Origin of the sequence: Neorhizobium galegae (assembly GCF_017877055.1) — a bacterium.
Lineage (GTDB): Bacteria > Pseudomonadota > Alphaproteobacteria > Rhizobiales > Rhizobiaceae > Neorhizobium > Neorhizobium galegae_D.
The window spans coordinates 627,530-852,037 of the sequence record NZ_JAGIPG010000001.1 but is presented as its reverse complement, the minus strand read 5'-3'; the positions used below and the strand labels follow the sequence as shown (position 1 = coordinate 852,037).

At 62.5% G+C, this 224,508-nt stretch carries 226 protein-coding genes, 1 tRNA gene, 1 other RNA gene and 2 pseudogenes (2 of these 230 only partly in view); 105 read left to right on the top strand and 125 right to left on the bottom strand.

What is annotated here, in order from left to right:
- The 11 genes from J2857_RS03855 to urtA form a co-directional block, all read right to left on the bottom strand.
- Window positions 1–385, bottom strand: partial view of a lysozyme inhibitor LprI family protein gene (locus tag J2857_RS03855; RefSeq protein ID WP_210008711.1) — the 5' portion only. The gene continues 29 nt to the left of window position 1, outside the view; the window shows 385 of its 414 coding nt (coding positions 1–385); the start codon lies at window positions 383–385; its stop codon lies beyond the left edge, outside the window.
- Window positions 382–687 (bottom strand): urease subunit beta, encoded by a 306-nt coding sequence (locus J2857_RS03850; protein ID WP_037076732.1) that lies wholly within the window; start codon window positions 685–687, stop codon window positions 382–384. Before J2857_RS03850 ends, J2857_RS03855 begins: the two co-directional genes overlap by 4 nt.
- Window positions 688–698: 11 nt before the next feature.
- Window positions 699–950 (bottom strand): DUF1272 domain-containing protein, encoded by a 252-nt coding sequence (locus J2857_RS03845; protein ID WP_210008710.1) that lies wholly within the window; start codon window positions 948–950, stop codon window positions 699–701.
- Between the two features lie 11 nt (window positions 951–961).
- Window positions 962–1,264, bottom strand: a complete 303-nt coding sequence (locus J2857_RS03840; protein WP_007773806.1) for an urease subunit gamma — start codon at window positions 1,262–1,264, stop codon at window positions 962–964.
- 18 nt (window positions 1,265–1,282) lie between these two features.
- The gene (locus J2857_RS03835) at window positions 1,283–2,128 is read right to left on the bottom strand and encodes an urease accessory protein UreD (RefSeq protein ID WP_210008709.1); all 846 of its coding nucleotides are present in this window, start codon (window positions 2,126–2,128) and stop codon (window positions 1,283–1,285) included.
- Window positions 2,065–3,195: an alpha/beta hydrolase family esterase gene (locus J2857_RS03830; RefSeq protein ID WP_210008708.1), complete on the bottom strand. Its 1,131-nt coding sequence runs from the start codon at window positions 3,193–3,195 to the stop codon at window positions 2,065–2,067. Before J2857_RS03830 ends, J2857_RS03835 begins: the two co-directional genes overlap by 64 nt.
- Window positions 3,196–3,444: 249 nt before the next feature.
- Window positions 3,445–4,140: an urea ABC transporter ATP-binding subunit UrtE gene (gene urtE, locus J2857_RS03825; protein ID WP_007762131.1), complete on the bottom strand. Its 696-nt coding sequence runs from the start codon at window positions 4,138–4,140 to the stop codon at window positions 3,445–3,447.
- A 1-nt stretch (window position 4,141) separates the two neighbouring features.
- Window positions 4,142–4,903 carry an urea ABC transporter ATP-binding protein UrtD gene (gene urtD, locus J2857_RS03820; RefSeq protein ID WP_432420140.1) on the bottom strand — a complete coding sequence of 254 codons (762 nt, stop codon included), beginning with the start codon at window positions 4,901–4,903 and terminating at the stop codon, window positions 4,142–4,144.
- A gap of 12 nt (window positions 4,904–4,915) precedes the next feature.
- Complete coding sequence (urtC, locus tag J2857_RS03815) at window positions 4,916–6,085, bottom strand: urea ABC transporter permease subunit UrtC (protein WP_210008707.1); 1,170 nt, start codon at window positions 6,083–6,085, stop codon at window positions 4,916–4,918.
- On the bottom strand, window positions 6,082–7,707 hold the full coding sequence (gene urtB / locus J2857_RS03810) for an urea ABC transporter permease subunit UrtB (protein WP_210008706.1): 1,626 nt from the start codon (window positions 7,705–7,707) through the stop codon (window positions 6,082–6,084). The genes urtC and urtB overlap by 4 nt, the downstream gene beginning before the upstream one ends.
- Window positions 7,708–7,899: 192 nt before the next feature.
- Window positions 7,900–9,189: an urea ABC transporter substrate-binding protein gene (gene urtA, locus J2857_RS03805; RefSeq protein ID WP_210008705.1), complete on the bottom strand. Its 1,290-nt coding sequence runs from the start codon at window positions 9,187–9,189 to the stop codon at window positions 7,900–7,902.
- A 279-nt stretch (window positions 9,190–9,468) separates the two neighbouring features.
- Between urtA and J2857_RS03800 the strand changes: the two genes are divergently transcribed.
- Window positions 9,469–10,776: a flagellin gene (locus J2857_RS03800; RefSeq protein WP_281068598.1), complete on the top strand. Its 1,308-nt coding sequence runs from the start codon at window positions 9,469–9,471 to the stop codon at window positions 10,774–10,776.
- A 115-nt stretch (window positions 10,777–10,891) separates the two neighbouring features.
- Here J2857_RS03800 and J2857_RS03795 read toward each other — a convergent pair whose 3' ends face one another.
- Window positions 10,892–11,911 carry a sensor histidine kinase gene (locus J2857_RS03795; RefSeq protein WP_245363003.1) on the bottom strand — a complete coding sequence of 340 codons (1,020 nt, stop codon included), beginning with the start codon at window positions 11,909–11,911 and terminating at the stop codon, window positions 10,892–10,894.
- A 362-nt stretch (window positions 11,912–12,273) separates the two neighbouring features.
- Here J2857_RS03795 and J2857_RS03790 point away from each other — a divergent pair, with 362 nt between their 5' ends.
- From J2857_RS03790 to J2857_RS03780, 3 genes are all read left to right on the top strand, one after another.
- A complete protein-coding gene (locus J2857_RS03790) occupies window positions 12,274–12,594 on the top strand; it encodes a putative quinol monooxygenase (RefSeq protein ID WP_210008700.1) in 321 nt (106 codons plus the stop codon).
- 90 nt (window positions 12,595–12,684) lie between these two features.
- A complete protein-coding gene (locus J2857_RS03785; protein ID WP_210008698.1) occupies window positions 12,685–13,341 on the top strand; it encodes a phytochelatin synthase family protein in 657 nt (218 codons plus the stop codon).
- A 141-nt stretch (window positions 13,342–13,482) separates the two neighbouring features.
- Window positions 13,483–15,144, top strand: a complete 1,662-nt coding sequence (locus J2857_RS03780) for an alpha-amylase family protein (RefSeq protein ID WP_210008696.1) — start codon at window positions 13,483–13,485, stop codon at window positions 15,142–15,144.
- 1 nt (window position 15,145) lies between these two features.
- On the opposite strand, the gene J2857_RS03775 is transcribed toward J2857_RS03780, so the two are convergent.
- Complete coding sequence (locus J2857_RS03775) at window positions 15,146–16,108, bottom strand: GlxA family transcriptional regulator (protein ID WP_210008694.1); 963 nt, start codon at window positions 16,106–16,108, stop codon at window positions 15,146–15,148.
- 115 nt (window positions 16,109–16,223) lie between these two features.
- Between J2857_RS03775 and J2857_RS03770 the strand changes: the two genes are divergently transcribed.
- The 5 genes from J2857_RS03770 to J2857_RS03750 all read left to right on the top strand — a co-directional run bounded on the left by J2857_RS03770 (window position 16,224) and on the right by J2857_RS03750 (window position 22,364).
- Window positions 16,224–16,667 (top strand): DUF488 domain-containing protein, encoded by a 444-nt coding sequence (locus tag J2857_RS03770; RefSeq protein ID WP_432420139.1) that lies wholly within the window; start codon window positions 16,224–16,226, stop codon window positions 16,665–16,667.
- A 68-nt stretch (window positions 16,668–16,735) separates the two neighbouring features.
- The gene (locus tag J2857_RS03765; RefSeq protein ID WP_046632293.1) at window positions 16,736–17,332 is read left to right on the top strand and encodes a LysE family translocator; all 597 of its coding nucleotides are present in this window, start codon (window positions 16,736–16,738) and stop codon (window positions 17,330–17,332) included.
- Between the two features lie 155 nt (window positions 17,333–17,487).
- Window positions 17,488–20,874, top strand: coding sequence for a hybrid sensor histidine kinase/response regulator (locus J2857_RS03760; RefSeq protein ID WP_210008692.1), 3,387 nt, complete (start codon window positions 17,488–17,490; stop codon window positions 20,872–20,874).
- Window positions 20,867–21,790, top strand: coding sequence for a response regulator transcription factor (locus J2857_RS03755; protein WP_210008690.1), 924 nt, complete (start codon window positions 20,867–20,869; stop codon window positions 21,788–21,790). The genes J2857_RS03760 and J2857_RS03755 overlap by 8 nt, the downstream gene beginning before the upstream one ends.
- A 40-nt stretch (window positions 21,791–21,830) precedes the next feature.
- A complete protein-coding gene (locus tag J2857_RS03750) occupies window positions 21,831–22,364 on the top strand; it encodes a hypothetical protein (protein ID WP_210008689.1) in 534 nt (177 codons plus the stop codon).
- 92 nt (window positions 22,365–22,456) lie between these two features.
- On the opposite strand, the gene J2857_RS03745 is transcribed toward J2857_RS03750, so the two are convergent.
- From J2857_RS03745 to J2857_RS03700, 10 genes are all read right to left on the bottom strand, one after another.
- Window positions 22,457–23,581, bottom strand: coding sequence for a branched-chain amino acid ABC transporter substrate-binding protein (locus J2857_RS03745; protein ID WP_210008687.1), 1,125 nt, complete (start codon window positions 23,579–23,581; stop codon window positions 22,457–22,459).
- Between the two features lie 139 nt (window positions 23,582–23,720).
- Window positions 23,721–24,074, bottom strand: a complete 354-nt coding sequence (locus J2857_RS03740; RefSeq protein WP_210008685.1) for a DUF6867 family protein — start codon at window positions 24,072–24,074, stop codon at window positions 23,721–23,723.
- 39 nt (window positions 24,075–24,113) lie between these two features.
- The gene (locus J2857_RS03735; protein WP_210008683.1) at window positions 24,114–24,842 is read right to left on the bottom strand and encodes an ABC transporter ATP-binding protein; all 729 of its coding nucleotides are present in this window, start codon (window positions 24,840–24,842) and stop codon (window positions 24,114–24,116) included.
- Complete coding sequence (locus J2857_RS03730; protein ID WP_210008681.1) at window positions 24,842–25,708, bottom strand: ABC transporter ATP-binding protein; 867 nt, start codon at window positions 25,706–25,708, stop codon at window positions 24,842–24,844. The genes J2857_RS03735 and J2857_RS03730 overlap by 1 nt, the downstream gene beginning before the upstream one ends.
- Entirely contained in the window at window positions 25,708–27,096 is a 1,389-nt protein-coding gene (gene livM, locus J2857_RS03725; protein ID WP_210008680.1) for a high-affinity branched-chain amino acid ABC transporter permease LivM, read from the bottom strand. Before livM ends, J2857_RS03730 begins: the two co-directional genes overlap by 1 nt.
- Before the next feature lies 1 nt (window position 27,097).
- Window positions 27,098–28,000, bottom strand: coding sequence for a branched-chain amino acid ABC transporter permease (locus J2857_RS03720; RefSeq protein WP_210008678.1), 903 nt, complete (start codon window positions 27,998–28,000; stop codon window positions 27,098–27,100).
- Between the two features lie 296 nt (window positions 28,001–28,296).
- Window positions 28,297–28,845 carry a sarcosine oxidase subunit gamma gene (locus tag J2857_RS03715; protein ID WP_210008676.1) on the bottom strand — a complete coding sequence of 183 codons (549 nt, stop codon included), beginning with the start codon at window positions 28,843–28,845 and terminating at the stop codon, window positions 28,297–28,299.
- Between the two features lie 10 nt (window positions 28,846–28,855).
- Window positions 28,856–31,813 (bottom strand): sarcosine oxidase subunit alpha family protein, encoded by a 2,958-nt coding sequence (locus J2857_RS03710; protein ID WP_210008674.1) that lies wholly within the window; start codon window positions 31,811–31,813, stop codon window positions 28,856–28,858.
- Window positions 31,810–32,091: a sarcosine oxidase subunit delta gene (locus tag J2857_RS03705; protein ID WP_210008672.1), complete on the bottom strand. Its 282-nt coding sequence runs from the start codon at window positions 32,089–32,091 to the stop codon at window positions 31,810–31,812. Before J2857_RS03705 ends, J2857_RS03710 begins: the two co-directional genes overlap by 4 nt.
- A gap of 12 nt (window positions 32,092–32,103) precedes the next feature.
- Complete coding sequence (locus tag J2857_RS03700; protein WP_210008670.1) at window positions 32,104–33,354, bottom strand: sarcosine oxidase subunit beta family protein; 1,251 nt, start codon at window positions 33,352–33,354, stop codon at window positions 32,104–32,106.
- 238 nt (window positions 33,355–33,592) lie between these two features.
- On the opposite strand from J2857_RS03700, the gene J2857_RS03695 reads away from it, so the two are divergent.
- The 3 genes from J2857_RS03695 (at window position 33,593) to J2857_RS03685 (ending at window position 35,949) form a co-directional block, all read left to right on the top strand.
- The gene (locus J2857_RS03695) at window positions 33,593–34,624 is read left to right on the top strand and encodes a DUF2793 domain-containing protein (RefSeq protein WP_210008668.1); all 1,032 of its coding nucleotides are present in this window, start codon (window positions 33,593–33,595) and stop codon (window positions 34,622–34,624) included.
- 128 nt (window positions 34,625–34,752) lie between these two features.
- Window positions 34,753–35,478, top strand: a complete 726-nt coding sequence (locus J2857_RS03690; RefSeq protein WP_210008666.1) for a sugar transferase — start codon at window positions 34,753–34,755, stop codon at window positions 35,476–35,478.
- A 195-nt stretch (window positions 35,479–35,673) separates the two neighbouring features.
- Window positions 35,674–35,949, top strand: a complete 276-nt coding sequence (locus tag J2857_RS03685; protein WP_007769470.1) for a DUF1153 domain-containing protein — start codon at window positions 35,674–35,676, stop codon at window positions 35,947–35,949.
- 90 nt (window positions 35,950–36,039) lie between these two features.
- Here J2857_RS03685 and J2857_RS03680 read toward each other — a convergent pair whose 3' ends face one another.
- Entirely contained in the window at window positions 36,040–36,492 is a 453-nt protein-coding gene (locus tag J2857_RS03680) for a paraquat-inducible protein A (protein ID WP_210008664.1), read from the bottom strand.
- A gap of 107 nt (window positions 36,493–36,599) precedes the next feature.
- On the opposite strand from J2857_RS03680, the gene J2857_RS03675 reads away from it, so the two are divergent.
- Complete coding sequence (locus tag J2857_RS03675) at window positions 36,600–36,878, top strand: GNAT family N-acetyltransferase (protein ID WP_210008662.1); 279 nt, start codon at window positions 36,600–36,602, stop codon at window positions 36,876–36,878.
- A 121-nt stretch (window positions 36,879–36,999) separates the two neighbouring features.
- On the opposite strand, the gene J2857_RS03670 is transcribed toward J2857_RS03675, so the two are convergent.
- The gene (locus J2857_RS03670; RefSeq protein WP_046603647.1) at window positions 37,000–37,350 is read right to left on the bottom strand and encodes a hypothetical protein; all 351 of its coding nucleotides are present in this window, start codon (window positions 37,348–37,350) and stop codon (window positions 37,000–37,002) included.
- Between the two features lie 423 nt (window positions 37,351–37,773).
- Here J2857_RS03670 and ctrA point away from each other — a divergent pair, with 423 nt between their 5' ends.
- On the top strand, window positions 37,774–38,472 hold the full coding sequence (gene ctrA, locus J2857_RS03665) for a response regulator transcription factor CtrA (protein ID WP_007769464.1): 699 nt from the start codon (window positions 37,774–37,776) through the stop codon (window positions 38,470–38,472).
- Window positions 38,473–38,617: 145 nt separating this feature from the next.
- On the opposite strand, the gene J2857_RS03660 is transcribed toward ctrA, so the two are convergent.
- The gene (locus J2857_RS03660) at window positions 38,618–38,980 is read right to left on the bottom strand and encodes a response regulator (protein WP_210008660.1); all 363 of its coding nucleotides are present in this window, start codon (window positions 38,978–38,980) and stop codon (window positions 38,618–38,620) included.
- A 104-nt stretch (window positions 38,981–39,084) separates the two neighbouring features.
- The gene (chpT, locus tag J2857_RS03655; RefSeq protein WP_210008658.1) at window positions 39,085–39,732 is read right to left on the bottom strand and encodes a histidine phosphotransferase ChpT; all 648 of its coding nucleotides are present in this window, start codon (window positions 39,730–39,732) and stop codon (window positions 39,085–39,087) included.
- Window positions 39,733–39,916: 184 nt separating this feature from the next.
- On the opposite strand from chpT, the gene J2857_RS03650 reads away from it, so the two are divergent.
- Window positions 39,917–40,519: a DUF1134 domain-containing protein gene (locus J2857_RS03650; RefSeq protein WP_370649327.1), complete on the top strand. Its 603-nt coding sequence runs from the start codon at window positions 39,917–39,919 to the stop codon at window positions 40,517–40,519.
- A 158-nt stretch (window positions 40,520–40,677) separates the two neighbouring features.
- Window positions 40,678–41,883 carry a hypothetical protein gene (locus tag J2857_RS03645; protein ID WP_210008656.1) on the top strand — a complete coding sequence of 402 codons (1,206 nt, stop codon included), beginning with the start codon at window positions 40,678–40,680 and terminating at the stop codon, window positions 41,881–41,883.
- 5 nt (window positions 41,884–41,888) lie between these two features.
- Here the strand turns inward: J2857_RS03645 and J2857_RS03640 are convergent, their stop codons facing one another.
- Together J2857_RS03640 and J2857_RS03635 are read right to left on the bottom strand one after the other, a co-directional pair.
- The gene (locus J2857_RS03640; RefSeq protein ID WP_210008654.1) at window positions 41,889–42,725 is read right to left on the bottom strand and encodes a TrmH family RNA methyltransferase; all 837 of its coding nucleotides are present in this window, start codon (window positions 42,723–42,725) and stop codon (window positions 41,889–41,891) included.
- The gene (locus J2857_RS03635; RefSeq protein ID WP_210008652.1) at window positions 42,725–43,111 is read right to left on the bottom strand and encodes a hypothetical protein; all 387 of its coding nucleotides are present in this window, start codon (window positions 43,109–43,111) and stop codon (window positions 42,725–42,727) included. The genes J2857_RS03640 and J2857_RS03635 overlap by 1 nt, the downstream gene beginning before the upstream one ends.
- A gap of 45 nt (window positions 43,112–43,156) precedes the next feature.
- On the opposite strand from J2857_RS03635, the gene J2857_RS03630 reads away from it, so the two are divergent.
- The 6 genes from J2857_RS03630 to J2857_RS03605 all read left to right on the top strand — a co-directional run bounded on the left by J2857_RS03630 (window position 43,157) and on the right by J2857_RS03605 (window position 48,208).
- Window positions 43,157–44,179, top strand: a complete 1,023-nt coding sequence (locus J2857_RS03630) for an RluA family pseudouridine synthase (RefSeq protein WP_210008649.1) — start codon at window positions 43,157–43,159, stop codon at window positions 44,177–44,179.
- 70 nt (window positions 44,180–44,249) lie between these two features.
- Window positions 44,250–45,083, top strand: a complete 834-nt coding sequence (locus tag J2857_RS03625; RefSeq protein ID WP_210008647.1) for a helix-turn-helix domain-containing protein — start codon at window positions 44,250–44,252, stop codon at window positions 45,081–45,083.
- Between the two features lie 92 nt (window positions 45,084–45,175).
- A complete protein-coding gene (locus J2857_RS03620; protein ID WP_210008644.1) occupies window positions 45,176–45,337 on the top strand; it encodes a hypothetical protein in 162 nt (53 codons plus the stop codon).
- Between the two features lie 102 nt (window positions 45,338–45,439).
- The gene (locus J2857_RS03615; protein ID WP_210008642.1) at window positions 45,440–45,748 is read left to right on the top strand and encodes a DUF1127 domain-containing protein; all 309 of its coding nucleotides are present in this window, start codon (window positions 45,440–45,442) and stop codon (window positions 45,746–45,748) included.
- A 268-nt stretch (window positions 45,749–46,016) separates the two neighbouring features.
- Window positions 46,017–46,919 (top strand): RNA polymerase sigma factor RpoH, encoded by a 903-nt coding sequence (rpoH, locus tag J2857_RS03610; RefSeq protein WP_037076844.1) that lies wholly within the window; start codon window positions 46,017–46,019, stop codon window positions 46,917–46,919.
- 212 nt (window positions 46,920–47,131) lie between these two features.
- On the top strand, window positions 47,132–48,208 hold the full coding sequence (locus J2857_RS03605; RefSeq protein WP_210008640.1) for a D-alanine--D-alanine ligase family protein: 1,077 nt from the start codon (window positions 47,132–47,134) through the stop codon (window positions 48,206–48,208).
- A 56-nt stretch (window positions 48,209–48,264) separates the two neighbouring features.
- Here the strand turns inward: J2857_RS03605 and J2857_RS03600 are convergent, their stop codons facing one another.
- Window positions 48,265–50,913, bottom strand: coding sequence for a hypothetical protein (locus J2857_RS03600; RefSeq protein ID WP_210008638.1), 2,649 nt, complete (start codon window positions 50,911–50,913; stop codon window positions 48,265–48,267).
- 59 nt (window positions 50,914–50,972) lie between these two features.
- Window positions 50,973–52,271 (bottom strand): adenylosuccinate synthase, encoded by a 1,299-nt coding sequence (locus J2857_RS03595; RefSeq protein ID WP_210008636.1) that lies wholly within the window; start codon window positions 52,269–52,271, stop codon window positions 50,973–50,975.
- 289 nt (window positions 52,272–52,560) lie between these two features.
- On the opposite strand from J2857_RS03595, the gene J2857_RS03590 reads away from it, so the two are divergent.
- Window positions 52,561–53,451, top strand: coding sequence for a DMT family transporter (locus J2857_RS03590; protein ID WP_210008634.1), 891 nt, complete (start codon window positions 52,561–52,563; stop codon window positions 53,449–53,451).
- Between the two features lie 115 nt (window positions 53,452–53,566).
- Here J2857_RS03590 and J2857_RS03585 read toward each other — a convergent pair whose 3' ends face one another.
- On the bottom strand, window positions 53,567–55,825 hold the full coding sequence (locus J2857_RS03585; protein WP_245363002.1) for a methyl-accepting chemotaxis protein: 2,259 nt from the start codon (window positions 55,823–55,825) through the stop codon (window positions 53,567–53,569).
- 251 nt (window positions 55,826–56,076) lie between these two features.
- On the bottom strand, window positions 56,077–56,595 hold the full coding sequence (locus J2857_RS03580) for a transglutaminase-like cysteine peptidase (RefSeq protein WP_210008632.1): 519 nt from the start codon (window positions 56,593–56,595) through the stop codon (window positions 56,077–56,079).
- A 246-nt stretch (window positions 56,596–56,841) separates the two neighbouring features.
- Here J2857_RS03580 and J2857_RS03575 point away from each other — a divergent pair, with 246 nt between their 5' ends.
- Entirely contained in the window at window positions 56,842–57,630 is a 789-nt protein-coding gene (locus tag J2857_RS03575; protein ID WP_210008631.1) for a creatininase family protein, read from the top strand.
- Here J2857_RS03575 and J2857_RS03570 read toward each other — a convergent pair.
- Entirely contained in the window at window positions 57,627–58,598 is a 972-nt protein-coding gene (locus J2857_RS03570; protein ID WP_210008629.1) for a LysR family transcriptional regulator, read from the bottom strand. The two genes, J2857_RS03575 and J2857_RS03570, sit on opposite strands and share 4 nt — an antisense overlap.
- Window positions 58,599–58,787: 189 nt before the next feature.
- On the opposite strand from J2857_RS03570, the gene J2857_RS03565 reads away from it, so the two are divergent.
- The 6 genes from J2857_RS03565 (at window position 58,788) to J2857_RS03540 (ending at window position 64,860) form a co-directional block, all read left to right on the top strand.
- The gene (locus J2857_RS03565) at window positions 58,788–59,804 is read left to right on the top strand and encodes an ABC transporter substrate-binding protein (RefSeq protein ID WP_210008628.1); all 1,017 of its coding nucleotides are present in this window, start codon (window positions 58,788–58,790) and stop codon (window positions 59,802–59,804) included.
- 95 nt (window positions 59,805–59,899) lie between these two features.
- Window positions 59,900–60,724 (top strand): ABC transporter ATP-binding protein, encoded by an 825-nt coding sequence (locus J2857_RS03560; protein WP_210008626.1) that lies wholly within the window; start codon window positions 59,900–59,902, stop codon window positions 60,722–60,724.
- Window positions 60,724–61,563: an ABC transporter permease gene (locus J2857_RS03555; RefSeq protein WP_210008624.1), complete on the top strand. Its 840-nt coding sequence runs from the start codon at window positions 60,724–60,726 to the stop codon at window positions 61,561–61,563. The genes J2857_RS03560 and J2857_RS03555 overlap by 1 nt, the downstream gene beginning before the upstream one ends.
- Window positions 61,563–62,873 (top strand): cytosine deaminase, encoded by a 1,311-nt coding sequence (locus tag J2857_RS03550; RefSeq protein ID WP_432420137.1) that lies wholly within the window; start codon window positions 61,563–61,565, stop codon window positions 62,871–62,873. Before J2857_RS03555 ends, J2857_RS03550 begins: the two co-directional genes overlap by 1 nt.
- A 2-nt stretch (window positions 62,874–62,875) precedes the next feature.
- Window positions 62,876–64,282 carry an FAD-binding oxidoreductase gene (locus J2857_RS03545; protein ID WP_210008622.1) on the top strand — a complete coding sequence of 469 codons (1,407 nt, stop codon included), beginning with the start codon at window positions 62,876–62,878 and terminating at the stop codon, window positions 64,280–64,282.
- Window positions 64,282–64,860 carry an NAD(P)H-dependent oxidoreductase gene (locus J2857_RS03540; RefSeq protein ID WP_210008620.1) on the top strand — a complete coding sequence of 193 codons (579 nt, stop codon included), beginning with the start codon at window positions 64,282–64,284 and terminating at the stop codon, window positions 64,858–64,860. The genes J2857_RS03545 and J2857_RS03540 overlap by 1 nt, the downstream gene beginning before the upstream one ends.
- On the opposite strand, the gene J2857_RS03535 is transcribed toward J2857_RS03540, so the two are convergent.
- Entirely contained in the window at window positions 64,857–65,477 is a 621-nt protein-coding gene (locus tag J2857_RS03535) for a GNAT family N-acetyltransferase (protein ID WP_210008618.1), read from the bottom strand. The genes J2857_RS03540 and J2857_RS03535 overlap by 4 nt on opposite strands.
- Before the next feature lie 107 nt (window positions 65,478–65,584).
- On the opposite strand from J2857_RS03535, the gene J2857_RS03530 reads away from it, so the two are divergent.
- Window positions 65,585–66,787 carry a low temperature requirement protein A gene (locus J2857_RS03530; RefSeq protein WP_210008616.1) on the top strand — a complete coding sequence of 401 codons (1,203 nt, stop codon included), beginning with the start codon at window positions 65,585–65,587 and terminating at the stop codon, window positions 66,785–66,787.
- A 54-nt stretch (window positions 66,788–66,841) separates the two neighbouring features.
- On the top strand, window positions 66,842–67,417 hold the full coding sequence (locus tag J2857_RS03525; RefSeq protein ID WP_210008614.1) for a transglycosylase SLT domain-containing protein: 576 nt from the start codon (window positions 66,842–66,844) through the stop codon (window positions 67,415–67,417).
- Window positions 67,418–67,424: 7 nt separating this feature from the next.
- Here the strand turns inward: J2857_RS03525 and J2857_RS03520 are convergent, their stop codons facing one another.
- The 3 genes from J2857_RS03520 to J2857_RS03510 form a co-directional block, all read right to left on the bottom strand.
- The gene (locus J2857_RS03520) at window positions 67,425–67,853 is read right to left on the bottom strand and encodes a L,D-transpeptidase (RefSeq protein WP_210008612.1); all 429 of its coding nucleotides are present in this window, start codon (window positions 67,851–67,853) and stop codon (window positions 67,425–67,427) included.
- A 204-nt stretch (window positions 67,854–68,057) separates the two neighbouring features.
- Entirely contained in the window at window positions 68,058–68,450 is a 393-nt protein-coding gene (locus J2857_RS03515; RefSeq protein ID WP_210008611.1) for a RidA family protein, read from the bottom strand.
- Window positions 68,440–69,867, bottom strand: coding sequence for an aldehyde dehydrogenase family protein (locus tag J2857_RS03510; protein WP_210008609.1), 1,428 nt, complete (start codon window positions 69,865–69,867; stop codon window positions 68,440–68,442). Before J2857_RS03510 ends, J2857_RS03515 begins: the two co-directional genes overlap by 11 nt.
- A 343-nt stretch (window positions 69,868–70,210) precedes the next feature.
- Between J2857_RS03510 and J2857_RS03505 the strand changes: the two genes are divergently transcribed.
- Complete coding sequence (locus tag J2857_RS03505; protein WP_210008607.1) at window positions 70,211–71,128, top strand: DUF4344 domain-containing metallopeptidase; 918 nt, start codon at window positions 70,211–70,213, stop codon at window positions 71,126–71,128.
- Between the two features lie 70 nt (window positions 71,129–71,198).
- Here J2857_RS03505 and J2857_RS03500 read toward each other — a convergent pair whose 3' ends face one another.
- The 4 genes from J2857_RS03500 to galE form a co-directional block, all read right to left on the bottom strand.
- Entirely contained in the window at window positions 71,199–71,813 is a 615-nt protein-coding gene (locus J2857_RS03500) for an alpha/beta hydrolase (protein ID WP_210008606.1), read from the bottom strand.
- A gap of 27 nt (window positions 71,814–71,840) precedes the next feature.
- Window positions 71,841–72,773: a VOC family protein gene (locus J2857_RS03495; protein ID WP_210008603.1), complete on the bottom strand. Its 933-nt coding sequence runs from the start codon at window positions 72,771–72,773 to the stop codon at window positions 71,841–71,843.
- Window positions 72,774–72,913: 140 nt separating this feature from the next.
- The gene (gene ung, locus J2857_RS03490) at window positions 72,914–73,606 is read right to left on the bottom strand and encodes a uracil-DNA glycosylase (RefSeq protein ID WP_210008601.1); all 693 of its coding nucleotides are present in this window, start codon (window positions 73,604–73,606) and stop codon (window positions 72,914–72,916) included.
- Between the two features lie 8 nt (window positions 73,607–73,614).
- Window positions 73,615–74,604: a UDP-glucose 4-epimerase GalE gene (gene galE / locus J2857_RS03485; protein WP_210010015.1), complete on the bottom strand. Its 990-nt coding sequence runs from the start codon at window positions 74,602–74,604 to the stop codon at window positions 73,615–73,617.
- A 142-nt stretch (window positions 74,605–74,746) separates the two neighbouring features.
- On the opposite strand from galE, the gene J2857_RS03480 reads away from it, so the two are divergent.
- Window positions 74,747–75,103, top strand: coding sequence for a YbaN family protein (locus J2857_RS03480; RefSeq protein WP_210008599.1), 357 nt, complete (start codon window positions 74,747–74,749; stop codon window positions 75,101–75,103).
- An 11-nt stretch (window positions 75,104–75,114) separates the two neighbouring features.
- Here J2857_RS03480 and J2857_RS03475 read toward each other — a convergent pair whose 3' ends face one another.
- Genes J2857_RS03475 through J2857_RS03465 form a run of 3 tightly spaced genes read right to left on the bottom strand, consistent with a single transcriptional unit; the run spans window position 75,115 to window position 77,866 of the window.
- Entirely contained in the window at window positions 75,115–75,897 is a 783-nt protein-coding gene (locus tag J2857_RS03475) for a heme ABC transporter ATP-binding protein (protein ID WP_210008598.1), read from the bottom strand.
- Entirely contained in the window at window positions 75,894–76,982 is a 1,089-nt protein-coding gene (locus J2857_RS03470; protein WP_210008596.1) for a FecCD family ABC transporter permease, read from the bottom strand. The genes J2857_RS03475 and J2857_RS03470 overlap by 4 nt, the downstream gene beginning before the upstream one ends.
- Window positions 76,982–77,866 (bottom strand): heme/hemin ABC transporter substrate-binding protein, encoded by an 885-nt coding sequence (locus J2857_RS03465; RefSeq protein WP_210008594.1) that lies wholly within the window; start codon window positions 77,864–77,866, stop codon window positions 76,982–76,984. Before J2857_RS03465 ends, J2857_RS03470 begins: the two co-directional genes overlap by 1 nt.
- A gap of 163 nt (window positions 77,867–78,029) precedes the next feature.
- Between J2857_RS03465 and J2857_RS03460 the strand changes: the two genes are divergently transcribed.
- Window positions 78,030–78,377 carry an antibiotic biosynthesis monooxygenase family protein gene (locus J2857_RS03460; protein WP_037076909.1) on the top strand — a complete coding sequence of 116 codons (348 nt, stop codon included), beginning with the start codon at window positions 78,030–78,032 and terminating at the stop codon, window positions 78,375–78,377.
- An 8-nt stretch (window positions 78,378–78,385) separates the two neighbouring features.
- Window positions 78,386–78,907: a heme utilization cystosolic carrier protein HutX gene (hutX, locus tag J2857_RS03455; protein ID WP_210008592.1), complete on the top strand. Its 522-nt coding sequence runs from the start codon at window positions 78,386–78,388 to the stop codon at window positions 78,905–78,907.
- 293 nt (window positions 78,908–79,200) lie between these two features.
- On the opposite strand, the gene J2857_RS03450 is transcribed toward hutX, so the two are convergent.
- Together J2857_RS03450 and J2857_RS03445 are read right to left on the bottom strand one after the other, a co-directional pair.
- Window positions 79,201–79,431: a hypothetical protein gene (locus J2857_RS03450; RefSeq protein ID WP_210008590.1), complete on the bottom strand. Its 231-nt coding sequence runs from the start codon at window positions 79,429–79,431 to the stop codon at window positions 79,201–79,203.
- Between the two features lie 110 nt (window positions 79,432–79,541).
- Window positions 79,542–79,730, bottom strand: coding sequence for a DUF3008 family protein (locus J2857_RS03445; RefSeq protein ID WP_210008588.1), 189 nt, complete (start codon window positions 79,728–79,730; stop codon window positions 79,542–79,544).
- Window positions 79,731–79,888: 158 nt separating this feature from the next.
- Here J2857_RS03445 and J2857_RS03440 point away from each other — a divergent pair, with 158 nt between their 5' ends.
- The 3 genes from J2857_RS03440 (at window position 79,889) to J2857_RS03430 (ending at window position 81,869) form a co-directional block, all read left to right on the top strand.
- Entirely contained in the window at window positions 79,889–80,128 is a 240-nt protein-coding gene (locus J2857_RS03440) for a hypothetical protein (protein ID WP_210008586.1), read from the top strand.
- 167 nt (window positions 80,129–80,295) lie between these two features.
- Window positions 80,296–81,090 (top strand): nucleotidyltransferase family protein, encoded by a 795-nt coding sequence (locus tag J2857_RS03435; protein ID WP_037087934.1) that lies wholly within the window; start codon window positions 80,296–80,298, stop codon window positions 81,088–81,090.
- Window positions 81,091–81,173: 83 nt separating this feature from the next.
- Window positions 81,174–81,869 (top strand): metallophosphoesterase family protein, encoded by a 696-nt coding sequence (locus tag J2857_RS03430; protein WP_348635671.1) that lies wholly within the window; start codon window positions 81,174–81,176, stop codon window positions 81,867–81,869.
- 52 nt (window positions 81,870–81,921) lie between these two features.
- Here J2857_RS03430 and J2857_RS03425 read toward each other — a convergent pair whose 3' ends face one another.
- The 7 genes from J2857_RS03425 to J2857_RS03395 form a co-directional block, all read right to left on the bottom strand.
- A complete protein-coding gene (locus J2857_RS03425) occupies window positions 81,922–82,275 on the bottom strand; it encodes a DUF4087 domain-containing protein (RefSeq protein ID WP_432420136.1) in 354 nt (117 codons plus the stop codon).
- Window positions 82,276–82,343: 68 nt separating this feature from the next.
- Window positions 82,344–83,750, bottom strand: coding sequence for a dihydrolipoyl dehydrogenase (gene lpdA, locus J2857_RS03420; protein ID WP_210008585.1), 1,407 nt, complete (start codon window positions 83,748–83,750; stop codon window positions 82,344–82,346).
- Window positions 83,751–83,765: 15 nt separating this feature from the next.
- Complete coding sequence (locus J2857_RS03415; protein WP_210008583.1) at window positions 83,766–85,085, bottom strand: dihydrolipoamide acetyltransferase family protein; 1,320 nt, start codon at window positions 85,083–85,085, stop codon at window positions 83,766–83,768.
- A gap of 3 nt (window positions 85,086–85,088) precedes the next feature.
- Window positions 85,089–86,102 carry an alpha-ketoacid dehydrogenase subunit beta gene (locus J2857_RS03410; protein ID WP_210008581.1) on the bottom strand — a complete coding sequence of 338 codons (1,014 nt, stop codon included), beginning with the start codon at window positions 86,100–86,102 and terminating at the stop codon, window positions 85,089–85,091.
- A gap of 193 nt (window positions 86,103–86,295) precedes the next feature.
- Window positions 86,296–87,528, bottom strand: a complete 1,233-nt coding sequence (locus J2857_RS03405; protein ID WP_210008579.1) for a 3-methyl-2-oxobutanoate dehydrogenase (2-methylpropanoyl-transferring) subunit alpha — start codon at window positions 87,526–87,528, stop codon at window positions 86,296–86,298.
- Window positions 87,529–87,566: 38 nt separating this feature from the next.
- Window positions 87,567–88,334, bottom strand: coding sequence for an SDR family NAD(P)-dependent oxidoreductase (locus tag J2857_RS03400; protein ID WP_210008577.1), 768 nt, complete (start codon window positions 88,332–88,334; stop codon window positions 87,567–87,569).
- Window positions 88,335–88,345: 11 nt separating this feature from the next.
- The gene (locus J2857_RS03395; RefSeq protein ID WP_210008575.1) at window positions 88,346–89,476 is read right to left on the bottom strand and encodes an acyl-CoA dehydrogenase family protein; all 1,131 of its coding nucleotides are present in this window, start codon (window positions 89,474–89,476) and stop codon (window positions 88,346–88,348) included.
- A gap of 186 nt (window positions 89,477–89,662) precedes the next feature.
- Here J2857_RS03395 and treZ point away from each other — a divergent pair, with 186 nt between their 5' ends.
- The 4 genes from treZ (at window position 89,663) to J2857_RS03375 (ending at window position 96,069) form a co-directional block, all read left to right on the top strand.
- A complete protein-coding gene (treZ, locus tag J2857_RS03390; RefSeq protein ID WP_245363001.1) occupies window positions 89,663–91,474 on the top strand; it encodes a malto-oligosyltrehalose trehalohydrolase in 1,812 nt (603 codons plus the stop codon).
- Complete coding sequence (treY, locus tag J2857_RS03385) at window positions 91,471–94,014, top strand: malto-oligosyltrehalose synthase (RefSeq protein WP_210008573.1); 2,544 nt, start codon at window positions 91,471–91,473, stop codon at window positions 94,012–94,014. The genes treZ and treY overlap by 4 nt, the downstream gene beginning before the upstream one ends.
- Before the next feature lie 448 nt (window positions 94,015–94,462).
- Complete coding sequence (locus J2857_RS03380; RefSeq protein WP_210008570.1) at window positions 94,463–95,788, top strand: NAD(P)/FAD-dependent oxidoreductase; 1,326 nt, start codon at window positions 94,463–94,465, stop codon at window positions 95,786–95,788.
- The gene (locus J2857_RS03375; RefSeq protein ID WP_046610083.1) at window positions 95,785–96,069 is read left to right on the top strand and encodes a hypothetical protein; all 285 of its coding nucleotides are present in this window, start codon (window positions 95,785–95,787) and stop codon (window positions 96,067–96,069) included. The genes J2857_RS03380 and J2857_RS03375 overlap by 4 nt, the downstream gene beginning before the upstream one ends.
- A 79-nt stretch (window positions 96,070–96,148) precedes the next feature.
- Here J2857_RS03375 and J2857_RS03370 read toward each other — a convergent pair whose 3' ends face one another.
- The gene (locus J2857_RS03370) at window positions 96,149–96,562 is read right to left on the bottom strand and encodes a DUF983 domain-containing protein (RefSeq protein WP_210008569.1); all 414 of its coding nucleotides are present in this window, start codon (window positions 96,560–96,562) and stop codon (window positions 96,149–96,151) included.
- 201 nt (window positions 96,563–96,763) lie between these two features.
- Here J2857_RS03370 and J2857_RS03365 point away from each other — a divergent pair, with 201 nt between their 5' ends.
- Window positions 96,764–97,618 carry a glycerophosphodiester phosphodiesterase gene (locus tag J2857_RS03365; RefSeq protein WP_210008567.1) on the top strand — a complete coding sequence of 285 codons (855 nt, stop codon included), beginning with the start codon at window positions 96,764–96,766 and terminating at the stop codon, window positions 97,616–97,618.
- A 6-nt stretch (window positions 97,619–97,624) separates the two neighbouring features.
- Here J2857_RS03365 and J2857_RS03360 read toward each other — a convergent pair whose 3' ends face one another.
- On the bottom strand, window positions 97,625–97,927 hold the full coding sequence (locus J2857_RS03360; protein ID WP_210008565.1) for a hypothetical protein: 303 nt from the start codon (window positions 97,925–97,927) through the stop codon (window positions 97,625–97,627).
- A gap of 164 nt (window positions 97,928–98,091) precedes the next feature.
- On the opposite strand from J2857_RS03360, the gene J2857_RS03355 reads away from it, so the two are divergent.
- The 3 genes from J2857_RS03355 (at window position 98,092) to J2857_RS03345 (ending at window position 101,611) form a co-directional block, all read left to right on the top strand.
- Window positions 98,092–99,453, top strand: a complete 1,362-nt coding sequence (locus J2857_RS03355; protein WP_210008563.1) for an amidase — start codon at window positions 98,092–98,094, stop codon at window positions 99,451–99,453.
- A 212-nt stretch (window positions 99,454–99,665) separates the two neighbouring features.
- On the top strand, window positions 99,666–100,442 hold the full coding sequence (locus J2857_RS03350) for an SDR family NAD(P)-dependent oxidoreductase (RefSeq protein ID WP_210008562.1): 777 nt from the start codon (window positions 99,666–99,668) through the stop codon (window positions 100,440–100,442).
- A 98-nt stretch (window positions 100,443–100,540) separates the two neighbouring features.
- Entirely contained in the window at window positions 100,541–101,611 is a 1,071-nt protein-coding gene (locus J2857_RS03345) for an LLM class flavin-dependent oxidoreductase (protein WP_210008560.1), read from the top strand.
- Window positions 101,612–101,733: 122 nt separating this feature from the next.
- On the opposite strand, the gene J2857_RS03340 is transcribed toward J2857_RS03345, so the two are convergent.
- The 9 genes from J2857_RS03340 to J2857_RS03300 all read right to left on the bottom strand — a co-directional run bounded on the left by J2857_RS03340 (window position 101,734) and on the right by J2857_RS03300 (window position 110,312).
- Window positions 101,734–102,789: an ABC transporter ATP-binding protein gene (locus tag J2857_RS03340; protein WP_210008558.1), complete on the bottom strand. Its 1,056-nt coding sequence runs from the start codon at window positions 102,787–102,789 to the stop codon at window positions 101,734–101,736.
- A 21-nt stretch (window positions 102,790–102,810) separates the two neighbouring features.
- Window positions 102,811–103,623, bottom strand: a complete 813-nt coding sequence (locus J2857_RS03335; RefSeq protein WP_245362999.1) for an aldo/keto reductase — start codon at window positions 103,621–103,623, stop codon at window positions 102,811–102,813.
- A gap of 2 nt (window positions 103,624–103,625) precedes the next feature.
- On the bottom strand, window positions 103,626–104,474 hold the full coding sequence (locus J2857_RS03330; protein ID WP_210008555.1) for a carbohydrate ABC transporter permease: 849 nt from the start codon (window positions 104,472–104,474) through the stop codon (window positions 103,626–103,628).
- A complete protein-coding gene (locus tag J2857_RS03325; protein ID WP_210008553.1) occupies window positions 104,471–105,331 on the bottom strand; it encodes a carbohydrate ABC transporter permease in 861 nt (286 codons plus the stop codon). Before J2857_RS03325 ends, J2857_RS03330 begins: the two co-directional genes overlap by 4 nt.
- A gap of 79 nt (window positions 105,332–105,410) precedes the next feature.
- On the bottom strand, window positions 105,411–106,631 hold the full coding sequence (locus J2857_RS03320) for an ABC transporter substrate-binding protein (protein WP_245362998.1): 1,221 nt from the start codon (window positions 106,629–106,631) through the stop codon (window positions 105,411–105,413).
- Window positions 106,632–106,689: 58 nt separating this feature from the next.
- Window positions 106,690–107,823, bottom strand: coding sequence for a mannonate dehydratase (locus J2857_RS03315; RefSeq protein WP_210008551.1), 1,134 nt, complete (start codon window positions 107,821–107,823; stop codon window positions 106,690–106,692).
- A 112-nt stretch (window positions 107,824–107,935) separates the two neighbouring features.
- Window positions 107,936–109,114 (bottom strand): mandelate racemase/muconate lactonizing enzyme family protein, encoded by a 1,179-nt coding sequence (locus J2857_RS03310; RefSeq protein ID WP_210008549.1) that lies wholly within the window; start codon window positions 109,112–109,114, stop codon window positions 107,936–107,938.
- 50 nt (window positions 109,115–109,164) lie between these two features.
- On the bottom strand, window positions 109,165–109,602 hold the full coding sequence (locus tag J2857_RS03305; RefSeq protein WP_210008548.1) for a VOC family protein: 438 nt from the start codon (window positions 109,600–109,602) through the stop codon (window positions 109,165–109,167).
- Between the two features lie 14 nt (window positions 109,603–109,616).
- Complete coding sequence (locus tag J2857_RS03300; RefSeq protein ID WP_210008546.1) at window positions 109,617–110,312, bottom strand: RraA family protein; 696 nt, start codon at window positions 110,310–110,312, stop codon at window positions 109,617–109,619.
- Window positions 110,313–110,458: 146 nt separating this feature from the next.
- Here J2857_RS03300 and J2857_RS03295 point away from each other — a divergent pair, with 146 nt between their 5' ends.
- The 3 genes from J2857_RS03295 (at window position 110,459) to J2857_RS03285 (ending at window position 113,267) form a co-directional block, all read left to right on the top strand.
- A complete protein-coding gene (locus J2857_RS03295; RefSeq protein ID WP_245362997.1) occupies window positions 110,459–111,241 on the top strand; it encodes an IclR family transcriptional regulator in 783 nt (260 codons plus the stop codon).
- Window positions 111,242–111,270: 29 nt separating this feature from the next.
- A complete protein-coding gene (locus tag J2857_RS03290; RefSeq protein ID WP_210008544.1) occupies window positions 111,271–112,467 on the top strand; it encodes a mandelate racemase/muconate lactonizing enzyme family protein in 1,197 nt (398 codons plus the stop codon).
- 248 nt (window positions 112,468–112,715) lie between these two features.
- Window positions 112,716–113,267, top strand: coding sequence for a helix-turn-helix domain-containing protein (locus J2857_RS03285; RefSeq protein ID WP_210008542.1), 552 nt, complete (start codon window positions 112,716–112,718; stop codon window positions 113,265–113,267).
- A 55-nt stretch (window positions 113,268–113,322) separates the two neighbouring features.
- Here J2857_RS03285 and J2857_RS03280 read toward each other — a convergent pair whose 3' ends face one another.
- The 3 genes from J2857_RS03280 to mnmA all read right to left on the bottom strand — a co-directional run bounded on the left by J2857_RS03280 (window position 113,323) and on the right by mnmA (window position 115,356).
- Complete coding sequence (locus J2857_RS03280) at window positions 113,323–113,724, bottom strand: nuclear transport factor 2 family protein (RefSeq protein WP_348635654.1); 402 nt, start codon at window positions 113,722–113,724, stop codon at window positions 113,323–113,325.
- A 223-nt stretch (window positions 113,725–113,947) separates the two neighbouring features.
- Window positions 113,948–114,024: transfer RNA gene (locus J2857_RS03275), tRNA-Met, on the bottom strand.
- A gap of 135 nt (window positions 114,025–114,159) precedes the next feature.
- The gene (gene mnmA, locus J2857_RS03270; protein WP_210008540.1) at window positions 114,160–115,356 is read right to left on the bottom strand and encodes a tRNA 2-thiouridine(34) synthase MnmA; all 1,197 of its coding nucleotides are present in this window, start codon (window positions 115,354–115,356) and stop codon (window positions 114,160–114,162) included.
- Window positions 115,357–116,164: 808 nt separating this feature from the next.
- On the opposite strand from mnmA, the gene J2857_RS03265 reads away from it, so the two are divergent.
- Window positions 116,165–116,584 carry a DUF1810 domain-containing protein gene (locus tag J2857_RS03265; protein WP_210008538.1) on the top strand — a complete coding sequence of 140 codons (420 nt, stop codon included), beginning with the start codon at window positions 116,165–116,167 and terminating at the stop codon, window positions 116,582–116,584.
- Here J2857_RS03265 and J2857_RS03260 read toward each other — a convergent pair.
- A complete protein-coding gene (locus J2857_RS03260; RefSeq protein WP_210008537.1) occupies window positions 116,581–117,630 on the bottom strand; it encodes a Tim44 domain-containing protein in 1,050 nt (349 codons plus the stop codon). The genes J2857_RS03265 and J2857_RS03260 overlap by 4 nt on opposite strands.
- Window positions 117,631–117,936: 306 nt before the next feature.
- Between J2857_RS03260 and J2857_RS03255 the strand changes: the two genes are divergently transcribed.
- From J2857_RS03255 to J2857_RS03245, 3 genes are all read left to right on the top strand, one after another.
- Entirely contained in the window at window positions 117,937–118,404 is a 468-nt protein-coding gene (locus J2857_RS03255; protein WP_210008535.1) for a hypothetical protein, read from the top strand.
- 7 nt (window positions 118,405–118,411) lie between these two features.
- Window positions 118,412–119,503: a hypothetical protein gene (locus tag J2857_RS03250; protein WP_210008533.1), complete on the top strand. Its 1,092-nt coding sequence runs from the start codon at window positions 118,412–118,414 to the stop codon at window positions 119,501–119,503.
- A gap of 64 nt (window positions 119,504–119,567) precedes the next feature.
- Window positions 119,568–119,759, top strand: a complete 192-nt coding sequence (locus J2857_RS03245) for a hypothetical protein (RefSeq protein ID WP_210008531.1) — start codon at window positions 119,568–119,570, stop codon at window positions 119,757–119,759.
- Between the two features lie 208 nt (window positions 119,760–119,967).
- Here J2857_RS03245 and serA read toward each other — a convergent pair whose 3' ends face one another.
- The 12 genes from serA to tolQ form a co-directional block, all read right to left on the bottom strand.
- The gene (serA, locus tag J2857_RS03240; protein WP_210008529.1) at window positions 119,968–121,563 is read right to left on the bottom strand and encodes a phosphoglycerate dehydrogenase; all 1,596 of its coding nucleotides are present in this window, start codon (window positions 121,561–121,563) and stop codon (window positions 119,968–119,970) included.
- Window positions 121,564–121,645: 82 nt separating this feature from the next.
- Entirely contained in the window at window positions 121,646–122,824 is a 1,179-nt protein-coding gene (locus J2857_RS03235; RefSeq protein WP_210008527.1) for a phosphoserine transaminase, read from the bottom strand.
- A gap of 183 nt (window positions 122,825–123,007) precedes the next feature.
- The gene (locus tag J2857_RS03230) at window positions 123,008–123,844 is read right to left on the bottom strand and encodes an outer membrane protein (protein WP_210008526.1); all 837 of its coding nucleotides are present in this window, start codon (window positions 123,842–123,844) and stop codon (window positions 123,008–123,010) included.
- 601 nt (window positions 123,845–124,445) lie between these two features.
- Window positions 124,446–125,798, bottom strand: coding sequence for a phosphoglucosamine mutase (gene glmM / locus J2857_RS03225; protein ID WP_210008524.1), 1,353 nt, complete (start codon window positions 125,796–125,798; stop codon window positions 124,446–124,448).
- Between the two features lie 229 nt (window positions 125,799–126,027).
- Entirely contained in the window at window positions 126,028–127,962 is a 1,935-nt protein-coding gene (gene ftsH, locus J2857_RS03220) for an ATP-dependent zinc metalloprotease FtsH (RefSeq protein ID WP_210008523.1), read from the bottom strand.
- Window positions 127,963–128,065: 103 nt separating this feature from the next.
- Window positions 128,066–129,427 carry a tRNA lysidine(34) synthetase TilS gene (gene tilS / locus J2857_RS03215; RefSeq protein WP_348635653.1) on the bottom strand — a complete coding sequence of 454 codons (1,362 nt, stop codon included), beginning with the start codon at window positions 129,425–129,427 and terminating at the stop codon, window positions 128,066–128,068.
- Window positions 129,428–129,446: 19 nt separating this feature from the next.
- Window positions 129,447–130,499, bottom strand: coding sequence for a tol-pal system protein YbgF (gene ybgF / locus J2857_RS03210; protein WP_210008521.1), 1,053 nt, complete (start codon window positions 130,497–130,499; stop codon window positions 129,447–129,449).
- A 175-nt stretch (window positions 130,500–130,674) separates the two neighbouring features.
- The gene (pal, locus tag J2857_RS03205; protein ID WP_210008520.1) at window positions 130,675–131,208 is read right to left on the bottom strand and encodes a peptidoglycan-associated lipoprotein Pal; all 534 of its coding nucleotides are present in this window, start codon (window positions 131,206–131,208) and stop codon (window positions 130,675–130,677) included.
- A gap of 172 nt (window positions 131,209–131,380) precedes the next feature.
- Window positions 131,381–132,694, bottom strand: coding sequence for a Tol-Pal system beta propeller repeat protein TolB (gene tolB, locus J2857_RS03200; RefSeq protein WP_210008518.1), 1,314 nt, complete (start codon window positions 132,692–132,694; stop codon window positions 131,381–131,383).
- Between the two features lie 84 nt (window positions 132,695–132,778).
- On the bottom strand, window positions 132,779–133,999 hold the full coding sequence (locus J2857_RS03195) for a hypothetical protein (RefSeq protein ID WP_210008516.1): 1,221 nt from the start codon (window positions 133,997–133,999) through the stop codon (window positions 132,779–132,781).
- Window positions 134,000–134,009: 10 nt separating this feature from the next.
- The gene (gene tolR, locus J2857_RS03190) at window positions 134,010–134,462 is read right to left on the bottom strand and encodes a protein TolR (RefSeq protein WP_210008515.1); all 453 of its coding nucleotides are present in this window, start codon (window positions 134,460–134,462) and stop codon (window positions 134,010–134,012) included.
- Window positions 134,463–134,491: 29 nt separating this feature from the next.
- Window positions 134,492–135,211, bottom strand: coding sequence for a protein TolQ (tolQ, locus tag J2857_RS03185; protein WP_210008513.1), 720 nt, complete (start codon window positions 135,209–135,211; stop codon window positions 134,492–134,494).
- 363 nt (window positions 135,212–135,574) lie between these two features.
- Between tolQ and J2857_RS03180 the strand changes: the two genes are divergently transcribed.
- The gene (locus J2857_RS03180) at window positions 135,575–136,240 is read left to right on the top strand and encodes a lysozyme inhibitor LprI family protein (protein ID WP_210008512.1); all 666 of its coding nucleotides are present in this window, start codon (window positions 135,575–135,577) and stop codon (window positions 136,238–136,240) included.
- A 7-nt stretch (window positions 136,241–136,247) separates the two neighbouring features.
- Here J2857_RS03180 and ybgC read toward each other — a convergent pair whose 3' ends face one another.
- The gene (gene ybgC, locus J2857_RS03175) at window positions 136,248–136,715 is read right to left on the bottom strand and encodes a tol-pal system-associated acyl-CoA thioesterase (protein WP_210008510.1); all 468 of its coding nucleotides are present in this window, start codon (window positions 136,713–136,715) and stop codon (window positions 136,248–136,250) included.
- A gap of 122 nt (window positions 136,716–136,837) precedes the next feature.
- On the opposite strand from ybgC, the gene J2857_RS03170 reads away from it, so the two are divergent.
- Genes J2857_RS03170 through J2857_RS03160 form a run of 3 tightly spaced genes read left to right on the top strand, consistent with a single transcriptional unit; the run spans window position 136,838 to window position 139,768 of the window.
- A complete protein-coding gene (locus J2857_RS03170; protein ID WP_210008508.1) occupies window positions 136,838–138,058 on the top strand; it encodes an NAD-dependent epimerase/dehydratase family protein in 1,221 nt (406 codons plus the stop codon).
- A 13-nt stretch (window positions 138,059–138,071) separates the two neighbouring features.
- Complete coding sequence (locus J2857_RS03165; protein ID WP_210008507.1) at window positions 138,072–138,884, top strand: glycosyltransferase; 813 nt, start codon at window positions 138,072–138,074, stop codon at window positions 138,882–138,884.
- Complete coding sequence (locus J2857_RS03160) at window positions 138,881–139,768, top strand: NAD-dependent epimerase/dehydratase family protein (protein WP_210008505.1); 888 nt, start codon at window positions 138,881–138,883, stop codon at window positions 139,766–139,768. Before J2857_RS03165 ends, J2857_RS03160 begins: the two co-directional genes overlap by 4 nt.
- Here the strand turns inward: J2857_RS03160 and J2857_RS03155 are convergent.
- The gene (locus tag J2857_RS03155; protein WP_210008504.1) at window positions 139,752–140,117 is read right to left on the bottom strand and encodes a hypothetical protein; all 366 of its coding nucleotides are present in this window, start codon (window positions 140,115–140,117) and stop codon (window positions 139,752–139,754) included. The genes J2857_RS03160 and J2857_RS03155 overlap by 17 nt on opposite strands.
- A gap of 156 nt (window positions 140,118–140,273) precedes the next feature.
- Window positions 140,274–140,735: a VOC family protein gene (locus tag J2857_RS03150; protein ID WP_210008502.1), complete on the bottom strand. Its 462-nt coding sequence runs from the start codon at window positions 140,733–140,735 to the stop codon at window positions 140,274–140,276.
- A gap of 124 nt (window positions 140,736–140,859) precedes the next feature.
- Between J2857_RS03150 and J2857_RS03145 the strand changes: the two genes are divergently transcribed.
- Window positions 140,860–141,744, top strand: a complete 885-nt coding sequence (locus J2857_RS03145) for a LysR family transcriptional regulator (RefSeq protein WP_210008501.1) — start codon at window positions 140,860–140,862, stop codon at window positions 141,742–141,744.
- A gap of 2 nt (window positions 141,745–141,746) precedes the next feature.
- Here J2857_RS03145 and J2857_RS03140 read toward each other — a convergent pair whose 3' ends face one another.
- The 8 genes from J2857_RS03140 to ruvC all read right to left on the bottom strand — a co-directional run bounded on the left by J2857_RS03140 (window position 141,747) and on the right by ruvC (window position 146,081).
- On the bottom strand, window positions 141,747–142,256 hold the full coding sequence (locus J2857_RS03140; protein ID WP_210008499.1) for an NUDIX hydrolase: 510 nt from the start codon (window positions 142,254–142,256) through the stop codon (window positions 141,747–141,749).
- A 174-nt stretch (window positions 142,257–142,430) separates the two neighbouring features.
- Entirely contained in the window at window positions 142,431–143,471 is a 1,041-nt protein-coding gene (gene ruvB / locus J2857_RS03135; protein ID WP_210008498.1) for a Holliday junction branch migration DNA helicase RuvB, read from the bottom strand.
- Window positions 143,468–143,872 carry a PIN domain-containing protein gene (locus J2857_RS03130; RefSeq protein ID WP_046607826.1) on the bottom strand — a complete coding sequence of 135 codons (405 nt, stop codon included), beginning with the start codon at window positions 143,870–143,872 and terminating at the stop codon, window positions 143,468–143,470. Before J2857_RS03130 ends, ruvB begins: the two co-directional genes overlap by 4 nt.
- The gene (locus J2857_RS03125; RefSeq protein ID WP_037077018.1) at window positions 143,869–144,153 is read right to left on the bottom strand and encodes an AbrB/MazE/SpoVT family DNA-binding domain-containing protein; all 285 of its coding nucleotides are present in this window, start codon (window positions 144,151–144,153) and stop codon (window positions 143,869–143,871) included. Before J2857_RS03125 ends, J2857_RS03130 begins: the two co-directional genes overlap by 4 nt.
- A gap of 66 nt (window positions 144,154–144,219) precedes the next feature.
- Complete coding sequence (ruvA, locus tag J2857_RS03120; RefSeq protein ID WP_210008496.1) at window positions 144,220–144,837, bottom strand: Holliday junction branch migration protein RuvA; 618 nt, start codon at window positions 144,835–144,837, stop codon at window positions 144,220–144,222.
- A 12-nt stretch (window positions 144,838–144,849) separates the two neighbouring features.
- The gene (locus J2857_RS03115) at window positions 144,850–145,263 is read right to left on the bottom strand and encodes a type II toxin-antitoxin system VapC family toxin (RefSeq protein WP_210008495.1); all 414 of its coding nucleotides are present in this window, start codon (window positions 145,261–145,263) and stop codon (window positions 144,850–144,852) included.
- 4 nt (window positions 145,264–145,267) lie between these two features.
- Window positions 145,268–145,516 (bottom strand): AbrB/MazE/SpoVT family DNA-binding domain-containing protein, encoded by a 249-nt coding sequence (locus tag J2857_RS03110; protein WP_046610108.1) that lies wholly within the window; start codon window positions 145,514–145,516, stop codon window positions 145,268–145,270.
- A gap of 55 nt (window positions 145,517–145,571) precedes the next feature.
- Complete coding sequence (ruvC, locus tag J2857_RS03105; protein WP_210008493.1) at window positions 145,572–146,081, bottom strand: crossover junction endodeoxyribonuclease RuvC; 510 nt, start codon at window positions 146,079–146,081, stop codon at window positions 145,572–145,574.
- Between the two features lie 191 nt (window positions 146,082–146,272).
- Here ruvC and J2857_RS03100 point away from each other — a divergent pair, with 191 nt between their 5' ends.
- Complete coding sequence (locus tag J2857_RS03100; protein ID WP_210008491.1) at window positions 146,273–147,682, top strand: methyl-accepting chemotaxis protein; 1,410 nt, start codon at window positions 146,273–146,275, stop codon at window positions 147,680–147,682.
- Window positions 147,683–147,813: 131 nt separating this feature from the next.
- Window positions 147,814–148,815 carry an LLM class flavin-dependent oxidoreductase gene (locus tag J2857_RS03095; protein WP_210008490.1) on the top strand — a complete coding sequence of 334 codons (1,002 nt, stop codon included), beginning with the start codon at window positions 147,814–147,816 and terminating at the stop codon, window positions 148,813–148,815.
- Window positions 148,816–148,873: 58 nt separating this feature from the next.
- Here the strand turns inward: J2857_RS03095 and J2857_RS03090 are convergent, their stop codons facing one another.
- Window positions 148,874–149,620, bottom strand: a complete 747-nt coding sequence (locus tag J2857_RS03090) for a YebC/PmpR family DNA-binding transcriptional regulator (RefSeq protein WP_210008489.1) — start codon at window positions 149,618–149,620, stop codon at window positions 148,874–148,876.
- 183 nt (window positions 149,621–149,803) lie between these two features.
- On the opposite strand from J2857_RS03090, the gene J2857_RS03085 reads away from it, so the two are divergent.
- Entirely contained in the window at window positions 149,804–150,316 is a 513-nt protein-coding gene (locus J2857_RS03085; RefSeq protein ID WP_210008488.1) for a pyridoxamine 5'-phosphate oxidase family protein, read from the top strand.
- Window positions 150,317–150,337: 21 nt separating this feature from the next.
- Here J2857_RS03085 and J2857_RS03080 read toward each other — a convergent pair whose 3' ends face one another.
- A complete protein-coding gene (locus J2857_RS03080; RefSeq protein ID WP_210008487.1) occupies window positions 150,338–151,183 on the bottom strand; it encodes an MBL fold metallo-hydrolase in 846 nt (281 codons plus the stop codon).
- 202 nt (window positions 151,184–151,385) lie between these two features.
- Here J2857_RS03080 and J2857_RS03075 point away from each other — a divergent pair, with 202 nt between their 5' ends.
- Entirely contained in the window at window positions 151,386–152,117 is a 732-nt protein-coding gene (locus tag J2857_RS03075; protein ID WP_210008486.1) for a dienelactone hydrolase family protein, read from the top strand.
- 111 nt (window positions 152,118–152,228) lie between these two features.
- Here J2857_RS03075 and J2857_RS03070 read toward each other — a convergent pair whose 3' ends face one another.
- Entirely contained in the window at window positions 152,229–154,166 is a 1,938-nt protein-coding gene (locus tag J2857_RS03070; protein ID WP_210008485.1) for a DEAD/DEAH box helicase, read from the bottom strand.
- Between the two features lie 174 nt (window positions 154,167–154,340).
- Between J2857_RS03070 and J2857_RS03065 the strand changes: the two genes are divergently transcribed.
- On the top strand, window positions 154,341–154,940 hold the full coding sequence (locus J2857_RS03065; RefSeq protein WP_210008484.1) for a hypothetical protein: 600 nt from the start codon (window positions 154,341–154,343) through the stop codon (window positions 154,938–154,940).
- Complete coding sequence (locus tag J2857_RS03060; protein ID WP_210008483.1) at window positions 154,937–155,266, top strand: HNH endonuclease; 330 nt, start codon at window positions 154,937–154,939, stop codon at window positions 155,264–155,266. The genes J2857_RS03065 and J2857_RS03060 overlap by 4 nt, the downstream gene beginning before the upstream one ends.
- A 10-nt stretch (window positions 155,267–155,276) precedes the next feature.
- On the opposite strand, the gene J2857_RS03055 is transcribed toward J2857_RS03060, so the two are convergent.
- From J2857_RS03055 to J2857_RS03025, 7 genes are all read right to left on the bottom strand, one after another.
- A complete protein-coding gene (locus J2857_RS03055) occupies window positions 155,277–156,101 on the bottom strand; it encodes a TIGR00282 family metallophosphoesterase (RefSeq protein WP_210008482.1) in 825 nt (274 codons plus the stop codon).
- Window positions 156,102–156,103: 2 nt separating this feature from the next.
- The gene (locus J2857_RS03050; RefSeq protein WP_210010007.1) at window positions 156,104–156,703 is read right to left on the bottom strand and encodes a 5-formyltetrahydrofolate cyclo-ligase; all 600 of its coding nucleotides are present in this window, start codon (window positions 156,701–156,703) and stop codon (window positions 156,104–156,106) included.
- Window positions 156,703–157,986 carry a hemolysin family protein gene (locus J2857_RS03045; protein ID WP_245362996.1) on the bottom strand — a complete coding sequence of 428 codons (1,284 nt, stop codon included), beginning with the start codon at window positions 157,984–157,986 and terminating at the stop codon, window positions 156,703–156,705. Before J2857_RS03045 ends, J2857_RS03050 begins: the two co-directional genes overlap by 1 nt.
- Before the next feature lie 484 nt (window positions 157,987–158,470).
- Window positions 158,471–160,279, bottom strand: a complete 1,809-nt coding sequence (locus tag J2857_RS03040) for a diguanylate cyclase (RefSeq protein ID WP_210008481.1) — start codon at window positions 160,277–160,279, stop codon at window positions 158,471–158,473.
- Between the two features lie 174 nt (window positions 160,280–160,453).
- Window positions 160,454–160,612: non-coding RNA, 6S RNA (ssrS, locus tag J2857_RS03035), on the bottom strand.
- A gap of 64 nt (window positions 160,613–160,676) precedes the next feature.
- On the bottom strand, window positions 160,677–161,054 hold the full coding sequence (locus J2857_RS03030; protein WP_210008480.1) for a cell division protein ZapA: 378 nt from the start codon (window positions 161,052–161,054) through the stop codon (window positions 160,677–160,679).
- Window positions 161,055–161,079: 25 nt separating this feature from the next.
- A complete protein-coding gene (locus J2857_RS03025) occupies window positions 161,080–161,352 on the bottom strand; it encodes a DUF4164 domain-containing protein (protein WP_038589375.1) in 273 nt (90 codons plus the stop codon).
- A gap of 354 nt (window positions 161,353–161,706) precedes the next feature.
- On the opposite strand from J2857_RS03025, the gene tkt reads away from it, so the two are divergent.
- Both tkt and gap read left to right on the top strand, forming a co-directional pair.
- A complete protein-coding gene (tkt, locus tag J2857_RS03020) occupies window positions 161,707–163,689 on the top strand; it encodes a transketolase (RefSeq protein WP_210008479.1) in 1,983 nt (660 codons plus the stop codon).
- A 74-nt stretch (window positions 163,690–163,763) separates the two neighbouring features.
- A complete protein-coding gene (gene gap / locus J2857_RS03015; protein ID WP_210008478.1) occupies window positions 163,764–164,774 on the top strand; it encodes a type I glyceraldehyde-3-phosphate dehydrogenase in 1,011 nt (336 codons plus the stop codon).
- A 218-nt stretch (window positions 164,775–164,992) separates the two neighbouring features.
- On the opposite strand, the gene J2857_RS03010 is transcribed toward gap, so the two are convergent.
- The gene (locus J2857_RS03010) at window positions 164,993–165,991 is read right to left on the bottom strand and encodes an AraC family transcriptional regulator (RefSeq protein WP_245362995.1); all 999 of its coding nucleotides are present in this window, start codon (window positions 165,989–165,991) and stop codon (window positions 164,993–164,995) included.
- 167 nt (window positions 165,992–166,158) lie between these two features.
- Between J2857_RS03010 and J2857_RS03005 the strand changes: the two genes are divergently transcribed.
- From J2857_RS03005 to J2857_RS02970, 8 genes are all read left to right on the top strand, one after another.
- Complete coding sequence (locus J2857_RS03005) at window positions 166,159–166,929, top strand: alpha/beta hydrolase (RefSeq protein WP_210008477.1); 771 nt, start codon at window positions 166,159–166,161, stop codon at window positions 166,927–166,929.
- Window positions 166,930–168,119: 1,190 nt separating this feature from the next.
- Window positions 168,120–169,967, top strand: coding sequence for a potassium/proton antiporter (locus tag J2857_RS03000; protein ID WP_210008476.1), 1,848 nt, complete (start codon window positions 168,120–168,122; stop codon window positions 169,965–169,967).
- A 219-nt stretch (window positions 169,968–170,186) separates the two neighbouring features.
- Window positions 170,187–171,389, top strand: a complete 1,203-nt coding sequence (locus J2857_RS02995) for a phosphoglycerate kinase (protein WP_210008475.1) — start codon at window positions 170,187–170,189, stop codon at window positions 171,387–171,389.
- Window positions 171,390–171,487: 98 nt separating this feature from the next.
- Entirely contained in the window at window positions 171,488–171,766 is a 279-nt protein-coding gene (locus tag J2857_RS02990) for a CopG family ribbon-helix-helix protein (RefSeq protein WP_210008474.1), read from the top strand.
- On the top strand, window positions 171,754–172,044 hold the full coding sequence (locus J2857_RS02985; RefSeq protein WP_210008473.1) for a type II toxin-antitoxin system RelE/ParE family toxin: 291 nt from the start codon (window positions 171,754–171,756) through the stop codon (window positions 172,042–172,044). Before J2857_RS02990 ends, J2857_RS02985 begins: the two co-directional genes overlap by 13 nt.
- A gap of 225 nt (window positions 172,045–172,269) precedes the next feature.
- Window positions 172,270–173,166, top strand: a complete 897-nt coding sequence (locus J2857_RS02980) for a fructose bisphosphate aldolase (protein WP_210008472.1) — start codon at window positions 172,270–172,272, stop codon at window positions 173,164–173,166.
- A gap of 223 nt (window positions 173,167–173,389) precedes the next feature.
- Window positions 173,390–173,836, top strand: a complete 447-nt coding sequence (locus J2857_RS02975; RefSeq protein ID WP_210008471.1) for a hypothetical protein — start codon at window positions 173,390–173,392, stop codon at window positions 173,834–173,836.
- Window positions 173,837–173,947: 111 nt separating this feature from the next.
- Window positions 173,948–174,865 (top strand): PhzF family phenazine biosynthesis protein, encoded by a 918-nt coding sequence (locus J2857_RS02970; RefSeq protein ID WP_210008470.1) that lies wholly within the window; start codon window positions 173,948–173,950, stop codon window positions 174,863–174,865.
- Between the two features lie 7 nt (window positions 174,866–174,872).
- On the opposite strand, the gene J2857_RS02965 is transcribed toward J2857_RS02970, so the two are convergent.
- A complete protein-coding gene (locus J2857_RS02965; RefSeq protein ID WP_210008469.1) occupies window positions 174,873–175,040 on the bottom strand; it encodes a hypothetical protein in 168 nt (55 codons plus the stop codon).
- Between the two features lie 190 nt (window positions 175,041–175,230).
- Between J2857_RS02965 and J2857_RS02960 the strand changes: the two genes are divergently transcribed.
- The 3 genes from J2857_RS02960 (at window position 175,231) to J2857_RS02950 (ending at window position 177,716) form a co-directional block, all read left to right on the top strand.
- Window positions 175,231–176,550 (top strand): MFS transporter, encoded by a 1,320-nt coding sequence (locus J2857_RS02960; RefSeq protein WP_210008468.1) that lies wholly within the window; start codon window positions 175,231–175,233, stop codon window positions 176,548–176,550.
- Window positions 176,547–176,738, top strand: coding sequence for a DUF1192 domain-containing protein (locus J2857_RS02955; protein WP_210008467.1), 192 nt, complete (start codon window positions 176,547–176,549; stop codon window positions 176,736–176,738). The genes J2857_RS02960 and J2857_RS02955 overlap by 4 nt, the downstream gene beginning before the upstream one ends.
- 465 nt (window positions 176,739–177,203) lie before the next feature.
- A complete protein-coding gene (locus J2857_RS02950) occupies window positions 177,204–177,716 on the top strand; it encodes a DUF1465 family protein (protein ID WP_037077074.1) in 513 nt (170 codons plus the stop codon).
- A gap of 13 nt (window positions 177,717–177,729) precedes the next feature.
- Here the strand turns inward: J2857_RS02950 and J2857_RS02945 are convergent, their stop codons facing one another.
- Window positions 177,730–178,272, bottom strand: coding sequence for an AAA family ATPase (locus J2857_RS02945; RefSeq protein ID WP_210010004.1), 543 nt, complete (start codon window positions 178,270–178,272; stop codon window positions 177,730–177,732).
- 104 nt (window positions 178,273–178,376) lie between these two features.
- Window positions 178,377–178,598 (bottom strand): 50S ribosomal protein L31, encoded by a 222-nt coding sequence (gene rpmE / locus J2857_RS02940; protein ID WP_037077078.1) that lies wholly within the window; start codon window positions 178,596–178,598, stop codon window positions 178,377–178,379.
- Between the two features lie 188 nt (window positions 178,599–178,786).
- Here rpmE and J2857_RS02935 point away from each other — a divergent pair, with 188 nt between their 5' ends.
- Entirely contained in the window at window positions 178,787–180,583 is a 1,797-nt protein-coding gene (locus tag J2857_RS02935) for an ABC transporter transmembrane domain-containing protein (RefSeq protein ID WP_210008466.1), read from the top strand.
- A 120-nt stretch (window positions 180,584–180,703) separates the two neighbouring features.
- Complete coding sequence (locus J2857_RS02930; RefSeq protein WP_210008465.1) at window positions 180,704–181,987, top strand: glucoamylase family protein; 1,284 nt, start codon at window positions 180,704–180,706, stop codon at window positions 181,985–181,987.
- Here the strand turns inward: J2857_RS02930 and J2857_RS02925 are convergent.
- The 7 genes from J2857_RS02925 to J2857_RS02895 form a co-directional block, all read right to left on the bottom strand.
- Window positions 181,971–182,189 carry a hypothetical protein gene (locus J2857_RS02925; RefSeq protein ID WP_210008464.1) on the bottom strand — a complete coding sequence of 73 codons (219 nt, stop codon included), beginning with the start codon at window positions 182,187–182,189 and terminating at the stop codon, window positions 181,971–181,973. The genes J2857_RS02930 and J2857_RS02925 overlap by 17 nt on opposite strands.
- A gap of 62 nt (window positions 182,190–182,251) precedes the next feature.
- Complete coding sequence (locus J2857_RS02920) at window positions 182,252–183,283, bottom strand: peptidoglycan -binding protein (protein ID WP_210008463.1); 1,032 nt, start codon at window positions 183,281–183,283, stop codon at window positions 182,252–182,254.
- 3 nt (window positions 183,284–183,286) lie between these two features.
- Entirely contained in the window at window positions 183,287–184,339 is a 1,053-nt protein-coding gene (locus tag J2857_RS02915; RefSeq protein ID WP_210008462.1) for a flagellar motor protein MotA, read from the bottom strand.
- 135 nt (window positions 184,340–184,474) lie between these two features.
- Complete coding sequence (locus tag J2857_RS02910) at window positions 184,475–185,275, bottom strand: inositol monophosphatase family protein (RefSeq protein ID WP_210008461.1); 801 nt, start codon at window positions 185,273–185,275, stop codon at window positions 184,475–184,477.
- A gap of 156 nt (window positions 185,276–185,431) precedes the next feature.
- Complete coding sequence (locus J2857_RS02905; protein WP_210008460.1) at window positions 185,432–186,694, bottom strand: MgtC/SapB family protein; 1,263 nt, start codon at window positions 186,692–186,694, stop codon at window positions 185,432–185,434.
- 151 nt (window positions 186,695–186,845) lie between these two features.
- Window positions 186,846–187,991: a tetratricopeptide repeat protein gene (locus tag J2857_RS02900; protein ID WP_210008459.1), complete on the bottom strand. Its 1,146-nt coding sequence runs from the start codon at window positions 187,989–187,991 to the stop codon at window positions 186,846–186,848.
- Window positions 187,991–188,644, bottom strand: coding sequence for a thiamine phosphate synthase (locus tag J2857_RS02895; RefSeq protein ID WP_210008458.1), 654 nt, complete (start codon window positions 188,642–188,644; stop codon window positions 187,991–187,993). The genes J2857_RS02900 and J2857_RS02895 overlap by 1 nt, the downstream gene beginning before the upstream one ends.
- A 118-nt stretch (window positions 188,645–188,762) precedes the next feature.
- Here J2857_RS02895 and J2857_RS02890 point away from each other — a divergent pair, with 118 nt between their 5' ends.
- The gene (locus J2857_RS02890) at window positions 188,763–189,533 is read left to right on the top strand and encodes a sulfite exporter TauE/SafE family protein (RefSeq protein ID WP_210008457.1); all 771 of its coding nucleotides are present in this window, start codon (window positions 188,763–188,765) and stop codon (window positions 189,531–189,533) included.
- A 114-nt stretch (window positions 189,534–189,647) separates the two neighbouring features.
- Window positions 189,648–189,908 (top strand): ArsR/SmtB family transcription factor, encoded by a 261-nt coding sequence (locus J2857_RS02885; RefSeq protein ID WP_038544997.1) that lies wholly within the window; start codon window positions 189,648–189,650, stop codon window positions 189,906–189,908.
- Between the two features lie 150 nt (window positions 189,909–190,058).
- On the opposite strand, the gene J2857_RS02880 is transcribed toward J2857_RS02885, so the two are convergent.
- On the bottom strand, window positions 190,059–190,235 hold the full coding sequence (locus tag J2857_RS02880) for a YdcH family protein (protein WP_210008456.1): 177 nt from the start codon (window positions 190,233–190,235) through the stop codon (window positions 190,059–190,061).
- Between the two features lie 231 nt (window positions 190,236–190,466).
- Here J2857_RS02880 and J2857_RS02875 point away from each other — a divergent pair, with 231 nt between their 5' ends.
- The 7 genes from J2857_RS02875 (at window position 190,467) to J2857_RS02845 (ending at window position 195,114) form a co-directional block, all read left to right on the top strand.
- Entirely contained in the window at window positions 190,467–190,670 is a 204-nt protein-coding gene (locus J2857_RS02875) for a YdcH family protein (RefSeq protein ID WP_037077103.1), read from the top strand.
- Window positions 190,671–190,680: 10 nt separating this feature from the next.
- Window positions 190,681–191,178: a 5-(carboxyamino)imidazole ribonucleotide mutase gene (gene purE / locus J2857_RS02870; RefSeq protein WP_007757842.1), complete on the top strand. Its 498-nt coding sequence runs from the start codon at window positions 190,681–190,683 to the stop codon at window positions 191,176–191,178.
- Entirely contained in the window at window positions 191,175–192,254 is a 1,080-nt protein-coding gene (locus J2857_RS02865; protein WP_210008455.1) for a 5-(carboxyamino)imidazole ribonucleotide synthase, read from the top strand. Before purE ends, J2857_RS02865 begins: the two co-directional genes overlap by 4 nt.
- Window positions 192,255–192,377: 123 nt before the next feature.
- Window positions 192,378–192,503, top strand: a complete 126-nt coding sequence (gene ykgO / locus J2857_RS02860; RefSeq protein ID WP_003497670.1) for a type B 50S ribosomal protein L36 — start codon at window positions 192,378–192,380, stop codon at window positions 192,501–192,503.
- Window positions 192,504–192,602: 99 nt separating this feature from the next.
- Window positions 192,603–193,223, top strand: coding sequence for a hypothetical protein (locus tag J2857_RS02855; RefSeq protein WP_210008454.1), 621 nt, complete (start codon window positions 192,603–192,605; stop codon window positions 193,221–193,223).
- Window positions 193,224–193,242: 19 nt separating this feature from the next.
- Window positions 193,243–194,283: an alpha/beta fold hydrolase gene (locus J2857_RS02850; RefSeq protein ID WP_210008453.1), complete on the top strand. Its 1,041-nt coding sequence runs from the start codon at window positions 193,243–193,245 to the stop codon at window positions 194,281–194,283.
- 75 nt (window positions 194,284–194,358) lie between these two features.
- The gene (locus J2857_RS02845) at window positions 194,359–195,114 is read left to right on the top strand and encodes a hypothetical protein (protein ID WP_210008452.1); all 756 of its coding nucleotides are present in this window, start codon (window positions 194,359–194,361) and stop codon (window positions 195,112–195,114) included.
- 85 nt (window positions 195,115–195,199) lie between these two features.
- On the opposite strand, the gene pyk is transcribed toward J2857_RS02845, so the two are convergent.
- Together pyk and J2857_RS02835 are read right to left on the bottom strand one after the other, a co-directional pair.
- Window positions 195,200–196,639 carry a pyruvate kinase gene (pyk, locus tag J2857_RS02840; protein WP_210008451.1) on the bottom strand — a complete coding sequence of 480 codons (1,440 nt, stop codon included), beginning with the start codon at window positions 196,637–196,639 and terminating at the stop codon, window positions 195,200–195,202.
- Window positions 196,639–197,088 (bottom strand): DUF1036 domain-containing protein, encoded by a 450-nt coding sequence (locus J2857_RS02835; protein WP_373426822.1) that lies wholly within the window; start codon window positions 197,086–197,088, stop codon window positions 196,639–196,641. Before J2857_RS02835 ends, pyk begins: the two co-directional genes overlap by 1 nt.
- Before the next feature lie 233 nt (window positions 197,089–197,321).
- Here J2857_RS02835 and J2857_RS02830 point away from each other — a divergent pair, with 233 nt between their 5' ends.
- The 3 genes from J2857_RS02830 to J2857_RS02820 all read left to right on the top strand — a co-directional run bounded on the left by J2857_RS02830 (window position 197,322) and on the right by J2857_RS02820 (window position 198,803).
- Window positions 197,322–198,113, top strand: a complete 792-nt coding sequence (locus J2857_RS02830; RefSeq protein WP_210008450.1) for an N-formylglutamate amidohydrolase — start codon at window positions 197,322–197,324, stop codon at window positions 198,111–198,113.
- Between the two features lie 22 nt (window positions 198,114–198,135).
- Window positions 198,136–198,444: a DUF1244 domain-containing protein gene (locus tag J2857_RS02825; RefSeq protein WP_210008449.1), complete on the top strand. Its 309-nt coding sequence runs from the start codon at window positions 198,136–198,138 to the stop codon at window positions 198,442–198,444.
- An 86-nt stretch (window positions 198,445–198,530) separates the two neighbouring features.
- The gene (locus tag J2857_RS02820; RefSeq protein ID WP_007752220.1) at window positions 198,531–198,803 is read left to right on the top strand and encodes a DUF2312 domain-containing protein; all 273 of its coding nucleotides are present in this window, start codon (window positions 198,531–198,533) and stop codon (window positions 198,801–198,803) included.
- An 86-nt stretch (window positions 198,804–198,889) separates the two neighbouring features.
- On the opposite strand, the gene J2857_RS02815 is transcribed toward J2857_RS02820, so the two are convergent.
- The 3 genes and pseudogenes from J2857_RS02815 to J2857_RS02810 all read right to left on the bottom strand — a co-directional run.
- On the bottom strand, window positions 198,890–200,725 hold the full coding sequence (locus J2857_RS02815) for a DUF882 domain-containing protein (RefSeq protein ID WP_210008448.1): 1,836 nt from the start codon (window positions 200,723–200,725) through the stop codon (window positions 198,890–198,892).
- 290 nt (window positions 200,726–201,015) lie between these two features.
- Window positions 201,016–201,192, bottom strand: a pseudogene (locus J2857_RS31470) (helix-turn-helix domain-containing protein); the annotation flags it as partial.
- A 197-nt stretch (window positions 201,193–201,389) separates the two neighbouring features.
- A pseudogene (locus J2857_RS02810) lies at window positions 201,390–202,578 on the bottom strand (sigma-54-dependent transcriptional regulator); the annotation flags it as partial.
- A gap of 151 nt (window positions 202,579–202,729) precedes the next feature.
- Here J2857_RS02810 and J2857_RS02805 point away from each other — a divergent pair.
- From J2857_RS02805 to hemH, 8 genes are all read left to right on the top strand, one after another.
- Window positions 202,730–204,586, top strand: a complete 1,857-nt coding sequence (locus tag J2857_RS02805; protein ID WP_432420135.1) for a M3 family oligoendopeptidase — start codon at window positions 202,730–202,732, stop codon at window positions 204,584–204,586.
- Window positions 204,587–204,766: 180 nt separating this feature from the next.
- The gene (locus tag J2857_RS02800) at window positions 204,767–205,942 is read left to right on the top strand and encodes an aminodeoxychorismate synthase component I (protein WP_210008446.1); all 1,176 of its coding nucleotides are present in this window, start codon (window positions 204,767–204,769) and stop codon (window positions 205,940–205,942) included.
- On the top strand, window positions 205,927–206,631 hold the full coding sequence (locus J2857_RS02795; protein ID WP_210008445.1) for an aminotransferase class IV family protein: 705 nt from the start codon (window positions 205,927–205,929) through the stop codon (window positions 206,629–206,631). The genes J2857_RS02800 and J2857_RS02795 overlap by 16 nt, the downstream gene beginning before the upstream one ends.
- The gene (locus J2857_RS02790) at window positions 206,632–207,009 is read left to right on the top strand and encodes a DUF4440 domain-containing protein (RefSeq protein ID WP_210008444.1); all 378 of its coding nucleotides are present in this window, start codon (window positions 206,632–206,634) and stop codon (window positions 207,007–207,009) included.
- Window positions 207,010–207,255: 246 nt separating this feature from the next.
- A complete protein-coding gene (locus tag J2857_RS02785; RefSeq protein ID WP_210008443.1) occupies window positions 207,256–208,707 on the top strand; it encodes a homospermidine synthase in 1,452 nt (483 codons plus the stop codon).
- Window positions 208,708–208,903: 196 nt separating this feature from the next.
- Window positions 208,904–209,263: an outer membrane lipoprotein Omp10 gene (gene omp10 / locus J2857_RS02780; protein WP_210008442.1), complete on the top strand. Its 360-nt coding sequence runs from the start codon at window positions 208,904–208,906 to the stop codon at window positions 209,261–209,263.
- Between the two features lie 215 nt (window positions 209,264–209,478).
- A complete protein-coding gene (locus J2857_RS02775) occupies window positions 209,479–211,563 on the top strand; it encodes a 5'-nucleotidase C-terminal domain-containing protein (protein WP_210008441.1) in 2,085 nt (694 codons plus the stop codon).
- Between the two features lie 172 nt (window positions 211,564–211,735).
- Window positions 211,736–212,770, top strand: coding sequence for a ferrochelatase (gene hemH, locus J2857_RS02770; protein ID WP_210008440.1), 1,035 nt, complete (start codon window positions 211,736–211,738; stop codon window positions 212,768–212,770).
- A gap of 42 nt (window positions 212,771–212,812) precedes the next feature.
- Here the strand turns inward: hemH and J2857_RS02765 are convergent, their stop codons facing one another.
- Both J2857_RS02765 and queC read right to left on the bottom strand, forming a co-directional pair.
- Window positions 212,813–213,571 carry an MBL fold metallo-hydrolase gene (locus J2857_RS02765; RefSeq protein ID WP_210008439.1) on the bottom strand — a complete coding sequence of 253 codons (759 nt, stop codon included), beginning with the start codon at window positions 213,569–213,571 and terminating at the stop codon, window positions 212,813–212,815.
- 87 nt (window positions 213,572–213,658) lie between these two features.
- Window positions 213,659–214,369, bottom strand: coding sequence for a 7-cyano-7-deazaguanine synthase QueC (gene queC / locus J2857_RS02760; protein WP_210008438.1), 711 nt, complete (start codon window positions 214,367–214,369; stop codon window positions 213,659–213,661).
- A gap of 192 nt (window positions 214,370–214,561) precedes the next feature.
- Between queC and J2857_RS02755 the strand changes: the two genes are divergently transcribed.
- Window positions 214,562–215,599: an SPFH domain-containing protein gene (locus tag J2857_RS02755; RefSeq protein ID WP_210008437.1), complete on the top strand. Its 1,038-nt coding sequence runs from the start codon at window positions 214,562–214,564 to the stop codon at window positions 215,597–215,599.
- Between the two features lie 3 nt (window positions 215,600–215,602).
- A complete protein-coding gene (locus J2857_RS02750) occupies window positions 215,603–216,061 on the top strand; it encodes an NfeD family protein (protein ID WP_210008436.1) in 459 nt (152 codons plus the stop codon).
- A 38-nt stretch (window positions 216,062–216,099) separates the two neighbouring features.
- Here J2857_RS02750 and J2857_RS02745 read toward each other — a convergent pair whose 3' ends face one another.
- Window positions 216,100–217,095: a KpsF/GutQ family sugar-phosphate isomerase gene (locus J2857_RS02745; RefSeq protein ID WP_210008435.1), complete on the bottom strand. Its 996-nt coding sequence runs from the start codon at window positions 217,093–217,095 to the stop codon at window positions 216,100–216,102.
- 146 nt (window positions 217,096–217,241) lie between these two features.
- Here J2857_RS02745 and J2857_RS02740 point away from each other — a divergent pair, with 146 nt between their 5' ends.
- Entirely contained in the window at window positions 217,242–218,777 is a 1,536-nt protein-coding gene (locus J2857_RS02740) for an outer membrane beta-barrel protein (RefSeq protein WP_210008434.1), read from the top strand.
- Here the strand turns inward: J2857_RS02740 and J2857_RS02735 are convergent.
- Both J2857_RS02735 and galU read right to left on the bottom strand, forming a co-directional pair.
- Complete coding sequence (locus J2857_RS02735; protein WP_210008433.1) at window positions 218,761–219,654, bottom strand: ornithine carbamoyltransferase; 894 nt, start codon at window positions 219,652–219,654, stop codon at window positions 218,761–218,763. The genes J2857_RS02740 and J2857_RS02735 overlap by 17 nt on opposite strands.
- Before the next feature lie 90 nt (window positions 219,655–219,744).
- Window positions 219,745–220,632, bottom strand: coding sequence for a UTP--glucose-1-phosphate uridylyltransferase GalU (gene galU / locus J2857_RS02730; RefSeq protein ID WP_210008432.1), 888 nt, complete (start codon window positions 220,630–220,632; stop codon window positions 219,745–219,747).
- 202 nt (window positions 220,633–220,834) lie between these two features.
- Between galU and J2857_RS02725 the strand changes: the two genes are divergently transcribed.
- Both J2857_RS02725 and J2857_RS02720 read left to right on the top strand, forming a co-directional pair.
- Window positions 220,835–222,049, top strand: coding sequence for a lytic murein transglycosylase (locus tag J2857_RS02725; protein WP_210008431.1), 1,215 nt, complete (start codon window positions 220,835–220,837; stop codon window positions 222,047–222,049).
- Between the two features lie 67 nt (window positions 222,050–222,116).
- Window positions 222,117–223,400 (top strand): GDSL-type esterase/lipase family protein, encoded by a 1,284-nt coding sequence (locus J2857_RS02720; RefSeq protein WP_210008430.1) that lies wholly within the window; start codon window positions 222,117–222,119, stop codon window positions 223,398–223,400.
- Between the two features lie 349 nt (window positions 223,401–223,749).
- Here J2857_RS02720 and J2857_RS02715 read toward each other — a convergent pair whose 3' ends face one another.
- A protein-coding gene (locus tag J2857_RS02715; protein ID WP_210008429.1) for a glutamate synthase subunit beta crosses the window boundary here: on the bottom strand, window positions 223,750–224,508 show its 3' portion. It continues 696 nt past the right edge of the window; the window shows 759 of its 1,455 coding nt (coding positions 697–1,455); its start codon lies off the right edge, out of view; the stop codon is at window positions 223,750–223,752.

Below are 224,508 nucleotides of genomic sequence, written 5' to 3'. Positions count from 1 at the left end.
TCAATTCGGCAGTGCGCTTGCGGGTGAGATCCGCCTGGCATCCGGAAACCAGCATCGGCTCCATCGAGCCGCCATGCGCCTGGAAGCCGGTGGAAATGCACTGCGCATCCCGATAGACGACCCAGGCGCGTTGCGCCTTGACGAGCGCATCCTCGGCACCCTTCAGATCCGGCGTGGCATCGGCATCCCACGCCTTCATGGCCTTGCGCGTTGTCTGGTACTGGGCGTTGAGCGCCTTGTCGGCCGCCTCAAAATCCCGCTGCGAGCAGATGTTCATCTCCATCTGCGTCTGCGGGTTCTTGCAATTGGCCTTCGGCTCCTGGGCAAATGCCGGCAGGGAGCAGAACCCCAGGCAGACGGCAGCAGCCACCAAAACGGATTTCACAGCGCACCCATGATCTTCTGCTGGAAACCATAGACTTCGCGCTTGCCCGAGAGGGGGATCAGCGTCACGGAGCGGGTCTGGCCGGGTTCGAAACGCACCGCGGTTCCGGCCGGGATATCGAGGCGCATGCCGCGCGCTTTGTCGCGGTCGAAGGAAAGACCGTTATTGGTCTCGAAGAAATGGTAATGGCTGCCCACCTGCACCGGACGGTCGCCGGTATTGGAGACCTCGATGGACACGGTCGGGGCACCGGAATTGAGCTCGATTTCGCCTTCTGCGGCAATCACTTCACCGGGAATCATGAATCTCTCCTTCAAGCCGCCTTGGGCGCGCAGCCCTCGGCCTTGAGAACACGTTTGGTGGAGGCAGGATTGCGCGCGAGCGCAGCCGCCGGACGCACCGGCCGGCGCACCAGCTCGCCTGAACAATTCGGGCAGATGCCCTTCAGCACGTCGGTGGTGCAGGTGACGCAGAACGTGCACTCGAAAGTGCAGATCATCGCCTCCCGGCTTTCCGGGGCAAGGTCCTTGTCGCAGCATTCGCAATTGGGGCGCAGTTCCAGCATGGGCCGCCTCCTCAGCGGATCGGTTCGTGCACGGTGACGAGCTTGGTACCGTCCGGGAAGGTCGCCTCCACCTGCACGTCGTGAATCATCTCGGCAATGCCTTCCATCACCTGATCGCGGGTGACGACATGCGCGCCGGCTTCCATCAGGTCGGCGACCGACCGGCCGTCTCGCGCGCCTTCCACCACGTAGTCGGTGATGAGCGCGATCGCTTCCGGATAGTTGAGCTTGACCCCGCGTTCCAGCCGGCGGCGGGCGACGATCGCCGCCATGGAAATCAGCAGTTTGTCTTTTTCTCTGGGCGTCAGGTTCATGGGATTCCCGCAGTAAGATCAGATGTTCCAGACTTTCGGCACTGGCGCGCCGTTACGCAATACGGAAATTGCCGGTGTCAGGATTTTTCTGAGATGAAAGCCGGTTGGCGCGACCAGCCTGGCGATCAGCTTGCCGTTCCAGTGGCTGGCTCCGCCAGTCCACAGGCTCGCTCCGCCGGGTGTGTCCTCGAGAATCTGGCGAAGTTTCGGGAAAAGCGCTTCTGCGAGCGGGCCGGTGTAGAACAGAGTCGAGAAGGCGACCTGGCCGGAGAGCACGGCGGCGGCCTGGCAAAGCTGCTCGATCTCGCCCTCGAACTTCATCTCTTCCGCATGGATCAGCTGGCCTGACCGGCGCACCCGCCAGCGGTCGCGAAAGAAGCCGTGTGCAACCGCCTCGCCCATCGCCTTACGGCCGAGCAGGACCGCTTCGACGGCCAGGAATTCCGAGGTTTCGGAGAGGTCGACGTCGAGCCGGCGGGTGAGCGATGCCTGGTCGAAAAGGATGGTTTCCTGGGGAAGCCAGTGGACCGAAGCGTCGTCACCGACGGTGATGTGGGTGGAGACGGAGGCGGTGCCGGAGGCGGCCTTGTAGATCTTTTCGTTCGCCTGGGTGGTGACCGACAGTCTTGTGGAAGCGGCAGCGGCGACGGACCATTCGATCACGTCGCCGCCCGTCAGCCCCCCCGACGTATTGATGAGTATCGCCTCCATTTCAGGCGAAAAGGTTTCCGGAAGGCGAATTTTTGCGCAGCCCTCCTGGTAGAATTCGGAAAGCCGTGTCCGCCCGCCAAAAGCCTTGGTTACAAGGCGTCCTGCACCCCTTGCCCGCTGCGGCGCATATCGATCGGCTGGTTGCTGTTGCACGTCGTCCCCTGGAGATCGGCTTCGGTTCCGCAGCCCGATGCAACGCCCGTGCCAGACTTGGCCGCAGAACCGATCTTGGCCGGCGCTGCGGTAGCGATCACGTCGGTGCTGTCGGCCCTGCCGAAGAACTCCCACATCCGCGAAGCCGGATCAACATTGGCATCGAAAGCAGGTTTGGCGACGGTGACCGCAGCCACCTTGGTGACGCTCGCAGCACCGTCCTTGGCGGCGGCAATCACGGCTTCGGTGGCGGCAACCGGCTTCGGCCAGTCATGCGTGCCGTTGGCGAAGACGTAGGATGCGACGCGTGCGCCGTTCTGGCAGGTCCCGTAGAGACTGAAGGTGACGCCGTCGACCGTCTTTGTATCGCCATTGCCCTTGCAGCCGTCGAGTTCCGTCCAGCGCTGGATTGCGGTCTTGAAGCCGTACTGCCAATAGGCGCTGCCACCGCCCGCGTAAGGGTTGGCCGCATCCTTGACGCCGGCAAAAGCCATGATCGAGATGGGCCTGGCCGGATTGCAGCCTTGCGCATCCGGACCCCATTTGCCGTCGGTCTCGACCGGGCGTCCGGCGCGCAGCGAATGCACGAAGCCGGCAGCTGCGAAATCGTCATGGCCAGAGCAGAGATAGGCCGACAACATACGCCCGCCACCCGAATAACCCGAGGCATAGATGCGGGCCGGATCGACGCAGAATTGCTGCTTTGCAGTGTTCAGGGCCTGTTTGATATAGGCGATCTCGTCGAGACCGCCCTGTTGCACGGTGACGAAGGGCACGTTCCAGGCATAGGTTCCCGCGGAGCTTCCGGGCAGGCTGCCCTGCAGCGCCAAAACGATGAAGCCGTTTTTCTCCGCAACCTTGTCCCAGGAGCTTCTGTTCAGCTGCCCTTCGGGATTGCTGTGGCTGCCATGGAGATCGAAAACCAGCGGAACCTTGTCCTTGCCGGTATAGGACGAGGGAATGAAATAGACTGCCGAGCGGGCAACACCGTCGGTTTCGATGGTGATCGGGTGGCGACCCGCTTCCATCGGCTGGCCGCAGCCTGCGGCAAGAGCGCTGCCGGTCATTGACCCCAGGAAGGTCGTGGCGCCCAAAAAAACAGCTCGTACGGCAACCATGCGCGTAAGAGCAGAACGAGAGAAGAAACCAGCAACGCGTGCAAAGACCATCAGCGCCTCATCATGGGGTGCGGGGGTTGTCAACAATATTGCGGAATGCCCTGAAAACGTGGGGGTTAGTTAACATATATTAGATGGCATTGAAACGCACGAAGTGCTGCAACGCGATACAAACATTCACCAGTAAAAATACTAGTCTCACACAGTCAGATGCCGCCTTGCTTCTGCCGTATCCAGAGTCTCGGCCGCCCCTTCGTGCACAATCTCGCCACGATCCATGATGTAGACCTGGTCGGCCAGCTCCCGGCAGAAGTCCAGATACTGTTCCACCAGCAGAATGGCCATGCCGGTTGAATCCCGCAGGTAGCGGATCGCCCGGCCGATATCCTTGATGATGGACGGCTGGATGCCCTCGGTCGGCTCGTCGAGCACGAGGATCTTGGGCCTCGTGACCATGGCGCGGCCGATCGCCAATTGCTGCTGCTGGCCACCGGACAGGTCGCCGCCGCGCCGGCCGAGCATCGATTTCAACACCGGAAACAGCGAGAAGATCTCGTCGGGAATGAACTTGTCCTTGCGGGCGAGCGGCGCGTAACCGCTTTCGAGGTTTTCCTGTACGGTGAGCAGCGGGAAGATCTCGCGGCCCTGCGGCACGTAGCCGATGCCGTGCTTGGCGCGGTTATAGGGAGCGAGACCATTCAGCACCTCCCCCTGGAAGCTGATCGTGCCGGCGCTGACCGGATGCTGGCCGGTGACGGCGCGGAGAAGAGAACTCTTCCCCACGCCGTTCCGCCCCAGCACGCAAGTGATCTTGCCCATATCCGCATGAATCGAGACACCTCGCAGCGCCTGCGCCGCGCCATAATGAAGATTGACGTTGTTGACTGTCAGCATGTTAGCGCCCCAGATAATTCTCGATCACCTTCGGATCGTTCGAGACGAAATCGATCGAGCCTTCGGCTAGCACCGACCCTTCCGCAAGGCAGGTCACCTTGACGCCGAGTTCGCGGATGAAGCCCATGTCGTGTTCGACGACGACCACCGAACGGGTCTTGGCGATTTCCTTCAAGAGCACCGCCGTCTCGGCGGTTTCCGCGTCGGTCATTCCGGCGACCGGTTCATCGACCAGCAGAAGTTTCGGTTCCTGGGCGAGCAGCATGCCGATCTCCAGCCACTGTTTCTGGCCGTGGGAGAGATTGGCGGCGTATTCCTGGCTGCGATGCGTCAGGCGGATCGTCTCGAGGATCTCCCCGATGCGCGCCTTGTCCTCCGGCGACAGCGTGTAGAACAGGGTGGCGAACACGCCGCGCGACCGGTTCAGCGCCAGTTCCAGATTGTCCCAGACGGTGTGGCTTTCGAACACGGTCGGTTTCTGGAATTTGCGGCCGATGCCGAGCTGGGCGATATCCGCCTCGTCCTTCTTTGTTAGGTCGATCGTATCCTCGAACAGGACGGTGCCGGTGTCGGGCCGCGTCTTGCCGGTGATGATGTCCATCATCGTCGTCTTGCCGGCGCCGTTCGGGCCGATGATCGCCCTGAGCTCACCGGGCTCGACGACGAATGAGAGCGAGTTCAGCGCCTTGAAACCGTCGAAGGAGACCGAGACGTTTTCGAGATAGAGCAGGCTTTTCTGTCGTGTTTCGGAAATCATGTTCATGGTTGCGTGCCCTTATTCCGCCGCCTGGGCTTGCGCCACCGTGGTGGCGTCACCCCTGCCCTTTTCGGCATCCGCCGCAGCCTTCAATGCCTTGCGGGCCTTGAAGCCATGCTGGATCGTTCCGACGATACCCTTCGGCAGGAAGAGCGTGACGGCGATGAACAGACCACCGAGCGCAAACAGCCAGATTTCCGGGAAGGCGCCGGTGAAGAAGCTCTTGCCACCATTGACCAGGATCGCGCCGATGATCGGGCCGATTAGCGTGCCGCGCCCGCCGACCGCCGTCCAGACGACCACTTCGATCGAGTTGGCCGGCGCAAACTCGCCTGGATTGATGATGCCGACCTGCGGCACGAACAGCGCGCCGGCAATCCCCGCCATCATGGCGGATACGACGAAGGTGAAGAGCTTGATGTTCTCGACCCGGAAACCGAGGAAACGCACGCGGCTTTCCGCATCGCGCACGCCGACCAGCACCTTGCCGAATTTCGAACGGACGATGGCTGACGCAAGGATCAGGCAGAGCGACAGCATCAGCGCCGACATGAAGAACAGGACCGCACGCGTACCGTCCGCCTGGACGGAGAAGCCGAGGATGTCCTTGAAGTCGGTGAGGCCGTTATTGCCGCCGAAACCCATGTCGTTGCGGAAGAAGGCGAGCAGCAGCGCGTAGGTCATCGCCTGGGTGATGATCGACAGGTAGACGCCGTTGACGCGGGAGCGGAAGGCGAACCAGCCGAAGATGAAGGCGAGCAGGCCGGGCACGACGATCACCATCGCCATGGCGAAGATGAACCAGTCGAAGCCATGCCAGAACCACGGCAGTTCCTTGTAGTTGAGGAACACCATGAAATCGGGCAGGATCGGGTTGCCGTAGACGCCGCGCGGGCCGATCTGGCGCATCAGGTACATGCCCATCGCATAGCCGCCGAGCGCGAAGAAGGCGCCGTGGCCGAGCGAGAGGATGCCGCAGTAACCCCAGACGAGATCGAGCGCCAGCGCCAGCAGCGCGTAGCAGAGATATTTGCCGAACAGCGACATCACATAGGTCGGGATATGCAGGGCGCTGTCGGCCGGGGTCAAGAGATTGAGCGCCGGCACCAGGATGCCGATGGCCAGAATGATGCCGACGGCGGTAACGATACGGCCTTCGAGGGCGCGGAAGACAAAGCCGGAAATCATGCTTCCACCGCCCTTCCCTTGAGCGCGAACAGACCGCGCGGACGTTTCTGGATGAAGAGGATGATCAGCACCAGGACCAGGATCTTGCCGAGCACGGCGCCTACCGAAGGTTCGAGAAACTTGTTGAGCACCCCGAGCGACAGCGCGCCGACCAGCGTGCCCCAGAGATTACCGACGCCGCCGAACACCACAACCATGAAACTGTCGATGATGTAGCTCTGGCCGAGGTTCGGCGAGACGTTGTCGATCTGGGACAGCGCCACCCCGGCAATGCCGGCAATGCCGGAGCCGAGCGCGAAGGTGAAGGCGTCGACCCAGGGCGTCTTGATGCCCATCGACGACGCCATGCGGCGGTTCTGGGTGACGGCGCGCATGTTGAGGCCGAAGGAAGACTTCTTCATCACCACCAAGAGCGCCACGAAGATCGACAGCGAGAAGGCGATGATCCACATGCGGTTCCAGGTGATCGTCATGCCGCCGACCGGGAACGAGCCGGACATCCAGGACGGGTTGCCGACTTCCTGGTTGGTCGGGCCGAAGATCGAGCGGATCGTCTGCTGCAGGATCAGCGAGACGCCCCAGGTGGCAAGCAGCGTTTCGAGCGGCCGGCCGTAAAGGAAACGGATGACGCCGCGCTCGATGACCAGGCCGACCGCGCCGGTGACGAGGAAGGCGACGGGGAGCGCGATTGCCAGCGACCAGTCGAACAGGCCCGGAGCGCTATCGCGGATGACCTGCTGCACCACGAAGGTGGAATAGGCGCCGAGCATCACCATCTCGCCATGCGCCATGTTGATGATGCCCATGACGCCGAAGGTGATCGCAAGCCCGATCGCCGCCAAAAGCAGGACCGAGCCGAGCGACACGCCGTACCAGACGTTCTGGCCGATATCCCAGAGCCGCTGTCCGCTTTCGATGCTGGCGATTGCCGCATCGACATCGGCCTTGAGACTCGGGTCGAGGGACGCGGATGCGCCCATCAGGATGCCGATCGCGTTGCGGCCGCCATAGTTCTTGATGGTCGCGATCGCGGCGCGCTTTTCGTCGATGGAGCGGTCGGAGGAGAGCAGCGACACGGCGCGCGCCTCTACCATGCGGGCTTTGACCTCGCCGTCCGTCTCCTTGGAGATCGCAGTTTCGAGGAGCTCGAGGTTTTCGGCGCTCGGCGAGCGGAGCACCGCATCGGCCGCCTGCAGCCGGATGCCCCGATCCGGGCTCATCAGCGTCAGGCCGCCCATGGCTGAGCGGATGACGCGGCGCAGGCTGTTGTTGATCTTGATCTTGGTGACGGCGTTCTTGGCGGCCTGGCCAGCTGAAGCGCCTGTGACCGGGTCAGTCAGCTCATAGCTGGAGCCAGACACCTTGCCGATGAACACCAGGTTGTCGGACTTGCGGAAATAGAGGTCACCTTCGGAGAAGGCATTCAGCGCCGGCACGAGCCGGGCATCGCCGGTCGCGGCGAGCTGGCCGATCAGTTTTTCAGCTTCGCCGAAATCCGCCTTGGAAAGCGCGTCGATCAGCGACCTGGGATCGGCGCCTGCACCGGATTGTGCATAAGACGGCGACGCCAGCGCGGACACAACGCAAAGAAAAAATACGCGAAGAAAAAATTTTATTTTCATGACATCGCCCCTCATCCGCCTGCCGGCACCTTCTCCCCGCAAGCGGGGCGAAGGAGATCCGTGGCGACCTCCTGCCCGTCAGTGGACGGTTCAGGAAATGTTGTGCCGAAAGGCACTCCCCTCTCCCCGCGAGCGGGGAGAGGGTTAGGGTGAGGGGCAATGACTGCCCCATCAAATCAGCAGAGACTGGGATCAGCTGCCCTTGCCGCCGCACTTGCCGGAAGCAACGTTGAAGTTGCCGCAGGACATCGGCTTGCGCCAATCGGAGATCAGGTTCTTGCTGTCCGGCAGGTAATCGGACCACTCGTCGCCGACCACAGGCGCGGTTTCCTGAACGATGTCGAACTGGCCGTCAGCCTGGATTTCACCGATCAGCACCGGCTTGGTGATGTGGTGGTTCGGCATGACGGTGGACGTGCCACCCGACAGGTTCGGAACGGAGACGCCGATGATCGAGTCCAGCACGGCGTCGGTATTGGTGGTGCCGGCAGCTTCGACGGCCTTTACCCAGGCGTTGAAGCCGATATAGGCGGCTTCCATCGGGTCGTTGGTGACGCGCTTGTCGTTCTTGGTGAACGCCTTCCATTCCTTGATGAACTCGGCGTTGACGTCCGCATCGACGGACTGGAAGTAGTTCCAGGCAGCCAGGTGGCCGACGAGCGGCTTGGTGTCGAGACCGGCAAGCTCTTCTTCGCCGACCGAGAAGGCGACGACCGGAATGTCTTCAGCCTTGATGCCCTGGTTGCCGAGTTCCTTGTAGAACGGCACGTTGGCGTCGCCGTTGATGGTCGAGACGACGGCCGTCTTCTTGCCGGCAGAGCCGAACTTCTTGATGTCCGAGACGATCGTCTGCCAGTCGGAATGACCGAACGGCGTGTAGTTGACCATGATGTCGGACTCAGCAACGCCCTTCGACATCAGGTAGGCCTTGAGGATCTTGTTGGTCGTCTGCGGATAGACGTAGTCGGTACCGGCCAGAACCCAGCGCTTGACGCCCTCTTCCTTCGCCAGATAGTCGACGGCCGGGATGGCCTGCTGGTTGGGAGCAGCACCCGTGTAGAAGATGTTGCGCGAGGATTCTTCACCCTCGTACTGGACCGGGTAGAACAGGATCGAGTTCAGCTCTTCGAAGACCGGCAGGACCGACTTGCGCGAAGACGATGTCCAGCAACCGAAAACGGCGGCGACCTTGTCCTTGGAAATCAGCTGGCGGGCCTTTTCGGCAAACAGCGGCCAGTCGGAAGCCGGGTCGACGACGACGGCTTCAAGCTTCTTGCCGAGCACGCCGCCCTTCTTGTTCTGCTCCTCGACGAGCATCAGCATGACATCCTTGAGGGTGGTCTCAGAGATGGCCATGGTGCCGGAAAGCGAGTGCAGAACACCGATCTTGATGGTGTCGTCAGCGGCGAAAGCACCCTGCAGCGCCGTCGTCGACATTACGGCAGCGATAAGAGCGCCACCCAGTTTGGATTTGAATGTCATTGGTTCGAACCCCTCTTCTCGTTCGTCCGCAACGAAGAACTTAACCGTTGCTTAAGCGACTATCGGTTGCTGCATCGCAAAACCGTATACGTCGAATGACGTACCCGTAGGGGAGAAGGGGGAAGAACGATGCCGTGGTGGAAACCCACCTGGCATCTTCAGGCGAAACGGCGCCGGCTAGGACAGTATCAAGCGTCCTCATGATATATTAACTATATTTCGATTGTATAAATCGTGACGCTTACGTAGCGTGAGGAGTTGTTTCCGGTGTAAAGTACTATGAGTAGCATCCTCACAAATGCTGGAGCTACTTCCGCGCTCCAAATGCTTCGCTCCCTCAACAGCCAGATGTTCGGGGTCGAGCAGCAGGTTGCGACCGGCTTACGTATCGAACAGGCCTCCGACAATGCCGCCTACTGGTCGATCGCCACCACCATGCGATCGGACAGTGGTGCTCTTTCGGCCGTGCAGGATACCCTTGGCCTCGGAGCCGCGAAAGTCGACACGGCCTACGAAGGCATGGTCGCGACGGCCGATATCCTGGCCGCATTCATGGCCAAGGTCGTGGCTGCCCAGCAGGACGGGATAGACAGGAAGAAGATCCAGGAAGAACTGGAGCAGTTGAAGCAGCAGATCGTCTCGATATCCAACTCCGCGACCTTCGCCGGTCAGAACTGGCTGCGGTCGGACATGCAGGGCCAGGCGAGCGAACCAGGCACGAAGACTTCTGTCGTGTCGTCGTTCAATCGCAGCGAGGATGGAGCCGTCTCCCTCGAGACCATCGACGTCGATCTGTCGAAACTCGCACTGTTCAAGAATGGCGGCGGCGGAATTCTGCAGAAGGAACCTGATCCGGATCTGGGCTATGGCCTCGGCACGATCGGCGGGCTGATGGGATTTTCGACATCCGGTTATGGCGACGTGCCGGGCCCGGTATTCGACCAGCCCTTCACGATTACGAAATTCGACGTCATCACGGTCCCCTTTTCGGTCGGCACGTTCCAGGACACGTTCGTCATCACCAAGAGCGTCGTCGATCAGGCGCTCGGAGGCCAGATAGGATACGGCTTCGACGGAGATATCGAAAGCACGGCCGACTGGACGAAAGTCCTGCTGCAGGCGACGTTTCTCAACAAGGCGCCCCCCGACATCCTGTTTGCAGCCCAGGGCGGGGCGCCGAATATCTACTTTCGCGCCACCCTTCCTCTCGCCGCAGAGCTGATCACCGTTCAGCCGCCCGTCCACACCCGGACGCTGCCGCCGGAGGGTATCGATATTCTCGATATCGACGTTACCGATCCCGACATCGACTTTCCGACAATCACCCTGGTTCTCGACGAGATGCAGCAGAAGGTCATATCGGCCGGTGCCTATCTCGGCTCGCTCAAGTCGAGGATCGCAATGCAGGAAGCATTTGGAAACAGTCTCGCGGACAGTCTCGACAGAGGCATTGGACGCCTCGTCGATGCGAATATGAGCGAGGCATCGAGCAGGCTCAAAGCGCTGCAAGTCCAGCAGCAACTCGCGACCCAGTCGCTTTCCATCGCCAATTCGGACGCGCGAAACATCTTGTCTCTCTTCCAGTAATGAGACCGTCATCCTCGACGGCAAGGAAGAAACCCCGGGTCGATACCCGGGGATTGAGACGTAACGAGCCGCGGCCTGGAAGACTTCGTATCCGGCAACCGATGGCAAGAGAAACTCAGGCGTGCACGACTTCGGCCCTCGTGCCGGGGCTGAGGCTTTGAAGACTGAATGTCGCATCGAGCTGCTTTGCCATCGCTTCGACAATCCCCGTGCCAAGTCCGGGCTGCGAATGTGCCGGATCGTCTGGAATGCCGACGCCGTCGTCGTCTACCGAAAGCGACCAAAACCCGTTGTCAGAATGGTAATCAACCACGATTTTGCCATTTCGCTGGTCGGGAAACGCATGTTTCAGCGCGTTGATGACAAGTTCCGTGACGATAAGGCCGAGACTGACCGACACATTCGCCGTCGCAACACTGTCGTCCACATTCACTTTGATCGATATTTCCTCAGGATCAAAAATCATCGACGCGGCGAGGCTTTTGCAGAGTTGCGTGAAGTAGGTCCGCAGTTCGACATCGCCGGCATTTGTTGCCGCCAGCTGTCGCTGAACCGCTGCGATCGACATGACGCGTCCATGCGCGAGCGTTAAATGCGAACGGGTTTCTTCCGACTGAACCTTGCGGGCGCTTTGCAACAGGATGCTCGCGATGATCTGGAGACTGTTGGCAACCCGATGCTGGATCTCCCGCAGCAGGATTTCCTTTTCCCGGAGCAGGTCGTCCCTGAGCTTTTCGGCGAGGCGCACGTCGGTGACGTCGGCGATGGAAAGGAGCACGCGGACCCCTTCAACATCGCCGTAATCCAGTTTCTGGGCACTCAATACCAATTGTCGGGGTGGGCGGTCTTTTCGTTTCAGGTCCATTTCATAAGCCTGGATATCTGCGCTTCCCGACGCCGTGGCCTCCAGCAGCGACGAGAGGCTTCGTACATTCCACTCGCCATCACCAAGTTCGGAAAACGGGCGGTTGGAAACTGTTGCGGGATCGATCTCAAATTCGCGGCAGAACGAAGAACTGCCGGCAAGCACCATCAACGTCCCGTCCAGCAGCAAGAGCGGCGCGGCGGAGGTGGAAACGATTGCGAGGCCAAGGCTCATCACACCTGTTGGCGGAAGAGGAGCGGCGATAGTCATGGATAATGTCCCTTTAAGGGACCGGAGGCTCGCGGAGCGAAAGCCTTCCCCGGCATGGAATTCGCTCGAGCGAGCGTCAGCCTTTTTAGATCTGCCGACATTAGCACAGATGGGCGAAATGCGTAGAGAAATCGACCTATGGGAGCATCCTTGAGGCATCAGGCTTTCGCCGGTGCTAACTGCGATACGCATCATGACCGCTTGTGACGCATCGTGTCCACCGCTCTCGATCTCGAATTGGCGTATTGCGACCACGATCCCGAGTAGCATTGCGCGTGCGATATATGACCTCCAAGGTAATCGACCCGGCGGCCGATGGCATCTATCCCAGGATCCAGCTTTGTAGCGCGAAAGGATCAGCCATGCCCGTTACCTATGTCATTCGCTTCCACATCCGTCCCGGCCAGCGCGATCGCTTCATGACGCTGCTCAACGGCGCGCTCGATGCGATGCGCCACGAGTCGATGTTCCACCAGGCCGTGCTGCATGCCGATCCCCAGAATGAGAACCACGTGATGCTCTACGAGACATGGGAGGATCATCAGGACGTCCTGGACACGCAGTTGCAGCGCCCCTATCGGGAGGCATGGCACGCGGCCCTGGCCGATCTCCTCGCCGGACCTCGGGATATTTCGATCTGGCATCCGATCCGCAGCGACCGTGCGGCACAATCCCGCTCCTGACGGACAGCGGTCGCGGGTTGTCTGCCAGATTGATGTCCCCGCCGCTTTGGGTCATTCTTCGGGTTCATCCTTGGCTTCGAGGATCAGACAATGAAGCGCGGTCTATTCTTCGGCATGATCGCCGCCGCCGGCCTGCTCGCCGGAGCGGCATTCGTCGTGGTCGGCCAGACCAAAGTCCCGCCGGAAGCGATCCGGTCTTCCGTCATCCGCTCTCCCCAACTGATGGACCGGGCCTGGACACTGCCCGTGGCGGCAACCTTTGGCCGGAACGTGACCTGGCAATCGAACGGCTCCCGATGCGGTCCCGCAAGCATTGCCAATGCGTTCCGTTCGGTTGGCGAAGACGAAACGACCGAGGCCGAGGTCCTGGACGGGACCGGCATGTGCTGGACCGGGTTCTGCATCATCGGCCTGACGCTGGACGAACTTGCCGACCTCGCCCGCATGAAAACCGAGCGGAAGGTTTCGGTTCTGCGTGATCTGACCGCCGACGAATTCCGCGAGCATATGAAGCACGCTAACGACCCGGCTCGCCGTTACATTGTCAATTTCACGCGTGAAAAGATCTTTGGAGCAGGCGCCGGTCACCATTCTCCGATCGGAGGATATCTGGAAGCCGAGGATCTGGTGCTCGTCCTCGATGTCAACGAGGACTACAAGCCCTGGCTTGTCGAGCGGCAACGGTTGTTCTCGGCAATGGACACGCTCGATGGAGACAAGAAGCGCGGCCTGCTTCTGATCGAATAACAGGATCAGTCCCACCATCCCTGCCGTGCCCGCTTCGGGTCGTGACCGTTCCCGTGTCCTGAATTCGTTCCGCGGAGGGAACATTTCCCCGCCTCGTACGCTTGCCCTCGGATCCGCCAACCGCCCGAGGAGCTCAAGCCCGTGATCAACGACCTCTGGTACAAGAACGCCGTCGTCTATTGCCTCTCCGTCGAGACCTTCATGGATGCCAATGGCGATGGGATCGGGGATTTCCAGGGGCTGCAGCGCAGGCTGGATTATCTCTCCGGCCTCGGGGTCAGCGCCATCTGGCTGATGCCGTTCCAGACATCGCCCGGCCGCGACGACGGGTACGACGTCTCCGACTATTACAATGTCGATCCCCGCTACGGCACGCTCGGCGATTTCGTAGAATTCACCCATGGCGCCAAGCAGCGCGGGATCCGGGTGCTGATCGACCTCGTGGTCAACCACACGTCCAACGAACACCCCTGGTTTCAGGACGCCCGCAGCGACCCGAAATCCCGCTATCGCGACTGGTATGTCTGGTCCGACAAGAAGCCCGCGAATGCCAACGAAGGCATGGTGTTTCCGGGCGTCCAGAAGACCACCTGGACCTATGACGAGAAGGCCAAGCAATATTACTTTCACCGCTTCTACGAATTCCAGCCGGACCTCAACACCTCGAACCCGCATGTACAGGCGGAAATCCTGAAGATCATGGGGTTCTGGGTCCAGCTCGGCGTGTCCGGTTTCCGCATGGATGCGGTACCCTTCGTGATCGCCGAAAAGGGCGCCGAGGTGAAAAAGCCGAAGGAGCAGTTCGAGATGCTCCGGACGTTTCGCGAATTCCTGCAATGGCGGCTCGGAGACTCGATCATCCTTGCCGAAGCCAATGTCGTGCCGAAGGAAAATCTTGCCTATTTCGGCGAAGACGGCGACCGCATGCAGATGATGTTCAACTTCCACGTCAACCAGGCGCTGTTCTATGCGCTCGCCTCGGCCGACAGCCGGCCGCTGGCAAAGGCGATCAACGACACCTACGAGCGTCCCGCCACCGCCCAATGGGGCCTGTTCCTGCGCAATCACGACGAACTCGATCTCGGTCGGCTGACCGAGAAGCAGCGCCAGAAGGTGTTTTCCGAATTCGGCCCCGACAAGCATATGCAGCTCTACGACCGCGGCATCCGTAGGCGTCTGGCGCCGATGCTGCAGGGCGACCGCCGCCGGCTGGAGCTTGCCTACAGCCTGATGTTCTCCCTGCCCGGCACGCCGGTCATCCGCTACGGCGACGAGATCGGCATGGGCGACGACCTGTCGCTGCCGGAGCGCAACTGCGCCCGCACGCCGATGCAATGGTCGACCGAGCCGCATGGAGGCTTTACCAAGCATGACAAGCCGATCCTGCCGGTGATCAGCGGCGGTCCCTTCGGTTTCGAGCACCTGAACGTCGCCCACCAGCGGCGCGATCCGAACTCGATGCTGAACTGGATGGAACGCCTGATCCGCATGCGCAAGGAAGCGCCGGAAATCGGCTGGGGCGAATGCGTGCCGCTGGAGACCAGCGACCATGGCGTGCTGGCACTGCGCTACGACTGGCGCGACAATTCCGTGCTGGTCGTCCACAACCTGCATTCGACGCCGGTCGAGGTGGAGTTTTCGGTGGGTCTCGGCGACCATGGCGAGAAGCTGATCGACATAGCCGATGGCGGCAACAGCAAGGCCGAGGCGAATGGCAGGCACACGCTGCTGCTCGATGCCTATGCCTATCGCTGGTTCCGGGTCGGCGGCCTGGACTATCTCCTGAAGCGCAAGGAAATCTGACCTATCCGCCCGCCCTCACCTCGCGCACGCCCCGCCCGGTCTTCTGCCGCAGCAAGGCCCGCAGCGTGACGCCGTCGGCATAACCGACGAGCGCGGCGATCTCGTCCGGGCTCTTGTCGCTGGTCTTCAAAAGATGCACGGCGCGCTCGACCCTCAGATCCTGGAAATAGGAAAGCGGCGTCTTGCCGAGCACCTGCTGCATGCGCCGCGCGAGCGTCCGCTTGCTGGCGCCGACCACATCGGCCGCGTCGTCGAGCGAAAACCCTTCCGAAAGCCTGCCCCGTGCCCAGCGCTCGAAACGCTGCACCAGCGGGTCCGCATGCGAAAGATGGTCGGTGATCACGTAAGCCGACTGCGACGGCCGGTTGTCGACGATCAGGTAGCGCGCCACGAGGCCGGCAAGCTCCGGGCTCACCTGCCGCACCAGCCAGAGCGCCATGTCCATGTGGCCGAGCGCGGCGCCGGCCGTCACCAGCGAACCGGATTTCACCAGCATGCGGCCGTCTTCGAGCTGCACGGAAGGATATCGCTGGCGAAACAGCGGCGCGAGCCACCAGCTCGTCGTCGATTTCTCCCCGTCGAGAAGGCCGGATTCGGCGAGCACGAATGTGCCGACGCAAGCCGCGGCGATGTTCAGACCGGCCGCCTTCGCCTCGCGCAGCACCGCCCCCGCATCGCGGATTTCGGCACGGTCGAGGGCGGGCACCAGCACGTCCGGCATCTTGCAGGCGATCGCCGGCACGACCAGCCAGCCACCGGCCTTTGGATCGAAGCTTCCCGAGATCGGCACGGCAAGCCCGTGCGCCGTCTTCACCTTTTTGCGCACGCCGATGACCGACACGTCGAAGGCCGGCACCTCGAGCGACAGCATGACCGCCAGTTCGTTCGCCATGGTGAACACGTCGAGCATGGTCGACAGACCGGTGTCGAAGACGGGGTCGAGGGCGAGGATCTGCAACTTCATGGCAAGAACACTATCAACAATGTCAATATTGACAATAGGCAGGCGCACCTGCGTCGGGGAACATCACGCCTGAAAAACGTCGCCCGAGCGACACCGTTGCGATAAGAAGAGACGCATGAACATGGATGTCACCACGATCGGCTTCACCAAGACGACCGCCGAGGATTTCTTCGGCCGCATCAAGGCGGCCGGCGTCAAACGGGTCCTGGACGTGCGCCTCCACAACACCTCGCAGCTTGCCGGTTTTGCCAAATCCGACGACCTCGCCTTCTTCCTGAAGACGATCTGCGGCGCCGGTTATGTGCACGAACCGCTGCTGGCGCCGACCGAGGAAATCATGACCGCCTTCAAGAAGCAGAAGGGTGACTGGACGATTTTCCAGAATGATTTCATGGGCCTGATGGCGGAACGTCAGGTGGAAAGTCACCTGAAGCCGGAAGCCTTCGACGGGTCCTGCCTGCTCTGCTCCGAGGACACGCCGCATCATTGCCACCGCCGGCTTGTCTGCGACTACCTGAACGGCAAATGGGGCGGCCGGCTCAGCGTCCGCCATCTCTGAACCAATCCGATCAACCTGATCCGAAGCAACGCCGGGTGATTGCCTCCCCGTGCGTGGAGTGCCTTGCCATGACCTACGACACCATCCTTGCCATCGTCCTCTTCTCGCTGGTCGGTTCCGTCTCGCCGGGGCCGAGCAATTTCATGCTGCTCGCCTCGGGCACCAATTTCGGCTTCCGGCGCACCGTTCCGCAGATCCTCGGCATCACCATCGGTTTTTCGTCGGTGCTGCTCGCGGTCGGCTTCGGCCTCGGCGCGCTTCTGACGGCCTATCCGCCGCTTGGATTGGCGCTAAAGATCGCCGGCGGCGCCTACCTGCTCTATCTGGCCTGGCGGATTGCCATGTCCCGCTCCGTCTCCAGCGATAGCGCGAGCGCCGCCCGCCCCCTCACATTCCTCGAATCCGCCGCCTTCCAATGGGTGAACCCGAAGGCCTGGGTCGGCGCGCTGACCGCCATGGCGGCCTATGCCAGCGCCGAGAACCCGTTCGTCTCGGTGGTGTTGATCACGCTCGTCGTCGCCGTCGTCAACCTGCCGAGCGTCGCCGTCTGGGCCGGCTTCGGCGTGGCGCTGCGGCAGTTCCTGTCCGATCCGGTGCGGCTCAAATGGTTCAACATCGTCATGGCGTTGCTGCTGGTCGCGACGCTCTGGCCGCTGCTGAAATAGCGATGGTTGGAAAGGCCCGCCCCACACTTCTGTGATCCGCCTCCAGATGCGGTGGGGATTTACCGCACCGCATCATACTATGCTTGCAAAACACCGCGCCACAGCCGAAAGTGCACAATTGACGGTCTTCCTTCAAAAGGTGCTAGAAATTAGGCATGGCAGCGCGGCAACGCATCATTCCCGTCCGACGTGAATACAATCGTTGGGTCGCCAACCAGACGCTGGAGGACTACGCGCTCCGTTTCACCGCCAAGAGCGCCCGCCGGTTTTCCTCCAGCCGCATCTCGCAGACCGCCATCGGCGCCATCTCCTTCCTGGCGCTGGAAGCGATCGGCGGCGCGATCACCCTCTCCTACGGCACCACCAACGCATTTTTCGCGATCGTCACGGCCGCCATCGCCATGCTGGCGATCGGCTGGCCGATCAGCCGCTACGCGATCCGCCACGGTGTCGATATCGACCTTCTCACCCGCGGCGCGAGCTTCGGTTATATCGGCTCGACCATTACCTCGCTGATCTATGCCAGCTTCACCTTCATGCTGTTTGCGATCGAAGCATCGATCATGACCGGCGCACTGGAGCTCGCCTTCGGCATCCCGCCCTGGATCGGCTATATGATCAGCGCCGCGGTGGTCATCCCGCTGGTCATCTACGGCGTGCAGCTCATCTCCCGCTTCCAGCTGATCACCCAGCCGTTCTGGATCGTGCTCAATATCCTCCCCTTCCTGTTCATCGCCTTCATGGATTGGGAGAAGTTCGATCTCTGGCGCGCTTTTGCTGGCATCGGCCATTCCAACGCCGAGGTCGGCGGCCCGGCGCCCTTCAATCTCGTCGAGTTCGGTGCCGCCTCCGCCGTCATCCTCGCCTTGATGCCGCAGATCGGCGAGCAGGTCGACTTCCTGCGCTTCCTGCCGCCGGAGGGCCTGCGCAAGTGGCGGCACCGGTTGGCGGTTTTCCTGGCCGGTCCCGGCTGGGTGGTGGTCGGCGTGCCAAAACTTCTGGCCGGCTCGTTCCTGGCGGTGCTGACGCTCTCGACCGCCGTACCGATCCGCGAGGCGGCCGACCCGGCGCACATGTATTTCGCCGCCTTCGGCTACATGATCCCGAACGACACCGCAGCCCTGCTGCTGATGGCCGCCTTCGTGGTCGTCTCGCAGCTGAAGATCAACGTGATGAACGCCTATGCGGGCTCGCTCGCCTGGTCGAACTTCTTCTCGCGCCTCACCCACAGCCATCCCGGCCGCGTCGTCTGGCTGGTGTTCAACGTGGTGATCGCGCTGCTCCTGATGGAGCTCGGCATCTACCGACTGCTCGAAGCGACGCTCGGCATTTTCTCGATCATCGCCATGTCCTGGCTCTGCACCATCTCGGCCGATCTCATGATCAACAAGCCGCTCGGCCTGTCGCCTGAGGGCATCGAATTCAAGCGCGCCCATCTCTACGATATCAATCCGGTGGGCTTGGGCTCGATGTTCGGCTCGGCGGCCATAGCGCTCGCTGCCCATTTCGGCCTGTTCGGCCCGCTGATGGCCTCGCTCGCTACCTACCTGACACTGGTCGCCTTCCTGATCTCGCCGGCGCTCGCCTTTGCCACCAAGGGCAAATTCTACCTTGCCCGAAAACCGCGCCAGAGCTGGAAAAGCGTCGGCTCGATCACCTGCTCCATCTGCGAACACCCGTTCGAGCACGAGGACATGGCGTGGTGCCCGGCCTATGCCGCACCGATCTGCTCGCTCTGCTGTTCGCTCGACAGCCGCTGCCACGACATGTGCAAGCCGCATGCTCGGCTGAACACCCAGGTCGGCACCGTCGCCCGCTCCTTCCTGCCGGAGAGCGTCATCACCCGGTTGACGACGCGCCTCGGGCGCTACGCGACGACCGCGGTGCTGTCGATCTCGGTGATCGGCACGATCCTCGGCATGATCGCCTATCAGGTCAGTCGGGCGACGCCGGTCAATGCCGAGGTGATCTACGGCACGGTGCTGATCGTCTTTTTCGTCTTCGCCATCATCGCCGGCATCGTCTCCTGGTTTTACGTGCTCGCCCATGACAGCCGGGTGGTCGCTGAAGAGGAGTCCTCCCGCCAGAACACCCTGCTGCTCAAGGAAATCGCCGCCCACAAGAAGACCGACGCGGCATTGCAGGATGCCAAGGAAACCGCCGAGGCCGCCAACCGCGCCAAGAGCCGCTACGTCGTCGGCCTGTCCCATGAGCTGCGCACGCCGCTCAACGCCGTGCTCGGTTACGCCCAGATCCTCGAGCGTGACGAGACCATTCCCGCGCCGCGCCAATCGGCGATCAAGGTCATCAAGCGCTCTGCCGACCATCTTTCCGGGCTGATCGACGGACTGCTCGACATTTCCAAGATCGAGGCCGGCCGGCTGCAGGTCTATTCCAACGAGATCAACATCCAGGACTTTCTGGACCAGATCGTCGAGATGTTCGGGCTGCAGGCGCAGGCGAAGGGTCTGACATTCGAGCACGAGCGCGCCGGGGCATTGCCGCAATATGTCCGCACCGACGAGAAGCGGCTGCGCCAGATCCTCGTCAACCTGCTGTCGAACGCCATCAAGTTCACCGACGAAGGCAAGGTGCGGTTCGAGGTCGCCTATCGCAGCCAGGTCGCCACCTTCACGATTTCCGATACCGGCCGCGGCATCGCGGAGAAGGATCTCGGTCGTATCTACGAGCCCTTCCAGCGCGGCGAGGCGGAAAGCGTGCGCCCGATGCCCGGCCTCGGCCTCGGCCTCACCATCACCCAGCTTCTGACCAACACACTCGGCGGCGAGATCGCTGTCGCCAGCACCAAGGGCGAAGGCTCGATCTTCAAGGTGCGGCTGATGCTGTCCGCCATTGAGCGGCCGAACACCGCGCCGGCGGCGGAAAAGAAGATCGTTTCCTATACCGGCCCACGCCGCACCATCGTCCTCGTCGACGATAACGAGGACCACCGCGACCTGATGCGCGAAGTGCTGGCGCCGATGGATTTCGTCGTGCTGACCGCCAATAGCGGGCCGGACTGCCTGACGCTGATCGAGGGCGTCACGCCGGATCTGTTCCTCGTCGATATTTCCATGCCCGGCATGAGCGGCTGGCAGCTAGTCGGCAAGCTGCGCGAGATCGGCCAGGTGGCGCCGATCGTCATGCTGTCGGCCAATATCGGCGATGGTGTTGCGACGCATTCCGGTGACGAGGGCCATAACGATGCAATCGCCAAACCGGTCGACATCCGCCGCCTTGCCGACAAGCTCGCCGCCCATCTCGGCCTCGTCTGGGTCTATGAAAACGAAACGGTGCTGCCGGCAGTGGTCGGCCCGAAAAAGCCGATCAAAAGTCCGGGGACGGACCACGTTCAGGACCTTTTGCGGCTCGGCGAAATCGGCTACGTCCGCGGTATCGAAGCGAAACTTGCCGATCTCGCTCGGGAGGAGGAGCACCGCCCCTTCGCGGAAGAACTCGGCACTTACGTGCAGGCCTTCGATCTTGCCGGTTATATGAAATTCCTAAGCCGCCTTGAGGCAGAAAGGACGAGTGATGGCTGAAACTGCTCTGCCGCGCGATATCGTCCTTCTCGTGGACGACAGCCCCGAAACGCTGGGCTTCCTCACCGAAGCGCTCGAGAAATCCGGCTTCTCGGTGCTGATCGCCACGACCGGCCAGTCGGCGCTCAACATCGTCGAACGGATCACGCCCGATCTCATCCTGCTCGACGCGGTCATGCCCGGGATGGATGGGTTCGAGACCTGCCGGAAGCTCAAGACCAATGGCGGCGTGACGCAGGTGCCGGTCATCTTCATGACCGGCCTCACCGAGACCGAGCATGTGGTCAACGCGCTCGATTCCGGCGGCGTCGATTATCTCACCAAGCCGATCAATATCGACGAGCTGCGCGCCCGCATCCGCGTCCATCTCTCCAATGCCCGCTCCGCCCAGAGCGCCCGCGTGGCGCTCGATGCCGCCGGCCGCCACCTGCTGGCAGTCAAGGCGAATGGCGCGATCCACTGGTCGACGCCGCAGGCGACAAGGCTGATCAATGCGGCGACCAACAGCGACGACGGGCTCGACATCGTCTCCCGCCGCATCTCCGCCTGGATGGCCGAGCGCGACAAGCCGGGCTTTGCCCGCGACGCCGCCTTCGCCCTCGTCCAGAACGGCCAGGCGAGCCTGCAATTCGCCTTCCTTGGCGCGATCGGCGCCGACGAACATCTCTTCCGCCTGACGGCCGCCAACAAACGCCCGGACGACGAGGTGCTGCGCCAGCATTTTCCGCTGACCCAGCGTGAGTCCGAAGTGCTGCTGTGGATCGCCAAGGGCAAGTCGAACCGCGACATCGGCGATATTCTCGGACTGTCCGCCCGCACGGTGAACAAGCATCTGGAACAGATCTACGTGAAGCTCGGCGTCGAAAATCGCGCCTCGGCGGCGGTCAAGGCCGCGCATGTGCTGCACGAGATGTGAGTGTGGGATGCTTTAAACCGTCATTGCGGTGATAAAGGGAATGAATGTTTTGCGCTTACCGAATGTGGACGAATTCCGCCAACCATTTATCGAGCCTTTGGGGCATTTGGTGATGCAGGCCGCGTATGCGGATAACGAGCTAATTGAATTATGCTCGAAGATTCCTTCGGAAGGCTCCCCTCACCAGATGCCGCCAGAGGAAGTAGCTCAGAAACTTAGGAACTGGGACCAAAAAGCAAAGGCCTTCGTCCATCTTCGCATCAATATGATCACTGATGACAGGCTAAGGGATCAGGCTTCAGATGCGCTGACCCGATTTGATACTCTCAGAACACAAAGACATCGGGCGATACATGATGCCGTTGAGGTCGGGATATTTGGTAGCGGCGACACGTACGAAGTATCCGCACTCGCACTCGAGTACAGGCGAGAAAAATCATGCACGACCGTAAGCCTGAACACCGTAACGCCCGAAGTGATCGCCAATCTGGCTTGCCAACTTTATGAGCTTCAGCGAGATCTAAATTCGGTGACTTACGCGCTGACGCGAGTGGAGGGATATCCGAGTAATTGACTTCCACCAATGGCGGAAGTTTTTGAATAAAAAGCAAAGAAGCCCGGCTTTTGGCCGGGCTCCCTCTGAAATTCGGCTTGGCCGAGTGCGGCTCAGCCCTGCGGGAAGTAGCTGTACTTGCCGTCCGGGCCCTTCTTCCACTCGTACATGACGTAGCCGGGAAGCTTCGGGTCGCCCTTGGCGTCGAAGGCCATGTCGCCGAGAACGGTCTTGAACGGACCCTTTTCATGCAGCGTCTTGGCAACGGCTTCGGCGTCGTCGGCCTTGCCGGTTGCCTTGATGCCGGCAGCGATGACCTGCACGGCTGCGTAGGAGTAGAGCGTGTAGGCTTCCGGGTTGAAGCCGGCAGCCTTGAACTTGGCAACCAGATCCTTGTTGGCCGGGTTCAGCGTCGGGTCGGGGCCGAAGGTGTTGAGCGTGCCTGCGACGGCGTCGCCGGCGATCGAGGCCAGTTCGTTGGAGACGATGCCGTCACCCGAAACGAGCGTAGCCTTGAGGCCCTGGTCCTTGGCCTGGCGGATGATCAGGCCGGCTTCGGTGTGGAGACCGCCCCAGTAGATGATCGTGACGCCGGCTTCCTTCATCTTGGAGATGAGAGCCGAGAAGTCCTTGTCGCCGACGTTGACGCCTTCGCGGATGACTTCCTTGAGGCCCTTGGCGTTCATCGCCTTCTTGGTCTCTTCGGCAAGGCCCTGACCGTAAGGCGTCTTGTCGTCGATGATGGCGATCTTGGCAGTCTTGAACTTGTCGGCGAGGTAAGCGCCGGCAACGCTGCCCTGCTGGTCGTCACGACCGCAGGTACGGAACACGTTCCACAGGCCACGCTCGGTGAAGACCGGGTTGGTTGCAGCCGGGGTGATTTCCAGCATGCCGTTCTCGGCATAGACTTCCTTCGAAGCCGGGATGGAAACGCCCGAGTTGAAGTGACCAACCACGTATTTCACGCCGTCGGAGGCAAACTTGTTGGCAACCGAGATGCCCTGCTTGGGGTCCGACACGTCGTCGCCGAGGACGATCTTGATCTTTTCGCCGTTGATGCCGCCGGCGGCATTGATATCGGCTGCAGCCTGTTCGGCACCCTTCTGGAGCTGTGCACCGAAGGCGGCGTTCGGACCCGTGAGCGGACCGCCGACGCCAATAACGATGTCGGCCCATGCGCTACCGCTGAAGGCGACCATGGCCGTCAGCGCAACCGCGGAAAGAAGAGACTTCTTCATCGAGTTACTCCCAATTTTTTAGGTGAGCTGATTTTTCGAAACCGGGCGCAATACCCACCATCACTGCGCCGGAAATGTTCCACTCTAGGTTACTTATGATTTCAACCCGGGCCAATCTGAGGACAGAAAAGTGCGGCTGTCAATCTTTCTTCTTGAAGGAGAAAGCCGAAGTCGGCTCGTAGAGCCAATAGTAATTCTGCACCATCTGGCGCGTCCGCCGAATGCGGAATCCGGCGCTCGAAAAGACGAGCAGGATGACCACGTCGAGGATGTAATAGAACGGGCTGATGAACGGCCCCTGGAACAGCGCATAGTGCAGAAAGCGCATCGCCACGCCGAGCAACAGCGTATAGACCACCACCGTCAGATAACCGTTCCACCCCTCGGCGGCGGCCTTGCCGGACCTCCACGCGGTCCAGAAACCGATGATCAGCACGAGGAAACGCAAGAGGTACCGCACGCCGCTGTCGCTTTCGAAAAACAGTCCCTGCATCCTAAATTCCTCCGGCTGCCAAAAGCACAACCAATACGTTCAATGCCGTCCACCTTCAAGGTAGGCGGCGCGCACTTCCGGATTGGCAAGAAGCTCTTTTCCGGAACCGGACATCGTCACCTTGCCGTTGACCATCACATAGCCACGGTCGGAGAGTTTCAATGCCGCGAACGCATTCTGCTCGACCAGGAAGACGGTAAGCCCCTCTTCCTCGTTCAGCTTCTTGATCGCCTCGAAAATGCCCTTGACGATCAGCGGCGCCAAGCCCAGCGAAGGCTCGTCGAGTAAAAGCAGCTTCGGCCGCGCCATCAGCGCGCGCCCGATCGACAACATCTGCTGTTCGCCGCCCGAAAGCGTGCCGCCACGCTGCGCCTGGCGTTCCTTGAGGCGCGGGAAGAGCGTGAAGATCTTTTCGACGTCCTCGCTGAAATATTTGAGGTTGTCGAGGCCGGCACCCATCTGCAGGTTCTCGTAGACGGTCATGCGCGGAAAGATGCGCCGGCCTTCGGGAGATTGGGCGATGCGGCGTCGCGCGATCAGGTGCGTCGGCAGCCTGGTGATGTCCTCGCCGTCGAAAATAATTGAGCCGGCGCGGGCCTGCGGGGCACCGCAGATGGTCATCATCAGCGTCGATTTGCCGGCACCGTTGGCACCGATCAGGCTGACGATCTCGCCCCTGTTGACTTCGACATCGACGCCTGCGAGTGCACGGATATTGCCGTAATAAGTCTCGACAGCCTCGACTTTCAGAAGGTTTTCGGCCGCCATCAGTGATTGCCTCCCTCGAGTTCTACCGCAATCACCTCTTCCACCTCGTCATCCTCGACGCCGAGATACGCGGCGATCACTCGGGGGTCGTTCTTCACATGGTCCGGCGAGCCGTCGGAAATCTTCTGGCCGTATTCGAGCACCACGACATGGTCGGAAATCTGCATGACCACCGACATGTCGTGCTCGATCAAAAGGATCGACACGCCTTCGTCGCGGATCTGATGCAGCAGCGTGTTCAGCGCCGCCGATTCGCGCGGATTGAGGCCGGCCGCCGGTTCGTCGAGGCACAGCAGTTCCGGATTGGTGCACATCGCGCGGGCGATTTCGAGCCGCCGCTGGGCGCCGTAAGGAAGGTCGCCGGCGGGATCGTCGGCGCGATCGGTCAGATCGGCCTTGTCGAGCCAGTATTTCGCCTTCTCGATCGAGGCATCGACCGCCTTGCTATAGGTTGGCAGGCCGAGGAGGCCGAGGATCGTGTAGCCCGACGCCTTCATCAGCGCGTTGTGCTGTGCGACCAGCAGGTTTTCGAGAACCGTCAGGCCCGAGAACAGGCGGATGTTCTGGAAGGTGCGGGCGACGCCCGCCACCTTGGGGATCTCGAAGTCGCGCAGGCGCTCCAGCAGATATTCCTTGCCGTCCCTGCGCTGCAGGGTGAGCATGCCCATGGTCGGCTTGTAGAAACCGGTGATGCAGTTGAACACCGTGGTCTTGCCGGCGCCGTTCGGGCCGATCAGGGCGGTGATCTCGCCGCGCCGTACTTCCAGCGACAGGTCGTTGATGGCCATCAGGCCGCCGAACTTCATCGACAGGTGCTCGACCTTGAGGATCGTATCGTTCGTCATCGTCGTCGTTCCGAGAGCCATCAGCCGTGACCCTCCTTGGTAAAGCTTCCGGAGACCGCCCTGCGCTCCTTGAGGAAGGCCGTCGGTTCCCGCGATCCGACGAAGCCGCGCGGCTTGAACAGCATGACGATGATCATCGCCAGGCCGAAGAGCAGCATGCGGTAGAGTTCAGGCGTGAAGTCCGGTCCGAACACGGACTTGAGGAAGGACATTTCGCGCAGCACTTCGGTGCCGCCCACCATCACCACCGCGGCGAGCGCGATGCCGGTGAGCGACCCCATGCCGCCGAGAACGACCATCGCCAGGATCACGGCCGATTCCAGGAAGACGAAGCTTTCCGGCGACACGAAACCCTGGCGGGTTGCGAAGAACGCCCCGGCGAAACCGCCGAACATCGCGCCGGTCGCAAAGGCCGTCAGCTTGGTGGTGACTGTATTGATGCCGAGCGAACGGCAGGCGATCTCGTCCTCGCGCAGCGCTTCCCAGGCCCGGCCGATCGGCATGCGCCTGAGCCGGATGGTGACATAGGCGGTCAGCATGCAGAGCGCCAGGATGACGTAGAACAGGAAGACCTTGTAATAGACCGAGGAGGCCGACAGGCCCCATGCCTTGACGAAGTTGTTGGTCGTGCCGGTATCGAAAGACCAGATGCCGAAGAACGACGCCTTAGCAATGCCCGAAATCCCGAAGGTTCCCTTGGTCACGTCCGTCCAGTTGATCAGCACGAGGCGAATGATCTCCCCGAAGGCGAGCGTCACGATGGCAAGATAGTCGCCCCTCAGACGCAGGACCGGAAAACCGAGGATGATCCCCCAGAGCGCTGCGAGAATGCCAGACATCGGCAAGAGCAGCCAGAAGGAGAAACCGAAATAGGAGGACAGCAGTGCGTAAGAATAGGCGCCGACCGCATAGAAGGCGACATAGCCAAGGTCGAGAAGACCGGCGAGGCCGACCACGATGTTCAGGCCCCAGGCGAGCATCACGTAGATGAGGATCTGGATGCCGAAATTATCGACATATTTCAGCGATCCCTGCTTGCCGACGATCAGCAGCGACAGGAAGGGATAGACCAGCAGGAAGATCAGCGCGATCTTCAGGAAATGCCGGTGGAAGAAGTTCTTCTGCTCGGAAATTTCGAGGACGCCGCTCTTTGCCTTGGCGAGCTTGCGGCGATCGATATGCGGCTTGATGAAGCCGACCGTGAGGAAGCGGCCGACCGCCGCCACCACCACGAAGATCGCCAGAAGACCCCAGCGGGTGCGCCAGACCAGCGCGTTGTTGATGTCCTGATAGGTCTCGATGCCGACGAACAGCAGGAACATGAAGAAGGAGACGACGCCGGCAAACAGCCCCTCCCGCACCGCCTTGGCAAGCACGTTCGGGTGTCCGGTTTCGGTTGCAGCTGTCATGTTACACCTTCTCCACTTCCGGCCGGCCGAGAATGCCGGTCGGCTTGAAGATCAGCACGAAGGCGAGGATCGCAAACGTGGCGACGTCCTTGTAGGCGATGGAGAAATAGGCCGACCACAGCGACTCGATGAGACCGATCAGCAGCCCTCCGAGAACCGCGCCCGGCAGCGAACCGATACCGCCGAGAACCGCCGCCGTGAACGCCTTGACCCCCGGGATGAAGCCGTCGTTGAACGAGGCGACGCCGTAATACATCAGGTACATGGCACCGGCGACGGCTGCGAGCGCCGCACCCATGATGAAGGTGATCGAGATCGTCCGGTCGACGTCGACGCCAAGCAGCGCCGCCATCTTGCGGTCCTGTTCGGTCGCCCGCTGGGCGCGACCGAGCGGCGTCCTGTTGACGATGTACCAGAAGGCGAACAGCAGCACCGCCGTGATGACGACGATGAGCACCTGCTTCAGCGAGACGGTGATGGCGCCGAGATGGAAGACGTCGGTCACCATAGGCGGGATCGGCTTGTTGCGCGGCCCCTGCGTCACCTGGATGAAGTTGGACAGCACGATCGACATGCCGATCGCGGTGATCAGCGGCGCAAGCCGGAACGAACCGCGCAACGGCCGGTAGGCGACCCGCTCGATCGTCCAGTTCCACAACCCTGTCATCAGCATGCCGACAAGCAGCATCAACAGCAGAAGCAACGCCACCGGAATACCGGCGAAGAAGGAGGTTGCGATCAGGAAGACGATGAGAGCGGCAAAACCGCCGAGCATGAAAATATCGCCATGGGCAAAGTTGATCATGCCGATGATGCCGTAAACCATCGTATAGCCGATTGCCACAAGGCCATAGATGGATCCAAGAGTCAGCCCGTTGATGAGCTGCTGGATAAAATACTCCATATATTTTCCCCTGGATGCGATCCCGGAAGGGTCGCATCTCGTTTATTGCCCCTTGCGGGTTCTTGCGTTCTTTGGCGCATTCCATAACGTTTTCGTAAGGAATGTGAAGACAAAAAGCCGAGAGATCGACAAAATCGCGGCACTTCTCAACAATCTGGCAACACAAAGATCAGAAATTCCACTAAACCGGCAGCTTCTGACGAAAAATTAGCCAAACGACCCCGCTTGCGAAATTTAAGATCGCCCCGAAATTGGCCTCAAATCCCTATCCGGCTCCCCCGTGAGCCCCTGACGGATCAATCGGCGAACCCGCGGGTCAGCGCATGCTCGCGGCCCATTTCCATCAGCTCCTCGAAGACCGAGCCGGCCAGAGAGCGAGGTACGATAATCTCGAACGTGTCGGCGCCCGTGCGGGCGACATTCGCCGTCGCATGGCAGCACAACATCGCGGCGGACTGCCCCTCCTCGAAGACCTCCGGATGCAGGTCGACCGCCACGCACCGGCTAAGAATTTTGCGCACGCTCGGGCCGAAGATTTCCATCAGCACCCGGCCGTCGCTCTGATCGACGACGGAGGCGCCGGCGATGGCGGACAACATGCCGGCGACCGTCTCGGCGCCGACCGTCCGCGATACGGCAAGCCATTCGGACGGGCCGCAGAAGCGCGGCGCGACATCTTCGGCATTCCACAAGGCCTCGGCGACCTCGGCCTCGCGGCCGGCATGGGCGAGAACCGAGAAGATCACGGGCCGGCGAATGACTGAGAGGTGGTTCGGATTCGGATCCGTCTCGAAGCCGGAAATATGATCGTCGAGGACATGCCGGTGGAGAAGATTGATCGACATTCAGCAGCCCTCAGAGATGCAGTTTGCGGTTTTCGGGATCGACGAAGACCGGCGGGCAGACTTCGGCAAGCACTTCCGAGCCGCGCAATCCGTCCCAGACCATGACCCGTTCGCCGATTCGCTCGCGGCCGGATTTCAGCATGCCGAGTGCGATGAAATGCCCGAGCGTCGGCGAGAAACAGGCCGACGAAACGAAACCCTGATCGTTCGCCATCGAGGGCTTTGCGCCGTCCTTCAGGAGGTGCGCGCCGGCCTTGATCTCCTTGTCGGCCTCGATCGGCTTCAGGCCGACGAGCTGCAGCCGGTCGGCGGCCGTCAGCCCGAAGCGGGTGGAGAGCCGCCTGCCGATGAAATCCGGCTTCTGCATCGCCATCATCCGGCCGAGCCCGACGTCGTCGGGGGTGGTGCGGCCGTCGAGCTCGCTGTGGGTGACATGTCCCTTCTCGATGCGCAGCACGTTCAAAGCCTCGACCCCGTAGGCGCAGATGCCCTCCTCGCGGCCCGCATCCATGATGGAGTCGGCAACCGCCTCGGAGTAACCGGCCGGAACCGCAAGCTCGTAGGCGAGCTCGCCCGAGAACGAGATGCGGAAGAGCCGCGCCTTCAGTCCGCCGCGAAGCGTGACGTCCCGGACGGCGAGAAACGGGAAGGCAGTATCGGAAATATCCTCCTGCACGACGCGGCTCATGATGATCCGCGCCTTCGGCCCGGCAAGCGACATCTGCGCCCATTGATCCGTGGCGGAGACGAAGCGCACGTCAAGTTCCCGCCAGAAGGTCTGGGCCGAGAATTCCAGATGCGCCAGCACGTCGGCGGCATAGGCCGTGGTGGTGGTCATGACATAGTGGTTTTCGGAAAGCCTGCTCACTGTTCCGTCGTCGAAGACGATGCCATCCTCGCGCAGCATCAGCCCGTACCGCGCCCTGCCGACCGGCAGTTTCAGAAAACTGTTGGAATAGATGCGATTGAGGAATTCCGCAGCACCCTGTCCGAAAATCTCGATCTTCCCGAGCGTCGAGATATCGCAGAGCCCGGCATTGGCCCGAACATTCAGGACCTCGCGATCGACGCTCTCCCGCCAGGTCTTCTCACCCTCCCTGGGGAACCAGGCGGAGCGGTACCAGAGACCGGATTCGACGAAGGTCGCGCCATTCTTCCTCGCCCAGCCATGCAGCGGGGAGGTGCGTACCGGGGCTGCATGTTCGGCCCGCGCCGTGCCTGCGAGGGCACCGAAGGAGACCGGCGTGTAGAACGGCCGGAAGGTGGTGGTGCCGATCTCGGCTGGCGACACGCCCCGCATGCCGGCGACGATGCCGGCCGCGTTGACATTGCCGAGCTTGCCCTGGTCTGTTGCCATGCCGGCGGTCGTGTAGCGCTTGGTATGCTCGATATGGCGAAAACCTTCGCGCTGGGCGAGGCCGAGATCGCCGACATGCACGTCGTTCTGGAAATCGACGAAGGCCTTGTCCCGGGCGCCCGGTACGTACCAGAGCGGCGCGAAGGACGGGTCGTATTCGCCCTCGACCTCGGGTGTTTCGAGGGACCCGACCAGCCTGCCCAGGGAGTCGAGCGCCGCATGCGCCTTGGCCGAACCGTCCTTCAGGCAGTCACCCAGCGACGCATGGCCGGCGGCCGAACCGGCAGCCACAAAAGCGCCCCCGACATCAGGCGCCAAAAATGCCTGCTTCTCATCCGACCAGACCGGCTTGGTGCCGCGCTGGCACATCAGATGCACGATCGGCGACCAGCCGCCGGACATCGCCAGCGCATCGCAGCCGATCACCTCCTCGAAGCCGGAACGCTCCGCTATCAGCCCCTCGATCCGGTGGCGCCCGTTGGTGGCGATGACCGAGCCGTTACGGATGACACGGAGGCCGTCCGGCACCGGATCGGCCGATTGCGGCCGCGCATCGATGATCGCGGTGACATCAACGCCCTTTGCAAGGAGATCGGCCGCGGTGCGATACCCGGAACCACCATTGGTGAAGACGGCGACCTTGCCGCCGACAGCGACACCATAGCGGTTGAGATAGGTGCGGGCGGCCCCAGCCGTCATCACGCCCGGCTTGTCGTTGCCGCCGAAGACGAGGGGCCTCTCCTCGGCACCGGCGGCAAGGATCGCCCGTTTCGCAACGATGCGCCACAGCCGCTCCATCGGCAGGTCCGGTGATGGCGAGGCCACATGTTTCTGTACCCGCTCGACGCCGCCGAACACCATGTCGTCATACCAGCCGAACACGGTGGTGCGCGGCATCAGCGTCACATTCGGCAGCGACGCAAGTTCCTCGACGACCTCGGCCGCGAATTCCGCAGCCGGCTGGCCGCCGACCGCAGCGCTTTCCGACAGCAGCGAGCCGCCGAGCCTGAACCCCTCGTCGGCCAGAACGACCCGGATCCCAGCCCGGCCGGCAGCGAGCGCCGCCATCAGACCGGTCGGGCCTGCGCCGATCACCAGCAGGTCGCAATGCGCCCAGGATTTTTCGTAACGGTCGGGATCCGCCTGCATCGTCACCTTGCCGAGCCCGGCGGCGCGGCGGATCAGCGGCTCGTAGAGCCTTTCCCACAGGACGCCCGGCCACATGAAGGTCTTGTAGTAGAAGCCGGCGCCGAGGAACGGTGAGAACAGATCGTTCACCGCGCCAAAATCATGCCTCAGCGATGGCCAGCGGTTCTGGCTTGCGGCGGCAAGACCGTCGTAGAGCTCGACCACCGTCGCCCGGGCGTTGGGCTCAGCCCGCGAGCCCAAGCCGATCGTCATCAGCGCATTGGGCTCCGCGGAGCTTGCCGTCACCACCCCGCGCGGGCGGTGATATTTGAAACTGCGGGCCATCAGCATCTGGTCGTTGGCAAGCAGCGCCGAGGAAAGTGTGTCGCCCTCGAACCCCTTGTAGGTCCGGCCATCGAAGGTGAAGTTGAGCGACTGGCCACGATTGACTGCGCCGCCCGATCCGAGACGATAGGAGGTCATTCGGCAGCCCCCGCCCGTTCGAATTCCGCAGCATCCGTCACGCCGAAAACCTCATGGGTAAGGTTGTCGCGCTCGACCACCAGAAATCGGCGGCAGCCGGCGACGTGGTGCCAATACTCCTGGTATCGCCCTTTCGGATTGTCGCGGACATAGACGTAACGATGCCAGGCCTCGTCCTTGGCGGTCGGCGAAGGGCGTTTCGGCGCGGCGGCCCCGCGGATCGAAAACTCTTCCTTGGGTCTGGTGCCGCAATGCGGACAGGTGATCAGGCTTGCCATGGGGAATCTTGCTCAGTGGAGGTTCGGCTGGGGGCCTCGGCCCGCTTCGTCGATCGTGTAACCGCGCTCGAACCGGTCGAGCCGCATGAAGCGCGAGACGTGATGCGTCTCGTTTTTGGCGATCAGGTGGGCGAAGCAGAAGCCGGAGGCCGGCGTCGCCTTGAAGCCGCCGTAACACCAGCCGCAGTTCAGATAGAGATTGTCGATCGGCGTGCGGTCGATGATTGGCGATCCGTCCATCGACATGTCCATCACCCCGCCCCAGCTTCTCAAGACCTTGGCGCGCGACAGGCCGGGGATCAGCGATACCCCCTCCTCCATCGTGTGCTCGACGGTCTGCAGATTGCCGCGCTGCGCATACGAGGAATAAAAGTCGATCTCGGCGCCGAAAACGAGCCCGCCCTTGTCCGACTGCGATATGTAGAAATGGCCGGCGCCATAGGTGATCACGTGGTCGACCACCGGCTTCAGCCCTTCCGAGACGAAGGCCTGCAGTACATGCGTTTCGATCGGCAATTCGAGATCGGCCATCCGCCCGACGGTGGTCGTATTGCCGGCGGCGGCGAGCGCCAGCTTGTTGCAGCCGATGAAACCCCTGGTCGTTTCGACACCGGTGACAAGTCCGTTCTCGCGGCGGATGCCGGTCACCTCGCAATGCTGGATCAGATCGACCCCGCGGGCGTCCGCCCCACGGCCGTAACCCCAGGCGACCGCATCGTGCCGCACGGTACCGGCTCGCTTCTGGTAGAGCGCACCCATGATCGGGAAACGGGCGTGGTCGAAATTGAGATAGGGCGCCTTCCGGCGCACCTGCTCGCGGTCGAGCAGTTCGGCATCGACGCCATGGATGCGCATGCCGTTGCCCTTGCGGGCATAGGCGTCCCGCTGGCCGTCTGAATGGAAGAGATTGAGCATGCCGCGCTGCGACACCATGGCATTGTAGTTGAAATCCCGCTCCAACCCTTCCCAGAGCTTCAACGAAAATTCGTAGAACGGGTTGTTGCCTTCGAGCAGGTAGTTAGAGCGGATGATCGTCGTGTTGCGCCCGACATTGCCCGACCCGAGATAGCCCTTTTCGAGCACCGCGACATTGGTGATGCCGAATTCCTTGGCGAGATAATAGGCCGTTGCCAGCCCGTGCCCGCCGCCGCCGACGATGATCACGTCGTAATGCGGCTTCGGCTGCGGTTCGCGCCAGGCCGGCTTCCACATCCGGTTGCCGGACAGCGCTTCCTTGAAGATCGAATAGGCCGAATAACGCATGCTTTTCCCTGTCTCTCGCCGCGCTCACATTCGCATATGCGAGACAAAGGACAAGCGCAATCAGGACATCGAAAAGCCTGCCTGCGACGAAACGCCCGAGCGTTGCTTCAAAGGCACGGAGCGTCGAAGCGAGCATGTTTCCCAGGGGCCGCTTAAGGTTTTTCAAAGGCTTGACCGCCTCCGCCTCCCCGCCTGCGCCATCGGCCTTAGACTCGTGGTCGACTGAAAGGAGACAACCATGGCCGATACGACCGCAAATCTGAACATGCCCTTCATCCTGCCTTCGCAGGCGCAGAAACACGTGACCCACAACGAGGCGCTGCTGCGGCTCGACGCGCTGGTGCATTTGACGATCGCCGCGGAACTCGCAAACCCGCCCGACGCATCCGAGGAAGGCACCTGTTACCTGGTGGCGACCGGAGCGACCGGCGCCTGGACCGGCAAGACGGGGCGTATCGCTTCCTGGCAGGACGGCTATTGGGCATTTCTGGTCCCGCGTGTCGGCTGGCGCGCCTGGTTCGCCGCTTCCGAAAAGCTCAAAGTGTTCTCGGGCACGCTCTGGCAGGACATCCCCCTGCCCGCCAGCGGCCACGTCGAAGAATTCGGCATCAATGCGACGCCCGACAGCACCAACCGGCTCACGCTCGCCTCGCCGGCAAGCCTGTTCACCCACGTCGGCAACGGCCACCAGATCAAGGTCAACAAGGCAACATCGACCGACACGGCCTCGCTGCTCTTCCAGTCGAACTGGACGGGTTATGCGGAAATGGGCCTCGCCGGCAATACCGAGTTCTCCGTCAAGGTCAGCGACGGGACGACCTGGAAGACCGGGCTGTCGATCTCGCCGGCCGGCCGTGTCTCGCAACCCAACCAGCCGGCCGGCCGCGCTTACCGCACTGGCACGAGTTTCACCCCGACCGCCGGCCAGCAGAGCGGCTTCACCACGCTTGCCCTCGATCGCGGCGGCCTTTCGCTGGGCGCTGCGGTCGGCGGCGGCGGTAACCGGGTCGTGGTGCCGGCAGATGGCCTATACCTTGTCGCCCTCAATCTCGCGGTCCTCTCCTCGTCCGGCCATGCGACCAGCCTGCTGCTCAATGCAACGCAGACACTTATTCTGATGAACGGCGCCGCTGGTGGAGCACAAATACAGTCCGCAACGGGAATTTTTTCCTTTTCCGCCGGGGATTACCTGACGCTCGGGCATTCGGGAACGGCGCAACTGGAACTGGGCGCCGGAAAAACAGAGCTGTCCTTGGCGATGCTGCAATAACAGCAAACTCTAAAATTATATTCATCGTTAACGGACGGTTAACTTGGCTGATGACTCGCGACTGGAGGTATTCTATTAAGAGCCACCGTCGCCCTCAGGGCGTCGGGCGTGGGGTGGGGTGGCTGGTTTTGAGTGTTCCTGATCTGCATAGCGACACCGCCGACGGGTCGAGCGGCGGGCGGTACATCGAGCCGCCGCCAGTCCTCGTCCGGCATTCGGGTTTACCCCGTAAATCCCGCGGCAGCCTTCGAACGCAGCTCGCGGCAAAGCGGGCGATCGACATCGGCGTCTCGCTTTGCGCACTGATCCTGCTCCTGCCTCTGATGCTGCTCGTCGCACTGGCGATCCGCATCGACAGCGACGGGCCGGCCCTTTTCACCCAGATGCGCTGGGGCAAGGGCGGTCGCAGGTTCCGGGTCTACAAGTTCCGCTCGATGCGCACCAATCTCGCTGACGCCAGGGGAATAGCCCAGACGGTCAAGGACGATCCCCGCCTCACCCGCGTCGGCGCCCTCATCCGCAAGGCGAATGTCGACGAACTGCCGCAACTCCTGAACGTTCTGAAAGGCGACATGTCGCTGGTCGGCCCCCGCTGTCACGTGATCGACATGCTGGCCGCCGGCATCCCGTACGAGAGCCTGGTTTCGGATTATCATCGCCGCCATTCGATGCGGCCGGGCATGACCGGCCTGGCACAGATGCGCGGTCTTCGCGGACCGACGGATCGTCCGGGCAAGGCGCGCGCCCGTATCGCATGCGACCTCCATTACATCGACAATTTCTCCATTTTGCTCGATCTGCGTATCATGTTCGGCACGCTGCTCGCGGAATTTCGCGGCGGCAAAGGCTTCTGATCAGCCACTTTCAAACGACCCTCCAATCGCCGAAACACCATCTTTTCCTGGACAGGTGACCCTTTTTCGCCCTGCCCAGGGACACGCAGCGCGATTGTTGCCACAGTTGGAACAAATGCTGCGGCCTGTTTAGTCAAATATTAAAACTGGGCCGCTAGGCTCACCGACGTGGTCTTGCGTTGTGTAGAGAGTTCAATGACCGAATTGATACGTCCCCGAGTTAAATATGTCATCGGTCCCGATGGCAGCCCCTTGACGATCGCCGACCTGCCGCCGGCCAATACGCGCCGCTGGGTTATCCGGCGGAAGGCAGAGGTGGTAGCCGCGGTTCGCGGCGGCCTGTTGAGCTTGGAAGAAGCCTGCGAGCGTTACACGCTTACCGTCGAGGAATTCCTCTCCTGGCAGTCCTCCATCAACGATCACGGCCTGGCCGGCCTGCGCACCACGCGCATCCAGCAATATCGTCACTGACGCCGAATTCGCGGGCGCAGACCCGCACCGGAAAACAAAAGGTGCCGCTGCCACCAACGCAACGGCACCTTTCGGTTTCTGGAAGACGGCTCAATTCTGCCCGGGTCCGATCCGGGGGAGCGACGGCAGCACCCCGGCGATAATGGCCGAGGCGGCGTAGAACCAGAGGCCCGGCTGCGAGACCGCAACAGCCAGGCCGCTGCTCTTCGCCGCAAAGACGACGATCGCCACCAGCATCACGTCCATCATCGACCATTTCGAAAGATGCGGCATCGCGCGGCGGAAAAATCCTGCCTCCGCCGCCAGTCCGGAGAACTGCACGGTCAGCCCTGCCAACTTGACGATCGGAAAAACGATCGAAAACAGGCCGACCACCAGCGACAGCGCCAGGTCTCCCTCCCGGAAAAGCACCGCGACGAGTTCCAGCAGCGACGGCGTCTCGCTGAAGAAATAGAGCCGCTCGAAACGGATGATCGGCAAAAAGAGCCCGAGCGCCAGAAAGATCGCGGCCAGCGCGAGAAGAAGCGGCCGCAGCCAGTTCATCGCTTTCTCCGTTGACGATGTGTCACCCTTGGTAAGGGAGCCTTGGCTATTTCCCTTCGGCCCTCCCCGTATTACACCATCGGCGAACGGACAAAAGCGGGACAATCATGAATATTACTTTGGAAGAGACACGGTCTGGCGGTCGTTATGTGGCCGAGGTCGAAGGTCATTATGCCGAAATGACCTATTCGCGCGCTTCTCCGGAACTTGTCATCGTCGATCATACCGGCGTTCCGGATGCGCTTCGCGGAAAAGGCGTCGGTCAGGCGCTTGCTCAGCATGCGGTCGAAGAAGCCCGCAGAGGCGGCTGGAAAATCATTCCGCTCTGCCCGTTCTTCAAGGCCCAGGCGGAACGCCATCCGGACTGGCAGGATATTCTTCGCTAACGGAAGGGCCCGAGCCCGAATCACAAACGTTAACGAGAGCCGAAAAATACGGAAATGGGGCCTGGCGCCGCGGCACCGCCCCAGATTATGGCATTTTCGTCTTTGATGCCGCCCGACTGTGTTAAGCCCGGGCGCGCATTCCGCCATCGCGCTCTTCGAGCGCCGAAGCCTTGGCAAATTCGGCTTCCGCTTCCTCGAGCGCCAGTTCTGCGCTCTCCTCCTGGACCTTCAGTTCACGAATCGAGACCTGAAGATTGTCCGCGCGCTGGCGGGCGGCCTTCGCGAAGGTCGGATAAGCGAAGTGATTCCGGTCGGTGATCCCGGATTTCTTCTCTTCCAGAGTGATCTGATGCTCGAGTTCTTTAGACATTCTCTCGAATTCAGCCATCATCATCTGCAATTGCTGCAGTTGACGACGTTTTTCAGTGACCTGAAAGCTTTTCAGGCGAACCATGCTGTCACGCGACTTCATACGCAATACTCCGTGGATAGCGAGACCCAGGCCCGTGTATCCGGATTGGTACACTCCGGATCAAAAAATTCTCGCGACGTTAATAAATCAAGCGTCGCGTTAACCTTTCGTTTACGGGCATCATTAATGATAAACCGGATCGTTTAAGGGTCGGTAAATGCCAGGGCCTAAATTGGCCGCGACAATGTATGAGTCGAATGAATCACTTAGCGGAATTTCCTCATCCGCGGATTCAATCCTGGTGATGGCCAAACTTGAAGGGAAAACAGGTTGCTACTAATCTTGCTTAACGAAATCATGAACCTTGCCAGGTTGAATCATAATTTGTTAACCATTTAGTGGCAGCTTCCAAATCAGGCTCAGTCTGGATCCGTATCGAGTAAGGGGGCAACGAGACCTTACGCGGCGGTAAAGGGGAAAAATATGCGGGTTCTACTCATCGAAGATGACAGCGCGACTGCCCAAAGCATCGAGCTAATGCTGAAATCGGAGAGCTTCAACGTTTATACGACCGACCTCGGTGAGGAAGGCGTCGATCTTGGCAAGCTCTACGACTATGATATCATTCTCCTCGACCTCAACCTGCCCGACATGTCGGGCTATGAAGTGCTTCGCACCCTGAGGCTTTCGAAGGTCAAAACACCGATCCTCATCCTGTCCGGCATGGCCGGCATCGAAGACAAGGTCCGTGGCCTCGGTTTCGGCGCCGACGACTACATGACCAAGCCCTTCCACAAGGATGAACTGGTCGCTCGCATCCACGCGATCGTCCGCCGTTCCAAGGGTCACGCGCAGTCGATCATCGTCACCGGCGAACTGATCGTCAATCTCGACGCCAAGACCGTCGAAGTCGGCGGCCAGCGCGTTCACCTGACGGGCAAGGAATACCAGATGCTGGAGCTCCTCTCGCTCCGCAAGGGTACCACGCTCACCAAGGAAATGTTCCTGAACCACCTTTACGGCGGTATGGACGAGCCGGAACTGAAGATCATCGACGTCTTCATCTGCAAGCTGCGCAAGAAGCTCGCCAATGCCGCCGGCGGCGCCAACTACATCGAAACCGTCTGGGGCCGCGGCTACGTGCTGCGCGAACCGGAGGCGGAATACGCCGAAACCGCCTGAGCTGCTTGAAAATCCCCTTATCCAAAACGTCCGCCTGGCTGCCAGGCGGACGTTTTGTTTTGATCTGCCTGCGGATCCGAAACGAAACGCGAGCCGGCAATCATGCAGGCTGCAGCCAGTCGAGTGGATGTATCGGCTTTGAGAATCAGGCGGCCTGCGCCAGGGCCGAGAAGACCGACGTCAGGATCTTGCGATCAAAGGGCTTCAGCAGAAAATCGTCCGCACCGGCGCGCTTGCCGGCCATCATCTTCTTCAGGTCCGCCTCGATGACGCAATAGAAGATGCGGACACTCTTGCCGTTCGGCATCGCCCGGATGGTGCCGATGAGTTCAAGCGCGCCTTCCAGCGCGGCATCGACGATCAGGAAGTTGGGAAGCTCGGCATTGCAGCGCGTGGCCGCCTCGCGCGCGGTGCTGGCCTCGATCACGAGGAAGCCCAGTTCCGACAGGATTCGCTTTCCGACCGTGCGTACGATGTCCGATCCGTCGGCAATCATTAAACGCTGCATCGTATCCCCCTGACGCTGAACCCGCTCTGGTCCCGAGCATCTATCTTTAGGGGGATGGCGCTAATGAATGGTTACCCTCCGGCGCCAAACAACCACAGATCGTTTCAAGCAGCCACGGTTTCGGCGATGAAAACGATCTTGTCTTCAGAAACCACGTGGCTCAGTTCCATGCCGGACTCTTCCGCGAGCAGCACCGTGTAATAGGGCTGGATCGAATGAGCATCGATCGGTTCTTCGAGGGTACCGCTGGCGATCTCGACGAACTTGGCCGGCACGCGCATCATCCGTCCCTTGATGGTGAGGATGAATTTCGCGTCGTATTCCGGGTTTTCCAGCGTTACGTCCACCGAACCGCCGCGGGGAATGCCGGCATAGGCGACCAGGAAGAGGTTGAGGAGCAGCTTGACCCGGTTCTTGGCGATGATCGCCCGCGGGCCGTTCCAGGTGACCTCGGTCTTCTTTTCGGCGATGGCGAAATCCTTGGCGGCCTTCTCGGCCTCGCCCGTATCGATCGAGGCGCCGACCGAGCCGGAAGCACCGAAGGCGAGCCGCGCGAACTTGAGGCGCACCGAGGCATTGAGCGCCGAGGTGCGGATGAGGTCGAGCGCGTCGCTGTCGGCGGCACCTTCGTCGAGAAGCTCGAGGCCGTTGTTGATCGCGCCGACCGGGGAGATCACGTCATGGCAGACGCGGCTGCACAGAAGTGCCGCGAGATCTGGCCCGGCGAGGGTAAGATTCGGATTCTTCGGCATGTAGGTCTCCTGTTTGGGAATGCTCCCCCCATATTCGCCTTGCCATCTGAAGGTTGCGCGAGGGTGTAGCAATGTTCCTGGCCATAATGACACCATATTTGGTAAACCGATTGTTAAGATCATGGCTTCAAAATGGCCGGGCCTTAAGCATGATGCAAAAGGCGTGCCCCTGGATGATACAATCATGGATCTGACAATGCGCATCCACACCCCTTCCGCTCTCGCTCGTTTCGCAGCGACGGTGTTTGCCGTGATCGCAGCCGTGGCGGTCTTCGCAGGCCCGGCATCCGCCCAGCAGGGCTCCAACCAATATTCCGCCCAGGAAATCGTCGATGCCGGCCACGGCTTCTTCGGCTCCACCAGCGGGGGCCTTGCCAAGGTCGTGGAGAACGCCTTTTCGCAATACGGCCTGCCGAACGGCTATATCCTTGGCCAGGAAGGCTCGGGCGCGTTCATCGCCGGCCTGACCTATGGCGAGGGCGAGCTCTATACGAAGAACGCCGGCCAGCACCCGGTCTTCTGGCAGGGTCCCTCGCTCGGCATCGACTACGGCGGCCAAGGCACCCGCGCGATGATGCTGGTCTACGACCTGCCCTCGGTGAACAGCCTTTATGCCCGCTTCGGCGGTGTGTCGGGCTCCGCCTTCGTGGTCGCCGGCGTCGGCATGACGGTGCTGCGCAACAACAATATGATTCTCGTGCCGATTCGCACCGGCCTCGGTGCTCGCCTCGGCATCAATGTCGGTTATCTGAAGCTCACCCAGTCGCCGACCTGGAACCCTTTCTGAAATTCGCCATTGTCCTCCGAGGACAACGGAGGGGAATTCATGTTTTGCACCAGAGCGGCCGGTAATCCGGCCTTCTGCCCGAAGGGCGCTTGCCGGTTGAATGTGACCATGCTTAAACAGCCTGCGCATTCCCATCCAGACCGCGAAACGGCCTCATCGTGATCCAATTTGCTCTTCTGTTCGGCTTGGGTTTCCTGAGCGCTGCACTTGCGGTGATGCTGGTTGCACCGGCGGTCCACAATCGCATCGTCCGCTACACCGAAAACCGCATCAAGGCGACGCTGCCGATCAGCCCGCAGGAAGTCCGCGCCCAGCGGGACATGGCCCGCGCCGTCTATGCGGCCGAGAATGCCCGCACCAAGCAGGAACTCGTCCAGGAAAGGGACCGGGCGGTCGCGCTACAGATCAAGAGCGACAGGCTGGCCGAGGAGGCCACGCAGTTGCTGTCGGAGATCACCGACCTGCGCGCCCAGATCGACACCATGGATGTCGAGGCTGCCGACGCCCGTTCGCGCCTTCGTCAGGAAGACAGCTATATCCAGCAGTTGAAGGCGGCGCTCGAAACCGCCGAGGAAACGGTCGCTGCCAAGGATCTGGAGATCGAGAAGCTGCAGCAGCGCCAGCTTCTGATGATCGCCGAGGCCGACAATTTCCGGATCGATCTTTCCACCCGCGACACCGAGGTCGAAAACCTGAAATCCCGGGTCACCGCCTTGCGCGACGAACGCGATACGCTGCGCAACGACGTCCGGCAGCAGACTGCCCGCGCCAAGGACGCCGAGGCACGGCTTACCCAGGAAGAGCATCGCGTCCAGCGGCTCGAGGACAAGCTTGCCAAGGAAATCGCCGACCGTGCGGACAGGGAGGCGGCGCTGGAACGCAGGCTTGCCGAGATCGCCCGCCTGCGGGACAAGCTGAAAGGCGCCAGCGCCGAAGCGCGGGATTCCAGTCGCGCCCTTCGCGATTCGGCGGCTCTCCGCCCGATGATAAAGGCAACGCCGAAGAAGAAGATCACTCCGGAGGACATCAACCTGCGCGAAATCCCGCATGCCCCGCCTCCGAGACAAGCCCGGATTTCCGGACAGCCGGATGTCGATCCCATCGTGGCAAGGATGGCTGAAGATGCCCGCAACAGGGCAACGGCGCTCTCCGAACGCCTGCAAAAGGGCAGCGGCAGTGACGACGCGATTCGCCAGGAACTCGCCTCGATAGCCGCCAGCATGGTGGCCATGACGGCGGCGTCCGAAGGTTCGGCCTCGCCGATTCACAAGATCCTGTCCGGCAAGTCCGGAAACAGCAACCGGGAAAGCCTCGCCGCGAAGTCGAAGAAGACGCTCGCAGCCCGTCAGGACGCGAACACCTGAGACCTCTATAACCTGCCCTGAGATAGGCGACCCTGCGCCATGGCGATCTCATAGAGTGCGATGCCGGTCGCCGTCGCCGCATTGAGGCTGTCGAGGCCCGGTGCCTGAGCGATCCGCGCCGATCGGATGCGGCTGAGGACCTGTGCGGGCAGTCCCTCGCCTTCCGTCCCGGTGATCAGCACCATACGGTCGGAGGGCGGCACATCGCGGATTTCCACGGAACCCACGGGCGAAAGCCCCCAGACGGCAAAATCCCTCTCCATCAGCACGGCTAGGATATCCGTCATCGTGCTATGCCGCGCATAAGGCACCGACAAAACCGCTCCAACGGAGACCCGCAGCGACTTGCGGTAGAGCGGATCGCAGCAGCCCTGATCGAGCAGCACCGCATCGGCGCCAAAGGCTGCGGCGTTGCGGAATATGGAACCGATATTGTCGTGATTGGAAATCCCGAAAGCCGCGACCACCAGCGCCTTCTCGGGCAACATGGCAACCAGGTCGTCGGCTGTTCTCTCCTGTCGGCGGCGTCCAAGCGCCAGCACGCCCCGATGCAGGTGGAAGCCGGCGATCTGATCCAGCACCGCGGCCGAAGCCACGTAGACCGGAATATCTGCCGGAAAACCTGCAAGGATCTCGGAAAGCCCCGCAACCCGGTTTTCAAGCAGCAGGATCTTCTCGGTCAGAAAATCGCCGCCCGAACCATGCGCGCTGGCGAGCATCCTGAGCACCACTGTTCCTTCCGCTATGAACCTGCCTTCCCGCCCGGTGAGGTCCCGCTCGCGGATCGACCGGAACTCGGCGATCCGCGGATCGTCCGCGTCATCGATGCGGATCGGCGCCATTATTGCGGTATCGCCACCGTCACATCGGCGACGATGCGGCCGGCAGCGATATCGTAGATCAAGACCTTCTGGTCGCCGGTCAGCAGGCCGTAGAACAGGATCTGGCTGCCGGAGAGCGATACGCCCTGCACGACGAAGCCGGCGGGCAGTTCGGCGGTTGCCGCGAGCGGCTGGCCGGCCGGCACCGAGAACCCGCCGGTCGAGGCGATCGTCTCGGGCTTGGCGGGCCGTTGAGCGACCTTGTAGACAATGGCGCCAAGGACCGCCATAAAGCAGACGAACAAGATCCCGCCCGAAACGAGTATCAGAAGCACCATTTTCCGGCGGATTCTCTCCATTGCCGGATCAAGCGGCTCTTCCTGTTCCTCGATTTCGGGTTGGGGCATGAGGGGGACGTCCTTGTTCTTGTCGAATGTTATCGGAATGATTGAATGAACGATCCCTTTAAAGAAGCCGAGCGTCCAAGGAAAGTCCTCACTGCCTCCGACGAGGCCGAAGGGCGGCTGGACGCCTGGCTGACCTCGGTGCTCGAAGGCGAGTTTTCGCGAAACCGCATCAAGGTGCTGATCGAACAGGGCGCCGTCAGCCTCAACGGCAAGCCGGTCACCGAGCCGAAGAAGAAGATCAATGCCGGCGATAAAGTCGAGATCGAGCTTCCGGAACCCGAGGATCCGGAGCCCAAGGGCGAGGATATCCCGCTCGAAGTCCTTTACGAGGACGACGATCTGATCGTCATCGCCAAACCCGCCGGCCTCGTCGTCCATCCGGGCGCCGGCAACTGGACCGGCACGCTGGTCAACGCGCTGATCTACCATTGCGGCGCGAGCCTTTCCGGCATCGGCGGCGTCAAGCGCCCCGGTATCGTCCACCGGCTCGACAAAGATACGAGCGGCGTCATGGTCGCCGCCAAGAACGACATCGCCCACCGCCACCTCGCCGACCAGTTCGCCGACCACGGTCGTTCCGGGCCGCTGGAGCGCGCCTATCAGGCGGTCGTCTGGGGTCGCCCGCGCGGGCTGAAGGGCACGATCGATGCGCCGCTCGGCCGCGCCGGCGACCGCACCAAGCGCGCCGTGCAGAAGGAAGACAGCAGCGATGCCCGCGAGGCCATCACCCATTACCAGGTGATCGAACGGTTCCACGAGAAGCCGGACGCGACAGCGCTTGCCGCGCTGATCGAATGCCGGCTGGAAACCGGGCGTACCCACCAGATCCGCGTGCACATGGCCCATATCGGCCACCCGCTGATCGGCGACCAGGATTATTCCGCCGGCTTCAAGACCAAGGCGAACCTGCTGCCGGATTTCGCCAAGGACGTCGTCAACCGCTTTCCGCGCCAGGCGCTGCACGCCTTCCTGCTCGCCTTCGAACACCCCCGCACCGGCGAGGTGATGGAATTCGAGGCGCCGATGCCGGAGGATATGGCAGAGTTGATCGAAGCGCTGAAGGCATGAAACGGGTGGCCTGAGGTAACGTTGGAGAGTATATAACTCACGATACTTCAGAGGCATCCCAAGGTCCTCCATGAGCCAGCTCGCCGTCACGGAACTCCTCGATACGGACCTGATCAAGGTCCGCGACGTCGTGTGCAGCGGCGAATGCCGGCACAGGAGCGATGAGGAATGCTCGCATGCGACCAGCCTCGTCTTTCCCTATCGCGGCGTCTTCATGCGCCATGTCGGCCGCGACGATACGGTGGCGGAAGCCAACCAGGTCCTGTTCTTCAACTGCGACGAGGCCTATCAGATCAGCCATCCGGTCGAAGGCGGCGATTCATGCCTCAGCATGGACGTGCCCGAAGCGATGCTGGAGGAACTGGTCCCGGCCGAGCACCGCAACCCCAAGGGATCGCGCTTCGTCTTCGACAAGCAGCGGCTGAGGATCGACGAGCGCGCCCAGGCGCTGGTGGCATTGCTACGCCACAGTTTGATGCGCGGCGCCGCCGAGATATTAGAGGCCGAGACGCTGGCCATGACGCTGGTGCGCCGCTCCGTCGGGGTCAGGACCGCCCGCGCCGCGACCGCCAGTGCGGGGCGGCAGAAATTGGTGGACCGCGCCAAGCTCGCCCTCTCCTCCGATCTTGCACGCCGCTGGACCCTCGCCGAGATCGCCCGGGAGGCCGGCGTCTCGCCGGTCTATCTGACCCAGGTCTTCCAGCAAGTGGAGGGCACACCGCTCTACCGCTACCAGCTTCGCCTGCGGCTGGCCAGGGCGCTCGACCTACTCGGCACCTATGACGACCTAACCGAGCTCGGGCTGGAACTTGGCTTTTCGAGCCACAGCCACTTCTCTTCCGCCTTCCGTCAGGCCTATGGCCGCACGCCGGCGGAGTTCCAGCGATTTGCGGGCTTGAGATAGCGCGCCGGCAAAGTCGCTAAAGATTCTGACAGCGAAACATCCCCATAAAATGCTCTTCTCCTCCTGCAACGTACACATCGGGAGAAGCCATCATGAAAGAGAATACCTGCGCCGCCTGCGACTGCGAACTCGATTCGACCCGGATTGCAGTGAAGATCGGCGGCAAGACGGTCGAAGTCTGCTGCGAGGAATGTGCCGAAGCGCTGCGGGAAGCGGAAGTCGCGACCCGCAGCGCCCAGGCAACCAATAAGTAAATGGCATCCAGCAAGTAAACAACGGACAACGAGGCGGGCGGCAGCCGCCCGCCTCCTGAACGCCGGCCGCGGATCGGCCGGCATCCCACCAGGAGAAAGATCATGAAGAACGAGAACCGGGCGGTCTTTGACCGCGCATCGGAACGCTATCACCTTGTCTTGGAACTGCCGCCCATCGCGGAGCATCAGGCCCCCACAACCGACGTTGAAACAGCCGTCGAACCCTCGCCCTTGCACCGCCTGGTCGCCGCCATAGCCAGAAAACTCCGCCAGCACCGGAACCGGCTGGCGCTGCTCGAGCTGACCGACGATCAGTTGAAGGATATCGGCGTCTCCCGTAGCCAGGCCTATGGCGATGTCAGCCGCTACCGCCGCAGCAACGCGCATGGCCTGGAACGCAAATGCCTCTGAGTCAGCAGAGATAGGTGGCAAAGACACACTCACAGACCCGCGTCGATCATAATCGCCCCGCCTTCCAGTGAGTCAAACGAACGCGCTGTATATTACCAAGTTGTAATGATATAACGCATCCGTGATGACTTGAATCACTGTTCTGCCGTACTTATCTGTCACCTGGATCGGTGTGGGGTCGAGAATGATCCGCGCCGCTTGGCTCGCCTTCAGCATGCACAGCTAGATCAAAAAGGGAGCCGATACATAGATCGGAAAGGGGTGCTTTATGGCCCGCAATACTCTGCCTTCCATTACTGCCGGTGAAGCCGGCCTCAACCGTTATCTCGATGAAATCCGCAAGTTTCCCATGCTGGAACCGCAGCAGGAATACATGCTGGCGAAACGGTATGCCGAACATGCCGACCGGGATGCGGCCCACAAACTGGTCACCAGCCACCTGCGTCTCGTGGCAAAGATCGCCATGGGTTATCGCGGTTATGGCCTGCCGATCGGGGAAGTCGTCTCCGAAGGCAATGTCGGCCTGATGCAGGCCGTCAAGAAGTTCGACCCGGAACGTGGCTTCCGTCTGGCAACCTATGCCATGTGGTGGATCAAGGCCTCGATCCAGGAATATATCCTGCGGTCCTGGTCGCTCGTGAAGATGGGCACCACCGCCAACCAGAAACGCCTGTTCTTCAACCTGCGCCGGTTGAAGGGCAAGATCCAGGCGATCGACGAAGGCGATCTGAAGCCCGACCAGGTGGCTGAAATCGCCACAAAGCTGAACGTCTCCGAGGAGGAAGTGGTTTCCATGAACCGCCGCCTTTCGGGCGACGCTTCGCTGAACGCGCCGATCCGCGCCACCGAAGGCGAATCCGGCCAGTGGCAGGATTGGCTGGTCGACGACCATGAAAGCCAGGAAGCCGTGCTGATCGAGCAGGACGAGCTCGATACACGCCGCCGCATGCTGGCCAAGGCCTTGAGCGTGCTGAACGATCGCGAACGCCGCATCTTCGAGGCCCGTCGCCTGTCCGATGATCCGGTAACGTTGGAAGAGCTGTCGGCCGAGTTCGACATCAGCCGCGAACGCGTCCGCCAGATCGAAGTCCGCGCCTTCGAAAAGGTGCAGGAAGCGGTTCAGAAGGAAGCGCTCGCCCAGGCGAACGCTCTGCGCGTCGTCGACGCGTAAATCCGGCTCGACGCCAACAATCAGAAAGGGGCTGCTTTGGCGGCCCCTTTTTTTTCGGGCGCTTTTGCGGAATTCGAGTCTGGCGGGCCGAAGAATATCTCTGCGAAATATATCGCACGTCGCAGAATATCCGGATTCTGTGATGCAGATATCCGGCGCGGAACCGGGGTGAAACCGAGATTCTCCGCAACAGTCCGATGGGAAGGATATTCATGACCGACATTTCGAACAGATTGCGTATTTGTGTGTTGTTTGGCGGGCGCTCGGCGGAGCATGACGTATCGGTGCTTTCAGCCACCAACGTCATGCATGCGCTGGATCCGGAAAAATACGATGCCGTCCCGGTTTTCGTCACGCGTGAAGGGCAATGGCTGCTGAGCGCCTTCGAGGACGGTGCGCTCGCGCGGCCCACCAGCGGCACGGAACTCTGCTTCATCCCTGGAGGACGTGGGCGGGCGATCGCATCTCCCGGGCATGGTTCTCCCTACGAACTCCCGGGCATAGACATCGTCTTCCCCGTCCTGCATGGCATCCATGGCGAAGATGGCGCGGTCCAGGGGCTGGCCGAGGTGGCAGGCGTACCGCTCGCAGGATGCGGCATTCCCGGCTCCGCTAACGCCCTCGACAAAGATATCGCCAAACGCCTGTTCATCGAGGCGGGCGTGCCGGCGGCACGATCCGTCACAATTCATCAGGGGGCGGTGCCGGATTTCGGGGAACTGGAAGAAGCACTCGGTCTCCCCCTCTTCATCAAGCCAGCCCGCCAGGGTTCCTCGGTGGGAGTGAGCAAAGTCTCGGCCAAGGCGGATTATGAAGCGGCGCTTTCGGAAGGCTTCCGCCATGACCACAAGCTTCTGGCCGAGGAATTCATTCGCGGCCGCGAGATCGAATGCGCAATTCTTGAAGATACCCAAGGCGGGCTTTTCGTGTCGCGGACTGGGGAAATCATCCCTGCCGAAACCCACGGCTTCTACACCTATGACGCCAAATATATCGATGGCGACGGCGCGGCGCTGAAAGTGCCGGCGGATTTGCCCCAGGAGATCGAGGATGAAATCCGTGCCATTGCCAAAAGGGCCTTTCGCGCGCTGGGTTGCGACGGCATGGCGCGCGCCGACTTCTTCGTTACACCGGACACGCGGATTCTCGTCAATGAACTCAACACGATCCCTGGTTTCACCAACATCAGCATGTATTCCAAGGTGATGGGGGTGAGCGGCGTCAGCTATCCCGAGATCATCGACCGCCTGGTCGCACACGGACTGGCGCGGGCAGCCCGATCCCTTTAGAGCGTAGGACAGGAGTGTGTCGCGCGCCCTCGCCGGGTTCGCGACACCACCCAATCTTACTGCCCGCTGGCGGTCGCCCCGAGCGTGCCCCATTCGCGGATCGCGTCGTTGAAGGCGCGTTCGCCGTTCGGGCCCTTCTGGAGGGTCAAGAGCGCGCGGCGGCCGTTGCGATAGGCGATCGGGATGTCGATCCAGTTGCGGCTGCGCAGGAGTTCCAGATTGGTCGCCCGTGCATCCGGGAAATCGTTGAGTGCGATCATGTGGAAGTCGTCGGTGATCTTGGCAGGCACCGCGATCAATGCATTGCCGCGGTCCTGCTCGCTCGCCTTCATGGCGATGCGCTGCACGCTTTCGATTGCACCGCCTTCGAAGTCCGGCGGCACGGCGAAGACGATTTCGACCAGGTGGCTGGCCGGCAGCGACGGGTCGGTATTACGCTTGAAGGTCATCAGCGCCGTCAGGCCCCTGCCCGGCACGTTGATACGTCCCTGGACGACCGGTTCCTGCCGGCCGTTGGCGCCTGCCTCGCGCTGCAGCGACCAGGAGACCGAGCCGTCGATGGCCGTCGGCGCGGTCTGGCCGATCCGCTCCTCATAAAGGAACATCTTCTCGCCGGCGACCGCCGGAGCATTCGCCAGGCCTGCCGAGGACGGACTGGCAGGCGGGGTGGCGGCATTCGGAGACGGCACCGCTGGTGGCGTTTGAGCCGGTGCCGCATTGGCATTGCCGTTCGGAGCATGCGGGGCAGCAGCCGGCGCGCTCGGAGTGGGCGCCCTTTGCGCCGGAGGATTGGCGGGCGGAGCGTTGAGCTGCGCTACCGACTGACCCTCGGCATTCTGCGCCAGGCCGGCGGTGACGCCCGGTCCCTCATCGACCTCGCTGCCGTCGGCCATCAGCCGCTGTGTGAATTTGGTCCCGGCTGTCGATCCGTCCGCCGTCCGCGGCGCGGCAGGCGTATTGGCCGCACCGTTCTGTGGTGGCGTCGAAGGGGTGGAGGGCGTCGAAGGGCTACGGTTGGGCTGCGGTGTCGCGGGCGCAGGCGGCGGTGCCTGCTGCGCCGTCTGGCCTCCGGGCAGGCTCGACTGGATCAGGCCGTCGACCATGTCATTCAGCGAGTCGCGGTTCATCCAGATTGCATAACCGCCGCCGCCGACGAGCAAGAGGCCGACGATCGCCAGCACGATGCCGGCATAGTTGCGCTTGCGCACCGGGGTGACCCGATAGGGTCTGGCCGGTGCATGCATCAGATCGTCCGCATCGGCATCGGTGTGGAGCGTGCTGCGCGCGCCGCCACCCGAAGAGGACGGAGCATCCTTGTTGAAGCCGATCAGCTCTTCGAGATCACCCCACGGATCACTGTCAGCCGGTTTCGCCGGCGCGGCAGTAGCCTTCTTGGACTGTGGCTGATCGAGATATTCGGCGAAGGGATCGTTGGCGGCAGCTCCTGCAGCGATCGCTGCGCCGGGCTGCGCGAACTCCGGGAGATCGGCGGCAGAAGGCATGCGGACCGTATCGGCCGCCACGTGGGTCTCCGCATCGAAATGGGCATCGACCGGAGTGGCCGTGCCGCCGTGCCCATGATCGATCGGGACGACAGGACCGGCCGTGACCAGTTCCGGCACATCGTTCCACGCTGCGGCTGCGACCGCCTCCTGGCTCGGCGCCGCAGGCTCGGCCTGCGCTGGCACCTCCCAGCCCCAATCCTCTTCCATCGGCTTGGACGGCTCGGTCGCAGAGGGGGGCTCCGGCGGCTGGTAGGCCTCGACCGGCTGTTCGGCCTCGAACCGTTCCTCGACGGGATGCGTGCCTTCGAAAGGATGCGGTTCGTTGCGCCACTCTTCCACGAATTCGGGAGCGGCCTGCTGGACGGTCTGCTCTCCGCGCGTCGGATATGGGAAATCATCCTCTGCCGGCTCGCTCTCGACGGGTTCGACCGGTTCGGCATTGACCGGTTCCGGCACAACCGGCCCTGAGGCCGGCAGGGGTGCGGCTGTCGGGAATTCGATCGTGCTCTCGTCGAAAGCGTGCGAAGGCTCGGGCGCCTGTTCGGAACGATCATAGGGTGCCGGTTCGAATGGCGTCTCTTCCGACGGCACGTCGTCCCGCCAGTCGCCATATTGCTGGGCGGCGGGTTCCTGCTGACCGGAAACCGCTGCCGCCTCGTGGAGGACGGCCGGCTCGGAGACCGGCGGCTCCACGTGGGCAGGTTCTTGCGCGACCGGCTCCGGCTCGGCCGGTACCGGCTCTTCATAACCGTCTTCGTAAAAGACCGGCCGCTCTGCGCGAACGGCCGGGGCTGATTCGGATACGGCCGGCGTCTCTGCCGGTTCATGGGCTTCCGACGCCTGAGCCAGTCCGGCAGCGGACTGCTGGTCGTCCTGGTATTCGGAGACCGGCTCCGCCCGCTGTTCTGCGACATCGCTCTCGGTCGCAGGAGCTTCCTCGATCGGCTGGCCGTCCGCGGCACCTGCGCCGTCGGCTATGGGTTCCAGTGCTTCGGCATGTTCGCTCTCGACATCGAGAATAGCGACTTCGAGCTTTTCGAGCTGCCGCCGCAGCATGTCTTCAGGCGGACGCGGCTTCATGTTCTCGAGTTGCCGCTGTACGGCGCCACGAGCCTTGTCATACACCTTCGCGCGCATCTCCGGCGTATTGTTCGCCAGACCGTCAACGGCGCGGCGGATCACCGCTACAAAATCAGCCATCAGCACTTTCTCATGTAAGCCGGCCCGAAGGCCGGCCGAATGGTAATCAATTCTTGACTTTAATCTTCAAACGGGTCGGTCACAAGTATGGTGTCGTCCCGCTCCGGGCTGGTGGAAAGTAGGGCAACCGGCGCACCGATCAATTCCTCCACCTGGCGGACATACTTGATCGCCTGGGCCGGCAGATCCGCCCAGGAGCGTGCCCCGACCGTCGATTCCTTCCAGCCTTCGAGGGTGACATAGATCGGCTCGACGCGAGCCTGGGCGCCCTGGCTTGCGGGAAGGTGGTCGATCTGCTGGCCGTCGAGCATGTAGCCGACGCAGATCTTCAGTTCGTCGAGGCCGTCGAGCACGTCGAGCTTGGTGAGCGCGATACCGGTAATGCCGTTGGTGGCGACCGACTGGCGCACCAGCGCTGCGTCGAACCAGCCGCAACGGCGCTTGCGGCCGGTGACCGTGCCGAATTCATGGCCCTTCTCGCCGAGGAACTGGCCGATCTCGTCCTTCAGCTCGGTCGGGAACGGGCCTTCGCCGACGCGGGTCGTATAGGCCTTGGTGATGCCGAGGATATAGCCGAGCGAGCCCGGCCCCATGCCGGAACCGGCAGACGCCTGGCCGGCAACCGTGTTCGACGAGGTGACGAACGGATAGGTGCCGTGGTCGATATCGAGCAGCGAGCCTTGAGCGCCTTCGAACAGGATGCGCGCGCCCTTGCGGCGCTGCTTGTCGAGCAGTTCCCACACCGTTTCGCGGAAGGGCAGCACCCGGTCGGCGATCGAGGTCAGCTCCTGCATGATCGCCTCGTGGGAGACCTCCTTCTCGCCAAGGCCGCGGCGCAGCGCGTTGTGATGGGTGAGGATACGATCGACCTTGCCCGGCAGCGTCTCCAGGTCGGCAAGGTCCATGACGCGGATCGCACGGCGACCGACCTTGTCCTCGTAGGCCGGGCCGATGCCGCGGCGGGTCGTGCCGATCTTGGTGCCGCTGTTGGAGGCGGCGTCTTCGCGCATGCCGTCGAGCTCGCGGTGCAGCGACAGAATCAGCGTGGCGTTATCGGCAACGCGCAGGTTCTCGGGCGTGACCTTGACGCCTTGCGCGCCCAGCTTTTCGATTTCGGCCAGCAGCGCATGCGGATCGAGCACGACGCCATTGCCGATCACCGCGATCTTGCCGGGACGGACGATGCCCGAGGGCAGCAGCGAGAGCTTATAACTGACGCCGTCGATGACGAGCGTATGGCCCGCATTGTGACCGCCCTGGAAACGCACCACGATATCGGCACGTTCGGAAAGCCAATCGACAATCTTGCCCTTGCCTTCGTCACCCCATTGCGAACCAACCACGACTACGTTCGTCATCTGCGTTTCCTGTATTGCGGGCAAAGCCCCACGCGACCACACGCGCACCTTCCGTAGATCAATATTGATATACGGTCGATGCGCCAATTTGATTTTACATGCACTGCCTTTGGCGGAGAGAACTCGTTCAGGGGCATTGCAAACGGCCGCATCTATAAAGCCTCGGCCGATGGAAAGCGACCTGTTTGTCACTTAGGCGTGGTTTTTACGTGACAAAAGCGTGGATCGCACGCTATTTCCCGCCCGCCATCCCTGAAATCGCCGTCATATTCCGGCGCCGGAGACCATTTTGCATAAAAAGGCCTATCTCTCGCTCATCATTGCAACCCTGGCCTGGGGCGGCAATGCGGTAGCGGGCAAGCTCGCCGTCGGCCATGTCAGCCCGATGATACTGACCTTCTGGCGCTGGTTCTTCGCCGTCGCCATCATCTTCGCCATCTCCCTGCCGCAGCTCATCAAGGACTGGCCGGTCGTCAGGAAGAACCTGCCGATTCTCCTTTTCCTCGGCGTCGTCGGTTATGTCGTCTTCAACGCCGCGCTCTATACCGCCGTCAACTACACGACGGCGATCAACGTGACGGTCGAGCAGGCGGTCATCCCGATGCTGATCTTCGTCATCAACTTCGTGCTGTTCCGCATGAAGGTGTCCTGGGCCCAGATCCTCGGCTTCACCCTGACGCTTCTCGGCGGCGTCCTCACCGCCGTCCACGGCGATCTGAGCGCGCTGGTGACGCTGACCGTCAATTTCGGCGATGCGATCATGATGATCGCGATCGTCGCCTATGCGATCTATACGGTGGCGCTGAGATGGCGTCCCAAGGTCAACTGGCGCACACTGATGGCGGTCCCCGCCTTCTTCGCGATGATCTTCTCGCTGCCGCTGGCACTCTGGGAATATTCGAGCGACCGGCTGATCTGGCCGGACACCGAGGGCTGGATCGTGGTGCTCTATACCGCCATTTTCGCCTCTCTGATCGCCCAGGTGCTCTACATCAAGGGCGTCGGGGAGATCGGCGCCAACCGGGCCGGGCTGTTCATCAATCTCGTGCCGGTGTTCGGCACGCTGCTCTCGGTCGCCATCATTGGCGAGAGCCTGCAGCTCTTCCATATCATCGCGCTGGCATTGGCACTCGGCGGCATCGCCATCGCCGAATGGGGAAAACCCCACACGGACCGATAGGTCCTCTTTAAAACGGAAAACGCCGGCCCGTGCAGACGAGCCGGCGTTTCTGAAATCCCCGACCGGTCAAATTCCGCCGCTTTGCATAAGGCGGGATGACCGGTCCAGTGCGTCCTCAGCTGGCCATCGCCATCCTTGCCGGAGCGAACGACCGCTGATCGCGCACGTTATTTCGGCTCGTTTCGAAGCGCGCCAACAGTTCGGAAAGGCGGCTGCTTTCCTGCGCCAGAGAGGCGCCGGCTGCATTCATTTCCTCGACCATGGCCGCATTCTGCTGGGTCATCTGGTCCATGTGGTTCACGGACGTATTGATTTCCGAGAGACCGGAGGCCTGCTCGCTCGCGGCGATGGCGATCGCCTCCATATGCTGGTTGACCGCCGCAACAAGCTTGGCGATCTCTTTGAGGCCGTCGCCGGTATCATTGACGAGAACCACGCCCTGGTTGACCGCGGCTTCGGAATTGCCGATCAGCGTCTTGATCTCCTTGGCGGCCTTGGCCGAGCGCTGCGCCAGTTCGCGGACTTCCTGGGCAACAACCGCAAACCCCTTGCCCGCCTCGCCTGCGCGGGCAGCTTCCACGCCTGCATTGAGGGCAAGCAGGTTGGTCTGGAACGCGATCTCGTCGATGACGCCGATGATCTGGCTGATCTGGTTCGACGCCATCTCGATCTTCTGCATCGCATTGACCGCGTTGGAAACGACGGTGCTGGAGCTTTGCGCGCGGGAGCTCGCATCGCGGACGATTTCCCGTGCCTCGCTCGCCCTTTCGGAGGTCTGCTTTACGTTGGTCGTGACCTCTTCCAGCGCTGCCGCGGTCTCTTCCAGCGATGCAGCCTGCTGTTCCGTCCGCTTCGAAAGCTGGTCGGAAGCGGTCGAGATTTCGTCGCTGCCGCTGCGAACGCTTTGGGCGGTCCGGTTCACGCCTTCGAGCGCAGTCCGCAACTGGCGGACCGAGCTGTTGAAGTCATGGCGCAAGGTTTCGAACTGCTCGGAAAATTCCTTGTCGATCTCGCACAGCAGATCGCCGGCAGCAAGGCGCTTCAGACCGGAGGCGAGTTCCGAGGTGGCCTGGGTCAACCGCTCCTCGGCTTCGGACTCTGCCCTGCGTTGGAATTCGATGCGTTCGGCCTCGGCGGCCTTGCGGGAGTGTTCGGCATCCGCCTCGAGCTGGCGGTTCTGCTGCGCAGCCTCGCGGAAGATTTCGACGGCGCGCGCCATATCGCCGATCTCGTCGGTGCGGGCAGCACCGGGGATTTCGACGGAAAGGTCGCCGCCGGCGAGCGTGCGCATCACACCCGTCAACCGGCTGATCGGATTGGCGATCCGCACGATGACCGTGTAGATGCCGAGAAGCGAAAGCGCAAAGGCGATGACGGTCGCAACACTGTAGACGATGATGGATTGCTTTGCGGACGCAGCCTCTTCCGCCGTCAGCCTCGTCATTTCGTTGAGCGAGGCGGAGGCCATATCGGCAATCGAAGCCTGTGCGGGTGCGGCGGGCTTACGCCAGTCGTCGACCGCCATGTCGAAGGGCTTGCCGGTTTGGAATGACTTGAGGGCAGCATTGCGCTGCTCGGCATACGGTCCGCCGAAATAGGTCGTCTGCGCTGTCCGGTGGAGCGTCTTGATCTTCTCCGGGGTCGTCTCGGCGTTGGAAAGCTGGGTAATGACATCCCATGCCGTTGCCACGCGCGCATCCTGAACAGCAATCTCGGTCAGTTTCTCCGCCGAAAGCGGCTGTTTGGCGATCAGCGCATTGACGAAGGTGGAGTTGGCGGTACCGAGCTGCGTGCGCGCCGTCCAGGCAAGGGAGCGTATCTGGGTGAACATGATCATCCCGGGTCCGCGCGCATTGATGGTGGCCTCGACCTGATTGGCGGCCTTTTCGAGATCGGCCAGCATCGTATCGGCAAGTCCGAGCACGGCTTTGCCGAGCGCCGGATCGCGATCCTTGACCGCCTGCGTGAGCGCCGTGTCCACATTTGCACGATAGCCGGTCCACTGCGTATAGGCGTTGAGGACGGGAGAGATCGCACCGCGCAGGCTTGCCTGCTCGACGTCGGCGGTCAGGGTCTTCACCGCCGAAAAGGCTTTGTCCATCGACTCGCGGCCGGTATCGATGTTCTTGCGGCTGGAGGCGACCTCTGCAGGTTCCAGCTTGATGGCCGACGAAATGCCGCCACGCTCGCCGCGCAGCCCGATCAGCGCATTGAAAAGCGCTTCGTCAAGCTGCGCCAGTTCCGAGAGCCGGGTGGAGTTTCGGTAGCGGTCGATCTCCTGAGACAGCATTTTGCCCATGAGACCCAATATGCCCAGGCTCAGAACAACAAAAGCCAGTATCAAAGTATGCGTGATCGAAATCCGCACCTGCATCACTCCTTATTTCAAACAACCGCCACCGGTTGGCCGGTTCGACGGCTTTCCGGACTGGACGGGAAAGATGGCCAAACCTCGCGCAGAACGTTAAATATTCAATTAAATACAACGCGTTCCCGAAGCCTGCGGAATCGTTTTCGAAGCTTGAAGCTTCGCGGTTGCCGAATCGCGAAAGCCCGCCTCCCCATAGAGAGACGGGCCGGTCCGTCGTGCTGCAACGGACGGGAGCGCAGGAGAGCTGCTCCGGATCAGATGTGGTGATAAGCGGGGATGATGGGACGCCGCTCGCGGATCAGGCTCGGCACCCGATCGACCGGCATGTCGATCATCCCGCTGTCATGCCCGAGGATCATGTTGCCGCCGCCTGCCGAAATCGCCAGCACGCGTTCGATGCGGCCCTCCCCGCCGATCGCGTATTCGATCCGAAGAGCCTCCGGCGACCAGCCGAGCAAGATGAGATGATCGCGCTTCAAGTCGGCGCAATCGAGGCAGGCATTGGCGCGGATCGTCGCAAAAGGCACGCCGGCTACCGTGTCGAAATAGCTGTCGAGTTCGGAGATGGTGCTGTTGACCGCGGAATTGACCCGCAGCAATTCGCGGCGCTTGGAAAATGTCAGCGCTGTATCATCCTTGGCGCCTTGATGGCGCTCGATCGCCGCATGTTCGGGCAATATGCCCGCAAAACCGGTGACGCCGGCTGCTCGCGATTCCTTGCCGACAATGAGCGCCGTCAGGACAATGGCGGAAATGATGAGCTTCTTGATCATGGCTGCACCCTTTTCTTCGGACGGCTTGGATGCCGCTTCTTGGTGCGTTCACCCTAGCGCCAGGGCTTTTCGGGGCGCTTAAACGGATAGCTGCAATTTTAGTGAAATCAGCTTTTTTCCCGATTTGATACAGAAGGGTCGAAACAGCGCGCTCAAAAAGGCAGCGGAGTAGGCGGAAATTGATGCTTTTCGAGATGTGCCCGATCTCCTAACCCTCAAAAACGAGATGCAGAAAGGCAGGACAGCATGGGCAAGCCATTTTACTGGAACGAACTCAACACTCTCGATTTCGCCGGCCTGTCGCCAGACAAGACCATCGCCATCCTGCCGATCGCCTCGACCGAACAGCACGGTCCACACCTGCCGATCGCAACCGATGTGGCGATCGCCAACGGCATGCTGGCCGAGCTGAGGGCCCAGCGCCCTGATGACCTCGATTTCCTGGTCCTCCCGACGCAGGAGATCGGCAAAGCGAACGAGCATGTCTACGGCCCGGGTTCGCTGTCCTTCGGCTCGGAAATCCTTATCCCAGCCTGGACCGCGATCGGCGCCAAGGTGGCGGAAGCCGGCATCCGCAAGCTCGTCTTCGTCAACTCGCATGGCGGCAATGTCGACATCATGAGCATTGTCGGCCGCGAGCTGCGCGTCCGTTACAAGATGGCGGTGATCGGCACGCAATGGGGCCGCTTCGGCCATCCGCCCGGCCTGATCAGCGAGCAAGAGCAGAAATACGGCATCCATGGCGGTGAAGTCGAAACCTCGCTGATGCTGCATTTCCGCCCCGAGCTGGTGCGGATGGAGAACGCGCAGAACTTCGTCTCCAAGGCGGAAAGCCGCTCGAAATACATGCAGCCGGCCCCGCCGCACGTACTGTCCTGGGTGGCGCACGACCTGAACCCCAACGGCGTCGTCGGCGACGCCTCCAAGGGCACTGCCGAAAAGGGCGCGCTCATCTGCCGCTACCAGGTCGCAGGCTTCATCGAGATGCTGCGCGAATTCGAGACATTCCCTCTCGACGAACTCTATTCCCGCTAACCCTCTTCGCGCTGTGCGTCCCGGCCATGCGGCTGGGGCGGCAGGTGGCCCTTGGCCTGCAACTCGGCCACCATCGCGGCCAGCTCCGACAGCAGGAATTCCACGAACAGGCTCGTCGCCGTATCAAGCGTCGTCCGTGCGCGGGCGAAAAGCTTCATCGGCTGGTGGCGCGCATGCGGGTTGACGATCGGCCGGAAGATCAACTCGCCCCGTCGACATTCCGGCAGCACGTCGAGCGGATTGAGCAGCGTCAGCCCCGTGCCGGCCTTCACCAGCTTCTTCAGCATTTCCGAGGCATTGCTTTCCACCAGCGGCTCCACCGCGACCGACAGCGGCGACAGCGCAAGGTTGATGACGTTGCGCAAGCTGGTGCCTGACTGGGCGAGCACCAGCGGCTCCTGCACGACCTCCGCAAGGTCGACCGGCCCCTCTTCCGCCGCCAGCCGATGCCCCGGCGGCATCACCACACCGATCGGTATGTCGAAATTGGCGAGCGTGCGGATGCCGGGCGTCGCCGGGATGTTGAAGCCCAGTCCGAAATCCACCTCCCCCGTGATCACCGGCTGCAGCGTGTTCGACGGCCCGTCGTTGCGCAGGAGAACCCGCACGCGCGGATGCTGCGCGACGAAGCGGGCTATGATCTCCGGAAGCGGCCCTGCGGCAAGCCCGACGGTCGAAACCAGCGTCACCTTGCCGGCCTGCGGCATCTTGAGGCCGCGGATACGTGCCTCCATCCGCTCGTAGGTCTTCAGCACGTCGCGGATGTGCTCGATACAGAGCTCGCCGGCCGCCGTCAGCTTCAGCCCGCGCGGCATCCGCTCGAAGAGTGGCGCCCCGAATTCTTCCTCGATGGCCAGAATCTGCCGGTTGATCGCCGACGACGCCACGTTCAGCCGCGCAGCTGCCTTGCGGATCGATCCGCAGCGGGCGATCTCGTCGATATACTGAAGCTTTCGCGAATGCAGCATTTTATCCCAATCCTCGTTGCATCTTTTTTGATCATGCACCACAATTTGGCAGATTAAAATTCGACCGCTGCCCTAAAGGCATCAATGTGGACGAAATTTGATGCTTTTCAAAGAGCAACGCAACCGTACAAATGCTCATCACAAGCTGCTCTCACGATGCCGCACGGTTTAACAGGGGAACAAAGCGACATGTCCAAATCATTGATGATGAAACGTTTTCTGGCGGCCGTCGGCCTTTCGGCGATGGCACTCGCCGCCCAGCCGGCAGCAGCCCTCGATGAAGTCTCCTACGGCACCAACTGGCTTGCCCAGGCCGAGCATGGCGGCTTCTACCAGGCCGTCGCCGACGGCACCTACGAAAAGCATGGCCTGAAGGTGAAGATCGTCCAGGGCGGCCCGAACGCCGCCAACCGCGCTCTGCTGATCGCCGGCAAGGTGGATTTCTACATGGGCGGCCCGCTTGGCGACATGGATGCCGTCAAGCAGGGTATTCCGCTGGTCAGCGTCGCCTCGATCTTCCAGAAGGACCCGCAGGTTCTGCTCGCCCATCCCGACGCGGGCGTCGAAAAGTTCGAGGACCTCGCCAAGATGAAGACCATCTTCATGGGCAAGGAAGGCTACACCACCTATTTCGAGTGGATGAAGAAGAACTTCAAAGGCTTCAAGGACGAACAGTTCAAGCCCTACACCTTCAACCCGGCCCCCTTCATCGCCGACAAGACCTCCGCTCAACAGGGGTACCTGACCTCCGAACCCTATGAGATCGCCAAGCAGGCCGGCTGGACGCCGAAAGTGTTCCTGATCGCCGATGCGGGCTACGGCCCCTATTCGACGATGATCACCACCACGCAACCGATGATCGACAAGAAGCCGGACGTCGTGCAGCGCTTCGTCGATGCCTCTCTCGAGGGCTGGTACACTTACCTCTATGGTGACAACAAAGCCGGCAACGATCTGATCAAGAAGGACAATCCGGAAATGACGGATGGCCAGATCGCCTATTCCATCGCCAAGATGAAGGAATACGGCATCGTGGTTTCCGGCGACGCCGAGACCAAGGGCATCGGCTGCATCACCGACGAACGCTACAAGAAGTTCTTCGACTCGATGGTCTCGATCGGCGTCGAACCGGCCGACCTCGACTACAAGAAGGCCTACTCGACGAAGTTCGTCTGCAAGGGCGTCGGCATGGCGCTGAAGAAGTAGTCTCGGAAGAGCGCAACGGTTCATTCCCTCTTTGCTGTGCCTGTCACGGTAAAGAGGGAATTGCCGCCCTGTCCCGACTAAGTTCAAGGCCTGTAATGAGCACGTCCCAAGCCCCGCTGATACCTGCGCCCGGAGACGCCCGCAAACGCCCGCTGGTCGTCATGCGCTCCGTGTCGAAAATGTTCTCGAGCGGCACGCTGGCGCTCTCCGACATGTCGCTGACCGTCGAGGGCGGCGAGTTTGTGAGCCTGCTCGGCCCGTCAGGCTGCGGCAAGTCGACGGCGCTGCGCATCATCGCCGGCCTCGGCGACGTCTCGACCGGCACGATCGACTGGCCGAGTTCCCGCATCAATTCGAAAGGCTTGCCGGAAGGCGACATTTCCTTCGTCTTCCAGGAGCCGACGCTGATGCCGTGGCAGACGGTATTCGGCAATGTCTACCTGCCCCTAAAGTTGCGTGGCGTTTCCAAGTCCGCGGCCCGCGAAGAAATCATGAAGACGCTGGCGACCGTCGGCCTTCAGGATTTCGCCGACGCTTATCCGCGCGAACTGTCCGGCGGCATGAAGATGCGCGTCTCGATCGCCCGCGCGCTTGTCACCAAGCCGAAGCTACTGCTGATGGACGAACCCTTCGCAGCGCTCGACGAGATCACTCGCCAAAAACTTAATGACGACGTGCTGCGGCTGTGGCGCGAGACGGGCATAACCGTGATCTTCGTCACCCATTCCGTCTTCGAATCGGCCTATCTTTCCAACCGCATCGTGGTGATGAAGGCGCGTCCCGGCCGGGTGCACGCGGATTTCCCGTTGAAAACGAGCATGAGCCGCGACGCGCACTACCGCACGTCCGAAGACTACCGCCAGGCCTGCGAAAAGGTCTCGAACATGCTTCTCGAGGCAATCGGCGGGGAGGAACACTGATGACCGACAACGCACCCGCCGTCGTCCCGCCGAAATCCGGCTTCCTCGGCCGCAACCGCGAAACCCTGCTGCGCACCCTGATCCCGATCTGCGTGGTGATCTGCCTCGTCTTCCTCTGGCAGTTCATCATCACCGTCAACAGCATCCCGCAGTATATCCTGCCGGGACCGCTCGCGGTCGCGAACTCGCTCTACAACGACTGGGGCACGCTCTCCCCTGCCCTGTGGGTGACGACCCAGATCACCATGCAGGCGCTTGCCCTGGCGCTGATCGGCGGCGTCGGCATCGCCATCTTCCTCGTCCAGTCGAAATGGATCGAGACGGCCTTCTACCCGATCACCGTCATCCTGCAGGTGACCCCGATCGTGGCAATCGCGCCGCTGATCCTGATTTATGCGCCGACGACGCAGGTTGCGCTCCTGATCTGCGCCTTCCTCGTCGCCTTCTTCCCGATCCTGTCGAACATGGTGCAGGGCCTGAAGAGCGTCGATCATAACCTGCTCAACCTCTACGACCTCTACGGCGCCTCCCGCTGGCAGACGCTGCTTTACCTGAAGCTCCCCTCCTCGCTGCCCTATTTCATGACGGGGCTGAGGATCGGCGGCGGCCTGGCGCTGATCGCCGCTGTCGTGGCGGAGTTCGCGGCAGGCTCTGCGGGCGCCGGCTCCGGCCTTGCCTTCCGCCTGCTGGAATCCCAATATCGCCTCAACATTCCGCGCCTGTTTGCGGCGCTGGTCCTGTTGTCGCTGCTCGGCGTGGTGATCTTTGCGATCACCTCGTTCATTTCCTGGTTCTTCCTGCATCGCTGGCATGAAAGCAGCCTGAAGAGAGAAAACTGATGACTGCCTTCATGACGCTCCCCGACGCCCGCCGTTTCGCGCTCACCAATGCGACGCTACCGGCGGTTCTCGTGAAGGGGCTGCCGGTCGCCGCAAAGGACGGCCTTGTGCCTGCCGACCTGGTCATCTCGGACGGGAAGATCGAGGCGATCCTACCGGCGGGTTCGGCATCCGCCGATCTGGTCGCCGCAGATCTGCGCGGCGGCATGGTCTGGCCCTGCTTTGCCGACATGCACACCCATCTCGACAAGGGACATTTCTGGGACCGCCGCCCAAACCCGGACGGCACGTTCGAGGGCGCATTGATGAATGTGCGCGAAGACCGAATGGCCAACTGGTCGGCCGACGACATCCGCGCCCGCTTCGAATTTTCACTGAAAAGCGCCTATGCCCACGGCACGAAACTCATCCGCACCCACCTCGATTCGATCCCGCCGCAGCCGGACATATCCTTCCCGCTGTTCGACGAGATCCGCGCGGAATGGAAGGACAGGATCGCTCTCCAGGCGGTCGCCCTGCTGCCGCTCGAATGCGTGCTCGACGAAAGCGTCTTCGGCGGCATCGTCGCGACGACGAAGCGTTACGGCGGCCTGCTGGGCGGCGCGACCCGCATCCTGCCGGATTTCGAGCGGATCCTCGATACGCTCTTCAAGGCGGCCGCCAACAACGGCCTCGATATCGACCTCCACGTGGACGAGACGGAAGACAAACAGGTCCTGACCCTGGAAGCCATTGCCGAGGCTAAACTCCGCAACCGTTTCGAAGGCTCGGTCACCGTCGGCCATTGCTGCTCGCTCGCAAGACAGGACGATGAGACCGCAGGGCGTGTCATCGACAAGGTGGCTAAGGCCAACATCTCCGTCGTGTCGCTCCCCATGTGCAACATGTACCTGCAGGACCGCCATGCCGGACGCACGCCGCGCTGGCGCGGCGTCACGCTGTTCCACGAACTGACGGCCGCCGGCGTCAAGACCGCCGTTTCCTCCGACAATACCCGCGACCCGTTCTACGCCTATGGCGACATGGATCCGGTCGAGGTGTTCCGCGAGGCGGTCCGCATCCTGCATCTCGACCACCCGCTCGACACCTCCGCCCGCGTCGTCACCTCGACGCCCGCCGCGATCCTCGGCCGGCCGGATATCGGCGTCATTGCCGAGGGCGGCCCCGCCGACCTCGTACTGTTCAGCGCCAGGCGCTGGAGCGAATTCCTTTCCCGTCCGCAGGCCGACCGCATCGTGATGCGGAATGGCATGGGCATCGACCGTCGCCTGCCGGATTACCGTGACCTGGACCCGATTTTGGACAAGTGAACATGCCGGACTACGCACAGATCAAGAAAGAGCTCGAAGGCCTCGCGATCGAGGACAATCCGGCACTGGTGCGCCAGAAGAGCCGCGATTTCTATTGGTATTCGCCGATCCTCAAGGAAGAACTCGAAAACGTCACCGCCGATCTCGTCGTCTCGCCGAAAAGTGAGGAAGAGGTGATCCGGGTGCTGAAGGTCGCCTATGCGCATGGCGTGCCGGTGACCCCGCGCGGCGCCGGCACCGGCAATTACGGCCAGGCCATGCCCCTTTCCGGCGGCATCGTGCTCAACCTCATCAACATGAACAAGGTCAAGGAAATCCATCCCGGCCGCGTCATCGCCGAACCCGGCATCGTCATTGCCGAACTCGACCGCCAGACCAGGGCGCATTCCGGCCAGGAACTGCGCTTCCACCCCTCCACAGCCCAGACGGCCACGATCGGCGGCTTCGTCGCCGGCGGTTCCGGCGGCGTCGGCTCGATCCATTGGGGCGGCCTGCGCGACCTCGGCAACATCCTGCGCCTGCGGGTCGTCACCATGGAGGCCGAGCCGCGCGTCCTCGACCTGACCGCCTGGGATCTGCAGAAGGTCACCCACGCCTATGGCACCAACGGCATCATCGTCGAAGTCGAGATGCCCCTCGCACCGGCTTATGACTGGGTGGATGTGCTGGTCGGCTACGACGACTTCATGGACGCAGTGCGCTTCGGCGATGCGCTGGCCCACAAGAATGGCCTGCTGATCAAGGAAATCGCCCCGATCGCAGCCCCGATCCCTTACGACTATTTCCCACGCCACAAGCCGTTCCTGCGCGACCGCAACCAGTCGATCGTCGTGCTGATGGTGGCGCCGCATTCGATGGATGCCTTCACCGCCTTTGCCGAGCGCCAGAAGGGCGAGATCCTGTTCCGCTCCGACAAGGTGGAAAGCATGAAGGGCATCCCGCATGCCTATGAGCTCGCCTGGAACCACACGACGCTGCGGGCGCTCAAGGTCGATCCCGGCTTCACCTATCTGCAGGTCCAATATCCAGGGCCGGACCATGTCGCCAAGGTCGAGAAGATGACCAAGATCTTTGGCGACGAGGTGCCGGGCCATCTCGAATTCATCAAGTTCGATGGCCGCATGCAGTGCTCCGGCCTGCCTCTCGTCCGCTACACGACCAAGGAGCGGCTGGAGGAGATCATGCAGATCCACCGCGACAACGGCTGCCCGATCTTCAACCCGCACCGCTACACGCTGGAAGAAGGCGGCATGAAGCAGACGGATGTCGTGCAGCTCGCCTTCAAGAAGGAAACCGATCCGAAGGGTCTTCTGAACCCCGGCAAGATGATCGCTTGGGACAATCCCGATTTCGATTTCTCGGCCGGCAAGAACTACCTCTTCCCGGGCCTTGCCGCAGCAGGTGGCTGATGCGGGTCCTGCTGATCCATTCGCATCCGGTCGAGGAAAGTTTTGGCGCTGCCCTGCACAGGCAGGCGCGTGAAAGCCTGTCAAAGGCCGGGCACGAGGTGGATGACTGCAACCTCTATGCCGAAGGTTTCGATCCGGTCATGTCGCGCCATGACCGGATGACCTATCACGACTACCCGAACAATCTGTCGCTGGTGAAACCCTACGTCGACCGCCTGCAGGCCGCGGAAGGTCTGGTGATCGTCACGCCGGTCTGGAATTTCGGCTGGCCGGCGATGCTGAAGGGTTATTTCGACCGCGTTTGGCTGCCGGGCATCACCTTCGAGCTGAAGGACGGCAAGCTGACGCGAAAACTGCATATCGACAAGGTGGCGGTTGTCACCACCTACGGCGCCACCCGCTGGCGCGCCTTCCTCGCGGGCGACCCACCGAGAAAACTGTCGAAACGCGTGCTGCGGGTCCAGACCAACCCGGCCCGGCCGGTGAGGTTTCTGGCCCATTACGACATGAACAACTGCACCCCGCAGACACGTGCGGCGTTTCTGGACAAAGTGAAGCGCGAGATGGAGCGGTTTTAGCTCTCCACCTCGTGGCGGCGCATCACCAGCAGAGCATCTGCCTCCGCCATGGCGGCACGGGTCTCCGCGTTCGGCGTGGAACCGACTGGCTCACCGGCATTGCGGTCCGATATGAACAGAAACCGATCCACCTCCGCCCCCGCCGCCGTCACCGTCCGGTAGGCTTCCCATCGCCGATGTATCCTCGCCGCAACCCGGAGCGACGGAATATTTTCCGGGCTGACGATTGAGACGATCCGCCCGAAACCGAGACTGCCGAGACCAAAATCACGGCAGGCAGCGGCCGCCTCGGCGGCATAACCGCGGCCGAGCCATTCGCGCCGGAGATGATAGCCGATCTCCGGCTCCAGGCCCTTGGGGGTCGGCTGCAGCGTAACGCCGCAATCACCGATCAGCTCGCCGCTCGCCTTCTCGACGACACCCCACAGGCCGAAACCGCTTTCCTCATAACTCCGGAAGGCAAGCTTCTCAAACCAGGCTTCGGTCTCTTCGAAGCTCTTGGCGCGCGGATAGAAGCGCATGCCCTCGGCATTGCCGAAGATGCGGTACAAGATAGGCAGATCGGCCTTGGTGATCTCCCTTAAGGTTAGCCTTTCCGTCTCAAGAATCTCACGCATCCTACGCTCTCGATCGTCGCCATATCGCCCCGCCACTCTTTACTTGAATACGCTTTTTTGCGCTATTTCCCCCATCGCGAATCTTCATGTTCAGGGGCAGACAGACGATGACGAACCAGGTTTCACCACTCGCCAGCATCCTGCGTCCCTTGCATCCCCGTGATCCTGACGAACATCACCGGGTCGCAACCCCGCTCGAACTGCTGTTCGACCTCGTGTCGGTGATCGCGATCGCGTCCGCCGCCGCCGGCCTGCACCATGCGATTGCCGAAAACCATGCGGCGCAGGGGGTGATGACCTTCGTCATGGCCTTCTTCGCCATCTGGTGGGCCTGGATGAACTTCACCTGGTTTTCCTCGGCCTATGACAATGACGATGTCGTCTACCGATTGCTGACCATGGTGTTGATGGGTGGCTCGCTGACGATTGCCGCCGGCATTCCGGCGCTGTTCACCGAGGCGCCGGATTTCACCCTGGTGATCTATGGTTACGCCGTCATGCGCATCGGCATGATCATCCTGTGGCTGCGGGCCGCCTATCACGGCCCGGCCTGCCGGCCGACTGCGCTTGGATATGCGATCGGGATCTTCCTCGTCCAGCTTCTCTGGCTGAGTTTCCTCTTCCTGCAACCTATCACCTTCGGCCTGTCGTATCTCCTCTGGGCGCTCGGCGTGGCCCTTGAACTGGCCGTGCCGGCCGTCGCGGAACGGCTGAGCGCCAATACGCCATGGCACCGTCACCACATCGTCGAGCGTTATGGCCTGCTCAACATCATCGTGCTCGGCGAGACCCTGCTTGCCGGTTCGACGGCGCTTCGCCAGTTCGCCGGCGAGGTCAACATCATGCTGGTGCATACGGCGCTGTCGGCGCTGGTGATCGTCTTTTCGCTCTGGTGGGTCTATTTCGCCCGCGAGGAACAACTCAACAGCCATCACCTGAGACGTTCGCTTCTCTGGGGTTACGGCCATTTCTTCATCTTCACCTCGGGCGCGGCGGTCGGCGCCGGTTTTGCGGCGCTCGTCGATATCATCACCCACCATTCCGAAGTCTCCATCCTCGTCGGCGACTATGCGGTGGCGATCCCCGTTGCGATCTATCTGGCGAGCCTCTGGTTCGTCCGCGACCGCTATGTCTGCATCGGCCCGGCGCGCTACACGCTGGCGGTGTTTGCCGTTCTGACGCTGGTTGCGCCGGCAATCGGGCTCGGGCTGGAAGGCATAGCGGCCACGACGGCGCTCGGCGTCATCGTCCGAAACCTGTTTGCCGGGCGCGCCTATTCTGCGTCACCGACATCTCACCACGGCCACTAAACTTTTCCTTAAATTTTACCGGTTATTAATCTCTGGAAACCGAGAGATTAAGCGATGCGTATTGCGTTTTTCATCGCCCTCCTGACGCTGTCCCTGTCTGCCTGCGCGTCTGCGCCGAGCCGGGTGACCAATGCCTGCGCGATCTTCGAGCAGCGTGATGGGCTGTTCAACAACTGGGCGCGGGACGCCAAGAAGACCGAGCGGGAATTCGGCGTGCCGGTGCCGATCCTGATGGCGACGATCTATGTGGAATCCGGCTTCCAGCCCTATGCCCGGCCGCCGCGCACCAAACTGCTCGGCTTCATCCCGTGGACACGCCCCTCGACGGCCTATGGCTACGCCCAGGCGCTCGACGGTACGTGGCTGAGCTACAAGAAGGATACCGGCCGCTGGAACGCCAGCCGCACCGATTTCGGCGATGCCGTCCATTTTGTCGGCTGGTATCACAACCAGAGCCATCTCAAGAACGGCATTCCACTCTCCGACAGCTACAATCTCTACCTCGCCTACTACACCGGCCAGGCCGGCTACGCGCGCGGCCAGTTCGGCAACGGCGTCAAGCAGACCGCGCAGAAATCCGCCGGCATGGCGGCCAAATACGAAGCGCAGCTCAGAGGCTGCGGCTATTGAGCGAACCCTAGCGGCTGACGACGATGCGTGTGTTCGACAGCCCATGCCGGCTGGCGAGTGAGAAGAACGTCGCTGCATTTTCAGGATGCAGGCGGATGCAGCCATGCGAGGCAGGTCGGCCGAGCCGCTTCGTCTCGAAGGTCGCATGGACGGCATAGCCGCCATTGTAGAACACCGCGAACGGCATCGGCGCGTCATCGTATTTGCGCGAACGGTGATCCCGGGACAGCCACTTGGCGCCCCAGCTTCCCGTCGGCGTCGAATAACCCGGGCGCGCGGTCGAGACCTTCCATTCATAGACGATGACACCATCCTGCTCGACGGTCATGGTCTGTGACGACAGGCTGACGCTGGCAACAAGACTTGCGGAAAAGGCAGCGGGCGCGAGAAATTGCGCGCACAGAAGTGCCACAGCACCCATTACGATACGATGCATGAAAACCCCCAATAAAAACCCTGGAGCAGACGATACCCCAATCAGCTCAAGGAATATTTAAAGCGAGGGGCGATATTCTCCGCAAATCACAAATTCGGCAGCCATCGCCGCAATAAAGCAACTACGTGATCAATAAAGACTGAATACCGTGAGCCTCTCCCCGACACAGGTCGCGCGGGAGAGGCATCTCTATTCGGCGTTGCTTCAAAACACCTTCGCCGCCGTGACTTCCACTTCGACCAGGAATTCGGCACGGGTAAAGCCGCCGACGACGATGAGCGTCGAGGCCGGTTTCGGATCGAGCGTATAGCGGTCCCGCACCGCCATGTAGGCGGGAAAATCCTCGCGGCTGGTGACGAAGCCGGCAATGCGGATGACGTCCGAGTAGGTCATGCCCGCCTCTTCGAGGATCGCGCCGATCGCCTTGAAGCAGAGTTCGGCCTGGCCAGCCACGTCCGGCGGGATCCTGTCTTCCGGCGAGATGCCGAGCTGGCCGGAGGTCACCAGCAGGCTTGCCCCCGGAGGGACGAGCAAACCGTGATTGTAGCCGCCGAACGGCTTGCGGACGGACGGTGGATTGAATGTCTTAAATGCCATAACCGACGATACCTTTGATTTCGAGGAAGTCGTGAATGGCCCAGTCGGCATACTCGCGGCCGTTGCCGGATTGCTTGAAGCCGCCGAAGGGCGCGAAGAGATCCCACTCGGGATAGTTGATGAACACCGAGCCGGCCCGTAGCCGCGCCGCCACCTGGCGAGCATGGGCGAGGTCGCCGGACTGGACATAGGCCGCAAGCCCATAGGGCGTGTCGTTGGCGATCTCGATCGCCTGCTCCTCTGTCTCGTAAGAGAGGATCGACAGGACCGGCCCGAAGATCTCTTCGCGGGCGATGGTCATGTCGTTGGTGACGTTTCCGAACACGGTCGGGCGGATGTAGTAGCCGCGGTTGAGGTTTTCCGGCCGGCCGGGGCCACCGGTGACGAGCGTCGCGCCTTCGGTGATGCCCGCCTCGATCAGCCGCTGGATCTTGTCGAACTGGACCTGGCTGACCACCGGGCCGAGATCTATGCCATCGGCGCGGGGATCGCCGGTCTTGAGTTTTTCGGCGGCAGCCTTTGCGACCTGAAGCGCCTCGTCGTGACGCCTGGCCGGCACCAGCATGCGGGTCGGCGCATCGCAGGACTGGCCGGAATTGGCAAAGCAGGCGGTCACGCCCTCCGCCACCGCCTTTTCGAACTCCGCGTCGGCCAGGATGATATTCGGCGACTTGCCGCCGAGCTCCTGCGCCACCCGCTTCACCGTATCGGCAGCGGTCTTGGCGACAATCACCCCAGCGCGGGTCGAGCCCGTGAAGGACACCATGTCGACGTCCGGGTGGCCGGCCATCACCTGCCCCACGTCCGGCCCGGTGCCGTTGACAAGGTTGAAGACGCCCTTCGGCGTACCGGCTGCCTCCATCACTTCCGCAAAGATGATGCCGCTGATCGGCGCGATCTCGGACGGTTTCAGCACCATGGTACAGCCGGCGGCAATCGCTGGCGCCACCTTGCAGACGATCTGGTTGAGAGGCCAGTTCCACGGGGTGATCAGCGCGCAGATGCCGATCGGCTCCTTGACCACCATGGTCGTGCCGCGGGCCTCGGTGAACTCGTAGGCCTCCAGCGCTTCGATGGTGGCCATCATGTGCCCTTTGCCGGCGGCGGCCTGGGCGTCGCGGGCAAAAGCGATCGGCGCGCCCATTTCCTGGGATACGGCCTTGGCGATATCCTCGTAACGCTTTTCATATTCGACAAGAATACGGCGGAGCAGCGCCAGCCGCTCCTCCTTCGACCACCGGGAGAAAGCCGGGAAGGCAGCCTTGGCGGCGGCAACGGCCTTGTCCACATCCGCCTTGGAGCCGAGCGCGATCCGCGTATAGGCCTCTTCGGTGGACGGGTCGACGACGTCGAGCGCGACCGGAATGGCCGGCTCCACCCAGACACCGTCGATGAAGAATTTCAAGTGGTTGCTCATCGGAAACCTCCGCGCGATCGAGGGAATGGTGAGCCACTATCGGCCATCGCCATCTCCCTCGCAAGCCCGCGGGATACTTCGCAAAGACGACGTGCGGAGGCTTGTTCCATCGACACCCGCGATCGGCAGCTGACGCCTTTGCTCATGCAGGCCAAGGAAAGCCGGGGAATATCAACACGTCTTACATCTTCGCAAAACCCGTCGAAACCTATCAGCAACAATACCGCTTCATCCGAACTTAAAAGCTCGATGTTATGCATAGGTCATCCTCGCGACGGCCCGGAATTTCCGCAGCGCCTGGACGCGACAGATCAACCCGGACTTCAGAAAGCAGGCAGGCCCGATGCGACGCAGCCTTCTCCCTCTCGCCCTTCTCGGGCTTTTCGCGCTGCCGATGTCCGGCGCACGGGCGACGGCCCTCACCGACGACCTCCAGGGTCTTTCCAAGCAGCAGGTCGAGGACAGCGTCGAGTTCGCATTCGGCAATGCGCTGTTTTTCCTGTTCCATGAAGCCGGACACATGCTGGTTTCGGAATTCAACCTGCCGGTTCTCGGCCGTGAGGAGGATGCGGTGGACACGCTCTCCACGCTGCTCCTGTTGGAGGCTGACGATGAGGTTTTCGATACGGCGCTGACCGATTCCGTCGATGGCTGGACATTTTCCGCAGAGGCCAGCGAGGCGGCCGAAGAGGAACTGGCGATGTGGGACGTCCACGCGCTCGACCGCCAGCGCGCCTTCAGCATGGTCTGCATGATGGTCGGCAAGGATGCGGAGAAATTCAAGGAATCGGCCGATAACCTCGAATTTCCGGAGGAACGCCGAAGGCAGTGCGTCGGCGAATATCTGAAAGCCCATGACAGCTGGTTCGGCGTCCTGAAACCGCATCTGCGGACCGACGGGCAGAACAACAAATTTACGATTACCTACAAGAAGCCGAACAACAAGGAACTCGAGGACTACGCGGACTTGACGAAGACGGCGAAGGTCCTGGATATCCTCGCCGAGCTTCTCTCCGGGCTCTACAAGCTGGACGACGGCATCAAGCTGACGGCTGCCGAATGCGGCGAACCGAATGCCTATTGGTCGGCTGGCGGTCGGGAAGTGACATACTGCTATGAGCTGATGCAGTGGCACATGCAGACCGTCGCCAGATATTTCAAAGAGGAAGAGGGCAAAACCGACGAGAGCGAAGAGGCGGCCGACGACGAGAAAAAGCCCACCCTCCAAAACCTGTTCGGCAAGGCAACGGCCCGCTGGTAGTGCGCGCCCGCAGAACTAAGCCCGGCATCAGCCTTCACAAGCCTGACGCCGGGCGTTTTCATTGTCGCGTTCAAGCGCCATAGGGCGCGAAGAACTTCTTGGCAGCTTCGATCTCGTTGGGACGGATCTCGTGCCCGCCGCCGTGCCATTCCAATGTCACCGTATCGCCCTGCCGCCTGAAATAGCCGGCAAGTTCGTCGGTTTGCTGGACGGAACTGATCGGGTCGTGCTGGCCGGCCGTGATCAAAACATGGGCCTTGTCTTCGGCCTTGCGGTCCTTCGGCGTGAACGGGATCAACGGATGCATCAGCACGCCCGCCTCGAACAGGCCGGGCTTCTCGATCATGATATTGGCGAGAATGTTCGCGCCGTTCGAAAAACCGAGGCCGAGCACGGTCGAGGAACCGTAGCGTTCGCGGTTGGCGGCCACGAATTCGCTCATCCGCTCGGTCGCCCGGGCGAGATCCTCGCAATCGTAGACGCCTTCAGCCTTGCGGCGGAAGAAGCGCGCCGCACCGTGTTCGGAAATGTCGCCGCGCGGCGAGATCACCGTGGCGCCCGGCAAGAGCCGGCCGCCGAAATCGAAGAACTGGTTTTCATCGCCGCCGGTGCCGTGAAAGACGAACAGGATTGGCGCTCCGGGAGCACCGGGGCGCGCCCGGTGCACATAACTGTCGTAACTCATGATGGTCTCCTTGCACGCGTCGCCTGGTTAGGCGTCCAGCGGTTCGAGATGCTGTTCGAGCGTTGCCCGCAGATGTGCATGCTGTGCGGGCAGCTTCAGGGCTTCACCGAGATGGGCGGTATCCTCGTCGCGATCGAAACCGGGTTCGTTGGTGGCGATTTCGAACAACACGCCGCCCGGCGTGCGGAAATAGATCGCCCAGAAGTAGTCGCGGTCGATCACCGGAGTGACCTGGTACCCGGTATCCATCAGCGCCTTGCGGACTTCGAGCTGCGTTGCGCGGTTCTCGACGGCAAAGGCGATATGATGGACCGAGCCTGCACCGAGATTGGCGCGGGCGATGTTCGGCATGGTTTCGATGTCGATGACATCGGCACCGTTGCCGCCCGGCATGATCAGGCGGGTCACGCCATCCTGAGCATCGGTCTGCTGATAGCCCATGAACTTCAGGAGTTCGGCGGTAGCGCCTTCATCGCGAAGACGAAGCGAGGCGGAATGGAAACCGCGGATCGCATGATCTTCGGTAATGCCGTTGCCGATGAACTGCTTGCGGGCATCGTCCTTGACTTCGACAAGCGCGAAACCGTCGCCATCGGGACCGGCGAAATGCAGGCGGTTTTCACCGAATGCGCTGTCGGCCTTGATGCCTTCCGCACCGGCTTTCGTCAGGCGGTCGGTCCAGAAACCGAACGAACCTTCAGGAACCGAGAAGAGTGTCGTTCCGACTTCGCCGGTGCCCTGACGCCCACGGGCGATATGCGGGAACGGGAAGTAGGTCATCACCGAGCCGGGAGAACCGACTTCGTCGCCGTAGTAGAGATGGTAGACATCCGGAGCGTCGAAGTTGACGGTCTTCTTGACCCGGCGAAGGCCGAGCGTGTCGGTGAAGAACTTGTTGTTGGTGCTGGCGCTTGCAGCCATCGACGTGACGTGGTGCAGCCCTTTGATCTGGTCGAGCATTTTAAACCCCTTTCTGAGGCCGCCTGTGCGGCCTGCTTTCTGGAGTTAAAATGGTGGAACGACCGCGAATTGGATAGACGCGACGATCCGAACGCATTGTTCACTCTGCGTAGACGACGAATAGTCAATCGTTCACAGAATTAAACTTGTTCAGGCAGGCGCCAGTCGACCGGATCCTTGCCGATCGACTGCAGATAGGCATTCGCCTTCGAAAAGGGCCGCGAGCCAAGAAAGCCGTTATGGGCCGACAGCGGCGACGGATGCGCCGATTTCAGCACCAGATGGCGCTGCTGATCGACGAACGCCGCCTTCTTCTGGGCATAGGAGCCCCAGAGGATGAAGACGACGCCATCGCACTCGTCGTTGACGGCGCGGATGACCGCGTCGGTAAACCGTTCCCAGCCCTTGCCCTGGTGCGAGGCCGCCTGGCTCTCCTCAACGGTCAGCACGCTGTTGAGCAAAAGCACGCCCTGCTCCGCCCAGTGTTCCAGGAAACCGTGTTTGGCCGGCGGAATACCGAGATCCGTCTCCATCTCCTTGTAGATGTTGACGAGCGACGGCGGAATGCGCACGCCCGGCTTGACGGAAAAGCAAAGTCCGTGCGCCTGGCCGAAGCCGTGATAGGGATCCTGGCCGAGAATCACCACCTTCACCTCGTCGAGCGGCGTCAGATCCAGCGCACGAAAATATTCCGAGCCCTTGGGAAAGATGCGCTTGCCGGCTTCCTTTTCGGCAACGAGGAAGCGCTTGAGCTCGCCCATATAGGGATTGGAGAATTCCGACCCGAGCGCGTGTTTCCAGCTTTCCTCGAGCTTGACCTCGCCTTCCGCCATGTCCTTCCTCACATCACGTGATGGTTGGAGCGGGAATGCCAGTCCCAGGCCGAACGGATGATATCGTTCAGGCTGTATTTCGGCTCCCAGCCGAGCACCGCCCGCGCCTTGTCGTTGTTGGCAACCAGCGAGGTGGAATCACCCTCGCGCCGGCCGACATATTCCACGGGGAAGGGTTTTCCGGAAACCTCCGAAATCGCCCCCAGCAGTTCTTTCACGGTCGTGCCGGTGCCGGTGCCGAGGTTGAGTTCGACCGTCTCGCCGCCGGCGAGAAGGTAGTCGACCGCCCGCACATGCGCGTCGGCAAGGTCGAGCACGTGGATATAGTCGCGCACGCAGGTACCGTCCCGGGTGTCGTAGTCGTCACCGAACACCTTGAAGCCCTGGCGCCGGCCGAGCGCCGCTTCAATGGCAAGCGGAATGGCATGAGTTTCCGGCGTGTGCCATTCGCCGATCCGGCCTTCGAAATCGGCGCCTGCGGCGTTGAAATAACGCAGCATGACCGACTTCAGGTCCTTGTAGGTGCCGTAGTCCTTCAACGCCTGTTCGATGATGAACTTGGTGCGGCCATAGGGGTTGATCGGCGCCTGTTTATGCGTCTCGTCCATCGGTACGCGGTCCGGCAGGCCGTAGGTGGCGCAGGTCGAGGAAAATACGAAGGCCTTCACACCGGCATCGATCGCCGCCGACAGCAGCGTCAGCGCGCCGATCACATTGTTGTCGTAGAAGGCGACCGGGTTCTTGACTGATTCACCCACCTCGATCAGCGCCGCGAAATGCAACACGGCGTCGGGCTTGTGCTTGGCGAAAACTTCGTCGAGCCGGGCGCGGTCGCGGATATCGCCCTGCTCCAGAGCGCCCCAGCGGACGAACTCCGCGTGCCCGTTGGATAGATTGTCGAAAACGATCGGTTCATAGCCCCGCTCGGCGAGCACCAGACACGTATGGGAACCGATATAGCCGGCCCCGCCGATCACGAGCACTTTCTTTAGCGACATCATTTCCCCTGCGGTTATTGAAGCCGGCCGCACTATAACCGGCGGCGCTTAAATGGGAAGGGCGGACGACCATGAGAAATTTCGGTAGAGACGCCGTTCCCGAACTTGTCTATCCTACTCAGGATATTCCATAGGTCATTTCATGCGTCTCCTCTTTCTCGCCCTCGGCTGGCTGTTCGTTGCAATTGGCATTGTCGGCGCCTTTCTGCCTGTCCTGCCGACCACGCCGTTCCTGCTTCTGGCCGTCGCCTGCTTCGCCCGCTCCTCGCCACGGCTGGAGGCATGGTTGCTCGAGCACCCGAAATTCGGGCCGTCGCTGCGTAATTGGCGGGAAAATGGTGCAATCGCCAGGAAGGCGAAGATCGCCGCCGTTTCGCTGATGGCGGTGAGTTATGCGGTCTTCTGGTTCGGCACCTCGCCGCCGTTCTGGCGGGCGGCACTGGTGGCCGCAGTGATGCTCGGTTCGGCGACCTTCATCGTCACCCGACCCGATACCTGAATCCTGACAGCTCAGCGGTGCCGCGATTGCGGCAGGACGTAGGGGATGTGGGCTGCCGGCAGGCGGCCGACGGCGCCGGCAATGCCGTAGACGCTGGCGATGATCTCGTCATTGACCGTTTCCAGGCAGGCGCCTTCCGCCACCACCCGGCCGTGGTTCAACACCACGAGATGGTCGGCGAATTCCGCCGCAAGGTTGAGGTCGTGCAGGATGGCGAGCACGATGCCGCCGGCATTGGCGAAGTCGCGGGCGATCTCCAGCACCGAGATCTGGTGGCCGAGATCGAGGCTGGCGGTCGGCTCGTCGAGAAACAGCGCCCGCGGCACGCCGTCGGAGACGGGCTGCGGCACCTGCGCGAGGGCGCGGGCAAACTGCACCCGCTGCTGTTCGCCGCCCGACAGCGACGGATAGGGCCGGCTTTCGAAACTGCGAAGCCCGACGCGGGAGAGCGCCTGGCGGGCCTGCTCGGTCGGGTTCAACGCTCCCTGCGCCACCGCCCCCATGCGCACGATTTCGAGCGCGGTGAAGGGGAAGGCGAGCTGCGTCGCCTGCGGCAGCACCGCCCGGCGTTTGGCAAGCTCGACCGGCTGGCAGAGATCGACGCCGGTGCCGTGATAGCTGACGAAGCCGATATCGGGTTTCATCTCGCCGGAGATCACCTTCATCAGCGTCGATTTTCCGGCACCGTTCGGGCCGATGACGACGGTGAACTTGCCCGGCTCGAGATCGAGGCCGACATTGTCGAGCAGCTTTCGGCCCGAGCGGGCGACGGTGACGTGTTCGGCGGAAATCATGGCATGTCCCGCGTGGTGATGCCGTTTTTACCCAGCAGCAGGAAGAGGAAGACTGGCGCGCCGAACAGGGCGGTGATGACGCCGATCGGCAGTTCCGCCGGCGCGGCGACAGTGCGCGCAACGCTGTCGGCAACCAAAAGCAGCGCCCCTCCCCCGAGCGCCGAGCCCGGCAGCAGGAAGCGGTGCGACGGTCCCATGACGAGGCGCAGCAGGTGCGGCACGACGATGCCGACGAAACCGATCGAGCCGGCGACCGCGACGGTCGAGCCGCAGGCGGCGGCGACCGCGACGATGACGATCTTCTTGAGCCGCTGCACCGGTATGCCCATGTGGAAGGCGGCGGCGTCGCCGAGCACCAGCGCATCGAGGCCCCGCGCCACGAAGGGCATGATCACCATCACCACGCCGATGAAGGGCAGGATGGACAAGACCCGGCCGAACGTGGCCCCCCCGAGCGAGCCGAGGTTCCAGAAGGTGATGTCGCGCAGCTGCCGGTCGTCGGCCATGACGATCATCAGGCCCATCAGGGCCACCGACAGTGCACCGATCGCGATACCCGACAGGATCAGCGTCGTCGTCGACGTCCGTCCGTCACGGGTGGCGATGAGGTAGAGCATCCAGGTGTTGAACAGACCGCCGAAGAAAGCCATGAGCGGCAGGAACTGGTTGCCGAGCAGCATGGCGACCGGCGCCAGGATGCCGTTGCCCAGCACGATCGCCGCAACCGCCGCAAGCCCGGCGCCGGCCGTGACGCCGACAATGCCGGGATCGGCGAGCGGATTGCGGAACAGGCCCTGCATCATCGCGCCGGAGACGGCAAGCCCGGCGCCGACCAGAAGGCCGAGCGCGGTGCGCGGCAACCTGACCGCCTCGAGGATCACCCGTTCCTGGGTCGAAAGGCTGGCGCTGTTGCCGGTCGCATAGGTCCAGAGATCACGCAGGCCGACGCCGGTGGGGCCGACGCCGAGCGAAAGCAGGCAGGCGGCAAACAGCATTACTGCCAGCAGGAGGAGCACGGCGACGCCCTGACGCGTCCGGTCTCCATCGTCCGCCGGACGGAAGGGCATCGCCAGCGCCCTCATCATCAGTTGATCGCCCCGGGATAGATCTGCGCGGCGAGCGTGCGGGCGGCGTCCGGCGTGCGCGGCCCGAAACCGAGCAGCAGCAGACCGTCCATGCTGACCAGCGCCTTGTTGGCGGCAGCCGGCGTCGTCTGCATCGACGGTATCGCAAAAACCTGTTCCGGTGTGATGGTATGATCGCCGCGCGACATCGAGAGCACCACATCCGGCTTGGCCGCGATGACGGCTTCGTCGGCAAGCGGCTTGTAACCGTTGATGGTCGGCGCGGCGTTGACGCCGCCGGCCATTTCGATCACCGCGCCCGCTTCCGTATCGGCACCGCCGGCCATGACGCGGTTATTGGCGAGCGACAGCACGAACAGAACCTTCTTCTTCGGTCCGGGGATCTTGGCAACGTCGGCGGCGAGCTTCTTCAAGTCCTCTTCCGTCTTTGCGGCCAGCGCCTCTGCCTTGTCGGAGAGGCCAACGGCTGCACCCACATCACGGATCTTCCTGCCGATCGCATCGGCCTTCGGCGGCGTCGGGATGACCACCATCGGCACTTCGCTGGCTTTTAGGATTTCGATGACCGGCGGCGGGCCGGAACCCTCTTCCATCAGGATCAGATCGGGCTTCTGGCCAAGAATGCCTTCCGCGGACAAGGCGCGCATGTAACCGACATCCGGCTTGGAATTGGCCGCATCCGGATAGAAGCTCGTCGAGTCCCGTGCTACGATCCGGTCCTCGGCGCCGAGCGCATACAGGATCTCGGTGATCGTGCCGCCAATCGAGACGATCCGCTTGGCTTCCGGATTACCCTTGTCGGATGCAGCGGCGGCGCCCGCGACGAGACCGGTGCCCAGGAGGACGGCTGCGAAAAGCCCCCTCAAGGTGAAGGAAGACCCCATGATACTCTGCTCCTTGTCTGCCCAAACCGAGGCGCAATATGCCTCAGGTCCGCCTGGCCTACGGCGATAACTTGAGTTGACTACGCAAGTTTTTTGGGCTTTTCAAGGGGACCGGCCGCAGATATCTTGAGCCGAAAGTGAAACTTTAAGTGAGGGACTATCCATGTACATCGCCATGAACCGATTCCGCGTCGTGCCGGGCTACGAAGAAGCATTCGAAGCCATCTGGCGTGGTCGCCAGGGCCGCCTCGCGGAGCTGCCCGGTTATGTGGAGTTCCATATGCTCAAGGGCCCCAAGGCCGAGGATCACACCCTCTACGCATCCCATACCGTGTGGGAAACCTTCGAGGACTTCCAGGCCTGGACGAAGTCGGAACAGTTTCGCGCGGCGCACGCGAATGCTGGCAACAACCGCGGCAAGGTGGAATATCTCTCCGGGCCCCATTTCGAAGGTTTCGAAGTGATCATCCACGAAGACAAGAACGGCGTGCGCGCCGACGCTGCCGCCTGAGGTCCCGGATGAACGCCGTTTCCGAAATCAAGCCGGACCGTCGCGAACGGGCACTCGCCGCCCTGGCGGAGAAGCCCGACGGCGTCGTCGAGGCGATCGCCGCCAATGCCGACGTGACGCCGGCGGAAATCCTTGAAATCCTGCCGAAGGGCGCGGCGGTCATCGCCGACAAGGAGAAGTTCGCGGATATCTGGGCCGAGATGAGTACCTGGGGCGAAGTCCTGTTCATCGTCCATACCGACGACATCGTGCTGGAGGCCGAAGGCAGCCTGCCGATGGGTTCGGAAGGCCATGGCTGGTTCAACATCCATGGCGACAGCCCGATCGGCGGTCACATCAAGAAGGAGAACTGCGCCTCGGTGACCTTCGTCGATCGCGCCTTCCACGGCCGCCGTTCCTGCTCGGTCTGGTTCATGAACGCCAAGGGTTCGGCGATGTTCAAAGTCTTCGTCAAGCGGGATGCCGCACGCGAACTGATCCCAGAACAGCTGCAGAAGTTCGAGGCCCTGCGCGACAGCTACGTCGCCTGAGCATCGGCGGTTCTGTGAGTTTTGGGTGATTCGGACGAAAAATAACCGTTCGAATCACTTCTGGTGGAACCTTTCGCTTTCCCCTGCATTGCAGCGTCATGGCAGGGCTCGCGGAGTGGGTTGGCAGCATCTGTTTGTTTCAGCCAAATGCCGCCCTCGAAGGTGATTGTCATTGAATGAGGCGCCGCCGCGCCCAAAGGCGGACCGGTCGCTTTCCCTTCTCAAAGGAAGAGCGATCCTTAGCGGCGCGGCGCGCTTCGTCGGTTTTTCAGGTCTCGTTGGGCCAAAACTGTCTAGAGCGCCGGAACCCATTTCCAGAAGACGCCCTCCATCCGCTCCGGATAATATTTGAATTCGCACTCGAAGCGGCGGCCATAGGCCTCTGCCGCCTTCAAGGCCATCTCGCTCACCGGTTTCATACCCGTTCCGGGCGCAAACCAATCTTCCATCAGGTCATCGGGAATATAGACGCCGATCCTCAGCGGTAGGGCGGTCAGCGTTGCATCGAGTTCTTCAGGCGGCATGGTTTTTCCTCCTCCACGAAAAGACGAGCGTTCCGCAGAACGTCCGTCTCTCCGCGAAGTTCCGGTCTCGGACCGGCAGCCCGATGGCGTCTTGGCAAATCGGCATCCCGTCAGTGGTGCGCGACGTGATCCGGCTTGCCCTTCCGCTTCGTCGAGGCGAACTCTTCAAGCTGCTTTTCGCTCATGGATTTTTCCATGCCCTTCGAAGCGCCCTTGAGCTCGCCCTTCTTGATCTCACCGCGTTTTGCGGCAAGTGCGGCACCGGCCGCCTTCTGCTGTGCTTTGGATTTCGCTGGCATATCTGCCTCCTCGAGTTTGCGCACCAAATCCAACAACCTGCCGCGGCTTTGGTTCCCGCATACGAGACCGGGGAACCTGTCGTGTCCCCAGGGGTTGAGAGACGAGCCCGGATGAATGTCTGGAACGGCTCTCGCCACAGCAGAAAGGGACCATCGCCATGGATGCCAAACGCACGCCCACCGACAGCGGCAAGACAAGTGACGCGCTTCAGGATCAGTTGAATGACGAGCAATTGGACACGACCAATCCGGAAGCGCTGAAGGAAGCCGCAAGACTCGGCAACAAGGATGCCTATCTCGTCGAGACCGATCTCGAAGACCGGGAAGAGCGCGAAGACGGCGACCAGCCGGACGGCCGTCCGAGCCCGATGGCGAATGCCGACAACCCCGAAGATTGAAGCGCCACGACAATCGCAAAACAACTCGAAGCGGAACCTCCGGGCCTGCCCGGGTGTTCCTCTGCGCGAAGCTCAAGATTCGGAGATCGCCGATGAATGCCGAGGCCAATGCCGCGCAGACCCTGCCGAGGGAGAAGGCCACCCATCCGGTCGACACCATGCCGGGGATGGAAGTGAAGGCCGCGCCGACGCTTGCCGACGCGGATTCGGAGGCCTTTGTCGCCGAGGCGGTCGAGGATCTCGCCAACTGCCATATCCCGTTCCTGCTGGCCGGCACGTTCGCCATCAGCGCCTATACGGGAATCACCCGCCAGACGAAGGATCTCGACATCTTCTGCAAGGCCGGCGACTACGCCCGCATCCTCGCCCACTTTAAGGACAAGGGTTATCATATCGAGGTGGAGGACGACCGCTGGCTCGGCAAGGTGAAGAAGGGCCGGCATTTCTTCGACGTCATCTTCGCCGCGTCGAACGGCACCATGCCGATCAGTGACGCCTGGTTCGAAAACGCCCGCCAGATCGAGATGAACGGCCACAAGGTGCGCATCATCGCGCCGACCGAACTCATCTGGTCGAAATGTTTCGTGCAGCTCCGCCATCGCTACGACGGGGGCGATATCGTCCATATGATCCTGCGCGCCCACGACCAGATCGACTGGGAGCGGCTGCTGAACCATATGGAAGTGCACTGGGAAGTGCTGCTGATCCACCTCCTGAACTTCCGCTGGATCTACCCGACCGAGCGCGACAAGGTGCCGGACTGGCTGCTGGACGAGTTGCTCGACCGCCTGAAGGCACAGCGCGAACTGCCGCTGCCGCAGATGAAGATCTGCCGCGGCCGCATGTTCAGCCGGGTGGATTTCGAGATCGACGTCAAGGAATGGGGTTTTGCCGACGTGGGTGGCGAAGGCGACCTTCGCGACGGCGTCGAAGAGGAAATGGCCCAGGGAGGCTTGGCGTGAGCAAAACGACCGACACGAGAAACGACACCGCCAAAAGCGAAACCGGCAAAGCCGAGGCGAAGAAGGGCAATGGCAAGCTCAGGATCGCCGCCATGGGCGACCTGCATGTCAAGGAACACGGCACGGTGTCCTACAAGGAGCTGTTCACCGAGATTTCCCAGGCTGCCGACATCCTCGTCCTGACCGGCGATCTCACCGATCTCGGCAAGGTCAAGGAAGCGGAAATCCTGGCTTCCGACCTGCGCGCCTGCTCCATTCCGATAGTCGGCGTACTCGGCAATCACGATTACGAATGCGGCTGCGTCGAAGAAGTCACCCATATCCTCAAGGAGGCCGGCATCCACCTGTTGGAGGGCCAGGCGGTCGAGATCAACGGCGTCGGCTTCGCCGGCGCCAAGGGCTTCGCCGGCGGCTTCGGGCGGCACATGCTCGGCTCCTTCGGCGAGCCGGCGATCAAGGCGATGGTCACCGAAAGCGTTGAGGAGACCATGCGGCTGGAGAATGCGCTGCGCCAGGTGCGATCGGAACGGGCCATGGTCGTGCTCCACTATGCGCCGATCCGCGAGACGGTGGCGGGTGAGCCGGAGGAGATCTATCCGTTCCTCGGCTCATCGCGGCTGGCGGAGACCATCGACCGGTTCCCGGTAAAGGCCGTGGTGCACGGACACGCCCATCGCGGCACTTACGAAGGCAGGACGCCGGGTGGTGCGCCGGTCTACAACGTCGCCTCGCATATCGAGAAGCCGACGGGGAAACCCTATGCGCTGCTGGAACTCTAGGACGTTTCGCGAGCAGCCTTTGCAGCTTGGACGCGCGACGGGGCCTACTCGTTCATCTAGGCTCCAGGAGCGCAGGATCGCGCCGGCATTTTGACAAGGGTAGCTGACGGGTGGAGAAAATCTGCTTGATGCTTCCGTCCTTGTCGCTCGAAACGTTCATGCAGAAGCAGGGGTAGCCATGACTGTAGTTGATGGTCACATGCTCGCCCTCGGCCATGTCCTTGATCTTGTCCATTCCTTTCGCTTCGTAGCCGCCCTGGAGCATGATCAGCCATTCGTTCTGGGCGTCGATCAGCGTCCAGTTGCGGGGCGTCGGATTGATCAGCCAGCCGCAACGCGTTTCGGCAAGCGCCGCTGCCGGCACAAGCATGCAGGAGAAACATATCGCAAGCAGTTTCTTCATCATCGGCTCCCGTTCTCACACGAATACCTCTCAGTGATCCGGGTGTCCACGGCGACCTGATGCCGATCCGCTTAGATATGCAGCGCATGCCCCAGCGCCTTCAGCGCCGACTCCGCAAATGCCTCGGACTGCGTTGGATGCGCATGGATCGTCCCCGCAATATCCTCCAGCCGCGCCCCCATCTCGATCGCCAGCGCGAACGCCGCCGAGAGTTCGGAAATCCCCGCCCCCACGCCCTGGATGCCGAGTACCAGGTGATTGTCGGCACGCGCCACGACCCGCACGAAACCCTCCTCCGCCGACAGCGTCATCGCCCGTCCATTGGCGGAAAACGGGAACTGGCCGATCTTGATCTCGCGGCTCGCCGCCCTCGCCTCGTCCGGGGACATGCCCACCGAGATGATTTCCGGGTCGGTGAAGCAGACGGCGGGAATGGCGCGCTTGTCCCAGGAACGGCGCTTGCCGGAGACGATCTCCGCCACCATCTCGCCCTGCGCCATCGCCCGGTGCGCCAGCATCGGTTCGCCGGTCACGTCGCCGACCGCATAGATGCCGCGCATCGAGGTGCGGCATTGCTCATCGATCCGAAGGAACCGGCCGTCCATGTCGAGTTCCAGCTCCTCCCGGCCCCAGCCTTCGGTGACCGGCTTGCGCCCGACCGTGACGAGGATCTTGTCGGCGGCGATGCGCTTTTCCTCGCCGGAACCGGTCTCCGCCAGCAGAGCCTCGCCATTCGAGGACAGGCCCTTCACCTTGGTGCCGAGCAGGACCTCGACACCCAAGGCCGCAAGCCGCCTGCCGACCGGCTGGGTAAGCTGCGTATCGTAGAGCGGCAGGATGCGATCGAGCGCCTCGACGATCGTCACCTTCGATCCGAGCTTGGCAAAGGCGAGCCCGAGTTCGAGACCGATATAACCGGCACCGACCACCGCGAGCTTCTGCGGCGCTTCGGTTAGGGACAGCGCGCCGGTGGAGGAAATCACCTTGGCCCCGGAAGCTCCAAACGGCAGCACCGGCAGCTCGACCGGCGCCGAACCCGTGGCGATGACGATGTTTTCGGCGCGGATGACCTGTTCGCCGGTTTCCGTCTCCACCGCGACCGTCTTGCCGTCCCGGAATTTCGCCCGGCCGACGACGATCTTGACGCCGGCCTTCTTCAGGAGACCAGCGACACCGAGTGTCAGCCGGCCGGTAATGCCGTCCTTCCAGGCCATGGTTTTTGCAAGGTCGATGGCCGGATTGTCGGCCTTGATGCCCATGGCATTTCTGCCGGCCGCCATCGCGACGGTCTTCGCAAAATCGTCGGCCGCATGGATGATCGCCTTGGAGGGAATGCAGCCGATATTGAGGCAGGTGCCGCCCGGCTTCGCCATTTCGACGATGACGGTGTCGACCCCCAGCTGGCCGGCCCGGATGGCGCAGACATAGCCTCCCGGACCGGCCCCGATGACGAGGAGCTTGCAGGTGATCTCTTTCATTGTTCTTCTCTCACCTCACTCCTCGACGAAGATAAGCGCCGGCGTTTCCATCAGCGCCTTCAGGCGCTGCACGAATGTCGCGGCATCCCAGCCGTCGATCACCCGGTGATCGAAGCTGGAGGACAGGTTCATCATCTTGCGCGGCACGAATTGCACGCCGTCCCAATGGGGCCGGACGGCGAGCTTGTTGACGCCGATGATCGCCACTTCCGGATGGTTGATGACCGGCGTCGAGACGATGCCACCCATCGCGCCGAGCGAGCTGATGGTGATCGTCGATCCCGACAGTTCCTCGCGCAGTGCCGTGCCGTTCTTGGCGGCGTCGCTGAGGCGCGCCACTTCCCGGGCGCAGTCGAAGATATCGCGCGCCTCGGCATGCTTCACCACGGGCACGACGAGCCCGGAAGGCGTCTGCGCCGCGATGCCGATATGCACGCCGCCATATTGGCGGATGACGCCGGCCTCGTCGTCATAGAGCGCGTTGATGCCCGGCTGCTCGCCGATCGCTTTCACCATCGCCCGCATCAGGAAGGGCAGGATGGTGAGTTTTGGCCGGCCGGGTTTCTGGGTGCCGTTCATCCGGGTCCGCAGCTCTTCGAGCGCGGTCATGTCGATCTCCTCCACATAGGTGATGTGGGGGATGCGGGATTTCGACAGCGCCATCTTCTCGGCGATTCGGCGACGCAGGCCGACGACCTTGACCTCCTGCACCGCCTTGTTCGGCTGCAGCCCGGCGGTAACAGCCCCGCCGCTGCCCTGGCTGTTCAGGAACGCATCCAGATCCTCGTGGGTGATGCGGCCCGCCGGCCCCGTGCCCGGGACCTGCCGAAGGTCGATCCCCGCTTCCTTCGCCCGAAGACGAACGGCCGGCGGTGCCAGCGGTTTTTCACCTTCCGCGCGGGGTACTCCAACGGGATGGGACAGCGGTTTGGCGACGGGCGGCGATGCGGCGATCTCAGCTTTTGGTTTAAGAGGTTCAACCTTTTTCTCAGATGTCTGTTCGAGAGCTGCAACGGGCGGAATAGCCGGCTTGACCCGTGGCTCCTCCCTGCTATCGCCGCCCTCGATCTCTTCTTCATCGCCAGCGCCCTCGCCCGCGATCCTGATCTTGAGGATGACGGTGCCGGTGGCGATGATATCGCCGATCTCGCCGTGCCGGAACGTCACCTCGCCGTCCACAGGCGACGGGATTTCGACGGTCGCCTTGCCGGTCATCACCGCGGCGAGCACCATGTCCTCGCGCACCAGGTCGCCGACATTGACGTGCCATTCCACCAGTTCCGCTTCCGCGACACCTTCGCCGACATCCGGCAGCTTGATGAGCTTTTCCGCCATGTCTCAGGTCTCCATCATGTCGCGCAGCGCCCGGCCGACACGGGCCGGACCCGGAAAATAGTCCCATTCCTGCGCATGCGGATAAGGCGTGTCCCAGCCGGCAACCCGGATGACCGGCGCTTCGAGATGGTAGAAGCAGTGCTCCTGCACCAGCGCCGCCAGTTCCGCCCCGAAACCGGAAGTGAGCGTCGCCTCGTGCACCACCAGGCAGCGCCCGGTCTTTTTCACCGAGGTGACGATGGTATCGAGGTCGAGCGGCATCAGGGTGCGCAGGTCGATTACCTCCGCGTCGATGCCGGTCTCCTCGGCCGTCGCCTCGGCCACATGCACCATCGTGCCATAGGCGAGCACGGTCACCGCCGAACCCGGCCGCCGCACCACCGCCTTGCCGAGCGGCACAACATAGTGCTCTGCCGGCACCTCGCCGAGCGGATGGCCGGCCCAGGACGTCACCGGCCGATCATGATGGCCGTCGAACGGGCCGTTATAGAGCCGCTTCGGTTCGAGAAAGATCACAGGGTCGGGGTTCTCGATCGAGGCGATCAGCAGCCCCTTCGCGTCATAGGGATTGGAGGGCACCACGACCTGCAGGCCGCAGACATGGGTGAACAGTGCTTCCGGGCTCTGGCTGTGCGTCTGGCCGCCAAAGATGCCGCCGCCGGTCGGCATCCGCACGGTGATCCCGCAGGTGAAATCGCCGTTGGAGCGATAGCGCAGCCGCGCCGCTTCCTGGGTGAGCTGGTCATAGGCCGGATACATGTAATCGGCGAACTGGATCTCGACGCAGGGCTTCAGCCCATAGGCCGCCATGCCGATCGCGGCGCCGACAATGCCGGATTCATTGATTGGCGCATCGAAACAGCGCGTCTTGCCGTATTTCTGCTGTAGCCCCTGGGTGCCGCGGAAGACGCCGCCGAAATAACCGACATCCTCGCCGAACACGACCACATCGTCGTCACGCTCCATGGAGACGTCCATGGCACTGCGGATCGCCTCGATCATCGTCATGCGCGGCATGGGCGGGCCTCCGATCTAGCAATGCTGGAGCAAGCCGCCCCCTCACCCGGCCTCCGCTTCGCTCGGCCACCCTCTCCCCGCTGAGGAGAGGAGGATCGGAGACCTCGCGGCATATCCTCTTCTCCCCAGCGGGGAGAAGGTGCCGGCAGGCGGATGAGGGGGAGCAGCGATCGAAGACTTAACTCTCTCATCCTCACACCCCCGCCTGCTGCCGCTGCCGCTTCAGATGCGGCGGCATCTCCGCATAAACGCCTTCGAACATGTCCCGCATCGACGGCCTTCCGCCGGAATGGAGCGTGCCGTGGCGCTCCGCCTCCTTCTGGGCGGCGACGACCGTGTCGCGGATTTCGGCCTCCATCTGCTTGTGGCGCTCCTCGCTCCAGGTGCCGATGCGGATCAGGTGGTTCTTCAGCCGGATGACCGGATCGCCGAGCGGCCAGGCTTCGGACTCTTCCTTCGGACGATAGGCCGACGGATCGTCCGAGGTGGAATGCGCCCCGACGCGGTAGGTGACGTATTCGACCAGCGTCGGGCCGATATTGCGCCGCGCCCGCTCGGCCGCCCATTTGGCGACCGCATGCACGGCCAGATAGTCGTTGCCGTCGACGCGCAGCGACGGCAGGCCATAACCGAGGCCGCGAGCGGCAAACGTGCCCGAGCCGCCGCGGGCCACACCCTGGAAGGTCGAGATGGCCCACTGGTTGTTGACGACGTTGAGGACAACGGGCGCCCGATAGGTGGAGGCAAAGACCAGCGCCGAATGAAAGTCCGACTCCGCCGTCGATCCGTCCCCGATCCAGGCAGCGGCGATCTTCGTGTCGTTCTTGATTGCCGATGCCATGGCCCAGCCGACGGCCTGCACATATTGCGTGGCCAGATTGCCCGAGATCGTGAAGAAGCCGTAGTCCTTGGCCGAATACATGATCGGCAGCTGGCGCCCCTTCAGGGGGTCGGCATCGTTGGAATAGATCTGGTTCATCATCTCGACCATCGGATAGCCGCCGGCGATCAGCAGGCCGGCCTGGCGGTAGGTCGGAAAGTTCATGTCGCCGGGGAGAAGCGCCTTGCGGAAGGCGCAGGAGACCGCCTCCTCGCCGAGATGCTGCATGTAGAAGGAGGTCTTGCCCTGCCGCTGCGCCATCAGCATGCGGCTGTCGAAGACCCGCAGCAGCATCATGTGCTTGAGGCCCTCCATCAATTCCTCGGGCGTCAGCGACCCGGCCCAGGGACCGACCGCCTCGCCCTCGCGGTCGAGCACGCGGATGATCGAATAGGCGAAGTCGCGGATCTCCTTCGGATCGACATCCACCTCCGGCCGCCGAACCGAGCCGGCCTTCGGGATCGGCACATTGGAGAAATCCGGCTTGCCGCCCGGCCGCACTTCCGGCTCGGGCACATGCAGGCTTAGTCTCTGTCCATCCGTCATTCGTTCCTCCTCCCAAAGAAGCGATCAAAATCCATCGTTCAACGCGGCGCCATCCTGAGCGCTCCGTCGAGGCGGATCACTTCGCCGTTCAGCATCGGGTTTTCGATAATCTCGCGCACCAGCCGTGCGAATTCCGTCGGCCGCCCGAGCCGCGGCGGAAACGGCACCGATTTCCCAAGCGAGGCGCGCACCTCGTCGGAAAATCCGGCCATCATCGGCGTCTCGAATATGCCGGGCGCGATCGTCATCATGCGGATGCCGTCGCGGGCAAGCTCGCGGGCGATCGGCAGCGTCATGCCGGCCACCGCCGCCTTCGAGGCGGCATAGGCCGCCTGCCCGATCTGCCCGTCATAGGCGGCGACCGAGGCGGTGGCGACCAGCACGCCGCGCTCGCCCTCCTCGTTCGGTTCGGTCCTCGCAATCGCCTGCGCCGCCAGCCGGATCACGTTGAACGTGCCGATCGTGTTGATCTCCAGCGCCCGGGCAAAACTTTCGAGCGCGTGGACGCCCTGTTTGCCGAGCACCTTTTCCGACGCAGCGATGCCGGCACAACAGACGGCGCCGCGGATCGGCCCGTTGGCAGCCTCGGCCCTGGCGACGGCATTCTCGACCGCTTCTCCGCTGCGGACATCGATCTTCACGAAGATCGTGCCCTTGCCGAGTTCCTCGGCTGTCGCCTGCCCGCCGGCCTCATCGAGGTCGAGCAAAGCCACGCAAGCGCCGGCTTCGACAAGCATTTTAGCTGTCGCGAGACCAAGGCCGGAAGCCGCACCGGTCACCAGAAAGTTTCCGCCGTCTATGCGCATCCCGATCCTCCTCAGTTCGCCAGGCCGCGGGCGATGATGATCTTCTGGATGTCGGACGTGCCCTCGTAGATCTGGCAGACACGGACATCGCGATAGATGCGCTCGACCGGGAAATCGGAAATATAGCCGTAGCCGCCGAGCGTCTGGATCGCCGCGGAACAGACCTTTTCCGCCATTTCGGAGGCGAACAGTTTTGCCATGCAGGCCTCATCCAGACAGGGCTCGCCGCGATCCTTCAGCCGTGCCGCATGCAGGACCAGTTGGCGCGCCGCCTCGATCTGCGTCTTCGCATCCGCCAGCCGGAAGGCGACAGCCTGGTGGTCGAGAAGCAGCTTTCCAAAAGTCTTGCGCTCCTTGGCATAGGTGAGCGCCACGTCGAAGGCGGCCTGCGCCATGCCGACGCATTGGGCTGCGATGCCGATCCGGCCAGCCTCCAATCCCGACAGGGCGACCTTCAAACCGGCGCCTTCGGCACCGATCCGCTGGCTTTCGGGAATGCGCAGGTTGTCGAACATCAGCGCCGCAGTGTCCGAAGCCTTCTGGCCGAGCTTGTCCTCGACCTTGGAGATCGAAAATCCAGGCACATCCGTCGCTGTGACGAAGGCGGAGATGCCGCGCTTGCCGGCGCTCGGATCGGTGACCGCGAAGATGATCACCGTGCCGGCGATCTTGCCGGAGGTGATGAACATCTTCGAACCGTTGATGACATAGTCGTTGCCATCTCTTGTGGCACGGGTACGGATGGCGGCGGCATCCGAGCCGGTATCGGCCTCGGTCAGCGCAAAGGCGCCGATATGGCGGCCTTCGGCAAGCGGCCTGAGGAACCGTTCCTTCTGGTCGTCGGAAGCGTGCATGTCGAGGAGGGAGCAGACCGGAGAATTGTGGACGCTGACCAGCGTCGAGACCGCGCCGTCGCCCGCAGCGATCTCCATCAGCGCGCTGGCATAGGCGACATAGGAACAGCCGACGCCGCCCCATTCCTCCGCCGTCCGCATGCCGAGAAACCCGAGCTCGCCGAGCTGTTTCAGCACGTCCGGCTCGATCGCGTGCGACTTGTCACGCGCCGCCGCACCGGGTTTCAGGACCTCCCGGGAAAACTCCGCGGCAGTCGAGCGGATAAGCTCTTCCTCCTCAGTCAGCATGCACTGATCTCCTCCCCGAAACCGCTTGCATGAGTGCTAAATTAGGCCTGAACCGGTCCGCCGACCACTCCCTGGAACTTGTTATTTGTTGCTCCCCCGCGTAATTTTATTGCGCCAGCGCCCCACAATGGAACCCGAAGCGACTTCGCCCGTTTGCCGGTCTCTCTCAACCAGGGGCTGGCCAGCATGTCGGAATTGAATACCGTCACCGAGTTTCGTGCGTTTCCAAAGACTTGGGGTGCCGAATATGTCGCTGCCGGCGAGGTACGGTTCCGACTCTGGGCACCGGGCCAGGAGACCGTGACGCTGCGGCTGAACGGCGACGATACCGAGATGAGCCGCAGCAATGACGGCTGGTTTGAGCTCCTCGCCACCGGCATCGCTCCCGGCGCCGAATATGCCTATGTGCTCGCCGACGGCATGGTCGTCCCCGATCCCGCCTCGCGCGGCCAGAAGGACCGCATCGACGGTCCCTCGCTGGTAATCGATCCGACCAGCTACACTTGGCAGCACCCCGAATGGCAGGGCCGGCCGTGGGAGGAAACGGTCGTCTACGAAATCCATATCGGCACCTTTACCGAGGAAGGCACGTTCCGCGCCGCGATCGAAAAGTTGCCCTATCTCGCAGACCTCGGCGTCACCATGATCGAGGTCATGCCGGTCGCCCATTTCGGCGGAAACCGTGGCTGGGGTTATGACGGCGTGCTCCTCTATGCGCCGCATGCCGCCTACGGCCCGCCGGAGGATTTCAAGGCCTTCATCGATGCCGCCCACGGTCATGGGCTGACGGTGGTGCTCGACATCGTGCTCAACCATTTCGGCCCGGAAGGAAACTATCTGCCGCTGCTGGCGCCGACCTTCTTCCACAAGGAGAAGATGACGCCCTGGGGCGCTGCAATCGCCTATGACGTCGAGCCGGTGCGGCGTTACATCACCGAATGCGCGCTCTACTGGCTGGAGGAATTCCACCTCGACGGGCTGCGTTTCGACGCCATCGACCAGATCGAGGATTCATCCGAAAAACATGTACTGGTCGAGATCGCCGAGCGCATCCGCGCCGAAATCCCGGAGCGCGCCATCCATCTGACGACGGAAGACGCCCGCAACGTCACTTTCCTGCATCCACGCGACGAGGATGGCAAGGCACCGCTCTTCACCGCCGAATGGAACGACGACCTCCACAACGCCGTCCATGTCTTCGCGACCGGCGAGACGCATGCCTATTACAAGGATTTCGCCAGGGAACCGGAAAAGCTGGTGGCGCGGGTGCTCGCCGAAGGTTTTGCCTATCAGGGCGAAGTCTCGCCGCAGACCGGGGAAAAACGCGGCGTTTCGAGCCTGGATCAGCCACCGGTCGCCTTCGTGGATTTCATCCAGAACCACGACCAGGTGGGCAACCGTGCGCAAGGCGAAAGGCTGATCGAATTGGCAGGCGCTGACAGGGTCAAGCCACTGCTCGCCATGCTTCTCCTCTCGCCGCATATCCCGCTCCTCTTCATGGGCGAGGAATATGGTGAGACCAACCCCTTCCTGTTCTTCACCGATTTCCATGGCGATCTCGCGAAAGCCGTGCGCGATGGCCGCCGCAAGGAATTCGAGGGCCATGCGGGCCACGAAGGCGAGACGGTTCCCGATCCGAACGCCAGAAAGACCTTCGATGTCTCCCGGCTCGACTGGAAGAAGCTGGATTCGGCGGACGGCAAGGACTGGCTGGAATTGACGAGGACGCTCCTGAAGCTGCGGCAGGAGATCGTTGTTCCCCTGCTCGGCTCCGCGAGCGGTCGCTCCGGCAAGGTGCTGAGGACGGACAAGGGGTTCCTTGCCGTATCGTGGACTTTTCCAAAAGGCACGATCTCGATGGCGATCAATATCGGCGAGAAGGCGCAGGCGCTGCCGGACCTGCCCGGCAAGGTGATCTTCGCATGGCCCGAACAGGCGAAGGACCTGCCGGCGAACTCGGTCCTCGTCCGCGCCGGAACCGCGGGAGACGCCGCATGATGATTCCGACCGCCACCTATCGCATCCAGTTCCGCAACGGCATGACCTTCGACCGGGCCGCTGCCCTTGTGCCCTATCTGAAGCGGCTCGGGATCAGCCATCTCTACGCCTCGCCGATCTTTACCGCCACGACCGGCTCCACCCACGGCTACGACGTGACCGATGCCAACGAGATCGAGCCTGCGATCGGCGGACGCGACGGGTTCGAGCGGATGGTGAAGGCATTGAAGTCCGAGGGCCTTGGCCTGATCATCGACATCGTCCCGAACCACATGGCGGCATCGCTCGAAAATCCCTGGTGGCGCGATGTCGTCGAAAACGGCGAGAAGAGCAGATATGCCCGCCATTTCGATATCGACTGGAGCAGATCCCTGACCCTGCCCTTCCTCGGCGATACCTTCGAGAAGGTACTGGAAGCCGGGGGGATTTCCGTCAAGGCCGATCCGAAGACCGGCAAGCCGGCCCTCGCCTACTACGACACGCTCTATCCGCTGGCACCGGCGAGTTACGCAGGCCATCAGGAAGAGGTGCTGAAGGTCGCCGATCGCGCGGCGATTGCCAAACTGCACGACCAGCAGCCCTATCGGCTGATGTCCTGGCGGGATGCGCCCCGCGAACTCTCCTACCGCCGTTTCTTCGAGATCACCGGGCTTGCCGGCATGCGGGTGGAGGACGGCACCGTGTTCGACGATACCCACCGGCTGATCCTCGAACTCGTCCATAGCGGCAAGGTGGACGGCCTGCGCGTCGATCATGTCGATGGCCTTGCCGACCCGAAAGCCTATCTCGAACGCCTGCGGCACGAGGCCGGGACGGATTGCTACATCACCGTCGAAAAGATTCTTGGCGAGAGCGAGCAGATCCCGACGGACTGGCCGATCTCCGGCACCACCGGTTACGAATTTATCGCAGCCGTCAGCGATGCCCTTGTTGACGGCCGCAAGCTGGACGAACTGCGCAGCGCCTATGAAAAGATTACCGGCCAACCGGTCGACATGGAAGCTGAATTGCGCGCCGCAAAGTTGCTGATGGCCGACAACAATTTCGCTGGTGAGGTCTCGACGCTGCTCGATCTGGCCATGCAGATCCAGCCGGTGGAGGACCGCGAGTCCGCGCTGTCGGAAGCGTCCGTTAAGGGAGCGCTGCGCGAACTGCTGGTCGCCTTCCCGGTCTACCGCACCTATGGCACGCGGGAGGGCATTCCGCCCGAGGGCCGGGAGATGCTGGCAAAGGTTCTCGACAAGGTGCGCAACGGCCCGAACCCGCCGGAGGATGCGGCGCTCGCCTTCCTCGAACGCATCCTGGTCGGCGATGTCGAACAGGCGGCGGCCGGCAAGGCGTCGATCTTCCGCACCCGGTTCCAGCAGCTTACCGGCCCGCTGATGGCGAAATCGGTGGAGGACACGCTGTTCTTTCGGCAGCACATGGCGCTCGCGCTGAACGAGGTCGGAGCCGAGCCCCTGCCCCGCCGCTTTTCGCTCGACCGTTTCCACGCGGAAATGCAGACGCGGCTGGAAAGGCAGCCCGACGCGCTGTCGGGTACTTCGACCCACGACACCAAGCGCGGCGAGGATGCCCGCGCGCGGCTTTATGTGATCACCGAGGTGCCTGGACTCTGGGCGGACGCTGTGGATCGCTGGCGCAGAATCAACAGCCAAGCCATTCAGGTGCTCGATGACGGCCCTGCGCCGGAACCGGCGGTCGAATGGATGCTCTACCAGGCGCTCGCCGGTGCATGGCCGAACGATCTCCACCCGGAAGATGCGGAGGGCCTCGAGGCGCTCGAGACGCGCTTCCTCGGCTATGTCGAAAAGGCGTTGCGCGAGGCAAAGCTGCGCACCAACTGGAGCGATGGCAACGGGACCTACGAGAAGGCGGTTCGCGACTACGCCAGCGCACTCCTCTCCCCCGGCAACCAGGCCTTCCTGGCGGACTTCACAGATACCCTGAAACCCTTCATCGGCGCCGGCCTGGTGAACGGCATCACCCAGACGATCATCAAGCTGACGGCGCCGGGCGTACCCGATATCTACCAGGGAAGCGAGAGCCTCGACCTGAGCCTGGTCGACCCTGACAACCGCCGCGAACCGGATTTCGGCATGCTGCAGCAACGGCTGATGGAGAAGGAAAAGCTCGCCTCCACCGCCGAGGAGGAATGGCAGAGCGGCCGGCTGAAACAGCATGTCATCGCTAACCTGCTGCGCGTTCGCCAGGAGGCGCCTACGCTGTTTCGCCGGGGAGAATATCTGCCTCTCAGGGCATCGGGCAAGCGCGCCGACAACGTCATCGCCTTCGCCCGCGCCGACATGGACGACGCCTTCATCGTCGTCGCCCCGCGTCTCGTGTTCAGCGCGCTCCACGCAGGCCTTGCGCCGTCCCGGTCCGAGCGCTGGGCGGAAACGGAGATAGCCCTGCCCGAACGGCTGGGACATCGCCGCTACCGCGATGTCTGCACCGGCAAGGCCACCGACCCCAAGGATCGCATCGCCGTCAACTCGGTGTTCGGCGACCACCCCTTCGCGCTCCTGCTGGCCGAATAGCGGCCGCCCTGTCGAAATGAACCACGCAAAGACAAGGCGCCGATCCTTGGGAGACGGCGCCTTGTCGATATCCTCCGGCTTTGCGTCTCACCGATCAGCCTATGCCGATGAAGGACAGGACGGCGAGAACGATGACGACGGCTCCAACGAGCCATACGATGCTGTTCATGACTGTCTCCTCTTCAGTTCGATTCAGATGAAAGCAATGCTTCCGATTGGATTCATTCGAGAAATTAGGCAAATCCGACGAGATTCAGAACGGCGATGACGATGACGACCGCGCCGACCAACCAAACGATGCTGTTCATGACGTTCTCCTATTGATGTCGTGAAATTGAACGGCGACAGGCGTAAAAGGTTCCGGTGAAACACGTCCGGAACAAAGGTGTGCGGCGTGGGTTGAACAGGCGTCAAGCGGAGCTTTGCTCCGCCAATCGGGTGGGGCAATATGGCTGGCAAGGCTTTCCAGAACGGCACGACAGGACAAACAAAACTGCCGCGGGTCGTCATCGTCGGCGCCGGTTTCGGCGGGCTTGCGACGGCCGGCGCGCTCGGCAACAGCGCCATCGACGTCACCGTCATCGACCGGCGCAACCACAATCTCTTCCAGCCGCTCCTTTATCAGGTCGCGACCGCCGCACTGTCTCCCGCCGATATTTCCGAGCCGATCCGCCGGACGCTCGGGCGCTTCAGGAACATCAACGTCATGCTGGCCGAAGTCACCGGCGTCGATCCGATCGCCAGGACCGTGGCGCTCGACAACGGCACGTCGGTCCCATACGACCGCCTCGTCATCGCCACCGGCTCGGACTACAATTATTTCGGCCATGACGACTGGCGCGCCTGGGCGCCTGGCCTGAAGACCATTCACGAGGCCCGGCTGATCCGCCAGCGCCTGCTGCTCGCCTTCGAGAAGGCCGAGCTTTCCCACGATCCGGAAGAAAAGAAGGCGCTGCTCACCAGCATCATCATCGGCGGCGGTCCGACCGGTGTCGAAATGGCCGGCGCGATCGCCGAACTCGGCCATTTCATGATCGCCCGCGACTTCCGCAAACTGGAGCCGGATCACATGCGGGTCATCCTCATCGAGGCCGGCCCGAAAATCCTCGCCGCCTTTCCCGACAACCTCACCCAATACGCCATGAAGGCGCTCGAAAAAGCGGGCGTCGAGGTGATGACCAATCTCTCCGTCGAATCGGTCACCAAGGACGAAGTGGTCGCCGGCTCGCAGCGTTTCCGCACCAGCTGCGTCATCTGGGGTGCGGGCGTCAAAGCGGCGCCCTCGGCCAAATGGCTGGGCATCGAAGGAAAGGCAGGCGGCCGCATTCCGGTCGAGCCGGACCTCTCCATCACCGGCTTTCCGGATATTTTTGCGATAGGAGATACGGCGCTGGGCCTCGCCGAAGACGGCAAGCCGCTGCCGGCCCTCGCCCAGGTCGCCAAGCAGCAGGGCCAATATCTCGGCAAGGCGCTGCGGGCGAAACTGCTCGACGGCAAGCCGGCCGAGCCGTTCCGCTTCCAGAATCGCGGCAATACGGCCGTCATCGGCCGCGATGCGGCAATCTTCGACTTCGGCAAGTGGACGCTGAAGGGCCGCCTCGCCTGGTTCCTCTGGGCGCTCGTCCATGTCTACCTGCTCGTCAATTTCGAAAAGCGCCTGCTCGTCAGCGTGCAATGGATCTGGCGTTACCTGACCCAGCAGCGCGGCGCCCGACTGATCGACGAAAATGCCGCCACTTCCGTTCCGTCTTCCACGCAAAGGACCGAGACATGAACACCGCCAATCCGCAGCTCGAAGGCCTCTATCTCGCGGTTGCCGCGATCAACCGGCTCCTGGTCGAAAAAGGCGTCCTCTCCCATGAAGAGATCCAGGGTGCCCTGCAGGCCGCAGAACGCACCGTGCTCGCCGACGACAAGCCGCTGGCCGTCTCGACCTCCCACCAGAAGGCGATCGCGTTCCCGATCCGGCTCCTGCTTCTGGCCAATGAGGCGAGCGAACAGGGCACCAAATTCTGTTTCGAGGATCTGGCGCGCGAAGTCGGCCGCCGCACCTGAAAAAGGCGCATTCGGCAAAGCATGAGCGGAACCGAGATCAGCACGACAACTCGTTCGGGAGCTGAAATCCGGCTGCCAGTCAGCCGCTGTTCTGGCCGCCATCGTGCGATGACGCGCCCTTGTCGACCTTGCCAGGCCCGGCCTTGTAAAAATACTGGCTCGCCACCAGCCAGCCCTTCAGGGGCCGCATCGGGGCAAGACACGTAAGGAGCAGGAAAGGAAGCGAAATCAGCAGATGCACCCAGAATGGCGGCTGGAAACTGGTCTCGATCCACACGGCAAGCGCTATGCTCGGAATGCAGCCGAAACACATGACAAAGAACGCGGGACCATCTCCCGGGTCGGCAAAGGAATAATCGAGGCCGCAGACCTCGCAATTCGGCCGCATCGACAGGAAACCGTTGAACAGATGTCCCTGGCCGCAACGCGGGCAACGGCCGCGCGGGCCGGTGCTGGTGGGAGGAAGAGGCGCCCAGTTTGCGTCATGGGACATGAGATCTGCCTTTCGTGACAGGAGACAAGATTTGTTTTCGGATACTTATCCGCAAACCTCTATAACAAGCCGTTCCCTGACAGGCGGTAATTCGTTTTTAAGGCTCGGCACGAAACTTCTGTCATCGATCTATGGCAGGCAGCTCCGAAACAATAGTCTGTCACCGATCGAATCGGCGCCCTTCACCTTAGACGGAATTTCATGGCTTCAGTATTTTCAGGCCTCGGCATCGCCCATCAGGGTCGTTTCACCCGGCTGAAGTGGCATCGCCTGCGCCGCAGCCTCAAGGACCCGCTGTTTTCCGCCGGCGTCATGGCAGAGGGTTTTCGTCTTGGCGCATCGACCGAACTCGACCTGCGCGTCCGCGCCGATGGCGGCTTCGTCGTCCTGCACGACGAAGAGCTCGAAGGTGAAACCACCGGCCACGGCCTCATCCGTGAGGCTTTGCCCGAAGCGATCCGCGGCCTGACGCTTTTGCAGGGCGGCCATCCGCCGATCCTCAGCGAGGATCTCGCGACAATGCTTCGAACAGCTCATCCGGACGCCCTGCTGCAGTTCGACATGAAGGATGAGCTTGCGACGATCGGCGCACGCGGCATGGACCATCTTGCCGATTACTTCGCCGCCGCCGGCTCCTCGATCATTGTCAGTGGCGCCGATCTCGATCTTGTCGTCGCCGTCAAGCAGAGGCTGCCGGATCTTAAGCGCGGCATCGACCCGACCGGCAAGCTCGTGGAGATCTATCGCGGCCAGGGCCTCAAGGCCGTCGAAACGGATCTGCGCAACGATATGGCCGGCCCGACCGAGCCGGACACGATCTATCTTGCCTGGCAACTGGTGCTGCGGGCCGCCGAAGACGGGCTCGACCTGATCGGCCTCTGCCACGATGCGGGGAAGCTCGTCGATGCCTGGACCTTCAATCTCAAGAACCCGGACGCCGGTTTCGACGAGGCCGAAGCCCACAGCTTCTCCGCCCTGATGGCATTGAAGCCGGATCAGATCACCACCGACGAACCGGTCGCCACCGAACGGGCCTGGGCACGGATCGGCGGCTGAAGCCTATCAGTCGTCGATCCCGAACGGATCGCGATAGACCCGCCGGCTGACCAGTTTGAGGCTGCGGTCCGGCTGGATGATGTAGTTTTCCTCGACCCGCTGGCCGAGTTCGTTTCGGAACTCGTGCGGAACGACGCTACCGATCGGCGACTTGGTGAGCTTGGTACGCGGCTGGCCTCGATAGGTGATGCTGCCGGGGATCGGCCGGATACCCGGCCCGATATCGATGGCTCCGGTGGTCCCGCCGCCGTCCGTGCTGCAGCCGGCAAGCGCGATTGCGAGACCGGCGATTGCGATGATGTTTCTCATGGGTTGATCCTTCCCGATGTCCCGCCGACGCGGTGGACTCATTGAACTTCGCGGATATGCGGGAAGTTCCATGTCATAAGCCGAGGCGATAAATCCTCTACCCATCGCCAAAATATCCGATACATCTGTGACCCGCCAGTAACGGAATGAGGAGAATGATTGCCGTGACGAAATCCTTTGGAGCGATGTCGATCGCCGAGCTTTCCGCGCTCATCCAGATGGGCAAGGTCGACCCCGTCGAGGTCACGGAATCGGTGCTGTCCGGCATCAGGGCCTATCCGGACAAGGCCGTGTTCGTCTCGCTGCTCGAAGACCGGGCCCTGGCGGAAGCGCAAGGCTCCTCGAAGCGCGCGAAGGAAGGCCGCTCGCTCGGCCTGCTCGATGGCATCCCGATTGCCTGGAAGGACCTCTTCGACATCGAGGGACTGCCGACCACCGCCGGATCGAAAGTGCTGAAGAAGGCCGCGCCCGCGACGAAGGACGCCGCCATCGTCGACCTGCTGAAACAGGCCGGCATGGTCGCGATCGGTCGCACCAACATGAGCGAATTCGCCTTTTCCGGCATCGGCATCAATCCGCATTACGGCACGCCGAACAATCCGCATGGCAAGGATGCGCCGCGCATTCCCGGCGGCTCCTCCTCCGGTTCCGGCGTCGCGGTGGCGGCGGGCCTCGTGCCGGTCGCGATGGGCACCGACACGGGCGGCTCGATCCGCATCCCGGCCGGTTTCAACGGCATCGTCGGTTACAAGGCGACCCGCGGCCGCTATGCGATGAACGGCGTCTATCCCCTGGCGACGAGCCTCGACTCGCTCGGCCCCCTCTGCCGCACGGTGCAGGACGCGGTCTGGGTGGATGCCGCCATGCGCGGGCTTGCAGTGCCGCAGACGGCCCGCCAGCCGGCACAGCCCCTCGATATCATCATCCCGACCAACATCGTCTTCGACGGCGCCGAGCCGGGAGTGGTGGCAGCCTTCGAAGCGGCGATCGAGCGGCTTGCGAAAGCCGGAGCCAAGATCACCCGCCTCGCCTTCCCGACCTTCGACGAACTTCCGAAGCTGATGGTGAAATACGGTCCGATGGTGACCGCAGAAGCCTTCGCCCTGCATCGGGAGAAACTGGCGGGACCGGATGCCGAGGAGATGGACCACCGGGTCGTGGCGCGCACGCGCCTCGGCGAAAAGACCAGTCTGTCCGACTATATCGCCATCGTCGAAAACCGCGCCCGGATGATCGCCGAAACAGAGGCCCTGATCGGCGACCGCTTCGTCGCCATGCCATCGGTCGCCCATGTGGCGCCACCGATCGCACCGCTCGAAAAGGATGACGAGCTGTTTTTCGCCACCAACGGCAAGACGCTGCGCAATACCGGCTTCGGCAACTTCCTCGACTGGTGCGGAGTGTCCATTCCCTGCGGCACCGGCGACGCCGGCATGCCGGTCGGCTTCCTCCTGTCGGCCAATGCCAATTGCGACGAAACACTGCTGCAGGCCGCGATGGCGCATGAGGAGATCATCCGGGGGTAGCAAGGGCGCAGCCGGATCGTCTCCAGCAGACATCGGCGTGTCGGCAAAGCCCGCAAATTACGCGCGGCCCCGCCGCATGGAAGAGTTGCCTCCCTGGGCAGCGAACTAAGGAACCGTTTCCCCGTAACCGGGATCGCGGCAGTTGCCTTTTGCTTGTTCCAATATCCTCGGGAGCCTAGCCTCTCCCTGGATCTTGAGGAAAGCGGCTTACCATGCAACTCGACTTGAACGGCAAGACGGCACTGATCACAGGCGGCTCCAAAGGCATTGGTCTTGCCTGTGCCCGATCCCTGTTGAGTGAAGGAGCGCGCGTTGTCATCTGTTCGCGCTCCCAGGCGAATATTGACGCCGCTCTGGCAAATTTGCCGGGCGTTTTCGGCTTTGCCGCCGACCTCACATCGGAAAACGAGGCCCTGACGCTGATCGACAAGATCGAAGACGAAGTGGGAGCGCTGGATATTCTCGTCAACAGCGCAGGCGCCGCGCGGCGCACGCCGCCCCAGGATTTGAGCCCGGCGCACTGGCGCGCTGCGATGGACGCCAAATATTTCTCCTACATCAACGTCATCGACCCCGTGGTCAAGCGGATGGCGGCCCGCCGGGCGGGCGTGATCGTCAACGTCATCGGCGGCGGGGGAAAGGTAGCCTCCCCCATCCACCTTCCCGGCGGGGCCGCCAATGCGGCGCTGATGCTGGCGACCGTCGGCCTTGCAAACGCCTATGCCGCCAGCGGGCTGCGGATCATCGGCATCAATCCGGGAAACACTGAAACGGAACGGGTGACCGAGGGCCTTCGGGCGGAGGCGGCGCTCCATGGCATCAGCGAACAGGCGGCGCTCGAAAAGCTGGTCCAGCGCATCCCCCTCGGCCGCATGGCGACACCCGACGAGATCGCCAACGTCGTCACCTTCCTGAGTTCGTCGAAGGCGAGCTATGTCACCGGTGTCGTGATCGGCATGGATGGCGCCCTCAATCCGATCGTCGTGTGATGGAACCTCCCGGATCTCGACCGGCGCCTCGTGCGGTCGATGCCGGAGGCCTTCCATACGTTTCCTCGTTTCACCTTTCACAAGTGCAGGCCGACAACATGAGCAGCAATTCCGAATTCCTCTGGTACATTCCGAACGACGTCAAAGCCGGCCATCGCGGCGATTCCGCCGCCGAGAACCACAACAGTCTCGATACGCTGACCAGCCATGCCAAGGCGCTGGAAGATCACGGCTGGAAAGGCGCGCTCGTCGGCACCGGCTGGGGCCGGCCGGATACGTTCACCGTCGCGACCGCGCTCGCCGCCCGCACAACCACCTTCGAGCCGCTGATCGCGGTCCGCCCGGGTTATTGGCGCCCGGCGAATTTCGCCTCTGCCGCGGCGACGCTCGACCACCTGAGTGGCGGCCGGGTGCGGGTCAACATCGTCTCGGGCCAGGATAATCTCGCCGCCTACGGGGACAGCGAGGGCGACCAGGCGCATCGTTATGCGCGGACCAAGGAATTCATGCGGCTGGTCCGCCGGCTGTGGACCGAGGAGAACGTCACCTATGGGGGCGAGCATTTCCAGGTCGCCGGCTCCACGATCGAGCCTCGCCTCCAACCCCGCGGCGATCGCAAGCACCCGAAACTCTATTTCGGCGGCGCGTCGGAAGCCGCCGAACGGGTGGCCGCAACGGAAGCCGATATCCAGCTCTTCTGGGGCGAACCCCTCGACGGCGTGCGGGAGAGGATCGAGCGGCTGAAGGCGCTCAGCAGGCAGCTCGACCGTGACCTTCCTCCGTTGGAATTCGGGCTTCGGATCACCACTCTCGTCCGCGACACGACCGAGCAGGCCTGGGCCGATGCCGAGGCGAAGGTCGCCGAGATGGCCAGGGGCAAGGCCGGCAACTGGAACGACCACGGAAAGCCGGTCGCCGTCGGCCAGCGCCGGCTTCTCGAACTGCACGAGCGCGGCGACGTTCTCGATGACAACCTCTACACCGCGCCCGGAAAATTCGGCGGCGGTGGTGCCGGCACCACCTGGCTCGTCGGTTCAGCGGAAGACGTCGCCCGTTCCCTGCGCAAATACCGGGACCTCGGCATCACCCATTTCGTGCTCTCCGACACACCTTATCTCGCCGAGATCAAGCGTCAGGGCGATCAGCTTCTGCCACTCTTGCGCCGTTGAAGCGCACCGACGGTTTACCGCAGGGCCGGCCGGCCTACGCCCCCGCCGCATGGCTCACCAGACAGATCTGCAGCTGGCGGACACCATCCCGAGAATCTCACTCCCGGAAGCAGCGGCCATCGTCACGCCTCCAGGCGCTTGCCCGTCTCTTTATCGAAGATATGAACGTGCTCGATATCGATCCCGATCGACAACGCTTCGCCAGGCATTTTCATGATGCGCTCGCGGAAAACGCCAGTCACCTCATGCCCGCCCAGCCGCATCACCACCTGCGTTTCTGAGCCGGTCGGTTCGACTGTGACGATCTCGGCGTTCAGGCCGTTCGGATCGAGATGGAGATGCTCCGGCCGGACACCGAGCTGAATGGACCGATTGCCGAACGATGCGAGGTTGGCGGCCGCAATAGCCGTCCCGCCGGCCAGCACGAAACTGCCGTTTTCAAGCCTGCCGGAAAGGATGTTCATGCTCGGCGAACCGATGAAGCCGGCGACGAACAGGTTCGCCGGCCGGTCGTAGAGATCGAGCGGCGAACCGACCTGCTCGATGACACCGCCGTTCATGACGACGATGCGGTCGGCCATGGTCATCGCCTCGATCTGGTCATGGGTGACGTAGACGGTCGTCGTCTTCAGGCGATGATGGTTCTGCTTGATCTCGGAGCGCATCTGCACGCGCAGCTTGGCGTCGAGGTTGGAAAGCGGCTCGTCGAACAGAAAAACCTTCGGCTTGCGCACCATCGCCCGCCCCATCGCGACGCGCTGACGCTGGCCGCCGGAGAGATGGCGCGGATAGCGTTTCAGATAGGGTTCGAGTCCCAATATTCGCGCGGCGTCGGCCACACGTGCGGAAATCTCCTGTTTCGGCGCGCCGGCAAGCCGCAGCGAAAAGCCCATATTCGCCTCCACGGTCATGTGCGGATAAAGCGCATAGGACTGGAACACCATGGCGATGTCGCGCTCCTTGGGAGCCAGCGTATTCACCACCTTGCCGTCGATGGCGATCTCGCCGCCGCTGATGGCTTCGAGCCCCGCGATCATCCGCAACAGCGTGGACTTGCCGCAGCCGGACGGCCCGACGAGCACCACGAACTCGCCATTGGCGATATCGACCGAAACGCCGTGCAGGACTTCCAGCGCGCCATAACTCTTGCGCACTTGTCTGATGGTCACCGAACCCAAGGGCAAACTCCATTCATGATTTCAGTCATCCCAGTCGGGGGATTTTTCGGGATTGATGCGGCGATAACCGCGATCTAGCCTGCGGATTTCCGCCATCTCGGCCTCGTCCAACGAGACGTTAAGGGCCGCGAAATTGGCGCGAAGATTGGCCTCGCTGCCGGAGGCCGGAATGACGATATGCCCCTCGCCGATCAGGAAGGCGAGCGCGACGGCCGCGACCGTCACTCCATGCTTCTCGGCGACCCGTTTGAGAACCGGATCGCTGGCGATCTCGCCCTTGGCGAGCGGCTGATAGGCAGTAAGCGGCAGGCCGATCTGGCGCCCATAGGCGACGAGCTTCGGTGACTGCAGATAGGGGTGGATTTCCACCTGATTGGTGGCGAGCGCTTCATTGCCGATCAACGCGCGTGCCTTTTTGAGAAGCGCGATCGGATAGTTCGAGACCCCGACCAGGCGCGCATAACCCTTGTGCTGCGCCTCGACGAGCGCCGTCATATAGTCTTCGAAAGGCACCGCATCCCTGCGCGAAGGCCAGTGAATCAGCAGCAGATCGACCTGATCGACGCCGATCGTATCGAGGCTCTGGCGCACCGACGGCATGAACTGCGCCCGGTCCAGGCGCGTGTCCGCCACCTTGGTGGTGACGAAGAAATCACCGCGCGGCACGCCGGAGCGGCGCACCGCCTCGCCGACCGGCTGTTCGGTACCGTAGCTCTGGGCGGTATCGAGATGGCGGTAGCCGATTTCGATCGCCTTCAGGAGTGCCGAGACCCCTTCGCTGCCGGTCCTGCCATAGGTGCCTAGGCCCAATCTGGGAATGGTTTTGTCGGTCATGATCATCCTTTCGTGGCGCCGGCGGTGAGGCCACCGACGAACAGACGCTGCATCGAGAAGAACAGCAGCGCGATCGGCAGCGTCATGACGACCGAGGCGGCCATGACCGCTCCCCAGTCGGTGTTGAACTCGGTGGAGAATTCCGCAAGGCCGATCGGCAGGGTCTTCACCGAGGAGTCGGTCGCAAAGCACAGCGCGAAGACGAACTCGTTCCAGGTGGTGACGAAGGCATAAACGACGACCGCGACGATGCCGGGCGTCGACAGCGGCAGCGTGATGCGGAAGAGGATGCCGAGCCGCGACGACCCGTCGATGATCGCCGCCTCTTCAAGCTCCACCGGGATCGCCTTGAAATAGGACGTCAGCATCCAGACAGAGAGCGGCAGGGTGATGATCATGTAGACGAGGATCAGGCCCCAATAGGTGTTCACCAGTCCGAGAACCCTGAGCGTGATGAACAGCGGCACGATGATCGCCGCCGTCGGCAAGAGCTGGCCGATCAGCACGAAACTCTGCAGCAGCGGTTTTCCGCGAAAATCGAAACGCGCAAATCCATAGGACGCGAAGATCGCCAGGATCAGCGCGAGGAAAGTCGAGCCGACTGAAATGATGACGCTGTTCAGGAAATAGCGCGGAATATTGCTCTCGAAGAGGACCTTGTAATAGTTGCCGAGCGTCGGCGTCTCCGGCCACCAGATCGGCGGAACGGTATAGAGCTCCGGCAGCGTCTTGATCGACGAGACGAACATCCACATGAACGGGAAGAGGCAGATGAGGACGACGACAACCGCGCCGATGATGGTGACCGGCAGCGGCAGGCCCGTCCGCTTGAGGGTGGTGCTATCGCTCATTTGGCCTCTCCCGGTGTCGAGGCAAGCGCCCTGATGTAGATGATGACGATGACCAGTGCGACGGCAAAGAAGATCACCGAAAGCGCTGCTGCCTGGTTGAACTGCGTGCTTTCGAACGCCAGGCGGAAAATCTGGATCGGCGTGATCAAGGTCCGGTTGGCCGGCCCGCCGCGGGTGATCGCGTAGATGATGGTGATCGAGTTGAGGCCCCATATCACCAGCAGCAGCGTCACCGCGACGATGACCGAGCGCACCTGCGGGATCATGATGAAGCGGACTTCCTGCCAGAAATTGGCGCCGTCGACGCGTGCCGCTTCATAGAGGTCTTTGGGGATCGACTGCAGTCCCGCCAGCACCATGATCGCCACGAAGGGAAAAAGTTTCCAGACGTTAATGGCGATCAGCACCGGCATTACGGTATTGCCGTTGGTCAGCCAGCCGATCGGCTCCGGAATCATGCCGGTGCCGGTCATCATGTAGTTGATGATGCCGAATTCCGTGTGGAACATCCACGCCCAGGTGGTGGCCGCGACGATGCCCGGCACGACCCAGGGAATGAGCGTGATCGAGCGCACGATCCCGCGTCCGAAGAAGCTTTGGTTGAGCAGGATGGCGGTCGCCGTTCCCAGGATGACCTGGAAGACGATCGAGCCGCCGACGAACCAGATGGTGTTCCAGAATGCCTGCGGCGTGGCGCGGGCCGAAAGCACCGCCCTGAAATTGGCGAGGCCGACAAACTCACCCTGCCTGTCGGTCACGCTGAGCAGACCGGTATAGGCAACGGGATAGGCGATCAGCATCGCCAGCACGATCAGCGCTGGCAATACGAAGACGAGGCCCGTCGAATTGCGGTCCATCTGCAGCTTCCCTCAAACGACATCGGGTGGAATGCGTGCTCCGGGGAAAACCGTATCCCCCGGAGCGACCGGCTATCGGTTATTTCTGGTCGAGCAGTGCCTGGATGTCCTTGGCTGCTCCATCCATGGCCTTCTGCACGTCCTCGTCACCGAGAAGGATCCGCTGGATGCCGTCGAAATAGGCCTGGGTGATCTGCACCCAGTTCTTGTTGTTGGGCACGGCGCGGCCATAGGGAAGCATTTCCTTGAACACCGTCAGGATCGGATCGCTGAAGCGCGGCAGCGACATGGCCGACTTGCGGGCCGGGAACGTATCCGTCAGCGCACCCTGGTTCGGCGCTTCGGCAAGGAACGCGACGAGTTTCTTGGCCTCGGCCGGATTCTTGGCCGATGACGGAATGACAAAACTCCAGCCGCCGAGGAGTGCGGCGGTCGGCTTGCCGGCCGGATGCGGGATCGGCATCACGCCGATATCGATCTTCGGGTTTTCTTTTCTGATCGAAGCCACGTCGAACTGGCCGGACTGGTAGGCGGCAACGGTCTCGGCGATGAACAGCCGGCGGTTTGCGGTGCCGTCGTTTTCCAGCGTCGAGGCCGGCGACTGCTTGTTCTTGAAGAAGTCGGTATAGAATTTGACCGCCGCCACCGCCGCCGGCTGGTTGACGACCGCCTTCTTGCCGTCCGCCGAGATGATGTCCCCGCCGTTCATCCAGATGAAGGGAAGCGACCGGAAGATCGTGTTGCCGACTTCACCGCCGCCGGTGATGGCGAAACCGGAAACCTTGCCCTTCGACAGTGTCTTGGCAGCGGCGACCAGTTCGTCCCAGGTCTGCGGCGGCTTAGCCGGATCGAGGCCAGCATCCCTGAACGCGCCCTTGTTGTAGATGACCGCATGGGTCTCGATGCGATACGGAATGGCCCAGAGCTTGCTGTTCCAGGTGCCATAATCCAGCGACGCGGGAATATAGTCCTCGCGGTCCTTCAGCACGTCATCCACCGCAACGACCAGGCCGTTCTGGGCATAACCGTTCACCCAGGCGTGCTGGACATCGATGATGTCGGGCGCGGCGCCCGACTGCAGGGCGGTCAGAACGCGCTGCGGCAGACCATCTGTCGTGGTGATCTCGAGCTTGACCTTGATGCCCTGATTGGCCTGTTCGAACTTGGTGACGAGTTCGCGTGCCCGCGCCTCGTTGAAATTGGGCGTCCACCAGACGACCTCGCCCGCCAGTGCCACGCCGCTCGCCAGCATCGTCATCGCCGTGGCCATCACGGCCAGTTTGCTGAATTTCATCATCATCTCCTCCTCCATACGGCTCCATGCCGCACTTTTCCTTGCCGGCCTCCACCGGAATGGTTCACCGCGATGCTGCGGCCTGCCTTTCTCTCCCAAAATGCGCGATATCCTGCGAATGCGCCGGTCCGAGCGCATGGGCATTCATCGTCAGGGCCTTCATGAAGCCGATCGTGTAGGCATTGCCAGCGTGCCAGGGGGCGGGGCAATCGAGATCGGGCACGTGATCGGGAACCATCACCCCCTCAAAACCCTCATCCCTGAGGACACGGACGATTTCCGCCATCTCGACATCGCCGTCGTCGACAAAGGTCTCGACATAATGCGGGACCTTGCCGCGGACGTTGCGGAAATGCACATAGGCAATCGCACCCAGCCGCGCGAAATGGCGGGTCGTTTCGTAAATATCGCCCTCGACCATTTCCTGGAGCGAGCCGATACAGAATTCCAGGGCATTGGCCGGGCTCGGCGCAATCTCCAGCAGCCGTTGATACTTCGCGTGGGTGTTGACCAGGCGGGCATTGCCGCGCAGCCGCGCCACCGGCGGATCGTCGGGATGGGCCGCCAGCCGGACATTGGCTTTTTCCGCGACGGGCACGAGTTCCTTGAGGAACCATTCGAGACGCGTCCAGATATCCCGCTCGCTGACATTGACCGGCGCAGCCCCCGCGACGGGATGGCGGTACCGCATGTTCCACAGCATTCCATCCGGGATCGGCGTGTCGGTATCGAATTCGTCACCGAAGAACACCGCCGTCATCGCCCCGCCCCGGGCAACCCGCTTGCGCTGCCAGCCCCAGACGCCGGCAATCGAAAAATTGTAGCCGAGGACCGGGATGCCCGCCCTTCCGGCATCGCGGACAAGCTGCTTCAGCCCGTCCATCTGCTCATGTTTCTTCGGCCCGTCCAGCAGGATGTCCGACCAGAAATTCGGCGACAGGTTCTCCATCGCCGCGACCTTGAGGCCATGCTTGGCAAGCTTCGTGACGATGCCGGCCATGTGCTCGTAGGTCCAGAGCGGCATGTCGATGCATTCGCCGTTGATGGGGCCGACACTGCCGTTGCGATAGGCGCTGTTATCAGCGTTGCGGGCATATTCGGCCAGGTGAATGACAATGTCGCCGACACCGAGCTGGCTCGCATAACGCGCGCCATCCTCCGACAGATGATCGCCGAACAGGGTCAGACCTACCCGCACGTTACCCTCCCCGATCGACGCCCGGCCTTGCTGCCGGTTAGTTCATATTTGAATGTCGTCAATTCGCAATATAACTTGCGCCCAGAAGGCCCGATTGTCAATTGTTCCGGCCTCATGAGCGTGTCTCGTCCTTCAGCGTGACCGCCCCCGTGGCAACGCCGCTGGTGTTCATGCTGCCGTCGAACAAAGGCACGTTATAGGGCGCATAAGGGTAGCGGCCGCAGGCCTCCTCGATGAGATCCACCCCGAGCCCCGGCGCGGTCGGCGCCAGGATCGCTCCGTCCTCGAACTGCAGCGTCTCGCGCACCAGTTCCTTGCGCCACGGCACATCCACCGAAACGGTCTCGAAGATCGAGAAATTCGGAATGGCAACCGACATATGCAGCGTCATCGCGTTCATCACCGGACCGACCGGATTATGCGGCGCGATCGGGATCAGATGGTGGTGCGCCATATGCGAGATACGCTTCGTTTCACCCAGCCCGCCCGCATGCGAGACATCGGGCTGCAGGATATCGACAGCCTTCTTGTTCAGCGCCTCGAGGAACTTGCCCGGCTCGTACCAGCGCTCGCCCGCCGCGATCGGCACCGGGCTTTTCTCCCGCACGTCCACCAGGGCATCGATGCTCTCGGGCGGCGTCGGCTCCTCGATCCATCGCAGGTTATAAGGCGCCAGTTCCCGACACATGGCGATCGCGGTCGGCACGTTGAGCCGGCCGTGAACGTCGAGCATCAGGTCCACGTCGGGGCCGACCGCATCGCGCACAGCCGCGACGATATCGATTGTCTGGCGGCGCTGCTTGCGGTTCATTTCCAGATCGGCGATGTCGAAAGGGTCCCATTTGAGAGCCCGATAGCCCATGGCGACGGCCTTGCGGGCATTCTCGGCATATTGCTCGGGCGTCACCGCGCCGAAGAACCAATGGTTGGCATAGCACTCAACGCGATCCCGGTATTTGCCGCCGAGCAGTTCGAAGACCGGCACGCCGAGCGCCTTGCCCTTGATATCGAGCAGCGCCGCCTCGATCGCACCGAGCGCGGTGCGGAACACGGCACCCGTCCGCCAATAGGAGTCGCGGTGCAATTGCTCGATGATCGCGTCGACCTCGAACGGATTGCGGCCGATCAGCACGCGCTCCAGCTCTTCGAGCGCCGAGACGATAGTCTTCGTTTTCCACTCCAGCGTCGCCTCGCCGACACCCTCGTAGCCTTCATCGGTATAAAGCTTCACGAAGACGAAATTGGTGCGGGACACATTCGCAACAAAGATCTTCTGCTGCACGATCCTCATGAGGTTCCTCCCGGCAGGCCAACGCCCGCCCCCTCGTTATTTTCCTCTGACTATCTGGCCTGTGCCTTCAGCCGCTTGATTGCCTCGAACTGCAGGCTGTCATCGGCCATCTGCATCAGTTCGATGCGGTGCCCGTCCGGATCCTCGATCCAGGTCTGCCAGTTGTTGTCGGCTGCCTTGATCGTCGGCCGGATGCGCTCGATGCCGAGCGCGTCGAGTTCGGCCACGGCCTTCTGGATATCCGGCACGGCAAGGCAGACATGATTGTAGCCAACCGCCTCGCGCTCGGCCGCCTTGTCGCCCTCGCCTTCCGGGAAGATTTCGAGATACTGATCATCGGTGATGCGCAGATAGACCAGCCAGAGCCGGCCCTCGCGGTCGAGGCGCATCATTTCCGAAAAGCCGAGCTTGTTGATATAGAAGTCGAGGGTACGATCGATATCCTTGACGCGAATGGCCACATGGGCGATCGACGAAACGGTCAGCATGGGAATGTCTCCGGTTAGAGGCGGCCGTATTTGGCATAGACATCGGCAACGTCGGCGCCCGCACGGATCTCGTTGCGCGAGCGGTTCTCTATGCCCATGATCTCTTCGGCGCGGTCGAGCACCGCATCCACCTTGTCGGCGGGTATGACGATCACCCCGTCCATGTCGCCGAAGATCCAGTCGCCGGGATCGACCCGTATCTGCGAGGTCAGGGTTCCGGTGACGGCGATCGGCACCTCGATGCCGCTGATGCGGGTTCGCTGTCGGGATTCGATCGGGGAAAGATAGCGGGTGAAGACGGGCCAGTTCTCCATGCCCATCAGGATATTGCCGTCGCGGATGCCGCCATCGACGACGACGCCGACGGCACCCTTGCTCTTCGCGCCGGTGCTCATCAGTTCACCCCAGTGACCGGCCTTGCGCTCGCCTGCCGCCGAGATCAGCACGACGCAGCCGGAATACATCCGCCGGAAGAAGGTGAAGGTCTTCACTTCTTCATTGTCGTATTCATCGTCGGTGCGCATGTCAGCCGTGCAAGCGACGGTAAACGCGGGTCCGGCGATCCGCATCCCGCGATCCAGCGCCCGGATATCGAGATCCATGCACTGATGCGGAAGCCCCATCTCGTCGAGAATGTCGTAAACGGCGGCGGTGTAAAGCTTGTTGAAGCGCGCGGCTTTCGACGCGATCGCTGCGGAATCTCTGTCCATATGGTCTGCCTCCTCCAGCAGAAACCCTGACGAACCCGCCTGCTCATCTAAAAAAGAATGGCGGACAAATTCATATTTGAACTTCCAAAGTTCAATAATGCATGATAGGAAGATGCCGAACCGATTGTCAACGGCGAACACATTCCATGGATCAAATGAGTGACGCCGGCGCGTCGAAATACACGATCCCGGTCATCGACCGGATGATGGATGTCCTGGAGCAACTGGAGCGGCGGCCGAACGGTGCGACGATCCGCGAATTGACATCGCTCCTGTCCCTGCCGCGCACGACCATCTACCGCATCGTCAACACGCTGCAGGGCCACGACATGGTCCGCCGCGACGATACCGGCGCCTACCACCTGGGACGGCGCCTTCTGTCGCTAGCTTCCCATGTCGCGACCGGCGTCAGCGAGATCGATCTCGCGGCCTTTGCACAGCCCTTCCTCGACAAGCTGTCGGCGGAAATTGGCGAGGGCAGCAAGCTCTCGGTTATCGATCAGGACGGCATTCTGGTTCTGGCGGCAGCTCAGGGCCGCCGGCAATATGCCTTGACGGTGGCGCCCGGCCAGCGCATGCCAATCCACGCAGGCGCCGCCAGCAAGATGCTGCTGGCGCATCTGCCGCCCGAGGAGATGGCGGCCTGGCTCGCAAAGCCGTTGATCGCCTACACCCCAAAATCGCTGACCGATCCGAAGCGGCTGATGACGGAACTGACCCGCATCAAGCGGCTGGGCTGGGCGCAGGACAGGGGCGAGAACGCGCCGAGCATCCAGGCCTTTGCGGCCCCGGTGCGGGACAGGGCCGGGCGCGTCGTTGCGGCGATCAGCATTCCTTATCTCGCCGGGGCGGAGGCGAGCCGCATGGAGGAGATCCGGCTTGCCGCCATCGATGCCGCCCGGGCGATGAGCGAGGCAATGCCTGTCTGATCGGACCGAAAAGCTGAGTGGGAGGAAGAATGAAGATCGTCGATCTCAAATGCGCGGTCATCGGCAAGAGCCCGGTCGTGCGGATCGTCACCGACGAGGGCATCTCGGGTTACGGGCAAGCCGAGACCTGGAAGCCTTACCTGAAGACCCATATCCTCGCCTTCCGTGAGGCATTGATCGGCGAGGACCCGACCAATGTCGAGCGCGTCATGCTGAAGATCCGCCAGCGCGGCGGTTTCAAGCCCTGGGGGTCGGCCGTCAGCGTCATCGAGATGGCGCTGTGGGACATTGCCGGCAAGGCCGCCAACGTAGCCGTCTACAAGCTTCTCGGCGGCAAGGTGCGCGACCGCGTTCGCGTCTATAACGGCTCGATCCGTTTCCCTCTGGCCGATCATCGGCCCGAGGACCTCGCCGACGACGTGAAGAAGATGATGGCGCTGCCGGAGGGCTTCACCATCATCAAGCAACCGATCGGCTTCCACTCCCCGATGAAGCGGGCGGTCGAGAATTTTTACTATCACGAGCCGAATGCGAGCCCCTTCCACGGCGCCCTCGATCGCGGCCCGATCACCGAAAAGGGCCTGCGGCATTTCGTCGATTGCGTCGCCGCGATGAAGGAAGTCGCCGGCGACAGCATCGGACTGGCGCTCGACTGCGGCCCCGGCTGGATGCTGCCGGACGCGGTCCGGCTGGTGCGCATGCTGGAACCCTACAATCTTCTCTGGGTCGAAGACCTGCTATCGGGCGACTATACGCCCTGGGTCAATGCCGGCGTCTATCGCGAGCTGACCAGGACGAGCACGACGCCGATCCATACCGGCGAGCAGATCTATCTCCGGCAGAACTTCAAGGAGCTGATCGAAGGCCAGGCCGTCAATGTGGTCGGCCCCGACCCGGCCGATGTCGGCGGCATCGCCGAACTGAAATGGATCGCCGAATATGCCGACCTGCATTCGATCCTGATGGCCCCGCACGGAACGGCGAACGGGCTGCTGGGGCTCGCCGCCCTCATCCAGGTCTCGGCCACCCTTCCCAACAATTTCATCGCCTTCGAATACACGACCGGCGACCCCGCCTGGTGGTACGACATCGTCGAGGGCCTGCCGGAGACGATCGTCCGAGACGGCTTCATCGACGTCCTCGACCGGCCGGGCATGGGCGTCGATCTCGTGCCTGAAAAGGCCAAACGCTACCTCACAGAAGACGACCGGGCATTCTTCGACTGAACCGGCGCCGCTGCCAGCGCTTCATCGACTGCCAAAGAAAGCAACAGCTCCGGAACCGTCGTCCCGGAGCTTTTTTGATGTGGCGCGGGACAGACACGCAGGCTTCTGAAGGTGGCCAGACAATTTCAGTGCGTCTCGATCATACCTTTGGATAGGGGCACCAGTCCCCTTGTCCAATAGTCTCGCCGCCTGCCTCGGCGTTAGACTCCCATCATCGAAGAAGCACATTGAGATGGAGGAGACTTAGGATGCAGATCCCACAGTCCGTGCAGACACCGCCTGCCGACCCTTCGGCAAAGCGCACTGATGTTTCAAGATATCGGACATCAGAGATCGACCTCGACGGACTTGTCGCCAGACAGGCCTCGCGAGATCCCGACCAGTCCGGACCCGACCCCAACCTCCGTCAAATCGCCGTTGGCGGCCTAGCCCCGTGGCAAATGCGCAATGTGCAGGCCTATGTCGACACGTATCTCCGCTTGACGATCCGCGTCGAGGTCTTGGCCGGTCTCTGCAACCTGAGCAGCGGCCATTTCCAGCGGGCCTTCAAGGCAAGCCTTGGCGAGACGCCGCACAAATACGTCACCCGCAGGCGCATGGAAATGGCCTGTCGGATGATGGCAGGCACAGATGAACCTCTCTGCCGGATCGCCCTGGAATGCGGCATGACCGACCAGGCACACCTTACCAACAGCTTCCGTCGCCTTTACGGAATTGCTCCCAATGCATGGCGAAAGCGGAAGCTGCTCGAAAGGTCCGGGCATGGCGTCCGCGAGACGGCCGTTGCTCCGCTCAACTGACAATAAGACGAAGCTGCGCGTCACCCGTGAACTTCGTTGCCTTTGACTGTGCGAGTTATTCGGGACTGCCGTGACTGATGGCAGTCGCCTGCGACCATACGGCAACCCAGCGGCCCTCGCGATACTCGTAGCTGTCGGTATGCCAATAATCGCTGAGGGGCACATGGTGCCCGCCGAAAACGACGGCCAGCCGTGCTCGGTAGCGGATGATGGCCGCAGGGCCGTAAAGACGGACAGCGATTTCCTCCGGTTCCCAGGTGAGATATTTGATGTGTCCGGATGCGATCGCGCCGAGATATTGGTCCCGCGACAGAACGGCGCCGATCGGCGTGATCAGCTGGAAATCCGCCGCGTGATGGGCCTGCGCCGCTGCCACGTCGCCACTGACCAGGGCGCTTAGCCTGGCCCGTTCGATGTCGCGGATTTGGTCTTCTTCGGTAGAAATGTCGCGAGTCACGGGCGTCTCCAGTTTTCAGAAAAGTAGGACACAGCAGGGTTCGGCAGCCGCCGAGAATGTTCCGGCAAACCTGCGGCAGACAAGAGCTTCCCACCCCACCGGGCAGGCGCCGCTTCAAATGGAGCACCACCCCGCAGCTCGGTCGAACCGGCACCTGAACACGGCGTGGCTCAATCTTCCGCCATCGTGCGGGGCGGTTTCAGGTTATTGCCATGAGATTGAATGGTAGCGGGAGGCAGAATTGAACTGCCGACCTCAGGGTTATGAATCCTGCGCTCTCACCAACTGAGCTACCCCGCCACAGGGACTGCGGAAGTTCCGGCGTGGCCGGTTCCGCTTTGGTCGTGCGGCTTATAAGTCCCCCGTCACCAAAGTGTCAAGCAGGGTTTGGGCAAAAACCGGCGGCAATTTCATGGGCCGTGGCAAGTGCCGGCCTCAAGCTGCGACCGGCGCCGAAAGCAGAGCCTTCAGAGCAGTTTCGGCCTCGGCCGCCCGTTCCGAACGCTCGATGAAACCGCCGCCGTAAACGCGCGCATCCGCACCTTCGGCCGAATAGAGCACACAGGCCTGGCCCGGCGCGACACCGGCCTCGCCGATCGCCAGATCCACATAGACGCCCTGGTTGTCGCAATGGAGGATCGCCGGCGTCGGCGGGCGCGTCGAGCGCACCTTGGCGAAACAGGCAAATCCGCCCTCCGCATCCTCGCCGAGGAGACCGTCGCCGATCCAGTTGACGTCGCGCAGATAGACGCGGTGGGTATCGAGCGCTTCCTTCGGCCCGACGATCACCCGACGCGACCGGGCGTCGAGGTAAACGACATAGAGCGGCTCGCCGGTGGCGATGCCGATCCCGCGGCGCTGGCCGATCGTATAATGCACGATCCCCTCGTGGCGGCCGAGCACACGCCCGTCCATATGCACGATATCGCCGGCAAGTGCCGCGTTCGGCTTCACCTTGTTGATGATGTCGGCATATTTGCCCTGCGGCACGAAGCAGATGTCCTGGCTGTCAGCCTTCTTGGCGACCACCAGGCCCATCTCTTCCGCCAACTCGCGCACCTGCGCCTTCGACATGCCACCGAGCGGGAAGCGCAGATAGTCGATCTGCTCCTGGGTCGTTGCAAACAGGAACCAGCTCTGGTCGCGATCGCTGTCGATCGGGCGAAACAATGCGCGGCGGTTCGGGTTGCCCGGCGACGGATTGGCGGCGGAGCGGATATAGTGGCCGGTCGCCAGCGCATCGGCGCCGAGGTCCTTGGCCGTCGCCAGCAGATCGGCGAACTTGACCGTCTGGTTGCAGGCAACGCAGGGGACCGGCGTTTCGCCCATCGCATAGGCTTCCGCGAACGGGTTGATCACCGTTTCGCGGAACCGCTTTTCGTAGTCGAGCACGTAATGGGGGATTCCGAGCGTTTCGGAAACCCGCCGCGCGTCGTCGATGTCCTGTCCGGCGCAGCATGAACCGGCGCGGTGCACGGCCGCACCATGGTCGTAGAGCTGCAGCGTGATGCCGAGCACGTCATAACCCTGGCGTTTGAGCAGACCGGCGACGACGGAGGAATCCACTCCCCCCGACATGGCAACGACAACGCGTGTGTCTTCCGGCCTCTTGTCAAAATCCAGCGTATTCACGGGTAACTCTCTCGGTCTCTCACGCCGCCGGTCCAGATGACAGAGGCGGCGTATTCAGGGCCTGCGGCGGGATCGGCCGTCGGAGGCAATTGTTGTGGGATATAGAAAGGATTGAGCCCGGACGCAAGGAGGGCGGGCAATCTGCGGTTATCACGGACTCCTCCCTTGGTGATCCTGCGGGTCTCGTGACGCTCGCCCGAAGAGGATGGGCGCATTTTTGTTTCGGCCGGGACACGTCGGGGGCCTGGTAATAAGTAGTTTAGGTGACACGCGACGCGTCCCGTTCGGTGTGTTTTTCCGCGCAACTCCGGTCCCTCTGCGGCGATATCGAATTTAACTCCGTGGAAATGAGCACGGATGCCATACCGGGTTGTGTGCGACACACGCACGCCCCACCTCAAGGCGAGAGGGGACCATTTTCTGCGCAGCCCCTGACGACCCGCTTGCATAACGGCGGTTCGCCAGATCACCGGTCCCATCTCGCCGCTTATGCGGACCGGTGTAGCCGAAACGGGACGGGTGGATTGTAGGCATGGATTTGGCGGGCGGGGATGAAAAAAGACCGATTTTGGGGTAACTTTGCCCCAAGTGACTGATTTGCCTACGCAAGCCTCCCTCTGTCCTGCCGGACATCTCCCCCTCAGGTGGGGAGATCACAAGCGGCACGATCCTCGCTTCCAAACCACCGTCGCGAAACCTGGGGCGTTCAATGAGGACTGTGAGCAAGAGGCCGCAAAAACCTCATGATTTGGGAGTCTTCATGAGGTGGGGTGATTTGTGGCAACAGGGCGATCGGGACGGAGAGACAATGCAATTCGATCTCATGCGCTTTGTCGACGCGCAGGCGCCTGTCTATGAGCGCGTCATCGGCGAGCTGCGCGATGGCAAAAAACGCTCCCACTGGATGTGGTACGTCTTCCCACAGGTCGCGGGACTCGGTTTTTCGATCATGTCCCAGCGCTTCGCGATCGGCTCGAGGGCCGAAGCGACGGCCTATCTGGAACATCCCCTACTTGGCCCCCGGCTTATCGAATGCACCGACGCGATGCTGTCCCATCCTGGTCTTTCGGCGCATGCGATCCTCGGCTCGCCCGACGACATGAAATTCAAGAGTTCTATGACGCTGTTCGAAGCGGTCAGCAAAAAGGGCTCGCCTTTCAGCCGAGCCCTTTCGCAGTTCTTTGATGGTGAGCGCGACGAAAAGACCATCGCGCTGCTTCGAAGTTAGGCGGCCGCCTGGATCGCCGAAAGCTTCCAGTCGTTGGCCGGCTTGCGCACGAAGGTCCAGACTTCGACCGTCTCGGTCACCGCGTTCGGATCGCCTTCGGCGACTGCGCCGGTCTTGCGGTCCTTCATATAGTCGACGCTCGAATAGCGCATCGCCACCGTCGCATAGTCCTGGCCGTTTTCGCGCCAGGCTTCCGAAAGATCGCCCTGCAGCAGCTTTACGTCCTTCACCTCGTTCTTGACGCCGTTGGTGGCGTTCTCGCCGAGTTCCTCGGCCAGGTAGGACATCGCTTCCGGCGTCGTGAGGCTGCGGAGCTTGGCATAGTCTTCGTCGCCATAGGCTGACTGGACATTGGTCAGCAGCTTCTCGAACTGGTCGAGGTCACGGTTGGTGATGCCGATCTCGTCGGTCTCCGGGCCGGCCTGGCGCGGAGCGGCATTGTAGCCGCCGCCGAAACCGCCCTGGCCATTGCCGCCGCCTAGCGATCCGATCTTCGGGATCTGGAAGGACGAGGTATTCTGGCTCGGCGCATCATAGGCATTGCGCGGCTGGCCAAAACCGGTATTCACCCCGCCCGCCGGGCCGCCGGCCGTCTGCTGACGGCGAGCGAACCAACGGAAAGCCAGCATGGCGAGACCACCGATCAGCGCAATCTGCAGCAACATGCCCAGCATTCCGGCCATGCCACCGAAACCGGTGCCCATCAGCATGCCGATCAGGCCGCCAAGAGCGAGACCGCCAAGCAGGCCGCCGAACATGCCACCGAAGAGGCCGCGGCGGGGTTGCTGTGCCGCCTGCTGGCCGAGGCCGTTCTGCGGCGTCGTGGCGTTCTGCTGCGTATTGGGCGTCATCGACCGGTTGATGCCGGTCGGCGCCGTGGGCGCGGTATTGGTGGTTGCCGGGGCCGAGTAGGTGCGCGTGCCGCGGCTGCCGAAACCGCCGCTGGCGCGGCGCGCCTCAGCCATGTCCACGGCGGTCAAGGAAACCGCCATTCCGATCGCCAGGATCGCGAACAGGTTCTTGAAACGCCGAAGGTTCGATAACATCGTTTTCTCCTCATAAACCGCTCAATCGCGGAATGCCCTGCTTATATAGAGAGGCGGCCTTCAGGATTTTAGGCCCGCCCTCATTTTTTCCCGTCGAAGTAGATAACGGAGTTTGAAACGGGAGCCAAGCGCCTCAAATACAACCTATGAGGAATAATACACTCCGGTCAGCGGCGGGCAGAAGCGTGCCACCGCTCGCCGTAAGCCCCGGCAAATGCATCTTATGCGTGGATATTGCCGTTGCTCCACCACCGGCGATGGATTATAAAAACAAACGATAGCGCGAAGATCGGGTTGGGGGCCAGCATGCCGGATATCTATCGCATCGTCAGACCACCGACCGTCGTCGTGACGGCGGACGGAAAGCAGGAACAGCCGTCCAGGGCGCGAGAAATCGCCGAACGGGCCATTCGCCTGATTCCCGGCGATGTCCTTGTAATCTACGCATCCATCCGTGCCATATTCGCGCCGTCCGATATGGCGCGTCTCGCCGAAGACGCAGTCGCCTATTACGTCATCAACTGGGTGTTGCCGATAGGCTGCCTGGTACTGACGGCGCTCCTGCGGATCTGGGGCACGCCGCGTCCGGGCGCAACGCTCAAGGATGTGCAATGGCCGGTCGTGCTGATCGCCAGCGCCGCCTATTGCGGATGGCTTCTCTCCCAGGGCGGCCCTCTGCTTGGCTTTTCCAGCGTCGACAGCCGCATCGGGATGGCGCTTCTGTTCCTTTTCGGGGCACTGCCGCCGTTTATCTATTCCGGGTCAAAGCAATAGGCGCGCCATGAAGCTCGAAAGCGTTTTTGCTCTGCGGGACGAGGTCATCGACCGATATTACAATACCGTTCTCGGCCTCGCTCAGGAGCCCACCGTTCGTACCACCGCCGCGGATGTTCCGCGTTACACGGGCCAGCGGCTGGCGATCGGCGCCCGCTACAGGAAGCCGGGCGACTATGCGATCGCCATCCGCCTGGAAAACGCCAGCGGGCGCGGCATGAGCCAGGCAAAGCAGATCCTCAGCACCCTCCCCAACCAGAACGAGGCCGATGTCGCAATCGTGAAGGCCTACATCCCGTCCCGGCTGCAGCTGACGGCGGCGGCCACGAAACCGGCCGATGCTCCAGGAGGCAGCCGCAACCGTCCGCTTGAAATCGGCATCTCGATCGGCCATGGCGAAGGACCGCCCGGCACGCTTGGCATGTTTGCCAGACAGGAAGACGGCGCAACCGTTGCCTTGACCAACAATCACGTGATCGCCCTTGCCAATGCCGCCCGCATCGCCGACGAGATCTACCAGCCCGGCATTCCCGACCAGCCGGGCGACGCCGCCAATGTCATCGGAGTGCTGGGCAATTACCGAAAACTGCGCCGAAGCGGCAGCAACGAATTCGACGCCGCCTATTGCGTCCTGGGCGAGGAACAGGAAGTGGCCGGACAAGGCAACGAAATCCCCCGGTCCTCGGGCGCGGCCGACAACGGCCTCAGCTTCCATGCCCCCGCATCCGTGGACGATCTCGACAAACTGGTTCAGGAGATCGGCGAAACTGCAACCGTCGCCAAGCATGGCCGCAAGACCGCTTATACCACGGCCTCCATCACCAAGGTCGTGATCGGCATCAACGACGTCATCGTGGGCGTTCCGTCGCTTGGAAACTGCCGCTTCGACAATCTGATCGAGATCGAGACCGTCGATCAGGCTCATCCCTTCAGCGATGTCGGCGATTCCGGCTCGATATGTTACCTGGAAGGCGCGCGGGCCCCTTTCGGCCTGATCTTTGCCGCCGGCATGACCGAGCGCGGCAGCGAAAAAACCTTTGTGTCCTATGCCTGCGCCTTACCCGAGATTTTCAAGGCCTATAAGCTGTCCCAGCTGTGATCTTGACCCGTGAACAACCCAGAGCTACATTAACAGGATGACCATAACTGAGCAAAAACGCCTGTTGGAAAAAGCACTCGATCGTCAGGCAGCGGTGCGGGATGTGAGCATCCGCATGGGTTTTCCGGCCAGGCTCGTGGTCACCGTCGAGCCGGGAGCGGACGTTAAAGCCGTAACGGCAGCGATCGGTTCGATCCAAACCGAAAATCCGGTTGAACTGGAAATCGGCGGCAGCCGGCGCGCTTTGGCGCTGTGATCGGCGCAGGTTGCCCGCGACGTTCGTGGAGAACGGATCGTTCCGAGGCGTGATTGGCCTTGTCTACTCCTGATCCGCAAGTCCCCTCCGCAGTCCTCCGGCAGCTCGGTTTCATACTCGTTCCATGAAAAGCAAAGGGAGAGGTCCGTGAAGACCTGTCCCTTTTTCTTCGAATGGCACCGCTGCGGAAGCCGCGGCCTTCCCCGCCTCAGTCGACGTTGAACGCCAGCGGCTTGGCCTGGCGGATCGCCGGGTTGGCGGTCAGTTTCGCCAGCACCTCGGCCGGAACCGGGCCGTCGACATAAAGGAGGGCGATCGCGTCGCCGCCTTCCTGGTCGCGGCCGAGATGGAAGTTGGCGATGTTGACGCCGGCATTGCCGAGCGTCGTGCCGATGAAGCCGATCATGCCGGGAACGTCGGTATTGGCGATGTAGACCATGTTGGTGCCGACATCCGCATCGAGGTTGATGCCCTTGATCTGGATGAAGCGCGGCTTGCCGTCCGAGAAGACCGTGCCGGCAACCGAGCGGGTCATCGTGTCGGTGGTGACGGTCAGCTTGATATAGCCGTCGAAGACGCCCGACTTGTCGCGCTTGGCTTCGGACAGGATGATGCCCTTTTCCTTGATCATGATCGGCGCCGAAACCATGTTGACGTCGGCGACCTGGCTGCGGATGAGGCCGGCGAGCAGCGCGCTCGTCAGCGCCTTGGTGTTCATCGAGGCGGTCGAGCCGTCATAGAGAATCTCGATTTCCTTGATCGCATCCTCGGTGACCTGGCCGACGAAGGCGCCGAGCACGTCGGCAAGCCGGATGAAGGGCTTCAGGCGCGGCGCTTCTTCCGCCGTGATCGACGGCATGTTGATGGCGTTCGAGACAGCGCCCTTGACCAGATAGTCCGACATCTGCTCGGCGACCTGAAGAGCGACGTTTTCCTGCGCTTCCGTGGTCGAGGCGCCGAGATGCGGGGTGCAGACGACGTTTTCGAGGCCGAAGAGCGGGCTTTCGGTGGCGGGTTCGACTTCGAACACGTCGAAGCCGGCGCCGGCGACATGGCCGGACTTGATGGCTTCGGCAAGCGCTGCCTCATCGACGAGGCCGCCGCGGGCGCAGTTGATGATGCGAACGCCGGGCTTGGTCTTGGCGAGCGCTTCCTTGCCGAGGATGCCGCGGGTCTTGTCGGTCATCGGGACGTGCAGGGTGATGAAGTCGGCCTGGGCCAGAAGCTCGTCGAGCTCGACCTTGGTGACGCCCATTTCTTCGGCGCGCTCGGCCGACAGGAAGGGGTCATAGGCGAGAACGTGCATGCCGATGCCGATCGCCTTCTTGCAGACGATGCCGCCGATATTGCCGGCGCCGATGACGCCGAGGATCTTGCCGGTGATCTCGACGCCCATGAAGCGCGACTTTTCCCACTTGCCGGCCTGGGTCGAGGCGTCGGCAGCCGGAAGCTGGCGGGCGACGGCGAACATCAGGGCAATGGCGTGTTCGGCCGTGGTGATCGAGTTGCCGAACGGGGTGTTCATGACGATGATGCCGCGGCGCGAGGCGGCCGGGATATCGACATTGTCGACGCCGATGCCGGCGCGACCGATGACCTTGAGGTTGGTCGCGGCCGCGATCAGCTTTTCGGTCGCCTTGGTGGCGGAACGGATCGCAAGGCCGTCATAGTTGCCGATGATCTCGGCAAGCTTTTCCTTGTCCTTGCCGAGCTTCGGCTGGAAATCGACTTCGACGCCGCGATCGCGAAAGATCTGGACGGCGGTTTCCGACAATTCGTCGGATACGAGAACGCGAGGTGCCATCAGTGGGCCTCCTGAAAAAGTTTCTGTCGTGAATGAGGAAATGGGCTCCGCTTCGTCAGCGGAGCCGGATACGCGACTTGCTTTAAGCGGCGGCCTTGGAAAGCGCAGCCTTCTGCGTTTCGAAAGCATAGGTGAGCCACGGCATCAGAGCCTTCATGTCGGCCGCGTCGATCGTAGCGCCCGCCCAGATGCGAAGGCCGGACGGCGCATCGCGATAGGCCCCGATATCAAGCGCGACGCCTTCCTTTTCGAGGATAGACACCATGCCCTTGGCAAAGGCTTCCTGCGCGTCGGCATCAAGAGCGGCGACATCTGCGTCGGCGATCTTCAGGCAGACCGAGGTGTTGGAGCGCGTCGCCGGGTCGACGGCGAGGTTGTCGATCCAGGCATTGGCGGCCACGAAATCGTGGATGACCTTGGCATTGGCATCGGCGCGGGCGATCAGGCCTTCAAGGCCGCCGACCGACTTTGCCCACTGCAGCGCGTCGATATAGTCCTCGACGCAGAGCATCGACGGCGTGTTGATCGTCTCGCCGACGAAGATGCCTTCGATCAGCTTGCCGCCCGAGGTGAGGCGGAAGATTTTTGGCAGCGGCCAGGCCGGAACGTAGGTCTGCAGCCGCTCGACAGCGCGCGGGGAAAGGATCAGCATGCCGTGACCGCCCTCGCCGCCCAGAACCTTCTGCCAGGAGAAGGTGACGACGTCGAGCTTGGCAAAATCCATGTCCTGCGCAAACGCCGCCGAGGTGGCGTCGCAGATCGTCAGGCCCTTGCGGTCTGCCGGGATGAAGTCGGCGTTCGGAACGCGGACGCCCGAGGTGGTGCCGTTCCAGGTGAAGACCACGTCACGGTCGAAATCGACCGTGGAAAGGTCCGGAAGCAGGCCGTAGCCGGCTTCGATCTTGCGGACGTCCTTGAGCTTGAGCTGCTTGACGACGTCGGTGACCCAGCCGGCGCCAAAGCTTTCCCAGGACAGCATGTCGACGCCGCGCTCGCCGAGCAGCGACCAGAGCGCCATTTCGACGGCGCCGGTATCGGAAGCCGGCACGATGCCGATGCGGTAATCCGCCGGCACGTTCAGAATTTCACGGGTGAGGTCGATGGCCTGCTTGAGCTTCGCCTTGCCGACCTTGGCGCGGTGCGAGCGACCGAGCGGAGCATCGGAGAGCGCTTCGAGCGACCAACCGGGGCGCTTCGAGCAAGGGCCAGAAGAAAAGTGGGTATTGTTCGGACGCAGGTCCGGCTTTGCGGCGTTTGCCATATGGCTATCCTTCCAGATAGATGGCCTCTCGTTGGGGAGAGGTGTCCCGCCGCCGTGGATATGCCTGTCCGCTTTCACAGTCAAGCGGGTGATGTCGCTCTCGGATAAATTTCTGCCGCAGCTTTGTCACGCGAAACGCAAAAAGCCGCCCGGAGGCGGCTTTCGCTTGGAGATGGAAGAAGCTTACTTGTAGACGATCGGCTGCGGCGGGGGCTCGTAAGCCGGCGGCGTGTCGCAGCCGCCGAAGATGTAGCGGGCGCCGACGCGGGCTTCATGCGAATAGAAACCCTTGTCCTTGCCCGGGCCGCCGCCCGTTGAGTAACCGAACATGTCGCCACCCGTGACATGGCGGAAGCGGTAGCCGACATCGGCCTTGACGTTGCAGGTGACGTCGATCGATGCGCCGGCCATGAGCGCATAGGTGAAGCGCCAGCTCTTTTCGCCGCCATGCGTGACTTCCGGGTCGCAACCCGCGCCGCTGTCGGCGCAGGACGTGTTGCGCAGGTTCGACCACTTGACGTAGGTGCCGCCGATACCGCCACCGACGTAAGGTGTGAAGTAGCCGTAAGTGCCGAGATCGACATAGGCGTTGGCCATAAGCGAATAGGCGTGCATCGAGGCCAGGTCGGTCGAGGTACACGCGGCGGCGACACCGCAACTGCCGGACGTGGAACCACGGAACTTGCTGTTGAACATGTAGTCGAGGGTGACGTCGGTGCGCAGGTAGCTGTTGATCTGGTAACCGACACCGCCCCCGAGCGTAAAGGCATCGCGCAGATCGGAACGCCCGAATTCGGCGATCGCCACGCCGGGCGTGCCGGTGCCCTGGTAGAATTCGGTGCCGCGCGACTTCTTGAAGGAATAACCGACGTCACCGCGAAGGTACCAGCCGGTAGCCTCCTGGACGGTCACTTCCGGCGCATCCTGATAGGGCTCCGGCTGCGGCTGGTAGAGATCGGCGGAATTGGCGGCGCTCACCGTCAGTGTCAGCGCAAAAGCGCTGGCCAGCAACTTTCTCATGGGTTCATCTCCAAAGCTCGTATCGCGTATGGCATGCAAAGCGGGCAGCCAACGGGTTGATCCGCCGAGGATGATGATCGACAAAGGTTAAGTCTCGCTTAACCATGCTCGTTTACCGGGCGTTTTCCTAAAACTGAAAAAGCCGACAGTCTCCGGCGGTCTCTCCGCAGCAAGACGCCAGCGACCAGCAGGACACCAGCGATCAGTCTTCTTTTTCGACAACGTCATGGCGGACTGCGATGGGCTCGGACGAAAAACGTGAATTGTTTCTGCTGCACGCGCCTCCCCTCGATCGCCCGATCCGGACAGACCAACTCGACCTCATGCCCGGACGGCCCCATGCGCCGACACTGTGAGGCCCGGGAAACCATCGAGGAATGGGGCTCGAAGCGCCCTGAAGGTCGCCAACAGCAACCGCCTCGTCGTCGTCGGCTGCCCGGTCGGAGGATCATGCGCTCTGGAGATCGCGGCAATGGTGTGCCGATGGAACGGCCGGCGCAATTGAATGCAATTCTCTCGGCCTCATTCGCCGCCTGGAATAGACCACACGGAAACGGGGCAGTTTCCCTGCCCCGCACGGAGATCAATACATCTGCCGGTTTCAGGCCGCGTTGCGGACATTGGCGATGACGCCGACCAGACCGTCGACGATGCGCTCGATCTGCCCCCGGTCGTCGCCCTCCGCCATCACCCGGATCAGCGGCTCGGTGCCGGACGGGCGGATCACCAGGCGGCCCTTGGCGGCAAGCTCGGCTTCCGCGTCGGCAATCGCCTGACGCACGACATTGTCCTCCAGCGGCTTGCCGCCCTGGAAGCGGACATTTTTCAAAAGCTGCGGCACGGGATCGAAACGACGGCAGATCTCGCTGATCGGCCGGCCGAGCCGCTTCGCCCGCGCCAGAACCTGCAGGCCGGCGACGAGGCCGTCACCGGTCGTGCCGAAATCGGAGAGTACGATATGGCCGGACTGTTCGCCGCCGACGTTGAAATCGTGCGTGCGCATATGCTCGACCACATAGCGGTCGCCGACCTTGGTGCGCGCCAGGTCCAGGCCCTTGCCGTTGAGGAAACGTTCAAGGCCGAGATTGGACATCACGGTCGCAACGATGCCGCCGCCTTTCAGCTTCTGGTCCTCGGCCCAGCTCTCGGCGATCACGGCCATCAGCTGGTCGCCATCGACGATCTCGCCGCGCTCGTCGACGATGATGACGCGGTCCGCATCGCCATCGAGCGCGATGCCGATATCGGCGCGCACTTCATGCACCTTCTTCTGCAGCGCTTCCGGGCTGGTCGAGCCGCAATCGAGATTGATGTTCGTGCCATTCGGCTCGTTGCCGATCGTCACCACCTCGGCCCCGAGTTCCCAGAGCGCCAGCGGTGCCACCTTGTAGGCCGCGCCATTGGCGCAATCGATCGCGACGCGCAATCCGTGCAGGGTAACGTCGCGCGGCAGCGTGCGCTTCACATGTTCGATATAGCGGTAGATGTCGCCCTCGACGCGCTTCGCCCGGCCGATATCGCCGGACTTGGCGAGCTGCGAATGCAGGTCGCTGTCGAGCAGGTCCTCGATGCGCATCTCCAGTTCATCGGAGAGCTTGTAGCCGTCCGGGCCGAACAGCTTGATGCCGTTGTCCTCATAAGGATTGTGCGAGGCAGAGATCATCACGCCGACATCGGCGCGCAGCGACCGGGTGAGCATGGCGACGGCCGGCGTCGGGATCGGCCCGAGCAGGAAGACGTCGAGGCCGGCGGCGGTAAAACCCGCGACCATGGCATTTTCCAGCATGTAGCCGGAGAGACGCGTATCCTTGCCGATCACCACCCGATGGCGGTGATTGCCGTTGCGGAAGATCGTGCCGACGGCAATGCCGACGCGCATCGCCAGATCCGGCGTCATCGGATGGATGTTGGACTGTCCGCGAATGCCATCGGTGCCAAAATAGCGGCGTGTCATATAAGCTCCTTCGTCATCGCGCCTGAACGTCGCGGTCCTTGCAGGGATCGAACCCGCAGTACGTTAGACGGTAAAACCGGCCTGAAGCTTGGCTCATGCCATAGATCAACGGCACAAGCACATAAATTAGCGTCAAAATCGATTATATCCCGTTACTAATAAATAAACTCTTCCAAGCAAAAGCCGCCGCGGATCGCTCCACGGCGGCTTTTTAATGCAATAGCCTGGGTCAGTGCGGCTGCGGTTCCAGACCGCTTTCCGGCTCTCCGCCCTTCGACTCGTCCTTCTTGGAGCCAGCCGAGGGAACAGCCGAACCACGGGTCGGCGGCGCATCGTCGCCGAGATCGCGCGACGGCTTATGGCCCTTGATCAGCGCCTTGATCTCCTCGCCCGAAAGCGTCTCGTATTCGAGCAGGCCTTCGGCAATCGCGACGAAGTCGTCGTGCTTCTCGGTAAGAATGCGGCGCGCCTCGGTATAGGCTTCGTCGATCAGGCGGCGAACCTCGGTGTCGATCTTCTGGGCAGTCGATTCCGAGACGTTCTTCGATTGCGAGACGGAATGACCGAGGAAGACTTCCTGCTGGTTCTCGCCATAGGCGACCTGGCCGAGCATGTCGGAAAAGCCCCACTGGGTGACCATCGCGCGTGCAAGCTTGGTCGCCTGCTCGATGTCCGAGGATGCGCCGGAGGTGATGTTTTCCTTGCCGAAGGTCAACTCCTCGGCGACGCGGCCGCCCATCATGATGACCAGACGCGAAACCATCCACTTGTAGCTCATCGAGTAGCGGTCGCCTTCAGGCAACTGCATGACCATGCCAAGCGCGCGGCCGCGCGGAATGATGGTCGCCTTATGCAGCGGATCGGCGACAGGCACGTTGATCGCGGTCGTGGCGTGGCCGGCTTCGTGATAGGCGGTGAGCTTCTTTTCCGCTTCGGTCATGGCCGACGAGCGGCGCTCGGCGCCCATCATGATCTTGTCCTTGGCATCTTCGAACTCGCTCATGGTGACCATGCGCTTGTTGCGGCGCGCCGCCATCAGGGCGGCTTCGTTGACGAGGTTCATGAGGTCCGCGCCCGAGAAGCCGGGCGTACCACGGGCCAGGACCTTGAGGTCGACATTCGGAGCCAGCGGCACGTTGCGGGCGTGTACCTTGAGGATGCGCTCGCGGCCGACGATATCCGGGTTCGGCACGACGACCTGACGGTCGAAACGGCCTGGACGCAGCAGCGCCGGGTCGAGAACGTCGGGACGGTTGGTCGCGGCGATCAGGATGATGCCTTCATTGGCTTCGAAACCGTCCATCTCGACGAGGAGCTGATTGAGGGTCTGTTCGCGTTCGTCGTTACCACCGCCGAGACCGGCGCCACGATGACGGCCGACCGCGTCGATTTCGTCGATGAAGATGATGCAGGGCGCATTCTTCTTCGCCTGCTCGAACATGTCGCGAACGCGGCTTGCACCGACGCCGACGAACATTTCGACGAAGTCGGAACCGGAAATGGTGAAGAAGGGAACGTTGGCTTCGCCGGCAATCGCACGGGCGAGCAACGTCTTACCGGTGCCCGGAGGACCGACAAGCAGCACGCCGCGCGGGATGCGGCCGCCGAGGCGCTGGAATTTCTGCGGATCGCGCAGGAATTCGACGATTTCTTCGAGATCCTGCTTGGCTTCATCGACACCGGCGACGTCCTCAAACGTAACGCGGCCATGCGCTTCGGTCAAAAGCTTGGCCTTGGATTTGCCGAAGCCCATCGCGCCGCGCGAACCGCCTTGCATCTGCCGCATGAAGAACAGCCAGACGCCGAGGATGAGCAGCATGGGCAGCAACGTGCCGAGATAGCTGAGGAAACCCGAGGATCCGTCCGTTTCCGGACGCGCGACGATGGTGACGTTCTTGGCCTGCAGCCGATCCATCAAACTATCGTCGATGACGGGCGAATAGGTCTGAAACCCCGAGCCGTTTTCATTGTAGGTGCCAAGCACCCGGTTGCCCGTGACGACGACATCCCGCACTCGTCCCGAATCCACATCCCGCAGGAACTGCGAATAGGGGACCTCACGCGAGGTGGTCTGCGACGGTGCCGTCTGGAACATGCTGAACAATGCGACCAGCAGGAGGGCTATGATGACCCAGAGGGCGATATTACGAAAGTTTGGGTTCATTGAACTCCCCGGACTGCGACGGCCAGCTTCTTGGCGGCCGCCTTGCTTGCCGCATAACATAGGGTTGCGGCAAGTCCTTGCCAAGGCGAACCGGAGCCGCCGCCTACCTTTTCCGCGAGGAATCCTTAACTGGCAGCCGGGGAAAACCGTCGCATCCGAGCAAAACCGCTAACTCGATGCCAAATCTAAGCTCGAACTGCGGCAAAAAGCGGTCGAAAGGCGCAAGCAGCGGGCGAACGATACTTCGTTCGGCCATTCCTTTGTTATCGCCATCCTCCGTCGAAAGGAGGGCATTGGCTTCGATGAAAGGCATCGCCGCCACGGCGCGCATGGCGATCGCGGGCGGCACGCCGGGAAACAGCGCCAATGCCTCGTCGCGATCCGGAGCGGTCGGGCCGACGATGATCTCGTCCGGGCCGGCGTTCGTGATGCGGTAGCGACCGTCCCAGGTCGCCGTATTGCCCGAGGGAATGTGCAGCGGCAGTATGCCGCGGTTTTCACGGACGAGATAAAGCCCGTCGCGGCGCCGGTCGAAGATCACCCGGCCGGCGGTGATGCGGCCCGGCTGGCCGCCGTCGAGGAAGGCCATCACCCGGTCCATGCTGTCGCTCCCGAGCGCATGTGCCCTGCCCCCGAGCACCGCGGCAAGGAACGACAGCGCATGACGGCGTGACGCCGCATCCCCTTGCAGCCCCGCGCGATCGATATGCCCCAAAACACCTTGGGCGATCGTCACATGCTCCCGGAGAAGCCGCGCCGCCTCGTCGGAAAGCTTGATGCGCCGCGTGGCGGCCATGGCCTGGGCGGCGGCATCGAACGGGCTTTCCGGCGCCAGCCGCCCGCGGACCCTCACCCGCTCGTAGTGCGGGTCGACATTGCTGGGGTCGTCGATCCAGCCCTGTCCCTCTTTCGTCAGGAAAGCGCGGATATCGGACCGGCGGCTGCTGAGAAATGGCCTGAGCAGCCAGCGGCGGCTGTCGAGAAGCACTGCCGGCGCCATGCCGGCAAGGCCCGGATTCTCCTCGCCCTCGCCGCGAGCGGCCCGCATGGCAATCGTTTCGGCCTGATCGTCGCGCGTGTGGCCGGTGAGAATGGCGGTCGCATCGATCTCGTCGGCGACGTCCACCAGCAGCCGGTAGCGTGCCTCGCGGGCTGCGGCGGAAACGCCGGTCCGGGGCTTTTCCTCCTCCCACCGGCGGACGAAATGGGGGATGCCGAGTTTGGCGCAAAGGGCAGCGACGGCCTGCGCCTCGCCTGCGGATTCGGGCCTCAGCCCATGATCGACCGTCGCCGCGAAAAGCGACAGGCCGGAACCAGCGGGATTGAATTTGGAAAGGGCTACCAGTAGCCCGCAGGAATCGCTGCCCCCGGAAATTGCGACGAGAAGGCGGGCGGGTCTGGCGATATCGGCGATCAACCGCTCGGCCGCCTGTTCAGGCGACAGGATTTTCGGCTCAGCGGTCACCAGAAAACGACGCCGCGGATCAGCAGGCGAGGCGCTTCTGTTCGCTGCCTACCTTGGCAAGCACGGCCTTGGGCGCGCTCGGATAACGCCGGGTGACTTCCTTGAGGGTTGCGCAGGCCGTGTCGGTATTGTCGAGTGCGGCAAGCGACATGCCGAGCTTCAGCAGCATTTCCGGCGCCTTGGGCGATTTGCCGTAGGTCTGGTGCGCGTTGAGGAAGGTCTTGGCGGCGTCGTTGTATTTTCCCTGGGAATACTGCGATTCGCCGAGCCAGAAGCTCGCATCCGCCACCTTGGCGCCCTTCGGATAGGCGGCCAGATAGCCGTTGAATTCTTTTTCGGCGAGCGGATAGTCGCCGGCCAGGACATGGTTGTAGGCGGTCTGATAGGCATCGTTCTCGCTGCCGAGCGAGGCGGTCTGCTGGGGATCGGTTCTGCCCGTCGGCGCCGTCGGCGTCTTTCCGGAAACCTGCGGGCCGGTATCGACGCCCGGAAGCCCGGCGGCATTGTTGGCCCGGTCGTTGCGGCTGGCGCCACGCGGATTGCCGTTCTGGTCGATATCCATCGAACCGAGCGTCGTCGGAGGCGGCGCGCGGCCCGGTGTCGCCCCGCCGACGCCCTGACCGGACGGCGATTCGATGATCCGTGCGACATCGTCGGAGGATTGGGCAGGAGCAGTCGCCTGCGGCAACGGGGGCTGGCCGGCGGGAGCACGGTTGGACGCCACGGCCGGTTTCCCGGTCGTGTCGTCTGCTTCGGTGCGCTTCTTCTTTTCCAGGTCCTGGAAGCGGAATTCGTTGTCTTCCTGCGTCTTGCGCAGCTGCTCCTGCATCTGCAGCAGCTGAAAACTCATTTCCTCGATCCGGCCGTTCAACTGGCGGACCTCTTCCTGGAGCTGCTGGATACGGACGGCCTCATTACTCTGCGCCAGAATGACCGGGGGCGGAGTGGTTTCCCGCGGCTGTTCCGCAGCAGGCTGATTGCTGCCCTGGAAGAGTTTCGGCAGCGACCAAGCCCCGGCCGGGGCGCTCGTCGCCATCAGCCCCAGCATTGCTGCCAAGACAAGTTTCTTCATCGTTGTCCGTCCTGCTCTTTAGTCTGCGCCGGATTGGCGCGAGAGGAGATTTTTCCAACTGCCGGCAAAAAGCAACCGAGCTCCCTGTCAAAAATCCCGGAAAACAGGGCTAAACTATGGAAAAAACAAAAAGGCGGCCCGAAGACCGCCTTTTATTCTCGAGCTGTTGCTCGGATCACATGCCGGCGCCGCCGAGAACGGTGACGGCGCGACGGTTCTGCGACCAGCAGGAGATGTCGTCACAGACGGCAACCGGGCGTTCCTTGCCGTAGGAGATGGTCTTCATGCGATTCGCCGGAACGCCGCGCGAGGCGAGATATTCCTTGGTGGCGGCGGCACGGCGGGCGCCGAGCGCCAGATTGTATTCGCGCGTGCCGCGTTCGTCGGCATGGCCTTCGACGGTGATCGCGTAGTTCGGATAACGCGCCAGCCACTGCGCCTGACGGTCGAGCGTTTGCTGGGCATCGGCACGGATCGAGGTGCTGTCGGTGTCGAAGAAGATGCGGTCGCCGACATTGACGGTGAAGTCCTGTGTCGAGCCGGGCGTTGCGGCGCCCGCACCGTTGAGGCCGAGCTCACCGGCATTGTTCGGCAGGTTCTTCTTGTTGGCGCAGCCGGCGAGCACAAGCGCCAGCGTCAGTGCGATGACGGCAGGATTGCGGGCGAGGATCTGCATGCGGCTCATCGCCGAAGTATCGATGCGGCTCATGGCCGGTCTCTCCTTGATCAGTAACTTTCAGAGTTTCCAGATTCTAACCGGGTTGGGTTAACCATGATCAAATTCTTATGGTTAACAAAATATTCCCGATGTCCCTTTTCGTTCATTTTCAGCAGATTGAGGCGGGAAAGAGGCGCAAAACTGCCTCTTTTGCCCAAATGCCCTATTCGAGCAGCGGCGACCACGCCGGGTCCGAGCCGTAGGACGGCGTCTTGACCTGGAGTTCGTTATAGCCGGTCAGGTCGATGGAATAGAGCTGCGGGCCACCGGCGCCGGCATTCTGGCGGAAGAACATCAGCACGCGGCCGTTCGGCGCCCAGGTCGGGCCCTCGTTGTGGAAGCCGCTGGTCAGGATGCGTTCGCCCGAACCGTCCGGCTTCATGACGCCGATCGAGAACTTGCCGCCCGACTGCTTGGTGAAGGCGATCAGATCGCCGCGCGGCGACCAGACCGGCGTCGAATAGGAGCCGTCGCCGAAGGAGATGCGGGTCTGGCCGGAGCCGTCGGCATTCATCACGTAGATCTGCGGGCGGCCGCCGCGGTCGCTTTCAAAGGCGATGCGACCGCCATCCGGCGCATAGGAAGGCGAAGTGTCGATCGCGGCGGTGGAGGTGAGCCGCGTCGTGGTGCGCGAGCGCAGGTCCATCGTATAGATGTTGGAATTGCCTTCCTGCTGCAGGCTCATGATCACCTTCTGGCCATCCGGAGAGAATCGCGGCGAGAACGTCATGCCTGGGAAATTGCCGACCACTTCGCGCTGCCCGGTCTCCAGCTGCAGCAGGTAGACCCGGGGCTGGTTGCCCTCGAACGACATGTAGGTGACTTCCTGCCGGCTCGGCGAAAAGCGCGGCGTCAGCACGATATCCTTGGTGTTGGTCAGCATGCGGACGTTGAAGCCGTCCTGGTCCATGATCGCCAGCTGACGCTGGCGGGCGGTCTTCGGCCCGCTTTCCGAGACGAACACGACGCGGGTGTCGAAATAGCCGTTCTCGCCGGTGATCTGCTTGTAGATCGCATCGGCGATGATATGTGCGACGCGGCGCCAGTTTTCCGGCTGGGTGAAGAACTGCTGGCCGGTCATCTGGCTGCCGGCAAACGTATCCCACAGGCGGAACTCGGCGCGCAGGCGCCCGTCGCCTTCGCGGGTGATGCGGCCTGTCACCAGCGCCTGCGCATTGATGACCTTCCAGTCCTCGAAACGCGGCGCCTTGTTGGGATCGGCGATCTTTTCGATGAAGGCTTGCTTGTTGATCGGCGCGAAAAGCCCGGAGCGCTGCAGGTCTGCGGCAATCACCTGGGAAATCTGCGGGCCGAGATCGTTGTTCGACAGGAAATCCGTCACTGCGATCGGCAGCGGCTGAATATTGCCCTTGTTGATGTTGATCTCGACGACAGCGTTGGCCGGGGTCGCGGCCATCAATGCCGTGAACATCCCCGCGGCCACCATCACGGCGCGAAAAAAAGAACTCTTGATCATTGAAACAAGCCTTTCAGCTTAATACGGGAGTTTCGGGGCAGGTTCCGTTTCATCTGTTTCTGCATCGGTTCCATACCTGCCGGCTCACAATGCGAACTCCGACGGATCGAAGTTCAGCACCAAAACATTCCAGCCCTTTTCGCCCTGGTATTTTTCGAGCGGCAAATTCTTGAGCGGAGCGGATTTTTTGAGGGCACGGAGTGTGCTGCCTTCGACCGCACGCCGGGTTCCTTCCGGACCGCCGGTCGCCGTCACCTCCGGCTCGCCGACGATATTGCCGGACTGGTCGAGCTGCACCCTGATCTTCACCCGCACTTCCGAGACGCCGGTCAAACCGCCGACGAGCGCCCAGTTGCCCTGGATCTGCCCCTTGACGTTGTCGATCTCGCTGGAGCTCAGGCCGACGCCGATGGTCTTGGTATCGCCGCGGGCGGCCACCTGGGTGGAACGCTTGGCACCGCCACCGGATGCCTCCTGCTTGTTCAAGAGGGCTGCGATCTGGTCGGCGTTGAAATCGCTCTGCATGGAAGACGACGACTTGGCGGTTTCCTGCTGCTTGCCTTCCTTCTTGTCGGAGGGCTTGACGGATGCGGTTGCCTTGTTGTCGGTCTTGGCCGCCTCGGCTGCCTTGGCCGTATCCGGCTTCGTCTCGGCCGGCTTTTCAACGGGCTTGGCCTGCTCCTTCGGCGGTTCGGGCTTCGGCGGCTGCGGCCTGGAGGCGGGCGTCGGAACCGCTTGCGGCAGTTCACCGGTTTCGGACACGTTTTCGGCCTGCACCGGCGCGGGGGTCGGCTTGGCGGCCTCCGGCTTTGGCGGAGTAGGCTCGGGTTTCGGCGGAGTAGGTTCCGGCTTCGGAGGCGTGATCTCCGGCTTGGGCTGCGGCAGGGCAGCCATCTCGGTGGGCTTGGGAGCCGTCTCTTCCTTGACGATATCCTTGACCTGGTTCTGCTCCGGCGTCGGGGTAGGCGTCGGCCGTTCCACCGGCTTCGGGGCCGCGGTGGTTTCGGTCGGCTGCGGCTTGGTGGTCGGCGTCGGAGGTGTCTTCAGGTCGACATTGTTCTCGCCGGCGTTCTGGGCGTTCTCGACGATCTTCTGGTTCTTGGTTTCCTTGGGCGAAGGCTTCTGGCTGGGAGGCGCCTTCTTGTCACCCTGCTGGGTCTGGGTGATCGATTCCACGGAGACGATGTCGACGGGAAGCGCGTCCACGTCGGCCACGTTGAAAGACGCGGGCGCGCTCAGCGAAACAAGCGCCAAGCCGAGCACCAGCGAGTGTAGGACCAGCGATGTGCCAAGACTGACCTTCATGGCGCCGCGATCACTTCTCCTGTTCCTGCAGGGTCACGAGGCCGATATTCTTGTACCCAGCAGAAGAGATGCGGGCCATGACCTTCATGACGACCCCGTAGGCCGCGGTCGTATCGCCGCGCACGTAGATACGCTCGTTATAGCCTGTGGTGGCAATCGCCTGGAGCTTCGGCACGATCTCCTCGAGGGCGATCGGCGTTTCCTGCAGATAGATTTCGCCCTTCGGATTGACCGATACGGTGATCGGCTGGGTATCGGCGTTCATCGCCTTCGCCTGCGTTTGAGGCAGGTCGATCGGCACGCCGACGGTCATCATCGGTGCCGCTACCATGAAGATGATGAGCAGCACGAGCATGACGTCGACGAGCGGCGTCACGTTGATTTCGCTGATCGCACCGCCGCGCCGTCCGCCGCGCCTGCGACGACCGCCACCCGATTTTGCTCCCCCGGCCGACATACCCATGAGATATTACTCCTTGAGCCCGAAAGGCTTTACTGCGCCGCCTGGCGCGGCTGCAGCTTCTCGTCGATCTGGCGCGACAGGATGGCCGAGAACTCGTCCGCGAAGCCTTCCATGCGGCCGGAAAGCTTGCCGGCATCGGCAGTGAACTTGTTGTAGGCGATGACGGCTGGAATAGCGGCGACCAGGCCGATCGCGGTGGCGAGCAGCGCTTCGGCGATACCCGGTGCAACGACGGCGAGATTGGTGGACTTCGAACCGGCGATGGCCTGGAACGAGGTCATGATGCCGACGACGGTACCGAAGAGGCCGATGAACGGACCGGCCGAACCGATCGTCGCCAGCGAACCGAGGCGAGCCTCATAGGTTTCGGCCTCGCGCGACATGGTGACATCCATCGCCCGGTCGATACGCATCTGCAGGCCGATCGGCGAGCGCGCGCCGCGCTCGAAGCTCTTCTTCCACTCGCGCATGGCGGCGACGAAGATCGCCGCAAGACCAGTATTGGTCCGCTCCGACAGGGTGCGGTAAAGTTCTTCCAGCGACTGACCGGACCAGAAGACCTGCTCGAACTGGTCGAACTGGCGCCTGGCCTTGCCGAAGCTGATATATTTGTCGATGACGATCGCCCAGGTCCAGACCGATGCGCCGATAAGGCCGACCATCACCAGCTTGACGACCAGACCAGCCTGCATGAACAGCGACCAGAGGCTTACTTCGCTCGCCGCTGCCGCCAAACCTACCTGTTCCATCTACTATCCCCGAATCCAAACGCCCGGCTTTAAGGACCGGGCGGCTCAAAAGCGCTCTCGCGAGTATGTCTTTGATCGCCGGATGCGCTTAGCCCTAACCCCAAGATACCCTGAGCTTCAAGCTTGGCTTCTCGCTTTCAATTTTGGTCAAAGGAAGGCGTGCGTTGCACAAATTCCTCATGTCTCAGTAAGACACCATTATCGTTAACGAAAGGTTTAGGTAGACCTTGCAATCGCGAGTTCCCAGATCACTTGAAGTTGGAACAAGGAAAGGCGGCAACTTCCAACTTAGTTTTTTCTCATTCACGGGTTATGACACTGTGAGAATCGGATTCCCGGGGGCACACCATGTGGCGCGCAGTGATGATAGCCTTGACGATGTTGATCGCGGTGCCGGCCCATGCCGCCTCGTTCGACTGCAAGGGCGTCCCCTCGCCTGACGAACTGATCGTCTGCAACGATCCCCTGCTTTCAGCGCTCGACACGATGCTTCCGCGGGTCGAGGAAAAGGCAAAACAGGAGAAAAGCGCGGAGACCCGCCAGGTTATGCGCGACTTCACCAGCGACCGGTCAGCCTGCGGCTCCGACCGATCCTGCGTTCTGAGCACTTATGTTGCGGTCCTGGGAGAGCTCGGCGGGCCTAAGAGCATCCCGGCAGACATCACCGCCAGTACGATCGCGGGCGGGCGGGCCAAGCCCTCCCCCACATTGCCCGCGAAGATCGGCCAATGCTCCGTCACCAACGTCACCGCGGTCCATCCGCGGGTCGGGCAGGATCCCGTCAAGGACGAGGACTACAATGCCGGCACCGGCATCGAATACGCCAATGAGGGCTACCAGGTCTCCTACGCCCGCGAAGAGGCGCTGATCGCCTCCAAGCCCGGCGACAAGGTGACCATGTGCCTGATTTCCATCCCCAAACGCTGCCCGCCGGGTGACGACCGGGGCCGCGAATATTTCGTCACCAATGCACGCACCGGCCAGAGCTGGGCGATGGCCGATTCGCAGCATGCCTGCGGCGGCCCGTAGGTCCCGTCTAAACTGGATTGACCTGTTCCACCGGGCGCCCGAGAAACTTTTCCGCCACGCTTTCCGGCAGCCGGCGCGGACGCCCGTGCCTGTTGATGACGGCGATCACCACCTTCGCGGCGATCAGCAGCATGTCGCCGCGGCGGATTTCCTGGCTGAGCACCATCTTGGCGCCGCCCGCCTTTTCGGTGACCGTCTGGATGATCAGGATGTCGTCCATGCGGGCCGGCTGCTTGAAGTCGATCTCCATCCGGTGGACGACAAAAACCAGCCCCTCCTCGTCGGCGGAAAGCAGCGCGCTCTGCTCGCAGCCTAGGCAGCGCAGATAGTCGGTGCGGCCGCGTTCCAGGAAGTGCAGATAGCGGGCGTGGTAGACGAGGCCGGAAAAATCCGTGTCTTCATAATAGACGCGCTGGGCCAGCCGATGGCCGCCTTCCATCAACTCGCCCGATAACAAAAAATTGTATTCCTTCATGGCCTTGCCCTGGAAATTCCTAGCTCTCCACTGGATAGGCGCGCAATGCCGCCCCAGTTTTGACGTCCTGTCACATATCCTCCCTATCAGGAAATATGTCGAAAACCAGTGGAGACCAACTCATGAAGATTGCAGTCCTGGGCGGTGACGGTTTCGTCGGCTGGCCGACATCGCTTCACTTGTCCGACGCCGGTCACGATATCCACATCCTCGACAACCTCTCTCGCCGCTGGATCGATACCGAGCTTGGCGTCCAGTCGCTGACGCCGATGGATTCGATCCAGGAACGCACCCGCATCTGGCATGCCGAAACCGGGCGCCGCATCCATTTCCACCTGATCGATCTCGCCAAGGACTACGAACTCCTGAAGGGCTGGCTTTCAAAGCATCGCCCGGATGCCATCATCCATTTCGCCGAACAGCGGGCGGCGCCCTATTCGATGAAGAGCGACCGGCACAAGAACTACACCGTCAGCAACAATGTAAACGCCACCCACAACCTCTTGAACGCACTGGTGGAACTGGATCTGGACGCGCATCTCGTCCATCTCGGGACGATGGGCGTCTACGGCTATTCGACGGTCGGCGCGGCAATCCCGGAAGGTTACCTTCCGGTCGGCATAGAGACCGCCGACGGCCGCACCGTCTCCCAGGAAATTCTCTATCCGAGCAATCCCGGCTCGATCTACCACATGACCAAATGCCTCGATCAGCAGCTCTTCCAGTTCTACGCGAAGAATGACGGATTGCGGATCACCGACCTGCATCAGGGCATCGTCTGGGGCACCCATACCGGACAGACCCGCCGCCACACACAATTGATCAATAGATTCGACTATGACGGGGATTACGGGACGGTCTTGAATCGTTTTCTCATCCAGGCGGCCATCGGTTATCCGCTGACCGTCCATGGCACCGGCGGCCAGACACGCGCCTTCATTCACATCCAGGATTCGGTCCGCTGCGTCGAGATCGCGCTCAACAACCCGCCGGCCCGCGGCGGGCGCGTCGAGATCTTCAACCAGATGACCGAGACTCACCGGGTGCGCGATCTTGCCGAGATGATCTCGACGATGACCGGCTCGCGGATCGCATGGCTGCCCAACCCGCGCAAGGAAGCGCCGGAAAACGAGCTGGTGGTGAAAAACGAAAAATTCCTCGGCCTCGGTCTCGAACCGACAACGCTCGGCGAGGGACTGCTCGGCGAGATCGTCGACGTCGCGAAGAAATACGCCTATCGCGTTGATAGATCACGCGTTCCGGCCGTTTCCGCCTGGACCAGGGATATTGCGGCGAAGGTGGAACATGACCCGGAGGGTGTGAGGTTGAAGTCTGTGTCGTGAGGCACCCCACCCCATGACCAACGCGTTCGTCACCCTCGTCACCAATACCGACTACGCCATGGGCGCAACGGCGCTGGCGCGCTCCATCCGCCGCACCGGCACTGAGGCCGATATCGTCGTCCTCCGCACCGGCGGCGTCGAAACCGATGCGCTTGCCCCGCTCGAAGACCTCGGTTGCCGGCTGATCGAGGTCGAACACCTCCCCCTTTCCGACGCCTTCAACGAACGGCATGCGCGAAAAAACCTGCATGGCGCCGCCCCCTTCACCAGGGGCCGCAAGCCGGACTTTCACACGCCGCTCGACAATTTCTGCAAGCTCAGGCTCTGGCAGCTCACCGAATACGAGACCTGCGTCTTCATTGACGCCGATGCGCTGGTGCTGAACCCGATCGACAAGCTGTTTTCCTATCCGGAATTCTCCGCCGCCCCCAACGTCTACGAGAACCTCTCCGACTTCCACCGCCTGAACTCCGGCGTCTTCGTCGCCAAACCTTCCGACGAGACATTCGACAGGATGCTCGCGGCGCTGGACCGGCCGGACGCCTTTTGGCGGCGCACCGACCAGACGTTTCTGGAGAGCTTCTTCCCGGATTGGCACGGCCTGCCGGTTTTCATGAACATGCTGCAATATGTCTGGTTCAACATGCCGGATCTCTGGAACTGGGAGAGCATCGGCGTGCTGCATTACCAGTATGAGAAGCCTTGGGAGAAGGACCATCTGAAGGCCGAGCGGTTGCGGCCGCTGATCGACCTCTGGCATGCATTTTACGAGGATCGCGAGATCCCCGCCCTCTCCACCTTGCCGAAGCCGGGAGAGACGCCATGAAGGTGCTGATATCCGGCGGAACAGGCTTGGTTGGCCGCTACATCGTCGAAGGCCTGCTTGATGCCGGGTATCCGGTCATTGTCGGAGGCCAGAGGCCGCCGGCGCCTGGTTTTTTTACCAAACCCGTGCAGTTCGTGCCCCTTTCACTCGATCCCGCCCTGGACCAGATCGAGGCCTTCGACGACGCCTACTTCTTTGTCCACGCCGCCTTCGACCATCTGCCGGGAAAATACCGCGGCGGCGAAGGCGATGATGCCGATCGATTCCGCCGGCTGAACCTCGATGGAACGGTAAAGCTGTTCGAGACCGCCAGGAAGGCCGGCACCCGCCGAGTGATCTTCCTGTCGAGCAGGGCCGTCTATGACGGACAACCGGCCGGAACGGTGCTCGACGAAGATCTGGCCTTGAAGCCGGACGGCCTCTACGGCGAGATCAAGCTCTGTGCCGAGAGAGCACTGGCGGCACTCTCGGCCCCCGGCTTTGCCACCTCGTCTCTCCGGCTCACCGGCGTCTACGGCAATCTGCGCCCCAACAAATGGAGTGCTCTCTTCGCGGACCACCTGGCAGGTCGGCCGGTACCCTCGCGTGCGGGAACGGAAATCCACGGTCGCGATGTCGCCGCCGCCGTTCGCCTCATGTTGGAAACGGAGGCCGGCAGGATCGCCGGCCAGGTCTTCAATGCGTCGGACATCCTGACCGACACCGCCGAAATCCTCGGCTATCTGGCCGGTCCCCCTCGCAACCTGCCGCCGCCGGCAGATCGTGGAGCGGTCAACGTGATGTCGACTGACAAACTGAGAGCACTCGGCTGGCAGCCGGGCGGCGCGCCGCTCTTGCGGCAGACGATCGCGGAGCTTGCAACAACTCTCAATGCGACTGCGTGAAGCGCCGCATCTTTGCCTCGTTCTTTGCCTTTTCGATCGCCTTCTTGTGCTCCTCGGCCCATTTCTGGCCCGCATCGCCACCCCAGAGCAGCCAGGCGATATACCCGGTCGACGGATTTTCGTCGTCGCCAAAATTCTCGGCCCGCTTGTCCGCCTTGTGGCGCGAGAAATAGCTCACCATCCGTCGCACCGTCTTTTCCGAGAGCGATCTTCGGTTCTTGAGGTCGCGGGCTCGCGCCACCCCGACCATCGTACCACCGCGACGATACTGCGAACGCAGTTTCAAGCCTTTCTCTGCCGCCTCCGCCACTTCGGCGGGCGGAATGTGATCGGGGATCTCGCTATCCATGGGTCTTCCTCGGTTCACATTCGACTTGGTTTCCGACATCGATCTTCTCCATGGCATTCTCCCTTCGGTGGAGAAACGGCAAGCCGCTGGCAGATGTTCCAATCGGAATGCGGGCGGTTGGGGAGCACCCATCCGATGCTCCCCAACCGAGAACCGTCAGGCGACGACTTCCGCCAGTTCGATCAGGTTGCCGAAAGGATCGGCAAAAAAGGCGAGCTTGCGGCTGATGTCGTCGAGCTTGAAGGGCTCAGTGACGATGTTGACGCCGCGGGCGCGCAGCTCCGCAACGGTCGCTTCGATATCCGTGACGTTGATGCAGAAATGGTGGTAGCCGGAGTAACGCAGGCTGTCGCCGAGATCCTTATAGGCCGGCGGATCGATCGGCAGCGGATCGCCGCCGCCCAGGATTTCCACCATGAAGTGATCGTCGTTGGCAGGCGCCAGATAGGCGAGCTGCTCGTCGGCAAACGGCCATTCGTGGATGACGCGGAAATCCAGTTTGTCGACATACCAGCGCTTGGCGATCTCGAAATCGGTGACCCGAATGGCCACGTGATGACCGCGCATGGCGGAGAAGGCGGATGTGGTGTTCTTGGCGGGAAGGATGAAGTCGGCCATTGGAAATTCTCCTCTTCTGACCGCCGGCGGAATTGCCTGGGGCGGTGACGAGGAGAGAATGGCGCAAACCCATTTCTTCGATTAGACTGATAATCTTCTCTTCAATGTTGAGCTCAGTTCAGCAATGCGCGCCACTGATCTTTCCGAACTCGCCGCCTTCGAAGCCGTCGCCCGTCACCTGAGTTTTCGCCGCGCAGCGGAGGAGCGCTACGTCACGGCTTCGGCCATCAGCCACGCTGTCAGCAATCTCGAGGAGCGGACCGGCGTCCGGCTTCTTCACCGCACTACCCGCAGCGTCTCCCTGACCGATGCCGGCGCCATGCTGCACGCCCAGCTTTCGCCCGCCTTCGGCGATATCGGCGCGGCGCTCGACGCGCTCAACCAGTTCCGCGACACGCCTTTCGGCAAGGTGCGGATCAACGTACCGAACTCGATCGCGCCGGCCGTGCTTGGCCAGGCGCTCGGGCCCCTGATCCGCGACAATCCGCATCTGAAGCTCGAAGTCGTCGCCACCGACCGGTTGGTCGATATCGTCGAGGAAGGGTTCGACGCCGGCATCCGGCTCGGCGAAAGCCTGCACCAGGGCATGATCGCGGTCAGGATCAAGCCGCGCCTGCGCCTCGTCGTGGTCGGTTCACCAGCCTATTTCAGGGACCGGAAAATCCCCGAAACGCCGCATGAGCTGGAAAGTCATGCCTGCATCGAAAACACTTATCCGAGCGGCACGCGCTACGCCTGGGAATTCTCCCGCGACGGAGAAACCGTGACCTTCCATCCGAACGGGCCGGTAGCGCTCGACGATCATGAATTGATGGTCGAGGTCGCCCGCTCCGGCACCGCGCTCGCCTATGTCTGGGAAAACCGCGCCGAACGCGACATCCGCGACGGCACGCTGATCCAATGCCTGGACGCCTGGTGCCCGCCGGAGGACTGGCTCTACCTCTATTATCCGAGCCGCCGCAACATGTCGGCAGGCCTGCGCGCCGTCATCGAGGCGATGCGCGTCTGAGCTTAAGACTTCAGGTCAAGATCGCCGTCGCGCCAGACGAGGTGCCGCGGGCTGCCCGGCAGGCTCTCGATCTCCTCGGCGATGAAGTAGGGCGGAATGTCGAGCGCCCTCAGCGCCTCTGTCGTCGCCGGTACCCATTTGAATTCCAGATCGTGTTCGTCCTTGATCCGATGGACGATATCCGTCGGATGAAAGGGAAACGTCTCCGGGATGTCCATCAGGTAATAATAACCGAGTTCATGCCAGTCGCGGTCTTCGTAGTGGAAGAAATTCTCGACCGACCAGAGCAGCCGACCGACCGTCACCTCGACGCCGATTTCCTCGACCATCTCGCGCTTGAGGGTCTCTTCCGACGTCTCGCCGACCTCCGCCCGCCCGCCCGGAAAGGTCCAGAAGGCCTCGTCCACGGCGCGATGCACCAGCACATGACCATCACGGAACCCGAGCCCGGCGATCCGCATCTGGAAGATGCGCTTGCCCTTGGTCTTGATACGGATGCGAGTGCGCGCCATGCGGGCTATCCTAAGTCGATCACGTTGATTTCCGGCGGTGCGCCGAAGGAACGATGGGAGCGGAACCCGACAGTCGCACCGGACCGCCATGCATGTGATCGGGCAGAGCGAGCGACACGCGATCCGGCCCCTGCGGAAATTGCGGGACAGATGCCAGAAACCCGCGGCGGGAAATCATTCATCCTCGAGATTCATCCGGAACTGTGCTGCCTCGAGATCCTTCGGCGGCTGCATTCCCAGATGTTTCCACGCGTTTGCGGTCAAAACGCGGCCTCGGGGCGTGCGCTGGATGAAACCCTGCTGGATCATGTAGGGCTCGATGATGTCCTCGATCGCATCGCGCGGTTCCGACAGGCCGGCGGCGATCGTCTCGATGCCGACCGGGCCGCCGCCGAAATTGACGGCGATCATGTTGAGGTAGCGTTTGTCGAGCTGGTCGAGGCCCATATTGTCGACCAGAAGACGGGTCAGCGCCTCGTCGGCGATCTCCCTCGTCACCGCCTCGGCCCTCGCCACCTCGGCGAAATCGCGCACCCGGCGCAACAACCGCCCGGCGATGCGCGGCGTGCCGCGGGCGCGTCTTGCAATCTCGCGAGCGCCGTCATCGGTCATCGGCAGGCCCATCAGCCGCGCGCCGCGCCGGACGATCAGTTCCAACTCGTCGACGGTATAGAAGGCCAGCCGCACCGGGATGCCGAAACGGTCGCGCAGCGGCGTGGTGAGTAGGCCGAGACGGGTGGTGGCCGCGACCAGCGTGAACTTCGACAGATCGATCTTCACCGACCGCGCCGCCGGGCCTTCGCCGATGATCAGGTCCAGCTGGAAATCCTCCATGGCCGGATAGAGGATTTCCTCGACCGCCGGATTGAGCCGGTGGATTTCGTCGATGAAGAGCACGTCGCGATCTTCGAGATTGGTGAGCAGCGCCGCCAGATCGCCCGCCTTGGCGATGACCGGGCCGGAGGTCGAGCGGAAATTGACCCCGAGTTCCTTGGCCATGATCTGCGCCAGCGTCGTCTTGCCGAGGCCGGGCGGGCCGACGAACAGCACGTGGTCCAGCGCCTCGCCGCGGTTCTTCGCCGCCTCGATGAAGACCTTCAGGTTGGCGCGCGCCTCCGCCTGGCCGGTGAACTCGTCCAGCGACTGCGGGCGCAGCGTCGTATCCAGGTCTTCGCCCCGCTTTTCCGGCGTTATCAGGCGGGCGGGTTCACTCATGCGAGAAGTTCCATTCCGGGCACCTTGCGTGCAGCCTTTTGATCGAAGGTCTTTGTCGATTCACAGCCTTCCTCCAACGAGCGGCAGGCGATGACGGCATCGGCAAAGTCTGCATTGTTGGCCTCGACAAGTCGAAGCGCCTTTACGACAAGCGTATGGTTCTCGACCATAAGCCCTCTCGTGTGAAGCAGCCTGTCGATGGCAAGTGTCACGTGCTTCCTGCTGAATCCGTATTGTGACCTGAGGGCCCAATCAAGCTCAAGCAGACCAATCAGGGTGATAAAAGCGGAATAACCTCTTCCAAGGCCTTCCCCAAATTTAAGCGCTGCTGCCCGCTGCGACGGGTCGTCATCGATGAAAAGCCGCAGAACGACATTCGTGTCGAGCCCAAAAACGGTCATGCGGCCGCATCCGCTTCTTTATCATCCTGCGTATCGACCGCATTCGCGCCGCCGGCTTCCAGCACGGCGGCATCGATCTCATCGAGCGTCGCCCTCCCTTTCGGCGGTTTTCCAAGGAGCCCCGCGAGGTCGTTGAAGTTGACGTTCTTAGGCGTGATGACTACCTCTCCATTGACCAGTGAGTAAATCATACGGTCTCCCGGCTGAAGGTTGAGAGCTTCGCGCATCTCCTTCGGAATGGTCACCTGGCCCTTCGGCGAAAGCGTAACTTCCCACCACATACATCACCTGTTCCGACAAATTGCCATTCGAAGGAAATTTTATCAAACTTCCGACAGATCAGCAAATCACCGTGCCAGTTCCTTCAACCCCAGCCGGATGAGCTTGGCGCTGTCGCCCCCCTCGCCGCCGTTTTTGAGCGCTGCCGCAACCGCGTTCGCGGCCTGGTCGCGCGAATAGCCGAGATTGGTGAGCGCCGAGACCGCGTCGGCGACCGGTGCGGCCGCCACGCCCTCGCCGAGCTCCTGCTTGAGGCCGATATTGACGGAGGCTTCGCCAGCGAAGGCGGGTACCTTGTTCTTGAGTTCGGTGACGATACGCACCGCGACCTTCGGCCCGACGCCGGGCGCGCGCGAAACTGTCGTCTTGTCCTGCAGCGCAATCGCATTGGCGAGCTCGGACGGCGTCAGGGTGGAGAGCACGGCGAGCGCCACCTTGGCGCCGACGCCCTGCACGCTTTGCAGCAGGTTGAACCATTCTCGCTCCAGGGCCGTCAGGAAGCCGAAAAGCTTGAACTGGTCCTCGCGCACATAGGTCTCGATGAACAGCACCACCGCTTCGCCCGCTGACCCCATCTTCGACAGCGTGCGCGACGAACAGAACACCTCGTAACAGACGCCATGGACATCGACGAGCACATAGTCGTCGCCCATTTCGTCGATAGTGCCTTTGAGCTTGCCGATCATGAAGGATGTCCGTCAGGGATGGGTTTCGGGGGAGATGATGGAAATCAAGGGAAAATAGGTCCGGTACCTTGCGACATCCCGGCTGAGCAGCCTGTAGCCTTTGACCATCGCATGGGCACCAATGTAGAAATCGGGAAGCGGCGAACGTTTATCCCCGCCCAGTCGGCGGTATTGCAAAAAAGCGTGGCCCGCCGCGTAGGCCGCTTCCCAAGGAAGATCCTCCCGCCGGAAAAGACTGGGCGCAAGTGCCGATTCCAGCGCTTCGCTCGTCGCGTAACCGGCAGCCATTTCCGCATAAATCAACGGATTGATCAGCAGCGGCCCGTTTGTCTGGGCAACCGCCAATTGTTCGGTTGACCATTCGGTGAAGGCGCTCCGCGTGTGGAACACGTCGATCAGGACATTGGTATCGACAAGGGTCGCCATGCGATCAGTCCCTCAGAAGACGATAAAATTCCTCGCCGCTCATATCACCGAGAGACATGGACCCCTGATGCCGCCTGAGATGATCCATGAGCACGCGAACATTGCGTTCCGCTTCCTCGCGAGACGGCTCAACACGGCGAAGCACGGCTTCACCCTCGCGAAGAACAAATTCCACCTCGCTGCCCGGCTCAATCCCCAGATTGGAGCGGACATTTTTCGGGATCGTAACCTGGCCTTTTTCGGTGACGCGCATGGTAATACCTCTGAGGTATTACTTATCCGTCCGACCAGAACAAGTCAAGAACAAACTATCCTGCGAGTGCTGCGCGCATGCGGTGGCCGCCCCGGTTATGGGCGTGGCAGATGGCGATCGCCAGCGCGTCGGCGGCGTCATTGCCCTTGAACTCCGCCTTCGGCATCAGGATCTTCAGCATCATGTGAATCTGCTGCTTTTCGCCGTGGCCGACCCCGATCACCGATTTCTTGACGGCGTTCGGCGCGTATTCGGCAACCGGCAGCCCGGCTCGTGCCGGCACCAGCATGACGACGCCTCTCGCCTGGCCGAGCTTTAGCGTGGCGACGGCGTCCTTGTTGACGAAGGTCTGTTCGACGGCCGCCTCGTCCGGTTGGTAGGCATGCACCACTTCCGCGAGCCCGTCATGCAGCTGGCAGAGGCGGGAGGCGAGGTCCATGTCGCCGTCGGAAGTCACGGTGCCCGAGGCGACGAAGCGCAGACTGTTGCCGAGCGTCTCGATGATACCCCAGCCGGTACGCCGAAGCCCTGGGTCGATGCCGATGATGCGAATCGTGCCTGTCATGCCCATACCCTATCCTGATGCCGTAACCAGTGCCATGAGAATGTGAACAAACCGAAAACGAGACTGGAGGGCCGTTTACCCTCCGGTAACCATGTCGGGAAGGTTTGCCCCCTTTCGGGTCGCCGGTCGGCAACGCCCCTGCGCCTCGCGCGTTGCAAATCGCGGCTTGGACGCAATGTGAGGAGGCAGCCATGACAGGCAGACATCATTCCCTATCCGTCAAGGTGATCGGGCTTGTGCTGGCGCAGAATGGGATTCTCGCGGGCCTCCTCTTTTACGCCGCCGGCGAGCTGACGTCTTTCGAGATGGCGTGCATCGCCGCATCGCTGATAACGCTGACCCTCGTCACCATCTTCCTTGCCGGAGCCCTCATCAATCCGTTGCGCACCATCGCCGGAACCGTCTCGGAGGTCGCCGCCGGCAGGACCGCGGTGCCGCGTGAACATCTGGCCCGCACCGATGAAATCGGCTCGATCTACAGGGCGCTGGAGCAGCTTTGCCGCAATCATCTCACCCGGCTCGTCAAGGACGAAGAAGCGCGCGAGCGGCAGGAGGCGGAGGAGGCGCAAGCTCGCTTGCGCGATCTCGAGGCCGCCGGAGAGGAAGCACGCGCGCTGAGGACAGTGGTCGAGGCGCTGGACGGCGGCCTGCGGCGCCTGGCGGTTGGCGATCTGACCGTGCGGATCGACATGCCGTTCCCCGAGAGATACGAGGGCCTGCGTGCGGATTTCAACCATGCCCTGACGATCCTGGAAGACGTGCTCGGAATGATCGGCAGCTGCGCCCACGGCCTTCACACGGACTGCGTCGAGGCTCGCGACGAACTGACGAAAACCGCCGAGGCCGGGCGCCGGCTGACGGCAACCATCGCCAGGACAGCTGCGGATGTCGGCAGGCTTGCCGAAACGCAGGGGGAGCGAAGGATGCAGGTCCGGCACGCGGCCGAAATCGCCAGCAACGCCCGGCTCGACATGCGTCCGCCGAAGGAGATGATGCAAGCCGCAACGGTGGCGATGGAGGCGATCCGAAAGGCATCGCTCAAGATCGAGCCCGCCACAGCGACAATCCGCGAGATTGCCTTCCAGGCCAATATGCTGGCCCTCAACGCCGGCATTGAAGCGGCTCGTCCCGGTGAGGAGGCCGGCTTCAAGACCGTGGCCGAGGAAATCCGCGGACTTGCCGAGCGGGCCGCCGAGGTTGCCAAGGAGATCTCCGGCCTGTCCCGAAGCTCGGCGGAAGCGGCCGAACTCGGCGGCAAGTCTGTGGAGAAGGCGGGCTTGGAACTGGATGCGATGACGATCTACGCGGATGCCTTGCACGGTCACGTCGCGGCACTCGCAGCGAGCTCCGGCGAGGAAATCGAAACGCTCGCAGCCGCCAGAACCACGATGATGACGCTTGCCAAGGCGAGCCGCGACCAGATCGGCGCCCTGGATGCGCTGACGGCAAGGCTCGGCCGCATGAACCGCGATATCGCTGCGATCGACCATCATGCAGGACGATTGACGCCCGTCACGATCCTCAATGCGGGAGGGGTGACGGTACCGGAAAGCCTCAAACCCGCGAAACCCGGCTCGCACCTGCGCCTGGTCAAATCGTGAAGCCGGAGGGGCCGCACGCCCACGACCCTTCCGGCGTTTCTTTTTCCGTTGGCCGCAGGGTCGTATTTCTGGACAAGGCTGCCTAGATAAGTGGAACACTCTGTCAGTTATTCCGCCTTCAGGACGTTCCGATGATCCCGTTTTCCATTCTCGATCTTTCACCCGTCGGTGAAGGTTATTCCGTCAGCGATGCGCTCGACCAGTCCCGCCGCCTGGCGATCAAGGCCGAGGAGCAGGGCTACAAGCGCGTCTGGCTCGCCGAACACCACGGCATGCCGGGCATTGCCAGCGCCGCAACTGCGATCGTCATCGGCCACGTGGGCGCGGCCACCAAGACCATCCGCGTCGGCTCCGGCGGCATCATGCTCCCCAACCATTCGCCGCTCGTCATCGCCGAACAGTTCGGCACGCTGGAAGCGCTGCTGCCGGGCCGCGTCGATCTCGGCCTCGGCCGGGCGCCGGGAACCGACATGCGCACCGCAAGCGCGCTGCGCCGCAATCTCGATGCCGGCGCCGAGAGTTTTCCGCATGACATCCTCGAACTGCAGCGCCTGCTCGGCACGCCCGAAAAGGACCAGGGCCTGCTCGCCACCCCAGGCATGGATTCGCATGTGCCGATCTGGCTGCTCGGATCGAGCGTCTACAGCGCCCATCTCGCGGCCGCCCTTGGCCTGCCCTACGCGTTTGCCTCGCATTTCGCGCCTGACATGCTGATGGAAGCGATCTCGATCTACCGCGACCGTTTCCAGCCGTCCCTCCAACTCGAAAAGCCCTACATGATGGTCGGCGTCATGGGCGTCGCGGCGGAAACCGATGCGGAGGCTGAGCGCCACTTCACCTCGTCGCAGCAGCAGTTCGTCAACCTTCGCAAGAATGTCCGCACCCGTTTCCCGAGGCCCGTCGACAGCATGGAAGGTTTCTGGACGCCCATGGAAAAGATGAATGTCGAGCACACGCTGCGTTACGCAGCGGTCGGCTCCGTTGCGACGGTCGAGGCAAAGCTCAGGGAATTCCTGGGAGAAACCGGCGCCGACGAACTGATCATCTCGATGCCGATCCACGATGTCGACGCCCGGCTGCGATCGGTCGAATTGTTCGCGACGTTGCCGATGATGGAAAAAGTTCGAGCCTGAAACAAAGGCGGGCTGGTCATGCCAGCCCGCCCGGTAAAGCCGTGAGGTCGAGAACGGATCAGGCCGAAAGCTTGGCCATGACTTCTTCGGAAACCTCGAAGTTCGAATAGACGCTCTGCACATCGTCGTCGTCTTCCAGGTTGTCGATCAGCTTCAGCAGCGACTGAGCCTTTTCTTCATCCACTTCGATCGTGTTCTGCGGCCGCCAGATCACCTTGACCGTCTCGGCCTGGCCGAGTGTCGCTTCGAGCGCCTTCGACACTTCGCCGAGGCTTTCGAAAGCGCAGATGATCGTGTGGCCCTCCTCGTCGGTCGTCACGTCGTCGGCGCCGGCCTCGATCGCCGCTTCCATCACCTTGTCGGCATCGCCGACGCTCGCCTTGTAGGTGATTTCGCCCACATGGTCGAAGGAGAAGGAAACCGAGCCGGTTTCGCCAAGCACGCCGCCCGCCTTGGTGAAGATCGAGCGGACGTTGGAGGCCGTGCGGTTGCGGTTGTCGGTCAGCGCCTCGACGATGACGGCGGTGCCGCCGGGGCCGTAACCTTCGTAACGGACGGAATCGTAGTTTTCCGCGTCCGCGCCGACAGCCTTCTTGATCGCCCGGTCGATATTGTCCTTGGGCATCGACTGCGCCTTGGCGTTCTGGATCGCCAGGCGCAATGCCGCGTTCATGGTCGGATCAGGCAGACCCGTCTTGGCGGCGACGGTGATTTCGCGCGCAAGCTTGGAAAACATCTTCGACCGGATCGAATCCTGCTTGCCCTTGCGGTGCATGATGTTTTTGAACTGTGAATGGCCAGCCATGGCACCCCTGACACTTTAACTTGTTCTGGAATGGCGCCTTATAATTTCGAAGCCGAAGCCGTTCAAGGGCATTTCCTGGCTAAGTCGAGGCTTTTCCCGATACCGCCTCTCCGAGGCAAGACTCGGAACAAAGCCAAGGCCTTGCCGTTTGTTCACCGAGACGAACAGCAAAGGAGACAATCCATGGCAAGCCTGACCGAAGCCCGCGAAGCGCCCGAACGCCAGCTCTGGGACGAGATCAACGACATCCATGCCGGCATGCTTGGCATCGAAGGCTCGCACATGCATTTCCAGCCCATGGCGCCGAATGCCGATCCGAAGTCGAGCACGATCTGGTTCTTCACCAAGGCCGACACGGATCTGGTACGCGCCATTCGTGCCGGCAGCCGTGCCCATTTCGTGGTGATCGGCAAGAACCACGACTACCACGCCTGCCTGTCCGGCGCGCTGGAAATCCGCAACGACCGCGCCAAGATCGACGAATACTGGAGCGCAGTGACGGCTGCCTGGTACGAGCGCGGCAAGGAAGACCCGCTTCTGACCCTGCTCGCCTTCCGGGTCGATGATGCGGAAATCTGGGCCTCCACCGACAGCACGCTGAAATTCGGCTGGGAGATCGCCAAGGCCAATCTGCATGACGAGAAGATGCCCGACGTCGGCGTCAAGCAGCACCTCGCCTTTCCGCAATTCCACTAACCGTCCAAAAGGCCGCGGGGGTCAAAGCCCCTGCGGCACCAGGATCGTCGGCTTCTTCGGCAGGCTGCGCATCGACACCCGGATCGTCGGTTCCCTGGCATAGGCGATGTCGAACTTGGCGTCGAACATGGCGATGAAGTTGTCGAGCGGAGGACCCCAGCGATGCATCGGCAGGATCAGCGACGAGCGCAGCCGCTGCACCACCCGGCTCATGCTGTCCGCCCCCATCGTCAGGCCGCCATCGACCGGCACCATCAGGATGTCAAGGCGGCCGATCTCGGTATACTGGGCCTCGTTCAGCTCGAAATGCAGGTGGCCGAGATGGCCGATGCACAATCCCGCGACCTCGAAGATGAAGATCGAATTGCCGTTTTCCTCGATGCCGCCGCCCCAGTTGCGGATGTCCGACATGACGTTGCGGATATAGACATCGCCGACCATCAGCTTGTGCTGGACCTTTTCTCCGGGCATGTCGCTCCAGCCGTGCAGCACATGCTTGATCCCGGGGTCGGGGCTGAGCGTAAAATGGGTGGTATGCGCCTTGTTCATCGTTGCCACGTCCGGCAGGCGCGACGGCCGATAGGCGCCGCTATAATCGGTGGCGATGCCGATCCCGCTGGGCGTCTCGATGAAATAGGTGGAATGGCCGACGAAGGTGATCTTCACTTCTTCCCGCTCGGCCATCGTCAGGGCCTTGTTCGCCTGAGCGAACTGCAGGCCCGAGGGATTGAAGCTCGCGAAGGTGACACCGGGCAGCTTCTGGGCAATCGCCTGGCACTGGCTGATGGGCAGGCCATCCTGAGCGAACGCGGCGAAAGCGGACAGAAGGAGGCCGGAAAGACCGAGTGCGAGAGCCCGTAGCATCATGCTGATCCCAAAGAACTGCGTTCATGCTCATTCCCGGGCGAAAACATGCGGCAATGCGAAAGGCCGGTCCAGCCGCAATCGCCGCGGCCGGTCTCACAATTCTGTCATTGGTCGAGGTCATGGAATTGATTATTGAAAAGTATCGGCAGCGCCTGACATAAGCTCGCCGGCAGCCGGATCGGGAAAGCTTGGGGATATTTTCATGAAGCACGACATTGCAATCGAGACCCGGGACGGCGCGGCCAGAGCCGCCGTCATCAAGCCGGAAAACGGCGCGGCGACGACCAAGGGCGTCATCCTCTACATGGATGCCTTCGGTCCGCGCGAAGCGCTCTACTGGATGGGCCAGCGCATCGCCGATGCCGGCTATACCGTGCTCGTTCCCGACCTCTATTACCGGTCCGGCGAATATGGTCCGTTCAACGCCCGGACCGCCTTCAGCGAGGAAGCCTCCAAGACCCGGATCAGGGCGATGATGCAGACGGCAACCCAGGCACTGACGGCACAGGACGGCGCCGCCTTCATCGAAGCGCTGGAGGCCGAAGGCGTTACCGGCGCCATCGGAACGGTCGGTTACTGCATGGGCGGCGCCCGCGCGATCACCGCCGCGGCCCACTATCCGGAACGCATCAAGGCGGCGGCGAGCTTCCATGGCGGCAATCTCGCAAGCGAGGCGGAAGACAGCCCGCACAGGCTTGCCGACAGGATCAAGGCGCGCGTCTATGTGGGCGTTGCCGGCGTCGACAACAGCTTTCCGCCGGAGCAGTCGGCCCGCTTCGCCGAAGCCTTTCGCGTCGGCGGCGTCGATCATGCAGTCGAGAACTATGTCGGCATGGGCCATGGCTGGACCGTGCCGGACCACAGCGTCTACGACAAGGACGGTTCCGAGCGCCACTTCAAGCGCCTGCTGACGCTGTTCGACGAGACCCTCTGAGACGACAAAGGGGCGGCTTCGGGCCGCCCCTTGATCTCATCCGCAATTCCGGTCGGCGACGCGGACACCCGGGTTCGCATTGAACCGGGGTCGCGCAACATCGCGCCCAGACTACTTCCGGCGCTCGAAATTGCTGCTGTTGGCCAGTTTCGGCTTGTCCTTCTTCTTGAAAGGCTTGTCGTCCTTCTTGAAGGGCTGGGCGTCCTTGCGGAACGGCTTGGAATCCTTGTTGAAAGGCTTTCCATCGCCGCGCGCCTCGGCTGCCCGCGGGCCGCCCGGACCGGCAGCGTTGGACGTATTCTTCCGCGGCTTGCCCTTCGACCAGTCATCGCCGTGAGACTCTTTCGGGCGATCGTCATAGGACTTCTTGGGATAGGGCTTGGCCGGTGCAGGACGGCTGAGATCCGGCGCGCTGGTCAGCCGGGTGACGCGGATACCCCGCTCCAGCGCCTTTTCCTTGCCGATCGCCTGCATGAAGGCATCGGCGTGATCTGCGGCGATCTCGACGAAGGTTTCGTCCTGCTGCATCTTGATCGCGCCGATCTCGCGCTTGGTGACGTTGCCGTTGCGGCAGAGCATCGGGATCAGCCAGCGCGGCTCGGCATTCTGCTTGCGGCCGACCGACAGCGAGAACCACACGGCCGGGCCGAATTCGTCGCGCGACGGGCGCCGGGTCATCGGGAAATCGCCCTCGCCGCCGGTCCGCTCGCGCGGCTTGCGGGTATCCTGCTGCACCGAGATCTCGATCAGATCCTCGGGCGCCGAATATTTGGTGCGGTAGAGATTGACGAAGGCGGAAGCCAGCTTTTCAGCGCCATGGCTCTCGACCAGCTTCGCGATCAGATCCTGCTCTTCCTCGCGCGGCTTTTCGGTGAAGATCGGATCGGCCAGCAGCCGCTCGTCGTCGCGGCGCATCACCTCTTCGGCGGACGGCGGACGAGCCCAGGTGGCGGAAATGCCGGCACCGCCGAGCAGGCGCTCGGCCTTGCGGCGGGCATTCACCGGCACGATCAGCGCGCTGATGCCCTTGCGCCCGGCGCGGCCAGTTCGGCCGCTGCGGTGGAGCAGCGTTTCCGGATTGGACGGCAGGTCGGCATGGATGACGAGGTCGAGACCCGGCAGGTCGATGCCGCGGGCGGCGACGTCGGTGGCGATGCAGACGCGGGCACGGCCATCACGCATCGCCTGCAGCGCATGGGTGCGTTCGTTCTGCGTCAGTTCGCCGGAGAGCGCCACGACCGCGAAATTGCGGTTGTTGAACCGCGCGGTCAGATGATTGACGGCAGCACGGGTCGAGCAGAACACGATCGCATTGGTCGCTTCATAATAGCGCAGCACGTTGATGATCGCGTTTTCGCGGTCGGCGGATGCGACGGCAAGCGCCCGGTATTCGATATCGACATGCTGCTTTTCCTCGGCCGAGGTCGCGATGCGGACCGCGTCGCGCTGGTAGCTCTTGGCAAGCTTGGCGATCGCGGCCGGCACGGTTGCCGAGAACATCAGCGTACGGCGTTCGGCGGGGGCCGATTCCAGGATGAATTCCAGGTCTTCGCGGAAACCGAGGTCGAGCATCTCGTCCGCCTCGTCGAGTACGGCGACCTTGAGCTCCGACATGTCGAGCGCGTTGCGGCGAATATGGTCGCAGAGACGGCCGGGCGTTCCGACGACGATATGGGCGCCGCGTTCGAGCGCGCGCCGTTCGCTGCGGATGTCCATGCCGCCGACGCAGCTGGTGATGACCGCCCCGGTCATCTCATAGAGCCATTCCAGCTCGCGGGTGACCTGCATCGCCAGTTCACGGGTCGGCGCAATGACGAGCGCCAGCGGCTGGCGCGCCGGGCCGAACTTTTCCGCGTCGCCGAGCAGTGTCGGAGCAATCGCCAGGCCGAAGGCAACGGTCTTGCCCGAACCGGTCTGCGCCGAAACCAGCGCATCGGAATGGATGAGAGCCGGGTCGAGCATGGATTTCTGGACGGGGGTCAGCGTAACATAGCCCCGTTTCGCCAATGCCTTGGCGATCGCCGGAACGGCGCCGTTGTAGTCGGTCATCTAAATCTGTCTTTCGGATTGTCGCGCGCAAAGCGCTGTGGCTGCAACACTCGCAGCCGAACATTGCGCCGTTCCTACTTATTCGCAGCGCAAATGTCAAAGAGCATGTCTGTCCGAGGCTTGACGCCGGGCCTGCGATGCCGGACGTAACCCTCTCAAAGCGCGGGGAGAGCCATGTCGGTCATTCTGGAGAAGCAGGCGGAACTGCAGGCCGAGGCCGACGCGATCGTCGGCGCGCTGCACCTTGACGCGCTGCTCCGCACCGCAGGCAATCCGGTCCGGGTCGGAAGCTCGGCGCTCGGCGTGATGGTCCGCCGCGACATCGACATCACCGTGATCTGCGAGAAGCTGGACCCCGCCACCCGCCGGACTGTCGCAGAGATCGCCGGCGAACTGATGCTCGACAGCCGCGTCGGCGCACTGCGCTACCGTAACGACAGCGGCTTCTGGAACACCGAACCGCAGAACTACCCGGACGGCCTCTATCTTGGCCTCACCTACCGGACGGAAAAGGGCGAGGACTGGAATTTCGACATCTGGTTCATCGACGAACCGGACCGCCAGCCGGATCTCGGACACCTGAAGACGCTTCTGGCCCGCTTGACCGACGGGGCGCGGGAAACGATCCTGATCATCAAGGCGGAACTTGTCGCCAACGCGCCGAAAGGCGGCAAGCCGGCCTCGAGCGCATCAGTCTATGAGGCGGTGCTGGATGGAGAGGTGAGGACGACCGCGGAATTCGAGAAGTGGATGACTCGTGCCGGTGAACGATGATGAGAAAGCAAAAACAGGACATCGTCTCGTGGTATCAGCAGCCCGAGCCTGAAATCTGCCCCCTGTGCGGCCGGCTGATCCCCGAGGATCAGCGCGACGAGCACCATCTCGTCCCGAAGAGCCGAGGTGGGCGGGAAACGCAATTTCTCCACCGCATCTGCCACCGGCAGATCCATGCGCTGTTCAGCGAGGCGGAACTCGAAAAGTCGTATTCGACCATCGCATCCCTTCTCGACCATCCCGAGATCGGCAAATTCGTCAGCTGGGTCGCCAAGAAACCGCCCGGCTTCTACGACGGCACGAAGCGCAGCAACCACCGGCGGTAGCTTCGAAAACCTACCGCCAGAAGGACGGAATGGTCTCCGCAAGCCGCGGCCCCATCCTCAGCGGCTCGATCTTCTCCGCAAGCCCGGTCGTATCGGAAATCTCGATGCCGAGGCCGCAGATGGTCGCAGGGCCGGTCGCCGCCTCGAAACGGCCCTTCGGCATTTTCGAGATGAAGCGGTTGAGCGGTTCTTCCTTGTCCATGCCGAGCGACGAGTCGTAGTCGCCGCACATGCCGGCATCCGACATGTAACCGGTGCCGGCGTTCAAAATCTGGCAGTCGGCCGTCGGCACATGCGTGTGGGTGCCGACCACGAGGCTGGCGCGGCCGTCGACGAAATGCCCGAAGCATTGTTTCTCGCTGGTCGCTTCCGCATGGAAGTCGAAGATGATCGCGTCCGCCTGTTCCTTCAGGGGTGCCGCGGCGAGGATCGCCTCGGCGCTCTTGAAGGGGTCGTCGAGTTCCGGATGCATGAACACCCGGCCCATGATGTTGGCGACCAGGATGCGCGCGCCGTTGCGGGCGTAGAAGATGCCGGACCCCTTGCCAGGCGTGCCGGCGGGATAGTTGGCGGGGCGCAGGAACTGCTCGTGGCGGCCGGCAAAGCTCACCGCCTCCTTCTGGTCCCAGACATGGTTGCCGGTCGTCACCACGTCGGCGCCGGCATTGATCGTCTCGAGAAAGATATCCTCGGTAATGCCGAAGCCGCCGGCGGCATTCTCGCCGTTGACGATGACGAAATCGAGCTTCAGGTCGGCGACGAGGCCGGGCAGCTTTTCCCAGACCGCCACGCGGCCGGTCTTGCCCACCATGTCACCCAGGAACAAAAGGCGCATTCTTATCCAATCCGTGCGCGGCCCATATCTTCGAAGGACCGGTAACCGCTCTCCGTCAGGACAGCGTCTAGTCTGATATCGTGAGGTTCAAAGGGAACAGATGCCACTTCCTGGCAGTCGAAGGCAATCCCGATCAGCTTCGGGTTCAGGCCTTTTTGCTGCAGGCGATGGATCGCCCGGTCGTAATAACCGCCGCCGTAGCCGATCCGGTGCCCCGCCGCATCGAAAGCCGACAGCGGCACCAGCATCACCTGCGGTTCGAGTTCCGCCGCATCCGGCCCCGGCCCGAACGTGCCGAACACGCCCGCCACCAGTTCCGCGCCGCGCACCAGTTCGCGAAAAACGATGGTCTGCTTGTCGAGAATGACCGGCACGCAGAGCCGCGCGCTGCGGTCGCGCAGATGCGCCATCAGCGGCCGCACATCGACTTCCGAGCGGATCGGCAGGAAACCCGAAACGATCGCGCCGGCTTCGAGATCGATTGCCTCTACCCCGTGCGATGCGATGACAAGGCTCTTCTCGATGCGCTCGACCGGCGGAATGGCGTCCCGCGCGGCAAGCCGCGCGGCTCGAAGCTCCGCCTTGGTCTTCAAGACGTCCATCATGCCCTGTCCGACCGCTTTACCAAAAGCTTGTCGATGCGGCGGCCGTCGAGATCGATGACCTCGAAGGTCCAGCCGTTCTTGGTGAAGCTCTCGCCGAGTTCCGGCAGGCGTTTCATCTCGTCGAGCACAAAACCCGCGACCGTCTCGTAGCCGGGATCGTCCCCGAGCGAAAAACCCATCTGGTCGGCGAATTCATCGACCGGCATCCAGCCGGCGATCAGGAAAGAACCGTCGTCGCGGGCAACGATCGCAGGTTCCTCGTCGTTTTCCTCCTGGAAGACGCCGGTGATCGCCTCGAGGATGTCGCCCGAGGTGATGATGCCTTCGAAGTGACCGTATTCGTCATAGACCAGGACCATATGGGCCGGCGCGCGGCGAAGCGCCTGGATGACGTCGAGCGCGCCGGTCAGGTCGGAGACGACGGGCGCCTCGCGCATGATGCCGCGGATATCCAGCATCTTGCCGCCGGCGATGAAGTCGTAGGCGTCCTTGACGAACAGCGTACCCATGATCTCGTCCGAACTGCCGTTGCGGATCGGCAGGCGCGAGCGCTGCGTGGCGCGCAGCTGCTCGCGGATTTCGTCCGGCCCGTCCTCGATATCGATGACCTCGACATCCCGGCGCGGCGTCATCAGGCCGCGCGCCGTGCGGTCGGCAAGTCGCATGACGCCCGAGATCATTGCCGATTCTTCCGTCTCGATCACGCCGGCGCTCTGGGCCTCGGCAAGCACGGTACGGATTTCCTCGTCGGTGACCCGGTCGCCCTGCTCGCCCCGCTGGCCGAGCAGGCTGAGGACGAGCCGGCCGGAGACATCGAGCAACCAGACGATCGGCGCGCCGACCGTCGCCAGCATTTTCATGGCGGGTGCGACACGGGCGGCGACCGCCTCCGGCGCGCGCAGCGCGATCTGCTTCGGCACCAGTTCGCCGACGATCAGCGACAGGTAGGTGATGAAAACGACGACGGTGCCGACGCCCAGCCAGTCGGCGAGGTTGCCCGCCATGCCCTGCGCTTCGAACCAGGTGGTCAGCCGCGCACCGAGCGTGGCGCCCGAGAATGCGCCGGACAGCACGCCGACCAGCGTGATGCCGATCTGGACGGAGGAAAGGAAGCGGCCGGGGTCTTCGGCGAGCCGTATGGCGGTTGCCGCGCCGCGATTACCCTGCTCGGCCATGATCCGGAGCCGCACCGGACGGGAGGAGACGACGGCAAGTTCCGACATCGCGAGGACACCGTTCAGGACGGTGAGGGCAATGACGATGAGTATTTCGGTTAACAAGAGAAGCTCTTTGATTGGAACAATATGCCTGCACGCGAAACGGATGTGCCGCTCCGAGGAGCGCCCGCATCCATCCGACCGCGCCAAAGGCGCTTCGTCCGCGACGTTTCGCGCACAGTTCAGAAAACCGGGCTGGTTCTCGGAGCTATGCACCTTCACGCGCATCCGGAAATCATAGGGTCGGCATGCGGGCATTGCAATGGCGGGAACAAAATGAAGGGCTTCGAGCGTGGCAGAAAGACGCCGTCTCCGGGACATCGCCTGTTGAAGGCTGACCCTCAGTTCGGCACGGGTGCCGGAAAGAGAAGGCACGCAATGGATCGTCGAGCCGAGCGTGGCGGCCATGGATCTGACCATGCGGCTGCCGGGCCCGGCGCCCTTTGGCGCATCGCCCTCGCGCCCGCCGATCCCGTCGTCCTCGACAGCGAGAAGCATGCTGCAGCAGTGGATATCGGCTGCCGCAGAGTTCTATCGCCGGCCTGTTTCAAGCCGAGTTGCGGCTCGCCTGATCCGTAAGCTTTACAGCACCCGCAAGCACGGTCTGATTCCGCCCGCCAGCCTTGGCTTCGAAAAGTGCAGCATCCGCCCGCGTGAGGAGCGTCGAAACCGGCCCTTCGACGGGCGAGCCCGCGACGCCGATCGAAATCGACACCAGGCCGAGGATACGGCCGCCATGCGAAAGCGGCGTCGTGGCGATTTTCTGCCGCAGCCGTTCGGCAAGCTCGAAGGCGGCGGTCTCCGTTGCGTCCGGCACAAGCACGGTAAATTCCTCGCCGCCGAAGCGGTAGCAGGTCCCCGCCTGGCCAACGGTGTCGAGCATTATCTGCGCGACATATTGCATCACCATGTCGCCCGCGTCGTGCCCGAATTCGTCGTTGAAGCGCTTGAAGCGGTCGATATCCATCATCAGGCAGGCGAGCGGCTGGCTTGCATGGTCGCGCCCGTGGCGCCCGAGCGTCTCGTCGAGGCAGCGGCGATTGAGAAGGCCGGTCAACGCATCGCGCACGGCAAGATTGGTCAGCCGATCACGGAGCTGCAGGTTCGCGACCGCAAGGCCGATATTCTCGGCGATCAGTTCGAGATAGAGGCGCGAGCCTTCCGCCGCCATCGCATGGCCGGGACGCTCTTCGAAATAGAGTAGGCCGATCGTATCGCCCTGCGCCGTCAGGGGCACGCAGAGCCCGGCGACATCGCTTTCGCCCAGATGCTGGCAGGGAATGTCGCCCTGGCCGTGATGGCTCAGGTGCGGCCGCCCGCGGCGCAGGCTCCAGCAGGCGCTGGTCGGGAAGGACGGGGCCGAAAGCTGCGGGTTGAGCCAGGATCCAATCTCGATAAGCATCGTTCGGCTGTCGTTCAGCACATAGAGCTGGCCCGCGAGGTTCGGAAAGATCTGCGGCGCGAAACGGGAGACGACATCCGCCAGTTCGCCCTGCGTCTGGCAGGCCTGCAGGCGGTGCATCATCTGCAGGATGAGATCCTTGGTGAGCTGGTCGGCCCGCCGTTCCGCATCGAGGCGATCCCGCTCCAGTCCGTTTTCGCGGAAGATGTGGATTGCCTGGTTCATTTCGCCGATCTCGTCCCGTCGGCGGTCGATCGGCACTTCCACGGCATAATCCTGCCGGGCGAGCCGGGTGACGATGCCGGTCATACGGGTGAGCGGCATGGCGACGCGGCGCTTCAGCACGAAATAGAGGACGCCGAGGAAAAGTGCGGCGGTGATGGCAAGCATCGTCTTGGCGGCAAAACCCCACCAGTCGCTGCGCGACTGCGCGAGTGCTACCGCAGTCCCGGTACGCGCCTTCACCAGTTCGCGGAAACGGGTGACGGTTTCCAGGAGCCCGGTTTGAAGGCGGTCATGCTCGGGACCGAACAATGCCTCCTGCGCCCCGGCCCGGTTGCCGTCCCGGTAGGCCGCGATAGCCGCCTCTTCGAGCTGATCGAGGGCGTCCGCGTCCTGCCCCACCTCGACCAATGCCGCAAGCTCGGCATTAGAGACGCCGAGCGCCTTTATGCCCTTGATCGTCTGTTCGAGCCCCTGCTCCTCGGTCTCCTTGCGCCGGAAAGCCTGGAGATGGCGGTCCTCGCCGCGCATCACGTAAAGCCGGGCTTCATCGGTGCGCTCTTCCGCGCCGAGCGCCAGATCCTCGGAGAGCTCATCCAGGGAAAGGTGCTCCTCGACGGCGATCCGCTCCTGATTGGCGCTCTTTGCAGACAGAATGAAGGCGGCACCGGACAGCACGGTCAGGACGACCGTGACACCATAGGCCCAATTAGTGATCTCGTTGATACGCATGCCGGGAAGATAGTCCCGTCGTTTGAAAAGAGGATTAAGAGCATCGCCCAGACTGTGATCAGGCGGCGTCAAGTCCACGACATGGTAAACGCATTAGAGTTCGCTTAAATGAATAAGCGCCGGCATAAAGCCCGGACGCGCAAGGGAAACCGCGCTGAAATCGAGGAAGATGAAGTGCGATCCACGGCAACCGATGGATGTTTACGATCCTGGGTGCCTACAAACGTAGGTGGGCGCCGTGTGTCCAAGCCCACGGGCCTGGCCAGGGACAGCTCCCTTTGGATCGAGTATGGCCCCAGGGATTGTGGTTCCTGTCGTGAGGCGCAGACCGCATCGCCAATATATGTGTGATTGCCGGTCCGCACCAGTGGCGGAAAGCCTTTATTATCGACTTGGATCAGTTGATCGGTGCCGGCGCGCGGCCGTTGAGCTTGGCGGTCAGGCCGTCCAGTCGCGAAGCGAGCTCACCAAGCGCCGATACCACCTGTTGTTCGTTGCGCTGCTGGTTTTCGAGCGCTCCGTCGCGGTTGGACTTGAGCGACGCGACCTCCGCCTCGAGCAGGCCAAGCTTGCGGGTCATCTCCGAAAGCTCGTCCATGATCATGATACCGGCCATCACGGTGATGCGCAGGTCGCCGATCTCGCCGAACTGGCCCTTGAGATGCCCGACATAACGGTCGAACCGGTCGGCGAGTTCGGTCAGGTGGTCTTCCTGCCCTTCCTCGCAGGCCATGCGATAGGCCTTGCCGTCGATCATCACCGTTACCTGGGCCATGGCATTCCCTTTTGATCTTGGCGCATCAGCGATCGAGCACGGCGCGGATGGTTTCCATCGCCGTCACAAGGCGCCGCGAGACTTCCCGGTTGACTTCTTCCAGCCGATTGGCGCGGAATTGCGACTGGTCGAGTTCCTGCGCCAGACGTGCCCGGTCCGCGTGCACGCGGCGAACCTCGCCTTCCACGTCCTGGGTCTCACGCTGGCGCTCGATGCGCGCATCAACGGCGCTCTCCAGACCGCCGATCGCCGCCCTGAGTTCCGAAATCACCATGTCGATCGTCTTTTCCGACGGCATGCGAAGCTTCCTGTCGATACGCGAAATGCGCCGAATCGATACGACCGGCCTCTCCAACACGGGCCGAAGACTATTCACCGCCCGCAAGCCGGTCAATCAATCCAGGTCCTTCAAAAGTGTCCTAACTGTGGATCGTCCCCCATGTTTCTGTCGCTCGACACAGGCTGCCCACCTGCTGCTCACAATTCAGGCAGGCTGCAGGAAAGTTCGTCATCACCCCTTCGTAAAGGCGGCGCTTTTGTTGACTTGCGCGTTGCACCTGCTAAGGATCAGCCGCTCTCAGGTGGTCCCCGGGCCACCCCTCAAGTGGTCCCACGAGGACCGTGACCGACACCCGTAAAAAGCGGATTAGCCATGACCTCTCTCGACAAACATAACCGGATGGCGAACGCGATCCGATTCCTTGCCATGGATGCTGTAGAGAAGGCCAATTCCGGCCATCCCGGCCTGCCGATGGGCGCTGCCGACATCGCGACCGTCCTCTTCACCCGCTACCTGAAATTCGACCCGAAGAACCCGCTCTGGCCGGACCGCGACCGTTTCGTGCTATCGGCCGGCCACGGCTCCATGCTTCTCTATTCGCTGCTGTTCCTCACCGGTTACGAGGACATGACGATGGAAGACATCAAGCAGTTCCGCCAGCTCGGCTCCAAGACCGCCGGCCATCCGGAATACGGCCATGCCTCGGGCATCGAGACCACCACCGGCCCGCTCGGCCAGGGCATTGCCAATGCCGTCGGCATGGCGATCGCCGAGCGCAAGCTGGAAGAGGAATTCGGCTCCGACCTGCAGAACCACTTCACCTATGCGCTGTGCGGCGACGGCTGCCTGATGGAAGGCATCAGCCAGGAAGCGATCGCGCTTGCCGGCCACCTCAAGCTCAACAAGCTGGTGCTCTTCTGGGACAACAACTCGATCACCATCGACGGCGCCGTCTCCCTGTCGGACTCGACCGACCAGGTGATGCGCTTCAAGGCCGCCCACTGGAACACGATCGAGATCGACGGCCATGACGTCGACCAGATTTCCGCTGCGATCGAAGCCGCCCAGAAGTCCGACCGCCCGACCTTCATCGCCTGCAAGACCATCATCGGCTTCGGCGCTCCCAACAAGCAGGGCACCCACAAGGTCCACGGCTCGCCGCTTGGCGCCGAGGAAATCGCCGCCGCCCGCAAGGCGCTGAACTGGGAGGCGGAAGCCTTCACCGTTCCGGCCGACGTTCTCGATGCATGGCGCCTCGCGGGCCTGCGCTCGACCAAGACCCGCAAGGATTGGGAGGATCGCCTGGCCTCGACCGAAACCGGCAAGAAGTCCGAGTTCGTGCGCCGTTTCGCCGGCGACCTGCCGGGCAATTTCGACAGCGCCATCGACGCCTTCAAGAAGAAGATCGCCGAGAACAACCCGACGGTCGCCACCCGCAAGGCCTCCGAGGATGCGCTCGAAGTCATCAACGGCATCGTCATCGAAACGCTCGGCGGCTCGGCCGACCTGACCCCGTCCAACAACACCAAGACCAGCCAGATGAAGTCGATCACCCCGACCGACTTCTCCGGCCGCTACATGCACTGGGGCATCCGCGAACATGCGATGGCCGCCGCCATGAACGGCATCTCGCTGCATGGCGGACTGATCCCCTATTCCGGCGGCTTCCTGATCTTCTCGGATTACTGCCGTCCGTCCGTCCGCCTCGCGGCCCTGATGGGCATCCGCGTCGTGCACGTCTGGACGCACGATTCGATCGGCGTCGGCGAAGACGGCCCGACCCACCAGCCGGTCGAGCAGATCGCAGCACTTCGCGCCATCCCGAACCTCTTGATGTTCCGCCCGGCCGACGAGACCGAGACGGCCGAATGCTGGCAGCTGGCGCTCAAGGAAAAGCACCGCCCGTCCGGCCTGGCGCTGACCCGCCAGAACCTGGCGCCGGCCCGCAAGACCTATGAAGAGAAGAACCTCTGCGCCCAGGGCGCCTACGAGCTCGTCTCCGCGGCCGACGCCAAAGTGACGATCTTCGCATCGGGCTCCGAAGTCGAACTGGCGCTGAAGGCCCAGGCGACGCTGGACGGCAAGGGCATCGCGACCCGCGTCGTTTCCGTCCCCTGCGTCGAGCTCTTCTTCGACCAGCCGGAATCCTACCAGGCCGCGGTCATCGGCAACTCGCCGGTCAAGATCGCCGTCGAAGCGGCTGTGCGCGAGGGCTGGGATCACTTCATCGGCCCGAAGGGCACCTTCATCGGCATGAAGTCCTTCGGCGCCTCGGGCCCTGCCAAGGACCTCTTCAAGCACTTCGGCATCACCGCGGAAGCGGTTGTCGCCGCAGCCGAAAAACAGCTCGCCTGAGCAAAGACTGACCATGAAAGGGGCGCGTCCAGCGCGCCCCGCCAAGACAGACCGCACATTTTCGGGAGAATGACATGACTGTAAAAGTTGCCATCAACGGCTTTGGCCGCATCGGCCGCAACGTTCTGCGCGCAATCGTCGAATCCGGCCGCACCGACATCGAAGTCGTCGCCATCAACGACCTCGGCCCGGTCGAGACCAATGCCCACCTGCTCCGCTACGATTCGATCCACGGCAAGTTCCCGGCCGATGTGAAGGTCGAGGGCGACACGATCACCGTCGGCGGCGGCAAGCCGATCAAGGTGACCGCGATCAAGGATCCGGCGACCCTGCCGCACGGCGAACTCGGCGTCGATATCGCGCTCGAATGCACCGGCATCTTCACCGCCCGCGACAAGGCGGCCGCCCACCTGACCGCCGGCGCCAAGCGCGTCATCGTCTCGGCGCCTGCCGACGGTGCCGACCTCACCGTCGTCTTCGGCGTCAACCACGACAAGCTGACCCGCGAACATCTGGTCATCTCCAACGCGTCCTGCACCACCAACTGCCTGGTTCCGGTCGTCAAGGTCCTCGACGACGCTCTTGGCATCGATCATGGCTTCATGACCACGATCCACTCCTACACGGGCGACCAGCCGACCCTCGACACGATGCACAAGGACCTGTACCGCGCCCGCGCAGCCGCCTTGTCGATGATCCCGACGTCGACCGGCGCCGCCAAGGCCGTCGGCCTGGTCCTGCCGCACCTGAAAGGCAAGCTCGACGGCACCTCGATCCGCGTGCCGACTCCGAACGTCTCGGTCGTCGACTTCAAGTTCGTCGCCAAGAAGACGACCACGGTTGCCGAAGTCAACGAAGCGATCAAGGCCGCCTCCAACGGTGCGCTGAAGGGCATCCTCGGCTACACCGAAGAGCCGCTCGTATCCCGCGACTTCAACCACGACAGCCATTCCTCGATCTTCGCGATCGACCAGACCAAGGTGCTCGAAGGCAATTTCGTGCGCATCCTCTCCTGGTACGACAACGAATGGGGCTTCTCGAACCGCATGGCCGACACGGCCGTGGCGTTCTCGAAGCTGATCTGAGGATCACAGAGGCCGCCTTCGGGCGGCACCGGCAGGATATCGCCCCCTCCCCGCAAGGGAGGGGGTTTTTGTTTGCGGGAAATGCCGGAGACGGCGGTGCTGGCCACGACAGAAGCGAGGAATTCGACGGCAAACGTCACCAGGCGCGCCCAAATGTAGACATTTGCTTATGCTCGCCGCATTTACAATCTGGTATGCATTGCGTCGGCTCCACGCCATCATCGATCCTGCATAGTTGTCGATTTGGCGTTCACGGGCGCAAAACCAAACTGTGCCTTGAAGGCTCGGCTGAAGGCTGCTTCGGAATCATAGCCCACTTGCCGGGCGACCGACCCAACCTTGGCATCGGGCTGACGCATCAAGCCCAAGGCGAGCGTCAGCCGCAAGCGGCTGTGGTAGGAAAGTGGCGCTTCTTTCACCAATGCCGTAAATCGCGCCGCGAAGCCGGACCGGGACACGCCCGCCACCCGAGCCAGATCGAGCACGGTCCAGCGCCGATAAGGTTCGTCGTGGATGGCCTTGAGCGCGCGGCTGATGCGCGCATCCCCGAGCGCTCCAAGCCAGCCGACATTGCCGCCCCGCTCGATCCGCACCCAGCTACGCAGGATACTGATCACCAGCACGTCGATCAGCCGTGAAATCATGATGGACGCGCCGGGATACACCTCCTGGGCTTCCTTCATCATGAAGTAGCCAAGGCCTTCGGCCCATCCGGCGGTCTCGCCGCTGGCTTTTGGAATGTGAATGACCGACGGCAGTGCCGATACGAGCCAGGGCACGGAAGCGCTTTCGAACCGAAAGGCTCCAGCGATAAGCTTGGTCTGTTGGCCGCCCCCGCCGTGGGAGACATTGAGTTTTTCGGCGGTAACCTGCGCCGCCATCAGGGCTGCCAAGTCAGCCTCAGTTGCACACTCGCCATCGCTCAAGCCGTGTCCATGGCCCCGAGGCAGCATGATCAGATCGCCAGTTGCCACCTGCAAGGCATGGCCCTGATCGTTCACAATCGTCAGGCCCCCTTCGAGCACGATGAAGAAATAAGCTGCTCCTGGATGAAAGCGTAGCGCCCAGGGTTGGCTGAGCTCGACGGTAAAGACGATTTCGCCATGCAGGCTGACCATAGCCAAAATCTGGGAGAGCAAATCCACCCGAGAGGCGAGCATGATCGCATTTTTGGACGACGGAGCATGCATTGCGGAGTTCGGGTCATAGTGATCCATCTCGGTAAGCCCTAGTTTGGTTTTGCCTTCAGCGAGGATTTATCTGGGCAGTTCAAGTGTTTCCGCGAAGGCAGGGCCATCCTGGTCTTCATGCCGTCGAGTAGCCGACAGCATTGCAGATTATCCGAACTAAGCAATCGCGCTCATGCGTCCTATAGGAGCTCCAAATGAAATCTCTTCTTATGTCCGCCCTAATGCTAACGACCGCCATGCTTGGTGCTGCACCCGCATGGGCCCAGACGGCACTCCCGGGTCGAACAATTAAGAACATCGTTCTTGTCCACGGCGCCTTCGTCGACGAGACCAGTTGGGACGGCGTCGCTGCAATCCTGACCGCCAAGGGCTACAACGTGACCGCGGTAAAGAACCCACTGACCTCGCTTGCTAACGACGTCGCTGCCACCAATGCGGTGCTGGATGCACAAAATGGCCCAGTTGTCCTAGTGGGCCATTCCTGGGGTGGCGTGGTGATCGGCGAGGCGGGCAACTACGCCAAGGTGGCATCACTCGTCTATGTCTCGGCCTTTGCGCCCGAGAAAGGTGAAACCATCACAGCATTGGCGGCCAGCGGTCCGGCAACCCCCGGCGTGAAGGCCATTCGGCCCGACGCAAAGGGTTACCTGACCATCGATCCTGCAGTATTCCCCACTGCAGTGGCGGGCGACCTGCCCAAGAAGATCGGTGAACATCTGGCAGCGCACCAGATGCCGATCAACCACACTGCCTTCGATGCGCCTGCTGAGGTCGCGGCGTGGCACGACAAGCCAAGCTGGTACGTCCTGAGCTCCAAGGACCTCGTCCTTGATCCCCACGCACAGGCTTTCTTTGCCGAACGGATGAAGGCCAAGGTGACGACGGTCGAGGGTAGCCACGCCTCGCTGGCCTCGCACGCCAAGGAAGTGGCTGCAGTCATAGAAGCAGCGGCAGGAGCAAAGTAGCTCTCGTCAACCGATGCTACCGCCCGCCTGGTGGTGGTCGGTAGCATCGATGTGCAACGTCCCGGTCGCAGGGTCGCACCGGCAGCGCTGCCCCCATATTACCGGCAATACTGTGATATGGGCGACGTTCAAACTGGCCGTCTTAACGCGTCTCTGGCCGCGGCGAATAGCTGGAGCAAAGCCCCTCTACGGCCCATAAACTGATACGATGGTCGCCAAAAATCTACGCCCGCGTAGCCAAAGCTTCGCATACCGCGCGTACCAGATGTCTTGCTTGGTCGCGCAAGCGCCAGAAACTGACGGTGAGTTTCCGGCCCCAACCTGGCTAGGCGCATGATGTCGGGCTTTCGAGTGACTGCGCCGAAAGCGGACTGACGACTTTCCTCGAGCTGGACATTCAAGTCGCATAAGCCGAACTGCAGATTTAGAGGAAATCTCGGAGCCTGTCTGGATGACTGAAATGACGCTGCAAAGCGGTCGTATCCTTTGACACGAAATAAATGTTCGCTCGGGCCGAAGGGAGACATTGAAGACATTCGCTCCGTACAAGTCCTGTACTGCGACACACCGTTCAGATTTTTTCACCCTCGATGTTCCACCCCCCATCTCATCGCGTCTACAATCCCCCTCGCTCTCACCACCGGAGTGTTTCGCGAGACGTTCGCGGGCAGGCGGGGGCCGGCGCTTTCATCGGAACCGTAACGTGCGGGGATGATGGAAGAGGTGAAAACCATGGGTTAGGGGCAACCCGAACCCTATCAAGCCTCCCCCTGGCCACCGGGCCGGGTTCGGATTGGCCGTGCAAGTGGCAAGGTTTCCCGAAAGGAAGCCGCGAACAAAGCCACGCAGTGGGGCAAGGTGATCACCTGTAGGGGCCGGAAGCCCCGAAAAGACGCCGAAGGCCACGCGAATGCGGAGCCACTTAATTAAACTCTATTGAGGTTCCGCATTCGTGTGGGCTCTCCGATCTTTGAAAAGCCATCGGCACCAAGGCACGAGTCCATCTTTTTCCCGCCCCTGCCCTTCTCTTGCCGGAATTGTTCCCGCCTAATCGATCAGTCGATTCGCCTGGCCCTCGGCCGGGATCTGCCCCATTCTTGCATGGCCGCGTTGCGGCGTGGCACAGTTCCGGTTCCGGGGCTGCGGACGGGGATCGTGTCGGCGAGAGGTGCGAAGGAAGGGACTTATCGGTGGAGGCGTTTTACATCATCCTGCTGGTCGGCACGGTCCTGGTGCTGGCGGCTGCCCTTTCGAGCCTCCTCGCCTTCCGCTTCGGTGCCCCCCTGCTGCTGGTCTTCCTGTCGATCGGCCTGCTCGCCGGCGTCGACGGCCTCGGCATCAATTTCGAGAACTATTCCTTCACCTTCATGCTGGGATATCTGGCGCTGGCGATCGTGCTGTTCGATTCCGGCTTTATGACTCCCATCCATTCGTTTCGCATCGCCGCGGTTCCGGCGGTCACGCTCGCCTCGGTCGGGGTGTTGCTAACGACCGGCATCTTCGCCTTCGCCGCGACGATCCTTCTCGACTTCAACTGGCTCGAGGGCCTGCTGCTCGGCTCGATCGTCGCCTCGACGGATGCCGCCGCCGTCTTCTTCCTGCTGCGCGTCAGCGGCATCAACATCCGCGACAAGGTGCGCTCGACGCTCGAAGTCGAGTCCGGCACCAACGATCCGATGGCGATCTTCCTGACGATAGCGCTCGCCGAGCTCCTGGCGACCGGCCAGGGCCTTTCCGGCCTCGACCTGCACTTCCTGTTCCTGTTCGTCGAGGAAATGGGGCTCGGCGTCATCTGCGGGCTGTTGGGCGGCATGATGATCGTCTGGGTGCTGAACCGCTTCACCTCCGACCGCGGCCTGGCGCCGATCTTCGTGCTGACGCTGGCGCTGCTCGTCTTTTCCTTCACCGGCGCCATGGGCGGCAGCGGCTTCCTGGCGGTCTATGTGGCGGGCATCTATTCCGGCAACCGCAAGATGTTCGCCAAGCCCCAGATCATCCGCTTCAACGAGGGACTGACATGGCTTGCGCAGATCATCATGTTCCTGGTGCTCGGCCTGCTCGCCACGCCCTCGCAATTCCCGGCCATCCTCCTGCCGGCCATCGGGCTGGCGCTCTTCCTGATCTTCGTCGCCCGGCCGATCGCGGTCTGGCTGAGCCTGCTGCCCTATGATTTCACCCAGCAGGAGACCAGCTTCCTCGCCTGGGTCGGCCTGCGCGGCGCCGTCTCCATCCTGCTCTCGATCATGCCGATCCTGAGCGGCGTCGAGAACGGGCAGCTCTTCTTCAACATCACCTTCATCATCGTGCTCGTCTCCCTCCTCGTCCAGGGCTGGACGATCAAGCCCGTCGCCCACAAGCTCGGCCTGATCATTCCGCCGCGCATCGGCGCCGTCGACAAGGTCGAGCTCGACCTGCCGGGCACCGCCCATCACGAGCTGATCTCCTACCGCGTCATGAAGGACAGCCCGATCCTGCAGGGCGAGCGCATCCCCCGCTGGGCAATGCCCTCGCTGGTCATCCGCGACGGCCGCAGCATGCGTTACCAATATGCCGGCCGGCTGAAGGAGAACGACCAGGTCTACCTGTTCATTTCGCCCGCCTATTCGAAACTGCTCGACCGCATCTTCGCAAGTCAGGTGCCGGTCGACGAGGACGATGCCGAATTTTTCGGCGCGTTTGCCATCTCGCCGACGAGGCCCGCCAAGGAACTCGACGCGGCCTACGGCCCCGGCCTGCTCTCCGCCAACGAGCAGAACATGACCGTCGGCGACCTCGTCACCTCCAGGCTCGGCGGCCGGGCGGATTATGCCGACCGCATCCGCTTCGGCTCGATCATCCTGATCGTGCGCGAACTCGACGAGCACGAACATGTCCGCAGCATCGGCATTTCGCTGGAACCGGTGGAACCGGCAACCAACCTGCCGATCTTCATCAACATGCGCGAGATCGCCCACCGCATCCGCGATCTGGTCCGCAGATATCGCGGCAAGCACGTCCCCGTGAAGCCGGGCACCGTGCCGCCGGAAGGTCCGGCATAGGGCTCAGCCGGAACGGCAGCTGTTCTTCCCCGCAGCCTTTGCGTGGCTTGAACGGCAGCAGCCTAAATAAAGTCCTTCACCCGCTACGGTATCGCAGTAGAATGAGCGTGTAGCATGTCCGCCGCTTACGGAATGGAGATGGTTGCAACCAATCGTCTTGCGTCGCCGGTCAGGAATAGTATGGTCCGCTGCACTTTCCCGAGTAACTGGATTAGCATCATGCCGGCCTTCAAAACCCTTGACGACCTCACCGATATCGCAGCCAGGCGCGTGCTCGTGCGCGTCGATCTCAACGTCCCCGTCGCCGATGGCAAGGTCACCGATGCAACCCGCATCGAGCGCGTCGCGCCGACCATCCTGGAACTTGCCAAGAAGGGCGCCAAGGTCATCCTGCTCGCCCATTTCGGCCGCCCGAAGGGTGAGCCGGTCGCCGACATGTCGCTGTCGCTGATCGTCTCGGCCGTCAACCAGGTGCTTGGCCAGAAGATCCTGTTCGCTTCCGACTGCATCGGTCCGGAAGCCGAACAGGCAGTCGCCGGCATGAAGAACGGTGATATCCTGCTTCTCGAAAACACCCGTTTCCACAAGGGCGAGGAGAAAAACGATCCGGGCTTTACCGAGGCGCTCGCCAAAAACGGCGACATCTTCGTCAACGACGCCTTCTCCGCCGCCCATCGCGCCCATGCCTCGACCGAGGGGCTGGCGCACCACCTGCCCGCCTATGCCGGCCGCACCATGCAGGAAGAGTTGGAAGCGCTCGAAAAGGGCCTCGGCAATCCGGCCCGCCCGGTCGTCGCCATCGTCGGCGGCGCCAAGGTCTCCACCAAGATCGACCTGTTGCAGAACCTCGTGAAGAAGGTCGACGCGCTGGTGATCGGCGGCGGCATGGCCAACACCTTCATCGCGGCAAAGGGCATCAATGTCGGCAAATCGCTCTGCGAGCATGACCTCGCCGATACTGCTCGCAAGATCATGGCGGAAGCGAAAGCTTCCAATTGCGCGATCGTGCTGCCGGTCGACGGCGTCGTGGCCCGCGAGTTCAAGGCCGGTGCCGCCAACGAAGTGGTAGATATCGACGCGATCCCCGCTGACGCCATGATGCTCGACGTCGGACCGAAGTCCGTGGCAGCCGTCAACGAATGGATATCCAAGGCCTCGACGCTCGTCTGGAACGGCCCGCTCGGCGCCTTCGAGATTGAACCCTTCGACAAGGCGACCGTCGCTGCCGCCAAACATGCGGCCGAGCAGACCAAGGCCGGCAAGCTCACCTCGGTTGCCGGCGGCGGCGATACGGTCGCAGCCCTCAACCATGCCGGCGCCGCCGACGACTTCTCCTACGTCTCGACCGCCGGCGGCGCATTCCTGGAATGGATGGAAGGCAAGGAACTGCCGGGCGTCTCGGTGCTGGTCAAGGCCGGCTGAGAGGCCTTGTCGATCCGAAACCTGATGCCGGGTCGACAACGTGAGCAAGAGAGATTACAGTAGTGAGAGGTAACACCTTTCACTACTGGGTTATTGCCGTGCCTACAGCTACTTCCATCAAACTCGATGACGAACTGAGGGAACGCATCCGGCAACTCGCCGAGGCGCGACGCCGCAGTGCGCACTGGATCATGCGGGAGGCCATCGAACAGTATGTCGAGAAGGAGGAAAGGCGCGAAGCATTCCATCAGGACGGCCAGCGCGCCTGGGAAGGTTATCGGCAGGACGGCCTGCATCTCACCTCCGAGGAAGCCGATGCGTGGCTTGCGAAGCTCGAAGCGGGTGAGGATGTGGATCCGCCGGCATGCCACACCTGATCTGGACGCCGCCTGCGCTTGATGACGTGAAACGCCTCTTCCGATTCCTTGCACCCAAAAATCCGGAAGCAGCCGCCCGCGCCGTGAAGACTGTTAGAGCCAGCGTCAATATTTTGGCCCGTCAGCCGAGCCTGGGTCGCCCGGTCGAAGATATGGAACCCGAATACCGCGAATGGCTTATTGATTTCGGAAACAGCGGCTATATCGCCCTTTATCGCTTTCAGGCCGATACGGTCGCCATCCTGGCGGTGCGGCACCAGAAGGAGGCGGGTTATTGACGGTATGTCTTCCGTCATCTTTCCGAAAGAGCGCGCGCATATAGGGCGGCGCGCTCTGAAGTTAACGGGTTTAAAATATTTTAGATGTTTTAAACGATTGAAATGAATTCAAACGTTTCAATAGCTTAAGGGTGGATTTCCCTTTAAAATAACTTCTGTTATCGGCGACTGACGACTTAGGGAGAATGAGCGCGTATCGCGCCAACTTAGGGACAGGAGTGTAGTATGGTGGACGCCAAGATGTTGAACAAGATGAGTTCTGCGCCCGGATTTATTGCGGCGCTGGATCAGAGCGGTGGTTCAACACCTGGAGCGTTGCGTCTTTATGGCGTGTCCGACACCGACTATCAGGGTGACGAGGAGATGTTCCGCCTGGTGCATGCCATGCGCGTCCGCATCATGAGCGCGCCCGCCTTTACGGGCGACAAGGTTATCGGCGCCATCCTCTTCGAGCGGACCATGGATGGCGATGTCGAGGGTCAGGCCGTTCCCTCCTATCTCTGGGAAAAGCGCGGCGTCGTACCCTTTCTCAAGGTCGACAAGGGCCTGAATGCCGAGGAAAACGGCGTACAGACGATGAAACCGATGCCCGAGCTGGACGCTCTCCTGATCCGCGGTCGCGAAAAGGGGATATTCGGGACCAAGATGCGGTCGGTCATTGCCCATGCCGACAAGGCCGGCATCGCGGCTGTCGTGGAGCAGCAGTTTCAGGTTGCCCGTCAAATCATCGGCCAGGGCCTCATGCCGATCGTCGAGCCGGAAGTCTCCATCAAGAGCCCGACGAAGGAGCAGGCTGAAGCGATTTTGCGCGACGAGATCGCACAGCAGCTCGACAAGCTTCCCGCAGGCGAGACCGTCATGCTCAAATTGACGATCCCGACGGTCGCCGATTTCTACGCCCCCCTGGTCGCCCACAAATCGGTTGTCCGCGTCGTCGCCCTTTCCGGTGGCTACAGCACAGCGGACGCCTGCGAAAAGCTCAGCCATAACCATGGCATGATCGCCAGTTTCTCGCGCGCTCTGGCGGAAAACCTCCGCGTCACGATGAGCGACACAGAGTTCAATGCGAGCCTTGCCAAAACGATCGATCAGATCTACGCCGCAAGCGTCACTAAATCCTGATGCGATCCTGATACCGGTTGTGGAGCATGTCCCCGTTCTCAGGAAACATGCGACCAAGGAAAGCTGGGAGAAGAATCTCGAAAGGGCCGCTTGAGGAGCGCCTTTTCAAGGAGGAGGAAGAAGGCCGCCCCGGAAACGGAGCGGCCTTTCTGTTTGCTGCGACCTTGAAGCGGACGTGAACCGAACGGGCAAAACAACGTTCATTGCATGATGGAGGTTGCCCATGACAGAAATTGAAGAAAAGGTCCGCAGGCTTTTCGATGAATATGGCCGGACCAGCAATGATGCCCTGAAGGACGCGGCATCGGTGAATGTCTCTGGCGTCGCAGCGTTCTTCGCCGCCTATTTCGTCGGCTCGACGCCGCAGGCAGTGTTCGGCGGAGCCAATGACGCGGCATTCCGGGACGTGATCCCACAGGGCTTTGCCCGGTATCGCGATGCCGGCGGCAAACGGATGGACATTACCGGCGTGAGGATCACCAGCCTCAACGACCTTCATGCGCTTGCCGAAGTCGGGTGGGATTTTTCCTACGTCAACAAGGCGGGCGAAGCCGGCAATGTCCGGTTCACCAACTTCTATCTGGTGACGATCGCCGACGGCGACCCCAGGATTTTCGCCTATATCACCGGCGACGAGGAGAAGGCGATGCAGGATCACGGTCTTGCCTGAGCCGATGCGCAGGCCGCTTTCATTCCCTTGATGACCGCTATCAAAAACATTGGCTGGTAATGGCCGCCGATGAGGCTTTTAAATCCGGCATCGCTTCCGGAGAATTTCACCATGCCGACCGCCGATTTCGTCACCGTCGATGTCTTCACGACCGAACGCTTTGCCGGCAATCCGCTCGCCGTGGTGCCGGATGCGCGGAACTTGACCGATCAGCAGATGCAGCGGATCGCAATCGAATTCGGTTACGCCGAAAGCACCTTCGTCCTGCCGCCGGAAAATCCGGAAAACAGCGCCCGGGTGCGCATCTTTACCCCGACAATGGAAATTCCCTTTGCCGGCCACCCCAATGTCGGCACCGCCTACGTGCTCGGTCAGCGGCGCGAACTGTTCGGCAAGCCGCTCGCCGATACGCTCCGATTCGAGGAGATCGCCGGTCTGGTGGAGATCAAGCTGCTGCGGGAGGCAGCCGGTGTGATCGGCGCTACGATCCGCGCTCCGAGACCGCTAGAGACCGGGGTCGAGATCGAACCAGGCCTCATCGCCGGCTGCGTTTCGATCGACGAGAAACACATCCGCACCACCACCCACAAACCGGTCTTCGCCTCGGTCGGACTCGCCTTCGCGATCACCGAACTCGATGACCTCGAGGCACTTGCCGCCGCCCGGCCGAATATCACGGTCTTCCACGAGGCAGCCGCAAAACATACCGGTCCCGAAGGTGACTTCCCCATCTTCCTTTATGTCCGGAGCCCGGAAAATCCGTTCGCCATAGGCGCCCGCATGTTTGCGCCGCTCGACAATGTCATGGAGGATCCGGCGACCGGCAGCGCCTCAGCCGCCCTCTCCGCCTTCCTGGTGACGCGTGCCCCGGAAATGGATGTCGAGGTCCACGTGACGATCGAACAGGGCGTCGAGATGGGACGCCGCAGCATCATCGACCTCGATGTGGTGAAGAAGGCCGGAACCGTGACCGACGTCACCATCACCGGCCGCTGCGTGCCCGTCATGCGCGGCTCTATCGACGTCTAGCGATAAATTACAGCGTGGTGAATTCGCGCAGGATCAACGCGGCGCTCCAGACCGCGAAGGCGACGATTGCCAGCTTCCAGAAATCCCCCCGGCGCCTCAAGCCCGGAAGATTGAGCGGCTTGATGACCTGCACCAGCATGGCGAAGATCAGAAGAACCGCGATCGTCTTTGTCATCTACGTTTTGCCGATCTCGTCCGCCACAGGCTGGACATTTTTGCGCTCCACCACAGATAGACGTGGAGGGGATTCGAGGAATAGCTAATCCGCTTCGCTTTCGTTAACGCCCGGTTCATCGGCATGCAACAATGCTTGTTTGCGGAGCCGTGATCGACCGCATTCTCGCAAAGAGCTGACAGTAGCAAAGATGAGACGAAACCTCCTTCCAATCCTCGCCCTCCTTTGCGGTACGCTTCTCCTTTTCCTTGGCAATGGCTTGCAGAGCCTGCTTCTGCCGGTGCGGGGCGCCCAGGAAGGTTATTCCAACGAAGTGCTCGGCCTGCTCGGCACCACCTGGGCCTCCGGCTTCGTCATCGGCTGCTTCGTGGCGCCGAACGTGGTGCGCCGCATCGGCCACGTACGTGCCTTTTCCGGCTTCCTGTCGCTGATCTGCCTGAACGTGCTTTTGACCGGGCTGCTGGTCGACCAGAACACCTGGCTGGTTCTGCGCGCCATCACCGGCTTCTGCACCGCCGGCACCTCGATGATCATCGAAAGCTGGCTCAACGAGCGCGCCACCAGCGAGAGCCGCGGAACCATCTTCTCGTTCTATATTTCGATCACCCTTTTTGGTGTCGTCGGCGGCCAGTTGATGGTGCCTTTCGCGGATATCGCGACGCCGACATTGTTCATGATCTGCGGCATCCTCTACAGCCTCGCAGCACTGCCGACGACCTTGTCCAAGGCCGCCTCGCCGCAGCCGCTGAAACGGGCGCGGCTCGATCTGCGCGCCCTGTTCCGCAATTCGCCGATCTCCTGCATCGGCATCCTCCTGATCGGCGTCGCCAACGGCGCCTATGGCACGCTCGGCGCGGTGTTCGGCACGCGCGCCGGCCTCGACCAGGGCGCGGTCGCGGCAATGGTCAGCATCACCATCTTTGCCGGCGCGATCATGCAGTTTCCGGCGGGCCGGCTGTCCGACCGGATGGACCGCCGCCATGTGCTGGCCGGCCTCTCGGCCGCAGCAGCGCTTGCGGGCCTGGCAATCCTGGTGATCCACCCGACCGGCAGCTATGAGATCGTCGTGCTGGTGGCGATCTATGGCGCCGCCGCCAACGCGCTCTATCCGATCGCGGTTGCCCACGCCAACGACTTCGCCGCGCCGGAGGATTTCGTCAAAGTCTCCGGCGGCCTGCTTCTGCTCTATGGTATCGGTACGATCATCGGACCGACGCTCGGTGGCCCGGTGATGAGCTGGGCCGGCCCGCATGCCCTGTTTGCGGTGACGGCGTGCGCGCATCTTCTGGTGACCGCCTATGCGATCATCCGCATCCGCCAGCGGGCGCCGATACCGGTCGCCGAGCGCGACGCCTACACGACGGCGTCAGGCGGCAGCTCCCAGCTTTCGACGCCGGAAAGCCTCTCGCTCGACCCGCGCTCCCGCACCGCCGATCCGGCACCGGATGTGAATGCCAAAGCAGATACGAATGCCAGACCAGATACGAATGCCAGAAAGGAGGCATCATGAGCTTTCTCGATGACGAACGGCCGAAGAAACCGAAGACCCACGAACTCGGCTGCGACCTCTCCATGCTCTCGGTCGACGAGCTCGAATCGCGAATCGATCTGCTGAGGCAGGAGATCACCCGGCTCGAGGCCGAGAAGGAGAAAAAGGCCGCAGGCCGGCGTGCGGCCGACAGTCTGTTCCGTTCCTGAACGTTGATTGACGCCAAGAATTCTAAGTATTTCCGCTTAGTTTTAAGACTATATTAATCATTAACGCAGAATATAGAGACGTTCAGGCTTCCTGGACTCAGACAGTTTCACCATTCGGCGAATGGTCTGATTTCTCCCTGTTTTACCTTGAGAGCCGCCTTTCCGCGGCTCTTCTTTTTAGGGCGGCACCGACCCGGCTCAGGCTCTTGGGCCTCGACACCGCCGTGGCGACGGTTTCAGCCGGCTTTTCCACAGAAACAAACTGTTGTATTGGACGCCAAAATACGTCTCATTTCAGGAACATGGGCGCTGTTTACCACTTCTTGTGGGTATTAACCTTTCCTTAAGAAACGTCTTGCGGATTTCCATTATAAGTATCATGTTCAGGTCAGTCAGAACGGCATGGGAACTTTTATCCGCCGTTGTCATTGCCTGAATGTGATTGCGTTGAGCAGGATGATTTCGATGTCCGAACAGGGATTGAATACCGTAAGTTTTGCAGGCCGTGCCGCTGCCTCTTCGCAGTTCAAGGCGCTCTACTCCGAAGGTATGTCGCTGGTCGAGGAGACCGCGAGCTATCTTGACGGTACGGGCCGCGCCGCTTCGAAGGTTCTGCCGCGCATGGCATCGGTTCTTTATGCGGCCGAGTCCATGCGGCTGACCACCCGCCTCATGCAGATGGCCTCCTGGCTGCTTCTGCAGCGCGCCGTCAACAATGGCGAGATGAGCCGCGAACAGGTCATGTCGGAAAAGAGCAAGGTCCGCCTCGACGGCTTCAACGTCGACCGCAATGCTCCGGGCTGGCTCGATCTGCCGGAGGGTTTCCGCGATCTCGTCGAACGTTCGCTACGCCTCCAGAACCGCGTCGCCATTCTCGACCGTGAGATCTATCGCCCGGCCGACCCTGCCGTGCTGCCGGACAACGAAAACAGCGTCCGCGCCCAGCTCAACCTGCTGCGCACCGCCTTCGGCAACTGATCTGACGCTCTGCCTAATCACAGCCGGTGCACATTTTGTGCCGGCTTTTTCGCGATCGCAGAAAGTTCTCCGCATACGCGGTAATCTCGTCCCTGTTCGTCAGTCGCGCCTTCTGGCCTGAGAAGCTTTCATAAAGCTTCAGATGACCCTCGAACGAATTCCAATTGTTCTTTCGGGCTCTGTATTCCGACACCCATTTGACCAGCCCGTCGAAGGACTCCTGGCTCTCGCCGCCCTGAATGCCGCGGCGCATGATATTCGCCACGCATTCCTCCTCACTCAGATCGAGCCAGATCAACGTCGTCGTCCTCGGCAGGGCGATATCGACGTAGAGGCCATAGACGCCTTCGATCAGCCAGGCCTCGCCCGCTGCCATCCTCCGCACATCCTCGTGCACGACCGCCCTGTCGCGTGCAATTCCGTAGCGGCCCGGCTCCCAATGCACGTCGTCGAGGTGGACGAGCGGCAGGCCAAGCGGCTCTGACAGCCTTAGCGCCAGCCAGGTCTTGCCGGACCCGCCATTCCCCATGATCACGATCCGCCGGAACGTGGTCATACGATCGGATTGCTCTTTCAAGGGCTCCTCCCCTGTCAAAAACACCGCAAACAAAAAAGCCCGGCTCTCGCCAGGCTCTCTTATTTCGTCCGCCAAGAAGCGTATTAGAGGCCGAGGCCGCCGAAACGCTTGTTGAACTTGGAAACGCGACCGCCACGGTCCAGCATCTGCTGGTTGCCGCCCGTCCAGGCCGGATGGGAGTTGGGGTCGATTTCCAGGTTCATGGTCGCGCCTTCCGAACCCCAGGTCGAGCGGGTTTCGTATTCGGTGCCGTCGGTCATGACCACTTTGATCACGTGGTAGTCGGGATGGATGCCAGCCTTCATGTCGATATTCCTGCGCTTGCGAGGTCCATTTGTCGCAATTGCGAGCGACAGGCCTCTTTAATAAATGAAGCCGCAGACCGGTCTGGTCACGGCTTCCCAATTCGATGCGGAGCCTATACAGGAAGGTCGCCGGAAGTACAAGTACCCGCAAGGCCGAGAATTGAGCCTTTCGAGCCTATGGAGATGACGTGGCAGACGCCCGAGAAAACCAGCCGAGAGGCAAAGCCTTAAGACCGCTCGCAAGGCTCCTTCCCTATCTTGCCCGTTATCGTTCGATGGTCGCCGCGGCGATCGTTTTCCTCGTCCTCGCCGCCGCAACCACGCTTGCTCTGCCGCTTGCCGTGCGCCGCATGGTCGACCACGGCTTTGCCTCTTCCGATGGCCATTTCATCAACAATTATTTCGGCATGCTGCTGGCGCTGGCCTCCTTGCTCGCCGTCGCCAGCGCCATGCGCTACTACTACGTCATCACCATCGGCGAGCGGGTCGTAGCCGACCTGCGCCGCGAGGTGTTCTCGCATGTCACATCGCTGTCGCCGTCCTTCTTCGATGTCAACCAGTCGGGCGAGATCGTCTCGCGACTGACGGCCGACACGACGCAGATCAAGTCCGCCTTCGGTTCCGCAGCCTCGCAGGCGTTACGCAACACCATCCTCTGTCTCGGTGCCATGGGCATGATGATCTATACCAGCCCGCGGTTGTCCGCGCTGGTGCTCGGCGCCATTCCGCTGATCGTCTTTCCGCTCGTCGGTTTCGGGCGCTCGGTCAGGAAACGCTCCCGCGCCGCCCAGGATACGCTTGCCCAGACCTCGGCCTTCGCATCCGAAGTCATCGGCGCCACCCGCACCGTCCAGGCCTTCGGCGGCGAGGCGACCGCCAACGGCCGCTACGGCAGCACCGTGGAAAGCGCCTATGACGCCGCCCGCGCCGCGATCAAGGCCCGCGCGCTGCTGACCGGTTTCGGCATCCTCCTCGTTTTCGGCAGCATCGTCGGAGTGCTGTGGTACGGCGCTCAGAGCGTGCTGGCCGGCACCATGACCGCCGGCACGCTCGGCCAGTTCGTGCTCTATTCGGTGATCGCCGCCAGCTCGCTCGGCCAGCTCTCGGAAGTCTGGGGCGAGCTTTCGTCAGCCGGCGGCGCCGCCGAGCGGCTGACCGAATTGCTGCACGAGGTCCCGGCGATTCGCGACGCCGAAAACCCGGTCGCGCTCCCATCTCCGCCGCGCGGCGAAGTCGAGTTCGAGACGGTCTCCTTCGCCTATCCCGCCCGCGTCAGCGCCATCACCCTGAACTCGCTGTCCTTCAAGGTGAAGTCCGGCGAGACGGTGGCGATCGTCGGCCCGTCTGGCGCCGGCAAGAGCACGATCTTCTCGCTGCTGCTGCGCTTCTATGATCCCTCCGCCGGCTCGGTGAAACTGGACGGCATCGACCTGCGCCAGGCAAGGCTTACCGACCTGCGCTCCCGCATGGCGATCGTGCCCCAGGACGTCACCATCTTCGCCGCCTCGATCCACGACAACATCGCCTTCAGCGCTCCCGACGCCAGCCGCGAGGCGGTCCGCGCCGCGGCGATAGCCGCCCAGGCCGACGAGTTCATCTCGAAGCTGGACAACGGCTACGACACCATGGCCGGCGAGCGCGGCATCACGCTTTCCGGCGGCCAGCGCCAGCGCATCGCGATTGCCCGTGCGATTCTCAAGGATGCCCCGGTCCTGCTGCTCGACGAGGCGACCTCCGCGCTCGATGCGGAAAGCGAAACGCTGGTCCAGAAGGCGCTCGACGGGCTGATGAGGAACCGCACCACGCTGGTCATCGCCCACCGGCTGGCGACCGTGCTGAAAGCCGACCGCATCCTGGTTCTGGAAGACGGGCGGATCGTCGAGGAAGGCACCCACCAGAGCCTGATCGCCGAAGGCGGCCTCTACGCCAAGCTCGCCCGCCTGCAGTTCCACGACATCGAACGGCAGAGCGCGACCGCGCTGTAATCCTTCACGCCAACGTGTTTCGCCTGGTCTAAACTGGACGTGAACCGGGCGCGCCGGATGCCTACCTACCGCATACCTGCTAGTATCGCAGATACCATTGCCGCCAGAAGCTCGAGGTCCATGAATTTCAGTCAACTGCCGCCCAGCCTCTCCCTCGATGATTGCCTGGACAAGATACAGTCCCGGACCTTTCGGTTCTTCTGGGATGGTGCCCATCCCGAATCGGGGCTGCCATTCGACAAGTGCTTCGTCTCCGGCGCCCCTTCCCCGAATATCGTATCGGTCAGCGGCGTCGGCTTCGGTGTCCTCGCCATTATCGTCGCCTCGGAACGCCAGTGGATCACCCGTTCGCAGGCACTGGCGCGCATATCGACCATCATCGATCGTCTGAGGCACTCACCAACTTTTCACGGGGCATTCGCGCATTTCATCGACGGGGAAACGAGCGACGTCATCCGCTTCTCCGGACGTGACGACGGCGGCGACCTCGTCGAAACGACGCTGCTGATGCAGGGTCTGATCTGCGCGCGGGAATATTTCGCTGGCGGGACCGCCCGGGAGGAGAAATTGCGCGCGGATATCACGCGATTGTTCGACGAGGTCGAATGGGACTGGTTTACCCGCGGCAAGGATGACGCTCTCTACTGGCACTGGAGCCCGAACTACGACTGGGCCATGAACCTGCCGATCCGCGGCTGGAACGAGGCCTTGTCCTGCTACGTCCTGGCGGCCGGTTCCGACACCCATTCGATCAAGCCGGAAAGTTATCATGCGGGCTGGGCGCGGTCGGGCGCCATGCTGAACGGCGAGACCTATCTCGGAACGAAGCTCCCGCTCGGCGAGCCTTTTGGCGGCCCGCTCTTCATCTCGCATTATTCGTTCTGCGCGCTGGATCCGCGGGGCCTGAGCGACCGCTATTGCGGCAACTACCAGGACCAGGCCGTGGCGCATACGCGCATCAACCACGACTATTGCATGACCGTGCCCGACTATGCGGATGCCGGGGTCTGGGGCCTCAGCGCATCCGACGGGCCGCAGGGTTACGGTGCCCACTCGCCGACCTATGATCGCGGCGTCATCGCGCCGACCGCGGCCCTGTCGAGCTTCCCTTTCCTGCCCGCCGAGGCGGAAAGCGCCATGCGCGCATTGCTTCAGTATGGCGATGGCAAACTGCTCGGCGCATTCGGCTTCGTCGACGCGTTCGTCCCGAAGACGGACTGGGTGGCCGGCACATATCTCGCGATCGACCAGGGCCCGATCATCGCGATGATCGAAAATTATCGATCCGGCCTGCTCTGGCGCCTGTTCATGAACGCGCCCGAGGTTCGTCGCGGCCTGGAGCGGTTGGGCTTCACGTCGGCCACCTATTCCATCGCGGCCGACACGCCTAATCCAGTCGCCTGAACGTCCACTTCACCACGTAGTCGCCGTTGCGCTTCATCTTGCTCCTAGTGCGCACTTCGACCGGTCCGCCGAGAGCGGCTTCGGCCTCTTCGAAGGCCTGGCGCGCCTCGGCGATCGCCTTGTGATAGACGCTGTTGTCGCGCTTGGGGCTTTCCGCGACCGCCTTCATAAGGGCGTCCATATCCGGCTTGTCTTCGGCCATCACTCAGTTCTTCCCGGCCGCCTGGGCTTTGCGGCCGTCAATGAATACGGACAATGCCAGGCTTACCGCTCGGTGAGCTTCAGCTCGATGCGGCGGTTCTGGGAGCGGGCATCGGGCGTATCCCCTTGCGCGATCGGCTGGAATTCGCCGAAGCCGGCAGCGACGAGACGGTTGGCCGGCACCCCCTTGGAGATCAGGTATTTGACCACCGAGGTAGCGCGGGCGGAAGAAAGCTCCCAGTTGTCGCGGTAGCGGCCAGAGCCGGAAAGCGGCGAGTTGTCCGTATGCCCGTCGACGCGCAGCACCCAGTTGATCTCGGCCGGGATTTCCTTGGCGAGATCGAGAAGGGCTGCGGCGAGCTTGTCCATCTCCACCCGGCCCGCCGGGTCGAGTTCGTTGCCGCCGACGGGGAAGAGCACTTCCGACTGGAACACGAAACGGTCGCCGACGATGCGAATGTTTTCGCGGTCCGAGAGGATCTCCCGCAGCCGGCCGAAGAAGTCGGAGCGGTAACGGTTCAGCTCCTGGACGCGCTGCGCCAGCGCCACGTTGAGGCGCCGGCCGAGATCGGAGATCTGCGCCTGCGAGGAAGCGTCCTTGGCTTCCGAGGCCTGCAGCGCCTGTTCGATGGCGGCGATCTGGGCACGCAGCGCGGCGATCTGCTGGTTGAGGAGCTCAACCTGGCTTGCGGCGCGGGCGCTCAGCTGCTGTTCCTGATTGAGCTGGTTGGTAAGGTCGCCGATGCGCGCATTGGCGGCGCTGCTGCTGCCGGTCCCCTGGCTCAGCAACTGCTGCAGGCGCGAGCGGTCGGCTTCCGCCGTGGCGAGCGAGGACTGCAGGTTGGCGAGCTGATCCTCGACATCCTGGGTATTGCCCTTTTCGAGCGCCAGCAGCTCCGTCAGTTCGGCGATCTGGCTGTTCAGCCGGTTCAGCACCTCGTCACGGCCGGTGATTTCGCGGCTGAGCAGGAACTGCGCCAGCACGAAGACCGTCAGCAGGAACATGATGGCGAGCAGCAGCGTGGAAAGCGCATCCACGAAACCCGGCCAATAGTCGACACCCCGCTCGCGACGGCGGTTCTTGCCGAGCGCCATCGCTTACTTCCCCCCGATCTTGTCGGAAAGCCGGTCGAGCGTGCGGCGCAGTGCCTTTGATTCTTCCTGCTGCGCCTCGATCCAGTCGCGCAGCATCTGCTGTTCGTTGCGCATGTTCTTGACCAGGCCCTGGATGCCTTCGGCAAGATTGGCCATGGCCGACAGCGACCGCTCGTTCTGGTGGGCATCGACCGGCCCCTTGGTCTGGGCCGAGGCGAGCGCGCGCAGCTGTTCGGTCAGCGCTCTGATATCCTCGGACGAACCGCTCGCGAGGGTCTCGGCGACGGCCGGCGGCATGTCCGATCCGAGATCGGTCACCGAAGACAGCCAGTTCTCGAGTTCCGTATAGAACCGGTTCTGGGCGCGGCCCGCCTGAAGGTCGAGGAAGCCAAGAATCAGCGAGCCGGAAAGGCCAAGCAGGGAGGAGGAGAACGCCGTGCCCATGCCGGCCAGCGGCTGGGCAAGGCCGCTCTTGATGGCGGCGAGCACATCGTTGGAACTGCCGGAATTCGGGTCGAGCGCCCCAATCACGTTGCTGATCGAGCCGATGGTCTGGATAAGGCCCCAGAACGTGCCGAGCAGGCCGAGAAAGACGAGCAGGCCGATGAGATACCGCGACGTGTCGCGTGATTCGTCGAGGCGCGTGCCGATCGTGTCGAGGATGGAACGGAAGGCATTGGTCGACAGCGCCATCTTGCGGCGGCTGCCGATCAGGGTGCGCATCGGCGCCAGCAGGCGCGGTTCGCGGCCAACCTTGTCGGCGCTGCCAGCGGCGCGGAAGGAATTGAACCAGCGCACTTCCGGCATCAGGGCGATCACCTGGTTGAAAACCAGGATCACGCCGATCAGGAGAACGCCGAGAATGAGGCCGTTCAGGCCGGGATTGGTCTGGAAGGCGTGGGCAGCCTGGCGGTAGAGGATGGAAGCGACGAAACCGACGATGATCAGGAAGATCAACATCGTCCATAAAAACGAGGCGGGATTGGAAAGTTTGTAGGCATAGCCGCCGCGATTCGTCTCAGACGCATCCAGATCGTCCACTGTCGCATTCGCCATAATATGCTTCGCCTCCGGTAGTCTGCCGCGCCGGAGGCTAGTTGAAAATTGCGACGAATTGAAGTGCAGAAGCTTAGGAAAACAGTCAGCTATTCAGTACTGGAGCTCTAAGCTGTGCGGTGGCGCAAAAATGCCTCAGCGGGTCGGAACGGGCCGGTTGACGACTTCGATCAGCGCCTTCTGAATGGGCTCGTTGCCGGCAACGACATTGCCGCTGCCGAAGATGTCGGTCGTGCCCTTCATGTCGGAGACGAAACCGCCCGCCTCGCGGATCAGGATCAGGCCGGCGGCCATGTCCCAGGGCATAAGGTCGGTTTCCCAGAAACCGTCGAGGCGGCCGGCAGCCACATAGGCAAGGTCGAGGGCGGCCGCGCCAAACCGGCGCATGCCGGCGACTTCACCCATCACGTGGCGCAGTTCGACCAGGAACTTGCCGTGATTGCCGCGGCCGAGATGCGGCATGCCGCAGCCGATCACGCAGTCGGACAGCACCCGGCGGGCAGCGACCCGGATGCGGCGGTCGTTCATGAAAGCGCCGCCGCCCTTTTCGGCAGTGAACAGCTCGTCCGTCGCCGGATTGAAAACGACGCCGGCAACCACTTCGCCGTTGCGCTCGAGCGCAATCGATACGGCGAACTGCGGGATGCCGTGCAGGAAGTTGGTGGTGCCGTCGAGCGGATCGACGATCCAGCGATGCGCGCCGTCGGTACCCTTCAGCTCTTCGCTTTCCTCGCCGACGAAACCATAGGTCGGACGCGATTTCAGCAGCTCGTCGCGGACGATCTTTTCCGCCTTCAGATCCGCCTGGGAGACGAAATCGCTCGGGCCCTTCACCGAAACCTGCAGGTTCTGCACCTCGCCGAAATCTCTGGAAAGCGACTTGCCTGCCTTGAGGGCAGCCTGAACCATGACGTTGAGAAGGGCGGAGCGGGCCATGCGGGAAATCCTTGGAGTTGTCCCGACTGTCGTCTGGACGGGACGGCGTTTTTTCAGTTTTTATTGATGGGCGGGTTCAAGACCACAAAACCGCGGGAAATTCAAGTCATGGCGCCGGCAGAGCGGCTATTCTCTCGGCCACGAAGCATCCGACGCTCAGCCCTGCAGCCAATCCGCGGCAAGTCCCGCGCCAACCGACATCAGCGTGGCCGACCACAGATGGATGGCAAAACTGCGAGTGCCGAAGATCACCGAGTAGACCGCCTTGATCACCATGTTGACGAGCACTCCGATGCCTATGGCGCGCACAGCAAGGTTTGCATCGAGTCCCGGCAGCATGCCCGCCACCGTGACGGTCGCGGCATCGACATCGGCAAGCGCGGAAAGCGCCGAGGCGGCAAGGAGACCGCGATCACCGAAATAGAGGGTCGCGGCACGGGCGAAAAATGCCACGGCGGCAAGCAGGACTGCCATCTTGGCAATCGCGGGAAGTTCGAACGGGTTGCCGGGAGAGCTTTCACTCACCGCAGCTTGCTTCCCGAAGGCAAGGAATGCGGCGTAACCCAGCATGACCAAAGCGCCGACGCAGAGCGGCAGCAGCAGGGCCGGCAGCAGGCTGGCCGCCAGCATCCCGATCAGGAAAGCGACCCGCAGGAGTGACACGGCACCAGCACTGATGGCGCCGGCGGCAAGCGACGTCGTGCTTGCACCTTCCCGGCTGCGCCTCGCAAACGTGATGGTCGTGCCGGTCGAGGAAACGAGACCGCCGATCCCGCCCGCGACCACGTCGCCTCGCGAGGTCCCGAGCAACCGAACCGCGATATAACCGGCAAAGGAGATGGAGGCGAGCGTGATGACCAGGAGGACGAGGCTTCGCGGCGAGATGCCGCCGAATGGACCGAACGGATCGGCCGGGATGATCGGCAGGAGCACGAAAGTCATGGCAAGCAGGATGACGGCGGAACGCAACTCCACCCATTGCATGCGGCGGATCGCCCCGTGCAGAAATTCGCGGCCTGCAAGGATCGAGACAAGCGTGGCTCCGGCCGCCGAAGCCAGCACCATGTCACCAATGACGGCCAGCAGGCCAAGACCGAACGTGAGGAGGGCGGTAATGACCGAGGTGGCGCTGAAGCTCTCCTCAGCGATCGCCTGGCGCAGCTCGAACAGGGTCAGGACGACCGTGACGGCGATCAGAAAACCGACGGTCACGATGCCCGGATAGGCCGATGCCGGAGCGAGGCTCCGCTCGATCAAGCCGGCAACGCCGCCGAGCATGCCGATCATCGTGAAGGTGCGGATGCCGGCTGCCCGAGCTCCCGGCGGTTCGTCCCGTTCGCGCCAGTGACGCTCCACGCCAACGGCGGCACCGATGGCGATCGCCAGCCCGACACGTGCGAAAAACTCGATCTGGTCCAATCCTGCCCCGCCCCCTCCAGGTCCCTGCAACCGCTTCAACGGATCGATTGCTCCGGCTTTGCCGAACCGGCTCCCGGCGCTTCGCTTTGGCTTAGCGCGTTCGGCGCTCAAATCGCTCCACTGGAGCGATTTGACGGCAAGCCGTCGCGCCTCACCCCCGCCGGAATTTATTCGCCGCGTCGATCGCCCGGCGCTGCTGATCCTCGTTGATCCCGAGATAGAAATCCTCAAGCTCCGGGTCTTGAAGGCCGGCCCGGCGCGACAGCACGTACCACTTGGCCGCTTCGACCGGATCAGGCCGAGTGCCGAGCGCGTTGATATAGAGATGGGCGAGCTTGTTCTGGGCCACCACATTGCCGCGATGGGCGGCGATCCGCAGCCATTCGAAACCCTTTTCGTAATTGCGGTCTCCCGCAACGCCGTTGACCAGCCACAGGCCCATGTCGAGCTGGGCGGTGTCGAAACCGGCGTCTGCGGCACGCTCCAGCCATTCGCGGGCCCGCGCCTTCTTGTCCGCCGGCAGGTCCTTCAGCGTCACATAGAGCTGCGCCACCGCATATTGGCTGTCGGCCACGCCCTGCCTTGCGGATTTTTCATAAAACGGCAAGGCCAGATGCAGGCCCTTGTCACCCGGATTTTCGGAGACCACGATCTGCGCCCAGTTAAACTGTGCCGAGGCATTGCCGGCTTCGGCGGCCCTGCGCATGAAATCGTCAGCCTTTGACTTGTCGCGCGGCACGTCGCGCCCGGTCATCAGCAGCAGCGCATATTGGAACATCGCGGCCGGATCGCCGCCCTCCGCCGCCTTCTGATACCAGAATGCCGCAGTCTTGGCATCGCGCTTGATGCCGAGCCCCTTGGTCATCATTTCCGCGACCAGCGTCTGCGCCGCCGCATCGCCGGCCCCGGCCCGGGTCAGCGCCTTGTCGAGCGCCGTCACGTACATTCCACGCTGGTATGCCCCGTAGGCATCGTCCACGGCGCCGGTATAGGCTTTTTCCGCCGGTGCCGGCGGCAGTGCCGCACCCATGCGCTGGTAAAGTTCAACGCCGCCCGAAGGAACGATGCCGCTCGGCTGGCCCTCGGGCTCCTTGGTGCCCTGCGCGGCGCCTGGTACCGGCTGGATCTCGACCCGGCCCTTTTTCATCGGCTGGAAACCGGGCTCCACCGGCCGGGTGACCGCTCTCGAATTCGCCTGCGCCAGCGCAAAGGAAGGCATTGCTGCCGAAGCGACGAGCGTCGCCAGCAGCCCTTTCAGAATCACGCGGGAAACTCGGTTCGACGGCATGGGCTTCATCAAGCCTCAAACCGTGGCGCTTTTTCGTCCAGAATTGCGTTGACTTCAGCGACCGCGGCGCCGGGGCCTTGAAGGCTGGAGAAGACCGCTCCCCTGAGCGCCACGAACTCCGCCCCGGTCTCCGCGACGGCAAGCGCCGACGACGGATCGGTACCGCCCATGACGATGCAGGGGATCTCGATCATCGAGGCCCACCATTCACCGAGCGCGAGGTTTTTCGGATGTGCTTCGGGCTTGATGTCGCCGTCGAGCTTGCCGAAGAAGATGTAGTCGGGGCGGAATTCGCCGATCGCCAGCGCCTGGTGCCGGTCAGCCGCCCCGCCGGTGCCGACGATCATCTTCGGCACGAATTTCTCGATCGTTTCCTCCAGCTCCGTCAGGTTCCCGCCGAGATGCAGGCCATCCGCCTTGATGCGGCCGGCCACCCGGCTGTCGCCGGAAATCAGCGCCGCAGCGCCCGCCGCCTGGATCAGTTCGACCAGCGCTTCCGCACGCTTCTGGAACGCCTGGTCGTCGAGCCCGTATTGCGGCACGATCACCGACGCGACGTCGCCGCCTGCAAGCGCTGCTTCGAGATCCTTGGCCTGCTGATCGGCATCGTCATAGTGCGGCACGATCAGCACGAGGCGGCAGCGGTCTTCCTGTCCGGTCATGTTTCTTCCCGTTCGGCGGATATCGGCTTGTGAAAATCCGCACTCGTTTTCTGTCCGCAAATTCGATAGACCGGACCGCCTGCCGGATCAACCATTCCCTCATCCCCTCCGAGTCTTCATGCCCGATACGCTTAGCTTCGCGTTCTTCACCTTCGCCATCCCCGCTGTTCTGCTTGTCGGCCTCTCGAAGGGAGGCATCGGCGGCGCTATCGGGTTGCTCGGCGTGCCGCTGATGTCGCTCGCCGTCGATCCGGTCAAGGCGGCGGCGATCTTCCTGCCGATCCTGATCGTCATGGACATCGTCGCATTGTGGTCCTGGCGAAATTTCAACGACCGCAAGACGCTGCTGATGATCCTGCCCGGCGGCGTCATCGGCATCGCGCTCGGCTGGGCGACCTCGGCCTATGTCTCGGACAATGCGCTGCGCCTCGTCATCGCGGTTGCGACGATCCTGTTTACCGCGCGCTATTTCTGGCAGGTCTACGGTCCCCACTCCAACCGGCCGAGGGCTCCCCTGCCGCACCGCCCGGCCGCGGCCACTTTCTGGGGCGCCCTGTCCGGTTACGCGAGCTTCGTCGCCCATGCCGGCGGACCGCCCTTCCAGATCTACGTCCTGCCGATGCGGCTCGATCCGAAGGCCTATACCGGGGCCAGCATCCGCTTCTTTGCGATCGTCAACGCGGTCAAGGTCATTCCCTATTTCTTCCTGGGGGCGCTGGGAACCGAGAACCTGACCATATCCGCAACCCTGCTGCCCGTCGCGCTGATCGCGACCATGATCGGCGCGGCAGTCGTCAAGCACCTGAAGGCCGAAACCTTCTATCCGATGACTTACGGTCTGGCATTCTGTGCGGGGTTGAAACTGCTGTGGGACGGCCTGCCGTTCTGACCCGGCGAAGCAAGCGCAGCCTCGCTAAAAAAGCAACGCAAAATAAGGCGGCGCATATTGTTGCGACGCACAATAAATCTTGCCGTTACCGAACGTTTACCGTAAGTTCAACGCATGACGACCGTTGATCCCTTTGCAGCCATAGCTGATCCTAACCGGCGGTATCTGCTGGAAGAATTGCGGCGCGCTCCGAAAACCGTAAACGAACTTGCGCAGGGCCTGCCGATCAGCCGGCCCGCGGTGTCCCAGCATCTCAAGGCTCTCTTGGACAGCAATCTGGTGAATGTGACGGCGGAAGGCACGCGGCGCATCTATTCCGTCAACAGCAAGGGCTTCGACAGGCTGAACCTGTGGCTGGATCAGTTCTGGTCGTGACGACCGGTTTTTAAACCGGGGGAATTGTGGCTCCCTTCACCACGACCAGAACCTTGTCATTGTTATTTCTGGATTATTGGTTTGCCGCTTTTATTATTCGCCTCTGACTGATGAAACAATGGGCGAGCGGCGGGTTCTCCTACTGAGGAACTAATGACGCGTAGATGCCTTTAGGCGCTGCATTTGGTCCTTGATGCGCAGCTTGCGCCGCTTGAGGTCGGCTATTTCACGGTCGTCGGCGGAGGGGGACGCTAGAACGGTCTGGAGCTCCTCCTCCAAAGCACCGTGCTTCTTTTCAAGCGATGCGATATGAGCCTGGACGGTCATGTGGCATGTTCCTTCCTTAGTCACCTACCACGGCATTCCCTAATGCCGAGGCTTCAGGTTTACGAAGGAAGTGTGACACGATCGGCCGGCTTTGTCGAAGGTGAAATCATGGTTTGAAGTGGGCAAATTCGTGACCGTGTCTAACTTCCCGTTAACGCGGTTTGGTGGTAGAGGCTTGCGGACAATGCCGGCGACCGCTGAAATGCCGGGCGTGAGAATGGGGACTGGAATATGGCAGATCAGGAACAGGCGGATGTCCGGCTGGTGCTCGCGAAACTTCGACAGGAACACGAGGATTACGACGCCGCCATTAACGCCATGATCCAGGTCGGCTGCGACGCCCTTCGCGTGCAGCGCATGAAGAAGAAGAAACTGTCGCTGAAAGACAAGATGACTCAGCTCGAAGACCAGATTGTTCCGGACATCATCGCGTAAGGGTCCCGCCATGTCTGAAAGACCTGCCGTCGCCATCATCATGGGCAGCCAGTCCGACTGGGAGACCATGAAGAACGCCGCCGACACGCTGGAGGCGCTCGATATCGGTTACGAGGCCCGTATCATATCGGCGCATCGCACGCCGGAGCGGATGATGCAATTTGCCAAGGGCGCCCGCGCGGAAGGTTTCCAGGTCATCATCGCCGGTGCCGGCGGTGCGGCCCACCTGCCCGGCATGACCGCCGCAATGACCCCGCTTCCGGTTTTCGGCGTGCCGGTTCAGTCAAAGGCGCTGTCCGGCCAGGACAGCCTGCTGTCGATCGTCCAGATGCCCGCCGGCATTCCGGTTGGCACCCTTGCGATCGGCCGGGCCGGCGCCATCAACGCCGCCCTGCTGGCAGCCGCGGTTCTCGCCCTCAACGACGACGAGATCGCCGACCGGCTCGACGAATGGCGCGCCCGCCAGAGCGCCGCCGTTGCAGACTACCCAATCGACGAGGCTCCATGACTGTCCACACGATCGGCATTATCGGCGGCGGTCAGCTCGGCCGCATGCTGGCCATGGCCGCGGCCCGGCTGAACTTCCGCACGATCGTGCTCGAACCGCAGGCCGACTGTCCGGCAGCCCAGGTCGCCAACGCCCAGATCACTGCCGCCTATGACGATCCGGCAGCGCTCGCCGAACTCGCCAGCCGCTGCGACGTCGTCACCTACGAATTCGAGAACGTGCCGGTCACCGCCGCCGAGACGCTGCAGCGCTCGGTCCCGGTCTACCCGCCGGCCAAGGCCCTCGATGTGTCGCAGGACCGGCTGACCGAAAAGCGCTTCCTGAATTCCTGCGGCATCGAGACCGCGAAATTCCATGCCGTCGACAGCCAGCCTAACCTCGAAACGGCGCTCGCCGATTTCGGTGGCCAGGGCGTGCTGAAGACCCGCCGCATGGGTTATGACGGCAAGGGCCAGCGCGTTTTCCGCTCCGCCGAGGACAGCCCTGCCGGCGCCTACGACGCGCTCGGCGGCGTGCCGCTCATTCTCGAAAGCTTTGTGCCCTTCGAGCGCGAGGTCTCGATCATCGCCGCCCGCGCCAAGAACGGCACGACCGCCTGCTACGATCTGGCCGAGAACATCCACAGGAACGGCATCCTCCACACCTCCACCCTGCCCGCCAGGATTTCCGAGGCGACGGCGAAAACCGCCCGCGAATCGGCCGAAAAGCTGCTCGCCGCGCTCGATTATGTCGGCATCATCGGCATGGAGTTCTTCGTGATGGCGGACGGAACGCTGATCGCCAACGAGATCGCCCCGCGCGTCCACAATTCCGGCCACTGGACGGAGGCCGCCTGCGTCGTCTCGCAGTTCGAGCAGCATATCCGCGCCGTCGCCGGACTGCCGCTCGGCAACCCACTGCGCCATTCCGACTGCGTGATGACCAACCTGATCGGCGACGATATTCTGGACGTGCCCGCCTGGCTCTCGCGCGATGATGTTCTCGTCCATCTCTACGGCAAGACGGAATCCCGACCGGGCCGGAAAATGGGCCATGTGACCGAATTGAACGGCCTGAAAACGTCGTCACAAGGTTGACATGCGGAATAGCTCGGGTTATCTGCACACCCAACTGAGAGCGCGCCCCTCGAAGAATCTTGGCGGCGCGCTTTTGATTGATAGACATGCGGCCTCGCGCCCACAGACTGCTGGACCAGGAAAATGAAGATCAAGAACTCGCTTAAGGCGCTGAAGGCTCGTCACCGCGATAACCGTCTGGTTCGCCGCAAGGGCCGCGTTTACATCATCAACAAGCAGAACCCGCGCTTCAAGGCTCGTCAGGGCTGAGACAGGCATTCGGCTCCGGTCTCGGCCGCAGCCGATCAAATTGTCGGTAACACGACAAATCGGGTTTGACCTTCGGCGCATGCGGATTACCTTATCCGCATGCGCTATTTTCGTATCAGCACCCTGATTCTCGCCGCGAGCCTTACCGCTTCGTCCGCTCTCGCCCAGACAGCGACGACCAAACCGCCTGCCGCGCCACCTGCGGCCGCCCCGGCCATTCCCGCCGTCGCCCAGAAATCGGGCAAGCCCGTCGATCCGTTGTTCGATGCCCTGAAGCGCGAACGCAATCCGGAAAAGGCACGCGGCATCGCCAGTCAGATCATCGCCAACCTCAACGATTCGGGCAGCGCCACCGTCAACCTGCTGATGCAGTGGTCCGCGACCGCTATCAAGGAAAAGCGCAACGCCGCGGCACTCGACTTCCTCGACCAGGTGACCGTGCTCGATCCCGCCTTTGCCGAAGGCTGGAACCGCCGTGCGACGCTGCATTACACGATGGGCAATCCCCGCAAATCCATGGCCGACATCGCCGAGGTGCTGAAGCGCGAGCCGCGCCATTTCGGAGCGCTGGCCGGCATGGCCGGCATCCTGACGGAAGCCGGCAAGGACGAACTGGCGCTGAAGGCATGGCAGGACTATCTCGCCGTCTACCCCGCCGACCGCGACGCCCAGGAGGCCGTTACCAAGCTCTCCGAAAAGCTCGCCGGCAACCGGACCTGAGCCTTCGGGCAGCCCGTCCATGATGATCTTGCCCCTTGCCATCGCCGGCCTTGTCGGCACCGCGTTTTGCTTCACCGCCTGGAAGGCGAAAGCGATCGAAGCCGCGTTCCCGAACACCGGCGAACTGATCGATGTCGGCGGGTTTTCGATGAATTCGCTGCATGTACCCAAGCCGGCCGGCGCCGACTTGCCGGCGATCGTCTTCATCCACGGCGCCAGCGGCAATTTCCGCGACCAGGAAGCAGCCTTCCGCAGGGCGCTCGAAGGCCGCGCCGAAATGCTCTTCATCGACCGACCGGGCCATGGGTATTCGGAGCGCGGCGGCGTCCAAAATGGCTTTCCGGATGGCCAGGCGGCGGCAATCGCCAGGCTGATGGAAAAGCGCGGCATCGACAGGGCGATCATCGCCGGCCATTCCTTCGGCGGCGCGATCGCTGCGAGCTTCGGCCTCCACCATCCGGAAAAGACCGCCGGCCTGCTGTTCCTGGCGCCCGCCACCCATCCTTGGCCCGGCCGGATCGACTGGTACTACAATCTCACCGCCCGTCCGGTGATCGGCCGGCTGTTCAGCCATCTGCTCGCCCTGCCGGCCGGCCTTGTGGTGATGAAGGCTGCGACACGTTCGGTCTTTCACCCCAACCCTTGCCCGGAGACCTACCTTGACGATGGCGCACCGTACCTCGTGCTCCGCCCCCAATCGTTCCGCAGCAATGCGATCGACGTCGCCAATCTCAACGACTACGTGACGCGCGTCGCGCCGCGATACCGGGAGATCGCCGCACCGACGGTGATCATCACCGGCGACTGCGACACGATCGTCGCGGAGGAAATCCATTCGCGCGGCCTCGCCGCCGATATCGCCGGATCCGAACTCGTCTCCATTCGCAATCTCGGCCACAAGCCGGATTATGTTGCGACCGACGTGGTGATCGCGGCGATCGAGAAACTCGCCGGCCTCCCCCGCGACCTGAGGGCCGCGGCCCACATCGCGGAAGCGCGGCTCGCGCCAGCGGCGACAGACACATCTCCGGAATTGGATCTTTCGATCGAGAAAACCTGAGCCTTGCTCGGACGACACCAGCCCGAAGCAAGCTGCCCGCCCCAACCTCCGGGAAAATGGAATCGGAGCGAAGAGATGGAAATCGGCAGCATTGGCAGGGACTATCCGGCACGCTCTGCGAAGCAGGAAAGCGCGTCGACCTCGACAGACGCCGCACCGGCAGCGTCCGATCCGTCCAGCCCCAAGGACGAAGCCTACGACCGCCTCGTCCACGGCCTGACATCGCTGAATAAGGCGACGGGCGAGGCCGAAGAACAGGCCAAGGCCCGCGCCAAGCAAAAACTCGAGGATGCCAAGCAGCAGCTCGAGTTCATGCGCCGCTGGGGTTTCGATCCGGAAGTGGTCGCCAGGCAGGCGGCACAGCTTGGCGTGGTCGTGGCCGGCGCCGCCCGCGAGTTCACCGAGGCCCTGACCGGAGGCGCTGGCGGCGCCATGCCGTTCGCCCCGGTCAACGCTTCGTCCGGAGCCGAGACGACGGATTTGACCCTCGATGTGGGCGAGCAGGCTGCAGCCGCGGACGCTGCCGACGACGAACCGGGGGATGAGCCCCTGGCTGACGACAAGCAGGTCTCCTATGCCGAGCAGGCCTATCTCGACGAGATGGACGAAACGCCGCGGGAGACGCCAAGACTGTCCCTCGACGACATCAAGACGGCAATGGAATTCAGCACCGTCGCCCGCCAGATCAAGGCGCTTCTGGAGGAAGCTGCCCGCCGGCTGCGCGAGCAGAACAGCGCAGCCACCGTTCCCGGCACCCAGAGCCTCGACGCTTCCGTCAACACACTGACAGGCACGGTCTCCGCCATGCCGACCGTCAGCATCACCATCTAACGGCGCCCTACGCCTTCAAATTGCGCGCAATAAAAAAACCGCCGGGGCGATCCCCGGCGGTTTTCTTTTGTCCGCTCGCTGCGCCTCAGATGCCGCTCTGGCCGTCCGAGCCGATATAGGCGATGCGCAGCATGTTGGTGGCGCCGGGTGTGCCGAGCGGCACGCCGGCCGAGATGATGATCCGGTCGCCGGGCTTGCCGAAGCCTTCCGACACGACGATGCGGCACGCGCGGTTGACCATGTCGTCGAGGTCGGTCGCGTCATTGGTGACGACGCAATGCATGCCCCAACCCACCGAAAGCCGGCGCGCCGTCTGGACGATCGGCGACAGCGCGATGATCGGCACCTCCGGACGTTCGCGGGATGCACGCAGGCCCGTCGTGCCCGACGAGGTATAGGTGACGATCGCGGCCAGCTTCAAAGTTTCGGCGATCTGGCGGGCCGCCAGCGAGATCGCGTCCGCACCGGTTGCCTCCGGCGTCGCGCGCTGGGCGTAGATGATGCTCGGATAAAGCGGATCCTGCTCGACCGTGCTGGCGATCGACGCCATCATCGACACCGCCTCGACCGGATACTGGCCGGAGGCCGATTCGGCCGACAGCATGATCGCGTCTGCGCCTTCGAAAACCGCGATCGACACGTCCGACACTTCGGCGCGGGTCGGAACCGGCGCGGTGATCATTGATTCCAGCATCTGGGTTGCGACGACGACCGGCTTGCCGGCGCGCCGACACAAGCGCGTCAGCTGCTTCTGGATGCCCGGAACGGCTTCGATCGGCATTTCGACGCCGAGATCGCCGCGCGCCACCATGACGGCATCGGAAAGCTCGATGATCTCATCGATGCGCTCCAGCGCCTGGGGCTTCTCGATCTTCGACATGATGCCGACCCGGCCGCGCGCGATCTTGCGCACTTCGGCAAGGTCGTCGGGACGCTGCACGAAGGACAGCGCCACCCAATCGACATCGTCGGTGGCGAGCACCGCGTCGAGGTCGACGCGGTCCTTTTCGGTCAACGCGCCGACGCCGAGCAGGGTATCGGGCAGGCTGACGCCCTTGCGGTCGGAAATGCTGGTGCCGGCGATAACCTTGCAGACGATGCTCTTGCCGTCGGCCTTCTCGGCCTTCAGCGCCAGCTTGCCATCGTCGATCAGCAGGCGATGGCCCACTTTCACCGCTTCCAGGATTTCCGGATGCGGCAGGAACACGCGGGTCTCGTCGCCGGGTTCGTCGCGGTTGTCGAGCGTGAAGGTCTGCCCCGGAGTGAGCGTAACCTTGCCGGCTGCGAACTTGCCGACGCGCAGCTTCGGACCCTGGAGGTCGGCCAGAATGCCGATCGGCCGGCCGCTGCGCTCCTCGACGGCGCGGATGCGCTTGATCAGCGTGCGCATCAGGTCGTGGCTCGCGTGGCTCATGTTGATGCGGAAGAGATCAGCCCCCGCTTCATGCAGCTTCTGGATCATCGCCTCTTCCGACGAAGCCGGGCCGAGGGTGGCGAGGATCTTTACTTTGCGGTTGCGCCTCATCAGTTGTGGCCTTCTTGTGTGCCAGGCGTGTCCGAAAGCTGGACCATCCAGCTTCCCTGACGGCCCGTATCGTATTCCTTAAACCCCATGCGCTGGAAGCCACGGGCAAAACAGTCATTGACGCCGACGACTTTGAACTCGTTCTCCGCGACGCACATGTTCACATTGCCGGTCCAGCGGCCGCCCCGGGCCGCGTCCTCAGCATAGAGATAATAATAACGCGACTGCAGTTCGCCCTCGATCAGCGTCGCGCAGGTGGAGGCCGGAACCTGCCACCAGCCTTCGGTGGTCCAGCCCTCCGTGGCGCGATAGCCGATCGCCACGCCGACGAGGTTCTGCGTGGCGTTGCAGACACGGAAATCCGCACGCGCGACGGTCGCCGCCAAAAGCGGAACACCGAAGGCGACCATGGCGGCAAGCGCCGAAGCGGAAACGAGGGAGCGAAGAATGGCTTTGGGGGATTTTTTCGACACGGTTTCCGTCAGGACTCCATGGTTATTCGTGAAGCACTTTCTTCGCGCGGCGGAGTCGGAAAGTCAACGTAACTCTAATCGATTAGTCCGTCTCATGCCCTCAATCCAAGCTGATCGTCGTGCCAGCACGACTTGCGTCGCGGCTTTCCCCATGCCATCAACACCCGTCTTCCGACCGACCTTTCGAAACCATTTCATTTCCGGTGGCGATGCAGGACTTCATTCCTTTCGAGATCATAGAAGGCGATTATGACAGTGGCATGGTGCTGCTCGCCGACCATGCCATGAACCGCCTGCCCGCCTCCTATGGCAGCCTCGGCCTGCCGGAGAGCGCCTTCCACCGCCACATCGCCTTCGATATCGGCATCGAGGCACTGACCCGCCGGCTGGCGGCGATGCTGAACGTGCCGGCCGTGCTCGGCTGTTTCTCGCGCCTGCTGATCGACCCGAACCGCGGCGAGGACGATCCGACCCTGATCATGAAGATTTCCGACGGGGCGATCATTCCCGGCAATCATCCGATTACCCAGGAAGAGTGGGATCTTCGCCTCGATACCTATCACCGGCCCTATCACCGCGCCGTCGAACGCACCATTGCAAAGGCCGGCGGCTCGGGCCGAGCGCCGCTTGTCCTGTCGCTGCATTCCTTCACGCCGTTCTGGAAGGGCGTCGCCCGCCCCTGGCATGCGGCCGTGCTCTGGGACAGCGACGACCGCGCCGTGACGCCCCTCCTGCACCTGCTCGGCGAACCCGGCGACATCGTCGTCGGCGACAACGAACCCTATGACGGGGCGCTTAAAGGCGACACGATGTACCGGCACTGCATGGTGTCGGGAACCCCGCACGCGCTTCTCGAGGTCCGTCAGGACCTGATCGGCGACGAGACCGGCATCGCCGCCTGGACAGAAAGGCTGGCGCCGGTCTTCAAGACGCTCAACGCCGACCCCACATTGCATGAATACAGGATCTTTCCCTCGCGCACCGGCCCCTATCCGGTGTGACGCGACACCAGGAGGTGCGCCCATGAGCGAACTCACGAAAGAACAGCAGACCGAATTCGAGGCCGCCGCCTTCCGCCGCCTTGTCCAGCATCTGCGCGAGCGCGCCGACGTTCAGAATATCGATCTGATGAACCTTGCCGGCTTCTGCCGCAACTGCCTGTCGAACTGGTATCGCGATGCCGCCAGCGATGCCGGCGTCGATCTCTCCAAGGACGCCTCCCGCGAGATCGTCTACGGCATGCCCTACGAGGATTGGAAAAATCTGCATCAGGCGGAAGCCTCGGATGCACAAAAAGCCGCATTCGACGTGAACAAGCCAGCCCATGGCTGATCGATTTGCCGATTGGGCTTGACCTCGCGGCGGCTTTTCGGCAGTTGACGACCATTCAATGAAATCCACACGATCAGGAGGCCCCGATGTCTGATGCTCATGGCGTCGCCCGCGACCAGCTTCGCGCATTTATCGAGCGCATCGAACGACTGGAAGAAGAAAAGAAGACCATCGCCGACGACATCAAGGACGTCTACGGCGAAGCCAAGGGCATGGGCTACGACACGAAGATCATGAAAAAGGTCATCGCCCTGCGCAAGAAGGACGACCAGGAGCGTATGGAAGAGGATCTGATCCTCGATACCTATCTCCAGGCGCTCGGCATGATCGAGGCCCCTGCCGACCAGGACGCCGCCTGATTCTTCTCAGGCATGCAGGCCAGGCAGAAGCATGAAAAAACCCGCCATTCCGGCGGGTTTTTTATGGTCTTCGATCGGCCCGGCGATCAATTGTTCGGGCCGCTGAACCGGTTCGGGTCGATCGCCACCGTGGCGGCAACCGGCCTGAAGCCGCCGCCGGAATAGCCTGCCGAATATTCGTTGTTGAGGGTCCGGCTGACGACGCGCGGGGCCTTCATCGAGGCGGCCGCACTGGCACGATTGTTGTTGAGAGCCCATTTCGCCAGCGCATCGCCCGTCAGCGTGCCGCCGTTTGCCGACTGCGGCGCATTCTGGTTCGGACGGCCGCCCTTGGCGGGGATCGGAAGCGCGCTTGTCGAAGCCGTGACCGGGCTGCGCGGCGCATCGAAACCGTCACCGAACTGCGTACCCCTGTTGGAGTGGATCACCTTCGGAGAAGCCGATGCCATTTCGACCGGCTTCTGGGCCGGCGTCGGAGCCGCCGCCATTGCCGGAGCAGGCTGGGCCGCAGCGGGTTGGGCCGACGCGGGCTGGGCCGACGCGGGCTGGGTTGGAGCGATAGGCATGGGCGCCGCCGCCTCCTGGCGTGGCTCGACACTCTGGGCAAGCGCCGCAACGAGGGCCGGCGTCAGCTCCTGCTGTTCCTCAGCCTTGGCGGCGGGAGCCGCAGCGGCGATGTTCGGCCGCTGGCCGGGAAGCGGCACCGACGCGATTTCCTCAAGCGCCGGCATCGGGCCGACGGACGCGGTCATCACGCCGCTTTCCGCGTCACCCCTCAAGCCACGCGGTCCAAGCAGTGTCGGAACCGGGATGTTGTAGGCGGAAAGATCGGCAAAGGTTTCCGCGCCGGGCTGGGCGGGAGCAGCCGCCTGCAGCGCGAGCGCTTCCTGGGCCGGATTGCGCGCCGGAGAATAGAGCGCCGTCGCAAACCCGCCGGCATCCGAACGGAAGGCGGGACGTGAAAGCGGCACGGGCGCTGCAATCGTCTGCGCCTGTGCCGGCGCCTGATTCTGTGTCTGGGCCTGATTCTGGCCCGTCAAAGGCGAAGCCGAGGCAACCGCGACAGGCGCTTCGCCCTCGTCGTCCCCAGCAGGCTTTGCAGCCGGAGCCGCACGCCGCGCCACGGCTGGAGCAGCGCTTTCCTCATTGTCCTCCTCCTCGTCGGCACCACCGCCGCCGAACAGGAATGCCAGAAGGTTAGGCTGCCGCTTGCGTTCAGAGCCGTCGCCGCGGATGCCGCCACCGGCGGTGCTGGCGATCTGGATCGAATCGCTGCCGACGCGCCGCTTGTAGTCGGCCAGCGCCGTCTCATAGCCGGGAAGCGGCTTGCCATCGGCGGGAAGATGGATCGTATTGCCGTTCGGGAAGATCTGCACCAGTTCCTGGCGCGTCATCCGCGGCCAGGCACGCACGCCGCCGACATCGAGATGCACGAAGGGCGAACCGGAGGTCGGGTAAAAGCCGACGCCGCCGACCTGCATCTGCATGGCAAGCGCGCGCAACGTCGAAAGCTTCACGCCCGGAATGTAGAAGTCCATGGCCTTGCCGAGCATGTGCTGGCTGTTCTTGGCGACACCGGTATTGCGCGAACGGGTGCGCAGCATGTTGTTGGTGGTCGGAGAACGATAGGCGGAAACCACGTGGATGTAATCGGAGGCACCGGAACGGCGATAGACTTCCCAGACGAGGTCGAAGAGCCGCGGGTCCATCCTGGCCGGTTCGTTGCGACGCCAGTCGCGCAGGAACTGGTTGATCTGGGCGAGGCCCTTGGGATCGAACTTGCCGTTCCGCTTGAAGGTGATCACGGCCTTCTCGCCGGTATGGACGAAATAGAGTTTCAGGCTCTTTTCCTGGGCGGCTGCATCGCTTGCGGAGATCGAAAGCACGGGCAGCGCCATCAACACCAGCAGGGCGACCGCCATGGCGCGTCGGGTCAGACTGACAAAAAGCCCAGCTCTGCCGCCACGCCTCTTCTCACCCGAAGGCGTTTCTTTTGCATACTGATCCGGCAAAACGATCCCCGTCCTGTCGACAACGTCCCACGTTGCCTCAAATGACTGTCAATTGCGGTGACACGATGGCAAATGTGCCACACATGTACAACCTTCTCCCATATAGTCAACAATTGACTAATCGGAGATTGACAAACGTTGACAGGACATCCTTGTGCGAGGGTTAACATTATCTGATACATGAGTAATTAAGTAAGTAACTAGGCCGCTTCCTTGAGTGGATCGTCCGGATCGATGCCGTAATCCTTCAGTTTACGATAAAGCGTCGAGCGTCCGATACCGAGTTTGCGGGCAACCTGGCTCATCTGGCCGCGATAGAACTTCAGGGCAAAGCGGATCAGCTCCTCCTCGACATCGGCAAGCTTTCGCACTTCCCCAGTCTCGTCGGTGCTGACGATGACGTTTTCCTGTGGATAGGCGGCGGCGAGCATCGCCTTCGCATCCGGCCTGCCGGCCCGGGCCTTGTCGCTGTTGGCAAATACCGGCGAATCGGCGAGCGCCTCGCGCATGGCGTGGTCGGACAGGACACCCGGCGCGGGCATGACGGCGGTCGCCGCCAGTTCCGCCTGCCTGAATTCCGGGATCTGCGCGGCGATCTGCGGAAAATCGTCTTCGGTGAGCTCAGTGCCCTCGGCAAGCACGACGGCGCGGAACACGGCGTTTTCGAGCTGGCGGATATTGCCCGGCCAGTCGTAGGCCGTCAAAAGCGCCAGCGCGCCGGCGCCGACCGACAGCGTCCTGTTGAGCTTCTGTTCGGTTGAGAACCGCTCGGCAAAGACGCGCGCGAGATGCGGGATGTCTTCCTTGCGGCGGCGCAGCGCCGGAATGGTGATCGGGAAGACGTTGAGGCGGTAATAGAGGTCCTCGCGAAAACGGCCGGCCCGGACTTCCTCGATCAGGTCCTTGTTGGTGGCCGAGATCAGCCGGACATTGACCTTCTGGACCTTGGAAGCGCCGACGGTCTCGACTTCACCCTGCTGCACGGCGCGCAGCAGCTTCACCTGCACGTCGAGCGGCAGTTCGCCGATCTCGTCGAGGAACAGCGTGCCGCCGTCTGCCTCCACGAACTTGCCGGTATGTTTTTCCGAAGCGCCGGTGAAGGCGCCCTTCTCATGGCCGAAGAGGATGCTCTCGACCAGATTGTGCGGAATGGCGCCGCAGTTGACGGTGATGAACGGCTTGCCGGCACGGTCGCTGTTCGACTGGATGGCGCGGGCGATCATTTCCTTGCCGACGCCGGATTCGCCTTCCAGTACCACCGGGATGTTGGAATGGGCGGCGCGCTGGGCAAGATCGATCACCCGCAGCATGTCCGGGCTTGCCGAGATGATGTCGCCGAAGCCGACGGCACCGGCACGATGGCGGCGGCCGACGCGGGCCTTCGATTCCTTCTGGTCGAGCTTCAACGCATTGGTGATCGAGGCGCCGATCCGTTCCGGCGATACCGGCTTGACGACGAAATCGAAGGCGCCGGCGCGCATCGCCTGCACCACGTATTCAATGCTGCCCTGTCCCGTCTGGACGATGACAGGGGTTTCGATGCCGAGCTCGCGGATTGCGGCGAGGAAGGTGAGGCCGTCCATTTCCGGCATCATCAGGTCGAGCACGATGACATTGATGTCGGTCGCGGTGCGTTTCAGGAACTCGAGCGCCGCAAGGCCGTTCTCGGCGAGGTGGGCGGCATGGCCGTAACGTTCCACCGCATTCTTCAACAGGCGACGCTGAATCGGATCGTCATCGACAACGAGGATTTGCGCAATCATGCTCGGCTCCCAGCAATGGTCATCATGGCCCTTTTAGGCTGTTATGCCGCTGGTTGTGTCAGAAAGCCTTGAACATCCCCTTTTGAGAAAAGCTTGCATTTTAACGGCCGGCAAGGAAAACAGACGCAACAGGTTGAGAAGGAAAAAAGCGATGAACATGTCCGCCACCGTCCTCCCCGAAATTCCGGCCGCAACCGCCGCAGGCGCTGCCGCCTCCGACCCGGCGCTCGGCCTTCTGCCGGTCTGGAAGCTCTCGGATCTCTATGAAGCCAAGGATGCGCCCGCGTTCACGGCCGACATGGAAAAGGCAGCCACGCTGTCGATCGCCTTCGAGGAAAAGTGGAAGGGCAAGCTTACCGAGGCCGCGACCAAGACCGGCGCCGGCGGCATCGGCGAGGCGCTCAAGGAATACGAGGCGCTCGACGACCTGCTCGGCAAGATCGGCTCGTTTGCCGGCCTCACCTATTTCTCCGACACGTCGAGCCCGGCCAACGGCAAGTTCTATGGCGATGTGCAGGCGAAGTTGACAGACCTCTCCGCGCACCTGCTGTTCTTCGCCCTGGAACTCAACCGCATCGACGACGCGATCATGGACGCCTGCATGGATCGCGATCCGGCCGCCGGCCACTATCGCCCCTGGCTCGTCGACTTGCGGAAAGACAAGCCCTTCCAGCTCGAAGACAAGCTGGAACAGCTCTTTCTCGAAAAGTCGATGACCTCGGCCGCCGCCTTCAACCGCCTCTTCGACGAGACCATGGCCGAACTCCGCTTCGAGGTTGACGGCGAACAGTTGCCGCTGGAAATCACCCTCAACATGCTGCAGGAGCCTGAGCCGGAAACCCGCGCCAAGGCAGCGGCGGCACTCTCGAAAACCTTCGGCGACAACCTGCGCGTCTTCACGCTGATCACCAATACGCTCGCCAAGGACAAGGAAATCTCCGACCGCTGGCGCGGCTTCGAGGACATTGCCGACAGCCGCCATCTCGCCAACCGCGTCGAGCGCAAAGTCGTCGATGCCCTCGCCGAGGCGGTGAAGCAAGCCTACCCGCGCCTGTCGCACCGCTATTACGCGATGAAGGCGAAATGGCTCGGCATGGACCAGCTCAATTTCTGGGATCGCAACGCGCCACTGCCGGAGACCCCGAACGCGCTGATCTCCTGGACCGAGGCCAAGGACACCGTGCTCGACGCCTATCGCGGCTTCGCGCCGGAGATGGCCGATATCGCCGGCCGCTTCTTCGACGAGGAATGGATCGACGCGCCGGTCCGCCCCGGCAAGGCGCCAGGCGCCTTCGCACATCCGACCGTGCCGTCGGCCCACCCTTACGTGCTCGTCAACTACATGGGCAAGCCGCGTGACGTGATGACGCTCGCCCACGAATTGGGTCACGGCGTGCACCAGGTGCTGGCCGGCGATCAGGGCGCCCTGATGTGCCAGACGCCGCTGACACTGGCCGAGACCGCTTCCGTCTTCGGCGAGATGCTGACCTTCCGCGCACTCCTCGAAAAGACCACCGACAAACGCGAGCGCAAGGCGATGCTCGCCCAGAAGGTCGAGGACATGATCAATACGGTGGTGCGCCAGATCGCCTTCTACCAGTTCGAACGCAAGGTCCACACGGCCCGGAAAGAGGGCGAACTGACCGCCGAGCAGATCGGCGAACTGTGGCTGTCCGTCCAGGGCGAGAGCCTCGGCCCGGCGATCAGGATCTCGGAGGGTTATGAAAGCTGGTGGACCTACATCCCCCACTTCATCCACTCGCCCTTCTACGTCTACGCCTATGCCTTCGGCGACTGCCTGGTGAACTCGCTCTACGCGGTCTACCAGAACGCTGCGCCGGGCTTCCAGCAGAAGTATTTCGAACTGCTGAAGGCCGGCGGCACCAAACATCACTCGGAACTCCTGAAGCCCTTCGGCCTCGACGCGACCGACCCGTCCTTCTGGTCGAAGGGCCTGTCGATGATCGAGGGCCTGATCGACGAGCTGGAGGCTCTGGACAGGGCGTAGGACATAGCAGCCCCTCATCCGGCTGCCGCCAGCTTCTCCCCGCTGGCGGGGAGAAGGGGCATGCCGCGCCGTTGCGCCTCGATCGCTGCACTGCATGCGGCACGTCCCCTCGCCCCGTTTTGGGGGAGAGGGTTAGGGTGAGGCAAGCACTCGTGAGGGGCAATTGGACATTGCAATGGAATGACAAAACACGCCCCCTTCGCGCTCTTCCGCGACGACCCCGCCGGCCGGAGCCTCGTCTTCGACCGACCGAAGGAAATTGTCACGGCCCGGACCGCTGCCGAGGTGCTGCCCGCACTTCGGCGCCTGGAGGAGGCGCGTCTCAGCGGCCACTGGCTGGCGGGCTATATCTCCTACGAAGCCGGTTACGTCTTCGAGGACAAGCTTCGGCCGCTGATCGTCGACAACCGGCCGACGCCCCTGATCGCCATGGGCATATTCGACAAACCCTCTGGCAATGAACATCCGCTCGCCGAGCCGCACGGCGCAGTCATCGACGACGGTTCCTCGCAGGGCTCGTTCCTCAGCGAACCGCGCGCGATGTGGGATCTCGCGACATACCGGGAACGGTTCGACCAGCTCCACCAGCACCTGCGCAACGGCGACTGTTATCAGGCGAACTTGACCATGCCGGTTACCGCCCGCTGGCACGGCGATCCGCTCAAGGCCTTCTGGTCTCTCGTTGCCCGCCAGCCGGTACGCTACGGCGCATTCGTCGATTTCGGCGGACCGCTCGTCCTGTCGCGCTCGCCGGAACTGTTCTTCTCAGTAGATGCCGGCCGTTACATCGAAACCCATCCGATGAAGGGCACCGCCCCGCGCGGTGCGACGGCGGAAGAAGACGAGGCGATCATCGCCGACATGCTCGCCGACGAAAAGACGCTCGCCGAAAACCGCATGATCGTCGATCTGCTGCGCAACGACATTTCAATGATCAGCGAGGTCGGCACCCTCTCGGTCCCCAAACTCTTCGAGATCGAAACCTATCCGACCGTCCACCAGATGGTGAGCCACGTGCGGGCGAAGCTGCTGCCCGAGATCGGCTTTCCCGAGATCCTTGCGGCTCTCTTCCCCTGCGGCTCGATCACCGGCGCCCCGAAAATGTGGGCCATGCGCATCCTTGCCGATCTCGAAAGAGAACCGCGCGATGTCTATTGCGGCGCGATCGGCTGGTGCGATCCGGCCGGCCCGATGCGTTTTTCGGTGGCCATCCGCACGATCACACTTTTCAATGACGAAAAAGCCGTCTTCAATGTCGGCGGCGGCATCGTCTTCGACTCGAAGGCGAAAGCCGAGTATGATGAGTGCCTGTTGAAGGCACGCTTTGCGGTGGGCGACCAATGGATTTCTCGCTGATCGAAACAATGCGCTGGGAACCGGGCAACGGCTTGCTTCGGGTGGACCAGCATTTGCGCCGGCTCAGCCGCTCGGCGGACGCATTGGGCTTCCGCCAGCCGCCGGCTGATACGCTGAAACAGCTCGCGGCCGCCACGACCGGTGGCGAGACGCCTCTGCGCGTCCGCCTCGTGATGACCTATCGCGGCAAGATCGAGATCACTACGACGCCGTTCACCCCGCTTGCGGCCGACACCGTGTGGCGGATCCAGGTCGCCAGGACGACGCTCCCCTCGGACGATCCGACCTATCGCCACAAGACCTCCCGGCGCGAACTCTACGAGGCCGCGCGCGCCGAATTTTCAGCCGAAGAGGCCGATGAGGTGATTCTCCTCAACGAGCGCGGCGAGGTCTGCGAAGGCACGATCACCAACGTCTTCGTCGAAACCAAGGATGGCTCGCTCCTCACGCCGGCACTCTCGAGCGGTCTCCTGCCCGGCATCCTGCGCGCCGACCTGATCCGCGAAGGCAAGGCGAAAAGCCAGGTTCTCCACCTGACCGACCTCGAAAACCGCCGCTTCTTCGTCGGCAATTCGCTGCGCGGCCTGATCCCCGCCGAACTTGTCGCCCAGGCGGCACGATCAGAAATGCCGGCGGAAGCCCTTCGCCCTGCAACCCGCCCCGCCAAAATGGCCAGAGCGGGCCGGTAAATGGCCGCGTCCGAAACCCTTGCGGATCATCTGCTTGCGCTCGAGATCGCGCTGCAGAGCCGCGAGGTCCGCGGCTCCAAACAAAAGCTGCGCGAACTGCTGGCCCCGGAATTCCGCGAATTCGGCCGCTCGGGCCTTACCTACACGTTCGAGGACATCGTCACCCGCCTCGTCGCCGAGATCGGCCCGAACAACACGTCGATCTCCGATTTCAGTGCCACGATGCTGAGCGACACGATCGCCCTCGCCACCTACCGCGGCACCCGCGTCGACGACGACGGCAGCCTGCTCTTCGCCAACCGCAGCTCCATCTGGCGCCTCGATCCTGACGGCAAATGGCGCATGGTCTTTCACCAGGGTACGGCCTCAAAGCCCTGACCTTGGCCCAGACCGAATAAAAGGGGCTCGCGCCGAGTCTGTCTCAGCTCTTAGGAAACCGGAGCCGCGCCCGCCGTCCTCGAATAACGGCCGCGATTCATCCCCTGAAAATCGACAGGCTCTTTATTGTGACGAAGTTTTATGATCTAGAGCGCCGCGAATTGCCCGAGTGCAGCCTTTAAATTTCCATTCCACTGCCGAATAAGCGGGGCAGCGGCCCACAAGGCCGCGATCAAGGAGAAAGACATGTCAGAGACTACCTATCCGGTTTATGGCGAAATCACCGGTCCGATCGTGATGATCGGCTTCGGCTCGATCGGTCGCGGCACGCTGCCGCTGATTGAACGCCATTTCAAGTTCGACAAGAGCCGGATGGTCGTCATCGACCCACGCGAGGAACCCTCCGACATGGAGATCCTCAAGAAGCACGGCGTCCGTCACATCAAGGAATACGTGACCAAGGAGAACTACAAGGATCTCCTCAAGCCCCTTCTGACCGAGGGCAAGGGCCAGGGCTTCTGCGTCAACCTGTCGGTCGACACCGGCTCGCTCGACCTGATGAAGCTCTGCCGCAAGCTCGACGTTCTCTACATCGACACGGTCGTCGAGCCCTGGCTCGGCTTCTATTTCGACAAGAACATGAAGAATGCCGACCGCACCAACTATGCGCTGCGCGAAACCGTGCGCAAGGAAAAGGCCAAGAACCCGGGCGGCGCGACCGCCGTGTCCACCTGCGGCGCCAATCCGGGCATGGTTTCCTGGTTCGTCAAGCAGGCGCTGGTCAACCTCGCCAATGACACCGGCCTGAAGTTCGACGAGCCGGATCAGCACGACCGCGAAGGCTGGGCCAAGCTGATGAAGAAGCTCGGCGTCAAGGGCGTCCATATCGCCGAGCGCGATACCCAGCGCACCAAGCACCCGAAGCCGCTCAACGTCTTCTGGAACACCTGGTCGGTCGAAGGCTTCATTTCCGAAGGCATGCAGCCGGCCGAGCTCGGCTGGGGCACCCATGAGGAATGGATGCCGAAGAACGGTAAGAAGCACAAGAAGGGCAGCAAGGCCGCCATCTATCTGGAACAGCCGGGCGCCAACACCCGCGTTCGCTCCTGGTGCCCGACGCCTGGCCCGCAGTACGGCTTCCTCGTCACCCACAACGAATCGATCTCGATCGCCGACTATTTCACGGTGCGCGACAAGGACGGCGAAGTCACCTTCCGTCCGACCTGCCACTACGCCTACCATCCGGCCAATGACGCAGTCCTGTCGCTGCATGAAATGTTCGGCAATGGCGGCACGCCGCAGCCGGTCCATCACGTCCTCAACGAGGATGAACTGGAGGACGGCATCGACGAACTCGGCGTGCTGCTCTACGGCCACGAGAAGAACGCCTACTGGTTCGGTTCGCGCCTGTCGCTCGAAGAAACCCGCCGCATTGCACCCTACCAGAACGCCACCGGCCTGCAGGTGACGTCGGCGGTTCTCTCCGGCATGGTCTGGGCGCTCGAAAACCCGACCGCCGGCATCGTCGAAGCCGACGAGATCGACTACAAGCGCTGCCTCGAAGTGCAGCTGCCCTATCTCGGCCCGGTCGAAGGTCACTACACCGACTGGACCCCGCTCGACGGCCGCCCGGGCCTCTTCCCGGAAGAGATCGACGAGAAGGATCCGTGGCAGTTCAAGAACATCCTGGTTCGCTAGTCTCGCGAACGGGTTCGTTAATCTGACGAACGGGCCCGCTAATCCGATAAGACACAATGTAAACCGCCTGCTTTGCCGCAGGCGGTTTTTTGCATGTTGAAAGCTCTTGCCTTTTCAAGGCCACATCTTGCGTTACATAGGGCGATGGCGGCAAGGTTTGCCAACCTGAGCCGGACCGAATCGCGGGAGACAGATCATGAAATTCAAAGTGAGCTTCGCGCTCATCGCCGCAGCCAGCTTGACGGCCTGCGTCTCTTCCCCTCCGCCGCAACAGATGGCGGCCGTGCAGCCGCAGGGCGTCGAAGGCAGCTGGGTCGATCCGAACGGCATCGTTTCCTCGTTCCAGGCCGGCACGTTCAACACCCGCTCCAGCGACAGCAACACGCTGCTCGCCTCGGGCACCTATACCAGCCTCTCGCCGACTCTGGTCGAGATCAACATGACCTCGCTGGTGCGCAAGACCCAGTCGCGCGTCAACTGCTCGCTGGTCACCCCCAACCAGCTCAACTGCACGCAGGATAGCGGCGCCCAGTTCTCGCTCGCTCGCCGCGGCTGAAAATCGACACGTCCGCGTCCCGATCATCGCGGCCCCGCCCTGGCGGGGTTTTCGTGTTTTGCGAGCATTAACGTCTGGGCGCACCATTGTCACATTTCCCCTTGAACCCACCATCGGTTGATGAAAACATGCCCGCCGGAACGGTTGTCACATTGCAAAACTAGAACAGATAAAGAGGCGGCTCTGCCGTCCAAATTAAAAAGAGGAGAGATCAGATGAAGAAGACATTGGGGCTCGGGCTTTTGACCGCATCGGTCATGGCTCTTTCAAGCGGCGCGGCATTTGCCGATTTCGAGCTCAATATCCTGCACATCAACGACTTCCATTCGCGTCTCGAATCGATCAATGCGACGGATTCCACCTGCTCGGCCGAGGATGAGGGCAAGGGCGTCTGCTTCGGGGGCGCTGCCCGCCTCTTGACCGCGATCAACCAGACCCGCGACGCGCTGAAGGCTGAGAACAAGAACGTCATCCTGCTCAATGCCGGCGACAACTTCCAGGGCTCGCTCTTCTACACCACGTACAAGGGTGCCGCCGAAGCCGAAGCGCTGAACGCCATGAAGTTCGACGCCATGACCGTCGGCAACCATGAATTCGACGACAGCGACGACGTGCTCGCCACCTTCCTCGACAAGATCCAGTTCCCGGTCGTCACCGCCAACGTCGTGCCGAGCGCCGCTGCCAAGATCGGCAACCGCATCAAGCCGTCGCTGGTGCTGACCGTCGGCGGCCAGAAGGTCGGCATCGTCGGCGCCGTCACCAACGATACCGCCGAAATCGCCAATCCCGGCCCGAATATCACCATCGCCGATGATGTCGCGAAGATCACCGAAGCCGTGCAGGGCCTGAAGGCGCAAGGCGTCGACAAGATCATCGCGCTGACCCACGTGGGTTACCCCCGCGATCTCGCCTTGATCGCCAAGATCCCCGATGTCGACGTCGTCGTCGGCGGCCATACCCACACGCTGCTCTCGAACGTGGCCAAGGGCGCCGAAGGCCCCTATCCGACCTGGTCGGACAATCCGGGCGGCTACAAGGTGCCGGTCGTCCAAGCCTATCAGTATTCGAAATATCTCGGCGACATCAAAATCGTCTTCGACGACAGCGGTGTCGTGAAGTCGGCCGAAGGCGAGCCGATCCTCATGGACAAGTCGATCACCCCGGACCCGGCTTTCCTCGCCCGCGTCGCGGAACTGAAGAAGCCGATCGAGGACTTGAAGAAGAAGATCGTCGGCGCCTCTGACGCCGTCATCGACGGCGACCGCCGCGTCTGCCGCGCCAAGGAATGCTCGATGGGCAACCTCGTCGCCGACGCCATGCTTGAGCGCACCAAGGGTCAGGGCATCACCATCGCCATCCAGAACGGCGGCGGCTTGCGCGCCTCCATCGACGCCGGCGAGGTCACCCAGGGTGAAGTCGTCAGCGTCCTGCCCTTCCAGAACACGCTCGCCACCTTCCAGCTCACCGGCGCCGACATCGTCAAGGCGCTGGAAAGCGGCGTCAGCCAGATCGACGACGGCGCCGGCCGTTTCCCGCAGGTCGCGGGTCTCAAGTATTCCTTCGACAAGTCGAAGCCGGCCGGTTCCAAGGTCAGCGACGTGCAGGTCAAGGACGGCGACAAGTTCGTGCCCATCGATCCGGCCAAGACCTACGGCGTCGTCACCAACAACTTCATGCGCGCAGGCGGGGATGGCTACGCGATCTTCAAGACCGGCGGCAAGAACGCCTATGACTACGGCCCGGACCTTGCCGACGTGACGGCCGAGTTCATCGCCGCCCGCAACCCCTACAAGCCCTATACGGACGGCCGCATCACCGACCTGACGCCAGCAAGCTACACGCCGCCGGCCAAGCCCGCGCCTGCCGCCCCGCCGGCAGCAACCCCTGCGGCACCGGCTCCGACGGCCGCTGCTCCGGCAGCACCGGCACCTGCCGCTCCGGCCCCGACGATGGCGGCTCCTGCGGCCCCTGCACCCGCCGCTCCGGCTCCGACGATGGCGGCTCCAGCAGCGCCTGCGCCCAACACGATGGCAGGCGCTCCGGCCGCTCCGAAGCCTGCGGCCCCCGCTCCGGCTCCCAACACGATGGCGGCGGCTCCGGTTGCTCCGGCACCGGCGGCAACCGCTGCCAAGCCGGCCGGTCCGACCAAGTACAAGGTCGTCAAGGGTGACTCGCTCTGGAAGATCGCCGAAGCCACCTATGGCGACGGCGAGAAGTGGACAGAGATCGCCAAGCTCAACTCGCTGCGCCATCCGAACGTTATTCAGGTCGGCGCCGAACTGGAACTGCCGGCGAAGTGACACCGCTTGACCCGGATCAAGGTTCGGGTCGGCGATTCAGGCGATGAATTGGGACGATTTGTCCCTATCCCATTATCGGCCCGGGCTTTCCCGGGCCGATTTTTGTTTCTAAGTAATTCGCAAGATAAAGAGCGCGTCGTCGCTTGCGCAAGATTCAACCGAAAGTGTCCGCATGACCTCCCATTCCGCCCACATGCCCTCCGATCATCCGAAGGTCGCTTTCGGCAAGGTCGGCGTGCTGCTCGTCAATCTCGGCACGCCCGATGGCACGGACTATTGGTCGATGCGACGCTACCTGGCAGAGTTTCTGTCCGACAAGCGGGTGATCGAGTGGTCGCGGCTCTACTGGTACCCGATCCTCTACGGCATCGTCTTGAACAAGCGACCGCAAAAGGTCGGCAAGGCCTATGAGGCGATCTGGAACAAGGATCTCAACGAAAGCTACCTGCGCACCTATACCCGCAGTCAGGGCGAGCTGATGGCCGAGCGGCTGAAGGACCTGCCGAACGTCGTCGTCGATTGGGCGATGCGCTACGGCAAGCCGTCGATCGCCGAGCGCATCGATGCGCTGAAAGACAAGGGCTGCGAGAAGATCCTCCTCTTCCCGCTCTATCCGCAATATGCGGCCTCCACCACCGCCACCGTCAACGACAAGGCCTTCGAGCACCTGATGAAGCTGCGCTGGCAGCCGGCCACCCGCACCGTGCCGCCCTATCACGACGAGCCGGCGTATATCGAGGCGCTGGCGGATTCCGTCAGGGCCAAATACGCGGCTCTCGACTGGGAGCCGGAAATGCTGATCGCCTCCTTCCACGGCATCCCGCAATCCTATTTCAAGGCGGGCGATCCCTATTACTGCCACTGCCAGAAGACGGCGCGGCTGCTGAAGGAGGCTCTCGGCTTCACCGATAAGAACTTCATGATCACCTTCCAGTCCCGTTTCGGGCCGGAGGAATGGCTGCAGCCCTATACCGACAAGACGGTCGAAAAACTCGCCCATGACGGCATCAAGCGGATCGCGGTGATGAACCCCGGCTTCGTCTCCGACTGTCTGGAAACGCTCGAGGAAATCGCCGAAGAGGCGGGCGAGATCTTCCTGCATCACGGCGGCGAGAAATTCGCGCATATCCCCTGCCTGAACGACAGTCCGGGCGGCATGACCGTGCTGGAAAAGGTCGTCCGCCGCGAACTTCAGGGCTGGGTGTAAGCCGGCTCATTCCAGCCGCCCTGATCTACTGCCTCTCCGGGTTCAGCGCTTTCGGCGGGCCGGCAAGTCGATCACAGCGCCGTCTGCCGGAATCAGCAGGCGCGATGGGCCGATTCCGGCCGCCGCCTCGCGCAGATGTGCACGCGAAACGGTGGCATGATCGAGTGCCTCCATATGCACCGCGACAACCGTGGCCTCAGGCACGGACCGGCAGAGCTCGATCGTTTCCGCCGCATCCATGACGATGAGGTCGCCATCCCAGAGGGCGCCGCAGGAATGGCTGACGATGACATCGGGCACGACGCGCTCCACCGTCTCCAGTACCGGCGGATAGAGAACCGTATCGCCCGCCCAATAAATTAGCGGCTCACCAGGCGCGGCAAGCGTCAGTCCCATCACCGACCCCATCTTTTCCCGGACCGGACCAAGGCCGTGGCTGCCCTCACGGCGCGTGATCGTGATGCCTTGCCAGACGAGCTCCCCCTCGAGCGGCTCCACATCGGCAAAACCCTCTGCAGCGATTGTCGCCTCATCGCCCGGCTGACAGATCAGCGGCAGATGCTTCGGGACGCGTTGTTTGGCCACCGAATCGAAATGGTCCGTATGGAGATGGGAGACGATCACCAGTTCGACACCCTGCAAGATCTCCTCCACCGAAAGCGGCAGGTCCGTCAACGGATTGGCGGATTTGCCGGTATAGGACGGCAGGCTGTGACGAGGTGCGAAATAAGGATCGATCAGGATGCTGCGGCCCGCATAGGAAAGCTTGAGCGTCGCATTGCGGATCAATTGAAGCTTCATCGAGGCACCTCGTGCGGAAAGAATGCGAAGCCTAGGCCGGTTGGCCGTGATGATCCAATGACTGTTCTAGATGAGACAGCCACTCTATCAACGCGTCTCCTCGGCCCTGAATCCTTCCGTCGCCGCCCTCCAGAAGTCAGGATCTTCGTAATCCGTCGGATCGGCGATGCCGGCGAGATGGAAAGCCTCTCGCCGTTCGACGCAGGTGCCGCAGCGGCCGCAATGGCGGGCGCCGCCCTTGTAGCAGGACCAGGTCTCGGCAAACGGCGTTCCGTGCCGGGCGCCGTCCGTGACGATATCGGCCTTCGCGCCGTTGACGTAAGGCGCAAGCAGCTGGACCGAGGCATAACCGTCCAGGGCATGATCCTGCATCGCCTGGAAGGCGTCGATGAAACCCGGCCGGCAGTCGGGATAGATGAAATGGTCGCCGCCATGCACGGCAATCGCCACCGCATCGGCTCCGCGTGCCGCCGCCACCCCGAACGCGACCGACAGCATGATCGCATTGCGGTTCGGCACCACGGTGACGCGCATCGTCTCCTCGGCATAATGCCCGTCCGGCACATCGAGATCATCGGTCAAGGCCGAACCGGTGAGCCGGCTGCCGATCCCGCGCATGTCGATGATCTCGTGGAAGACGCCGAGCCGCACGGCGCAGGCCGCGGCAAAATCGAGTTCCTTGCGGTGCCGCTGGCGGTAGTCGAAGGAAATCAGACCGAGCAACTCGCTCTCGGCGGCGACCCTGTGAGCGAGCGAGACGGAATCCAGTCCGCCGGAGCAGACGACGATGGTTTTCATGCGCGTTCATCCTTGTTTTGACCGGGTAGGCTGCGACCGGGTGTTCGAACCTGCTTCCTAGACCGGCAACGCGTCCTTGTGAATAACCCGGGCGACATCGACAGCGCCGAGCTGTCATTTCTTCCCTGCAAAGAACGTGCTAACTCATCACGTGTGACCTGGCGGGCTTACCGCCTGCAATGGAGGAATGTCATGAACTTGGGCGGCCTGGGTGGCTTCGATATCGTCGTGATCGGGGTCGTAGTGCTGATCATTCTAGTCCTGTTTGCCGGGATCAAGACCGTGCCACAGGGCTACCGCTACACCGTGGAACGCTTCGGCCGCTACACCCGCACGCTGGAGCCCGGCCTCAACCTGCTGACCCCCTTCATCGAGCGCATCGGCGTGCGCATGAACGTCATGGAACAGGTCCTCAGCATCCCGACCCAGGAGGTCATCACCAAGGACAATGCCAGCGTCTCTGCCGATGCGGTGTCCTTCTACCAGGTGCTCAACCCGGCCCAGGCCGCCTACCAGATTTCCAATCTCGAAAACGCCATCCAGAACCTCACCATGACCAATATCCGCTCGGTCATGGGTTCGATGGACCTCGATGAGCTGCTGTCCAATCGCGAAGTCATCAACGAGCGGCTGCTGCGCGTCGTCGACGAGGCCGTCGGCCCCTGGGGCATCAAGGTCACCCGCGTCGAGATCAAGGACATCCAGCCGCCGGCCGACCTCGTCGAATCCATGGGCCGGCAGATGAAGGCCGAGCGCGAAAAGCGCGCCCAGATTCTCGAGGCCGAAGGTTCCCGCAGCGCCCAGATCCTGCGCGCCGAAGGCGCCAAGCAGGCGGCCGTCCTCGAAGCCGAGGGCAAGCGCGAAGCCGCGTTCCGGGAGGCAGAAGCCCGCGAACGCCTGGCGGAAGCCGAAGCCAGGGCGACCCAGTCCGTCTCCCAGGCGATTGCCGCCGGCGACGTGCAGGCGATCAACTATTTCGTCGCCCAGAAATACACCGAGGCGCTGGTCGCGATCGGCAAGGCGCCAAATTCCAAGATCGTGCTGATGCCGCTGGAAGCTTCGTCGATCATCGGTTCGCTCGGCGGCATCGGCGCCATTGCCAAGGAAGTTTTCGGCGACGGCTCGGGTCCCGCCGCACCGCCGCGCCCGCCGGCCGGCCCGCGTCCCCAGCCGGCCCCACGCACCACGCCGGTTCTCAATCCGTTCAACCCGACGTCTTCAGAGACCTGAGCCATGCTGCATGATGCTGTGGTCAATCTCGGCCCCTGGAGCTGGTGGATATTAGGCGTCGTCCTGCTTGCCGCAGAACTTGCAGCACCGGGCGTTTTTCTGATCTGGATCGGTGCAGCCGCGATCGTCATCGGCGTGCTGTCTCTGGCGCTCTGGGACGCGGCCTTCTGGAGCTGGCACGTTCAGCTCCTGCTCTTTGCAGCGCTTTCCGGGGCCTTCGCACTGGCCGGCCGCCGCTTCTATTCCAGCCGCAACCAGGCGACCGACGAGCCCAATCTCAACCGCCGCGGCGAAAGCCTCGTCGGCCGCACGGCAACTCTCCACGAGCCGATTGCCGAAGGTCGTGGGCGCATTCGCCTCGACGATACGTGGTGGACGGTGATGGGGCCGGACCTGCCGGCCGGTACGCAGGTGAAGGTGGTTGCTGCAAGCGGCCGCGACCTTAAGGTCGAAGCGGCTTAGTTCTTCCGGCTTGAAGCAGCTCGAAACGTGGCTGGATGTCAGGCCACGCCGACGCGCAGCAGGTCGTGGAAATGGACGATGCCGATCGGCTTGCGCTCCTCATCGACGACCAGCAGCGCGCCGATGCTGTGCTTGTTGAGCAGCGCCATGGCCTTTGTGGCGAGCGTTTCCTTGCTGACGGTCTTCGGGTTGTGCGTCATCACGTCGTCGACCCGCGTTTCGCGCAGATCGAGATGAAGGTGCCGGGAAATATCGCCATCGCTGATGAAGCCGCAGAGGCTGCCGTCCTCGTCGACTACGCCCACACAGCCAAAGCGCTTGCGCGACAGTTCCTGGATCGCCTCCAGCATGAGGACGCCCTTTTTGACCAGAGGCATGCGATCGCCGGTATGCATCAGGTCGCCGACATGGCTCAGCATCGCCCCGAGCTTGCCGCCCGGATGGTAGACACGGAAATCGGTTGCCGAGAAACCGCGTGCTTCGAGCAGCGCAACGGCAAGCGCATCGCCCATGGCAAGCTGCATCAGCGTCGACGTGGTCGGCGCCAGGCCGTGCGGGCAGGCCTCCTGTTCCTTGGGCAGCAGCAGAACGACATCGGCCTCGCGGGCCAGCGTCGAAATCTCGCCTGACGTCATGGCGATCAGCGGAATGGAGAAGCGGCGGGTGAAGGAAACGATGCCCTGCAGTTCGGCAGTTTCGCCGCTCCAGGACAGAGCCAGCACCACGTCGCCCGACCCGATCATGCCGAGATCGCCGTGGTTGGCTTCGACGGGATGTACGAAGAAGGCGGGCGTGCCGGTCGAAGCGAGGCTGGCGGCGATCTTGCGGCCGATATGTCCGCTCTTGCCGATGCCGGTCACGACGACCCTGCCGTCGATATCGCCGATCAGTTCCGCGGCCTTGCGGAAGGCATCCCCAAGGCCGTTCTGAAGCGCCAGCTCCAGCGCAATAAGCCCTTGTTTGCCGAAGGAAATTGTCCTCAAGGCAGAATCGACAAGGTCGTTCTCGACCAGTTGCAAAGCTCTCTTGATCATGGGCAAGCCTTAACCCTTTTCACCCGTCAAGTCCATTGGCTTGGCGCGGGGGCGACTAACTTAGCCGCCGTCCATGGCGGCGCAACCAAACGTTAACCACATGGCTTTACGTTTGGGTAAGCATTTGCGATTGCCCGGGCAGGCCTATGAAGATCACCACAAAGACAGGCGGAACGCGCCAGAAGCGCCGGACGGCACTCGGCCTTCTGCTGGCCTGTTCAGCGCTTGTTTCGCCCGCGGCCGCCCAGACCCGCAACGTGTTTCCGCCGCAGAACGGCTCTCTTCCCTCGGTCGCGAACGCCACGTCGCCGACTTCGAACACGGCCTCCAACACAGCATTGAGAGGCAGCACCTCGGCGCAGCCGACGACCAACGCCACCAATGCCGTCGACGACCAGAACCAGGACGATCCGAATGTCGCGACCGGCACCACGCCCGGCCGCAACCAAGCAGCCAACCAGGAGCCTCCCTACGAGGACGACCTGAACCAGCCGCGCGAAGAGCCGCTCGACCGTGGCGCCGAGCCTGTCGAAACCCAGGAACAGCCCCGCGAACCGGGCGATCCGACCGGCATAAGGATGGGCAGCTTCCTGCTCCGCCCCTCTATCAACCAGAGCATCGACACCGAGACCCGCCGCTCTAACGGCACCAAGATCCGCCGCGATTACCTGTCGACGGCGATCCGCGGCACGTTGACCTCCGACTGGTCGCGCCATTCGTTGACGGTCACCGGTGAAGGCACGCTGGAGCGGAACCTCGGCAGCAGCAGCCAGGGCGAGCAGCCGGAAGCGAACATCAATGCGGACCTGCGGCTCGACCTCTCCAACGATACCGTCGCCCATATCACCGGCGGTTATCGGTTCTCCCGCGAGGACGATTACGATCCGAACGCGCTCGGCGGCGCATCTACCCAGCCGGGCGTCCATGAATTCACCGGCGGAGCCTCCGTCCAGCGCGACTTCGGCAAGGTCCGCGGCACCGCCGCATTGGATCTGTCCCGCGCGGCCTATACGGATGCGAAACTCTCCGACGGCACGATCGTCAGCACCAAGGACCGCAACCGCACCGGCATCGACGGCCGCCTGCGGCTCGGCTACGAACTCTCCCCTGCGCTCGTCCCCTATGTGGAAGTGGCGACCGGCCGCACCTTCTACGACCTCAGGCGCGACAATTCCGGTTATGCCCGCTCGTCGCAGAGCTATGCGGCCCGCACCGGCGTCGAATTCGATCTCGGCGAAAAACTGCGCGGCGAAATCGGCACCGGTTACGAGGTCGTCGATTACGAGGACGACCGCCTGAAATCGGTCGGCGCGGTCACCTTCAACGGCAGCGCCACATGGTCGCCGCAGCGCGGCACCAATGTCGATCTCGGCCTGCGCACCACGGTGCAGGATTCGACCACGCCCGGAGAGAGCGGCTGGGTGGAATACCAGGCGACGGCAGCGCTGACGCATGAAATGCGCGACAACCTCATCGCCCGCCTGACCGGCAGCACGACTTTGCGCGATTTCCCGAGCGGCGGCCCGAGCGACGAAACGGTCTGGATCGGCGGCGCCGGCCTCACCTGGGCGATCAACCGTTATCTCGATCTGACCGGCGACGTCGAATACGAACAGGCGGGCGGCGGCGGCACCAACGACAAGATCGTCCGCGCTGGCGTCGGCCTCACCTTGAAGCGCTGATTTCTCTCGCGGCAATCCATTCCATCAGCGCGTTCTGCGCATGCAGCAGAAACGCCTTCGCGGCCGCGCTCTGGCAGGCAGGATACGTCATCGCATCCGCGGCCACTTCCCGGCCGCGAGCCACCGGTGGACAGGGAATGAAGATCGCATCGGGGCGGCAGCGATTGAGAACTGCCGCCGAGATCCGGTAATCCGCAAGCGCGCTTTCAGCGATCCCGCCCGGCCAGCTATCCGTGAAGATGACATCCGCGTCCTCAAGCTCCCGCGTATCCGTGCTCCGCCGGAAACTGTCATTGAGGAGTGCCGGGTCGCTGACGTGCCAATCCTCGGGATAGACCTGCACCACCTCGATCGGCAGCGAGATCGACGCCTCGACCCACGACCGGAGAATATTGGCGTCGGGCGCAACACCAACGATCTTCAACCCCTCGACGCTGCCCCTTTTGGCTCTGACATAGGCGAGATCCCCGAGCGTCTCGCAAGGGTGGTTCGATCGCGTCCGGGCATTGATGACCGGCGCATGGGCATTTGCCGCCAGCTCTCGAAGCGAGGCGAGTTCCGGCGTGCGGATGACGATCATGTCGAACCAGTTGTCGAGATAACCGGCCAGGTCGGCGATCGCCTCCCGCCCGCCGAGGCTGACCGGCGCATGCGTGCAAATGCCGCCCATCGCCTGGATGCCGAGATCGAAAGCCGTCGTATTGCGCCAGCCGCCATCGTCGACGATCAGGGCGACCCGCAGCCCTTCCAGGCTTTGCGGCATCCGCCGTTCCCGCCACGCTTCGTCAAGCGCGCCGGCACGCTCGATGATCGCCCGCACAGCATCAGCCGAAAGATCGTGGAATTCCAGAAAATCGCTGACCGCAGAAACAGCCATGGCACCCGACACCGTGAAAAACAAAACCCCTCATAGCAGGACCATGAGGGGTTTGCGTGACATTGGACCGGCAATCGCCGGTCGGCGCATTTACTTCAGCGAGGCGAGCAGCGCCTTCATCGGCCCTTCGATTGCCGGGCGGATGTCGGCGCGCTGCAGCGCGAAGGCGAGGTTGGCCAGGATGAAGCCGTCCTTGGCGCCGCAGTCGAACGTGTCGCCCTTGAACGGATAGGCGGCGAATTCCTGGGCCTTGGCGAGCGTCAGCATGCCGTCGGTGAGCTGGATCTCGTTGCCGGCGCCGCGTTCCTGGGTTTCCAGGATCTTGAAGATCTCCGGCTGCAGGATGTAGCGGCCGTTGATGTAGAGGTTGGATGGAGCGGTGCCCTTGGCCGGCTTTTCGACCATCTGGGTGATCTTGAAACCTTCGCCGACCGGCGCGCCGATGCCGACGATGCCGTATTTATGCGCCTGGTCCGGATCGCATTCCTGCACCGCGATGACGTTGCCGCCGCTTTCGGCATAAAGATCCACCATGCCCTTGAGGCAGCCCTTGCCGCCGGCCATGATCATGTCGGGAAGCAGGACCGCAAAAGGTTCGTTGCCGACGATATCGCGGGCGCACCAGACCGCGTGGCCGAGGCCGAGCGGCACCTGCTGGCGCGTGAAGCTGGCGGTGCCGGCCACCGGCAGAAGGCCGGCGAGCAGGGTCAGCTCGGCATTCTTGTTGCGCTCGCGCAGCATCTGCTCCAGCTCGTACTGGATGTCGAAATAGTCCTCGATGACCCCTTTGCCGCGGCCCGTCACGAAGACGAAATGTTCGATACCGGCTTCCGCGGCTTCGTCCACGACGTACTGGATGACCGGCTTGTCGACCACGGTCAGCATTTCCTTCGGCACTGCCTTGGTGGCGGGCAGGAAGCGCGTGCCCAGACCTGCTACCGGAAACACTGCCTTACGGATCTTCTGTTGTTGTGCCACTCATTGCCTCCTGAAAGCACGTCATTGTGCGAATATTCGATTCTCGGCATCTAATGACGAATTGCTACCGTTTCGCAAAGACTGCCGCGGGTCCGGTTTCTATGGTAAAGAATTTGTTGACCCAATTCTGTTATTACATCGTTAAGCCGCATGCCACTCTTGCCGCAAGGCTTGGTAAAAAGAAGACTGGACCCGACTGCCGATGAAGACGCTTCGCACCAACCTCATTCGTGGGTTTGCCTTCTCCCTGATCGCCGGGCTCGCCGCCATGCCGATAGATGCTCAGGCAGACGCTGGTTTCAAGACGTGGATCGCAAAATTCTACGATACCGCAGCCAAGAGCGGAATTACCCGTTCCACCTATGAAAAAGCGTTCGCGGGCGTCAGCGAACCCGATCAGGACGTGCTTGAAAAGGCCAATTATCAGCCGGAATTCAGATCGAAGATCTGGGATTATCTCGACAGCCGCGTAAACCCCTATACGGTCAAGATCGGCCGCGAGATGGCCGCCAAACACGGCTCGACGCTGGCCTCCCTGGAACGCCATTTCGGCGTCGACAAGAACATCCTGCTCGCCATCTGGTCGATGGAATCCAATTACGGTGCTGCGCTCGAAAATCCCGACCGCCTGCACCACGTGCCGCAGGCTCTGGCGACGCTTGCCTGGGGCGACCCCAAACGCGCCAAGTTCGCCCGCACCCAGCTTATCGCCGCGCTGAAAATCCTGCAGTCGGGCGATATCACGCCCAAACAGCTGACCGGCTCCTGGGCCGGCGCCATGGGCCATACCCAGTTCATCCCGACCAGCTACCTGCTCTATGCCATCGATGCGGACGGCAACGGCCGCCGCGATATCTGGCATTCGGTTCCGGATGCGCTCGCCACCTCCGCCAACCTGCTTGCCAAGAACGGCTGGCAGAGCGGCAAGACCTGGGGTTACGAAACCGTGCTGCCGGCGGGCGGCGCTCGCCACGAAGGCCAGACCAGGACGCTCGGTGAATGGGCGAAGCTCGGTTTCGCCCGCCCGAACGGCAAGAATTTCCCGCGCGGCACCGACCGGGCAACGCTGAAGCTGATGGCCGGGGAGACTGGGCCAGCCTTCCTGATGCTCGGCAATTTCTACACCGTCAAGAAATACAACGCCGCCGACAGCTACGCGCTGGCGGTCGGCCTGCTTGCCGACGAGATCGCCGGGTTCGGCGGCGTTCAGCAGAGCTGGCCGCGCCCCGAAGGCACGCTCGACATCAAGCAGAAATTCGAACTGCAGAACCGCATGAAGCAGCTCGGATATTACGAGGGCGAAGTCGACGGCAATTTCGGCTCCGGTTCGAAGGCGGCAATCTCGGCGATCCAGAAACGCCTCGGCATGCAGCAGAATGGCGAGCCCTCGAAGTCGCTTCTCGAAGCTTTGCGTTGACAAGCAGGCGACTTGGCACCACATCGTTTGAGGGAGTTTCCCGCAAGGTGTGCGGGGCGGCGGAGGCATGAAGGCTTTGGATAAATCCGGGCAAACCGAGACCGTTGAGAACGGCGCCTGGCGGAACAGGCCTCGACGGAGTAAGGGCTTGCGCAACGGGGGATGGGTGCGCTTGGGCCTTCTCCTCCTCGCGGTGTTTCTTGCCCTGCCGCTCGGCGCACCCCCGGCTGCTGCCCAGGAACCGGTCCCGCGCCGCAACCTCTTCGATTACCTGTTCGGCGGTCCGCGTTATGAACGCGAAGACCCCTATGAGCGGCCCGCACCCTATAGCCGGCGCCGTTACGATCGCGACGGCTCGATCATCGAGATGAAGCCGCGGCCGCGCCGCAGCACGGGACGGGCCGCTGCCCCCCGCCCGGTGCAGCCGATCGTGCCACCGGCGCCGGAACCGGCCGCCAAGCTCGACAATGCCAAACAGGTCCTGGTAGTCGGCGACTTCATGGCCGGCGGTATCGGCAGCGAGCTGGAAACAGCGTTTGCAACTGCCCCCGGCGTTGCGATCACCGAACGCAGCGACGGCTCCTCCGGTCTCGTCCGCGAGGATCACTTCGATTGGTCCGCCGAACTCCCGGCCATGCTCGACGAGGTGAAACCCGCCGTCGTCGTGATCATGCTCGGGGCCAACGACCGCCAGCAGATGACGATCGGCAACACCAAGGAAAAGTTCCGCAGCGACGCCTGGTTCAAGGAATACGAGCGTCGGGTGACCGAACTCGTCGGCATCGTGGCCTCCCGCAAGCTGCCGCTCCTCTGGGTCGGCCTGCCCTCCTTCCAGTCGCCGGTGGCGACCGCCGACGCGGTGACGCTCAACGCCATCTACCGCAACCAGGCGGAAAAGGCCGGCGGCGAATTCGTCGATATCTGGGAAGGTTTCGTCGACGAGGACGGCAAGTTCGTCGTTACCGGCTCCGACGTCAACGGCCAGCAGGTGCGCCTGCGCGGCTCCGACGGCATCACCTTCACCAAGGCAGGCAAGCAGAAGCTCGCCTTCTATGTGGAAAAACTGGCCCGCCGGCATCTCGGCGAAATGGCGAGCCCCGATGTGGTCAAGCTCGACGGCTCCAACCTGCCGGCGCTCTCGGCGCTTCCCGCCTCGCCCGGCCAGCAGGTGCCGACCCAACCGATCAGCCTGTCAGACCCCGAGCTCGACGGCGGCAAGGACCTGCTGGGAGCCGCCCCACTCCCTTCCGTCCTCGTGGAAACGCCGCGCGACAAACTGGTCAGGCGCGGCGAGCTTCCGCCAGCGCCTGCCGGGCGGATCGATGATTACAAGGTGAAAGTGGCCCAGTAGGCGTCACTGTGAGGCGCCGGAGCAAGATCGCCCCCTCCGTCCTGCCGGGCATCTCCCCCACGGGTGGGGAGATTGCAAGCAGCATGACCTTCCCGCCCGATGAACGGTGCGGCAGTTGGCAGCGTATTATTTGAGCAAACCGGCGCGCCCTGCCGATCTCCCTCTCGAAGGGGATATGCCCGGCAGGGCAGAGGGGGGGTGACCTCTCGGTATATTCCCCGCTACCGCGTCTGCCGCACCCTCGCTACCCCTCTGTCACCTGCGGTGACATCTCCCCCTCAAGGGGGAGATCACAGGGAGCATGCCGTAGCACCCCACATTATAAGTCAGCCCTGCAAAGAGACACCGCTTACCGCGGCAGGACCGAGCTTCCCATCAGTGCCTCGTCGATCGCCCGCGCCGCCTGGCGGCCTTCGCGGATCGCCCAGACAACCAGAGACTGGCCGCGGCGCACGTCGCCGGCGGTCCAGAACTTGTCGACCGAGGTCCTGTAGTCCTTGTCGTTGGCGACGACATTGGTCGAACCGCGGCGGTCGACGTTCAGCGTCAGCTTGCCTTCGAGCTCGTTCAGCACCCCGTCCGTCAGCGGACCGGAGAAACCGATGGCGATGAAGGCGAGATCGGCCTTGATGATGAAATCCGTGCCGGCGATCGGCTTGCGGCTTTCGTCGACTTCGCAGCAGCGCACGCCGGTGAGCTGGCCGTCTTCGCCGACGAATTCGAGCGTCGCCACCTGGAATTCGCGCACCGCGCCTTCGGCCTGGCTGGACGAAGTCCGCATCTTGGTCGCCCAGAACGGCCAGACGGCGAGCTTGTCTTCCTTTTCCGGCGGCTGCGGGCGGATGTCGAGCTGCGTCACCTTGACGGCACCCTGGCGGAAGGCCGTGCCGACGCAGTCCGACGCCGTATCGCCGCCGCCGACGACGACCACATGCTTGGCGCCGGCCAGGATCGGATCGGCCGCCCAGGCGACGCTCTCGATATTCTCGCGGCCGAGGCGGCGGTTCTGCTGCACGAGATAGGGCATCGCGTCATAGACGCCATGCAGCTCGACGCCGGGTATGCCGGCCGGACGCGGGGTTTCCGAACCACCGCAATAGAGTACCGC

Bases quoted from the DNA above. Each gene is read 5' to 3' on its own strand.
- J2857_RS03850 (WP_037076732.1), bottom strand. From the start codon at position 687: ATGATTCCCGGTGAAGTGATTGCCGCAGAAGGCGAAATCGAGCTCAAT.
- J2857_RS03845 (WP_210008710.1), bottom strand. From the start codon at position 950: ATGCTGGAACTGCGCCCCAATTGCGAATGCTGCGACAAGGACCTTGCC.
- J2857_RS03840 (WP_007773806.1), bottom strand. From the start codon at position 1,264: ATGAACCTGACGCCCAGAGAAAAAGACAAACTGCTGATTTCCATGGCG.
- J2857_RS03830 (WP_210008708.1), bottom strand. From the start codon at position 3,195: ATGACCGGCAGCGCTCTTGCCGCAGGCTGCGGCCAGCCGATGGAAGCG.
- urtE (WP_007762131.1), bottom strand. From the start codon at position 4,140: ATGCTGACAGTCAACAACGTCAATCTTCATTATGGCGCGGCGCAGGCG.
- urtD (WP_432420140.1), bottom strand. From the start codon at position 4,903: ATGAACATGATTTCCGAAACACGACAGAAAAGCCTGCTCTATCTCGAA.
- urtC (WP_210008707.1), bottom strand. From the start codon at position 6,085: ATGATTTCCGGCTTTGTCTTCCGCGCCCTCGAAGGCCGTATCGTTACC.
- urtB (WP_210008706.1), bottom strand. From the start codon at position 7,707: ATGAAAATAAAATTTTTTCTTCGCGTATTTTTTCTTTGCGTTGTGTCC.
- urtA (WP_210008705.1), bottom strand. From the start codon at position 9,189: ATGACATTCAAATCCAAACTGGGTGGCGCTCTTATCGCTGCCGTAATG.
- J2857_RS03800 (WP_281068598.1), top strand. From the start codon at position 9,469: ATGAGTAGCATCCTCACAAATGCTGGAGCTACTTCCGCGCTCCAAATG.
- J2857_RS03795 (WP_245363003.1), bottom strand. From the start codon at position 11,911: ATGACTATCGCCGCTCCTCTTCCGCCAACAGGTGTGATGAGCCTTGGC.
- J2857_RS03790 (WP_210008700.1), top strand. From the start codon at position 12,274: ATGCCCGTTACCTATGTCATTCGCTTCCACATCCGTCCCGGCCAGCGC.
- J2857_RS03785 (WP_210008698.1), top strand. From the start codon at position 12,685: ATGAAGCGCGGTCTATTCTTCGGCATGATCGCCGCCGCCGGCCTGCTC.
- J2857_RS03775 (WP_210008694.1), bottom strand. From the start codon at position 16,108: ATGAAGTTGCAGATCCTCGCCCTCGACCCCGTCTTCGACACCGGTCTG.
- J2857_RS03770 (WP_432420139.1), top strand. From the start codon at position 16,224: ATGAACATGGATGTCACCACGATCGGCTTCACCAAGACGACCGCCGAG.
- J2857_RS03765 (WP_046632293.1), top strand. From the start codon at position 16,736: ATGACCTACGACACCATCCTTGCCATCGTCCTCTTCTCGCTGGTCGGT.
- J2857_RS03760 (WP_210008692.1), top strand. From the start codon at position 17,488: ATGGCAGCGCGGCAACGCATCATTCCCGTCCGACGTGAATACAATCGT.
- J2857_RS03755 (WP_210008690.1), top strand. From the start codon at position 20,867: ATGGCTGAAACTGCTCTGCCGCGCGATATCGTCCTTCTCGTGGACGAC.
- J2857_RS03750 (WP_210008689.1), top strand. From the start codon at position 21,831: ATGAATGTTTTGCGCTTACCGAATGTGGACGAATTCCGCCAACCATTT.
- J2857_RS03745 (WP_210008687.1), bottom strand. From the start codon at position 23,581: ATGAAGAAGTCTCTTCTTTCCGCGGTTGCGCTGACGGCCATGGTCGCC.
- J2857_RS03740 (WP_210008685.1), bottom strand. From the start codon at position 24,074: ATGCAGGGACTGTTTTTCGAAAGCGACAGCGGCGTGCGGTACCTCTTG.
- J2857_RS03735 (WP_210008683.1), bottom strand. From the start codon at position 24,842: ATGGCGGCCGAAAACCTTCTGAAAGTCGAGGCTGTCGAGACTTATTAC.
- J2857_RS03730 (WP_210008681.1), bottom strand. From the start codon at position 25,708: ATGGCTCTCGGAACGACGACGATGACGAACGATACGATCCTCAAGGTC.
- livM (WP_210008680.1), bottom strand. From the start codon at position 27,096: ATGACAGCTGCAACCGAAACCGGACACCCGAACGTGCTTGCCAAGGCG.
- J2857_RS03720 (WP_210008678.1), bottom strand. From the start codon at position 28,000: ATGGAGTATTTTATCCAGCAGCTCATCAACGGGCTGACTCTTGGATCC.
- J2857_RS03715 (WP_210008676.1), bottom strand. From the start codon at position 28,845: ATGTCGATCAATCTTCTCCACCGGCATGTCCTCGACGATCATATTTCC.
- J2857_RS03710 (WP_210008674.1), bottom strand. From the start codon at position 31,813: ATGACCTCCTATCGTCTCGGATCGGGCGGCGCAGTCAATCGTGGCCAG.
- J2857_RS03705 (WP_210008672.1), bottom strand. From the start codon at position 32,091: ATGGCAAGCCTGATCACCTGTCCGCATTGCGGCACCAGACCCAAGGAA.
- J2857_RS03700 (WP_210008670.1), bottom strand. From the start codon at position 33,354: ATGCGTTATTCGGCCTATTCGATCTTCAAGGAAGCGCTGTCCGGCAAC.
- J2857_RS03695 (WP_210008668.1), top strand. From the start codon at position 33,593: ATGGCCGATACGACCGCAAATCTGAACATGCCCTTCATCCTGCCTTCG.
- J2857_RS03685 (WP_007769470.1), top strand. From the start codon at position 35,674: ATGACCGAATTGATACGTCCCCGAGTTAAATATGTCATCGGTCCCGAT.
- J2857_RS03680 (WP_210008664.1), bottom strand. From the start codon at position 36,492: ATGAACTGGCTGCGGCCGCTTCTTCTCGCGCTGGCCGCGATCTTTCTG.
- J2857_RS03675 (WP_210008662.1), top strand. From the start codon at position 36,600: ATGAATATTACTTTGGAAGAGACACGGTCTGGCGGTCGTTATGTGGCC.
- J2857_RS03670 (WP_046603647.1), bottom strand. From the start codon at position 37,350: ATGAAGTCGCGTGACAGCATGGTTCGCCTGAAAAGCTTTCAGGTCACT.
- ctrA (WP_007769464.1), top strand. From the start codon at position 37,774: ATGCGGGTTCTACTCATCGAAGATGACAGCGCGACTGCCCAAAGCATC.
- J2857_RS03660 (WP_210008660.1), bottom strand. From the start codon at position 38,980: ATGCAGCGTTTAATGATTGCCGACGGATCGGACATCGTACGCACGGTC.
- chpT (WP_210008658.1), bottom strand. From the start codon at position 39,732: ATGCCGAAGAATCCGAATCTTACCCTCGCCGGGCCAGATCTCGCGGCA.
- J2857_RS03650 (WP_370649327.1), top strand. From the start codon at position 39,917: ATGGATCTGACAATGCGCATCCACACCCCTTCCGCTCTCGCTCGTTTC.
- J2857_RS03640 (WP_210008654.1), bottom strand. From the start codon at position 42,725: ATGGCGCCGATCCGCATCGATGACGCGGACGATCCGCGGATCGCCGAG.
- J2857_RS03635 (WP_210008652.1), bottom strand. From the start codon at position 43,111: ATGCCCCAACCCGAAATCGAGGAACAGGAAGAGCCGCTTGATCCGGCA.
- J2857_RS03630 (WP_210008649.1), top strand. From the start codon at position 43,157: ATGAACGATCCCTTTAAAGAAGCCGAGCGTCCAAGGAAAGTCCTCACT.
- J2857_RS03625 (WP_210008647.1), top strand. From the start codon at position 44,250: ATGAGCCAGCTCGCCGTCACGGAACTCCTCGATACGGACCTGATCAAG.
- J2857_RS03620 (WP_210008644.1), top strand. From the start codon at position 45,176: ATGAAAGAGAATACCTGCGCCGCCTGCGACTGCGAACTCGATTCGACC.
- J2857_RS03615 (WP_210008642.1), top strand. From the start codon at position 45,440: ATGAAGAACGAGAACCGGGCGGTCTTTGACCGCGCATCGGAACGCTAT.
- rpoH (WP_037076844.1), top strand. From the start codon at position 46,017: ATGGCCCGCAATACTCTGCCTTCCATTACTGCCGGTGAAGCCGGCCTC.
- J2857_RS03605 (WP_210008640.1), top strand. From the start codon at position 47,132: ATGACCGACATTTCGAACAGATTGCGTATTTGTGTGTTGTTTGGCGGG.
- J2857_RS03600 (WP_210008638.1), bottom strand. From the start codon at position 50,913: ATGGCTGATTTTGTAGCGGTGATCCGCCGCGCCGTTGACGGTCTGGCG.
- J2857_RS03595 (WP_210008636.1), bottom strand. From the start codon at position 52,271: ATGACGAACGTAGTCGTGGTTGGTTCGCAATGGGGTGACGAAGGCAAG.
- J2857_RS03585 (WP_245363002.1), bottom strand. From the start codon at position 55,825: ATGCAGGTGCGGATTTCGATCACGCATACTTTGATACTGGCTTTTGTT.
- J2857_RS03580 (WP_210008632.1), bottom strand. From the start codon at position 56,595: ATGATCAAGAAGCTCATCATTTCCGCCATTGTCCTGACGGCGCTCATT.
- J2857_RS03575 (WP_210008631.1), top strand. From the start codon at position 56,842: ATGGGCAAGCCATTTTACTGGAACGAACTCAACACTCTCGATTTCGCC.
- J2857_RS03570 (WP_210008629.1), bottom strand. From the start codon at position 58,598: ATGCTGCATTCGCGAAAGCTTCAGTATATCGACGAGATCGCCCGCTGC.
- J2857_RS03565 (WP_210008628.1), top strand. From the start codon at position 58,788: ATGTCCAAATCATTGATGATGAAACGTTTTCTGGCGGCCGTCGGCCTT.
- J2857_RS03560 (WP_210008626.1), top strand. From the start codon at position 59,900: ATGAGCACGTCCCAAGCCCCGCTGATACCTGCGCCCGGAGACGCCCGC.
- J2857_RS03555 (WP_210008624.1), top strand. From the start codon at position 60,724: ATGACCGACAACGCACCCGCCGTCGTCCCGCCGAAATCCGGCTTCCTC.
- J2857_RS03550 (WP_432420137.1), top strand. From the start codon at position 61,563: ATGACTGCCTTCATGACGCTCCCCGACGCCCGCCGTTTCGCGCTCACC.
- J2857_RS03545 (WP_210008622.1), top strand. From the start codon at position 62,876: ATGCCGGACTACGCACAGATCAAGAAAGAGCTCGAAGGCCTCGCGATC.
- J2857_RS03540 (WP_210008620.1), top strand. From the start codon at position 64,282: ATGCGGGTCCTGCTGATCCATTCGCATCCGGTCGAGGAAAGTTTTGGC.
- J2857_RS03535 (WP_210008618.1), bottom strand. From the start codon at position 65,477: ATGCGTGAGATTCTTGAGACGGAAAGGCTAACCTTAAGGGAGATCACC.
- J2857_RS03530 (WP_210008616.1), top strand. From the start codon at position 65,585: ATGACGAACCAGGTTTCACCACTCGCCAGCATCCTGCGTCCCTTGCAT.
- J2857_RS03525 (WP_210008614.1), top strand. From the start codon at position 66,842: ATGCGTATTGCGTTTTTCATCGCCCTCCTGACGCTGTCCCTGTCTGCC.
- J2857_RS03520 (WP_210008612.1), bottom strand. From the start codon at position 67,853: ATGCATCGTATCGTAATGGGTGCTGTGGCACTTCTGTGCGCGCAATTT.
- J2857_RS03515 (WP_210008611.1), bottom strand. From the start codon at position 68,450: ATGGCATTTAAGACATTCAATCCACCGTCCGTCCGCAAGCCGTTCGGC.
- J2857_RS03510 (WP_210008609.1), bottom strand. From the start codon at position 69,867: ATGAGCAACCACTTGAAATTCTTCATCGACGGTGTCTGGGTGGAGCCG.
- J2857_RS03505 (WP_210008607.1), top strand. From the start codon at position 70,211: ATGCGACGCAGCCTTCTCCCTCTCGCCCTTCTCGGGCTTTTCGCGCTG.
- J2857_RS03500 (WP_210008606.1), bottom strand. From the start codon at position 71,813: ATGAGTTACGACAGTTATGTGCACCGGGCGCGCCCCGGTGCTCCCGGA.
- J2857_RS03495 (WP_210008603.1), bottom strand. From the start codon at position 72,773: ATGCTCGACCAGATCAAAGGGCTGCACCACGTCACGTCGATGGCTGCA.
- ung (WP_210008601.1), bottom strand. From the start codon at position 73,606: ATGGCGGAAGGCGAGGTCAAGCTCGAGGAAAGCTGGAAACACGCGCTC.
- galE (WP_210010015.1), bottom strand. From the start codon at position 74,604: ATGTCGCTAAAGAAAGTGCTCGTGATCGGCGGGGCCGGCTATATCGGT.
- J2857_RS03480 (WP_210008599.1), top strand. From the start codon at position 74,747: ATGCGTCTCCTCTTTCTCGCCCTCGGCTGGCTGTTCGTTGCAATTGGC.
- J2857_RS03475 (WP_210008598.1), bottom strand. From the start codon at position 75,897: ATGATTTCCGCCGAACACGTCACCGTCGCCCGCTCGGGCCGAAAGCTG.
- J2857_RS03470 (WP_210008596.1), bottom strand. From the start codon at position 76,982: ATGATGAGGGCGCTGGCGATGCCCTTCCGTCCGGCGGACGATGGAGAC.
- J2857_RS03465 (WP_210008594.1), bottom strand. From the start codon at position 77,866: ATGGGGTCTTCCTTCACCTTGAGGGGGCTTTTCGCAGCCGTCCTCCTG.
- J2857_RS03460 (WP_037076909.1), top strand. From the start codon at position 78,030: ATGTACATCGCCATGAACCGATTCCGCGTCGTGCCGGGCTACGAAGAA.
- hutX (WP_210008592.1), top strand. From the start codon at position 78,386: ATGAACGCCGTTTCCGAAATCAAGCCGGACCGTCGCGAACGGGCACTC.
- J2857_RS03450 (WP_210008590.1), bottom strand. From the start codon at position 79,431: ATGCCGCCTGAAGAACTCGATGCAACGCTGACCGCCCTACCGCTGAGG.
- J2857_RS03445 (WP_210008588.1), bottom strand. From the start codon at position 79,730: ATGCCAGCGAAATCCAAAGCACAGCAGAAGGCGGCCGGTGCCGCACTT.
- J2857_RS03440 (WP_210008586.1), top strand. From the start codon at position 79,889: ATGGATGCCAAACGCACGCCCACCGACAGCGGCAAGACAAGTGACGCG.
- J2857_RS03435 (WP_037087934.1), top strand. From the start codon at position 80,296: ATGGAAGTGAAGGCCGCGCCGACGCTTGCCGACGCGGATTCGGAGGCC.
- J2857_RS03425 (WP_432420136.1), bottom strand. From the start codon at position 82,275: ATGATGAAGAAACTGCTTGCGATATGTTTCTCCTGCATGCTTGTGCCG.
- lpdA (WP_210008585.1), bottom strand. From the start codon at position 83,750: ATGAAAGAGATCACCTGCAAGCTCCTCGTCATCGGGGCCGGTCCGGGA.
- J2857_RS03415 (WP_210008583.1), bottom strand. From the start codon at position 85,085: ATGGCGGAAAAGCTCATCAAGCTGCCGGATGTCGGCGAAGGTGTCGCG.
- J2857_RS03410 (WP_210008581.1), bottom strand. From the start codon at position 86,102: ATGCCGCGCATGACGATGATCGAGGCGATCCGCAGTGCCATGGACGTC.
- J2857_RS03405 (WP_210008579.1), bottom strand. From the start codon at position 87,528: ATGACGGATGGACAGAGACTAAGCCTGCATGTGCCCGAGCCGGAAGTG.
- J2857_RS03400 (WP_210008577.1), bottom strand. From the start codon at position 88,334: ATGCGCATAGACGGCGGAAACTTTCTGGTGACCGGTGCGGCTTCCGGC.
- J2857_RS03395 (WP_210008575.1), bottom strand. From the start codon at position 89,476: ATGCTGACTGAGGAGGAAGAGCTTATCCGCTCGACTGCCGCGGAGTTT.
- treZ (WP_245363001.1), top strand. From the start codon at position 89,663: ATGTCGGAATTGAATACCGTCACCGAGTTTCGTGCGTTTCCAAAGACT.
- treY (WP_210008573.1), top strand. From the start codon at position 91,471: ATGATGATTCCGACCGCCACCTATCGCATCCAGTTCCGCAACGGCATG.
- J2857_RS03380 (WP_210008570.1), top strand. From the start codon at position 94,463: ATGGCTGGCAAGGCTTTCCAGAACGGCACGACAGGACAAACAAAACTG.
- J2857_RS03375 (WP_046610083.1), top strand. From the start codon at position 95,785: ATGAACACCGCCAATCCGCAGCTCGAAGGCCTCTATCTCGCGGTTGCC.
- J2857_RS03370 (WP_210008569.1), bottom strand. From the start codon at position 96,562: ATGTCCCATGACGCAAACTGGGCGCCTCTTCCTCCCACCAGCACCGGC.
- J2857_RS03365 (WP_210008567.1), top strand. From the start codon at position 96,764: ATGGCTTCAGTATTTTCAGGCCTCGGCATCGCCCATCAGGGTCGTTTC.
- J2857_RS03360 (WP_210008565.1), bottom strand. From the start codon at position 97,927: ATGAGAAACATCATCGCAATCGCCGGTCTCGCAATCGCGCTTGCCGGC.
- J2857_RS03350 (WP_210008562.1), top strand. From the start codon at position 99,666: ATGCAACTCGACTTGAACGGCAAGACGGCACTGATCACAGGCGGCTCC.
- J2857_RS03345 (WP_210008560.1), top strand. From the start codon at position 100,541: ATGAGCAGCAATTCCGAATTCCTCTGGTACATTCCGAACGACGTCAAA.
- J2857_RS03335 (WP_245362999.1), bottom strand. From the start codon at position 103,623: ATGACCGACAAAACCATTCCCAGATTGGGCCTAGGCACCTATGGCAGG.
- J2857_RS03330 (WP_210008555.1), bottom strand. From the start codon at position 104,474: ATGAGCGATAGCACCACCCTCAAGCGGACGGGCCTGCCGCTGCCGGTC.
- J2857_RS03325 (WP_210008553.1), bottom strand. From the start codon at position 105,331: ATGGACCGCAATTCGACGGGCCTCGTCTTCGTATTGCCAGCGCTGATC.
- J2857_RS03320 (WP_245362998.1), bottom strand. From the start codon at position 106,631: ATGATGATGAAATTCAGCAAACTGGCCGTGATGGCCACGGCGATGACG.
- J2857_RS03310 (WP_210008549.1), bottom strand. From the start codon at position 109,114: ATGAGGATCGTGCAGCAGAAGATCTTTGTTGCGAATGTGTCCCGCACC.
- J2857_RS03305 (WP_210008548.1), bottom strand. From the start codon at position 109,602: ATGCTGACCGTTTCGTCGATCGCCCATGTGGCCATTCGCGTCAAGGAT.
- J2857_RS03300 (WP_210008546.1), bottom strand. From the start codon at position 110,312: ATGGACAGAGATTCCGCAGCGATCGCGTCGAAAGCCGCGCGCTTCAAC.
- J2857_RS03295 (WP_245362997.1), top strand. From the start codon at position 110,459: ATGGATCAAATGAGTGACGCCGGCGCGTCGAAATACACGATCCCGGTC.
- J2857_RS03290 (WP_210008544.1), top strand. From the start codon at position 111,271: ATGAAGATCGTCGATCTCAAATGCGCGGTCATCGGCAAGAGCCCGGTC.
- J2857_RS03285 (WP_210008542.1), top strand. From the start codon at position 112,716: ATGCAGATCCCACAGTCCGTGCAGACACCGCCTGCCGACCCTTCGGCA.
- J2857_RS03265 (WP_210008538.1), top strand. From the start codon at position 116,165: ATGCAATTCGATCTCATGCGCTTTGTCGACGCGCAGGCGCCTGTCTAT.
- J2857_RS03260 (WP_210008537.1), bottom strand. From the start codon at position 117,630: ATGTTATCGAACCTTCGGCGTTTCAAGAACCTGTTCGCGATCCTGGCG.
- J2857_RS03255 (WP_210008535.1), top strand. From the start codon at position 117,937: ATGCCGGATATCTATCGCATCGTCAGACCACCGACCGTCGTCGTGACG.
- J2857_RS03250 (WP_210008533.1), top strand. From the start codon at position 118,412: ATGAAGCTCGAAAGCGTTTTTGCTCTGCGGGACGAGGTCATCGACCGA.
- serA (WP_210008529.1), bottom strand. From the start codon at position 121,563: ATGGCACCTCGCGTTCTCGTATCCGACGAATTGTCGGAAACCGCCGTC.
- J2857_RS03235 (WP_210008527.1), bottom strand. From the start codon at position 122,824: ATGGCAAACGCCGCAAAGCCGGACCTGCGTCCGAACAATACCCACTTT.
- J2857_RS03230 (WP_210008526.1), bottom strand. From the start codon at position 123,844: ATGAGAAAGTTGCTGGCCAGCGCTTTTGCGCTGACACTGACGGTGAGC.
- glmM (WP_210008524.1), bottom strand. From the start codon at position 125,798: ATGACACGCCGCTATTTTGGCACCGATGGCATTCGCGGACAGTCCAAC.
- ftsH (WP_210008523.1), bottom strand. From the start codon at position 127,962: ATGAACCCAAACTTTCGTAATATCGCCCTCTGGGTCATCATAGCCCTC.
- ybgF (WP_210008521.1), bottom strand. From the start codon at position 130,499: ATGAAGAAACTTGTCTTGGCAGCAATGCTGGGGCTGATGGCGACGAGC.
- pal (WP_210008520.1), bottom strand. From the start codon at position 131,208: ATGAGCCGCATCGATACTTCGGCGATGAGCCGCATGCAGATCCTCGCC.
- tolB (WP_210008518.1), bottom strand. From the start codon at position 132,694: ATGATCAAGAGTTCTTTTTTTCGCGCCGTGATGGTGGCCGCGGGGATG.
- J2857_RS03195 (WP_210008516.1), bottom strand. From the start codon at position 133,999: ATGAAGGTCAGTCTTGGCACATCGCTGGTCCTACACTCGCTGGTGCTC.
- tolR (WP_210008515.1), bottom strand. From the start codon at position 134,462: ATGGGTATGTCGGCCGGGGGAGCAAAATCGGGTGGCGGTCGTCGCAGG.
- tolQ (WP_210008513.1), bottom strand. From the start codon at position 135,211: ATGGAACAGGTAGGTTTGGCGGCAGCGGCGAGCGAAGTAAGCCTCTGG.
- J2857_RS03180 (WP_210008512.1), top strand. From the start codon at position 135,575: ATGATAGCCTTGACGATGTTGATCGCGGTGCCGGCCCATGCCGCCTCG.
- ybgC (WP_210008510.1), bottom strand. From the start codon at position 136,715: ATGAAGGAATACAATTTTTTGTTATCGGGCGAGTTGATGGAAGGCGGC.
- J2857_RS03170 (WP_210008508.1), top strand. From the start codon at position 136,838: ATGAAGATTGCAGTCCTGGGCGGTGACGGTTTCGTCGGCTGGCCGACA.
- J2857_RS03165 (WP_210008507.1), top strand. From the start codon at position 138,072: ATGACCAACGCGTTCGTCACCCTCGTCACCAATACCGACTACGCCATG.
- J2857_RS03160 (WP_210008505.1), top strand. From the start codon at position 138,881: ATGAAGGTGCTGATATCCGGCGGAACAGGCTTGGTTGGCCGCTACATC.
- J2857_RS03155 (WP_210008504.1), bottom strand. From the start codon at position 140,117: ATGGATAGCGAGATCCCCGATCACATTCCGCCCGCCGAAGTGGCGGAG.
- J2857_RS03150 (WP_210008502.1), bottom strand. From the start codon at position 140,735: ATGGCCGACTTCATCCTTCCCGCCAAGAACACCACATCCGCCTTCTCC.
- J2857_RS03145 (WP_210008501.1), top strand. From the start codon at position 140,860: ATGCGCGCCACTGATCTTTCCGAACTCGCCGCCTTCGAAGCCGTCGCC.
- J2857_RS03140 (WP_210008499.1), bottom strand. From the start codon at position 142,256: ATGGCGCGCACTCGCATCCGTATCAAGACCAAGGGCAAGCGCATCTTC.
- ruvB (WP_210008498.1), bottom strand. From the start codon at position 143,471: ATGAGTGAACCCGCCCGCCTGATAACGCCGGAAAAGCGGGGCGAAGAC.
- J2857_RS03130 (WP_046607826.1), bottom strand. From the start codon at position 143,872: ATGACCGTTTTTGGGCTCGACACGAATGTCGTTCTGCGGCTTTTCATC.
- J2857_RS03125 (WP_037077018.1), bottom strand. From the start codon at position 144,153: ATGTGGTGGGAAGTTACGCTTTCGCCGAAGGGCCAGGTGACCATTCCG.
- ruvA (WP_210008496.1), bottom strand. From the start codon at position 144,837: ATGATCGGCAAGCTCAAAGGCACTATCGACGAAATGGGCGACGACTAT.
- J2857_RS03115 (WP_210008495.1), bottom strand. From the start codon at position 145,263: ATGGCGACCCTTGTCGATACCAATGTCCTGATCGACGTGTTCCACACG.
- J2857_RS03110 (WP_046610108.1), bottom strand. From the start codon at position 145,516: ATGCGCGTCACCGAAAAAGGCCAGGTTACGATCCCGAAAAATGTCCGC.
- ruvC (WP_210008493.1), bottom strand. From the start codon at position 146,081: ATGACAGGCACGATTCGCATCATCGGCATCGACCCAGGGCTTCGGCGT.
- J2857_RS03100 (WP_210008491.1), top strand. From the start codon at position 146,273: ATGACAGGCAGACATCATTCCCTATCCGTCAAGGTGATCGGGCTTGTG.
- J2857_RS03095 (WP_210008490.1), top strand. From the start codon at position 147,814: ATGATCCCGTTTTCCATTCTCGATCTTTCACCCGTCGGTGAAGGTTAT.
- J2857_RS03090 (WP_210008489.1), bottom strand. From the start codon at position 149,620: ATGGCTGGCCATTCACAGTTCAAAAACATCATGCACCGCAAGGGCAAG.
- J2857_RS03085 (WP_210008488.1), top strand. From the start codon at position 149,804: ATGGCAAGCCTGACCGAAGCCCGCGAAGCGCCCGAACGCCAGCTCTGG.
- J2857_RS03080 (WP_210008487.1), bottom strand. From the start codon at position 151,183: ATGATGCTACGGGCTCTCGCACTCGGTCTTTCCGGCCTCCTTCTGTCC.
- J2857_RS03075 (WP_210008486.1), top strand. From the start codon at position 151,386: ATGAAGCACGACATTGCAATCGAGACCCGGGACGGCGCGGCCAGAGCC.
- J2857_RS03070 (WP_210008485.1), bottom strand. From the start codon at position 154,166: ATGACCGACTACAACGGCGCCGTTCCGGCGATCGCCAAGGCATTGGCG.
- J2857_RS03065 (WP_210008484.1), top strand. From the start codon at position 154,341: ATGTCGGTCATTCTGGAGAAGCAGGCGGAACTGCAGGCCGAGGCCGAC.
- J2857_RS03060 (WP_210008483.1), top strand. From the start codon at position 154,937: ATGATGAGAAAGCAAAAACAGGACATCGTCTCGTGGTATCAGCAGCCC.
- J2857_RS03055 (WP_210008482.1), bottom strand. From the start codon at position 156,101: ATGCGCCTTTTGTTCCTGGGTGACATGGTGGGCAAGACCGGCCGCGTG.
- J2857_RS03050 (WP_210010007.1), bottom strand. From the start codon at position 156,703: ATGGACGTCTTGAAGACCAAGGCGGAGCTTCGAGCCGCGCGGCTTGCC.
- J2857_RS03040 (WP_210008481.1), bottom strand. From the start codon at position 160,279: ATGCGTATCAACGAGATCACTAATTGGGCCTATGGTGTCACGGTCGTC.
- J2857_RS03030 (WP_210008480.1), bottom strand. From the start codon at position 161,054: ATGGCCCAGGTAACGGTGATGATCGACGGCAAGGCCTATCGCATGGCC.
- J2857_RS03025 (WP_038589375.1), bottom strand. From the start codon at position 161,352: ATGCCGTCGGAAAAGACGATCGACATGGTGATTTCGGAACTCAGGGCG.
- tkt (WP_210008479.1), top strand. From the start codon at position 161,707: ATGACCTCTCTCGACAAACATAACCGGATGGCGAACGCGATCCGATTC.
- gap (WP_210008478.1), top strand. From the start codon at position 163,764: ATGACTGTAAAAGTTGCCATCAACGGCTTTGGCCGCATCGGCCGCAAC.
- J2857_RS03010 (WP_245362995.1), bottom strand. From the start codon at position 165,991: ATGGATCACTATGACCCGAACTCCGCAATGCATGCTCCGTCGTCCAAA.
- J2857_RS03005 (WP_210008477.1), top strand. From the start codon at position 166,159: ATGAAATCTCTTCTTATGTCCGCCCTAATGCTAACGACCGCCATGCTT.
- J2857_RS02995 (WP_210008475.1), top strand. From the start codon at position 170,187: ATGCCGGCCTTCAAAACCCTTGACGACCTCACCGATATCGCAGCCAGG.
- J2857_RS02985 (WP_210008473.1), top strand. From the start codon at position 171,754: ATGCCACACCTGATCTGGACGCCGCCTGCGCTTGATGACGTGAAACGC.
- J2857_RS02980 (WP_210008472.1), top strand. From the start codon at position 172,270: ATGGTGGACGCCAAGATGTTGAACAAGATGAGTTCTGCGCCCGGATTT.
- J2857_RS02975 (WP_210008471.1), top strand. From the start codon at position 173,390: ATGACAGAAATTGAAGAAAAGGTCCGCAGGCTTTTCGATGAATATGGC.
- J2857_RS02970 (WP_210008470.1), top strand. From the start codon at position 173,948: ATGCCGACCGCCGATTTCGTCACCGTCGATGTCTTCACGACCGAACGC.
- J2857_RS02965 (WP_210008469.1), bottom strand. From the start codon at position 175,040: ATGACAAAGACGATCGCGGTTCTTCTGATCTTCGCCATGCTGGTGCAG.
- J2857_RS02960 (WP_210008468.1), top strand. From the start codon at position 175,231: ATGAGACGAAACCTCCTTCCAATCCTCGCCCTCCTTTGCGGTACGCTT.
- J2857_RS02955 (WP_210008467.1), top strand. From the start codon at position 176,547: ATGAGCTTTCTCGATGACGAACGGCCGAAGAAACCGAAGACCCACGAA.
- J2857_RS02950 (WP_037077074.1), top strand. From the start codon at position 177,204: ATGTCCGAACAGGGATTGAATACCGTAAGTTTTGCAGGCCGTGCCGCT.
- J2857_RS02945 (WP_210010004.1), bottom strand. From the start codon at position 178,272: ATGACCACGTTCCGGCGGATCGTGATCATGGGGAATGGCGGGTCCGGC.
- rpmE (WP_037077078.1), bottom strand. From the start codon at position 178,598: ATGAAGGCTGGCATCCATCCCGACTACCACGTGATCAAAGTGGTCATG.
- J2857_RS02930 (WP_210008465.1), top strand. From the start codon at position 180,704: ATGAATTTCAGTCAACTGCCGCCCAGCCTCTCCCTCGATGATTGCCTG.
- J2857_RS02925 (WP_210008464.1), bottom strand. From the start codon at position 182,189: ATGGCCGAAGACAAGCCGGATATGGACGCCCTTATGAAGGCGGTCGCG.
- J2857_RS02920 (WP_210008463.1), bottom strand. From the start codon at position 183,283: ATGGCGCTCGGCAAGAACCGCCGTCGCGAGCGGGGTGTCGACTATTGG.
- J2857_RS02915 (WP_210008462.1), bottom strand. From the start codon at position 184,339: ATGGCGAATGCGACAGTGGACGATCTGGATGCGTCTGAGACGAATCGC.
- J2857_RS02910 (WP_210008461.1), bottom strand. From the start codon at position 185,275: ATGGCCCGCTCCGCCCTTCTCAACGTCATGGTTCAGGCTGCCCTCAAG.
- J2857_RS02900 (WP_210008459.1), bottom strand. From the start codon at position 187,991: ATGAAGCCCATGCCGTCGAACCGAGTTTCCCGCGTGATTCTGAAAGGG.
- J2857_RS02895 (WP_210008458.1), bottom strand. From the start codon at position 188,644: ATGACCGGACAGGAAGACCGCTGCCGCCTCGTGCTGATCGTGCCGCAC.
- J2857_RS02890 (WP_210008457.1), top strand. From the start codon at position 188,763: ATGCCCGATACGCTTAGCTTCGCGTTCTTCACCTTCGCCATCCCCGCT.
- J2857_RS02885 (WP_038544997.1), top strand. From the start codon at position 189,648: ATGACGACCGTTGATCCCTTTGCAGCCATAGCTGATCCTAACCGGCGG.
- J2857_RS02880 (WP_210008456.1), bottom strand. From the start codon at position 190,235: ATGACCGTCCAGGCTCATATCGCATCGCTTGAAAAGAAGCACGGTGCT.
- J2857_RS02875 (WP_037077103.1), top strand. From the start codon at position 190,467: ATGGCAGATCAGGAACAGGCGGATGTCCGGCTGGTGCTCGCGAAACTT.
- purE (WP_007757842.1), top strand. From the start codon at position 190,681: ATGTCTGAAAGACCTGCCGTCGCCATCATCATGGGCAGCCAGTCCGAC.
- J2857_RS02865 (WP_210008455.1), top strand. From the start codon at position 191,175: ATGACTGTCCACACGATCGGCATTATCGGCGGCGGTCAGCTCGGCCGC.
- ykgO (WP_003497670.1), top strand. From the start codon at position 192,378: ATGAAGATCAAGAACTCGCTTAAGGCGCTGAAGGCTCGTCACCGCGAT.
- J2857_RS02855 (WP_210008454.1), top strand. From the start codon at position 192,603: ATGCGCTATTTTCGTATCAGCACCCTGATTCTCGCCGCGAGCCTTACC.
- J2857_RS02850 (WP_210008453.1), top strand. From the start codon at position 193,243: ATGATGATCTTGCCCCTTGCCATCGCCGGCCTTGTCGGCACCGCGTTT.
- J2857_RS02845 (WP_210008452.1), top strand. From the start codon at position 194,359: ATGGAAATCGGCAGCATTGGCAGGGACTATCCGGCACGCTCTGCGAAG.
- pyk (WP_210008451.1), bottom strand. From the start codon at position 196,639: ATGAGGCGCAACCGCAAAGTAAAGATCCTCGCCACCCTCGGCCCGGCT.
- J2857_RS02830 (WP_210008450.1), top strand. From the start codon at position 197,322: ATGCAGGACTTCATTCCTTTCGAGATCATAGAAGGCGATTATGACAGT.
- J2857_RS02825 (WP_210008449.1), top strand. From the start codon at position 198,136: ATGAGCGAACTCACGAAAGAACAGCAGACCGAATTCGAGGCCGCCGCC.
- J2857_RS02820 (WP_007752220.1), top strand. From the start codon at position 198,531: ATGTCTGATGCTCATGGCGTCGCCCGCGACCAGCTTCGCGCATTTATC.
- J2857_RS02815 (WP_210008448.1), bottom strand. From the start codon at position 200,725: ATGGCGGTCGCCCTGCTGGTGTTGATGGCGCTGCCCGTGCTTTCGATC.
- J2857_RS02805 (WP_432420135.1), top strand. From the start codon at position 202,730: ATGAACATGTCCGCCACCGTCCTCCCCGAAATTCCGGCCGCAACCGCC.
- J2857_RS02800 (WP_210008446.1), top strand. From the start codon at position 204,767: ATGACAAAACACGCCCCCTTCGCGCTCTTCCGCGACGACCCCGCCGGC.
- J2857_RS02795 (WP_210008445.1), top strand. From the start codon at position 205,927: ATGGATTTCTCGCTGATCGAAACAATGCGCTGGGAACCGGGCAACGGC.
- J2857_RS02790 (WP_210008444.1), top strand. From the start codon at position 206,632: ATGGCCGCGTCCGAAACCCTTGCGGATCATCTGCTTGCGCTCGAGATC.
- J2857_RS02785 (WP_210008443.1), top strand. From the start codon at position 207,256: ATGTCAGAGACTACCTATCCGGTTTATGGCGAAATCACCGGTCCGATC.
- omp10 (WP_210008442.1), top strand. From the start codon at position 208,904: ATGAAATTCAAAGTGAGCTTCGCGCTCATCGCCGCAGCCAGCTTGACG.
- J2857_RS02775 (WP_210008441.1), top strand. From the start codon at position 209,479: ATGAAGAAGACATTGGGGCTCGGGCTTTTGACCGCATCGGTCATGGCT.
- hemH (WP_210008440.1), top strand. From the start codon at position 211,736: ATGACCTCCCATTCCGCCCACATGCCCTCCGATCATCCGAAGGTCGCT.
- J2857_RS02765 (WP_210008439.1), bottom strand. From the start codon at position 213,571: ATGAAGCTTCAATTGATCCGCAATGCGACGCTCAAGCTTTCCTATGCG.
- queC (WP_210008438.1), bottom strand. From the start codon at position 214,369: ATGAAAACCATCGTCGTCTGCTCCGGCGGACTGGATTCCGTCTCGCTC.
- J2857_RS02755 (WP_210008437.1), top strand. From the start codon at position 214,562: ATGAACTTGGGCGGCCTGGGTGGCTTCGATATCGTCGTGATCGGGGTC.
- J2857_RS02750 (WP_210008436.1), top strand. From the start codon at position 215,603: ATGCTGCATGATGCTGTGGTCAATCTCGGCCCCTGGAGCTGGTGGATA.
- J2857_RS02745 (WP_210008435.1), bottom strand. From the start codon at position 217,095: ATGATCAAGAGAGCTTTGCAACTGGTCGAGAACGACCTTGTCGATTCT.
- J2857_RS02740 (WP_210008434.1), top strand. From the start codon at position 217,242: ATGAAGATCACCACAAAGACAGGCGGAACGCGCCAGAAGCGCCGGACG.
- J2857_RS02735 (WP_210008433.1), bottom strand. From the start codon at position 219,654: ATGGCTGTTTCTGCGGTCAGCGATTTTCTGGAATTCCACGATCTTTCG.
- J2857_RS02725 (WP_210008431.1), top strand. From the start codon at position 220,835: ATGAAGACGCTTCGCACCAACCTCATTCGTGGGTTTGCCTTCTCCCTG.
- J2857_RS02720 (WP_210008430.1), top strand. From the start codon at position 222,117: ATGAAGGCTTTGGATAAATCCGGGCAAACCGAGACCGTTGAGAACGGC.